General features: G+C 62.2%; 195 protein-coding genes, 7 tRNA genes and 1 pseudogene (2 of these 203 running past the window's edge). 61 read left to right on the forward strand and 142 right to left on the reverse strand.

Annotated features, from left to right (window positions below):
• Both PQR53_RS06880 and guaB read right to left on the reverse strand, forming a co-directional pair.
• Window positions 1–226, reverse strand: partial view of a hypothetical protein gene (locus PQR53_RS06880; protein WP_408451821.1) — the beginning only. 503 nt of this gene lie to the left of the window's left edge; only the first 226 of its 729 coding nucleotides appear in the window; it begins with the start codon at window positions 224–226; its stop codon lies beyond the left edge, outside the window.
• 6 nt (window positions 227–232) lie between these two features.
• A complete protein-coding gene (guaB, locus tag PQR53_RS06885; RefSeq protein WP_179732621.1) occupies window positions 233–1,693 on the reverse strand; it encodes an IMP dehydrogenase in 1,461 nt (486 codons plus the stop codon).
• Between the two features lie 360 nt (window positions 1,694–2,053).
• On the opposite strand from guaB, the gene PQR53_RS06890 reads away from it, so the two are divergent.
• On the forward strand, window positions 2,054–3,031 hold the full coding sequence (locus PQR53_RS06890; RefSeq protein WP_408451822.1) for a DMT family transporter: 978 nt from the start codon (window positions 2,054–2,056) through the stop codon (window positions 3,029–3,031).
• Window positions 3,032–3,053: 22 nt separating this feature from the next.
• On the opposite strand, the gene PQR53_RS06895 is transcribed toward PQR53_RS06890, so the two are convergent.
• Complete coding sequence (locus tag PQR53_RS06895; RefSeq protein ID WP_408451824.1) at window positions 3,054–3,386, reverse strand: RnfH family protein; 333 nt, start codon at window positions 3,384–3,386, stop codon at window positions 3,054–3,056.
• Window positions 3,383–3,820 carry a type II toxin-antitoxin system RatA family toxin gene (locus PQR53_RS06900; protein WP_028199353.1) on the reverse strand — a complete coding sequence of 146 codons (438 nt, stop codon included), beginning with the start codon at window positions 3,818–3,820 and terminating at the stop codon, window positions 3,383–3,385. The genes PQR53_RS06895 and PQR53_RS06900 overlap by 4 nt, the downstream gene beginning before the upstream one ends.
• 112 nt (window positions 3,821–3,932) lie before the next feature.
• Here PQR53_RS06900 and smpB point away from each other — a divergent pair, with 112 nt between their 5' ends.
• Window positions 3,933–4,379, forward strand: coding sequence for an SsrA-binding protein SmpB (gene smpB, locus PQR53_RS06905; protein WP_063496517.1), 447 nt, complete (start codon window positions 3,933–3,935; stop codon window positions 4,377–4,379).
• Between the two features lie 93 nt (window positions 4,380–4,472).
• On the opposite strand, the gene PQR53_RS06910 is transcribed toward smpB, so the two are convergent.
• The 3 genes from PQR53_RS06910 to ppsA all read right to left on the reverse strand — a co-directional run bounded on the left by PQR53_RS06910 (window position 4,473) and on the right by ppsA (window position 8,512).
• On the reverse strand, window positions 4,473–5,405 hold the full coding sequence (locus PQR53_RS06910; protein ID WP_179732626.1) for an SPFH domain-containing protein: 933 nt from the start codon (window positions 5,403–5,405) through the stop codon (window positions 4,473–4,475).
• A 77-nt stretch (window positions 5,406–5,482) separates the two neighbouring features.
• Window positions 5,483–5,929 (reverse strand): NfeD family protein, encoded by a 447-nt coding sequence (locus PQR53_RS06915; RefSeq protein ID WP_408451826.1) that lies wholly within the window; start codon window positions 5,927–5,929, stop codon window positions 5,483–5,485.
• Window positions 5,930–6,106: 177 nt separating this feature from the next.
• The gene (gene ppsA, locus PQR53_RS06920) at window positions 6,107–8,512 is read right to left on the reverse strand and encodes a phosphoenolpyruvate synthase (protein ID WP_408451828.1); all 2,406 of its coding nucleotides are present in this window, start codon (window positions 8,510–8,512) and stop codon (window positions 6,107–6,109) included.
• Between the two features lie 570 nt (window positions 8,513–9,082).
• Between ppsA and ppsR the strand changes: the two genes are divergently transcribed.
• The gene (gene ppsR / locus PQR53_RS06925) at window positions 9,083–9,898 is read left to right on the forward strand and encodes a posphoenolpyruvate synthetase regulatory kinase/phosphorylase PpsR (RefSeq protein ID WP_179732633.1); all 816 of its coding nucleotides are present in this window, start codon (window positions 9,083–9,085) and stop codon (window positions 9,896–9,898) included.
• Window positions 9,899–10,020: 122 nt separating this feature from the next.
• Here ppsR and PQR53_RS06930 read toward each other — a convergent pair whose 3' ends face one another.
• From PQR53_RS06930 to rpsB, 16 genes are all read right to left on the reverse strand, one after another.
• Complete coding sequence (locus PQR53_RS06930; RefSeq protein ID WP_408451830.1) at window positions 10,021–10,803, reverse strand: TrmH family RNA methyltransferase; 783 nt, start codon at window positions 10,801–10,803, stop codon at window positions 10,021–10,023.
• A gap of 65 nt (window positions 10,804–10,868) precedes the next feature.
• Window positions 10,869–11,639 (reverse strand): ribonuclease HII, encoded by a 771-nt coding sequence (gene rnhB, locus PQR53_RS06935; protein WP_408451832.1) that lies wholly within the window; start codon window positions 11,637–11,639, stop codon window positions 10,869–10,871.
• A complete protein-coding gene (lpxB, locus tag PQR53_RS06940) occupies window positions 11,636–12,805 on the reverse strand; it encodes a lipid-A-disaccharide synthase (protein WP_408451834.1) in 1,170 nt (389 codons plus the stop codon). Before lpxB ends, rnhB begins: the two co-directional genes overlap by 4 nt.
• Before the next feature lie 3 nt (window positions 12,806–12,808).
• The gene (gene lpxA, locus PQR53_RS06945) at window positions 12,809–13,597 is read right to left on the reverse strand and encodes an acyl-ACP--UDP-N-acetylglucosamine O-acyltransferase (protein WP_408451836.1); all 789 of its coding nucleotides are present in this window, start codon (window positions 13,595–13,597) and stop codon (window positions 12,809–12,811) included.
• A gap of 107 nt (window positions 13,598–13,704) precedes the next feature.
• Window positions 13,705–14,169: a 3-hydroxyacyl-ACP dehydratase FabZ gene (gene fabZ, locus PQR53_RS06950; RefSeq protein ID WP_006048683.1), complete on the reverse strand. Its 465-nt coding sequence runs from the start codon at window positions 14,167–14,169 to the stop codon at window positions 13,705–13,707.
• A gap of 275 nt (window positions 14,170–14,444) precedes the next feature.
• A complete protein-coding gene (gene lpxD, locus PQR53_RS06955) occupies window positions 14,445–15,548 on the reverse strand; it encodes a UDP-3-O-(3-hydroxymyristoyl)glucosamine N-acyltransferase (protein ID WP_408451838.1) in 1,104 nt (367 codons plus the stop codon).
• Between the two features lie 153 nt (window positions 15,549–15,701).
• Window positions 15,702–16,220, reverse strand: a complete 519-nt coding sequence (locus PQR53_RS06960) for an OmpH/Skp family outer membrane protein (protein ID WP_408451840.1) — start codon at window positions 16,218–16,220, stop codon at window positions 15,702–15,704.
• 118 nt (window positions 16,221–16,338) lie between these two features.
• Complete coding sequence (gene bamA / locus PQR53_RS06965; RefSeq protein ID WP_408451842.1) at window positions 16,339–18,651, reverse strand: outer membrane protein assembly factor BamA; 2,313 nt, start codon at window positions 18,649–18,651, stop codon at window positions 16,339–16,341.
• Window positions 18,652–18,718: 67 nt separating this feature from the next.
• Window positions 18,719–20,104 (reverse strand): RIP metalloprotease RseP, encoded by a 1,386-nt coding sequence (gene rseP, locus PQR53_RS06970; protein WP_408451844.1) that lies wholly within the window; start codon window positions 20,102–20,104, stop codon window positions 18,719–18,721.
• 7 nt (window positions 20,105–20,111) lie between these two features.
• Window positions 20,112–21,317, reverse strand: coding sequence for a 1-deoxy-D-xylulose-5-phosphate reductoisomerase (locus tag PQR53_RS06975; protein WP_408451845.1), 1,206 nt, complete (start codon window positions 21,315–21,317; stop codon window positions 20,112–20,114).
• A 10-nt stretch (window positions 21,318–21,327) separates the two neighbouring features.
• Window positions 21,328–22,149, reverse strand: a complete 822-nt coding sequence (locus tag PQR53_RS06980; RefSeq protein WP_408451847.1) for a phosphatidate cytidylyltransferase — start codon at window positions 22,147–22,149, stop codon at window positions 21,328–21,330.
• Window positions 22,143–22,925 (reverse strand): polyprenyl diphosphate synthase, encoded by a 783-nt coding sequence (gene uppS / locus PQR53_RS06985; protein ID WP_408451849.1) that lies wholly within the window; start codon window positions 22,923–22,925, stop codon window positions 22,143–22,145. Before uppS ends, PQR53_RS06980 begins: the two co-directional genes overlap by 7 nt.
• Window positions 22,926–22,986: 61 nt before the next feature.
• Entirely contained in the window at window positions 22,987–23,547 is a 561-nt protein-coding gene (gene frr / locus PQR53_RS06990) for a ribosome recycling factor (protein WP_408451851.1), read from the reverse strand.
• A 100-nt stretch (window positions 23,548–23,647) separates the two neighbouring features.
• Window positions 23,648–24,361, reverse strand: coding sequence for a UMP kinase (gene pyrH / locus PQR53_RS06995; RefSeq protein ID WP_011488865.1), 714 nt, complete (start codon window positions 24,359–24,361; stop codon window positions 23,648–23,650).
• A 220-nt stretch (window positions 24,362–24,581) separates the two neighbouring features.
• Window positions 24,582–25,463, reverse strand: a complete 882-nt coding sequence (gene tsf, locus PQR53_RS07000; protein ID WP_097389605.1) for a translation elongation factor Ts — start codon at window positions 25,461–25,463, stop codon at window positions 24,582–24,584.
• 193 nt (window positions 25,464–25,656) lie between these two features.
• The gene (gene rpsB / locus PQR53_RS07005; protein ID WP_179732660.1) at window positions 25,657–26,409 is read right to left on the reverse strand and encodes a 30S ribosomal protein S2; all 753 of its coding nucleotides are present in this window, start codon (window positions 26,407–26,409) and stop codon (window positions 25,657–25,659) included.
• A 480-nt stretch (window positions 26,410–26,889) separates the two neighbouring features.
• Here rpsB and map point away from each other — a divergent pair, with 480 nt between their 5' ends.
• From map to PQR53_RS07020, 3 genes and pseudogenes are all read left to right on the forward strand, one after another.
• Window positions 26,890–27,699 (forward strand): type I methionyl aminopeptidase, encoded by an 810-nt coding sequence (gene map, locus PQR53_RS07010; RefSeq protein WP_408451853.1) that lies wholly within the window; start codon window positions 26,890–26,892, stop codon window positions 27,697–27,699.
• Window positions 27,700–27,729: 30 nt separating this feature from the next.
• On the forward strand, window positions 27,730–30,309 hold the full coding sequence (locus PQR53_RS07015; RefSeq protein WP_408451854.1) for a [protein-PII] uridylyltransferase: 2,580 nt from the start codon (window positions 27,730–27,732) through the stop codon (window positions 30,307–30,309).
• A gap of 1,071 nt (window positions 30,310–31,380) precedes the next feature.
• Window positions 31,381–32,628, forward strand: a pseudogene (locus PQR53_RS07020) (pseudouridine synthase); the annotation flags it as partial.
• Window positions 32,629–32,771: 143 nt separating this feature from the next.
• Here PQR53_RS07020 and def read toward each other — a convergent pair.
• From def to PQR53_RS07045, 5 genes are all read right to left on the reverse strand, one after another.
• Window positions 32,772–33,305, reverse strand: coding sequence for a peptide deformylase (gene def, locus PQR53_RS07025; protein WP_408451856.1), 534 nt, complete (start codon window positions 33,303–33,305; stop codon window positions 32,772–32,774).
• Window positions 33,302–35,368, reverse strand: a complete 2,067-nt coding sequence (gene ligA, locus PQR53_RS07030; RefSeq protein ID WP_408451858.1) for an NAD-dependent DNA ligase LigA — start codon at window positions 35,366–35,368, stop codon at window positions 33,302–33,304. Before ligA ends, def begins: the two co-directional genes overlap by 4 nt.
• A 164-nt stretch (window positions 35,369–35,532) precedes the next feature.
• Window positions 35,533–36,789 (reverse strand): cell division protein ZipA C-terminal FtsZ-binding domain-containing protein, encoded by a 1,257-nt coding sequence (locus tag PQR53_RS07035; RefSeq protein WP_408451860.1) that lies wholly within the window; start codon window positions 36,787–36,789, stop codon window positions 35,533–35,535.
• A 117-nt stretch (window positions 36,790–36,906) separates the two neighbouring features.
• Window positions 36,907–40,425: a chromosome segregation protein SMC gene (gene smc / locus PQR53_RS07040; protein WP_408451861.1), complete on the reverse strand. Its 3,519-nt coding sequence runs from the start codon at window positions 40,423–40,425 to the stop codon at window positions 36,907–36,909.
• A 149-nt stretch (window positions 40,426–40,574) separates the two neighbouring features.
• Window positions 40,575–41,561 carry a DMT family transporter gene (locus PQR53_RS07045; RefSeq protein WP_408451863.1) on the reverse strand — a complete coding sequence of 329 codons (987 nt, stop codon included), beginning with the start codon at window positions 41,559–41,561 and terminating at the stop codon, window positions 40,575–40,577.
• A gap of 594 nt (window positions 41,562–42,155) precedes the next feature.
• On the opposite strand from PQR53_RS07045, the gene dapC reads away from it, so the two are divergent.
• The 6 genes from dapC (at window position 42,156) to cls (ending at window position 48,398) form a co-directional block, all read left to right on the forward strand.
• Complete coding sequence (gene dapC, locus PQR53_RS07050) at window positions 42,156–43,397, forward strand: succinyldiaminopimelate transaminase (RefSeq protein WP_408451865.1); 1,242 nt, start codon at window positions 42,156–42,158, stop codon at window positions 43,395–43,397.
• A gap of 72 nt (window positions 43,398–43,469) precedes the next feature.
• A complete protein-coding gene (gene dapD, locus PQR53_RS07055) occupies window positions 43,470–44,297 on the forward strand; it encodes a 2,3,4,5-tetrahydropyridine-2,6-dicarboxylate N-succinyltransferase (RefSeq protein ID WP_408451867.1) in 828 nt (275 codons plus the stop codon).
• Window positions 44,297–44,662 (forward strand): ArsC family reductase, encoded by a 366-nt coding sequence (locus PQR53_RS07060; protein ID WP_179732682.1) that lies wholly within the window; start codon window positions 44,297–44,299, stop codon window positions 44,660–44,662. Before dapD ends, PQR53_RS07060 begins: the two co-directional genes overlap by 1 nt.
• A gap of 108 nt (window positions 44,663–44,770) precedes the next feature.
• On the forward strand, window positions 44,771–45,910 hold the full coding sequence (gene dapE / locus PQR53_RS07065) for a succinyl-diaminopimelate desuccinylase (protein WP_323047252.1): 1,140 nt from the start codon (window positions 44,771–44,773) through the stop codon (window positions 45,908–45,910).
• Between the two features lie 19 nt (window positions 45,911–45,929).
• A complete protein-coding gene (gene prmB, locus PQR53_RS07070) occupies window positions 45,930–46,814 on the forward strand; it encodes a 50S ribosomal protein L3 N(5)-glutamine methyltransferase (protein ID WP_408451869.1) in 885 nt (294 codons plus the stop codon).
• A 144-nt stretch (window positions 46,815–46,958) separates the two neighbouring features.
• A complete protein-coding gene (gene cls / locus PQR53_RS07075) occupies window positions 46,959–48,398 on the forward strand; it encodes a cardiolipin synthase (RefSeq protein ID WP_408451871.1) in 1,440 nt (479 codons plus the stop codon).
• A gap of 174 nt (window positions 48,399–48,572) precedes the next feature.
• Here cls and PQR53_RS07080 read toward each other — a convergent pair whose 3' ends face one another.
• Window positions 48,573–49,052, reverse strand: coding sequence for a glutathione peroxidase (locus PQR53_RS07080; protein WP_408451873.1), 480 nt, complete (start codon window positions 49,050–49,052; stop codon window positions 48,573–48,575).
• Window positions 49,053–49,187: 135 nt separating this feature from the next.
• On the opposite strand from PQR53_RS07080, the gene PQR53_RS07085 reads away from it, so the two are divergent.
• Together PQR53_RS07085 and PQR53_RS07090 are read left to right on the forward strand one after the other, a co-directional pair.
• On the forward strand, window positions 49,188–51,122 hold the full coding sequence (locus PQR53_RS07085) for an ATP-binding cassette domain-containing protein (protein WP_408451875.1): 1,935 nt from the start codon (window positions 49,188–49,190) through the stop codon (window positions 51,120–51,122).
• A gap of 250 nt (window positions 51,123–51,372) precedes the next feature.
• Window positions 51,373–52,434, forward strand: a complete 1,062-nt coding sequence (locus PQR53_RS07090; protein ID WP_408452341.1) for a CaiB/BaiF CoA transferase family protein — start codon at window positions 51,373–51,375, stop codon at window positions 52,432–52,434.
• 24 nt (window positions 52,435–52,458) lie between these two features.
• On the opposite strand, the gene PQR53_RS07095 is transcribed toward PQR53_RS07090, so the two are convergent.
• The 3 genes from PQR53_RS07095 to alr form a co-directional block, all read right to left on the reverse strand.
• Window positions 52,459–52,737: a DUF2866 domain-containing protein gene (locus PQR53_RS07095; RefSeq protein WP_179732697.1), complete on the reverse strand. Its 279-nt coding sequence runs from the start codon at window positions 52,735–52,737 to the stop codon at window positions 52,459–52,461.
• A gap of 143 nt (window positions 52,738–52,880) precedes the next feature.
• Window positions 52,881–54,257 carry a DNA repair protein RadA gene (gene radA, locus PQR53_RS07100; protein WP_153135399.1) on the reverse strand — a complete coding sequence of 459 codons (1,377 nt, stop codon included), beginning with the start codon at window positions 54,255–54,257 and terminating at the stop codon, window positions 52,881–52,883.
• 166 nt (window positions 54,258–54,423) lie between these two features.
• The gene (gene alr, locus PQR53_RS07105; protein WP_408451876.1) at window positions 54,424–55,494 is read right to left on the reverse strand and encodes an alanine racemase; all 1,071 of its coding nucleotides are present in this window, start codon (window positions 55,492–55,494) and stop codon (window positions 54,424–54,426) included.
• Between the two features lie 218 nt (window positions 55,495–55,712).
• Between alr and lplT (PQR53_RS07110) the strand changes: the two genes are divergently transcribed.
• Both lplT (PQR53_RS07110) and thiD read left to right on the forward strand, forming a co-directional pair.
• Entirely contained in the window at window positions 55,713–57,020 is a 1,308-nt protein-coding gene (gene lplT / locus PQR53_RS07110) for a lysophospholipid transporter LplT (protein WP_408451878.1), read from the forward strand.
• Window positions 57,021–57,080: 60 nt separating this feature from the next.
• A complete protein-coding gene (thiD, locus tag PQR53_RS07115) occupies window positions 57,081–57,887 on the forward strand; it encodes a bifunctional hydroxymethylpyrimidine kinase/phosphomethylpyrimidine kinase (RefSeq protein WP_408451880.1) in 807 nt (268 codons plus the stop codon).
• 30 nt (window positions 57,888–57,917) lie between these two features.
• Here the strand turns inward: thiD and PQR53_RS07120 are convergent, their stop codons facing one another.
• The 4 genes from PQR53_RS07120 to tsaB all read right to left on the reverse strand — a co-directional run bounded on the left by PQR53_RS07120 (window position 57,918) and on the right by tsaB (window position 61,339).
• Window positions 57,918–58,919, reverse strand: a complete 1,002-nt coding sequence (locus PQR53_RS07120; protein ID WP_408452343.1) for a DUF1853 family protein — start codon at window positions 58,917–58,919, stop codon at window positions 57,918–57,920.
• Window positions 58,920–59,032: 113 nt separating this feature from the next.
• On the reverse strand, window positions 59,033–60,055 hold the full coding sequence (locus PQR53_RS07125; RefSeq protein WP_408451882.1) for a uracil-DNA glycosylase: 1,023 nt from the start codon (window positions 60,053–60,055) through the stop codon (window positions 59,033–59,035).
• Window positions 60,042–60,536, reverse strand: coding sequence for a ribosomal protein S18-alanine N-acetyltransferase (gene rimI / locus PQR53_RS07130; RefSeq protein WP_408451884.1), 495 nt, complete (start codon window positions 60,534–60,536; stop codon window positions 60,042–60,044). Before rimI ends, PQR53_RS07125 begins: the two co-directional genes overlap by 14 nt.
• Window positions 60,533–61,339 carry a tRNA (adenosine(37)-N6)-threonylcarbamoyltransferase complex dimerization subunit type 1 TsaB gene (gene tsaB, locus PQR53_RS07135; RefSeq protein ID WP_408451886.1) on the reverse strand — a complete coding sequence of 269 codons (807 nt, stop codon included), beginning with the start codon at window positions 61,337–61,339 and terminating at the stop codon, window positions 60,533–60,535. The genes rimI and tsaB overlap by 4 nt, the downstream gene beginning before the upstream one ends.
• Window positions 61,340–61,514: 175 nt before the next feature.
• Here tsaB and PQR53_RS07140 point away from each other — a divergent pair, with 175 nt between their 5' ends.
• The 3 genes from PQR53_RS07140 to aceA all read left to right on the forward strand — a co-directional run bounded on the left by PQR53_RS07140 (window position 61,515) and on the right by aceA (window position 65,679).
• Window positions 61,515–61,784 (forward strand): acyl-CoA-binding protein, encoded by a 270-nt coding sequence (locus tag PQR53_RS07140; protein ID WP_408451888.1) that lies wholly within the window; start codon window positions 61,515–61,517, stop codon window positions 61,782–61,784.
• Between the two features lie 442 nt (window positions 61,785–62,226).
• Window positions 62,227–63,867: a DEAD/DEAH box helicase gene (locus tag PQR53_RS07145; RefSeq protein WP_408451890.1), complete on the forward strand. Its 1,641-nt coding sequence runs from the start codon at window positions 62,227–62,229 to the stop codon at window positions 63,865–63,867.
• Between the two features lie 507 nt (window positions 63,868–64,374).
• Window positions 64,375–65,679, forward strand: a complete 1,305-nt coding sequence (aceA, locus tag PQR53_RS07150) for an isocitrate lyase (RefSeq protein WP_408451892.1) — start codon at window positions 64,375–64,377, stop codon at window positions 65,677–65,679.
• A 315-nt stretch (window positions 65,680–65,994) separates the two neighbouring features.
• On the opposite strand, the gene PQR53_RS07155 is transcribed toward aceA, so the two are convergent.
• Together PQR53_RS07155 and PQR53_RS07160 are read right to left on the reverse strand one after the other, a co-directional pair.
• The gene (locus PQR53_RS07155) at window positions 65,995–66,429 is read right to left on the reverse strand and encodes a universal stress protein (protein WP_179732722.1); all 435 of its coding nucleotides are present in this window, start codon (window positions 66,427–66,429) and stop codon (window positions 65,995–65,997) included.
• A gap of 215 nt (window positions 66,430–66,644) precedes the next feature.
• Window positions 66,645–67,547, reverse strand: coding sequence for a LysR family transcriptional regulator (locus PQR53_RS07160; RefSeq protein ID WP_408451894.1), 903 nt, complete (start codon window positions 67,545–67,547; stop codon window positions 66,645–66,647).
• A 175-nt stretch (window positions 67,548–67,722) separates the two neighbouring features.
• Here PQR53_RS07160 and PQR53_RS07165 point away from each other — a divergent pair, with 175 nt between their 5' ends.
• Both PQR53_RS07165 and aceB read left to right on the forward strand, forming a co-directional pair.
• Complete coding sequence (locus PQR53_RS07165) at window positions 67,723–68,616, forward strand: (S)-2-haloacid dehalogenase (protein WP_408451896.1); 894 nt, start codon at window positions 67,723–67,725, stop codon at window positions 68,614–68,616.
• Between the two features lie 83 nt (window positions 68,617–68,699).
• Window positions 68,700–70,310, forward strand: coding sequence for a malate synthase A (gene aceB / locus PQR53_RS07170; RefSeq protein ID WP_408451898.1), 1,611 nt, complete (start codon window positions 68,700–68,702; stop codon window positions 70,308–70,310).
• Window positions 70,311–70,530: 220 nt separating this feature from the next.
• On the opposite strand, the gene PQR53_RS07175 is transcribed toward aceB, so the two are convergent.
• A complete protein-coding gene (locus PQR53_RS07175) occupies window positions 70,531–70,932 on the reverse strand; it encodes a gamma-glutamylcyclotransferase family protein (RefSeq protein WP_179732731.1) in 402 nt (133 codons plus the stop codon).
• Window positions 70,933–71,014: 82 nt separating this feature from the next.
• The gene (gene rraA, locus PQR53_RS07180; protein WP_408451901.1) at window positions 71,015–71,509 is read right to left on the reverse strand and encodes a ribonuclease E activity regulator RraA; all 495 of its coding nucleotides are present in this window, start codon (window positions 71,507–71,509) and stop codon (window positions 71,015–71,017) included.
• Window positions 71,510–71,780: 271 nt separating this feature from the next.
• Between rraA and PQR53_RS07185 the strand changes: the two genes are divergently transcribed.
• Complete coding sequence (locus PQR53_RS07185) at window positions 71,781–72,650, forward strand: AraC family transcriptional regulator (RefSeq protein ID WP_408451903.1); 870 nt, start codon at window positions 71,781–71,783, stop codon at window positions 72,648–72,650.
• 32 nt (window positions 72,651–72,682) lie between these two features.
• Here PQR53_RS07185 and PQR53_RS07190 read toward each other — a convergent pair whose 3' ends face one another.
• The 7 genes from PQR53_RS07190 to gltX all read right to left on the reverse strand — a co-directional run bounded on the left by PQR53_RS07190 (window position 72,683) and on the right by gltX (window position 75,618).
• Entirely contained in the window at window positions 72,683–73,147 is a 465-nt protein-coding gene (locus PQR53_RS07190) for a GNAT family N-acetyltransferase (protein ID WP_408451905.1), read from the reverse strand.
• 152 nt (window positions 73,148–73,299) lie between these two features.
• Window positions 73,300–73,376: transfer RNA gene (locus PQR53_RS07195), tRNA-Asp, on the reverse strand.
• 95 nt (window positions 73,377–73,471) lie between these two features.
• Window positions 73,472–73,547: transfer RNA gene (locus PQR53_RS07200), tRNA-Glu, on the reverse strand.
• A gap of 61 nt (window positions 73,548–73,608) precedes the next feature.
• Window positions 73,609–73,685 (reverse strand) — tRNA-Asp (locus PQR53_RS07205).
• A 94-nt stretch (window positions 73,686–73,779) separates the two neighbouring features.
• Window positions 73,780–73,855, reverse strand: a tRNA-Glu gene (locus PQR53_RS07210).
• Window positions 73,856–74,010: 155 nt separating this feature from the next.
• Window positions 74,011–74,086: transfer RNA gene (locus PQR53_RS07215), tRNA-Ala, on the reverse strand.
• A gap of 122 nt (window positions 74,087–74,208) precedes the next feature.
• Complete coding sequence (gene gltX, locus PQR53_RS07220) at window positions 74,209–75,618, reverse strand: glutamate--tRNA ligase (protein WP_408451907.1); 1,410 nt, start codon at window positions 75,616–75,618, stop codon at window positions 74,209–74,211.
• A gap of 509 nt (window positions 75,619–76,127) precedes the next feature.
• Here gltX and PQR53_RS07225 point away from each other — a divergent pair.
• Entirely contained in the window at window positions 76,128–77,075 is a 948-nt protein-coding gene (locus PQR53_RS07225; RefSeq protein ID WP_408451909.1) for a patatin-like phospholipase family protein, read from the forward strand.
• A 187-nt stretch (window positions 77,076–77,262) separates the two neighbouring features.
• Here the strand turns inward: PQR53_RS07225 and PQR53_RS07230 are convergent, their stop codons facing one another.
• The 5 genes from PQR53_RS07230 to PQR53_RS07250 form a co-directional block, all read right to left on the reverse strand.
• On the reverse strand, window positions 77,263–77,928 hold the full coding sequence (locus PQR53_RS07230; RefSeq protein ID WP_408451910.1) for a C40 family peptidase: 666 nt from the start codon (window positions 77,926–77,928) through the stop codon (window positions 77,263–77,265).
• A gap of 137 nt (window positions 77,929–78,065) precedes the next feature.
• Complete coding sequence (locus PQR53_RS07235; RefSeq protein WP_408451912.1) at window positions 78,066–79,664, reverse strand: ABC transporter ATP-binding protein; 1,599 nt, start codon at window positions 79,662–79,664, stop codon at window positions 78,066–78,068.
• 32 nt (window positions 79,665–79,696) lie between these two features.
• Window positions 79,697–80,803, reverse strand: coding sequence for an ABC transporter permease (locus tag PQR53_RS07240; protein WP_408451914.1), 1,107 nt, complete (start codon window positions 80,801–80,803; stop codon window positions 79,697–79,699).
• Complete coding sequence (locus PQR53_RS07245; protein WP_179732750.1) at window positions 80,803–81,840, reverse strand: microcin C ABC transporter permease YejB; 1,038 nt, start codon at window positions 81,838–81,840, stop codon at window positions 80,803–80,805. The genes PQR53_RS07240 and PQR53_RS07245 overlap by 1 nt, the downstream gene beginning before the upstream one ends.
• Window positions 81,841–81,883: 43 nt before the next feature.
• On the reverse strand, window positions 81,884–83,761 hold the full coding sequence (locus PQR53_RS07250) for an extracellular solute-binding protein (protein ID WP_408451916.1): 1,878 nt from the start codon (window positions 83,759–83,761) through the stop codon (window positions 81,884–81,886).
• A 326-nt stretch (window positions 83,762–84,087) separates the two neighbouring features.
• Here PQR53_RS07250 and fabI point away from each other — a divergent pair, with 326 nt between their 5' ends.
• The gene (gene fabI, locus PQR53_RS07255) at window positions 84,088–84,879 is read left to right on the forward strand and encodes an enoyl-ACP reductase FabI (protein ID WP_408451918.1); all 792 of its coding nucleotides are present in this window, start codon (window positions 84,088–84,090) and stop codon (window positions 84,877–84,879) included.
• A gap of 118 nt (window positions 84,880–84,997) precedes the next feature.
• On the opposite strand, the gene PQR53_RS07260 is transcribed toward fabI, so the two are convergent.
• The 7 genes from PQR53_RS07260 to cysS form a co-directional block, all read right to left on the reverse strand.
• Complete coding sequence (locus tag PQR53_RS07260) at window positions 84,998–85,345, reverse strand: hypothetical protein (protein ID WP_408451919.1); 348 nt, start codon at window positions 85,343–85,345, stop codon at window positions 84,998–85,000.
• Between the two features lie 366 nt (window positions 85,346–85,711).
• Window positions 85,712–85,805 (reverse strand) — tRNA-Ser (locus tag PQR53_RS07265).
• Between the two features lie 231 nt (window positions 85,806–86,036).
• Window positions 86,037–87,287, reverse strand: coding sequence for an aspartate kinase (locus tag PQR53_RS07270; protein ID WP_408451921.1), 1,251 nt, complete (start codon window positions 87,285–87,287; stop codon window positions 86,037–86,039).
• A gap of 384 nt (window positions 87,288–87,671) precedes the next feature.
• Complete coding sequence (gene tilS, locus PQR53_RS07275; protein ID WP_408451923.1) at window positions 87,672–89,174, reverse strand: tRNA lysidine(34) synthetase TilS; 1,503 nt, start codon at window positions 89,172–89,174, stop codon at window positions 87,672–87,674.
• Window positions 89,175–89,222: 48 nt separating this feature from the next.
• Entirely contained in the window at window positions 89,223–90,194 is a 972-nt protein-coding gene (locus PQR53_RS07280; RefSeq protein ID WP_201643092.1) for an acetyl-CoA carboxylase carboxyltransferase subunit alpha, read from the reverse strand.
• Between the two features lie 257 nt (window positions 90,195–90,451).
• Window positions 90,452–91,528 (reverse strand): DNA-3-methyladenine glycosylase family protein, encoded by a 1,077-nt coding sequence (locus tag PQR53_RS07285; RefSeq protein WP_408451925.1) that lies wholly within the window; start codon window positions 91,526–91,528, stop codon window positions 90,452–90,454.
• Window positions 91,529–91,575: 47 nt separating this feature from the next.
• Window positions 91,576–92,973 (reverse strand): cysteine--tRNA ligase, encoded by a 1,398-nt coding sequence (gene cysS, locus PQR53_RS07290; RefSeq protein WP_408451927.1) that lies wholly within the window; start codon window positions 92,971–92,973, stop codon window positions 91,576–91,578.
• Between the two features lie 255 nt (window positions 92,974–93,228).
• Between cysS and PQR53_RS07295 the strand changes: the two genes are divergently transcribed.
• The 4 genes from PQR53_RS07295 to PQR53_RS07310 all read left to right on the forward strand — a co-directional run bounded on the left by PQR53_RS07295 (window position 93,229) and on the right by PQR53_RS07310 (window position 96,120).
• The gene (locus tag PQR53_RS07295; protein WP_408451929.1) at window positions 93,229–93,963 is read left to right on the forward strand and encodes a tetratricopeptide repeat protein; all 735 of its coding nucleotides are present in this window, start codon (window positions 93,229–93,231) and stop codon (window positions 93,961–93,963) included.
• 69 nt (window positions 93,964–94,032) lie between these two features.
• Window positions 94,033–94,614, forward strand: a complete 582-nt coding sequence (locus PQR53_RS07300) for a peptidylprolyl isomerase (protein ID WP_323045234.1) — start codon at window positions 94,033–94,035, stop codon at window positions 94,612–94,614.
• A gap of 166 nt (window positions 94,615–94,780) precedes the next feature.
• A complete protein-coding gene (locus PQR53_RS07305; RefSeq protein WP_408451931.1) occupies window positions 94,781–95,275 on the forward strand; it encodes a peptidylprolyl isomerase in 495 nt (164 codons plus the stop codon).
• A 47-nt stretch (window positions 95,276–95,322) separates the two neighbouring features.
• Window positions 95,323–96,120, forward strand: coding sequence for a UDP-2,3-diacylglucosamine diphosphatase (locus PQR53_RS07310; protein ID WP_408451933.1), 798 nt, complete (start codon window positions 95,323–95,325; stop codon window positions 96,118–96,120).
• Window positions 96,121–96,173: 53 nt separating this feature from the next.
• On the opposite strand, the gene cysE is transcribed toward PQR53_RS07310, so the two are convergent.
• On the reverse strand, window positions 96,174–97,019 hold the full coding sequence (cysE, locus tag PQR53_RS07315) for a serine O-acetyltransferase (RefSeq protein ID WP_408451935.1): 846 nt from the start codon (window positions 97,017–97,019) through the stop codon (window positions 96,174–96,176).
• Window positions 97,020–97,209: 190 nt separating this feature from the next.
• On the reverse strand, window positions 97,210–98,046 hold the full coding sequence (locus PQR53_RS07320) for an RNA methyltransferase (protein WP_408451937.1): 837 nt from the start codon (window positions 98,044–98,046) through the stop codon (window positions 97,210–97,212).
• A gap of 364 nt (window positions 98,047–98,410) precedes the next feature.
• On the opposite strand from PQR53_RS07320, the gene PQR53_RS07325 reads away from it, so the two are divergent.
• The 4 genes from PQR53_RS07325 (at window position 98,411) to PQR53_RS07340 (ending at window position 105,026) form a co-directional block, all read left to right on the forward strand.
• Window positions 98,411–99,214 carry an inositol monophosphatase family protein gene (locus PQR53_RS07325; RefSeq protein WP_408451938.1) on the forward strand — a complete coding sequence of 268 codons (804 nt, stop codon included), beginning with the start codon at window positions 98,411–98,413 and terminating at the stop codon, window positions 99,212–99,214.
• 290 nt (window positions 99,215–99,504) lie between these two features.
• Window positions 99,505–100,803, forward strand: coding sequence for a lysophospholipid transporter LplT (gene lplT, locus PQR53_RS07330; protein ID WP_408452344.1), 1,299 nt, complete (start codon window positions 99,505–99,507; stop codon window positions 100,801–100,803).
• Window positions 100,804–100,963: 160 nt separating this feature from the next.
• The gene (gene mutS, locus PQR53_RS07335) at window positions 100,964–103,651 is read left to right on the forward strand and encodes a DNA mismatch repair protein MutS (protein WP_408451940.1); all 2,688 of its coding nucleotides are present in this window, start codon (window positions 100,964–100,966) and stop codon (window positions 103,649–103,651) included.
• Complete coding sequence (locus tag PQR53_RS07340) at window positions 103,638–105,026, forward strand: hypothetical protein (RefSeq protein WP_408451942.1); 1,389 nt, start codon at window positions 103,638–103,640, stop codon at window positions 105,024–105,026. Before mutS ends, PQR53_RS07340 begins: the two co-directional genes overlap by 14 nt.
• Before the next feature lie 54 nt (window positions 105,027–105,080).
• Here the strand turns inward: PQR53_RS07340 and PQR53_RS07345 are convergent, their stop codons facing one another.
• On the reverse strand, window positions 105,081–105,623 hold the full coding sequence (locus PQR53_RS07345) for an FKBP-type peptidyl-prolyl cis-trans isomerase (protein ID WP_408451944.1): 543 nt from the start codon (window positions 105,621–105,623) through the stop codon (window positions 105,081–105,083).
• Window positions 105,624–105,655: 32 nt separating this feature from the next.
• Here PQR53_RS07345 and PQR53_RS07350 point away from each other — a divergent pair, with 32 nt between their 5' ends.
• Both PQR53_RS07350 and PQR53_RS07355 read left to right on the forward strand, forming a co-directional pair.
• Complete coding sequence (locus tag PQR53_RS07350; protein ID WP_408451946.1) at window positions 105,656–106,906, forward strand: JmjC domain-containing protein; 1,251 nt, start codon at window positions 105,656–105,658, stop codon at window positions 106,904–106,906.
• Window positions 106,907–107,138: 232 nt separating this feature from the next.
• Window positions 107,139–107,414 (forward strand): hypothetical protein, encoded by a 276-nt coding sequence (locus PQR53_RS07355; protein WP_179732777.1) that lies wholly within the window; start codon window positions 107,139–107,141, stop codon window positions 107,412–107,414.
• Window positions 107,415–107,562: 148 nt separating this feature from the next.
• On the opposite strand, the gene yoaA is transcribed toward PQR53_RS07355, so the two are convergent.
• The 3 genes from yoaA to PQR53_RS07370 form a co-directional block, all read right to left on the reverse strand.
• The gene (yoaA, locus tag PQR53_RS07360; RefSeq protein ID WP_408451948.1) at window positions 107,563–109,848 is read right to left on the reverse strand and encodes a DNA repair helicase YoaA; all 2,286 of its coding nucleotides are present in this window, start codon (window positions 109,846–109,848) and stop codon (window positions 107,563–107,565) included.
• A gap of 63 nt (window positions 109,849–109,911) precedes the next feature.
• Window positions 109,912–110,130: a DUF465 domain-containing protein gene (locus PQR53_RS07365; protein WP_179732779.1), complete on the reverse strand. Its 219-nt coding sequence runs from the start codon at window positions 110,128–110,130 to the stop codon at window positions 109,912–109,914.
• A gap of 135 nt (window positions 110,131–110,265) precedes the next feature.
• Window positions 110,266–111,210, reverse strand: coding sequence for a hypothetical protein (locus PQR53_RS07370; protein ID WP_408451950.1), 945 nt, complete (start codon window positions 111,208–111,210; stop codon window positions 110,266–110,268).
• Here PQR53_RS07370 and PQR53_RS07375 point away from each other — a divergent pair.
• Both PQR53_RS07375 and PQR53_RS07380 read left to right on the forward strand, forming a co-directional pair.
• Entirely contained in the window at window positions 111,146–111,448 is a 303-nt protein-coding gene (locus tag PQR53_RS07375) for a hypothetical protein (RefSeq protein ID WP_408452353.1), read from the forward strand. The genes PQR53_RS07370 and PQR53_RS07375 overlap by 65 nt on opposite strands.
• 146 nt (window positions 111,449–111,594) lie before the next feature.
• Window positions 111,595–113,946 (forward strand): Tex family protein, encoded by a 2,352-nt coding sequence (locus PQR53_RS07380; protein ID WP_408451952.1) that lies wholly within the window; start codon window positions 111,595–111,597, stop codon window positions 113,944–113,946.
• A 99-nt stretch (window positions 113,947–114,045) separates the two neighbouring features.
• Here the strand turns inward: PQR53_RS07380 and PQR53_RS07385 are convergent, their stop codons facing one another.
• The 17 genes from PQR53_RS07385 to ndk form a co-directional block, all read right to left on the reverse strand.
• Entirely contained in the window at window positions 114,046–115,932 is a 1,887-nt protein-coding gene (locus PQR53_RS07385) for a potassium transporter Kup (protein WP_408451954.1), read from the reverse strand.
• A gap of 314 nt (window positions 115,933–116,246) precedes the next feature.
• Window positions 116,247–116,837: a phosphoribosyltransferase gene (locus tag PQR53_RS07390; protein ID WP_179732783.1), complete on the reverse strand. Its 591-nt coding sequence runs from the start codon at window positions 116,835–116,837 to the stop codon at window positions 116,247–116,249.
• A 3-nt stretch (window positions 116,838–116,840) separates the two neighbouring features.
• On the reverse strand, window positions 116,841–118,187 hold the full coding sequence (locus PQR53_RS07395; RefSeq protein ID WP_179732784.1) for an adenylosuccinate synthase: 1,347 nt from the start codon (window positions 118,185–118,187) through the stop codon (window positions 116,841–116,843).
• 204 nt (window positions 118,188–118,391) lie between these two features.
• Complete coding sequence (locus PQR53_RS07400; protein WP_408451956.1) at window positions 118,392–119,543, reverse strand: ATP phosphoribosyltransferase regulatory subunit; 1,152 nt, start codon at window positions 119,541–119,543, stop codon at window positions 118,392–118,394.
• Between the two features lie 213 nt (window positions 119,544–119,756).
• On the reverse strand, window positions 119,757–119,948 hold the full coding sequence (locus tag PQR53_RS07405; RefSeq protein WP_323047457.1) for a DUF2065 domain-containing protein: 192 nt from the start codon (window positions 119,946–119,948) through the stop codon (window positions 119,757–119,759).
• Between the two features lie 43 nt (window positions 119,949–119,991).
• On the reverse strand, window positions 119,992–120,894 hold the full coding sequence (gene hflC / locus PQR53_RS07410) for a protease modulator HflC (RefSeq protein ID WP_408451958.1): 903 nt from the start codon (window positions 120,892–120,894) through the stop codon (window positions 119,992–119,994).
• Between the two features lie 12 nt (window positions 120,895–120,906).
• Window positions 120,907–122,292, reverse strand: a complete 1,386-nt coding sequence (gene hflK / locus PQR53_RS07415; RefSeq protein ID WP_408451960.1) for an FtsH protease activity modulator HflK — start codon at window positions 122,290–122,292, stop codon at window positions 120,907–120,909.
• Window positions 122,293–122,341: 49 nt separating this feature from the next.
• Window positions 122,342–123,514 (reverse strand): GTPase HflX, encoded by a 1,173-nt coding sequence (gene hflX, locus PQR53_RS07420; protein ID WP_408451962.1) that lies wholly within the window; start codon window positions 123,512–123,514, stop codon window positions 122,342–122,344.
• 73 nt (window positions 123,515–123,587) lie between these two features.
• Entirely contained in the window at window positions 123,588–123,824 is a 237-nt protein-coding gene (gene hfq, locus PQR53_RS07425; protein WP_006051315.1) for an RNA chaperone Hfq, read from the reverse strand.
• A 152-nt stretch (window positions 123,825–123,976) separates the two neighbouring features.
• Entirely contained in the window at window positions 123,977–125,314 is a 1,338-nt protein-coding gene (der, locus tag PQR53_RS07430; RefSeq protein WP_179732798.1) for a ribosome biogenesis GTPase Der, read from the reverse strand.
• A gap of 403 nt (window positions 125,315–125,717) precedes the next feature.
• Window positions 125,718–126,863: an outer membrane protein assembly factor BamB gene (bamB, locus tag PQR53_RS07435; RefSeq protein WP_408451964.1), complete on the reverse strand. Its 1,146-nt coding sequence runs from the start codon at window positions 126,861–126,863 to the stop codon at window positions 125,718–125,720.
• 76 nt (window positions 126,864–126,939) lie between these two features.
• Complete coding sequence (locus PQR53_RS07440; protein ID WP_408451966.1) at window positions 126,940–127,569, reverse strand: YfgM family protein; 630 nt, start codon at window positions 127,567–127,569, stop codon at window positions 126,940–126,942.
• Window positions 127,570–127,635: 66 nt separating this feature from the next.
• The gene (hisS, locus tag PQR53_RS07445) at window positions 127,636–128,985 is read right to left on the reverse strand and encodes a histidine--tRNA ligase (protein ID WP_408451968.1); all 1,350 of its coding nucleotides are present in this window, start codon (window positions 128,983–128,985) and stop codon (window positions 127,636–127,638) included.
• A gap of 20 nt (window positions 128,986–129,005) precedes the next feature.
• Entirely contained in the window at window positions 129,006–130,352 is a 1,347-nt protein-coding gene (gene ispG / locus PQR53_RS07450; RefSeq protein ID WP_408451970.1) for a flavodoxin-dependent (E)-4-hydroxy-3-methylbut-2-enyl-diphosphate synthase, read from the reverse strand.
• An 86-nt stretch (window positions 130,353–130,438) separates the two neighbouring features.
• Complete coding sequence (locus PQR53_RS07455) at window positions 130,439–131,545, reverse strand: RodZ domain-containing protein (protein WP_408451972.1); 1,107 nt, start codon at window positions 131,543–131,545, stop codon at window positions 130,439–130,441.
• Window positions 131,546–131,763: 218 nt separating this feature from the next.
• The gene (gene rlmN / locus PQR53_RS07460) at window positions 131,764–132,915 is read right to left on the reverse strand and encodes a dual-specificity RNA methyltransferase RlmN (RefSeq protein ID WP_408451974.1); all 1,152 of its coding nucleotides are present in this window, start codon (window positions 132,913–132,915) and stop codon (window positions 131,764–131,766) included.
• A gap of 203 nt (window positions 132,916–133,118) precedes the next feature.
• Window positions 133,119–133,544, reverse strand: a complete 426-nt coding sequence (ndk, locus tag PQR53_RS07465) for a nucleoside-diphosphate kinase (protein WP_408451976.1) — start codon at window positions 133,542–133,544, stop codon at window positions 133,119–133,121.
• Window positions 133,545–133,854: 310 nt separating this feature from the next.
• Between ndk and PQR53_RS07470 the strand changes: the two genes are divergently transcribed.
• Window positions 133,855–134,553, forward strand: coding sequence for a Bax inhibitor-1/YccA family protein (locus PQR53_RS07470; RefSeq protein WP_179732812.1), 699 nt, complete (start codon window positions 133,855–133,857; stop codon window positions 134,551–134,553).
• Window positions 134,554–134,695: 142 nt separating this feature from the next.
• Here PQR53_RS07470 and PQR53_RS07475 read toward each other — a convergent pair whose 3' ends face one another.
• The 10 genes from PQR53_RS07475 to PQR53_RS07520 all read right to left on the reverse strand — a co-directional run bounded on the left by PQR53_RS07475 (window position 134,696) and on the right by PQR53_RS07520 (window position 143,972).
• The gene (locus PQR53_RS07475) at window positions 134,696–135,469 is read right to left on the reverse strand and encodes an MBL fold metallo-hydrolase (protein WP_408451977.1); all 774 of its coding nucleotides are present in this window, start codon (window positions 135,467–135,469) and stop codon (window positions 134,696–134,698) included.
• A 7-nt stretch (window positions 135,470–135,476) separates the two neighbouring features.
• Complete coding sequence (gene bamC / locus PQR53_RS07480) at window positions 135,477–136,616, reverse strand: NlpB/DapX family lipoprotein (RefSeq protein WP_408451979.1); 1,140 nt, start codon at window positions 136,614–136,616, stop codon at window positions 135,477–135,479.
• A gap of 129 nt (window positions 136,617–136,745) precedes the next feature.
• Entirely contained in the window at window positions 136,746–137,660 is a 915-nt protein-coding gene (gene dapA, locus PQR53_RS07485; RefSeq protein WP_408334175.1) for a 4-hydroxy-tetrahydrodipicolinate synthase, read from the reverse strand.
• A gap of 43 nt (window positions 137,661–137,703) precedes the next feature.
• A complete protein-coding gene (locus tag PQR53_RS07490; RefSeq protein ID WP_408451981.1) occupies window positions 137,704–138,327 on the reverse strand; it encodes a class I SAM-dependent methyltransferase in 624 nt (207 codons plus the stop codon).
• A gap of 14 nt (window positions 138,328–138,341) precedes the next feature.
• The gene (locus PQR53_RS07495; RefSeq protein ID WP_408451983.1) at window positions 138,342–139,544 is read right to left on the reverse strand and encodes a tryptophan--tRNA ligase; all 1,203 of its coding nucleotides are present in this window, start codon (window positions 139,542–139,544) and stop codon (window positions 138,342–138,344) included.
• A 6-nt stretch (window positions 139,545–139,550) separates the two neighbouring features.
• Window positions 139,551–140,213 carry a site-2 protease family protein gene (locus PQR53_RS07500; protein WP_408451985.1) on the reverse strand — a complete coding sequence of 221 codons (663 nt, stop codon included), beginning with the start codon at window positions 140,211–140,213 and terminating at the stop codon, window positions 139,551–139,553.
• Window positions 140,214–140,260: 47 nt separating this feature from the next.
• Window positions 140,261–140,896: an L-threonylcarbamoyladenylate synthase gene (locus PQR53_RS07505; protein WP_323047622.1), complete on the reverse strand. Its 636-nt coding sequence runs from the start codon at window positions 140,894–140,896 to the stop codon at window positions 140,261–140,263.
• Between the two features lie 131 nt (window positions 140,897–141,027).
• A complete protein-coding gene (locus PQR53_RS07510) occupies window positions 141,028–141,858 on the reverse strand; it encodes a 3',5'-nucleoside bisphosphate phosphatase (protein WP_408451987.1) in 831 nt (276 codons plus the stop codon).
• Window positions 141,859–141,960: 102 nt separating this feature from the next.
• Window positions 141,961–142,845, reverse strand: a complete 885-nt coding sequence (locus PQR53_RS07515) for an alpha/beta fold hydrolase (RefSeq protein ID WP_408451989.1) — start codon at window positions 142,843–142,845, stop codon at window positions 141,961–141,963.
• Between the two features lie 212 nt (window positions 142,846–143,057).
• A complete protein-coding gene (locus tag PQR53_RS07520; protein WP_408451991.1) occupies window positions 143,058–143,972 on the reverse strand; it encodes a ferritin-like domain-containing protein in 915 nt (304 codons plus the stop codon).
• Between the two features lie 379 nt (window positions 143,973–144,351).
• Between PQR53_RS07520 and PQR53_RS07525 the strand changes: the two genes are divergently transcribed.
• The 3 genes from PQR53_RS07525 (at window position 144,352) to PQR53_RS07535 (ending at window position 146,441) form a co-directional block, all read left to right on the forward strand.
• On the forward strand, window positions 144,352–144,876 hold the full coding sequence (locus tag PQR53_RS07525) for a gamma carbonic anhydrase family protein (RefSeq protein ID WP_408451993.1): 525 nt from the start codon (window positions 144,352–144,354) through the stop codon (window positions 144,874–144,876).
• 64 nt (window positions 144,877–144,940) lie between these two features.
• On the forward strand, window positions 144,941–145,891 hold the full coding sequence (hslO, locus tag PQR53_RS07530; protein ID WP_408451995.1) for an Hsp33 family molecular chaperone HslO: 951 nt from the start codon (window positions 144,941–144,943) through the stop codon (window positions 145,889–145,891).
• A gap of 169 nt (window positions 145,892–146,060) precedes the next feature.
• On the forward strand, window positions 146,061–146,441 hold the full coding sequence (locus PQR53_RS07535) for a hypothetical protein (protein ID WP_408451997.1): 381 nt from the start codon (window positions 146,061–146,063) through the stop codon (window positions 146,439–146,441).
• Window positions 146,442–146,622: 181 nt separating this feature from the next.
• Here the strand turns inward: PQR53_RS07535 and ftsB are convergent, their stop codons facing one another.
• The 10 genes from ftsB to PQR53_RS07585 all read right to left on the reverse strand — a co-directional run bounded on the left by ftsB (window position 146,623) and on the right by PQR53_RS07585 (window position 158,669).
• Window positions 146,623–147,054: a cell division protein FtsB gene (gene ftsB, locus PQR53_RS07540; protein ID WP_179732834.1), complete on the reverse strand. Its 432-nt coding sequence runs from the start codon at window positions 147,052–147,054 to the stop codon at window positions 146,623–146,625.
• Window positions 147,055–147,161: 107 nt separating this feature from the next.
• Window positions 147,162–148,445 (reverse strand): phosphopyruvate hydratase, encoded by a 1,284-nt coding sequence (gene eno / locus PQR53_RS07545; RefSeq protein WP_179732836.1) that lies wholly within the window; start codon window positions 148,443–148,445, stop codon window positions 147,162–147,164.
• Window positions 148,446–148,589: 144 nt separating this feature from the next.
• Complete coding sequence (gene kdsA, locus PQR53_RS07550) at window positions 148,590–149,444, reverse strand: 3-deoxy-8-phosphooctulonate synthase (RefSeq protein WP_179732838.1); 855 nt, start codon at window positions 149,442–149,444, stop codon at window positions 148,590–148,592.
• A complete protein-coding gene (gene pyrG, locus PQR53_RS07555; protein WP_408452000.1) occupies window positions 149,441–151,114 on the reverse strand; it encodes a CTP synthase in 1,674 nt (557 codons plus the stop codon). The genes kdsA and pyrG overlap by 4 nt, the downstream gene beginning before the upstream one ends.
• A gap of 343 nt (window positions 151,115–151,457) precedes the next feature.
• Window positions 151,458–152,261 (reverse strand): alpha/beta fold hydrolase, encoded by an 804-nt coding sequence (locus PQR53_RS07560; RefSeq protein WP_408452001.1) that lies wholly within the window; start codon window positions 152,259–152,261, stop codon window positions 151,458–151,460.
• Window positions 152,262–152,371: 110 nt separating this feature from the next.
• Complete coding sequence (locus tag PQR53_RS07565; RefSeq protein ID WP_408452003.1) at window positions 152,372–155,011, reverse strand: DNA internalization-related competence protein ComEC/Rec2; 2,640 nt, start codon at window positions 155,009–155,011, stop codon at window positions 152,372–152,374.
• A 120-nt stretch (window positions 155,012–155,131) separates the two neighbouring features.
• Window positions 155,132–155,920, reverse strand: a complete 789-nt coding sequence (locus tag PQR53_RS07570; protein ID WP_408452005.1) for a TatD family hydrolase — start codon at window positions 155,918–155,920, stop codon at window positions 155,132–155,134.
• A gap of 47 nt (window positions 155,921–155,967) precedes the next feature.
• Window positions 155,968–156,711, reverse strand: coding sequence for a lipoprotein-releasing ABC transporter ATP-binding protein LolD (gene lolD, locus PQR53_RS07575; RefSeq protein WP_323043893.1), 744 nt, complete (start codon window positions 156,709–156,711; stop codon window positions 155,968–155,970).
• Window positions 156,704–157,957 carry a lipoprotein-releasing ABC transporter permease subunit gene (locus tag PQR53_RS07580; protein WP_408452006.1) on the reverse strand — a complete coding sequence of 418 codons (1,254 nt, stop codon included), beginning with the start codon at window positions 157,955–157,957 and terminating at the stop codon, window positions 156,704–156,706. Before PQR53_RS07580 ends, lolD begins: the two co-directional genes overlap by 8 nt.
• A 415-nt stretch (window positions 157,958–158,372) precedes the next feature.
• Window positions 158,373–158,669: a hypothetical protein gene (locus PQR53_RS07585; RefSeq protein WP_408452008.1), complete on the reverse strand. Its 297-nt coding sequence runs from the start codon at window positions 158,667–158,669 to the stop codon at window positions 158,373–158,375.
• A gap of 68 nt (window positions 158,670–158,737) precedes the next feature.
• On the opposite strand from PQR53_RS07585, the gene PQR53_RS07590 reads away from it, so the two are divergent.
• The 5 genes from PQR53_RS07590 to PQR53_RS07610 all read left to right on the forward strand — a co-directional run bounded on the left by PQR53_RS07590 (window position 158,738) and on the right by PQR53_RS07610 (window position 165,797).
• Window positions 158,738–159,958, forward strand: coding sequence for a regulator (locus PQR53_RS07590; protein ID WP_408452010.1), 1,221 nt, complete (start codon window positions 158,738–158,740; stop codon window positions 159,956–159,958).
• Between the two features lie 28 nt (window positions 159,959–159,986).
• Window positions 159,987–161,693 (forward strand): single-stranded-DNA-specific exonuclease RecJ, encoded by a 1,707-nt coding sequence (gene recJ, locus PQR53_RS07595; protein WP_408452012.1) that lies wholly within the window; start codon window positions 159,987–159,989, stop codon window positions 161,691–161,693.
• A gap of 241 nt (window positions 161,694–161,934) precedes the next feature.
• A protein-coding gene (prfB, locus tag PQR53_RS07600) for a peptide chain release factor 2 (protein ID WP_323043888.1) occupies window positions 161,935–163,039 on the forward strand; the annotation gives its coding sequence in 2 pieces (ribosomal slippage) (window positions 161,935–162,015 and window positions 162,017–163,039; 1,104 coding nt in all).
• 122 nt (window positions 163,040–163,161) lie between these two features.
• A complete protein-coding gene (lysS, locus tag PQR53_RS07605; protein WP_408452014.1) occupies window positions 163,162–164,718 on the forward strand; it encodes a lysine--tRNA ligase in 1,557 nt (518 codons plus the stop codon).
• A 332-nt stretch (window positions 164,719–165,050) separates the two neighbouring features.
• Window positions 165,051–165,797, forward strand: a complete 747-nt coding sequence (locus PQR53_RS07610; RefSeq protein ID WP_408452016.1) for a glycine zipper 2TM domain-containing protein — start codon at window positions 165,051–165,053, stop codon at window positions 165,795–165,797.
• Between the two features lie 216 nt (window positions 165,798–166,013).
• On the opposite strand, the gene iscX is transcribed toward PQR53_RS07610, so the two are convergent.
• The 10 genes from iscX to PQR53_RS07660 form a co-directional block, all read right to left on the reverse strand.
• Window positions 166,014–166,211, reverse strand: coding sequence for a Fe-S cluster assembly protein IscX (iscX, locus tag PQR53_RS07615; protein ID WP_007181290.1), 198 nt, complete (start codon window positions 166,209–166,211; stop codon window positions 166,014–166,016).
• A 15-nt stretch (window positions 166,212–166,226) separates the two neighbouring features.
• Window positions 166,227–166,568 carry an ISC system 2Fe-2S type ferredoxin gene (fdx, locus tag PQR53_RS07620; RefSeq protein ID WP_028199497.1) on the reverse strand — a complete coding sequence of 114 codons (342 nt, stop codon included), beginning with the start codon at window positions 166,566–166,568 and terminating at the stop codon, window positions 166,227–166,229.
• A 138-nt stretch (window positions 166,569–166,706) separates the two neighbouring features.
• Window positions 166,707–168,578 carry a Fe-S protein assembly chaperone HscA gene (hscA, locus tag PQR53_RS07625; RefSeq protein ID WP_408452018.1) on the reverse strand — a complete coding sequence of 624 codons (1,872 nt, stop codon included), beginning with the start codon at window positions 168,576–168,578 and terminating at the stop codon, window positions 166,707–166,709.
• A 131-nt stretch (window positions 168,579–168,709) separates the two neighbouring features.
• Complete coding sequence (hscB, locus tag PQR53_RS07630) at window positions 168,710–169,237, reverse strand: Fe-S protein assembly co-chaperone HscB (RefSeq protein WP_408452020.1); 528 nt, start codon at window positions 169,235–169,237, stop codon at window positions 168,710–168,712.
• 175 nt (window positions 169,238–169,412) lie between these two features.
• A complete protein-coding gene (iscA, locus tag PQR53_RS07635; protein ID WP_035546490.1) occupies window positions 169,413–169,736 on the reverse strand; it encodes an iron-sulfur cluster assembly protein IscA in 324 nt (107 codons plus the stop codon).
• A 162-nt stretch (window positions 169,737–169,898) separates the two neighbouring features.
• A complete protein-coding gene (gene iscU, locus PQR53_RS07640) occupies window positions 169,899–170,315 on the reverse strand; it encodes a Fe-S cluster assembly scaffold IscU (protein WP_179732877.1) in 417 nt (138 codons plus the stop codon).
• A gap of 72 nt (window positions 170,316–170,387) precedes the next feature.
• The gene (locus PQR53_RS07645; RefSeq protein ID WP_408452022.1) at window positions 170,388–171,611 is read right to left on the reverse strand and encodes an IscS subfamily cysteine desulfurase; all 1,224 of its coding nucleotides are present in this window, start codon (window positions 171,609–171,611) and stop codon (window positions 170,388–170,390) included.
• Between the two features lie 74 nt (window positions 171,612–171,685).
• The gene (gene iscR / locus PQR53_RS07650) at window positions 171,686–172,216 is read right to left on the reverse strand and encodes a Fe-S cluster assembly transcriptional regulator IscR (protein ID WP_028199491.1); all 531 of its coding nucleotides are present in this window, start codon (window positions 172,214–172,216) and stop codon (window positions 171,686–171,688) included.
• A gap of 128 nt (window positions 172,217–172,344) precedes the next feature.
• The gene (locus PQR53_RS07655) at window positions 172,345–172,842 is read right to left on the reverse strand and encodes a low molecular weight protein-tyrosine-phosphatase (RefSeq protein ID WP_408452023.1); all 498 of its coding nucleotides are present in this window, start codon (window positions 172,840–172,842) and stop codon (window positions 172,345–172,347) included.
• A gap of 192 nt (window positions 172,843–173,034) precedes the next feature.
• On the reverse strand, window positions 173,035–173,274 hold the full coding sequence (locus PQR53_RS07660; protein WP_408452025.1) for a hypothetical protein: 240 nt from the start codon (window positions 173,272–173,274) through the stop codon (window positions 173,035–173,037).
• A gap of 266 nt (window positions 173,275–173,540) precedes the next feature.
• Between PQR53_RS07660 and PQR53_RS07665 the strand changes: the two genes are divergently transcribed.
• The gene (locus PQR53_RS07665) at window positions 173,541–174,083 is read left to right on the forward strand and encodes a hypothetical protein (protein WP_408452027.1); all 543 of its coding nucleotides are present in this window, start codon (window positions 173,541–173,543) and stop codon (window positions 174,081–174,083) included.
• 240 nt (window positions 174,084–174,323) lie between these two features.
• Here PQR53_RS07665 and PQR53_RS07670 read toward each other — a convergent pair whose 3' ends face one another.
• Both PQR53_RS07670 and PQR53_RS07675 read right to left on the reverse strand, forming a co-directional pair.
• Complete coding sequence (locus tag PQR53_RS07670; protein WP_408452029.1) at window positions 174,324–175,739, reverse strand: lactate utilization protein B; 1,416 nt, start codon at window positions 175,737–175,739, stop codon at window positions 174,324–174,326.
• A 174-nt stretch (window positions 175,740–175,913) separates the two neighbouring features.
• Window positions 175,914–176,636, reverse strand: a complete 723-nt coding sequence (locus tag PQR53_RS07675) for a (Fe-S)-binding protein (protein ID WP_408452031.1) — start codon at window positions 176,634–176,636, stop codon at window positions 175,914–175,916.
• A gap of 180 nt (window positions 176,637–176,816) precedes the next feature.
• On the opposite strand from PQR53_RS07675, the gene PQR53_RS07680 reads away from it, so the two are divergent.
• Window positions 176,817–177,623, forward strand: a complete 807-nt coding sequence (locus tag PQR53_RS07680; RefSeq protein WP_408334080.1) for an IclR family transcriptional regulator — start codon at window positions 176,817–176,819, stop codon at window positions 177,621–177,623.
• Window positions 177,624–177,729: 106 nt separating this feature from the next.
• Here the strand turns inward: PQR53_RS07680 and pbpG are convergent, their stop codons facing one another.
• Window positions 177,730–178,923, reverse strand: a complete 1,194-nt coding sequence (pbpG, locus tag PQR53_RS07685) for a D-alanyl-D-alanine endopeptidase (RefSeq protein WP_408452032.1) — start codon at window positions 178,921–178,923, stop codon at window positions 177,730–177,732.
• 788 nt (window positions 178,924–179,711) lie between these two features.
• Between pbpG and PQR53_RS07690 the strand changes: the two genes are divergently transcribed.
• Window positions 179,712–180,284, forward strand: coding sequence for a phasin family protein (locus PQR53_RS07690; protein ID WP_095418901.1), 573 nt, complete (start codon window positions 179,712–179,714; stop codon window positions 180,282–180,284).
• Here the strand turns inward: PQR53_RS07690 and PQR53_RS07695 are convergent.
• The 4 genes from PQR53_RS07695 to aceE form a co-directional block, all read right to left on the reverse strand.
• Entirely contained in the window at window positions 180,281–180,580 is a 300-nt protein-coding gene (locus PQR53_RS07695; RefSeq protein ID WP_408452034.1) for a hypothetical protein, read from the reverse strand. The two genes, PQR53_RS07690 and PQR53_RS07695, sit on opposite strands and share 4 nt — an antisense overlap.
• A 37-nt stretch (window positions 180,581–180,617) precedes the next feature.
• Entirely contained in the window at window positions 180,618–182,426 is a 1,809-nt protein-coding gene (gene lpdA, locus PQR53_RS07700) for a dihydrolipoyl dehydrogenase (protein WP_408452036.1), read from the reverse strand.
• Window positions 182,427–182,686: 260 nt separating this feature from the next.
• Window positions 182,687–184,357: a dihydrolipoyllysine-residue acetyltransferase gene (gene aceF / locus PQR53_RS07705; protein ID WP_408452038.1), complete on the reverse strand. Its 1,671-nt coding sequence runs from the start codon at window positions 184,355–184,357 to the stop codon at window positions 182,687–182,689.
• 87 nt (window positions 184,358–184,444) lie between these two features.
• Window positions 184,445–187,141 (reverse strand): pyruvate dehydrogenase (acetyl-transferring), homodimeric type, encoded by a 2,697-nt coding sequence (gene aceE, locus PQR53_RS07710; protein WP_408452039.1) that lies wholly within the window; start codon window positions 187,139–187,141, stop codon window positions 184,445–184,447.
• 275 nt (window positions 187,142–187,416) lie between these two features.
• Between aceE and fixL the strand changes: the two genes are divergently transcribed.
• The 6 genes from fixL to folD all read left to right on the forward strand — a co-directional run bounded on the left by fixL (window position 187,417) and on the right by folD (window position 194,783).
• A complete protein-coding gene (fixL, locus tag PQR53_RS07715) occupies window positions 187,417–189,933 on the forward strand; it encodes an oxygen sensor histidine kinase FixL (protein WP_408452346.1) in 2,517 nt (838 codons plus the stop codon).
• Window positions 189,930–190,574, forward strand: coding sequence for an oxygen response regulator transcription factor FixJ (gene fixJ / locus PQR53_RS07720; RefSeq protein WP_011488992.1), 645 nt, complete (start codon window positions 189,930–189,932; stop codon window positions 190,572–190,574). The genes fixL and fixJ overlap by 4 nt, the downstream gene beginning before the upstream one ends.
• Before the next feature lie 175 nt (window positions 190,575–190,749).
• Window positions 190,750–191,220 (forward strand): hypothetical protein, encoded by a 471-nt coding sequence (locus PQR53_RS07725; protein WP_408452041.1) that lies wholly within the window; start codon window positions 190,750–190,752, stop codon window positions 191,218–191,220.
• 35 nt (window positions 191,221–191,255) lie between these two features.
• Window positions 191,256–192,653, forward strand: coding sequence for a DUF3300 domain-containing protein (locus tag PQR53_RS07730; RefSeq protein ID WP_408452042.1), 1,398 nt, complete (start codon window positions 191,256–191,258; stop codon window positions 192,651–192,653).
• Window positions 192,654–192,673: 20 nt separating this feature from the next.
• On the forward strand, window positions 192,674–193,615 hold the full coding sequence (locus PQR53_RS07735) for a DUF2950 domain-containing protein (RefSeq protein WP_408452044.1): 942 nt from the start codon (window positions 192,674–192,676) through the stop codon (window positions 193,613–193,615).
• Window positions 193,616–193,925: 310 nt separating this feature from the next.
• Window positions 193,926–194,783 (forward strand): bifunctional methylenetetrahydrofolate dehydrogenase/methenyltetrahydrofolate cyclohydrolase FolD, encoded by an 858-nt coding sequence (gene folD / locus PQR53_RS07740; protein WP_408452045.1) that lies wholly within the window; start codon window positions 193,926–193,928, stop codon window positions 194,781–194,783.
• A gap of 113 nt (window positions 194,784–194,896) precedes the next feature.
• Here folD and PQR53_RS07745 read toward each other — a convergent pair whose 3' ends face one another.
• Complete coding sequence (locus PQR53_RS07745; protein WP_408452047.1) at window positions 194,897–196,015, reverse strand: acyltransferase family protein; 1,119 nt, start codon at window positions 196,013–196,015, stop codon at window positions 194,897–194,899.
• A gap of 286 nt (window positions 196,016–196,301) precedes the next feature.
• Between PQR53_RS07745 and PQR53_RS07750 the strand changes: the two genes are divergently transcribed.
• Window positions 196,302–198,410, forward strand: a complete 2,109-nt coding sequence (locus tag PQR53_RS07750; RefSeq protein ID WP_408452049.1) for a M3 family metallopeptidase — start codon at window positions 196,302–196,304, stop codon at window positions 198,408–198,410.
• Window positions 198,411–198,534: 124 nt separating this feature from the next.
• Here the strand turns inward: PQR53_RS07750 and PQR53_RS07755 are convergent, their stop codons facing one another.
• Complete coding sequence (locus tag PQR53_RS07755) at window positions 198,535–199,836, reverse strand: amidohydrolase family protein (protein ID WP_408452051.1); 1,302 nt, start codon at window positions 199,834–199,836, stop codon at window positions 198,535–198,537.
• 354 nt (window positions 199,837–200,190) lie between these two features.
• Here PQR53_RS07755 and PQR53_RS07760 point away from each other — a divergent pair, with 354 nt between their 5' ends.
• Window positions 200,191–200,889 (forward strand): aspartate/glutamate racemase family protein, encoded by a 699-nt coding sequence (locus PQR53_RS07760; RefSeq protein WP_408452053.1) that lies wholly within the window; start codon window positions 200,191–200,193, stop codon window positions 200,887–200,889.
• Window positions 200,890–201,009: 120 nt separating this feature from the next.
• On the opposite strand, the gene PQR53_RS07765 is transcribed toward PQR53_RS07760, so the two are convergent.
• Window positions 201,010–201,086 (reverse strand) — tRNA-Met (locus tag PQR53_RS07765).
• A 125-nt stretch (window positions 201,087–201,211) separates the two neighbouring features.
• On the reverse strand, window positions 201,212–201,499 hold the full coding sequence (locus PQR53_RS07770) for a hypothetical protein (protein ID WP_179732908.1): 288 nt from the start codon (window positions 201,497–201,499) through the stop codon (window positions 201,212–201,214).
• A 251-nt stretch (window positions 201,500–201,750) separates the two neighbouring features.
• On the opposite strand from PQR53_RS07770, the gene xth reads away from it, so the two are divergent.
• Window positions 201,751–202,527, forward strand: a complete 777-nt coding sequence (xth, locus tag PQR53_RS07775; protein ID WP_179732909.1) for an exodeoxyribonuclease III — start codon at window positions 201,751–201,753, stop codon at window positions 202,525–202,527.
• A gap of 186 nt (window positions 202,528–202,713) precedes the next feature.
• On the opposite strand, the gene PQR53_RS07780 is transcribed toward xth, so the two are convergent.
• Window positions 202,714–204,909, reverse strand: coding sequence for a prolyl oligopeptidase family serine peptidase (locus tag PQR53_RS07780; protein ID WP_408452054.1), 2,196 nt, complete (start codon window positions 204,907–204,909; stop codon window positions 202,714–202,716).
• Between the two features lie 237 nt (window positions 204,910–205,146).
• Between PQR53_RS07780 and PQR53_RS07785 the strand changes: the two genes are divergently transcribed.
• Both PQR53_RS07785 and PQR53_RS07790 read left to right on the forward strand, forming a co-directional pair.
• A complete protein-coding gene (locus PQR53_RS07785) occupies window positions 205,147–206,643 on the forward strand; it encodes a DUF6538 domain-containing protein (protein ID WP_408452056.1) in 1,497 nt (498 codons plus the stop codon).
• Between the two features lie 458 nt (window positions 206,644–207,101).
• A complete protein-coding gene (locus tag PQR53_RS07790) occupies window positions 207,102–208,085 on the forward strand; it encodes a DUF4062 domain-containing protein (RefSeq protein WP_408452057.1) in 984 nt (327 codons plus the stop codon).
• Between the two features lie 165 nt (window positions 208,086–208,250).
• Here the strand turns inward: PQR53_RS07790 and PQR53_RS07795 are convergent, their stop codons facing one another.
• From PQR53_RS07795 to glnA, 13 genes are all read right to left on the reverse strand, one after another.
• A complete protein-coding gene (locus tag PQR53_RS07795) occupies window positions 208,251–208,724 on the reverse strand; it encodes a hypothetical protein (RefSeq protein ID WP_408452059.1) in 474 nt (157 codons plus the stop codon).
• Between the two features lie 145 nt (window positions 208,725–208,869).
• The gene (locus PQR53_RS07800) at window positions 208,870–209,580 is read right to left on the reverse strand and encodes a hypothetical protein (protein ID WP_408452061.1); all 711 of its coding nucleotides are present in this window, start codon (window positions 209,578–209,580) and stop codon (window positions 208,870–208,872) included.
• Window positions 209,581–209,777: 197 nt separating this feature from the next.
• Entirely contained in the window at window positions 209,778–210,221 is a 444-nt protein-coding gene (locus PQR53_RS07805; protein ID WP_408452063.1) for an HNH endonuclease, read from the reverse strand.
• Between the two features lie 239 nt (window positions 210,222–210,460).
• Window positions 210,461–210,928 (reverse strand): phage terminase small subunit, hendrixvirinae-type, encoded by a 468-nt coding sequence (locus PQR53_RS07810; RefSeq protein WP_408452064.1) that lies wholly within the window; start codon window positions 210,926–210,928, stop codon window positions 210,461–210,463.
• Complete coding sequence (locus PQR53_RS07815) at window positions 210,915–211,082, reverse strand: hypothetical protein (RefSeq protein WP_408452066.1); 168 nt, start codon at window positions 211,080–211,082, stop codon at window positions 210,915–210,917. The genes PQR53_RS07810 and PQR53_RS07815 overlap by 14 nt, the downstream gene beginning before the upstream one ends.
• Window positions 211,083–211,659: 577 nt before the next feature.
• The gene (locus PQR53_RS07820) at window positions 211,660–212,019 is read right to left on the reverse strand and encodes a hypothetical protein (RefSeq protein WP_408452068.1); all 360 of its coding nucleotides are present in this window, start codon (window positions 212,017–212,019) and stop codon (window positions 211,660–211,662) included.
• On the reverse strand, window positions 212,016–212,456 hold the full coding sequence (locus PQR53_RS07825) for a hypothetical protein (RefSeq protein WP_408452070.1): 441 nt from the start codon (window positions 212,454–212,456) through the stop codon (window positions 212,016–212,018). Before PQR53_RS07825 ends, PQR53_RS07820 begins: the two co-directional genes overlap by 4 nt.
• Before the next feature lie 52 nt (window positions 212,457–212,508).
• Complete coding sequence (locus PQR53_RS07830) at window positions 212,509–213,531, reverse strand: hypothetical protein (RefSeq protein WP_408452071.1); 1,023 nt, start codon at window positions 213,529–213,531, stop codon at window positions 212,509–212,511.
• Window positions 213,532–214,036: 505 nt separating this feature from the next.
• Entirely contained in the window at window positions 214,037–214,750 is a 714-nt protein-coding gene (locus PQR53_RS07835; RefSeq protein WP_408452073.1) for a hypothetical protein, read from the reverse strand.
• 810 nt (window positions 214,751–215,560) lie between these two features.
• Entirely contained in the window at window positions 215,561–215,803 is a 243-nt protein-coding gene (locus PQR53_RS07840) for a hypothetical protein (RefSeq protein WP_408452074.1), read from the reverse strand.
• 172 nt (window positions 215,804–215,975) lie between these two features.
• Window positions 215,976–217,493, reverse strand: a complete 1,518-nt coding sequence (gene ntrC / locus PQR53_RS07845) for a nitrogen regulation protein NR(I) (RefSeq protein ID WP_408452076.1) — start codon at window positions 217,491–217,493, stop codon at window positions 215,976–215,978.
• A gap of 115 nt (window positions 217,494–217,608) precedes the next feature.
• Complete coding sequence (gene glnL / locus PQR53_RS07850) at window positions 217,609–218,751, reverse strand: nitrogen regulation protein NR(II) (RefSeq protein ID WP_408452078.1); 1,143 nt, start codon at window positions 218,749–218,751, stop codon at window positions 217,609–217,611.
• A gap of 223 nt (window positions 218,752–218,974) precedes the next feature.
• Complete coding sequence (gene glnA, locus PQR53_RS07855; RefSeq protein WP_408452080.1) at window positions 218,975–220,390, reverse strand: type I glutamate--ammonia ligase; 1,416 nt, start codon at window positions 220,388–220,390, stop codon at window positions 218,975–218,977.
• Between the two features lie 440 nt (window positions 220,391–220,830).
• On the opposite strand from glnA, the gene PQR53_RS07860 reads away from it, so the two are divergent.
• A complete protein-coding gene (locus PQR53_RS07860; RefSeq protein WP_408452082.1) occupies window positions 220,831–221,295 on the forward strand; it encodes a rhodanese-like domain-containing protein in 465 nt (154 codons plus the stop codon).
• Between the two features lie 100 nt (window positions 221,296–221,395).
• Here PQR53_RS07860 and PQR53_RS07865 read toward each other — a convergent pair whose 3' ends face one another.
• The 4 genes from PQR53_RS07865 to PQR53_RS07880 form a co-directional block, all read right to left on the reverse strand.
• Window positions 221,396–222,232: a competence/damage-inducible protein A gene (locus tag PQR53_RS07865; RefSeq protein WP_408452084.1), complete on the reverse strand. Its 837-nt coding sequence runs from the start codon at window positions 222,230–222,232 to the stop codon at window positions 221,396–221,398.
• A gap of 29 nt (window positions 222,233–222,261) precedes the next feature.
• The gene (locus PQR53_RS07870; RefSeq protein ID WP_408452085.1) at window positions 222,262–223,092 is read right to left on the reverse strand and encodes an EI24 domain-containing protein; all 831 of its coding nucleotides are present in this window, start codon (window positions 223,090–223,092) and stop codon (window positions 222,262–222,264) included.
• Window positions 223,093–223,314: 222 nt separating this feature from the next.
• Entirely contained in the window at window positions 223,315–224,313 is a 999-nt protein-coding gene (locus tag PQR53_RS07875; RefSeq protein ID WP_408452087.1) for a sterol desaturase family protein, read from the reverse strand.
• Window positions 224,314–224,344: 31 nt separating this feature from the next.
• Window positions 224,345–225,364: a YVTN family beta-propeller repeat protein gene (locus tag PQR53_RS07880; protein WP_408452089.1), complete on the reverse strand. Its 1,020-nt coding sequence runs from the start codon at window positions 225,362–225,364 to the stop codon at window positions 224,345–224,347.
• A gap of 603 nt (window positions 225,365–225,967) precedes the next feature.
• Between PQR53_RS07880 and PQR53_RS07885 the strand changes: the two genes are divergently transcribed.
• Window positions 225,968–228,751, forward strand: coding sequence for a YadA-like family protein (locus PQR53_RS07885; protein WP_408452091.1), 2,784 nt, complete (start codon window positions 225,968–225,970; stop codon window positions 228,749–228,751).
• A 247-nt stretch (window positions 228,752–228,998) separates the two neighbouring features.
• Here PQR53_RS07885 and hrpA read toward each other — a convergent pair whose 3' ends face one another.
• Window positions 228,999–230,686, reverse strand: the end of a protein-coding gene (gene hrpA, locus PQR53_RS07890) for an ATP-dependent RNA helicase HrpA (RefSeq protein WP_408452093.1). Its footprint extends 2,710 nt past the window's final position; 1,688 of the gene's 4,398 nt are visible here — the last part of the coding sequence; its start codon lies off the right edge, out of view — the gene reads right to left on this strand; its stop codon occupies window positions 228,999–229,001.

Genomic DNA, 230,686 nt, shown 5'->3' on the forward strand with positions numbered 1-230,686 from the left:
CCTTGGCAACCGTCGACGTAAGCGAACCGTCGAGCGACGCATGCAAAGCCAGCCACGCAAGCCCGATCAGCGCCACACCAAATCCCTGGCCGACCAGAACCGGCTGGGTTTGCACCAGAAGCAGCGCGTTGTACAACGAAGTCCAGGGCGTCAGCAGAAACAGCAGGCCGAACGCAAGCAGCAGCATGGCATCGAGGATGAGTACAGCGCGCAGCAATGGCTTCATTGGCGTTTAGTCCACGTGGTAGTTGGGCGCTTCCTTGGTGATCTGCACATCATGCACATGCGACTCGCGCAAGCCCGCGCCCGTGATCTGCACGAACTCGGCCTTGTCGTTCATCTCCGAGATCGTGCGGCAACCGCAGTAGCCCATGCTGGCACGCACGCCGCCGATCAGCTGGAACAGGATCGCGTTGACCGAGCCCTTGTAGGCAACACGGCCTTCGATGCCTTCCGGTACCAGCTTGTCGATATTCGCGGAGTTGTCCTGGAAGTAGCGGTCTGCCGCGCCGTCTTTCATCGCGCCGACCGAACCCATGCCACGGTACGACTTGTACTGGCGGCCCTGGAACAGGAACACGTCGCCCGGTGCTTCTTCGGTGCCGGCGAACATGCTGCCCATCATCACGGCGTTCGCGCCGGCGGCCAGCGCCTTGCTGACGTCGCCCGAGAAGCGCACGCCACCGTCGGCGATGACCGGCACGCCCGAACCCTTCAGCGCTTCCGACACGTTCGAGATCGCGGTGACCTGCGGCACGCCCACGCCGGCGACGATCCGCGTCGTGCAGATCGAGCCGGGGCCGATACCGACCTTCACACCGTCCGCGCCGTATTCGACGAGCGCCTTGGCCGCCGCGGCGGTGGCGATGTTGCCGCCGATCACTTCGACATGCGGAAACTTCTGCTTGACCCACTTGACGCGCTCGAGCACGCCCTTGCTGTGGCCGTGGGCCGTGTCGACGACGATCACGTCCACACCCGCCTGCACCAGCAGCTCAACGCGTTCTTCGTTGTCTTCGCCCACGCCGACCGCCGCGCCCGCGCGCAGCTTGCCGTGCTCGTCTTTACACGCGTCCGGGTGTTCGGTTTGCTTGGTGATGTCTTTCACCGTCATCAGGCCGCGCAGTTCGAATGCGTCGTTGATGACCAGCACGCGCTCGAGGCGGTGGCTGTGCATCAGCGCCTTGGCTTGCGCGAGCGGCGTGCCTTCCTTGACGGTGACGAGGCGCTCGCGCGGCGTCATGATGTTGCGCACCGGCTCGTCCAGACGTTCTTCGAAACGCAGGTCGCGATTCGTGACGATACCGATCAGTTGCGCGCCTTCGACGACCGGGAAACCCGAAATACCATGCTGGCGCGACAACGCGATCACGTCGCGCACCTTCATTTGCGGCGGCACCGTGATCGGATCGCGCACGACGCCCGATTCGAAGCGCTTGACCTTGGCCACTTCACGCGCCTGCTCGGCCGGCGTGAGGTTCTTGTGGATGATGCCCACGCCACCCATTTGCGCCATGGCGATCGCAAGACGGGCTTCGGTGACGGTGTCCATGGCGGCGGACACGAGCGGCATATTCAGGGAGATGTTGCGGGTCAGCCGGGTCTTGAGGCTGGTGTCGCGCGGCAGAACATCGGAGAAGGCCGGGACGAGGAGCACGTCATCGAACGTGAGTGCTGTTTGGATCAGACGCATGGCAAATCCTATAGGCGCAAAAGCGAATTATACGCGATACCTCCCCGGTTTTCACTGCACTAACAGCAGCTTAGCGAATTTCAGGCGATTTTTTTCGTGACTTCGAGCCCTTCGATTTCGCTTCTACGTTCGCCTCGGGTTCGATCAGGTTTCGTTTGCGCGTTCGGGTGCACGGAGGCGCCAGCTAGCCCGATGGGTAAGAAATTGCGCTCGCACGCGCGCCGCGGAACCGGTGCCCTTGACCTCGATTGCGACTCGGCACGCCAAAAAAACCAGTGGAATGCAGAATCGAACAAGACACCCCGTCCGCCGAACGGCTATTCTGCCGACCATTCGAGTTTTTTCTTGCAGGGGCAATCGATGCAGCGCGGTGTGGCATATGGAGTAATGGCCGGGGCCTTATGGGGCATCGTGTTTCTGGTGCCGCGCGTGCTGCCCGACTTTTCGCCGCTCCTGATGAGCGCCGGCCGCTACACGATGTACGGCATCGTCTCGCTGGCCGCCGCGCTGCCGATGGCGCGCTCGCTCGTCAAACGCCTGACCCGCGAGGATCTCGGGGCGCTCGTCAAGCTGGCGCTGGCCGGCAATTTGCTCTACTACCTGCTGTTGTCCGCGGCGGTCCACATGATCGGCGTCGCACCGACCTCGCTGATCGTCGGCGTGCTGCCTGTCACGGTGACGCTGCTCGGCCGGCGCGATCATGGCGCCGTGCCGCTCGCTCGTCTCGCATGGCCGCTCTCACTGGTCGTCGCGGGCATCGCCTGCATCAACATCGACGTCTTCACGGTGGCGAACAGCACGCCAGTCAGCATCGCGACGAAGCTCGCCGGCCTCGCCTGCGCGGCCGGCGCACTCGTCTGCTGGACCTGGTTCGCGGTCGAAAACGCCCGCTACCTGCAACGCCAGACGCATTTCAGCGGCAACGAGTGGTCGGTGCTATGGGGTGTGGTGACCGGCGCGCTCGGCGCGGGATTGTGGCTGGTGATCGCCGTCATGCCCTCCGGCAGCCTGCAGGGGCCGCTTGGCGACGCGCGCTGGCATACCTTCTGGATGCTGAATCTGGGCCTCGCAGTGGGCGCGTCGTGGCTCGGCAACGGGCTGTGGAACGCCGCGTCGAAACGGTTGCCGCTCACCCTGTCCGGCCAGATGATCGTGTTCGAGACGCTATTCGCGCTGCTCTATGCGTTTATCTACGACCAGCGCCTGCCGCGTCCGCTGGAAACGGCGGCGATCCTGCTGCTGGTGGCAGGGGTGTGCTGGTCGGTGCGCCAGCATGCGGGCGGTGATAGCCCCGGTGCGGCATCGATTGAGGAAAAGGCGCAGCCTTCGGTGCATTGACAGGCGCCACCACAAGACTCACCTAGCGCGAATCCTTGTTCTGCCAGCGGCGCCCTTCGATCGAGCCCGCCTTGCGGGTTTTCTCGACGCGCCGTTGCCGCGACAACTTCGGATCCACCAGCAACGGCCGGTAAATCTCAACGCGATCGTGATCCGCCAGCACCGTATCGAGCGGCTTGAGCTTGCCGAACACGCCGACCTTCTGCGTGCCCAGATCGATCCGCGGATAGCGCTGCAGGATGCCGCTCGCGTCAAGCGCCTGCTGCAACGTGGCGCCGGCCGGCAATTCCACGGCGATCAGCGTCTGCTCACCCGCAAGCGCGTAGCAGACTTCAATCGACAAGCGCGCGCTCATGCCTTACCGTAGCGCTGATCGGCGCGCTTCACGAACGATTCGACGAAGGTATTGGCAATGTGGCTGAACACCGGCCCAATGATCTTCTCGAGAATGATGTTGGTGAATTCGTAGTGCAGCGCGAATTCGATCTTGCAGGCGTCCGCGCGCAATGGCGTGAAACGCCAGAACCCGGTGAATTTGCGAAACGGGCCGTCCGCGAATTCCATATCGATGCGCGTGGGCCGCTCCATGCTATTGCGCGTGGCGAAATGCTGCTTGATGCCCTTGAAGTTGATATCGATCTTCGCCTCCATGCCGGTTTCGTCCTGGCGGCGGATTTCGACTCCCCCGCACCAAGGCAGGAAATTGGGGTAATCGGCGACGTCGGTGACGAGGTCGAACATCTGTTCCGCCGAATGGCGGATCAACACGGTTTTCTGGACATCTGCCATAAATTGAACAGCGCGCGGCAAGGGTGGACAAGCGGGTTGAAAAGCGCCGCGGGCTTTCCTTGCCCCGCTTTGCTAAAATCGTGATTTTAAACGAGTTGGGCACTTTCCATTCATGAGCATCATCGACAACAGAAAAGCCTTCTACGACTACTCGGTCGAAGAACGCTATGAAGCAGGGCTCGTGCTCGAAGGATGGGAGGTCAAGGCGCTGCGCGCCGGGCGCGGCCAGATCAAGGAAGGTTACGTCGTTATCAAGAATAACGAACTGTTCCTGATCGGCACGCACATCAGCCCGCTGCCCGAAGCCTCGACCCACATCCACCCGGACCCGGTGCGCACGCGCAAGCTGCTGCTGCACAGCGAGGAAATCAGCAAACTGATCGGCAAAGTCGAGCAGCGCGGCTACACGCTCGTGCCGCTGAACTTCCATTACAAAGGGGGCCGCGTCAAATGCGAGATTGGGCTCGCCAAGGGCAAGAAGCAGCACGACAAGCGCGAAACCGAAAAGAAGCGCGACTGGGAACGCGAGAAGGCGCGCCTGATGCGATCGCCGTCGTGAGCCTGCGTTTGAGCTTCAGTTTGAGCCTCAAACAAAAATGGCCCGCTCTGTCAGCGGGCCATTTTCTTTAGGGCAGCGACCAATAAAGTAGCCTCAGCGCATGTCGGTCGCGCCCTTGCCCTTATTCACGATCGTCAGCGCCGACGCGATCATCGAACTCATATCCGCCAGGTTGCCCGGCACGATCAGCGTGGTGCCCTGCTTCGCCAGATTGCCGAACGCATTGACGTATTGTTCGGCCACCTTCAGATTCACCGCCTCCATCCCGCCATTCGACTGGATCGCCGCGGCGATCTTCTGAATCGCCTGCGAGTTCGCTTCGGCCACCGCCAGAATTGCCGACGCCTGCCCCTGCGCCTGGTTGATCGCCGCCTGCCGCTCGCCTTCGGACTTCTGGATCGCCGCCTCGCGCCCACCCGAAGCGATATTGATCTGCTCCTGCTTGCGCCCTTCGGATGCCGCGATCAGCGCGCGCTTCTCGCGCTCAGCGGTGATCTGCGCCTGCATCGCGTGAAGAATTTCCTTGGGCGGCGTCAGGTCCTTGATCTCATAGCGCAGCACCTTCACACCCCAGTTCTGGGCCGCCTCGTCGAGCGAGGACACGATGCTGTGGTTGATGAAGTCGCGCTCCTCGAAGGTTTTGTCGAGCTCGAGCTTGCCGATCACCGAGCGCAGCGTGGTCTGTGACAGCTGCGTGATCGCAAATACGAAATTGCTCGACCCGTACGAGGCTTTCATCGGATCGGTGACCTGGAAATACAGCACGCCATCCACCTGCAACTGGGTGTTGTCGCGCGTAATACACACCTGGCTCGGCACTTCGAGCGGGATTTCCTTGAGGATGTGCTTGTACGCGATCCGGTCGACGAACGGAAAGGCGAAGCTCAAGCCCGGGGTCAGCGTACGGTGATAGCGGCCGAGCCGCTCCAGCACCCACGCATGTTGCTGCGGCACGATCTTCAGCGTCTGTGCCGCCAGCACGATCACGATGATCAGAAGCACCGCCGCGACGATGGTTGAATCCATTACTGCCCTCCGGTCCGTAGTTCGAATAGTTGTGCGTGATGCTTTACACGCGCCTTGCACGCGGCGCGCTTCACCTGTTAGTGCGCGCTCATCGCCTGCCGGCTTGCCGCGACGACGAGGCAACTGCCGCGCATCTCGACGATTTCGTAGCTCTGCGCGTCTTCCGGCTCGCCGGCGGCCAGCTCGACGTCCCACGCCGCCCCGCGGTAGTTGGCGCGCGCCCGGCGTTCGTGCCATGCCGGCACGGTCAGCGTCTGACCGATGTCCAGATGGACATCCGGGTTCTTCGACGCTTCTTTACGCGTTCTGCGGCCAAAGCGCGAACGTCTGAGCACCAGAACGGCCGCCAGCGCCACCACGGCTGCAATCGCGAATTGAAAATCCGCGGCGGCGCCCGCAATGAGCGCAATAGCCGCGGCGACACAGCCCAACGCGATCATCAACAAATAGAAGGTGCCGCTGATCAGTTCCAGCACGACAAGCACCCCCGCCCCGATCCACCAGAACAATCCACCTGGCGCCACGTCGACCTCCACAAAGCAAAACACCCCGGATCTACCGGGGTGTTTATAGCACGAAGCGGGTGCCTGGACGGGGCGGTGCAGTACGCTTTTACGAACTTTTGACACACCGCACCGCTTGTCATGCAAACCGCTTGACAGGCACCTGCCTGGCGCTCATTTACATCATTTTTTCTTCGCTCACTTCGCCAGCGATTTCGCCAGTTGCTGCCACGTCTCGATGATCGAGTCCGGGTTCAGCGAGATCGACGCGATGCCTTCATCGGTCAGCCATTGCGCGAAGTCCGGATGATCCGAAGGACCCTGGCCGCAGATACCGACGTACTTGTTCAAACGCAAGCAGGTTTCAATTGCGCGCTTGAGCATGAACTTGACGGCCGGGTCGCGTTCGTCGAAATCGACTGCCAGCAGTTCCATGCCGGAATCGCGGTCGAGGCCGAGCGTGAGCTGCGTCAGATCGTTCGAACCGATCGAGAAACCGTCGAAGAATTGCAGGAATTCTTCGGCGAGAATCGCGTTCGACGGCACTTCGCACATCATGATCAGGCGCAGGCCCTTCTCGCCGCGCTTCAGGCCGAACTTCTCCAGCAGCCCGACCACGCGTTCCGCCTGCTTCAGCGTACGCACGAACGGCACCATGATCTCGACGTTGTCGAGGCCCATCTCTTCACGCACCTTCTTCAACGCGATGCATTCCATCTGGAACGCTTCGGCGAAGTCGTCAGCGATGTAGCGCGAGGCGCCACGGAAGCCCAGCATCGGGTTTTCTTCGTCCGGCTCGTAACGCGAACCGCCGATCAGCTTCTTGTACTCGTTCGACTTGAAGTCCGACAGGCGCACGATCACGGGCTTCGGATAGAACGCCGCGGCGATCGTGGCGATGCCCTCGGTCAGCTTGTCGACATAGAACGCGCGCGGCGATGCGTGACCACGTGCCACACTTTCCACGGCCTTCTTCAAATCCGGATCGATGTTCGGATACTCGAGAATCGCCTTCGGGTGAACGCCGATGTTGTTGTTGATGATGAATTCGAGCCGCGCCAGACCCACGCCTGCGTTCGGCAGTTGCGAGAAGTCGAAGGCCAGTTGCGGATTGCCGACGTTCATCATGATCTTCACCGGAATCGGCGGCAGTTCGCCGCGCTGCACTTCGGTGATTTCGGTTTCAAGCAGACCGTCGTAGATCTTGCCTTCGTCGCCTTCGGCGCACGATACGGTCACCAGCGCGCCTTCCTTCAGCACGTCGGTGGCGTCGCCGCAGCCGACCACGGCCGGCACGCCCAGCTCACGCGCGATGATCGCCGCATGGCAGGTACGCCCGCCCCGGTTCGTGACGATGGCCGACGCGCGCTTCATCACCGGCTCCCAGTTCGGGTCGGTCATGTCGGCGACCAGCACGTCGCCCGGCTGCACACGGTCCATTTCCGACGGATCGTGAATCACGCGCACCGGACCCGCGCCGATCTTCTGACCGATTGCACGACCGGTAGCCAGCACGTTCGATTGGCCCTTCAGCTTGAAGCGTTGCTCGGCCTTGCCCGCAGCCTGGCTCTTCACCGTTTCCGGACGCGCCTGCAGGATGAAGATCTTGCCGTCGCGGCCGTCTTTACCCCACTCGATGTCCATCGGACGCTCGTAGTGCTTCTCGATAATGACCGCGTATTTCGCGAGTTCGATCACGTCTTCGTCGGTGATCGAGAAGCGGTTGCGCTGCTCGTGCGCGACGTCGACGGTCTTCACGCGGCCTTGCTCGCCGGCCTTGGTGAATTCCATCTTGATCAGCTTCGAGCCGATCGAGCGGCGGATGATCGGGTACTTGCCTTGCGCGAGCGTGGTCTTGAAGACGTAGAACTCGTCCGGATTCACTGCGCCCTGCACGACCGTTTCACCCAGGCCGTAGCTCGACGTGATGAAGACCGCGTCCTTGAAGCCCGATTCCGTGTCCAGCGTGAACATCACGCCCGCCGCGCCGACGTCCGAGCGCACCATGCGCTGCACGCCCGCCGACAACGCGACTTCAGCGTGGGTGAAGCCCTTGTGGACGCGATAGGAGATAGCACGGTCGTTATACAGCGACGCGAACACGTGCTTCATGCGATCGAGCACCTCGTCGATGCCGACCACGTTGAGGTAGCTTTCCTGCTGACCCGCGAACGATGCGTCCGGCAAGTCTTCCGCCGTTGCCGACGAACGCACGGCGAACGACAACTCTTCAGGCGAGCTGTTTTGCAGGGTGTCGAAGCCTGCGCGGATATCCGCTTCGAGACGCGGCTGCATCGGGGCGTCGACGATCCATTGACGGATCTCCTTGCCCGCTTCGGCGAGCGCTTTCACGTCGTCGACGTCGAGCGTTTCGAGACGTTTGGCGATGCGTTCAGTCAGATCGTTGTGATGCAGGAAGTCGCGGAAAGCCAGCGCCGTGGTGGCGAAGCCGGTCGGCACGCGCACGCCTGCTTCGGCGAGCTGACTGATCATCTCGCCAAGCGACGCGTTCTTGCCGCCGACAATCTCCACATCGGTCATCCGCAACTGCTCGAACGGAACTACATACGCCTCTTCCTTTGCGACGGTAACTGCGTTAGTCATACAAGCCCCTAAGTGTGAAAGAAATTCACGGCTGTGCAAGTGGGCTTGAACGCTAGACGCTCATTGGAAGCGTGACCTCGCGTCTTGCACAACCTGTTGGAGAAGCAATCGCTGCAAATAGCCGGAAGCGCCGGGCAATACTCGAAAGCACCCGCACGCACCAACCAACGCCAGCCACGCGACGTAGAAAGCGGTTGGACGAAATTACCGATCGATCCGCCCTATTCTCTCAATTTGCCGCAAGTTGCCGACCGAAAGCGTGGTGTTGACCGACTGTTCGCGGTAAGTTAGACGCCAATCGCCCGCAATTGCTTATCCAACAGGTTGCCGCTATTCTACCGTGCCGACTCTCAAAATGTGACAGTCGGACGAGAATTGCGCCTCGAATCGCGCCCCGGACCGGCTGACGGGCTTTGGCGAGCCCCGGCCGCCATCCGGGCGCAGTTGCGGTGCCCACGGCGCGCTGAAATGACGCCGCTGCAAGCTCCGGTTAGCCACCGGGCAGCGCGTGTCGAAGCAGCGATGTTTCTTTCGAGCGCTTTTTTCCGCTCACGTTCCCCAGCCACACTGATGCCGCCCACCGTATTCATCGTCTCCGACGGTACCGGGATCACTGCCGAAACCTTCGCGCATTCGATCCTCTCCCAGTTCGACCAGAAATTCCGCCTGGTTCGCGTGCCCTTCGTCGACTCGACGGACAAGGCCTACGCCACGCTAGAAAAGATCAACGAAGCGATCCTGCAGGACGGCCGTCGTCCGATCGTGTTTACGACCCTGGTGGACAGTGCGTCGAATCAGATCGTCAAAGGCTCGAATGCACTCGTGCTGGACATGTTTCAGACCTTCGTCGAGCCGCTCGAACAGGAACTGGAACTGAAGTCGAGCCACGCAATGGGTCGCGGCCACCAGAACGCCGATACCGAGGAGTACAAGAACCGGATCGAGGCGATCAACTTCTCCCTCGCTCACGACGACGGTCAATCGAACCGCAATCTGGCCGACGCCGACGTGATTCTGGTCGGCGTATCGCGCAGCGGCAAGACGCCGACGAGCCTGTATCTGGCGATGCAGTACGGCGTGAAAGCCGCCAACTACCCGCTCATTCCGGAAGACTTCGAGCGTGGCAAGCTGCCCACGCCGCTATTGGCGCATCGGCAGAAGATGTTTGGTTTGTCGATCGATCCGCAGCGGCTCTCGGAGATCCGCAACGAGCGGCGGCCGGGCAGCAAGTACGCGGCGCCCGAGAATTGCCGTTACGAGATCAATGAAGCGGAAGCGATGATGCGGCGTGAAGGGATCAAGTGGTTGTCGTCGACGCATAAGTCGATCGAAGAAATCGCGACGACGATCCTGCAGGAGATCAAGCTGGACCGGTCGGCTTATTGAAACCGGTTTCGACTCGCGCCGCGCGCTCATCCGGGGCGCGGCGCGCCAAGTTGCGTGGCCATGCCGCCCGCCGCCCGCAGGTCAATCTAGCCGCGTCTGCGTAGCCTGGTCAGTACCGCGCCTTATCCGCGACGCTGCTGGCGGCACTGTTCGAACACGCAGACAGCCGCCGCGGCCGCCACATTCAGCGACTCCATGCCGCCCGGCTGCGGAATCGTGACGCGCAAGGAGACCGCATCGCGCCACGTCTGCGACACGCCCGCGCCTTCATTGCCGAACACCCATGCGAGCGGCCCGCTCAGGTCGCAATCGTAGATCGCCTCGGCGCCGTGTGAATCCGTAATCACCACCGGCACCGCAAGACGCTCGATCAGCGTCGGCGCTTCGACATCCTCGTGGATTTGCAGCAGGAAATGCGCGCCCATGCCCGAGCGCAATACCTTCGACGACCACGCGTACGCCGTGCCCGGTGCACAAAACACCTGCTGGATACCCGCGGCCGCCGCACTGCGCAGAATCGAACCGACGTTGCCGGCGTCCTGCACGCCATCGAGCACGAGGCAGGTCTGCGCGACCTTCTCCGGCAGCGGCGTAGCGAGCTTTTCGACCAGCAGCAAAATCCCGACGCCGTGCACGACGTTCGACAACTGGCCGAACAATGCATCGGGTAGCGTGACGATGCGCTGCTCGTCGATGCGCGACACGATGGCCTGTGCTTCGTCGTGACGCAGCGCGCCCTCGGTGACAATGCACATTTCCGGCTGCCCGGCGACGTCGAGATACGCGCTCGCGAGATGGAACCCTTCGAGCAACGCGTGGCCGCTGCGACGCTGCTGATGCGTCGAGCCGGCCAGTGCCTTGAGGCGCTTGTAGAGCGGATTGTCCCGCGAGGTGATGGCTTTCACAGGCAGCGAAGACAGACAGTGAGAATGAGGAAAGAGGCGGCGACGCGCCAGCTCACGCCGGGCGCTCAGGCGCCGCTGCGTTCGCCGAAGGCGTCGTCGAGCATGGCGTCGTCGAGCACGCTGTCGTTGAGCGTGCCGGGCACGACGATCACGTCGGCCGCCGGCAGTGGCACGCCCGTGCCGAAGCGCAGATGCGCTTCACGAACCGGCGCGAACGAGCGCCGATGATGCTCGCAGGGACCATGTTCGCGCAGCGCCGCGAGATGCTGCGGCGTGCCGTAGCCGGCATGCGCGTTGAAGCCGTAGACCGGATGGCTTTGATGCAATTCGAGCAGCATCCGGTCGCGCGTGACCTTGGCGAGAATCGAGGCCGCCGAAATGCTCTTGACCAGCGCATCGCCGCCGATCACCGCCTCGCTGCGAATACTCAGCGTCGGGCAGCGGTTACCGTCGATCTTGACCAGCGTGGGCACAACCGAAAGACCTTCGACCGCCCGCTTCATCGCCAGCATGGTGGCGTGCAGGATGTTCAGCGTATCGATTTCCTCGACCGTCGCTGACGCGATGCAATAGGCCAGCGCCCGGTCGACGATCTTGTCGTACAGTTCGTCGCGCTTTTTGGCGGTGAGCACTTTGGAATCGTCGAGGCCGCGAATCATCGGCTTCGACGGATCGAAAATCACAGCCGCGGCGACCACCGGGCCGGCCAACGGGCCGCGCCCTGCTTCGTCGACGCCGCAGATGATGTCGTCCGGCGTCTCGAAGTTCAGGCCGACCTGCTGCGCCGATGCGCCCGCCACGGTCGCCTTGCGGCGTGGTGCGCGTGCGCTGGTCACGGCCGCGCCTTGCGTTTTTCGACGACGCTCGCCACGACTTCCGCCGCACGCTGCGCGGTGTTCTGCTTCAGCACGTGATGCATCTCCGTGAAAATTTCCGTCAGCGTGCGCCGGTTAGCCTCGTCGCGCAACTGTTTCAACGTGGCCTCGGCGAGCGCCTGCGGCGTGGCGAAGTGCTGCAGAATTTCCGGCACGACGAAACGCCCCGCCAGGATGTTCGGCAAGCCGACGTACGGCAGATAGCCCTGGCGGCGCATGATCTGGCCGGTCAGCCAGGGCACCTTGTACGAGATCACCATCGGCTTTTTCAGCAGCGCGGCTTCCAGCGTCACCGTGCCGCTCTTCACGAGGATGGCATCCGCCGCCGTCATCGCGAGTTGCGACTGGCCGTCGGTGATGGTCAGCGCGAGACCGGGATGCGCATCGACCAGCGGCCGCAGCATGTCACGCAGCGCGGGCGTGGCCGCCGGCATCACGAAACGCAACCCCGGCTCCTGGTGCTGCATCATTTCCATCGCGGCAAAGAACGTCGGGCCGATCAGATCGATTTCCGAACGCCGGCTGCCCGGCAGCACCGCGATGATCGGACCGCTTTCGGCGAGACCTAACGCACGGCGCGCGCCGAGCGTATCCGGCACGAGTGGGATCTCGTCAGCCAGCGGATGGCCCACGTAAGACGCCGCGACGCCGGCCTTTTCCAGCAGCGCCGTTTCGAATGGGAACACGCACAGCATGTGGTCGACCGCCTTGGCGATCTTCTTGATGCGCCCGCCCCGCCACGCCCAGATGGACGGACAGACGAAGTGAACGGTCGGAATGCCCGCCTCGCGCAACGGATGCTCGAGGCCGAAGTTGAAATCGGGTGCGTCCACGCCGACGAACACCGACGGCGGCTCGGCCAGCAATTGGCGCTTCAGCTCGTTGCGAATGCCGAGGATCTCGGGAATATGCCGCAGCGCTTCGACATAGCCGCGCACCGTCAGTTTTTCCATCGGCCAGTGGGCGTCGAAGCCCGTGGCGATCATGCGGGGGCCGCCGATCCCGTAATACTGGGTACCGGCGGGCAGACGGCTCGCGAGGCCGTCGAGCAGCGACGACGCCAGCAGGTCGCCGGACGGCTCGCCGGCCACCATCGCGACGCGCAGCGGACTTGGGTTCAATGCCATCGCTTAGCGGATGATGCCGCGTTGCGAGGCTTCGACAAACGCGAGCAGCGTTTGCACCGGCTCATCGCCATCGCCACCCGCGCTCGCGAGTTCGCGCAACTGCAACTTCGCTTCTTCCAGCGACAGGCCGTTCTTGTACAGCAAGCGGTACGCCGAGCGCAGTGCCGAAATCGCGTCGGCCGAGAAACCACGGCGGCGCAAGCCTTCCACGTTGATACCGTGCGGCTCGGCCTTGTTACCGGCGGCGATCACGAACGGCGGAATGTCCTGCACCAACGCCGACGCGCCGCCCAGCATCGAATGCGCGCCGATGCGCACGAACTGATGCACACCCGACATGCCGCCGATGATAGCGTGGTCGCCAATCGTCACATGGCCGGCCATCTGCGCGTTGCTCGACAGAATGACGTTATTGCCGACGTGGCAATCGTGGCCGATGTGCACGTAGGCCATGATCCAGTTGTCGTCGCCCAGGGTGGTGACGCCCGCGTCCTGCACCGTGCCGGTGTGGATCGTGGTGAATTCCCGGATCGTGTTGCGATTGCCGATCACGAGCCGGGTCGGCTCGTCTCTGTACTTCATGTCCTGCGGACGGCCGCCGACCGATGCGTAGTGGCCGATCCGGTTGTCTTCGCCGAGCGTGGTGTGACCTTCGATCACGCTGTGTGAACCGACCGTGGTCCGTGCGCCAATCGTCACATGTGCGCCGATCACGGCGTACGGTCCGATTTCAACGGACTCGTCGAGTTGGGCGCCCGGTTCGACGATCGCAGTGGGATGAATCCTGCTCATGCGTCCTCGCTTCTGATTCTGTTGCGTTGTCTGGATGGGCCTGGGCGGCGCTTGCCGGGCTTAAGTCAAGCCGCTGGGCAAATTGCTGAGCGCCCGGACGCCGATCTTCAAGCGTCTTTGTCCGTGTGCCGCACTGCGCACATCAGGTCGGCTTCCGCCGCCACGACTCCATCCACCTCGGCGCGCGCCTTGAACTTCCAGATGCCGCGCATATGACGTTCGAACGTGCAGTTCAGGATCAGCTGATCGCCCGGTTCCACGACGCGCTTGAAGCGCGCATTGTCGATGCCCACAAACAGATACAGCGTGTTCGACGGATCGCTCGGCTCTTCCGAAAACGTCAGCAGGGCCGCCGTTTGCGCGAGCGCTTCGAGAATCAGCACGCCGGGCATTACCGGCCGGGTCGGAAAGTGACCCTGGAAATACGGCTCATTGATCGACACATTCTTCAGCGCTTTGATGCTCTTATGCGGCTCGAGTTCGAGCACCCGGTCGACCAGCAGGATCGGGTAACGATGTGGCAGCAGCGTGAGAATCTTATGAATGTCGAGATTGATTTTTTCGGTGCTCATGGTGTTTCTACTCACGCATTGACTGCGCGATGATGACTGCGGATGCTGGTGCAGGTGGGTTGGTAACGCGTGCTGCCGGCGCTTGCCGGGGTCCGGCGGCCATGCCACCCGGTCACGGCAACCGACTTTGCTTCCTGATGCTTGCCCGCTATTTTACGCGGTACCCGCCGGTTGCCCTGCGGATTGTTCCACGAGCCGGCCTGCGGGTGTTCTGCGGGTCGTTCTGCGAGTTGCTCCGCGGGGTGTTTTGCGGGTTGTCCTGCGGGTTGTCCGGACTACTCAGGCTTTGTCGCGGAACTGCTTGCAGCGTTGGCCGGCTTGTCGGCCGAAGCGGCGTTTTCGAGCGCCTTGATACGATCGCGGAGTTTATCGATGTTACGCAGCAAGGCAGCACTCTTGTTCCAGTCCGCGTGATTCACGGCCGGAAAAGCGCTGGTGTACATGCCGGGCTTCAACAACGACTTCGACACGCCCGACTTCGCCGTGACGATCACATAATCAGCCAGTGTGACGTGCCCCGCGATCCCGACCGCGCCGCCGATCATGCAATGACGGCCGATCGTGGTGCTGCCCGCGATGCCCGCGCAGCCGGCAATCACTGTGTAAGCACCGACCTTGCAGTTGTGACCGATCTGCACGAGATTGTCGATTTTCACGCACTCTTCGATGATCGTGTCGGCCATGGCGCCACGGTCGATCGTGGTGTTCGCGCCGATTTCAACATCCGCCGCAATCGACACACCGCCCACCTGCGGAATTTTTACCCAGCTGCCGGTACGCGCATCGCCAACGCCCACGAAATCCGGTGCGAAGCCGAAGCCATCCGAACCGATCACCGCGCCAGCGTGCACGATCACGCGCTCGCCGAGCTTGCAGCCGTGATACACCGCAACATTCGGATACAGATGCGAGCCCGCGCCGATCCGCGTGCCGCGGCCGATCACCACGTTGGCATCCAGGCGCACGTTCTCGCCGATCACCGCGCCCGCTTCCACTGTGACGTGCGGGCCGATCACCGCGCTCGACGCAATCTGCGCCGAGGGGTCGATCGTCGCGCTCGGGTGGACGCCGGGCACGGCCTTGGGCGCCGCCATGTCGATGAAAGTCTGCGCGACGCGCGCGAAGTAAGCGTAGGGATTCGGCGTGACGATGAAGTTACGGCCTTCAAGGGAACTGAGCTTCGCGAGGTCGTCGGCGTTGATCAGCACCGCACCCGCGCGGGTCGTCTCGACCTGCGACAGATACTTCGGATTGGCGAGGAACGCCAGCTGGTCCGGGCCTGCCTGATCGAGCGGCGCCAGACTGCCGACGCGCTGCGAACCCTCTCCGACTACTTCACCGCCGAACTGTTGGACGATGTCCTCGAGCGTAAAAGCCATGCCTATCCTGTCTCCTATGTCGATCGGACTTAGCGCTTTTGCGCTTACCCCGATCCCACTCAAGCGCGTTGCCGCAAGTCAGTCCTACTTGCCAGTTCTACCGCCCCGCGCTGCGACCCAATGGCCGCGATCCCGGCAACCCAGCGGGCGCGTTCAATTACCCGAAGCAGCCAGAGCCTTGAGTACCTGATCGGTAATGTCGATGCGCGGGCTCACGTACACCGCTTCCTGAACGATCAGGTCGTAGTGCTGCTGTTCGGCGATCTGCTTGATCACCTTGTTGGCCCGGTCGAGCACCGCCCCCAGCTCTTCGTTGCGGCGACGGTCGAGGTCATCGCGAAACTCGCGTTGCGTGCGCTGAAAGTCGAAATCCATTTGCGACAATTTTCGCTGCTTCTGTGCTCGGTCGTCAGGCGACATCGACGCGCCTTTCTTATCAAGTTCATCGGCTAACGCCTTCATTGCCTGGGTCCTATCGGCGAGATCCTTGTCACGGCTGGCGAACTCCGCTTGCAGCTTGACCTGTGCAGCCTTCGCAGCCGCCGATTCACGCAGGATTCGGTCCGAATTCACCGCAGCGATCCTGGCTTCCTGCGCGTGCGCTGCCCCCGCCATGCCGACACCCAGTGTCATTGCCAGCGCGAACGCACATGCCACACGTTTCGAAAACATACCGGTTAGCAAAGTCATCCTCTCGATACTGTAGTTTGGCCGGCCTCCCGCGGCCGGACCGCCAGCCGCCGGGTCGCCGGCCGCCGGGTCGCCGGCCGCCGGATCGCCGGCCGCCGGATCAGAACGCCGTCCCGATCTGGAACTGGAACTTCTGATACTGGTCGCCGGTGTGTTTCACGAGCGGGAAGCCCAAGCTAAGCTTGAGCGGGCCGATTGGCGAAATCCACGCAAGACCGACACCGTAGCCATAGCGCAGGCCGTTCGCGCCTGTCGAATTCGCAGCGGCGCTCGCGTCTGCCCAGACGTTGCCGGCGTCAAGGAACGTAAACACACGCAGGGTCCGGTCATAGCCCGTGCCAGGCAACGGGAACGTCAACTCAATGTTGCCGACGAGCAATTTCGAGCCGCCGATCGGATCATTAGTCGTTTTGTCGCGCGGACCCAGCGAGCTCGGTTCGAAGCCACGCACCGAACCGATACCGCCGGCGTAGTAGTTCTTGAAAATCGGATAAGGCTTGCCGCCCAGGCCGTTACCGTAACCACCCTGGAAGTTGAAGCCCAGTACGAAGCCGCGCGCAAACGAGTAATAGTACTGCGCGTTGATATCGGCCTTGTAGTACTGCGTGCCCCCAATCGGCGTGCCGTACTCGGCGTTGGCTTGCGTGAAGTAACCACGGCTCGGTACCAGTGCGCTGTCACGCGCATCGCGCGACCAGCCCACCGTGAGCGGCACGTTGTTCGATACACGGCCGAAATCCTTGACATACTGGATGTACGAAGCAGGCGTGTTCGCGTCGACATCCAGCTGGTTCTGCTCAAGGCCGGCACCGAAGTACACCGTGTCGACTTCGGAGAACGGAATACCAAACTTCAGGTCGCCACCGATCGTGACGATCTTGAAGCTCGAATCCGTCGAGTAGAACAGCGGCTGGTACGTACGGTAGTAGACGTCGGTAATCCGCTTGATACCGTCGACCGTAAAGTACGGGTCGACCTGGGTGACCGTCAACGTACGGTAGGTCTTGGCGGTATTCACGTTCACCGAGAGACTCGTGCCCGAACCGAACACATTGTCCTGCGACACGCCGGCCGAGAGCACCACCTTGTCGGTCGACGAGAAGCCCGCGCCCAGCGTGATCGCGCCGGTCGGCTTTTCGGCCACCTTGACGTCCACATCGACCTGGTCCGGCGTGCCTTCCACCGGCACCGTGGTCACGTCGACATCGGTAAAGTAGCCGAGACGGTTGATCCGGTCTTTCGACAGCGCGAGACGGTTCGAATCGAACCACGAGCTTTCAAGCTGGCGCATTTCGCGGCGCACCACTTCGTCGCGCGTACGCGTGTTGCCGACCACGTTGATGCGGCGCACGTACACGCGGCGGCTCGGGTCCACTTGCAGCGTCAGGTCGACCTTGTGGTGTTCCTGATCGATCTGCGGCTGTGCATTGACGGTGGCGAACGCATAGCCGTATTCGCCCAGTTTGTCGACGATTGACTTGGTCGTGGCTTGCAGCTTTTCAGCCGAGAAGCGGTCACCCGGTTTGATCTTGATGAGCTTGGCCAGCTCCGGCTCACGGTCGAGCAGGTTGCCGGCCAGCTTGATGCTGCTGATCGTGTACGGCTCGCCTTCATGCAGCGTGACCGTCAGATACATGTCCTTCTTGTCCGGCGAGATCGACACCTGGGTCGAGTCGATATTGAACTCGAGGTAGCCGCGATTCAGGTAATACGAGCGGACGTTTTCGAGGTCGCCGGTGAGCTTGTCTTTCGCGTACAGGTCGTTCTTCGTGTACCACGAGAACCAGTTCGGCGTGGACAACTGCATTTCATCGCGCAGCGTACCCGTACTGAACGCCTTGTTGCCGATGAAGTTGATCTGGCGGATCTTTGCGCTCGGACCTTCAGCCACCGAGAACAGCACCGACACGCGGTTGCGGTCGATCGGCGTGATCGTGGTGGTGACTTCGGCGGCGTAGTAGCCGCGCGTGAGGTACTGGCGCTTCAGTTCCTGCTCGGCCTTGTCGACGAGTGCCTTGTCGTAGTAACGGCCTTGCGACAAGCCAACCGCGCGCAGCGCCTTGGTCAGGTTGTCCTTGTCGAATTCGTGAATGCCGGAGAAGTCGATCGAGCCCACGGCCGGACGTTCCAGCACCTGCACGATGACGACGTTTCCTTCGGTCGCGATCTTGACGTCGTTGAAAAAGCCCGTGGCGTACAGCGCGCGAATGGCTTCAGAAGCCTTGTCGTCGCTAAAGGTGTCGCCTTGCTTGATGGGCAGGTACGCGAACACGGTACCGGGTTCGACGCGTTGCAATCCCTCGATCCGGATGTCTTGCACCACGAAGGGCGTCGTTGCGTGAGCAACCAGCCCATGCGCGGCGAATGCCGCGGCTATAACCGTCTTTGGAACAAAGCGATGAGGTTTAAACAACGTGCTTCCCCAGTGTGTATAGCTGCATCAGGTCGGGCGGTCGCCATCGTGAACGCCGCCAGACACTTTAAAAATGGATTAAACGAGCCAGATCGTTGAACAGCGCGATCGCCGACAACGCGACGATGCAGGCGAGACCCGCCCTCTGAAAAACGAGTTGCCAGCGATCAGAGACAACTTTGCCGGTTACAGCTTCAACCAAATAATATAACAGATGACCCCCGTCCAATACCGGAATTGGTAACAGGTTCAGTACGCCGAGGCTAATACTGACAAGGGCCAGGAACGACAGGAATGCAGAAGGACCTAGACGTGCGCTCTTTCCTGCGTAATCGGCGATCGTCACGGGGCCAGAAAGATTCTTGAGCGAAGCCTCGCCGACGATCATGCGTCCGAACATGCGCACCGAATAGACAGCGAGATCCCATGTGCGGCGCGCGCCCAGTTGCAGGCTTTCGACCGGACCGTAATGCACGTCGATCGACGGCACCTGAGTGGCGAGTTCCGCGCCGATACGGCCGATCTGCTGCCCCGTCGCGTCATCACGCTGCGACTGCGGGACGATGCGAACGTCTTCCAGCCTGCCGGCCGCTTGCCCACCACGCTCCACCTGCAGTGTCAGGGGCGTGCCGGCGTGCGATTTTACATAGGCGATGAAGGCCGTGGCATTGTCAGTAGGGATACCGTTGATCGCGCGCAGACGGTCACCCACTGCAAGGCCTGCCTTTTGCGCCGCGCTATCCGGTTGCACACCCGCGACCGTCAGTTTGCCGCCGCCCGGTTCGAAACCGAGATGCGACATAAAGTCGTCGTCGACGTCTTTCTCGGTGATGCCGCGCAGATCGAGCTGGAAATCCGAGGTGCCGTGGGCATCTTTCGCGCTGAGCACGACGCGCTTGTGATCGAATGCCGCGCCCAGCAGTTTCCAGCGCAAATCGGACCACGAGCGCACCCGCTCGGATTCGCCGGCATTCTCGGCACGCACCGCGACAATCGTTTCGCCGCCGTCGAAACCGGCCAACGCCGCCGGCGTATTTGCAGCGGGCGCCGCAACCACGGCCGCCGGCTCCGTCACGCCGGTGGCGAACACGAGGGCGAACAGCACGATGGCAAGCAGGAAGTTCGCGACCGGGCCGGCCGCGACAATCGCGAAACGGCGCCACACCGACTGCCGGTTGAACGCGTGCGGCAACGCGTCAACGGGAATCGGCGCGCCGCCAGTTTCGCGTTCGTCGAGCATCTTCACGTAGCCGCCCAGCGGCAGCGCGGCAATCGTCCATTCGGTGCCGGTCTTCGGGCTCACCCACTGGAACAGCGGCTTGCCGAAGCCGATCGAAAAACGCAATACCTTGACGCCGCACAAACGCGCCACGCTGTAATGCCCATACTCGTGGACGACCACGAGGACGCCAATCGCGACCGCGAAGGCAAGCAGTTCGATCAGCAGATTCATAGGCGCCTCACTGGACGGCGCGTTCCGTGCGACGGGCGCCGTCCGGCAGACGCGCGATGAAGTCAGCAGCGGCGCGGCGCGCGGCCGCATCCGCTTCGATCACGTCTTCCAGCGCGTGCGCGCTTCGGTTGGGCAACCCGTTGAGCACCGCGTCGACCACCTGGGCGATCGCCATGAAACCGATCTGGCGCGCGAGGAACGCTTCAACGGCGACTTCGTTCGCGGCATTCAGGGCCGCGCTCGCCAGGCCTCCCTCGGCCAGCGCCTTCACCGCGAGCGCGAGACACGGGAAGCGCGCGTAATCCGGCTTTTCGAACGAGAGCGATGCGACCTGCAGCAGATCGAGTTGTGCGACACCTGAATCGATCCGATCCGGAAACGCCAGCGCATAAGCAATCGGCGTGCGCATGTCGGGATTGCCCAGTTGCGCGAGCACCGAACCGTCGGCGTACGACACCATCGAATGAATCACGCTTTGCGGGTGAATCAGCACCTCGATGCGCTCGCCCGGCAAATTGAAGAGCCAGTGTGCCTCGATCACCTCGAGACCCTTGTTCATCATCGTGGCCGAGTCGACCGAAATCTTGCGGCCCATCACCCAGTTCGGATGCTTGCAGGCTTCGTCAGGCGTGACGTCGGCCAGCGTGGCCGGTTCGCGCGTGCGGAACGGACCGCCCGAGGCGGTCAGGATGATCTTCGAGACGCCGCCGTGCAGCGCGGCTTCGCGCGGCAGACATTGGAAAATTGCGTTGTGTTCGCTGTCGACCGGCAGCAGCACTGCGCCGTTGTCGCGCACCGCGTCCATGAAGATCGCGCCGGACATCACCAGCGCTTCCTTGTTGGCGAGCAGAATCCGCTTGCCGGCGCGCGCCGCCGCAAGACTCGGCGCGAGACCCGCAGCGCCGACGATCGCCGCCACCACGGTATCGCAGCTCTCGCTCTTCGACACGTCGACGAGCGCTTGTGGCCCGTACGTGACTTCAGTCTTGCTACCGGCCTCGCGCAGTTTCGCCGCGACGTGCGCGGCCGTATCGGCATCGCCGACTACCGCGACTTCGGGTTGAAAGCGCAGGCATTGCTCGACGAGCTTGTCGCCGTTGCGATGCGCCGTGAGCGCGTAAACCGAAAAGCGCTCGGGATGACGCGCGACGACGTCGAGCGTGCTGTCTCCAATCGAGCCCGTGGAACCGAGCAATGTCAGACGTTTTTGCATATCTCTTTCTCTAGCCGAGCAGCAGCATGGCAAGCGGAAGCACCGGCAACAATGCGTCGATGCGGTCGAGCACGCCACCGTGCCCAGGCAACAGGCCGCTTGAATCTTTCACCCCGGCCTGGCGTTTCATCATTGATTCGAACAGGTCGCCCACCACGCTGAATGCCACCAGCAAGGTCAGTGCGAGCAGTGTACGTACGGCGCCCAGTTGCGCCAGCAGCGCAGAATACAGGGTTGGCTCGAACGCATGAAATACGACCGCCGTCGCGGCGACGATCATGACTACCAGCCAGCCGCCGATCGCGCCCTCCCAAGTCTTACCCGGGCTGATGGCAGGCGCCAGCTTGTGCTTGCCGAACGCTTTTCCGGAGAAGTATGCGCCGATATCGGCCAGCCATACCAATAGCAGCAGCGACAGCACGAACGGCACGCCCTTCATGCGCGCGGCGACGAGAGCATGCCAGCACGCGACGAATACCACAATGCCGGCAAGGAATAGAAAAGCGCGCCAGGCGCCTTGCGCAAGGGTCGGCTTGCGCAGGAGCACATACGGCCCCGCGATCACCCAGAAAATAGCGGCCGCTTGAAAGAGCGGCCGGGGCTCCTCCACACCGGTGCCGAGCCGCGTGCTCGCGACCAGCGCAACCGCGGCCACCAGCGCGTAGATGACCGGGCCCGCGCCGCCGAGCTTCAGCAGGCGCGCCCATTCCCACGCGGCGAACACGACGACGAAAGCGATCAACGCGCCGAACGCGCCCACCGGCGCGAACAACGTGACCGGCAGGAAGACCGCCAGCAGGATGATCGCCGTGATAACACGGGTTTTTAGCATGGAAGCGAATCGACGTTTTGCGATTGCGGCTCGAGTTGAGCACTGGTGCGGCCGAAGCGGCGCTCACGTTCCCCATAGGAAGCGATGGCGTGGCCGAGCGCTTCCGCGTCGAAGTCCGGCCAGAATGTGTCGGTGAAGTAAAACTCGGTGTAGGCGAGTTGCCACAGCAGGAAGTTGCTGACGCGGCGCTCGCCGCCGGTGCGGATGAAGAGGTCCGGCTCCGGCGCGTAGGCCATCGACAGGTGTTCGGCGAACGAATCCTCGTTCACCTCGACCGCCTTGCCCGCCAGTGCCGATTGCTCGGCCAGCTTACGGGTGGCTTGCATGATGTCCCACCGGCCGCCGTAGTTGGCGGCAATGGTGAGCGTGAGGCGGGTATTGCGCGCTGTTTTGGTTTCCGCGCGCTTGATCAGGTCACGAATACGCGTATCGAATCGGGACAGATCGCCGACCACGCGCAAACGGATGCCGTTGGCGTGCAGCTTGCCTATCTCGCGCTCCAGCGCAGTGACGAACAGGCGCATCAGGAACGACACTTCGTCGTTCGGGCGGCGCCAGTTTTCAGAGCTGAAGGCAAACAGCGTCAGGTATTCGACGCCCTGCCGGGCGCACGCATCGACCGCCGCGCGCACTGCGTCGACGCCGCGCGTGTGGCCGGCCACGCGCGGCAGGCGTCGCTGGGTCGCCCAACGGCCGTTGCCGTCCATGATGATCGCGATATGTCGCGGCACCGCGGCGACATCAGGCACGCGCACGGTTGAGCTGGTATAGGTCATGGCCGTCGGGACAGTGACTGCAAAAAAAGTGGAAGTCTTGAAGGTGGGAAGCCACGCGGCCTCAGACCGTCATGATTTCGGCTTCTTTAGTCACTACAAGCTTGTCGATTTCACTGACAAACTTGTCCGTCAGTTTCTGAACGTCGTCACCTGCACGGCGCTCGTCATCTTCGGAAATTTCCTTGTCTTTCACGAGCTTCTTCAGTTGCTCGTTTGCGTCACGGCGCAGGTTACGAACCGCGACCTTGGCCGTTTCCGCTTCGCTCTTGACCACTTTGGTCAGTTCGCGGCGGCGTTCTTCGGTCAACGCGGGCATCGGCACGCGGATCACGTCGCCTTGTGTAGCCGGGTTCAGACCGAGGTCCGACTCGCGGATCGCCTTTTCGACGACCTGGACCATCTTCTTTTCCCACGGCTGCACGCCGATCGTGCGTGCGTCGATCAACGTCAGGTTCGCGACCTGCGAAATCGGCACCGGCGAACCGTAGTAATCGCACTGGATGTGATCGAGTAGGCCCGTGTGCGCACGGCCCGTGCGGATCTTCGACAGATCGTTCTTGAACGCGTCGATGGAACGCTGCATCTTTTGTTCAGCGCCCTTCCTGATATCAGCCACAGACATTTTTAAACCTCCGAACCTTCAAAACGGTGCGAGCCGGCCAGCGCGCGCATGATGCGGCGGCCTGGGCTCGCGTTAAAGCCCACGTTATGTGAACGAGAGTTTACACGTGGACGAGGGTGCCCTCGTCCTCGCCTTGTACGATGCGCTTGAGCGCGCCCGGCTTGACGATCGAAAACACCCGGATCGGCAGCTTCTGGTCGCGGCACAGCGCGAACGCCGTGGCGTCCATCACCTGCAGATTACGGCCGATGGCTTCGTCGAAACTGATCGTGGTGTAACGGGTCGCGCTCGGGTCTTTCTTGGGGTCGGCGGAATAGACGCCGTCCACCTTGGTGGCCTTCAGCACGACTTCCGCGCCGATTTCCGAGCCGCGCAGCGCAGCGGCCGTATCGGTCGTGAAGAACGGGTTGCCGGTGCCGGCCGCGAAAATCACGACTTTGCCTTCTTCGAGCTGGCGAATCGCGCGAGGCCGGATATACGGCTCAACCACCTGGTCCATGCGCAGCGCGGATTGCACGCGCGCTTCGATGCCGGCGTGGCGCATTGCGTCCTGCAGCGCCAGCGCGTTCATCATGGTGGCCAGCATGCCCATGTAGTCAGCCGTGGCGCGGTCCATACCGGCCGCGCCGCCCGCGACGCCGCGGAAAATGTTGCCGCCGCCGATCACCACGGCCAACTGCGTTCCGAGACGGACCACTTCGGCCACGTCCGCCACCATTCGTTCGATGGTCGCGCGATTGATGCCGAAGGCATCGTCGCCCATCAGAGCTTCACCGGAGAGTTTGAGCAGGACGCGTTTATAGGCAGTGGGCATAGGGGTATCCAGATCGCGCAGAACAGGGCAACAACAAGGGACTAATGTAGGGGTGAAATGCTGATTCGGGCAAGCGTCGCCAAATTGACTAACCCTGGGGTTTGCCAGAGACGGCGGCGCAGCGAGGGTCAACCCGCGCGCAGCCTTGCGGCGCTGCCGACCGCGGCAGAGTCTTGCTCCGCCGCGGGTCAAACGGTACTAACTAAAGCTTAAGCGATGCTTATTGCTGCTTCGCAGCAGCAACTTGAGCGGCCACTTCAGCTGCGAAGTCGTCCTGTTTTTTCTCGATGCCTTCGCCAACCACGAACAGCGCGAACTTCTGCACGCTCGCGTTGCCGGCCTTCAGCATCTGTTCGATTGTCTGCTTGTCGTTCTTAACGAACGTCTGGTTCAGCAGCGATACTTCCTTCAGGTACTTCTGCACGCTGCCGTCGACCATCTTGGCGACGATTTCAGCCGGCTTGCCCGATTCAGCAGCCTTCTGTTCAGCAATGCTGCGCTCCTTGGCGATCAGATCCGCCGGGACGTCGTCCGACGACAGCGAGACCGGCTTCATTGCGGCGATGTGCATGGCCACGTCCTTGCCGACCTGTTCGTCCGCGCCGGTGTACTCGACCAGCACGCCGATACGCGTGCCGTGCAGATACGCTGCCAGCTTGTTCGAGGTTTCGAAACGCACGAAACGGCGGATCGACAGGTTTTCACCGATCTTGCCGACCAGCGCCAGACGCACTGCGTCGACCGTCGAGCCGTCCAGCGGCAGTGCCGACAGCGCAGCGACGTCAGCCGGGTTTTGCGTAGCGACCAGTTCAGCGACAGTCTTCGAGAAAGCCAGGAAGTCGTCGTTCTTCGAAACGAAGTCGGTTTCGCAGTTCAGTTCGACCAGCGAACCCGCGTTGCCGCCGATAAACGATGCGACCACGCCTTCAGCCGTCACGCGTGACGCGGCCTTGCTGGCCTTGTTACCCAGCTTCACGCGCAGCAGCTCTTCAGCGCGCGCCATGTCGCCTTCGGCTTCCGTCAGCGCTTTCTTGCATTCCATCATCGGCGCGTCGGTCTTTGCGCGCAGTTCTGCAACCATGCTTGCGGTAATTGCCGCCATCATTTGCTCCTTGAGTTCCATCTGTCACACGCCGCCCGGACTTCGATGCCGGCGGCAAGAATTCGTTTCAACGTCGCCCGTATTATTTACGAGCTATGTTTCAGGCACTGCTCACAGCACATCACTACTTTGTCGCGGCTTAAAAAAAGGGGGCCTGTAGAAAGCCCCCTTTTTTGCCGGACACGGGGCAGCTTTACGCTTCCGCGTTGACCTCGACGAACTCGTCGCCGTCGCCACCACGTGCAGCTTGCACCACTTCGTTGACCGCGTTCGCACGGCCTTCGAGGATCGCGTCAGCCACGCCAGCCGTGTACAGAGCGACAGCCTTCGAAGCGTCGTCGTTACCCGGGATCACGTAGTCGATGCCTTCCGGCGAGTGGTTCGTGTCGACCACGGCGATGACCGGCACGCCAAGCTTGTTAGCTTCGGTAACGGCAATCTTGTGGTAGCCGACGTCGACCACGAAGATCGCGTCCGGAATACCGCCCATGTCTTTCACGCCGCCGATCGACTTTTGCAGCTTGGCCATTTCGCGTTCGAACAGAAGCGCTTCCTTCTTGCTCATGCGTTCGGTTTCGCCTGCTTCCAGCGCTGCTTCCATGTCCTTCAGGCGCTTGATCGAGACCTTCAGCGTCTTGAAGTTGGTCAGCATGCCGCCGAGCCAGCGCGCGTTGACGTACGGCATGCCAGCGCGTTGCGCTTCTTCAGCGATCGTGTCACGCGATTGACGCTTCGTGCCGACGAACAGGATCGTGCCGCGATTCGCTGCCAGTTGACGCGCGTACTTCAGCGCGTCGTTGTACATCGGCAGCGTCTTTTCGAGGTTGATGATGTGAATCTTGTTGCGATGACCGAAAATGAAGGGGGCCATCTTCGGGTTCCAGAAGCGCGTTTGGTGACCGAAGTGGACACCGGCTTCCAGCATTTGACGCATGGTAACTGCCATGAAAATCTCCGCGAGGGTTGGGTCTTAAGCCGGCTGCCGTATCTGCCGCGCCGCCTTTTTTGGCTGAACGCGACGGACACCCTGGGTGCGCCGGCTTGCGAGTCTGCTGCCTTGGTACTGCCTTGCCCGTAGCGCAGGCAACTATCGCTATGGGAAGCCTCTCCTGCCAGTTTGTGCTCATCAGAGCAGCTAATAAAGCAACAAAATAAGACAGAGATCGACTTAGCCAAAGATTATAGCACGCGACTATTGGTCGACTCAACCTGCGCGGTAGCTCCCATTTGATGCAGCCGGGTTGCACCCGGGCGCCACCCCGGCCCGGGCCAGGGTGGCCGCCACGCTCGCGAAGATGGCCGCGAAAGAAGGCGCAGAGTCGGCCGCAAAAACGGCCGCAAAAGGCCGCGGCCCTCTTGCAAAAGCCTGCGGCGGCGGGAATATGGTGCGATAATCTTGCAATAACTCGCATTTCAGGCCCGACTCATGGCTATTACGCTCAAAAACGAACACGATATCGCGCAAATGCGCGTCGCCTGCAAGCTCGCTAGCGAAGTGCTCGACTACATCACGCCGTTCATCACGGCCGGCGTCACGACCGGCGAACTCGACCGGCTGTGTCACGAATACATGCTCCAGGTACAAGGCACGGTTCCGGCACCGCTGAATTATCAGCCGCCCGGCTATCCGCCTTATCCGAAAGCCACCTGCATTTCGGTGAACGACGTGATCTGCCACGGCATCCCGGGCGATAAAACGCTGAAGAACGGCGACGCGCTGAATATCGACGTCACGGTGATCAAGGAAGGTTATTTCGGCGACACCAGCCGGATGTTCATCGTCGGCGAAGGCTCGATCATGGCGAAGCGGCTGGTCCAGACCACCTTCGAATGCATGTGGCTCGGCATCGATCAGGTGCGTCCGGGCGCCCATCTCGGCGATATCGGCTATGCCATCCAGAAGCATGCCGAAGCGCAAGGCTACAGCGTGGTGCGCGAATATTGCGGCCACGGCATTGGCACCGTGTTCCACGAAGATCCGCAAGTCCTGCACTACGGCCGCCCTGGTACCGGGATCGAATTGCAGACCGGCATGATCTTCACGATCGAGCCGATGATCAACGCCGGCCGGCGCGACATCCGCACCATGCCGGACCAGTGGACCGTCAAGACGAAAGACCGCAGTCTGTCGGCGCAGTGGGAGCACACCGTGCTCGTCACCGAAACCGGTTACGACGTGCTGACTGTCTCGGCTGGTACGCCCGCGCGTCCGCCGGTCGTCGCGGCCACTGCCTGATCGACTTCCGACCTCACCCGCCCCCTGCCAATGAGTAGTGTTCCAGCCGTCGCCCAATCCCATGCCACGTCGCTCAAGGCGGACTATAAAGTGGCCAAAGCCCAGTTGCTGGAACGCTTCAAGACCGCCTCCAACGTCGACTCGCTGATGGCAGCGCTCGCGCGCGTCACAGACGAGTCGCTGCGCGCCGCCTGGAACACCTGTGAACTGCCGCCGGATCTGGCCCTGCTGGCGGTAGGCGGTTACGGGCGGGGCGAACTCGCGCCGCATTCCGACATCGACATTCTGGTGCTGCTGCCCGACGCGCCGATTGCGCATCTCGAAGCGCGCATCGAACGCTTCATCAGCCTTGCGTGGGATCTGGGGCTCGAACTCGGCAGCAGCGTGCGCAGCGTCGTGCAGTGTGTCGAAGAAGCCGCCAACGACGTCACCGTGCGCACCTCGCTGCTCGAGGCGCGGCGCATTACGGGGAGCGCCCCGCTGTTCGACGACTTTGCGAAGCGCTATCGCGAAACGCTCGACCCGCGCGCATTCTTCCAGGCCAAAGTGCTGGAAATGCGTCAGCGGCACGCCAAGTTTCAGGACACACCCTATTCGCTCGAACCGAACATCAAGGAAAGCCCGGGTGGTCTGCGCGACCTGCAACTGATTCTGTGGATCACGCAAGCGGCCGGCTTCGGCAGTAGCTGGCGCGAGCTCGAAGCACGCGGCTTGATCACCGAGCGGGAAGCGCGCGAACTGCGCCGCAACGAAGGCTTCCTGAAAACGCTGCGGGCACGGCTGCATGTGCTCGCCGGCCGCCGTCAGGACATTCTGGTATTCGATCTGCAAACGCCGGTGGCCGAGAGCTTCGGCTACAAGCCCACGGCCACCAAGCGCGCCAGTGAACAGCTGATGCGCCGCTACTACTGGGCCGCCAAGGCCGTCACGCAACTCGCGACGATCCTGATCCAGAACATCGAGGCACAGCTTTTCCCCAACACGAGCGGCATCACGCGCGTGCTGTCGGACCGTTTCGTCGAGAAGCAAGGCATGCTGGAAATCGCCAGCGACGACGTATTCCAACGCGAGCCGAACGCGATCCTCGAAGCTTTTCTGCTCTACGAACAAACGCCGGGCGTGAAGGGTTTATCGGCACGCACGCTGCGCGCGATCTACAACGCCCGCGACGTAATGGATCAGCATTGGCGGCGCGATCCGGAAAACCGGCGCCTCTTCATGGACATCCTGAAGGAGCCGGCCGGCATCACGCACGCGATGCGGCTGATGAACCAGACTAGCGTGCTCGGGCGTTACCTGCTGAACTTCCGGCGCATTGTCGGACAGATGCAGCACGACCTGTATCACGTCTACACGGTCGATCAGCACATCCTCATGGTGCTGCGCAATCTGCGCCGCTTCGCTGTGGCCGAGCACGCGCACGAATATCCGTTCTGCAGTCAGTTGATCGCCAATTTCGACCGGCCGTGGGTGTTGTACGTGGCGGCGCTGTTTCACGACATCGCCAAGGGCCGCGGCGGCGACCATTCCACGCTCGGCATGGCGGATGCGCGGCGCTTCTGCCGCAGCCATGGCATCGAGGGTGAAGACGGCGATCTGGTCGTCTGGCTGGTCCAGCAACATCTGACCATGAGCCAGGTGGCGCAGAAGCAGGACACGAGCGACCCCGAAGTCATCAAGCGGTTTGCCGAACTGGTCGGCAACGAGCGCCGGCTGACCGCGCTTTACCTGCTGACCGTGGCCGACATTCGCGGCACCAGCCCGAAAGTCTGGAACACCTGGAAAGGCAAGCTGCTCGAGGACCTCTACCGTGCGACCCTGGCGGTACTCGGCGGCGCACGGCCTGACGCGCACTCCGAGCTGAAGTCGCGCCAGGAAGAGGCATTGGCCCTGCTGCGCCTCGAAACCGTGCCGGAAGGCGCGCAGAAGGCGCTGTGGGACAAACTGGACATCGGCTATTTCCTGCGTCACGACGCGGCGGATATCGCGTGGCAAACCCGCGTGCTGTACCGCCATGTCGAAACCGCGACGCCGATCGTGCGGGCCCGTCCGTCGCCGATCGGCGAAGCGCTTCAGGTGCTGGTGTATGTCAAGGATCAGCCCGATCTGTTCGCCGGCATTTGTGCTTATTTCGACCGCAACGGCTTGTCGGTGCTCGATGCGCGGGTCAGCACGACCCGTCACGGGTATGCGCTCGATAATTTCCTCGTCGCGCATACCGAAGAAGACGTGCATTATCGCGATATTGCCAATCTGGTCGAACAGGAGCTGACCGCACGCCTCACGGGTGACGGCACCCTGCTCCCGGGACCGTCGAAAGGCCGTTTGTCACGGCTGTCGCGGACCTTCCCTGTCACGCCGCGCGTCGATCTTCGGGCCGACGAGCGCGGCCAATATTACATCCTGTCCGTGTCTGCGAACGACCGGCCAGGCCTTCTTTATTCGATCGCGCGCGTGCTGGCCGAGCACCGGGTCGGCGTCGCGTCGGCGCGGATCAATACGCTCGGCGAACGCGTCGAAGACGTGTTCCTGCTGGATGGACACGGTCTGTCGGACAACCGCCTGCAAATTCAGGTCGAGACCGAACTGCTGCGCGCGATTGCAGTGTGAGATTTCATGCGAGTCAAATTAACAGCCAAGCACCCGCGGCCGGCTTCGTCCGAACGCGCCCCTGTCCGTACCGGAAGCACCTCGGCGCGTAAGCCGACGCGCCCGGCCGGGCCGAAACCGTCCACGTCGACGGCGGGTTTTAGCGGGGCGCGGGGTGAAGGCGCAGCGGGCGGCGGTGGCAAGCGGCCCGCTGGAGCAGGCAAGCCAGCCGGCGCCGGTGCGCGTGCGCCACGGGCTGAAGGATCGTTTTCCCGCGAGCGGGATGCCGGTGCTGCGCGTCGGGCGCCGTCGGATCGGCCGCCGCGGCGTGAAGGCGCCGATGGTGCGCCGCGCCGGTTCGAGGGCAGCGGCGAGCGGGCACCGCGTCGGGACGATGGTGAGCGTGCGCCGCGTCGGTTTGAAGGGGGTGGCGAGCGTAGCGAACGTGCTCCGCGTCGCGCTGATGGTGAACGTAGCCAAGGCGCTCCGCGCCGGTTCGAGGGCGGCGGCGAGCGGGCACCGCGTCGGGACGAGGGCGCTCGTGCGCCGCGTAAGTTTGAAGGTGGCGCTGATCGTAGCGAACGCGCTCCGCGCCGTGCTGATGGTGAACGCCCTCAAGGCGCCCCGCGCCGGTTTGAAGGCGGCAGCGATCGGGCGCCGCGGCGGGACGCGGGCGCTCGTGCGCCGCGCAGGTTTGAAGGTGGCGCTGATCATAGCGAACGTGCTCCGCGCCGTGCTGACGGCGAACGCCCTCAAGGCGCTCCGCGCCGGTTTGAGGGCGGCGACCGTGCGCCGCGCCGGGACGACAGTGAGCGCGCCCCCCGCCGGTTTGAAGGTGGCGGCGATCGCAGCGAACGTGCTCCGCGTCGCGCGGATGGCGAACGCAGCCAAGGCGCACCCCGCCGGTTTGAAGGAAGCTCGGACCGAAACGAACGCGCGCCCCGCCGCTTTGAAGGCAGCGCAGATCGCAGCGAGCGCGCACCGCGCAGTTTCGAAGGCAACCGCGCCCCGCGCCGTGACGACGGCGAACGCCGCTCATTCAGCGGCCCGCGCCCGGGTGCAGGCCGTCCGTCGGAAGGTGGACCGCGTGGCGAGCGTCCGGCACGCGACGCCTCGGATCGGCCGCGCTTCGGCAGCGACCGTGGCGCCCCTCAGGAGCGCCGCACCGGCGAGCGCGGGCCACGCAGCGACAGCGCGGCACCACGCCGTTTTGAAGGCGAGCGCGGCGCCTCCGAGCGTGGCGAGCGCACTTTCGCGAAGCCCGTCAAAAGCGGCTACGGCGACCGCACGGACCGTCCGGCGCGCGCGCCGCGCGACGACCGCGGCGAACGAGCACCCGCCAAACGTGAATTCGGCGATCGTCCGGCGCGTACCGGCGAACGTAGCGAACGGTCCGATCGGGGCGAACGCCCGGCTCGCAGCTTCGACAAGGCACTCCCGGCTGCCGGCCGCCGCTTTGGCGACGACAACCGCCCCGCCCGTGCCGACAAACCGCGTGGTCCGGCGCCGGCAGCCAGAACCGAACGCGGCGATGGCGTCGATGCCGCCCCGCGCACGCCGCGCCGCGATTACGAAGACGCACCGGGCACCCTGCGCCTGTCCAAGCTGATGTCGGAACTCGGCCTGTGCTCACGCCGCGAAGCCGACGAGTGGATCGAAAAAGGCTGGGTGCTGGTCGACGGCGAGCGGATCGACACGCTCGGCACCAAGGTTCGCCCGGACCAGCGCATCGAGATCGACCCGGCCGCCGAAGCGGCGCAAGCGAGCCAGGTGACGATCCTGATCCACAAGCCCGTGGGCCTCGTATCGGGCCAGGCGGAAGACGGCTATCAACCGGCGATCACGCTGGTCACGCCGGAAAATCGCTGGGAAGGCGACAGTTCGGACATCCGCTTCTCGGTCTCGCATCTGCGCCAGCTTGCGCCGGCCGGGCGGCTGGATATCGATTCGACGGGCTTGCTGGTGCTGACGCAGGACGGCCGCATCGCCAAGCAGTTGATCGGCGGCCATTCGGAGATCGACAAGGAATATCTGGTGCGCGTGTCGTTCGGCGAGCACACCACTGATGTCGAAAGCCACTTCCCGCCGGAAAGCCTCGCGCTCTTGTGCCACGGCCTCTCGCTCGACGAAGTACCGCTGAAGCCCGCACAGGTCAATTGGCAGAACGGCGAACAACTGCGTTTCGTGCTGCGCGAAGGCAAGAAACGCCAGATCCGCCGGATGTGCGAACTGGTCGGCCTCGAAGTGCTCGGCCTGAAGCGTGTGCGGATGGGCCAGGTGATGCTGGGCGCACTGCCACCAGGTCAATGGCGCTACCTGTCGGCGGACGAGTCATTCTGATGCCTGGAGCTTGACGCTCAACCAGGAGAAACTCACGGTGCCCGCACCTTGACGCTCGCCCAACAAAAAACCCACGTTAGAACGTGGGTTTTTTTATGCCGGCGGCACACGACAATGCGTTCGCCGCAGCCCGAACTACGGCCTCAGTCGTCGCTATTCGGGTCCATATCTGGAAACAGGACTTCGGTGAAGCCGAATTTCGCGAAATCATTGATCCGCATCGGATACAGCTTGCCGATCAGGTGGTCGCACTCATGCTGGACGACGCGCGCGTGAAAGCCCTCGGCGACGCGGTCGATCGGCTTGCCGTACTGGTCGAAGCCGTGATACTTGATCATCGAAAACCGGCTTACCGCGCCGCGCAGGCCCGGCACGGAGAGGCAGCCTTCCCAGCCCTCTTCCATATCCAGCGATACCGGCGTGATAGTCGGGTTGATCAGCACCGTCTCCGGCACCGGCGGCGCGTCCGGATAGCGTTCGTTGTGCCCGAAGCCGAAAATCACCACCTGCAGATTGACGCCGATCTGCGGCGCGGCGAGCCCCGCGCCGTTCGCGTCGTGCATGGTCTCGAACATGTCTTTGACGAGCTCATGCAGTTCGGGGGTGTCGAAGTGATCGACCGGATCGGCAATTTGCAAAAGGCGCGGATCGCCCATCTTGAGAATTTCGCGGATCATAACTGCCCCTCCAGGAGCTTACGCATACCATCTTCGTCGAGTACGGGGATGCCGAGTTCCTCGGCTTTCGCCAACTTACTGCCAGCTTCGGCCCCCGCCACGACGTAGTCCGTTTTCTTCGACACAGAACCTGCGACTTTCGCTCCGGCCGTTTCGAGCATTTCCTTCGCCTCTTCGCGGGCGAGCGTCGGCAAAGTGCCGGTCAAGACGACCGTCTTGCCGGCCAGCACGCCTTGCGGCGCCTTTGGCGCGGGGGGCCCTTCCGGCCAGCTGACTTTGCCCGGCGCGCGAAGTTGTTCGATCACCGTCCGGTTGTGCTCTTCGGCAAAAAACTGATGAATCGACTCGGCCACGACCGGACCCACATCGTTCACCTCCAGCAATTCCTCGACTGACGCATCCATGATCGGATTCAGCGAGCCGAAATGCTTGGCCAGATCTTTCGCCGTGGATTCGCCCACATGCCGGATACCAAGCGCGTAAATAAAACGCGCGAGCGTGGTGTGTTTGGCTTTTTCGAGCGAGTCGAGCAGATTCTGCGCGGACTTCTCAGCAAAGCGATCGAGTTCAGCCAGCGTGGCAAAGCCGACGTTGAACAGATCGGCAGGCGTGCGCACCAGATTCTGCTCGACGAGTTGGTCGATGATCTTTTCGCCGAGCCCGTCGATATCCAGCGCACGCCGCTGGGCGAAGTGCCACAGCGCCTGCTTGCGCTGCGCCGGACAAATCAGGCCACCTGTACAGCGCGCAATCGCTTCGTCCGGCAGACGTTCGATGCTCGAGCCGCACACCGGGCACTGCGTGGGCATGACGAACTCGCGTGCGTCTTCCGGGCGGCGCTCGAGCAGCGCGCTCACCACTTCGGGAATCACGTCGCCGGCGCGCCGCACGATCACCGTGTCGCCGATGCGGATATCCTTGCGGCGCACTTCGTCTTCGTTGTGCAAGGTCGCGTTCGTCACCGTCGCGCCGCCGACGAACACCGGCTCCAGCCGCGCAACCGGTGTGATTGCACCGGTACGGCCGACCTGCACGTCGATCGCGACGAGTCTGGTCAGCGCTTCCTGCGCAGGAAATTTGTGCGCCAACGCGAAACGCGGCGCGCGTGAGACAAAGCCGAGCGCATCCTGCTCGACGCGCCGGTTGACCTTATAGACGACACCGTCGATGTCGTACGGCAGCTTGTCGCGCTTCTCGCCCACCTTTTGGAAAAACCCCAACAAGCCCTCGGCGCCTTGCACCACCGCCCGTTCGCCATTCACCGGCAAGCCGAGTTCCTTGTACCAGTCAAGCAGTTCGCTATGCGTGGCCGGCATCTCGATGCCTTCGAGCACGCCGATTCCATAAGCAAAAAACGACAGCGGCCGCTGCGCGGTGATCTTCGAATCGAGCTGCCGCAGACTGCCTGCCGCGGCGTTGCGCGGATTGGCGAATTCCCGCTGCTCGGCGGCCCGCTGACGCTCGTTCAGGCGTTCAAAGTCGCGCTTGAACATGAGCACTTCGCCACGCACGTCGAGCACATGCGGCACGCGCTTGCCCTTGAGCTTGAGCGGAATGGAACGGATCGTGCGGACGTTCTCCGTGACGTTTTCGCCGGTGGCGCCGTCGCCGCGCGTGGACGCCTGGACGAACATGCCGTCGACGTAACGCAGCGAGATGGCAAGACCGTCGAACTTCAGTTCAGCCGCATAATCGACCGGTACCGCCGGTTCGCTCGCGTTCTTGCCGAGCGCGTCGGCAACGCGCTTGTCGAACGCGACGATGTCTTCATCCGCGAAGCCATTGTTCAGCGACAGCATAGGTTGATCGTGCACGACCGGCTCGAAACCGCTCGACGCCTCGCCGCCCACGCGCTGGGTGGGCGAATCCGGCACGATCAGGTCCGGATGCTCCGTCTCGACGCGCTCCAGCTCCTTGAAGAGCTTGTCGTATTCCGCGTCCGGCAGGTCCGGCTGGTCGAGCACGTAGTACGCGTAATTGGCGCGTTCGAGTTCCGCGCGCAGCCACGCGGCCCGCTCTGCCGGGGCGCTGGTTGCAGGGTTTGAGGCGGGAGTTCGGGCCATGCTGTCGGAAGCTTCTTCAGTGAAATTCAGACATAGGATTATCGCAGGAAGCGTGCCCCTTTACATCAGCCGAATGGGCCAGCTTCAGGCGTCGTCTTTGCGCCAGAAACGTCAACGGCCGCACATCGTGCGGCCGTCGGCTCATGCATGGAAATGCAGAGACGTTACTGGCTAAACAAACGCCGGGTAGCCGGCGAACCCGCCGGAATGCCCGCCTGCTCAAGCCTCGCGTAGAGCGTCATCAACTGCTTTTCGATCGCGAGCAGCGCGGTTTCCGGCAGCGGACGGCGCCCGTCGTCGACCACCCGGCCGCCGATCCGCTCGGCCAACGATTTCGCGTAGTCGCACATCAGGCGGAACGGCAGGATGTCTTCGTCCGCGACCGGCACGTCGAGCACCAGTGTGATCATCTGACCACCCTTGTAGGTCAGGTCATCGCGCAGGAAATTGGTGTCGCCGAACTGCAGCATGAACACCGGGCTCTGCTTCGAGTCGAGCTTGACGAAGCGCGTGCCGTCGCGCGAGAGCAGCAAGCCGTCCTGCGACGCGACGGCTTGCACGTAGTTGGCCGACCACGGCGCGCCGTCGGAAAGCACGTTGATCGACAATTGCGCGTCGCACTGCGCGGCGAAGCCGTCGAGCTCGCGCGCCATCGCAACCGTTTCGAGCATGTCGGGAAATTCCGGCGATGCGTCGAGCGCATCGGCAAACTGCTGCACGCCGGTCACGAACTCGGAGAACTCCAGCTCATTGAGCGCGCCGCTGCGATTGGCCAATTGAGCGGCCGCGCGCAACTCTTCATAGCGTGCGCCGTTTTGCAGCAATTCCCACGCGCCGCCTTCGAGCTTGCCTTCGATATGCACCGGCTTGCTGCCCGCGCGGCGCAGACGCTGCGCGAGCGGAATCACCTTGTCGCCGGCCACCGGGCCGTTCAGGCGAATCGGCACGATGCAGTCGATGCGCCGATCGACAATCGCCGGCGGCGCCGACGAAATCGTCGTAGCGGCGGGCAGAATCGGCTCGACCGGTTCGTCGGACTTCGCAGCGTGGCCGCCCTCGGCCTCCGCTTGAGCCACACCCTCAGCTTCCGGGTAGCCATTTGGCGTAGTCGTCTCGGCCTGAATATCCGCGGGCGTGTCGAGCGGCGCAGCCGCGCCAAAAGTCGGCTCGACGCGCGCCGACGCGGTTTCCGCGGCCGCCTCCGAACCCACGACCGGCTCACGCCGCGTGGTCGGCCGGGCCGGTTCGATAAACGGGCTCTGCTCCTCCTGATCGTCCCGCGCGAAGCTTTCGGCGGTATCGGCCGGCATGGGACGCGGCATCTTGCGGCGCACCTTCGCGCCCTGCCATGCGTTGTACACGACCACGCCCCCGACCACTACGGCACCCGCGCCGATCAAACCGAGTGTCAACTCGTCCATGCATGCTCCATCAGCAATTCTTCTGTGTGCGCGGCTCTGCGCCCGCCCCATGTGTCGCGCGGCCAATGGCCGCTGCGCTGAACGCGGGCGCCCGCGTTGATCAATCTAAATGAAAACCTAACCGATATTCTGGGCGAAACCCGCAGCCGTTTCCATGTCGACGGCCACGATCCGCGATACACCCTGCTCCTGCATGGTCACGCCGATCAGTTGCTGCGCCATTTCCATCGCGATCTTGTTGTGCGAAATGAACAGGAACTGCGTCTTGTCCGACATCGCGCGCACGAGGTTCGCGAAGCGTTCCGTGTTGGCGTCGTCGAGCGGCGCGTCCACTTCGTCGAGCAGACAGAACGGCGCGGGATTGAGCTGGAACATCGCGAACACCAGCGCGGTGGCGGTCAGTGCCTTCTCGCCGCCCGACAGCAGGTGAATCGTCGAATTCTTCTTGCCTGGCGGCTGCGCCATCACCTGCACGCCGGCGTCGAGAATCTCGTCGCCGGTCATGATCAGCCTGGCCTGACCACCGCCGAACAGACGCGGGAACAGCTCGCCGAAATGACGGTTCACTTCGTCGAAGGTGCCTTGCAGCAGCGTGCGCGTTTCGCCGTCGATCTTGCGGATCGCGTCTTCGAGCGTTTCGATCGCGTTGTTCAGGTCGGCCGATTGCGAATCGAGGAACGTTTTGCGCTCAGTCGCCGCCTTCAGTTCGTCGAGCGCGGCCATATTGACCGGGCCGAGCGCGGTAATCGCGTTGTTGATCCGCGTGACTTCGCCTTGCAGGTAGGACGGCTTCATGTCCGGCGTGAGCTTGGCCTGCAGTTCCGCCTCATCGACGCCGGCCGCGGCCAGTTGTTCGATGAATTGCTCGCCGTTCAGGCGCGCGGCCTGTTCCTTCAACTGCAATTCGTTGATGCGGTCGCGCAGCGGTTGCAGCGCACGCTCGGCGGTCAAACGGGTTTCGTCGGCGGCACGCAGTTTGGCGGTCAGGTCGTCCAGTTCGAGGCGCGTGGCATGCAGCGCTTCTTCCTTGACCGCGCGGATATCGAGCGCGTCCTGCAAGCCGGTATGCGCGGTTTGCTCGTTGATCGTTTCCAGCTCGGCGCGCGCATCTTCCAGCGAGACGGCGACGCGCTCGCTCTGCTCGTGCGAGACCTGAATGCTGCGCTTCAATTCGTCGATGCGGTTCGCCATGTTGCGCGCGGCGAAGCGCGCGTCGGTGGCGGCCCGATCGAGATCGCGCGATTGGGCGCGCGCGGCGGTGAGCGCTTCGTCGAGTGCCTCGAAGGCCAACTGGTGGTCTTCGAAACGCGCCTGCAATTCGGCGAGTTCGGCGTCGTGACGCTCGAAGTTTGCTTCCGATTCGCCACGCAAGGCACGCTGCTCTTCGATCTGCGCGGTGATTTCTTCAAGCTCTTCGCGGATTTGCGTGCTGCGCTGCGTGTAACGCTCATGCGCTTGCGCGAGCTTGAGCACGTCCATCTGCAAGGCGTGCACGCGTTGCGTCGCGCGCTCCGACTGTTGACGCACATCGGACAACGCTTGCGCGGCTTGCGTGTGCGCGGCTTCGGCGCGGATCGCGGCGGCCTTTGCCTCATCGGCGAGCAAAGCTTGCGCGCGCACCTGACGCGTCAGGTTTTCGATTTCCTGCTGACGGGCCAGCATGCCGGCCTGTTCGGAGTCGGCGGCATACAGCTGGACGCCGACACGCGTCACCACGTGGCCGGCCTTCACGACGAACGAACCGCCTTCCGGCAATTGCGCGCGCATGGCGAGCGCCTGTTGCAGATCGTCAGCGACAAAGGCGAGGCCGAGCCAGTCGTTCAGCACGGCGCGAATACCTGCGTCGTCGATACGAACCAGCGACAGCAGCGGCCGCAAGGCCGGCGGCGCAGCAACCGGCTGACCGGCTGCCGGCGGTGCGTAGAACGCGAGCTTGGCGGGCGGCGCGTCGGTAGCGAACGCCTTGACCCAGTCGAGGTTCGATACTTCCAGCGCGGCAAGGCGCTCACGCAGCACCGCTTCGAGCGCGGCTTCCCAGCCGGCTTCGACGTGCAGCTTCTTCCACAGCCGCGGCAAGCTGCCCAACTCGTGCTTTTCGAGCCACGGCTGGATCTTGCCTTCGGTCTGGACGTTTTCCTGCAATTGCTTGAGCGCCGCCAGGCGTGCGTCGAGCTGGTGAATCTGGGCGCTTTCCGACTGCACCCGCTCCTGCGCGCTACGGCGTTCGCCGTCCAGACGCGGCAGGGTTTCCTGAGCGTCGGCGAGGCGCGTTTGCGCGTCATGCAGGATCTCTTCGTGCTCGGCGAGCTGCATGCGCAGCTCTTCGAGTTGCGCTTCGTCGGGGGCGTCCAGGCCGCCCGCTTCCGACTTCAGCCGCTCGTGACGCTGCTGCAACTGCTGCAATTGCTGATCGGCATTGCGCTGATGCGCGGCTTCGAGCTTCAATGCCTGTTCGGTCTGCGCGATCCCGCCACGCTCGGCGTTCAGTCCGGTCTGCGCGTCGCGCCAGCGCGCTTCGAGCGCCGGCATCGCGTCGTGTTTGGCGGCGGCTTCGTCTTCGGCCAGCGCGGCTTTTTCTTCGGCGACGGCGAGTTGTTCCGCCGCGTCTTCGAGATCGTCTTGCGCTTTTTGCGCTTGCGATTGCCACTGCTCACGCTGCGCGGTCAATGCAGCGATCTGGGCCTGCACGCGGTTGCGCGATTCGACGATGAACTTGATTTCGGCTTCGAGCCGGCTGACTTCAGAATTCGCCTCGTACAACGCGCCTTGCGCGCCCTGCATCGCGTCGCTGGCGGAATAATGCGCGACGCGCAGTGTTTCGAGTTGCGCCTCGACTTCGCGCAGCTTCGCGGTTTGCGCTTCGAGGTCGATCTGCGCCTGTTCGATCGCGCGTTGCTGGCGCTCCTGCTCGCCGCCGGCTTCGTTCTTGCGCAACAGCCACAACAGACGCTGCTTCTCTTCGCCGTCGGTCTGCAAATCCTTGTACTTGGTCGCGACGATTGCCTGCGCCTCGAGCTTCTCGAGATTCGCACTGAGTTCGCGGACGATGTCTTCGACGCGGATCAGATTCTCGCGCGTATCGTGCAGGCGGTTCTCGGTTTCGCGACGACGTTCCTTGTACTTCGACACGCCCGCGGCTTCTTCGAGGAACACGCGCAGCTCTTCCGGCTTCGCCTCGATCAGGCGCGCGATCATGCCCTGCCCGATGATCGCGTAAGCACGCGGCCCGAGGCCGGTACCGAGGAAGATGTCCTGGATGTCGCGGCGGCGCGCCGGCAGGTTGTTGATGTAGTAGCTCGAGGTGCCGTCGCGCGTGAGCACGCGCTTGACGGCAATTTCGGCATACTGCCCCCACTGCCCGGCGGCACGGCCGTCGGCGTTGTCGAACACGAGTTCGACGCTGGCGCGGCTACCTGGCTTGCGCGCGGTCGAGCCATTGAAGATCACGTCCTGCATCGACTCGCCGCGCAACTCGGAAGCGCGCGATTCGCCGAGCACCCAGCGCACGGCGTCGATGATGTTGGACTTGCCGCACCCATTCGGCCCGACCACGCCGACGAGCTGGCCCGGTACCTGGAAATGCGTGGGATCGACGAATGACTTGAAGCCAGCGAGTTTGATCGAGGTCAGACGCACGGCGATTTCGCTGTTTGAAAAGGGAAAATAAAAGGTGGCTCGCGAAAGCCGCGCCAGCCGTTCGCCGATGCAGCGAAACGGCCCGCGCTACCCCGCGATACGGGCGCCAGGCGAACGCGATCAAGCGAGCGCCAGCTAATGAGGGGCAATCATACCATCGCGCGTGAGCGGTTCTTACCGTCCTTACGGTCTGTGTCATCGTTGGCGTGAAGACCCGCATCCTCAATGGCTGGATCAGGCGGCAAGGCCTTGGTCCGGTGCACCCAACTGGAGAGCGCGGACGCCAGCACGATGCACGCGCCGCCGGCCCACTCGCGCGGGCCCGGCGTCTCGCCGGCGAACAGCCACGCGGACAAAGCCGTGATCACGATCTCGAACAGCATGATGATCGAAGCCCGATTGGCTGGCACGCGCGAGAGTCCATACTGCACGAGCATATTGTTCGACGCCAGCAGAAACCCGAGGCCAAGCACCAGTAGCGCGGCCGTGTTGAGATGCGTGCCGGTGGGTGGTGCGGGCATCGCCTCGAACAGCGAGGCAAAGGCGCTGAAAATCGCCGCGCCGCCGAAGATCGTCGCAGTGCGCATTTCTGGTTTCATCCCGGGCAGCACGCGGCTCGTCTTGAGGATCAACACGTTGCTCATCGCGAAGCCCATGCCGCCCGCCAGCCCTGCCCATTCGGCGAGGTTGCCGGGCAGCGGCAGGCCCAGTTGCGGTGACCACAGCATGGTCATCGCGCCGGCCAGCGAGAGCGCGGCGAGTCCCGCGCCCGCCCACGTCAGCCGTTCGTGCAGGATGAAGTGCGCGAAGAGCGCGGTCCAGGCGGGGGTGAGATAGAACAGCAGCAGCACGCGCATCACTTCGCCGTGGATCGAACCCCACACGAAGCCGAGATTGGTAATGCCCGCGGCCAGCGCCAGCGCCGGCAGCAGCCAGTGCCAGCGCACGGTCCTGAGCGCCCGATGGCGCACCAGCAGGACGAACAGGCAGCCCGCGCCGCTCGTCAGCGCGCTCGCCGCTGTGCCGGTCACGCCAAGCGCATTCAGCATGCGCAGCGGGTACCAGATCATCCCCCACACCGAGGCGCCCAGCATGATCGCCAGGGTAGGCCAGCCATTACGAAGCCAGTGGGTCATGATGCGAGGCTCCGGCGGCGGTGGCTGTTTGTGCGGGCGGGGTTGCTGACTTTGGCGACGGCGCAGTCGTTGTGGCTGCTTCGTCCTGTTAGTCCGGCTCGTTCGAATTGTTCGAGTGGCCCCCGCTGCCCGCATTGCCTAAATCGTGTGGATGTCTCCGTTGCTGCTATGTACATTGCTGCTCCTGCTTCTTTTTTGCGCGAACCGTCCGCGGTTCGCGTCGTTCCCGCTGCGTCGCATTGCCTGCGCCGCCTGGCGGGTTGCGCCGCGTCTTACACGCCTGGCGCCGCTGCAATGTGCCCTCAGATGCCTTCTGCAGCACACATTGCCTGCGTTCGGACCGTTGCGGCCCTGAGTCATGCTCGCTACTCGCGTCGGGTTTCTCGCTGTTGCATGCGATCTGGCAGCCAGACGACAAGGCGCAACGGGCAAGGCGCAAGGGGCAACGCCGCCATGAATTTCCCGTGCGCGCCGCCACGCTATAATCATCTGCTCGCCGCCGCTGCCACCCTTTTCGCGTGTTCCATGCGCTTTCAGGTCAGCATGTATGCCAGCATTCCTCTGCGCCCTCTTCGATCAGGCTCGATCCGCCCAGTGAACCCGCTACTCGACTCCCTTCAGCCCTATCCGTTCGAAAAGCTCCGTGCGCTTTTCAAGGACGTCACGCCGCCGGCCGGCCTTGCGCACATCAGCTTCGGCATCGGCGAACCAAAACATCCCACGCCCGCGCTGATTCGCGACGCGGTGATCGCCTCGCTCGGCGGATTGTCGGCCTATCCGGCCACGATCGGCTCGCCGGCACTGCGCGAGTCGATTGCGACTTGGGTGACGCAGCGCTACAACCTGCCGCCGGTCGATCCTGCCACCCAGGTGCTGCCAGTGTCGGGCTCGCGCGAGGCGCTTTTTGCGCTCGCACAAACGGTCATCGACCCTCATCGGGACACTGCACCGGACACCGCGCACCACGCCGACGGCGAGCCTGCGATCGTACTCTGCCCGAACCCGTTCTACCAGATCTATGAAGGCGCGGCGATCCTCGCCGGCGCGCAGCCGTACTTCGTGAATAGCGACCCGGCGCGCAACTTCGCCTGCGACTATTCGGCGATCCCCGCGGACATCTGGGCGCGCACGCAGCTGCTGTACGTGTGCTCGCCGGGCAATCCCACCGGCGCCGTGCTCACGCTCGACGACTGGCGCGAACTGTTCGCGCTGTCGGACCGTTACGGCTTCGTGATCGCCTCGGACGAGTGCTACTCGGAAATTTACTTCGACGAGACCCATCCGCCGCTGGGTGGGCTGGAAGCCGCACACCGGCTCGGCCGTGGCTTCGAGCGGCTCGTGATGCTGTCGAGCCTGTCCAAGCGATCGAACGTGCCGGGCATGCGCTCGGGCTTCGTGGCGGGCGACGCGGCGATCCTGAAAGACTTCCTGCTATACCGGACATACCACGGCGCGGCCTTGTCGACGGTGTTCCAGAATGCCAGCATCGCGGCCTGGAATGACGAAACGCACGTGCGCGAGAACCGCGCGAAGTACGTGCAGAAGTTTTCCACCGTGACGCCAATGCTCGCCGAGGTGCTCGACGTACGCCTGCCGGACGCCGCGTTCTATCTGTGGGCGGACGTCTCGCGCACCGGCCTGTCGGACGCCGAGTTCGCCCAGCGCCTCTACGCCGACTATAATGTGACGGTTCTGCCGGGCTCGTTTCTCGCGCGCACTGCGCACGGCGTGAACCCCGGCCGCAATTTCGTGCGCATGGCGCTCGTCGCCGATGTCGACGAATGCACGCAAGGCGCACAACGGATCGTCGATTTTTGCCGCGCGCTCGCGGGCTGAGTTTTTCAGATTCAGCAACCGCGCGCACCGCACTCCCTTCTTCAGACTTCAACTCTTCAGAAAAGCACGCATATGTCGCAACAACTTCAGCAGATCATTGATACCGCCTGGGAAAACCGCGCCGACCTGTCACCGAAGGCCGCGCCGGCCGAGGTGCGCGAAGCCGTCGCCCACGCCATCGAACAACTGGACAAGGGCGCGCTGCGCGTGGCCGAAAAGAAGGACGGCGACTGGGTCGTCAATCAATGGCTGAAGAAAGCCGTGCTGCTGTCGTTCCGCCTGGAAGACAACGCGCCGATGCCGGCCGGTGGCTACTCGCAGTTCTACGACAAGGTGCCGTCCAAGTTCGCCAACTACACCGCTGAAGACTTCGCCGCCGGCGGCTTCCGCGTGGTGCCGCCCGCCATCGCGCGCCGCGGTTCGTTCATCGCGAAGAACGTCGTGCTGATGCCGTCGTACACCAACATCGGCGCCTATGTTGACGAAGGCACGATGGTCGACACGTGGGCCACCGTCGGCTCGTGCGCGCAGATCGGCAAGAACGTCCACCTGTCGGGTGGCGTGGGCATCGGCGGCGTGCTGGAGCCGCTGCAGGCCAACCCGGTCATCATCGAAGACAACTGCTTCATCGGGGCGCGTTCGGAAGTGGTGGAAGGCGTGATCGTCGAAGAAAACTCGGTGATCTCGATGGGCGTGTACCTCGGCCAGAGCACCAAGATTTACGACCGCGAAACCGGCGAGGTGTCGTACGGCCGCATTCCGGCGGGCTCGGTGGTGGTGGCGGGCAACCTGCCGTCGAAGGACGGTTCGCATAGCCTCTACTGCGCCGTGATCGTCAAGAAGGTCGACGCCAAAACGCGCGCGAAGGTCGGCCTGAACGAGCTGCTGCGAGGCGACTGATGGCACGCGGCACCAAGACCGTCGTCTACGGCATTCCGAACTGCGACACCGTGAAGAAGGCCCGTGTGTGGCTGGAAGAACACGGCGTCGAGTTCGAGTTCCACGACTTCAGGAAGCACGGCGTGACCGAGCCGCTGGTGCAGGACTGGTTGAAAGACGTCAAGCTCGACGCGTTGCTGAACCGTCGCGGCACAACGTGGCGCGGCCTGTCCGACGACATGAAAGCGGCCGCGGATACGCAGTCGGGCGCGATCGCGTTGATGATCCACAAGCCTTCGGTGATCAAGCGGCCGGTGCTGGTGGTGAACGGAAAGGTCAAGTCGCTCGGTTTTGCGGCAGACGAATACGAAGCGCTGTTTGCCTGATTGTCTGCAAAACGCGGCCTCGCCGCGTTGCTCAAAAGCTGTTGCCGGCTGCGGTGTCCCCACCGCCAGCCGGCATTTTTTCATTTCAATGTGGCTTGTACTGAATCCATGTCCGGCACCCTCGCCCTTACCGAACAACTGATCGCGCGCGCCTCCGTGACGCCCGACGACCAGCATTGCCAGCGCCTCCTGATCGAACGCCTGTCCGCAATCGGCTTCGAGCACGAGACCATCGAATCGCACGGCGTGACCAACCTGTGGGCCGTCAAACGCGGCGTCGACGGCACCGCGGGCAAGCTGCTCGCATTTGCCGGCCACACCGATGTCGTGCCGACCGGCCCGCTCGAACAATGGCAATCGGCGCCGTTCGAGCCGACCCATCGCGACGGCAAACTCTATGGCCGCGGCGCGGCGGACATGAAGGCGTCGATCGCCGGCTTCGTGGTGGCAAGCGAGGAATTCGTCGCGGCGCACCCCGCGCATCGCGGCTCGATCGCATTCCTGATTACGAGCGACGAAGAAGGCCCCGCTACCGACGGCACCGTCAAGGTCGTCGAAGCGCTGCAGGCACGCGCTGAGCGCATGGACTACTGCATCGTCGGCGAGCCGACCTCGAGCGCGCAATTCGGCGACATGGTGAAAAATGGCCGGCGTGGCTCGATGTCGGGCAAGCTGATCGTCAAGGGCGTGCAAGGCCATATCGCCTATCCGCATCTGGCGAAAAATCCAGTGCATCTGCTCGCGCCCGCGTTGGCCGAACTGGTCGCCGAACGCTGGGATGACGGCAACGAGTACTTCCCGCCCACCACGTGGCAAGTGTCGAACATTCATGCCGGCACCGGCGCGACCAACGTGATCGCGGGCCATGCGGACGTGATGTTCAACTTCCGCTTCTCGACGGCGAGCACGGTGGAAGGTTTGCAAGCGCGCGTGCATGCGATCCTCGACAGGCACCAGCTCGAATACGATCTGCAATGGACCGTGAGCGGCCTGCCGTTCCTCACACCACGCGGCGACCTGTCGAACGCGCTCGCTAAAGCGATCAAGGACGAAACCGGCGTAACGACCGAACTGTCGACCACCGGCGGCACCTCGGATGGCCGTTTCATCGCCCGCATCTGCGAACAGGTGATCGAATTCGGACCGCTGAACGCCAGCATCCACAAGATCGACGAACACATCGAAGTCGCACACATCGAGCCGCTGAAAAACGTGTATCGCCGCGTGCTCGAACAACTGATTGCCTGATCCCCAAGGAATTTCCGCGATGACGCTCCCGTTCTCCACCGTCCGCGACCTGCTGCGTTTCGCGGTGTCGCGCTTCAACCAGGCCGAATTATCGTTCGGCCACGGCTCGGCCAACGCCTACGACGAAGCCGCTTATCTGATCCTGCACACACTGCATTTGCCGCTCGATCTGCTGGAGCCGTTTCTCGACGCGCGCCTCTCCGCGGCCGAAATCGACGCCATGCTGAACGTGATCGAGCGCCGCGCCGCGCAACGCGTGCCGGCGGCCTACATCACGCAGGAAGCGTGGATGCATGGCTTCCGCTTTCACGTGGATGAACGCGTGATCGTGCCGCGCTCGTTCATTGGGGAGTTGCTGCAGGACGGCCTGCAACCGTACGTGGAAGATCCGGAACAGGTGAGCGCCGTGCTCGAACTGTGCACCGGATCGGGCTGCCTCGCGATCCTCGCGGCGCACGCCTTTCCGAACGCGGATATCGACGCAGTCGACCTTTCCGCGCCCGCTCTGGAAGTCGCCACGCGCAACGTCGCGGACTACAGGCTCGACGACCGTGTCGCACTCTTCGAAGGCGATCTGTACGCGCCGCTCGCCGAGCGCCGCTATGACGTGATCATCAGCAATCCGCCGTATGTGAACGCCACCTCGATGCAGGACCTGCCGGCCGAATACAAGCACGAGCCGGACATGGCTTTGGCAGGCGGCGCGGACGGCATGGATATCGTGCGCCGGATCATTGCCGAGGCGCGCAACTGGCTGACCGACGACGGCGTGCTGGTGGTCGAGATCGGCAACGAGCGCGCGAACGTCGAAGCGGCGTTCGGCGGCCTCGATCTGGTCTGGCTATCGACGAGCGCCGGCGATGACAACGTGTTCCTGATTCAGGCTGCGGATCTGCCGGTCTGACGTTTAGCGCCGGGGCGCTGGATCTTCGGATCGCTGGACTGTTGGGCCTTCCAAACCACTCACGTTCGGTAAGATGAGCGCGGTCGGCTTGCCGCGGCGTCGCTAGAGACCCGCGGCAGCGTTCTACCAACCCTTCGCCCGCCTATGCAATTCGACCTGCTTCATATCGGCTCGCTTGTCGCCCTCGCCCATATTCTCGGCGTGGTTGCGGCGTGCCACGCGATTCTCAACACGCGCACATCGCAAGGCGCGATCGCGTGGGCCGTGTCGCTGGTCGCCATGCCATATCTGACGCTGGTGCCGTACCTGTTTCTCGGCCGTAGCAAATTCCAGGGCTACGCCGACGCTCGCCGCGTCGAAAACGAATTGCTGCGCACGCGCGCCCATCCTCCGGAATGGGACACGCAGGCTTCGTCCGCGGGACTGCCTACGCAGGAGCTGGGCGGGAGGCTCGTGCATTCGCTTACGCGGCTGGGCGGTATGCCTTTCCTGCCGGGTAATGCCGTGCGCACGCTGGTAAACGGCGCCGCGACTTTCGAGGCGATCTTCGAAGCGATCGAAGGCGCGCGCAACTACGTGATCGTGCAGTTCTTCATCGTGCGCGACGACGCGCTCGGCGAAATGCTCAAAGACGCGCTGATCGCGAAAGCGCAGCAAGGCGTGCGCGTCTACTTCCTGTACGACAGCATCGGCAGTTTCGATCTGCCACACCGGTACGTGGCGGCACTGCGAGCGGCCGGCGTGGAGACTCATCCGTTCGCCACCAATCGCCGCTTTGTCAACCGCTTGCAGTTGAACTTCCGCAATCACCGCAAGATCGTCTCGGTGGACGGTGAACGCGCGTTTGTCGGCGGCCACAACGTCGGTATCGAATATCTCGGCGGCAAACCACCCCTGTCGCCCTGGCGCGATACGCATATCGAAGTGCGTGGGCCGGCCGTTGCCAGCATCCAGTTCGTGTTCACCGAAGACTGGCACTGGGCGACCCAGCAACTGCCCGAATTCGACATGCCGGCCTTCCAGCCAACCGAAGATGGCATGCACTGCCTCGTCGTGCCGAGCGGTCCAGCCGACAAGCAGGAGACCTGCTCGCTTTTCTTTGTCGAGGCGATCAATGCGGCACGCGAGCGCATCTGGATCACGACGCCTTACCTCGTGCCGGACGAAGCCGTGTTCGCCGCGTTGCGGCTGGCGGCGCTGCGCGGCGTGGATGTCCGCATTCTGATCCCATGCCGGCGCGATCACCGCGTGGTGTTCGCCGCCTCGAAACTGTATGCGTACGACTCGCTGCGCGCGGGCATCCGGATCTTCCGCTATCAGCCGGGCTTCCTGCATCAGAAGGTCGTGCTGATCGACAGCGTGGCGGCGGCAATCGGCAGCGCCAATCTCGACAACCGCTCGTTCCGGCTGAACTTCGAGATCATGGTGCTGACCGTGGACCGCGGCTTTGCCGGGGACGTCGAAGCGATGCTGCTCAAGGACTTCGCGGATTCGCTCGAAATCGACCGCAACGAGTACCGCCAGGCGAGCGCGCTGCGGCGCGTGCTGATGCATGTGGCGCGGTTGTTCTCGCCGATCCTGTAGCCGCACCGCTACCGCGCGGCCGAAACCGGCATCAACCTGAGCATCGGCATCAGCCCGGGCACTGACTCACGCCCGTTCGGACAGGCCAGCCAGGCGGTGATGCGACGCTCCGGCGCCGCGCCGGTCGCCGCTTCCAGCCCCCGGTCCGAGCTGAACTTGCGGCTCCGCGACCCGTTACAGCAGCTTTTCGATATCCTCGGTAATCGTGTCGGGCTTGGTCAGCGGCGCGTAACGCTTCACCACATTGCCGTCACGGCCGATCAGGAACTTGGTGAAGTTCCATTTGATCCCTTCGAGCCCCAGCAAGCCCGGCGCCTCGCCCGTCAGATAGCGGAACAGCGGATGCGCATTGGCGCCGTTCACATCGATCTTGTCGAACATCGGGAAGGTCACGCCGTAGTTCTTCTCGCAGAAACTGCCGATCTGCGCGGCGTCGCCCGGTTCCTGCTTGCCGAACTGGTTGCACGGAAAACCCAGCACCGTGAGCCCACGCGCCGCGTAAGTGTCATAAAGCTTTTGCAGACCCGCGTACTGCGGCGTGAAGCCACATTCGCTAGCCGTATTGACGATCAACAGGACCTTGCCTTGATAGCGCTCGAGGCTCACTTCCTCGCCGCCGAGCGTACGTGCGGAAAACGAATAAATCGATGTCATGTGCTCTCCCCGTGAAAGCCGTCAGTCTATGCCAAAAGCTTCGCCGGTACAGTCGGCCGAATGGCCGATCCTGGCTGAGTGCCCGGTGTCAGCCCCGGCAGTCTAAAATAGCGTTTTTCTTCCGCCGGCCTCTTCGTGATCCGCTTTAACCAGTTCAGCCTCGCGCGCGGCACCAAGCCGCTCTTCGAAAACACCACGTTCACCCTCAACCCGGGCGAGAAAGCCGGCCTGGTGGGGGCCAACGGCGCGGGCAAGTCGACGCTGTTTGCCGTGCTGCTCGGCGAACTGCACGCCGACGGCGGTGATTTCTCCATCCCGCCGAACTGGCAGATCGCCCACGTCGCGCAGGAAACGCCCGCCGCGGACAAGACCGCGCTCGCCTATACGCTCGACGGCGACGCCGCGTTGCGCGCGATCGAAGCGTGCATCGCCGAAGCCTCGGCCGCGCATGACGGCGCCGCCGAAGGCGAAGCGCACGCCGCGTTCGCCGACGCCGACGGCTACACCGCGCCGGCCCGCGCCGAAGCGCTGCTGCTCGGCCTCGGCTTCACGCTGGAACAGACGCGCGAACCGGTCAGCAGCTTCTCCGGCGGCTGGCGCATGCGGCTGAATCTGGCGCAGGCGCTGATGTGCCGCTCCGACCTGCTGCTGCTCGACGAGCCGACCAACCACCTGGATCTCGACGCGATCGTCTGGCTCGAAGACTGGTTGCACCGTTATCCGGGCACGCTGATCGTGATCTCCCACGACCGCGAGTTTCTCGATTCCGTCTGCAACGTCACGCTGCATCTGGAGCATCAGCAGATCAAGCGTTACGGCGGCAACTACTCGCAGTTCGAAATACTGCGCGCGCAACAGATTGCATTGCAGCAAAGCGCGTATGAAAAGCAGCAGCGCACGGTCGAGCATTTGCAGAGCTATATCAACCGCTTCAAGGCGCAGGCCACCAAAGCGCGTCAGGCGCAGAGCCGCGTGAAGGCGCTCGAGAAGATGGAGCTGATCGCGCCGGCGCATGCGTCTTCGCCATTCACGTTCGAATTCCGCACGCCGGATTCCGCGCCGAATCCGATGATGGTGATGGAAGACGTGCGCTGCGGCTATCGCGGTGCCGACGGCGAAATTCCGATCGTCGACCATGTAATGCTATCGATCCAGAACGGCCAGCGCATCGGCCTGCTCGGTGCAAACGGCCAGGGCAAATCGACGCTGATCAAAACGCTCGCCGGCACGCTCGAAGCGCTCGGCGGCCATGTGCGCGAGGGCAAGGGTCTGCGCATCGGTTACTTCGCGCAGCATCAACTTGAAACCCTGCGGCCGGACGACACGCCGCTGCAACATCTGGCGCGTCTTGCACCAGACACGCGCGAACAGGAATTGCGCGACTTCCTCGGCAGTTTCAACTTTTCCGGCGAAATGGCGACCGCGAAGATCGCACCCTTCTCGGGCGGCGAAAAAGCGCGTCTGGCGCTCGCGCTGATCATCTGGCAAAAACCGAATCTGCTGCTGCTCGACGAGCCGACCAATCACCTGGATCTTGAAACGCGTCACGCGTTGACCATGGCGCTCGCGCAATTCGAGGGCACCCTGATTCTGGTGTCGCACGACCGGCATCTGCTGCGCGCCACCACCGACGTGTTCATGCTGGTCGCCAAACATCGTCTGCAGGAATTCGACGGCGATCTGGACGACTACCGCGACTGGTTGCTCCAACATGCCGCGGAACAGCGCGCGACGCTGAAAGCGGGCACGCCGTCGAACGGCGCGGAGAGCGCGGACGGCGGCATCAATCGCAAGGAACAGCGCCGTCTCGAAGCGGAAACGCGTCAAAAGCTTGCGCATCTGAAGAAGCCGCTGCAAAGCCGCATCAACAAGATCGAGAAGGAAATGGACACGCTCAACGCGGAGAAGACGGCGCTCGATGCGTTCGTCGTCGATCCGGCGAGTTATGAGCCCGAGCAGAAAAGCAAACTGACGGAGGCGATCCGCCGTCAGGCAGATGTGAACACGCGCCTCGATGCGCTCGAAGCCGAATGGCTCGAGATTCACGAGGAACTCGAACAAATCGGCTAGCGGCAGGCTATTGCTCAACCGCGCCGGCATCGATCGGAGGTAGCTCTTGTCACGCGTGAACTCGTCTGCGGCTTCAGTCGCGTCATCGTCCGTGGCTTCGGCCGGGCCGTCGGCCTCATCGTCGGATGCTCGGTCAGGTGCTTCGTCAGCGGCTTCGTCAGGTCCTTCATCAAGCGCTTCGTCAGGTCCTTCATCATCAGCTTCGTCAGCTGCGCCGCCATCCGCGGGCGCACCTCCTCCGCTTCAAGGCCTGCGCGTGCTGGACCTGACGCGCCTGCTTCCCGGTCCGGTAGCCGCCTTGCGGCTTGCAGAACTCGGCGCTGACGTGCTGAAGATCGAAGCCCCCGGCGCGGGCGATCCCACCCGCGCGATGATGCAATCATCCAGCGACCGCGTGGCGGGCCGCCCCGGCGCGTTTTACCGGCTGGTGAATCGCGGCAAGCGCGAGACGCGCCTCGACCTCAAATCGGAAGCGGGTCGCACTGTGTTGCTCGCGCTCGCGGCTGAAGCGGATGTGCTGATCGAGAGTTTCCGGCCCGGCGTGATGGAGCGCCTCGGCATCGGCTACGAGACCTTGCGCGCGCTCAATCCGAGGCTGGTCTACTGCGCGATCAGCGGTTATGGCGCGAGCGGCCCGTTTGTCGACCATGCAGGCCACGATCTCAACTACATCGGCTACGCGGGCGTGCTAGATCAACTGGCGGGCCGCGACGGCGCGCCGATTCTGCCGAATTTCCAGATTGCCGACCTGCTCGGCGGCGCGTTGAGCGCGGTGACGCAAATTCTCGCGGCGTTATGGCACGTGTCGCGCGGCGGCGTTGGCCGCTTCGTCGACGTCTCGATGACGCATGTCACCCACGCGCACAATGTCGTCGCGCAAGTCGCGCTCATCAACGAAGGCGCCGCGCCGGCCGCGGGCGCCGGTCTGCTGAACGGCGGCGTGCCCTGCTACAACCTCTATAGGACGCTCGACAATCGCTGGCTCGCGGTCGGCGCGCTCGAGCTGAAGTTCTGGGAAACGCTATGTATGGCGCTGGACCGGCCCGAATGGGCGACGCGTCACTGGAGCCTCGGGCAGGCAATCGGCGGCCCGGACGCCACCGCGTTGACGCACGAGTTGGCCGGGCTGATCGGCAAGCGCCCGCTGGAAGAATGGGTCCTGCTGCTGGAGTCGCTGGACTGCTGTGTCTCGCCGGTGCTGACCGCGGCGGAAGCCGCGCAGCACCCACTGTTCAACCGCGAGGCATACGCCGCGATGAACGACGATAAAGACGAAAACGACGCCGGGGACGGCGAGCGTCTGAGCGGTTAAATCCTCACCGCGCGCTCCGAAACCTCAGCGCCGCACCACCGTCTGCCGTGGCAAAACCTGGCGCGGCGTTTTTTCGTCGTCGTACAGGAAATGCTTGCGGCCTTCCACATGACGGTTGATGGTCGCGCGCACTTCGGCGGCGGTGACATGTTCGGCCACGACCCGGCGCGAAATCTGCCCTGCCGTGTCGATCCATTCGACAATTCGGCAAGCACCGCCCCAAGGCTGGCGAATAGGCTCGGAGACGCGGCAGCCGCGCACCTGCATGGGCCGCTCGGCAGCGGTTTCATATGACTGTTTCAAGGCGCGATCCTTTTTTCGGCATCAGAAGGGATGCAACACCTTCGCAGCTTAGGAAAAAGGAATGTCGGGTAGGTTACAGCCAATATGGAGATATTTACGGCCCATTACGGCGGCACACGCGCCCGCGCGCGCCAAAGCCCCGTCTACTCGAGCGTGCGGACCCGGTCGATGGCCTGTTCGATCCGTTCGACGGCAACGACCTGTAAGCCTTCAATTGGCTGTTTCGGTGCATTGGCCTTCGGAATGACCGCGACCGAAAAGCCCAGTTTGGCCGCTTCCTTGAGGCGGTCCTGACCGCGGGGCGACGGCCGGATTTCGCCGGCAAGCCCAACCTCGCCGAATACGACCAGCCCCTTGGGCAGCGGTTTATTGCGCATCGAGGAGTGGATCGCGAGCAGCACGGCCAGGTCGGCCGCGGGTTCGGTGATCTTCACGCCGCCCACCGCGTTCAGGAACACGTCCTGGTCGAAACAGGCGATGCCGGCGTGCCGATGCAGCACCGCCAGCAGCATCGCCAGACGGTTCTGTTCCAGCCCCACGGCGAGGCGCCGGGGATTCGGCGCGTTGGCCGCATCCACCAGCGCCTGCACTTCGACCAGCAGCGGCCGCGTGCCTTCCTGCGTCACCAGCACACACGACCCCGGAACGGATTGCTCGTGCTGCGACAGAAACAACGCCGACGGATTGGCAACACCGCGCAGACCGCGCTCGGTCATCGCGAACACGCCGAGTTCGTTGACCGCGCCAAAGCGGTTCTTGATCGCGCGCACCAGGCGATACGACGAGTGGGTGTCGCCCTCGAAGTACAGCACCGTATCGACGATGTGCTCGAGCACGCGCGGCCCGGCCAGCGCGCCTTCCTTGGTGACGTGGCCGACCATGATGATCGTCGTACCCGACTGTTTGGCGATACGGGTCAACTGCGCCGCGCATTCGCGCACTTGCGCGACCGAACCAGGCGCTGAAGTCAGCGCATCGGAATAGACGGTTTGAATCGAGTCGATCACCGCAACGTCCGGCCGCTGCTCGGCGATCGTCGCCTGAATTTTCTCGAGCTGAATTTCCGCCAGCAGTTGCAGTTCGCTGGCTTTCGAGCCGGGTTCCAGCAACGAAAGTCGTTGCGCGCGCAACGCAATCTGCGCGGCCGATTCTTCACCGCTGATATAAAGCGCGCGTTTGTCCGCGGCAATTTCCGCGAGCGATTGCAATAGCAGCGTCGATTTGCCGATGCCCGGATCGCCGCCGATCAGCACCACGCCGCCCGGCACGAGACCGCCGCCCAGCACACGGTCGAACTCGCTGACGCCGGTCGAGAAGCGCGGCACGTCGGACGCTTCGATATCGGCGAGACGCCGCACCGGCGCGCTCTTCGCGAGCGACTGGAAGCGATGCGTGGACGGCGCCTCAGCGACCGACTCCACCAGTGTGTTCCACGCATTGCATGACGGGCACTGTCCGGCCCACTTCGGCGATTGGCCGCCGCATTCACTGCAGATGTACAACGTCTTCTGTTTAGCCACGCGCCCTTGCCTGTGTTGCTGTTCTTTGGATTGATGGGCTCGCTGAGCGCTCCTCATCGAGGAGCTCACTGCAACCGTCTTTGAGATCTTCCCGGGTACCGCTGTTGAGGCCGGCCTTTGCGCGGCTATCGCCCGGCTTGTCAGTGCCGTGCCTTACTTCTGTGCGTTACTCCGCCCGCACCGGCACACGCGGCGCCACCGCGCACATCAATTCGTAGCCAATCGTGCCGCATGCCTGCGCGACGTCGTCGATCGGCAGCGCGGCGCCCCAAAGCTCGACGCGCGAGCCGACGTTGGCGGTCGGGACCGGCGTCAGGTCGACGGTCAGCATGTCCATCGACACCCGCCCCACGATCCGCGTCCGCACGCCGTCGACGATCACCGGCGTGCCTTCCGGCGCGACCCGCGGATACCCGTCCGCATAGCCGCAGGCCACCACGCCGATGCGCATCGGCCCGCGTGCCTTGAACACCGAACCATAACCGACCGTGTGGCCTTCGCCGATCGTCTGCACGGCAATCAGTTCGGAGGCGAGCGTCATGGCCGGTTGCAGGCCGGTGCCGTCGATCGCGGCCGTTACGCCCGAGGGCGACGCGCCGTACAGAATGATGCCCGGGCGCACCCAGTCGAAGTGCGCTGCCGGATGCCACAGCGTCGCCGCCGAATTCGACAGGCTGCGCGCGCCGGCAATGCCTTGTGCGCCGCGCTCGAACGCTTCCATCTGGTGAGCCACGCCGCGTTCGCTGTCGGCGTCCGAGAAATGAGTCATCAACGTGATCTGGCCGACCCCCTGGCAGGCCCGCGCGCGCTCCCACGCGGAGCGGTATTTCTCCACCGTGTAACCGAGGCGGTTCATGCCGGTGTTCATCTTCAGCTGGATATTGACCGGCTTGGACAGGCGCGCCATTTCGAGCATCCGCAACTGTTCGTCCGAGTGCAGCGCCGTGGTCAGGCTGTAGCGGTCGATCACGTCGATATCGGTGGGCCGGAAGAAGCCTTCCAATAAAAGAATCGGGCCGGCCCAGCCCAATTCACGCAACTTCACGGCTTCTTCCAGGTCCAGCAACCCAAAGCCGTCGGTTGCGCGCAAGCCGGGAAAAGCGCGCGCAAGGCCGTGCCCGTAGGCGTTGGCCTTGACGACGGCCCATACCTTGGATTTTGGCGCATAGCGCCGGACGACAGCGAGATTATTGGCGAGTGCGGCAGTATGAATCGTGGCTGAGAGGGGGCGCGGCATGGGCAATTTTCGTAAAGACGCTTGCGAATCAGGAGCTTACAGGGCGTTTTCAGCGCTCGGTGGCCCACTGGGCGGTGCGATCAAGGATTCTGCTAGTCCGAATCCAGCTATTTTCGTGATATAAAGCCGTGCGCACAACCCATTTCGAACGGCATAAGCCCGGACGCTTTGCACACGGCCGGGGCGGACAGACCGCAGCGAGGACAGCATCGCATCAGATGAAAAAAGGTTTTTACACCATCATGGCCGCGCAGTTTTTTTCGTCGCTGGCCGACAATGCGCTTCTGATCGCTGCTATTGCACTGCTGAAAGACCTCCACGCCCCGAACTGGATGACGCCGCTGCTCAAGTTGTTCTTTGTGCTGTCGTACGTCGTTCTGGCCGCCTTCGTGGGCGCCTTCGCCGACTCCCGTCCGAAAGGACGCGTGATGTTCGTCACCAATACCATCAAGGTGGTCGGCTGCATCACCATGCTGGTCGGCGCGCACCCGTTGATCGCCTATGGCATCGTGGGTTTCGGCGCGGCGGCCTACTCGCCCGCCAAATACGGCATTCTCACCGAACTGCTGCCGCCTGACCGGCTGGTCGCGGCGAACGGCTGGATCGAAGGCACCACGGTCGGCTCGATCATTCTCGGCACTGTGCTCGGCGGCGCGCTCATCAGTCCGCACATCGCGGCACCGATCCTCCGGCAGCACATTCCCACGGTCAACACGCCCGCTGAAGCGGCGATGCTGGTGATCATGGCAATCTACGTGATCGCCGCGCTCTTCAATCTGCGTATTCCCGACACCGGTGCGCGCTATCCGAAACAGGAACGCGGCCCGATCAAGCTGGTCACCGATTTCGCCGACTGTTTTCTCGTGCTGTGGCGCGACAAGCTGGGTCAGATCTCGCTCGCCGTCACCACGCTGTTTTGGGGCGCCGGCGCGACGCTGCAGTTCATCGTGCTGAAGTGGGCGGAAGTGTCGCTGAACATGTCGCTTTCGGAAGCTGCGATCCTGCAAGCGGTGGTGGCCGTCGGCGTGGCAGCCGGCGCGATTTTCGCCGCCTCGCGTGTGCCGTTGAAGAAGTCGCTGTCGGTGCTTCCGGTCGGCATCATGATGGGCATCGCCGTGATGCTGATGGCCTTCTACACGCGCGACCTGTTCCCCACGCATTGGGGCCTGTATTTCGGCCGCGTGCATGTGCCGGGCTATCTGATCGTTGCGTATATTTTCCTGATGATCGTCGGCGGCCTGTCGGGCTTTTTCGTCGTGCCGATGAACGCGCTGCTCCAGCATCGCGGCCACGTGTTGCTGTCGGCGGGTCACTCGATCGCGGTGCAGAACTTCAACGAAAATCTCTCGGTGCTCGTGATGCTGTGCCTGTACGCCGTGCTGGTGTGGCTCGACGTGCCGGTCACGGCGGTGATCGTGCTGTTCGGCACCTTCGTCTGCGTGATGATGTGGTTCGTGATGCGGCGTCATCAGGCAAATCAGCGCGCGTTCGACTCGGTCGCGCTGATCGGCGAAGTCAAGCACTGACCCGCGCGCGGCAGGCACTGCGCCGACTGCCCGCGCCTTTCCCCTTTTCCTCGCTTTGCCATGACTCAACCCATTCCCAACGTGCTGACGATCGCCGGTTCGGATTCCGGCGGCGGTGCCGGCATTCAGGCCGATCTGAAGGCTTTCTCGGCGCTCGGCGCTTATGGCGCGAGCGTGATCACCGCGCTCACTGCGCAGAACACGCGTGGCGTCACGGCAATTCATGCGCCGGAGCCCGCCTTCATCACCGCGCAACTCGACGCGGTGTTCGACGATATCCGTATCGATGCGGTGAAGATCGGCATGCTGGCGAACGCGCAGATCGCGCGCGCGGTCGCCGAGGCGTTGCGGCGGCACAAGCCGAAGCACGTCGTGCTCGACACGGTGATGATTTCGAAGAGCAATCACGCGCTGCTGCTGCCGGATGCGGTCGCGGTCGTGCGTGACGAATTGCTGCCGCTGGCCGATCTGTTGACGCCGAATCTGCCGGAGGCCGCGGCCTTGCTGGGCGTCGAGGCGGCCACCGACGAAGCCGGCATGGTCGAACAAGGTGAAGCGCTGCGTGCACTTGGTGCGCGGGCGGTGCTGATGAAGGGCGGCCATTTGAGTGCGGCGGACAGCCCCGACTGGCTTGTAGAGGACAGCGGCACGCTGCGTCTGTTCGGACCGCGCGTGCCGGTGAAGAATACGCATGGGACGGGTTGCACGCTGTCGTCGGCGATTGCGGCACTGATTCCACAGCGCGCCGATCTGGCGAGCGCGGTCGCCGACGCCAAGCTGTATCTGACCGGCGCTTTGCAGGCGAGCGATCGGCTCGATGTCGGCAGCGGCGTCGGGCCGGTGCATCATTTTTATCGGTGGTGGTGACCGAGGCGTGTTTCGCGTGTTGCGCCTGCGCTATTGCTGCGCGTAGGCCTTTGCGCGCCCGGGCCAGTCGTCGGGGACGATGAAGCCGCGTGAGCGTTCTATCAGGTTGTCCACGCCGTCATCGGCAAACGCCGCGACCATCGTCGGGCCATGTTGATGCGAGGTTTGATCGGCGAGCGTGCGCGCATCGGCAAAAGCGATTCCCGCGGCCTCCGCTTCACCCCGTTCATGACGCCGCGGTGCAAGCCACTCTAACCGCGGCAACACGCGCCACGTCTGCGCATGCGCTGCGGCAAAGTCCGGCCAATCGCTGCGCGTGACCCACCAGCCACGCCCGTGCGAGGGATCGAGCTCGGCAGGCTCGGCCGGGGTCTCGCCGGCGCGGTAGAACAGCCAGCCTTTGATATACATCTGCGGCGTCCACGGCCCTGCGTAGCCGAGCGACGCGAACTCGTCGCGCGCGCTCAACGGCAGTTGATGATTCAGTACATGCGCAAGCTTCAGATCGAAGCGGTCTTTCAGATTCGGACCGACGTAGTCGGCTAATCGCGCCGCCGGGGGCGTGCTCGGGGGCGCGCTCGACTGAGTGTCCGGCTGAGTGTCCAACTGCGTGATCGATCGCACGTGGCCCTCGCCCGCATGCAGATAGCACTTCACCGCCAGTTCCCAATGCAGTCGCGCGCGTTGCTGCGTCCGCACCAGAAAATCGCATTCACCGAGCGTAATGCCCGCGCGCCGCAACGGCACACTGGCCGCGACCAGACGCGCCGCCGGTCCATGTTCCAGGAACCACCCGAGTAGCCGTTCGGCATAGCGGCCAAGACGCGTGATCCTCGTTGCCGTGAGTTCTTGCTGTAAGTCGGCGGGGTCGCTGTCGAGCGCGCGTAACCAGTCGATGGTTGCGTCAGCTTCCTCTGGCGTGTCGAAAGGACTGGCGAGCATGCCTACCGGTGGTTGCGCTCGCAACAAATCGGCGCTCAGCAGCAACCACGCAAGATCCCGCACGACCGGTTCACGCAATGTGTCGAGCAGCGTCACAAGGAGGGCTGTGGGTGTGCTGTGTGTACCGGGTGCGCCGGACGTACCGGTTGTTCCGGTTGTTCCCGGCGCGGCGGCGAGGCGCGCCGTCGGCCCGGTCGCGCTGGTCACCTGGCCGATTGGGACGGCACGCCGCCCGCCGCGAGCCACGTATCGCGCGCGAGGCACAGGTCTGCCCAGGCCTTCGCTTTGTCCGGCAGGCTACGCAGCAGGTAGGCCGGATGATAGGTGACGATGACCGGCACCCCTTCGTACTCATGCACGCGGCCGCGCAGCGACGAAATGCTCGCCTCGGTCCGGAGCAGGCTTTGCGCCGCGAAGCGGCCCAGTGCAATGATCAGCTTCGGCTTGACCAGCGCGACCTGGCGCTGCAGATAAGGCTCGCAACGCGCGACTTCGTCCGGTTCGGGATTGCGGTTGCCCGGCGGACGGCATTTGATCACGTTGGCGATATAGACGTTGGTGTCGCGCGCGAGCGTCAGCGAACGCAGCATATTGTCGAGCAGCTTGCCGGCCGGGCCGACGAACGGTTCGCCCAGGCGGTCTTCGTTCTCACCCGGCGCCTCGCCGATCAGCATCCAGTCGGCGTTGCGATCGCCGATGCCGAATACCGTGTTGGTGCGTTTCTCGCACAGACGGCAGCGTTCGCACGCTGCGACCTGCCCGCTCAAGCCGTCCCAGTCGAGCGTCTGGATTGAGGACTCGGGTGTCTCGCGGCGGGTTTCAGCGGGCGCGTGGGCGGGCTGATCGTCAAACCATGCGAAATCGTCGTCGGGCGGTGCGTCGAACGCCGGCGGTTCAGGGGTTCGCGACGGCTGCGGTGACGGTTTCATCGGTTGCCGCGCTTCACCCACACGCCCCGTTGCCGGCGGCGTGTCGTTCGCGGAAGCGGATGTAGAAGCTGACACAGGAGCAGACGCGAGCTGCCCACCATCCCGCGCAAGCGTAGCCGGCGAGGCCTCCCGCGCCGCTGCACGCGGATCGTCAGGACGCGCTACAGAAGCCGCGGCCGCCACAGCATCCGGCTCGAGCGCGGTTTGTCCCGCAGACTCCGAGGGCGCCGACATCCCGCGACGCACCCACAACGGCGCAATCCCGAACTCTTCCAGTACCGATTCATGCAGCGCCATCTGCGCCCTCCGTGGCAAACGAGAAACGCATCACGATGGCGTCCTCCCGGCTGCGATGCCGCGCCGGATAATAATTTTTGCGCCGGCCAATCGACGTAAAGCCGAAGCGCTCATAAAGCCGGATAGCCCGATGATTCGACGGCCGCACTTCGAGCAGCAGGCCTTCGAGCTTTTCGGCGCGGGTAATGCGCACCGCCTCGCGCAGCAGCGCGAGCCCGGCACCTGCGCCTTGCGCGGCGGGCGTCACGCACAAATTGAGCAGATGCATTTCATCGACCACCGGCATCAGCACGCAATAGCCGATCAGCGTGCCCGTTACGTGACGCAGACAGATGCCGAAATAGCCGTTGCGCAGCGAGTCGCCGAAATTGCCGCGGCTCCAGGGGAATTCGTAGGCGATCTTTTCGATGGCGGCGACCTCGTCCAGATCGCCTTCGGTCATCGGCGACATGTAGCGGTCCGCCAGTAACACGCCACTCATTGCCGGCCCTCGCCTTGTTGCGCGTCGGGCGCCAGCCGGGAGGCGGCTGCGGCTTGCCCGGCCTTGGCCGCTTTGTCGGCGACGCGCTCGGCGGTGGTCTGGGCGACCTTGTCGCGAATGTATTCGGGCGCGGCCTGATCGGCGGGCACCGTGCGGCCGGCGCGAAACGCACGCAGCGCCGCGTGGGCGAGCGGCACGGCGTGCGGCAGCGCGTCACGGTCGACGGCTCGCGCCGCCGCGACGGCGGGCAGCCGCGCGCCGAATGCCGCAGCAGCATTACCCGCCAGGGTAAAGGGGACATCGGGTAAAACGAGCCGTTCCGGCGCGTCGAGCGAAGCCGGCTGAAGCGTGCGCCATTCGCCAAGGGCTACGTCCCACGCGTAGTCGGCCCAATAGATTTCGTCCATCCGGGCGTCGAGCGCCGCGAGCACGCGGGTCGCCGATGAATCGCGCAGCCGTGCGCTTTCCGCGCAGGCCAGCAGCGTGCTGACCGGCACGACCGGCAGGTTCAGGCCAAACGCGAGGCCCTGCGCGACGCCAGTCGCCGTGCGCAGACCCGTGAATGAACCCGGACCGGCGCCGAAGGCGATGGCGTGGCAGTCGGCCAGTTTCAGGCCCGCTTCGTCGAAAAGTTCGCGAATCGCGGGGAGCAGGCGCGTGCTGGAGACCGCGCCGGTTTGCTCGTGGCGGACCCAGATGCGGGGTGCGGCGGCGGCCTGGTCTGCGACGTGATCAGCGGACAGGAGCGCTACCGAGCAGAATTCGGTCGAGGTATCGAGGGCAAGAAGCACAGTTTGAGTCATGGACCGTATTGTAATCGGCACCACGCGCGGGGATAGGGTTTTGGGAAAGCTTCACCCCGACGGCGAGGCGCATTTTTGGACGCATTTTTGGAATAAGCCCTCGGCCCCGCGATACCAACCAGTTGTTATGATCATCGGCCCAGCTCAACCCGACCCGCCTCCCGGGCAAAACACCATGACAGACATCAACACCCAGTTCGACCAGGCTCAGGAAGACGTCAAGCAACTGCCGGAGCGTCCTGGCAACCTCACTCTTCTGCGCCTTTACGCCCTCTTCAAGCAAGCCACCGAAGGCGACGTCCATGGCGACAAACCGGGCTTCACCGACATTGTCGGCAAATACAAATACGATGCATGGGGCGCGCTCAAGGGCACCGGGCAAGACGCGGCAAAGCAGCAATATGTCGAACTGGTCGAAGCGCTCAAAAGCGGCGCGGCCGCCTGAACCGAGCGCAGCGCGTTTCCAGGTCAGCTTCACGCCTGTCTTTAAGCTGATTCAGCAACCAGAACGAAAGTTTTCCTCTTGGAAACTTCTTAACGGTGGCGCAGTGCAACAAAACCCTATAGAATACTGCCTGCGCTTCACTGCTTTGCCCGGCTTTCCTCTAGCGGCCTTTGCGGCGCAGCGCCTCGTAGCGTTTAGCTCCAATCCAGTTTAGAACCTGTCCCCTCCTGCCTAGCCCCCTACGGGCGATCATGTCCCAGGCTGGCGGCACGCCGTGTTGGCATGTCGCATCCGATACAGCTTCTAACGAAAAGCTCGCCTTCATTGTCGCGAGCTGCCCCCGTTTTTCGATTTGCTCGCTGCTTCTTTGCTCGCTGAATCCGACGACTTGGGTATGCCGATTGGCGCCGACGTTTTAATTCCCTGTGTATCAAGGATTCTCATGACTTCGAGCAATACCCCCAGCAGCCCGTTGAACGCCATCGCCGATCAAGCCCTCGGTCTCGCCGACGCCCCCGCACAAGCCGCAGCCGTTGCTGCCGCTCCGGAAGCCGCCGCCGCAGAAGCCGCAGCGCCGACCGGCCCGTCGTTCGCGTCGCTCGGTCTGTCCGCGGATGTCGTCTCCGCCCTGACCGCCGCTGGTTATCAAAACCCGACTCCGGTTCAGCAACGCGCGATCCCCGCCGGTATCGCCGGCCGCGATCTGATGGTCTCGAGCCCGACCGGTTCGGGCAAGACCGCCGCGTTCATGCTGCCCGCCATCGAACGTTTCTCACAACTGCAAAAGGCGCAAGCCAGCCAGCCGCGTGAGCCGCGCCCCGCTGATGGTGCCCGCACGCGCCGTCCGCAGCCGGTTGCCCGTCCGACCATGCTGGTTCTGACGCCGACCCGCGAACTCGCGATGCAGGTCACCACCGCCGCTGCCACCTACGGCAAGCACCTCAAGCGTCTGCGCACCGTCAGCATTCTGGGCGGCGTCGCTTATGGTCAACAACTGATGCTGCTGGCCAAGAACCCGGAAATCCTGGTTGCCACGCCGGGCCGTCTGATCGACCACCTGGAACGCGGCCGTATCGATCTGTCGCAACTGCAGATCCTCGTGCTCGACGAAGCCGACCGCATGCTGGACATGGGCTTCATCGAAGACATCGAAACGATCGTCGCGGCTACGCCGGCAACGCGTCAAACCATGCTGTTCTCGGCTACGCTCGACGGCAAGATCACCTCGCTGACGGGCCGCCTGCTGAAGGATCCGGAACGGATCGAGATCGTTCAACGCCTCGAACAACGCACCAACATCGCGCAAACCGTCCACTATGTTGACGACCGCGATCACAAGGATCGTTTGCTCGACCATCTGCTGCGTGACGAGGGCCTCGACCAGGCCATCGTCTTCACGGCAACCAAGATGGACGCTGACCAACTGGCTGGCCGTCTGGCCGACGCCGGTTTTGAATCGGCTGCTCTGCACGGCGATCTGCCGCAAGGCGCACGTAACCGCACGATCAAGGCCCTGCGCGAGCGCCGTGTGCGCGTGCTGGTCGCAACGGACGTCGCCGCTCGCGGTATTGACATTCCGGGCATCACGCACGTGTTCAACTACGATCTGCCGAAGTTCGCTGAAGACTACGTGCACCGTATCGGCCGTACCGGCCGTGCTGGCCGCTCGGGTATCGCCGTGAGCCTCGTGCACCACGCGGAACAAGGTGCGCTCAAGCGCATCGAGCGTTTCGTACGCACCCCGCTGCCGGTCAACGTCGTCGCAGGCTTCGAGCCGCGCAAGTCGGCTCCGTCGGGCGGTGGCGGCCGTCCTGGCTTTGGCGGCCGTGGCCGTCCGGGCGGTGGCAATGGCGGTGGCCGTCGCTTCGGTAGCGGTAGCGGCGCTGGCAAGCCGGCCGGTAACGGCGGCGGTTCGCGCAGCGGTAGCAGCAGTGGCAGCGGCTGGGCTGGCAAGTCGGCTGGCGGCGGTTCGCGCGAAGGCGGCTTCGGTGGCGGTTCGCGCGAAGGCTACGGCGGTTCGCGTGACGGTGGCTACGGCGCACGCCGCAGCGACGGTCCGCGTACAGCGCGCCGTGGCAGCTAAGCAGCAACTCTCAGCAGTGATCAGGCAAGCGCTGTTTGCGTAGCTCGTTTAGTACGTGAGGCGGCCTGAAAAGACCCGGACGGCCCTGCGCCGTCCGTCAAGTCGAAAGAAACCGGTGCTCAGGCACCGGTTTTTTTTCGCCCACCGTTTGGTAACCAGCCGTATTTCACGATGTGGAAAATTTTTTTGCGTCGTAAAAAATCGTGCTGCAAGGCACAACACCGCCTATTGCAAGATGGAAAAAGACGTTTCTTAATGTGGAACGAGACACATAAGCAATTGATTTTTAACGAAAACAAATAATCCAAAAACGCTCTCAGACCGCTATTGTGCGCCGAGCGATTTGCCTAGACTCTTATATAAGACTTCACGAAACGAAACGCCTCAAAGGGCCGGCCGCTTCGACGAAGACCGCAAGTTTCTTGCGTGGGACCAGAGTAAGCGCTAAAGCGCCCACTCTGGTCGACAAAGTCACCCATCCATTACAGGCAAACCAAGGAGCACACCATGTCCCGCGAACAACAAGCCAGGCAACTCCAACAGCAATGGGAAACCGATCCGCGCTGGAAAGGCGTGAAGCGTACCTACACGGCTGAAGACGTGATCCGTCTGCGTGGCTCGGTGCAAGTCGAGCACACGCTCGCCAAGCGCGGCGCCGAAAAGCTGTGGGAAAGCGTCAATAACGAGCCGTTCGTGAACTCGCTCGGCGCGTTGACCGGCAATCAGGCCATGCAGCAGGTCAAGGCCGGCCTGAAGGCAATCTATCTGTCGGGCTGGCAAGTGGCGGGCGATGCGAACGTCGCCGGTGAAATGTACCCGGACCAGTCGCTGTATCCGGCGAACTCGGTGCCGCTCGTGGTGAAGCGCATCAACAATACGCTGACGCGCGCTGACCAGATCCAGTGGTCGGAAGGCAAGAATCCGGGCGACGAAGGCTACATCGACTACTTCGCACCGATCGTGGCCGACGCTGAAGCCGGTTTCGGCGGCGTACTGAACGCGTTCGAACTGATGAAGGCGATGATCGAAGCCGGCGCTGCGGGCGTGCACTTCGAAGACCAGCTCGCTTCGGTGAAGAAGTGCGGCCACATGGGCGGCAAGGTGCTCGTGCCGACCCGCGAAAACATCGCCAAGCTGACCGCCGCGCGTCTCGCCGCCGACGTCTCCGGCACGTCGACCGTGCTGCTGGCCCGTACCGACGCTGAAGCCGCGGACCTGATCACGTCGGATGTGGACGACAACGACAAGCCGTTCCTGACGGGCGAACGCACTGTGGAAGGCTTCTATCGCACGAAGCCGGGTCTGGAGCAGGCGATCTCGCGCGGTCTTGCCTACGCACCGTACGCCGACATGATCTGGTGCGAAACCGGCAAACCGGACCTCGAGTTCGCGAAGAAATTCGCCGACGCAATCCACAAGGAATTCCCGGACCAGATGCTGTCGTACAACTGCTCGCCGTCGTTCAACTGGAAGAAGAACCTCGACGACGCAACCATCGCCAAGTTCCAGCGCGAACTGGGTGCGATGGGCTACAAGTTCCAGTTCATTACGCTGGCTGGTTTCCATGCGTTGAACTACTCGATGTTCAATCTGGCCCACGGCTATGCCCGCAACCAGATGACCGCATTTGTCGAAATGCAGCAGGCTGAATTCGCCGCGGCAGAAAAAGGCTTTACCGCCGTCAAGCACCAACGCGAAGTCGGCACCGGCTACTTCGACGCCGTGACGCAAACGGTCGAACGCGACGCATCGACGACCGCGCTGCATGGTTCGACGGAAGACGAACAGTTCTTCGACAAGAAGGTCGCGTAAGCAGGTGGCATACGCGGGTTGCATACGCGGGTCAACGCGGCCTGATCGCGAGAACGGCAAGGCAGACAAAAAAGCGGCCCGTTAGGAGCCGCCGTCAGGGAGGAGTAGCCATCAGGGTTGCAGCACGCCAGCTGCCCTGATGGCCGGAATCTGGGAGTGAGGCAGCAGAGCAGACAAAGCCAGCACAAGCGTAATTGTGCGGCGCGCATCGGACGCGCCGGCCTCATCGCCGGCGCGTTTTTCTGTACGCCATGCCGTGTTGTGCGGTGTCTTACCCTGCCGTCGCTGCCGCAAGGCGAATCGCGAACCTGCGCTTCAGCGGTACACGATCACCGGAATCTTGGTATGCGTCAGGACCCGTTGTGTCTCGCTGCCGATCAGCAGGCTGCCGAGACCGCGCCGCCCATGCGAAGCCATGAAGATCACGTCGCAGGCCCCCTGCTCCGCCGCTTCGATGATGCCGAGATACGGCGCCGGATGCACGCTGGTGCGGCTGTCGAACGCAACACCGAAACGGCGCGCCGCCTGCTCCACTTCCCGCAGATGCACGCGCGCTTCACGCTCGCTGCGCTGCAGAAACTCAACGGGTGGTTCGATCACCACGTCCGAAAACGGCGAGTACGGATATTGCGGCAGACACGCGTAGGCCGTGACGCGAGCGCCGACGGCCTGCGCAAGGTCGATGGCACCGTCTATCGCTTTGCGTGACAGGTCTGAACCATCGGTCGGAACCAGGATATGCCTGAACATGATGCCCTCCGTCGCCGGCTGCGTGCAGCGCGGCGTCAGCGTGCCACGAGGCTCGGCATGGAAGCCGCCTCAATCGATTGTAGTCCGCGGAAATGCGCTCAACGCCGTCGTGCGGGTCTGTCCGCATATCGAAAACCCGCTGCGAGAGTCTGCGCGGCGATTGTGCAGGATGGCATGGCGTCGGATCACCGGACGTGACTAGCACCTGAACTGCGTCAGCCCCAGTAATCAGGATGGCCGTACGTATGCTTGAGAAAGTCCAGAAACAACCGAACCCGCAGCGGCAAATGCCGGCGCTGCGGAAAAACCGCATGGATGCCGATCGGCGGCGCGGTGAACTCGTCGAGCACGCTGACGAGGCGCCCGGCCGCGATATCCGTGCCGACCTCCCACCACGAGCGCCATGCAAGCCCGTAGCCCTCGAGGCACCACTCGTGCAGCACCGCGCCGTCCGAGCATTCCATCGTGCCGGACACCTTGATCGACACGACCTTGTCGCCCTGCTGGAACATCCAGCCGCGCTGCTGATTGGCGCTCGCGCCGAGCGCAAGGCAGTTGTGATGCGCGAGATCGGCCAGCGTGTGCGGCGAGCCGCGCCGGCTCAGATACGACGGCGACGCCACGCACACGCGGCGGTTCTCTCCGAGCTTGAGCGACACCAGCGACGAATCGGGCAACTCGCCCAGACGCACGGCGCAGTCGAATCCCTCGTTGACGAGATCGACCAGCCGGTCGGACAGATCGAGCGTAATCGACACATCCGGATGCGCGACGGTGAAGGGCGGCACGAGCGGCGCAACATGCCTGCGCCCAAAGCCGGCCGGCGCCGACAGTCGCAAATGGCCGCTCGCCTTCACGCCGCCGGCCGACACGCTGGCCTCGGCGTTCTGCATGTCATGGATGATGCGCTGGCAATCCTCGAGGAACGCCGACCCTTCGAAGGTCAACGTGATCTTGCGCGTGGTGCGGACCAGCAATTTGACGCCGAGGCGCTCTTCAAGCGCGTCGATGCGGCGGCCGATGATCGCGGGCGCGACGCCTTCCGCGAGCGCCGCGGCGGACAGGCTGCCTCGCGCCGCAACGGTTACGAAAGTCTCGATCTGCTTGAAACGGTCCATGGGAAGCGGAGCCGCAACGCCCCGAAGAAAGCGTCTTGGGGAGTGCACGGGAAAGTGGTCGGTGCGCGTCAGATTAGGTGCATGAAAGTAAAAAATCAAGTGATCTTTAGCCTCTTTTTTAGCTTGGAGTATCACTAATACAATCCGTCCTGACCTCTGATAGGAGTGCACGGCAATGTCGGCCACAACGACACCCTTCCCTAAAGCAGTGATTTTCGATGCGTACGGCACGCTTTTCGACGTGCATTCGGTGATCGCTGCCGCAGAGCAAATGTTCCCCGGCCACGGCGACGCCCTCTCGCAGTTGTGGCGTCTGAAGCAGATCGAATACACGCAGTTGCGCACGCTCGCAGCGGCGGCCGACGCGCCCGGCGCCCATTACCGGCCGTTCTGGGACATCACGCTCGATGCCTTGCGCTTCGCCACCAAAAAGCTGCATCTCACGCTAGGCCGCGCGGCGGAGAAGCGTCTGATGGACGAATATGCGTGCCTATCCGCCTTTCCCGATGCCGTGCCCACGCTGCGCCAACTGCGCGACGGGGCCTCGGTTTCGGTTTCGGCGGCTTCGGCGGATTCGGTTTCAGCTGCTTCGGTTTCGGCGGCTTCGGCATCATCTGCGTCCGCGAGCGGCAAAGCCGGCTCACGGCCCGGCCTCGCGATCCTCTCGAATGGCAATCCGCAAATGCTCGATATCGCCGTGAAGAGCGCCGGCATGACGGGCCTGTTCGACCACGTGCTATCCGTCGACACAGTGCGCGCCTACAAACCCGCGCCGGCGGCCTACGCGCTCGGCACGCAAGCCTTCGGCGCGGAGCCGCGCGAGATCGTCTTCGTGTCGTCGAACGGCTGGGACGTGGCAGGCGCGAGCTGGTTCGGTTTCACCACTTTCTGGCTCAACCGGCAAAACGCACCAACCGAAGAACTGGGCGTCACGCCGCATGGCGCGGGCGGAAGCATGAACGATCTGCCTGCTTTCCTGCAGTCCCTCGCGTCGCCCGACCGCAATAGCGGCACCGGCAGCACCGGTCATCCCGGCGGCAGCCGCACGCGCCACAGCCCTGGCGCATGACGGCTGCCACCTGGATCCCACGACGCATTTCAACCGCATCTCAACATTTGCACCTTTGCAATCTGACCGACCAAGGAGAAATCATGGCGCATCCGCTGTCATCGCAATCATCGCTGCAGTTGCCGCAGGGCATGGAAATCACGGCTGAGATCAAGCCAGGCTATGACGCGATCCTCACCCGCGAAGCGCTCGAACTCGTCGCTGCACTGCATCGCACGTTCGAACCGCGCCGTCAGCAGCTGTTGCAGGCGCGTGCGGAGCGCACGAAGCGGCTCGACGCCGGCGAGCGTCCCGACTTCCTCGCCGCCACGAAAAGCGTGCGCGAAGGCGACTGGAAGATCGCTCCGCTGCCGCAAGATCTGCAATGCCGTCGCGTGGAAATCACCGGCCCGGTCGAGCGCAAGATGATCATCAACGCGCTGAATTCAGGCGCGGATTCGTACATGACCGACTTCGAAGATTCGAATGCGCCGAGCTGGGATAACCAGATTACCGGCCACATCAATCTGAAGGACGCGGTGCGCCGCACGATTTCGCTCGAACAGAACGGCAAGTCGTACCAGTTGAACGACAGGATCGCCACGCTGATCGTGCGTCCGCGCGGCTGGCATCTGGACGAAAAGCACGTGACGGTGGACGGCAAGCGTGTCTCGGGCGGCATCTTCGATTTCGCGCTCTTCATGGTTCACAACGCGAAGGAACTGGTCGCGCGCGGCTCGGGCCCCTACTTCTATCTGCCGAAGATGGAGAGTCATCTGGAAGCGCGTCTGTGGAACGACATTTTCGTCGCCGCCCAGGAAGCGGTCGGCGTGCCGCGCGGCACGATTCGCGCGACCGTCCTGATCGAAACGATCGTCGCCGCGTTCGAGATGGACGAGATCCTGTACGAGCTGCGCGAACATAGTTCGGGTTTGAACGCCGGTCGGTGGGACTACATTTTCTCGGCGATCAAGAAGTTCAAGAGCGACCGCGATTTCTGCCTCGCCGACCGCTCGCAGATCACGATGACCTCGCCGTTCATGCGCGCCTACGCGTTGCTGTTGCTAAAGACCTGCCATCGTCGCAATGCGCCGGCGATCGGCGGCATGAGCGCGCTGATTCCGATCAAGAACGACCCGGCAGCCAACGACAAGGCCATGGGCGGTGTGCGTTCCGACAAGGCGCGCGACGCGGGCGACGGTTACGACGGCGGTTGGGTCGCGCATCCGGGCCTCGTGCCGATCGCGATGGAAGAATTCGTCAAGGTGCTCGGCGACAAGCTGAATCAGATCGGCAAGCAACGCGACGACGTGCTCGTCACCGCCGCCGATCTGATGGACTTCCGTCCGGAAGCGCCGATCACCGAAGGCGGTCTGCGCAACAACATCAACGTCGGCATTCACTACCTGGGTTCATGGCTCGCGGGCAATGGCTGCGTGCCGATTCACAACCTGATGGAAGACGCGGCGACCGCGGAGATTTCCCGCTCGCAGGTGTGGCAGTGGATTCGCTCGCCGAAGGGCAAGCTCGAAGACGGCCGCAAGGTCACGGTCGAGCTGGTGCGCGAGTTGTCGGCGCAGGAACTCGACAAGGTGAAACAGGCCGTTGGCGGCGATACGAAGCAGTACGATCGCGCTGCACAAATCTTCGAGGAAATGTCGACATCGGAGCAGTTCACCGACTTCCTGACGTTGCCGCTGTACGAGGAAATCTGAGGCATCTGAACGGCCTCATGCAGGAACAGTAACGACGTCGTACCGGGCCCGCTTTCACCAGCCACGCAAAATCAAAAAAGCGGCCCGGGTCGCAAGGCTGACCGACCGGACGGCCCGACAGGCGCAAGCCTGCCGGGCTGTTTTTTTGGCGCTGGTTGCATGCGTTCGGCACACTCCTGGCGCACGCCGATGCGCTCGCCGTGGTCTGGTTCTACCGCCCTTAGCGCGCGCCGCGATATTCGACCCAATCGCCCGATCTGATTTCCGGGAGGCCCTTTACCGCATTGGGCGCGACAGGATAGAAACGGCAGTTCACCACGTTACCGTCTACCTTCACCATCACTTCCCGCGCGAGGAAACGATCTTCGACGCCGGGATACACCGCTTCGATCTCGTCGAGCACCGCAACCAGTTCGTCGTCGATTTCGTAGACGTCGCCCGTGACGTCCACGCCCGCTTCGTCGACCACGAGCCCCGGATACGAGCCGAAGTCGAACAGATGGCCGCGCACCGTGGCCGTGCCGAGCAGATTCGGCGCGGCGATGTCGTTGCGCGCCGCGGCCTCGCTGATGTCGTTCACTTCACCGGCCCGCAATGTGCCGTATACAAAGACGGTCTGCATCGTCGTTTGCTCTCCTTGATAATGGGTTTGGCTTGCTTCGGCGGTAGCCGGGGTTTGGCTTGCCGTTGCAGTTACCGAGGGTTTAGTTCAGCGACGCGCTCGCCACCAGCACGCCGTCGATATCCGCATAGATCCATTCGCCGGGACGTACTAGCGCGCCCGGCAATTGCACCGGCACATCGCGCTCGCCGCTGCCGAGCCTCTGGCCGCGCCGTGGACAGGTTGCCAACGCCGCCACGCCGACGTCGATTTCATTGAGCTCCAGCGTGTCGCGCACGCAGCCGTTCAGCACGATGCCCGCCCAGCCGTTCTGTTCCGCAATTTGCGCGAGATTGGCGCCGACCAGCGCGCAACGCAGACTGCCACCGCCGTCGACCACCAGCACCCGGCCCGCGCCCTTCTCCTCGAGCATGGCGCGTACGAGCGCGTTGTCTTCGAACACCTTTAGCGTCACCGCTTCGCCGCTGAAACACTCGGCGCGACTGAAGAGATGAAAGACCGGCTCGAGCACACGCAGCGTACCCAGCGTCAGTTGGTCCTCGTGCGCGTCGCACAGGTCGGCGGTTGTAAAGCTCATGAGTTCCTCCTCGGGATCCGTGCGTAATCGGGACATTATGCAACGGTGACGCTGACGTAACACCTACAATGGAAGCCATCGGTGGTTTAGGGCTGCATTCGGAGCGGCGTGTTCGAGTCTGTTTGGGATTTGCGCCTTCGGAGTTCTGCATCTGCGGGGTCTGCATCTGCGGCCCCCGCATAAAACGCTCCATGCTCGAGTACCCGTGCACCTGGTGCCCTATTTGCAGCCACCACCGCTTTGCGCTCCTTCCATTGAATCGATCTCCAACATGAATTCGTCCGCTGACTCAGAACGGTCGAGCCAGATCCGCTTCGCCGACATCCCACCCGAATTCCAGCCGACGCAAACGCACCCGATCCGCGTGCGCTCGCGGCTGATGCCGGCGGGCTGGCGGATCGCGCGGCACACACACGCGTGGGCCCAGGTAGCCTATGCGTCGCGCGGCGTACTGCGAGTCGCGACGACCGGCACCACGTGGATGGTCCCGCCCTCGAGAGCGATCTGGGTGCCACCGCACGTGACACACGAAGTGGTCGCAGTCGAAGAGGCATTTCTGCGCACGCTGTACATTACCGAAAGCACCGTCCCGGCCGGACTGGATACGCCGCGTGTGGTCGAAGTATCGGATCTGCTGCGCGAAGTCATCGCCGCGCTCGATACGCCAGGCATTTCAGCGACTCGTGAACAACTGCTAGGCGCGCTTGCACTCGACGAACTGACGCGCTCAGAGCCCCTGCCCCTGTCCGTGCCGATGCCCAACGAGAAACGCTTGCGCGCGTTGTGCGAGGCCGTGATCGCGGACCCGACGAACGGCGACTCGCTCGAACAGTGGGCATCGAGCGTCGGTGCGAGTACGCGCACGATCGCGCGCCTGTTTCGTCAGGAGTTGGGCGTGAGCTTTTCGCAATGGCGTCAGCAGGCCGTTCTCGCGCGCGCGATTCCCCTCTTGAGCCAGGGACGGCCGCTGTCGCATGTCGCGCAGGAGTTGGGCTATCAGAGCCAGAGTGCGTTCTCGGCGATGTTCCGCAGAGCATTCGGCGAAAGTCCGCGCGCGTTCATCGAGCGCGGCTCTGAACATCGTGTGGAGAGCGGGAGTCCTGGTGATACCGAGGCCGACGAAGAGACCGCGCAAAAGTGACTGCGTAACGCGTCACCACTAGCCGCGGTGCGTCAAACGCGCCGCGCCAGATGACGGATCGCGCCGAGTTGCGCCAGACGCGGCCCCGTCAGCTTGTACCCTTTGCGCTGATAAAGCCGCGCGGCGGGATTGTCGACGAACACGCGCAACTGCAATTCGCGCAGCCCGCGCTCACGCGCCCACTGATGCGACATATCGAGCAGATACGTGCCGGCGCCAAGCCGCCGATGCCCTTCGGCAATCTGTACGTCGCGGATATGCAGCGAGTCGCCTTCCTGAGTGATGCGCAGCACGCCGATCGGCTTGCGGTCCACTTCGAGAATGAAATTCTCCGACTCGCGCCAACTGCCGAGAAACAGATCGCCTCGCCAGACCAGATGGTGCCGACGATAGTAGCCACCCATGTTGTTGCGAGTCAGCGCCTCGGCGAACTCAAAATCGTCCATGCTGGCGACGCGCAGATAAAACGGTGACGGAGCTTCGGTTGGATCGAACATGGCGGGACGACGAAGATGAGTCGGGTCAACGGTAAAACAGGCCGCGCGCGCTGGCAATGGCTGTTTGTCCCGAGCATACCGGACGATATCCAGGCAGACCGGCCGCGGAAATAAAAAAAGCCCACTTCTTTCGAAGTGGGCTTTCTAAAATCTGGCGGAGCGGACGGGACTCGAACCCGCGACCCCCGGCGTGACAGGCCGGTATTCTAACCAACTGAACTACCGCTCCAGATTTTTGCACTGCGGCTTGTGAGCTTTGCTCATTCACCAACTGCACCGCTCAGCGTGCAAACTCACACTGCTAACTGAACGACGCCGATATCCTGGCGTCCCCTAGGGGATTCGAACCCCTGTACTCACCGTGAAAGGGTGATGTCCTAGGCCTCTAGACGAAGGGGACAACGTACTGCTTACACCTTTAATGAAAAAGCCCGTTCAAGTTTGTATGAACGGGCTTTGTCTGGCGGAGTGGACGGGACTCGAACCCGCGACCCCCGGCGTGACAGGCCGGTATTCTAACCAACTGAACTACCACTCCAGTTTGCCTATCATGACTTGCGAGCGTTGGTTTTTTCTCTGCAAGCTGCGCTGCTTTACTGCTTCTTATCGAACACTAAAGCGACGCTGATGTTTGGCGTCCCCTAGGGGATTCGAACCCCTGTACTCACCGTGAAAGGGTGATGTCCTAGGCCTCTAGACGAAGGGGACATAATCTTTTCAGATTTGTCTTTATCTTGCTGCTAACACACGTTAATTTCCGTTTCGCCAGCAGCAAAGACCGATATTCTAACTACGTTACAACCGTTTGTGAAGTCTTTTTTGCTACAAGCTCCAGACTTCGGAACGACTTCACTCTGCTCTGATGGTGGAGGTAAGCGGGATCGAACCGCTGACCTCTTGCATGCCATGCAAGCGCTCTCCCAGCTGAGCTATACCCCCCTTGCAGAACAGAAACGAGATTCTAGAGGCCAATTTGCGCTTTGTAAATACCCTTTGAGCAATTGCATGCGACTTTTTTCGCAAGTCGCATGCAAACCCGCTCAATGCAGCCGCGAATGCGCTCAGGCCAACGCTTTTTCGATACGGCTCACCACGACATCGCGGCCAAACAGCATCAGCACACTGTCGATCGACGGCGTATGCGTCGTGCCTGCCACCAGCAAACGCACCGGCATGGCCAGTTGTGGCATCTTCAGCTTGTGCGCGCCGAGCGTTGCCTTCAGCGCCGCAGCGATCGCTTCCTTGGTCCACTCCACGGTCTTGAGCGCTGTGGCCAGATCGCCAAGCGCCGGGCGCACGATGTCAGTGACATGTTGCGCGAGCGCCTCGGCGTCAGGCGCCGGCACTTGATAGAACATCGCCGCATTCCCGGCGATTTCCTTCACCGTCGCTGCGCGGTCCTTCAGCAGGCCCACCACCGACACGAGATCAGCGCCCTGCGCGATCGCGGCTTCGTCGATACCCAGTTCGGCGAAGAACGGCTTTGCCAGCTCCGCGAGACGCGCGTTGTCCGCTTCCTTGATGTAGTGAGCATTCAGCCAGTTCAACTTGTCGTGGTCGTATTGAGCCGGCGACTTGCCCAGATGCTCCAGATCAAACCATTCGACGAACTGCTCACGCGTGAAGATTTCCGCGTCGCCATGCGACCAGCCCAGACGCGCCAGATAGTTGACCACCGCTTCCGGCAGATAGCCCGCGTCGCGATAACCCATCACGCTCATCGCGCCGTGACGCTTGCTCATCTTCTCGCCCTGCTCGTTCAACACGGTCGGCAAGTGCGCGTAAACCGGCGGCTCACCGCCAAGCGCGCGCAGGATGTTGATCTGGCGCGGCGTGTTGTTCACGTGATCGTCGCCGCGAATCACGTGGGTGATGCGCATGTCCAGATCGTCGACCACCACGCAGAAGTTGTAAGTGGGCGTGCCGTCCGGGCGCGCGATCACGAGGTCATCGAGTTCTTCGTTCGAAATTTCGATGCGGCCCTTCACGGCGTCGTCCCATGCGACCACACCCGTGAGCGGATTACGGAAGCGCAGAACCGGCTGCACGCCTGCCGGCGGCTCCGGCAAGACCTTGCCGGGTTCCGGGCGCCACGTGCCGTCATAACGCGGCTTCTCGCCGGCCTCGCGTTGACGTTCGCGCAGTGCGTCCAGTTCTTCTGTCGACATGTAGCACGGGTACACGAGCCCCGCGTCCTGCATCTGCCTGAGCACTTCGCCGTAACGGTCCATGCGCTGCATCTGGTAGAACGGGCCTTCGTCGAAATCGAGGTCGAGCCACGCCATGCCTTCGAGAATAGCGTCGACGGATTCGGACGTGGAGCGCTCGACGTCAGTGTCCTCGACCCGCAGCACGAAGGTCCCTTTCATCTTGCGCGCGAACGCCCACGGATAAAGCGCGGAGCGAATGTTGCCGAGGTGGATGAAGCCGGTGGGACTCGGTGCGAAACGGGTACGGACGGAGGTGGTCATTAGCGGTTACTCGGAAGACAGGCGCCGGCGCCGTGGCTGACATCGCCAGTGAAGCGCGGCAGCGGAGCGCGCCCGTGCAGCGCCAGGCGCCTTGCACGAACACGAAGGAAATAGATGCGAGACCCGAATTATACCTTCCGAACCCGTCTTGCCTGCCCTCGTCCGAATGGCCAATGGCAAGCCCGCAAGATGCGCGGGAAGCTTGCGCCAGGGCGTCTGAGGGCTTCCTCTGCAACGTTTCATTACCGCGCCGACGCGCCCCCGGCGCTTTGATTTATGATGTGCGCGCGCTGCGGGTAGGGATAGAACCACAGCGCATGGCATCGCCGCCGGCGGTCCTGGCAGTTTGACTGTCCGCTTGATTGGGGCACATGTTGCGCGGCCGCTTGTACCGCTTGTACCGCTTGCGCTGCTTGCGCTGCTTGCGCTGCTTGCAGCTGATTACACCGAATGCACTGACTGCACCGCGCGCCCCGATTACTTCGCCCCTGCCGTTGCTGGAGAACCCGTTGAAACCGTCATCCCCCCGCCTCGCCCGTCGCAACTTCTCATTGGCGGCCGCCTCCGCGGTGCTGGCTGCCTGCACCACGACCGGCGGCGGCAAAACCGATAGCACGCCAGTTGCCGCTACGCCCACTACCACCCCGCCGCTCGACAAACCGCTGCGCCCGATCCGCGTCGGGCTCGCGCTAGGCGGCGGCGCCGCGCGCGGCTTCGCGCACATCGGCGTGATCAAGGCCCTCGAGGCGCGCAATATCCAGGTCGACCTGGTGGCCGGCACGAGCGCGGGTTCGGTGGTCGGCGCGCTGTACGCGTCGGGGATGAACGGTTTTGCGCTCAACAAGCTCGCGCTGACCATGGACGAAGCGTCGATCAGCGATTGGGCCATGCCGTTTCGCACGCGCGGCTTTCTGCAAGGCATTGCGTTGCAGAACTATCTGAACACGACGCTCAACAACCGTCCGATCGAGAAAATGGTCAAGCCGCTCGGCGTAGTCGCGACCGACCTGAAAACCGGCCAGCCGATCCTGTTCCAGCGCGGCAACACGGGCATTGCGGTGCGTGCATCATGCAGCGTGCCGTCGATTTTCGAGCCGGTGAAGATCGGCGGGCACGAATATGTGGATGGCGGTCTGGTGAGTCCGGTGCCCGCCTCGTTTGCACGCAAGATGGGCGCGGATTTCGTGATCGCCGTGGACATCTCGCAGCGACCGGAAAGCGGCCTCACCGCCAGTTCGTTCGATGTGCTGATGCAGACCTTCACGATCATGGGCCAGACGATCAAAGCCTATGAACTCGACAAATACGCCGATATCGTGATCCGGCCAAATCTGGCGGCCATGAGCGGCAGCGATTTCTCGCAGCGCAATGCAGCAATCCTGGCCGGCGAGGAAGCCGTGGCGAAGATAATGCCGGAATTGCAACGCAAGCTGGCCACGAGCCGTGCCGCAGTGTAACCCGCTTGGGTGGCGCCGATTACACCACCCAGCGCGCTTCCGCACGGAGCGCGCGAGGCCGACAGACTGGCGTACCGCATGAAAGATTCGCCGGCACGTCCTCGACCGGCGTCCAAACGCAAAAAGCCTGCTTCGAACGAAGCAGGCTTTTTTGTCGCACCGAAACCACCGGTGCGGGCCGAATCAGTTACTGGTTGCCACCGATCGTAGCATTCACGCGCTTGCGCAGATCTTCACCGTCCTGATAGGACGTCTCGATCCGGCGCGCACCCGTGAAACGCTTTTCCCAATAGCCGCTATCCAGGTCGTCGACGCGAATCGTGCTGCCCGTGGAAGGCGAATGAACGAACTTGTTGTCGCCGATGTAGATCCCAACGTGCGAGAAAGTACGGCGCATGGTGTTGAAGAACACCAGATCGCCCGGCTTCAGGTCGCTCACGCGAACCTTTTCGCCGACGCGGCTCATTTCCTCGGCGCGGCGCGGCAGCGCCATACCGAGCGTGTCCTGGAACACGTAGCGAACGAAGCCGCTGCAATCAAGGCCCGAATCGGGCGTATTACCGCCCCAACGGTAGCGAACGCCGATCATGTTCAGTGCGCCGACCACCACGTCGCCCGCTTTACCGGCCATGCCGGACAGGAACGATTTGGCGCCGCCGTCGCTGCTGGGAGCGGCCGATTGCGAATTGAGGGGAGACGAGGAATTCGACCCGTTAGAGGTCGAATATGAGGCATTCTGATTAAAACTGCTTACTTCGTCGGCGAAAGCGCCGGGAGCTGCTGCCATCAAGACGCCAATGAACATCCCGGCGACGACGCGCGTGCAAGCCTGGGTTAGGTTTCTGTGCTGCATTGGTCGGTATTTTTTGCCTAAAAATCAGTGGGCTACGGAAAAAAGTTTGGTCGATACTAGCCAGTAAGTATTCACATGTCAAAACAAATAGAAAAATACAATCGAGACACGCACCCAATTGGTGAAAGAGCACGGAATCAACGATCCAGCGCGGCTTTCAGCAGCTTTCGGGTGTAAGGGTGCACCGGTGTCGCAAAAATCTGCTCAACGTCTCCGCTTTCAATGATCGAACCGTTTTGCATCACCGCCACACGGTGAGCCATCGCCCCGATCACGGCCAGATCGTGACTGATGAAAACGAAGCCCAGGTTGTACTTCTGCTGCAATCCGGCGAGCAGTTTCAGCACCTGCTGCTGGATCGACACGTCGAGCGCACTGGTCGGTTCATCGAGAATCAGAACCCGCGGCTCAAGCACCAGGGCGCGCGCAATCGCAATCCGCTGACGCTGGCCGCCCGAGAACTCATGCGGATAGCGGTACAACACCGTGCGGTCCAGACCGACTTCGCGCAGCACGGACACCACCTTGTCGCGCCGCGCCACCTCGCTCATTTGCGGCCGATGCAGCGCGAGTCCTTCACCGACGATCCGCTCGATGGTCTGACGTGGCGAAAGTGAACTGAAGGGGTCCTGAAAGACGACTTGCATGTTAGAGCGTAAGGCGGTCTGTTCGACGCCGCGATAGCTGCCGAGCGCCCTCCCCTGAAACTCGATCTCGCCGTGCGCGGTGCGTTGCAAACCGAGCAGGGCCATCGCGAGCGTCGATTTGCCCGAACCCGATTCGCCGACGATCCCCAGCGTCTCGCCCTGGCGCACCGACACGTTCGCATCCGCAACCGCGCGGAAGCGCCCCGAACGAAACCAGCCGCTTACGCCCGGCAGTTTCGTTTTGAAATCGACCGAGACATCGCGCGCTTCGAGCAGCACCGGCGAGATCGGCAGCACAGGCACCACCGTGCGCTGCGGACGGCTCGCCAGCAGACGCTGGGTGTACGGATGCTGCGGCGACTCGAACACCTGCTCGACCGGGCCGCTTTCCACGAGCACGCCCTTCTCCATCACCGCGATTCGCTGCGCAAAGTGCCGCACCAGATTCAGGTCGTGCGTGATCAGCAGCACGGCCATGCCGCGTTTCTCGGCTTCGTCGCGTTGCAGCTCCAGCAGCAGGTCGACGATCTGCGCGCGGATCGTCACGTCGAGCGCGGTGGTCGGCTCGTCGGCCAGCAACAGGCGTGGACGGCACGCCAGCGCCATGGCGATCATCGCGCGCTGCCGTTGGCCGCCGGAGAGTTGATGCGGGTAACTGTTCACACGCTTGCCGGGCTCGGCGATGCCCGTGCGCCCCAGCAATGCCACGGCGCGCTTACGCGCCTCCTGCGCCGTGACGCCATCGTGTACGACGATCGTCTCCGCAATCTGGTCACCGACCGTGTAGAGCGGATTGAGTGCCGTCATCGGCTCCTGGAAGATCATCGCGATGTCCGAGCCGCGCATGCCCCGCATCTCGCGCTCGCTTTTGGCGAGCAGATCCTGGCCGTCGAAACGGATCGATCCGCTGACCTGCGCGTCGCTCAACAGACGCAGGATCGACAGCGCCGTCACGCTCTTGCCCGAACCCGATTCGCCGACCAGCGCGATCCGCTCGCCGCGCTGGATCGCGAGCGTCACGTCGTTCACTGCGACGGTGTCGCCGAAAGTGACATGCAAATGGTCGAGTTCCAGAAGCGGCGGCGTCATGGCTTGTTTCGCCTTGCTTTCCACTGCGGCGCTCACTGGTTGCCCCCGGCACGCATCGCATCGGAGATGCGGGTATCGAGCGCATTGCGCAATGCGTCCCCCATGAACGTCAGCAGCAACAACATCGCGACCAGCACGCCGAAGGTGGACAACGAGATCCACCACGCGTCGAGATTCGCCTTGCCTTGCGCCAGCAGTTCGCCCAGGCTCGGCGTCGGCGACGGCACGCCAAGGCCGAGAAAGTCGAGGCTGGTGAGTGCGAGGATCGCACCGCTCATGCGAAACGGCAGAAACGTGATCACAGGCGTCAAACTGTTGGGCAAGACGTGCCGCCACATGATCTGCCAGTTCGAGAGCCCCATCGCCCGTGCCGCCCGCACATAGTCCTGGTGGCGGTTGCGCAGAAACTCCGCGCGCACGTAATCCGACAAACCGATCCAGCCGAATAACGAAAGCAGCACGATCAGCAGAATGAACCCCGGCTCGAAGATCGACGAGAAAATGATCAACAGGTAAAGCTCCGGCATGGCGCTCCAGATTTCGATCAGCCGCTGTCCGATGATATCCGTGCGTCCTCCGAAGTAACCCTGCACGGCGCCGGCGGCAATCCCGAGTACGGTGCCGATCAAGGTCAGCACGAGCGCGAATTCCACCGACACGCGAAAACCATACAGAAGACGCGCGAACAGATCGCGACCGCGGTCGTCGGTGCCAAACCAGTTATCGCGCGACGGCGGCGCCGGATTCGGCGCCTTCGAGAAGTAATTCAGCGTGTCGTAGTAATAGCGATTCGGCGGATACACCGCGAAGTTACCCGGCGCGTCGAAACGATGTTTGATATACGGGTCAAGATAATCGGCAGGGGTTGGGAAGTCACCGCCGAACGTCGTCTCCGCGTAGGTCTTGAACATCGGAAAATACAACTGCCCTTCGTAACGCACCATCAGCGGCTTGTCATTCGACCAGAGCGGGCCGGCCAGGCTCGCCGCGAACGCGACGACGAAGATAATCAGACTCCAATAGCCGAGGCGCTGCTGACGAAAACGCCGCCAGACACGACGCGCGGGCGTTGGCGAGACGAACGCGCGAGCCGGTTCGGTGCGCGCCGCTGCATCGGCGGAAAGACGGGCTCGATTCATCAGCGCTCCAGTTGTTCGAATTGGATGCGGGGATCGACCCACACATAGCAAAGATCGGAAATCAGCTTGGTCGCGAGTCCGATCAGCGTGAACAGATACAGCGTGCCGAGCACGACCGGATAGTCGCGCCGCACCACCGATTCGTACGACAGCAGGCCAAGTCCGTCGAGCGAAAACAGCGTCTCGATCAGCAGACTGCCGGTGAAGAACGCACCGATAAACGCCGCCGGAAAACCGACGATCAACGGCAGCAACGCGTTGCGAAACACGTGCTTCCACAGCACGCGCTTCTCGGACAAACCTTTGGCGCGTGCAGTCAGCACGTATTGCTTGCGGATTTCGTCGAGAAAAGCGTTTTTCGTCAGCATCGTGACGACCGCGAAACTGCCGACCACCGAGGCTGTGATCGGCAGCGTGATATGCCACAGGTAGTCGACGATCTTGCCGCCGAGACTCAACTGCGCCCAGTTGTCCGAGGTGAGATTGCGCAGCGGGAACAGTTGCAGGAAGCTGCCGCCGCCGAACAGTACGAGCAGCAGCACGCCCAGCACGAAGCCCGGAATCGCGTAGCCGATCAGCACCACGAGGCTCGTTGCGATGTCGAAGCGCGACCCGTTGCGCACCGCTTTGGCGATACCCAGTGGCACCGATATCAGGTAGGTCAGAAAGAACGTCCATAAGCCGATACTGATCGACACCGGCAACTTCGAAACGATCAGCGACCATACGCTTTGATGGCGGAAATAGCTCTGCCCGAGATCGAACGTCGAGAAGCGCTTTAGCATCAGGACATAGCGTTCGAGCGGCGGTTTGTCGAAGCCATAGAGCGCTTTCAGTTGCGCGATCTGCTGCGCGTCGACACCGGTATGCGCGCGCAGACCGAACGGCGCGCCGTTTTCCGCCCCTTTGCGCAGCTCGTGCTGCATCTGTTCGACCGGACCGCCCGGGACGAACTGGATCACGACAAAGGTCAGCGTCAGCACGCCGAGCAAGGTCGGGATCATCAGCAGCAAGCGTTTGAGGATATAGCTCCACATGGCGATGTTTCCGGTGCGAAGGCGGTGAATGAATGGACGCTTTTTAGTGCGGCTGTGCTTGCGGCTGTTGCGGCTGTTGTGGCTGTGCATACCACCACATCGACGTGATCCAGCCTTCCGCGCCATAGTACAGAGGCAGCGTCTTTGGCCACGCGAGCCCGCGTTTGAACGCCACCCGATGCGAAGCGCTATACCACTGCGGAATCACATAGTAGCCATGCATCAGCACGCGGTCGAGCGCATGCGTGGCGTCGATCAGTTGCTCGCGCGTCTGCGCATGCACGAGCGCGCTCAGGATCGCGTCGACGGCCGGCGACTTCACGCCGATCACGTTGTCGGAGCCTGGCGTATCCGCAGCCTTACTGCCGAACCGGTCGATCTGCTCCGAACCGGGCACCTGCACGTCCGCCATGCGGATTGTGGTTGTGTCGAAATCGAATGCGTCGAGCCGCTTCTGATAGACAGCGAAGTCGGAGACGCGAAATGTCGCGGTGATGCCGAGCTTCTGCAGATTGCGGATGAAGGTCGCGACGATCGGCTCGAACTGAGCGGACGAGCCGGAATCGTCGAGAATCTCGAACTGGAACGGCTCGCCTTTGGCGTTACGCAATGCGCCGTCGCGATAGGTCCACCCCGCCTGCTGCAACAACGCGCGCGCCTGCAATAAATTGGCGCGCAGCGAACCGGGCGGATCGGTGTCCGGCTGCTTCGGCGGCAAACCGAACACCGCCGGATCAAGCTGGGCGCGCCATGGCTCGAGCAGGGCCAATTCGCCCGGCGATGGCAGGCCCTTCGCCTGCAAATCCGTATTGGCGAAGAAGCTGTCGATCCGCGTGTACTGATTGAAGAACAACTGGCGGTTTAGCCACTGGAAATCGAGCGCCAGATCGAGCGCCTTGCGCACACGCGCATCCTGAAACAAGGGCCGCCGTACGTTGAGCACGAAGCCTTGCATACCGGTGCCGTTATGTTGCGCAAACTCGCGCTTGATCAGCTCACCGCTATCGAACTTCTTGCCGACGTCGCGCCGCACCCAATTGCGCGCGACATACTCGACCAGCGCGTCGTACTCGCCCGCCTTGAACGCCTCGAGCCGCGCCGTGCTATCCGAATACAGCTTGTAGACGATCCGATCGAAATTGTTCATGCCGACCCGCACCGGCAGCGCAGCTCCCCAGTAATTCGGATCACGCCGATACGTAATCGTGCGGCCGTTGTCGTAATGATCGATCAGATACGGCCCGCTGGCGATCGGCTTCTCGAACGCCAATTGGTCGAACGGAATCCGGCTGCCGTCCGGCTTCATTCCCCACTTGCGCGAGAACACCGGCATGCCGCCCGCCAGCAGCGGCAATTCGCGATTGCGTTGATGAAACTCGAAGCGGATCGTATGCGGATCGATCACCACGGCGCGCGTGATCTCGCCGAAGATCGAGGCGAATTGCGGCGCCGCTTGCGGGCTTTTCAGCGTGTCGAGCGAAAACTTGACGTCGTCCGCGGTGACCGGATCGCCATTCGAAAAGCGCGCGCGCGGATTGATGTGGAAGGTGGTCGACAGGCCGTCGGGCGCGATGTTGATGTCGTCGGCAAGCAGGCCGTAGGCGGAGGCCACTTCGTCACTACTGCCGGTGGTCAGGCTTTCGAACAGCAGATCCACGCCCGGTGCGGTATTGCCGCGCAACGTGAACGGATTGAATTTATCGAAGCTGGTGAGCCGGCTCGGATTGGCCATCACCAGCGTGCCGCCCTTCGGCGCATTGGGATTGACGTAGTCGAAATGCTTGAAGTCGGCCGGATATTTCGGCTCGCCGTATTGCGCGATGGCATAGACCGCATGGGCCTCGGGAGCGGCGAGCAAACCGGCGAGAGCCGACACGCCGCACAACGCGGCGACGCACGCCTCGCGCCAGGAACGCGGCACGACCCGCCTTACACGTGGTACAACCCGTACACCGACACGCGATAGCCTGTGAAGCACGCCGCACCCAGGTGCACGAGGCGTTTGAACCCATCGCGAGCCAGTTGTCATAGGGGCCTTGTTGGTCAGTGGGCAATTGCAATGTGAGAGAATTCTACCCAATAAACCTGCGCCATCCGCGCATCTCATCCCCGCATCTCATCCCCGCATTTCATCCGCATCACCGCACCGCGTCGATCCCGCGAATCGGGTGCCGATGCGATGGACCTCGCTTCGGGTGCAACGCCACGACGTCCGTGCGTGATGCGCAGACCACATTGGGAGAATTTATGGGCTTCCTCACTGGCAGACGAATCCTGCTGACCGGCCTGTTGTCGAACCGTTCGATTGCGTACGGCATCGCGCAAGCCTGCAAGCGTGAAGGCGCCGAACTGGCGTTCACCTATGTCGGCGAGCGCTTCAAGGAGCGCATCACCGAGTTCGCCACCGAGTTCGGCAGCGACCTGGTGTTCCCATGCGACGTTGCGGACGACTCGCAGATCGACGCCCTGTTCGCCTCGTTAAAGACGCGCTGGGACGGGCTCGACGGTCTCGTCCATTCGATCGGATTTGCGCCGCGCGAAGCAATCGCCGGCGACTTCCTCGACGGCATGACGCGCGAGAACTTCCGCATTGCGCACGACATCTCCGCGTACAGCTTTCCGGCCCTCGCCAAGGCCGCGCAATCGATGCTCACGCCAGACGCGTCGCTGCTCACGCTGAGCTACCTCGGCGCCGAACGCGCGATTCCGAACTACAACACCATGGGTCTCGCCAAGGCCTCGCTCGAAGCAGGCGTGCGCTATCTGGCGGTGTCGCTCGGTGCGAAGGGCGTGCGCGTGAACGGCATTTCGGCAGGTCCGATCAGGACGCTGGCCGCGAGCGGCATCAAGGGCTTCGGCAAGATTCTCGAATTCGTCGAAAACAACGCGCCGCTCAAGCGCAACGTGACGATCGAACAGGTCGGCAATACCGCGGCGTTTCTACTGTCGGATCTGGCAGCGGGTGTGACGGCAGAAATCGTGCATGTGGATAGCGGCTTTAATGCCGTAGTCGGGGGCATGGCTGCCTTCGCCGAGTGACCGCGCTTGCTGCGTCGATCCGGCGATGGCGGTCTTCTCCGCTGGCTCGCGAGCGCAATAAAAAAACCGCCCTTTGAGGGCGGCTTTTTCGACGCTACAACGGCGGCTATCTGATGCCTTAGTGCCAGCCGCGCTGGTTGTCGTAGTGATTACGGCCGTAATCGTAGCGGCCCGGGGGATGATGACGATACCAGTCGTCACGCGCCCAGTAGCGGCGGCCGTCCCAGTAGCGGTCGCCGTGCCAGCCGATCACGATCGCCGGGCCGCCGTAGTACACAGGAGCCGGTTGATAGATGACCGGGGGCGGCGGGGGCGGCGGCGGTGCGTAGACGGGCGCCGGCGCGACATAAATCGGCGCGGGAATGCCGATGTTGACCCCGACGCTAAGGCCGCCGGCCATTGCAGCACCCGACGCAGCCAACCCGAGAACCCCGATCAGAAGTGGAACAAGACGTGCGGACTTCATCGATTCACCCTTTAGAAGAATGTGTGTTGTTGGCCGAAATATAGCGCAAGGCAATCATCCGCGTATTTCAACTTTGTAATAACTGATGCATAAGATCGCATTGCGGCCCTCTGCGTTACGTCTGGTTACACGCACGAATATTTCGGTGAAAAACCAGCCGGCCTGTAACGAAGAAGATCATCGAGCCGTTACGCCAGGCGAAAGGAAGTACGCGCCGCCGATTTAATTGGGTATCCGAAGCATGTTGAAAATTTTACTTTGCAGCGCCGGCGTTTATTCGTATCCGCTCTCCGGCGAGCGGCAACGCGGCCCTTGAAAAAACAAAACCCCGCAGAGCCTAGACTCTGCGGGGTTTGCCGCCATTGCTGGCGGAGACGGAGGGATTCGAACCCTCGATCCAGGTTTTGGCCCAGATGCTCCCTTAGCAGGGGAGTGCCTTCGACCTCTCGGCCACGTCTCCCAAACTTTCGGTTGCGCAGGGAGTCAGCGCAACGAAGCCAAGATAATAGCGGGGCAAACCGCGAAGGTCAATGTCTACCGCACATTTTTTGTGCCAGTTTCGTCATCTACGACGCAATTATTCACATAGCCCCATCACATTAGCCGCGCCGATTTGCCGCGCATGCGCTCATGCGATGATCAGGCATTAAGAGGCGAGGCGCTCTTGCACGCCTCACCCCCGTGCCGCAAATTACGCCTGATCCAGTTCGAAGGCCTTATGCAGCGCGCGCACGGCGAGCTCCATGTACTTCTCGTCGATCAGCACCGAAATCTTGATTTCGGAGGTCGAGATCATCTGGATATTGATGCCCTCTTCCGACAGCGTGCGGAACATCGTGCTCGCGATACCCACGTGCGAGCGCATGCCGACGCCGACCACCGACACTTTCGACACCTTCGGATCGCCCAGCACCTGCTCAGCCTGCACGTGACCCTTCACCTGGCCTGTGAGGATGTCCATGGCGCGCTGATAGTCGCCGCGGCCAACCGTGAACGTGAACGCCGTTTTACCGTCGACGCTCTGGTTCTGGATGATCATGTCGACGTCGATATTCGCGTCCGCCACCGGGCCGAGAATCTGATACGCGATGCCCGGCTTGTCGGGTACACCCATCACGGCGATGCGAGCTTCATCGCGCTGGAACGCGATGCCCGAGATGACTGCTTTTTCCATGGTCTCGTCTTCTTCAAAAGTAATCAGGGTGCCCGACTTCATTTCAGTGTCGAGCGGGATGAGCGGATCGGTCAGGCTCGACAGCACACGCGTCTTCACCTGATATTTGCCGGCGAATTCCACCGAGCGGATCTGCAGCACCTTGGAACCCAGGCTTGCCATTTCCAGCATTTCTTCGAACGTCACGCGATCGAGGCGGCGCGCTTCTTCCACCACGCGCGGGTCGGTCGTGTAGACGCCGTCGACGTCCGTGTAAATCAGGCACTCGTCGGCTTTCAACGCGGCAGCAACTGCGACAGCGGACGTATCCGAACCGCCGCGGCCGAGTGTGGTGATGTGGCCGTCAGGATCGATACCCTGGAAGCCCGTGATCACCACCACCTTGCCGGCGTCGAGATCGCGCAGCACGCGCTCGCCGTCGATTTCGCTAATGCGTGCCTTCGTGAACGCGCTATCCGTTTTGACCGGCACTTGCCAGCCGGCATAGCTGACCGCGTCGACGCCGGCTTCCTGCAGCGCAATGGCGAGCAGTCCCGAGCTGACCTGCTCGCCGGTGGCGGCGATCATGTCGAGTTCGCGGGGGCTCGGCTGACCCGTGATTTCTTTCGCGAGACCGAGCAAACGGTTGGTTTCGCCTGACATTGCCGACGGCACGACGACCATCTTGTGGCCGGCCTTGTGCCATTTCGCGACGCGCTTGGCGACGTTCTTGATGCGCTCGACCGAGCCCATCGAGGTGCCGCCGTATTTATGTACGATGAGTGCCATTGTCGTTCTGAACTGGAGGATAAACCGCGCTGGCGCGCTGGAGACGACCGCACAAAAGCACAGGAGCGCAACGTCTTGTGAACGACGGCAAAGTGTGTGGCGGCGTAAATGCAGCACGCGTGCAGCAGGCGCGGATTTGCCCGGGAATGATCGCTAGAGGCTTACCGGAAACGACGGATCACGATCGCAAACCGACAAAATTGACAAAAGCGACGGCGAAATCGGGTCGGGCAAACAAGCTAAATTACCCGATCGGGCGCAAAAAAACAAGCCAGAACGGCTGTCGAACCGTCCCTATTACGCGCTGGAAAGGCTTGTCCGGTGCGGGTTTGCGCGCTATTTACGGATTCATCGGATCGATTACGCCGATGTCCGACCGGTCGGTCAGGCGACCAGCCAATCCTCGCGCCAGATGATCCGGATGCGCGCTTCGGCCGCAGCCACCTGCTCGGGCAACGCGGCGCGGTTCACACCGAGCAAGGGCACGAACAGCAGTTCGTCACCGACATAAAGCAGCGGCACGTCGCGCTTCCATGCGGGAATGCCGCGCTCCTGGAACAGGTTTTTTAGCGTGCGGCGTGGCGCGCCTGGTGCAGCGCCCGTGCGCATCCGTTCGCCGCCGCTGCGTGAGCGTGCGCTCAACAGCGCTCGGCGTAGAACGCTGATGGGAAGCGTATTGGGATCGTCGGACGCTGCGTTGCCCGCTGCGCCACCGTTACCATCACCACTGGCATTGGCACTGGCGCCTCCATCCAGATTCGCGTCGGCATCGACAAACATGAAGGTGCCCCGCCACTGCGGCAAACGCCAGATCACTTCACCCTGCCATGCGAGTTCGCTGACCTCGCGCGTGGAGAGCGCGGTTTCGTCGGCGGGCTCGCTACTATCGCCCGCCTCCCAATACACAAGCCCGCGATAACTGCGCAACGCCTGCCCCGCATGATCGATACGCAGACTATGGCCTTCGCCTGCCGCGCCGACTTCGCGTAACTGGCGCAAAGCGTCGACCAGACGCGCGGTTGATGCCGCAACGAAACCCAGCGTGCGCATCCAGTAGCGCAGCAGGTTGAGCGCGCGATCGTCGTCGAGGGCGAGCAGCGCGTCATGCGATAGCGCACGGCCTTCGTCGCTCACGGCTGCGTCAAGATCGATACGCGCGAGCTCGTCGAGCAGACGTTGCGCCGATGCCGCATGCGCCGCCGTGCGCGCGAGCGCGTCGCGAAAACCAGGAAAGTGGATGGCCAGCGCCGGTGTCACCTCGTGGCGCAATGCGTTGCGGGCATAACGTGTGTCCGCGTTCGATTCATCGTCGATCCAGTGCAATTCGCGGGCGCCCGCGTACTGCTCGAGTTGCGCCCGCAGCAAGTGCAGCAAAGGCCGTACGCGCAGCGCAGCGGTACCCGCCGGCAAATACTCGGGCGCCATGGCCGCAAGACCCGCGAGGCCAGCGCCGCGCAGCAACTGCAACAGCACGGTCTCCGCCTGATCGTCCGCATGTTGCGCGAGCCATAGCGTGTGAACGCCGTGGGTTGCGCACATGGCGTCCAGCGCACGATAACGCGCATCGCGTGCCGCAGCCTCGACGCTCACGCCCGCCTCGCGAGGCACCTCGACGCGCTGTGCGGAGAATTCGACGCCACGTTGCCGCGCAAACGCTTCGCAGTGCGCGAGCCATTCGTCGGCGTGAGCACTGAGGCCGTGATGCACGTGCAGCGCGACACAACGCGACGCGCCCGCGACGCGCGCCGTGGCATCGAGCAGCACACTCGAATCGACGCCGCCACTGAACGCAACCGCAATGCGCGCGCTCGCGGGGAGCGCGGACAGCGCCACGCCGACCGCCTCGAGAACGAGGCGGTCGGCAGGCGTTTCGGCGGAGAGAGTCACGTCGCTGGCGCGGGAAGCGCTGAAGGACGAAAGAGAACGCGCGCGGGCTTAAGCACCCGGCGTCGTTTCCTTGAACTTGCCGTACGACATCAGCCGTTCGAAACGGCGTTGACGCAGGTCGTTGATGCTCATGCCCTGGAACTGGCGCAGCGAATCGGCGAGCGCACGGCGCAGCATGGCGGCCATGCCCTTCGGATCGCGATGCGCGCCGCCGAGCGGTTCGTTGACGATCTTGTCGATCAGACCGAGCGCCTTCAGACGATGCGCGGTCAGGCCGAGCGCTTCTGCTGCTTCGGGCGCCTTCGCGGCGCTCTTCCACAGGATCGATGCGCAGCCTTCCGGCGAAATCACCGAATACGTCGAGAATTGCAGCATCAGCACGCTGTCGCCGACAGCAATCGCCAACGCGCCGCCCGACCCGCCTTCGCCGATGATCGTGGCGATCAGCGGTGTCTTGAGTTCAGCCATCACATACAGATTGCGGCCGATCGCTTCCGACTGCCCACGCTCTTCCGCGCCGATGCCCGGATAGGCGCCCGGCGTATCGATGAACGTGAAGATCGGCAAGCTGAACTTCTCAGCGAGACGCATCAGACGTTCGGCCTTGCGATAGCCTTCCGGACGCGGCATGCCGAAGTTGCGCAGCGCGCGCTCCTTGGTGTCGCGGCCCTTCTGATGGCCGATCACCATGCAGGCCTGGCCATTGAAACGCGCAAGGCCGCCGACGATCGACAGGTCGTCCGCATAGTTGCGGTCGCCGTGCAGTTCGTGGAAATCGGTGAACAACTCGCTCACGTAATCGAACGTGTAGGGGCGCTGCGGATGTCGGGCGATTTGCGACACCTGCCACGGACTCAGGTTCGCGTACAGATCTTTGGTGAGCTGTTGACTCTTCTTGGACAGCCGCTCGATCTCTTCCGAAATATCGACGGCCGAATCGTCCTGCACGAAGCGCAATTCTTCGATCTTCGCTTCGAGTTCAGCGATCGGCTGTTCGAAATCCAGAAAGGTGGTCTTCATTGGTTGTAATCCTTGGACTTACCGGCAGCGCGTATTCTAACCGCGCTCGCCGCTGTCAAAACCATGTCGCAACTATCAATTTCTACCAATTGATAGCTTTTCAAACAACATGGCTGCTCGCTCTTCTCAAGACAACGCTGGGCCGCACCCCAGTGTTCCGCCCCACACCACCACTAAACCCACCCGGAAGGAAGTCCCAACGGGCGATGGGGCGATTACGCTCTAGCGGCCTCATGCGATGCGCCAGTTTTAGACACTCAGTAGTCGACCGGCAACGGATCGAGACTACGCCACATATACCAGGTCGCGACGGTACGCCACGGTTCCCAGTTTGCCGCAACCTCACGCGCTTCACTGCGCGTAACCGGCTCGCCGCTAAAGTAGTTGACGCTGATCGCGCGGATCAGGCCGAGGTCGTCGAGCGGCAGCACGTCAGGGCGCGACAGATTGAAGATCAAAAACATTTCCGCGGTCCAGCGACCGATGCCGCGGATCTGCGTGAGTTCGGCGATCACTGCCTCGTCGTCCATCGAGGTCCACTTGCCGACGTGCAACGCGCCCGACACGAAGTGCTGCGCGAGATCGAGCACGTATTCGGCCTTGCGTTTGGACAGCCCGCACGCGGTCAGCTTGTCCTGACCGAGCTTGATGAACTGCTGCGGCACGAGCTTCGGACACGCCGCCTCGACCTTCGCCCAGACGGCTTGCGCGGATGCCACCGAAATCTGCTGCCCGACCACCGAACGCGCGAGCGTGACGAACGGATCGCCACGGCTCAACAGATGCACCGGGCCAAACTTCGGAATCAGTTTCTTCAGAATACGGTCGCGCTTGACGAGGTCCGCGCACGCCTTGTCCCAATACGCCGGACGGGTGACTTCGGGCGTGAGGCCGCCGATCTGCACGGGCACCGCGATTTCAGCAGCACTTGCAGCTTCGCCACCCGCACTCGACGACGCGCGCGTTTTGCGTACGACTTCGCCTTCATGCGTATCGCGCGCGAGTTCCTGCACGTCGCCGGCGAGTTCGGCAGGCAACACGCCATTACTCTTTACGCGCGATGTTTTCGCGCGCGTGGCAACCGGCGCGTGCGCCGACGCGCCGTTCAGCGCGCGCTTGACCGCGGCTTTCTTCGCCGTACCCGTCGCAGCCGCCGTTGCTGCACCGGCTGCCGCGCGCGCGCCGGTCTTCGCCGCCACCCCGGCGGCTTTCGACGATGCTTTTTTTACCGCGCTGCCGCCCGTCCGAGCCGACGTTCGTGTCGACTTTGCCGTGGCTGCCGCGTTTGTTTGAGACGTGGCTCGTTTAGCCGGCGTCTTCGTGGCCGTTGCCATCCTGCCTCCTGCCTGGCGAGTCGATCAAAGGGATGGTCGAGCTGCGCTCACACGCGCCGCCACTCGGTCAACCCGCCGGGTTTGTCTTCAAGTGCAACGCCGGCCTCGAGCAATTCGGCCCGGATCCGGTCTGCTGCCGCATAGTCTTTCGCCTGCTTGGCGGCCACGCGCGCGGCGATCTTCGCTTCGATCGCGGCGGGCTCGAGCGCCCCTTGCGCGGCGGCGCCCGCCGCCTGCTGCAGGTATGCACGCGGCTCGCGGCCAAGCAACCCGAGCACTTGCGCAAGCAGGCGCAATTGACGGGCCAGCGCGGGGTCGCGCGTGCGGTTCACTTCAGTTGCCAACTCGAACAACACCGACACTGCAAGCGGCGTGTTGAAGTCGTCGTTCATTGCTGCCTGGAAACGCTGCGCATGCGCTTCGTTCCAGTCGAGCGCCGCGCCGTCCGGCGTGACATCCTTCAACGATGTGTACAGACGCGCGAGCGCGTTGCGGGCGTCGTCGATATGCACGTCGCTGTAATTCAACGGCGAGCGGTAATGCGCGCGCGCGATAAAAAAGCGCACGACCTCGGCATCGTACTGCTCCAGCACTTCGCGAATCGTAAAGAAGTTGTTCAACGACTTCGACATCTTCTCATTGTCGATCTGCACGTAGCCGTTGTGCATCCAGTAATTGACGAAGGTTTGTCCGGTGGCAGCTTCGCTCTGTGCAATCTCGTTCTCATGGTGCGGAAACTGCAGGTCCTGGCCGCCGCCATGAATGTCGAAATGTTCGCCGAGTAACGTGCAGCCCATGGCCGAGCATTCGATATGCCAGCCGGGACGCCCACGCCCGTACTTCGACTCCCAGCCGGTGTCGGCCGGTTCGTCCGGCTTTGCCTGCTTCCACAACACGAAGTCGAGCGGGTCCTGCTTCGCGTCGTTCGCGGCGACGCGTTCGCCCGCGCGCAGATCCTCCAGCGACTTGCCCGACAGCTTGCCGTACCCCTGGAACTTGCGCACCGCGTAGTTCACGTCGCCGTCGCCCGCCTGATACGCGTAGCCGTTCGCCTCCAGCGTCTCGATCATGCCGAGCATCTGCGCAATGAAATCGGTGGCGCGCGGCTCCAGATCGGGCCGCTCGATGCCGAGTGCGTCCGCGTCTTCATGCAAGGCGGCGATGAAGCGATCGGTCAGCGACTTGATCGTTTCGCCGTTCTCCACGGCACGCCGGATGATCTTGTCATCGATGTCCGTGATATTACGCACGTAGGTCACGTCGTAACCGAGCGTGCGCAACCACCGCTGCACGATGTCGAACACGACCATCACGCGCGCATGGCCGACGTGACAATAGTCGTATACGGTCATCCCGCAGACGTACATCCGCACGACGCCCTCTTGCAGCGGCACGAAAGTTTGCTTGTCACGCGCGAGCGTGTTGTAGATGCGCAGTGATTCCATAGAGAACGGTGCGTGGGTCGAAAGAAATCCGCAATGTGTTTCGTGCTGTTTCGTGCATAAGGCGCGCCGCGAACGGACAGCGGGTGCGACCTTTACTGCAACCTGCACAGCAGCAAACCGGTGCACCTGGTGCGGCGGTCAGGCTGCGATCATGGCGGAGACGACCACGAGTGGCGAAAAGACAGTTTGCGGTTCGACGGAACGCGCAGACCTTTTGTTAGAATGGGTCGGAGTATAACATCCAGACCTGAGCCTATGAAACCTTCCAGCGGCCGCGCGCGCAGCGTCGCGACCCTCGCCGCGACGGCATTCTGCGCTGTCGCCCTCACGGTCTTGCCGGGTGCTGGCGCATACGCGCAAAAGGCGCCCACGCTGCCGCAGGGCCCCGCCGTGCGTGACAACACGCCGGAGATCGATGCGTCGATTGCGCAGAAAAACTGGCAAACCGCGCTCACTCAACTCGACGCGCGCATCGCCTCGAACCCGCGCGACGCGCAAGCCAGGTTCAAGCGCGCCACGGTGCTGGCCCATCTGAATCGCGACGACGAGGCGATCACCGCGTTCACCGAACTCACGCAACTGTACCCCGAGCTGCCCGAGCCGTATAACAACCTCGCGGCGCTCTATGCGAAGCACGGCCGTTATGACGAAGCCCGCGCCGCGCTCGAAACCGCGACCAAGGTGAATCCGGGCTACGGTCTCGCGTACGAGAATCTCGGCGATCTGTATCTGCGGATGGCCAATGAAGCGTACCGTCGCGCGCAGCGCCTCGGCAAGGCAAGCGCCACGACCTCGCAGCGCCTCACCGACATCCAGAACGTCATCTCGCCGCCCAAGAGCGGCACACCAGTGAAGAAGGCCGCCGCCGCGCCGAGCGAAGCCAGCGCCGCGCGCGCCAGCTCCGCCGACATGTCGCAAACGCCGAGCTTCCAGTATGGCGGCGCGAATGGCTCGTTCGCCATGCCGCCCTACATGGCGCCGTCGAAGTAACGCCACATAACACCAGGTCACACCATCACCGCTTCGGCAACACGTTTTTTCCAACCCTGAGGGATCTTCATGAAATGGTTGATGTTGGCGCTCGGCAGCGCCGCCCTGATCGCAAACGCCCCCGCCTTTGCCCAGTCCGGTTCGCAGGCCGCGCATCCGTCCGTCCTCTTCAAGACCACGGAAGGCGACATCCGCGTCGAGTTGTATCCTGAGAAGGCGCCGAAGACGGTCGCCAACTTCCTCGACTACGTGAAGTCCGGCCAGTACAGCGGCACGATCTTTCATCGCGTGATTCGCGGCTTCATGATTCAGGGCGGCGGTTATACGCAGAGCTTCGCTGAGAAGCCCACGCGCGCGCCGATTCCACTTGAAAGCCGTAACGGTCTGAAGAACAGCGCGGGCACGCTCGCCATGGCGCGCACCAGCGATCCGAATTCGGCCACGGCGCAGTTCTTCATCAACACGGTGGACAACGCCGGCCTCGACTATCCGAATCCGGACGGCAACGGCTACGCGGTGTTCGGCAAGGTCACAAGTGGTATGGACGTCGTGAAGAAGATCGAAGGCACGCCCACCACCACGCGCGGCCCGATGGGCGACGTGCCGCAAAAGCCGATCGTGATCGAGTCGGCAACGGTGGTCGGCAAGTAAGCGCCGGAATGTAGGCACCAAAGCACACCAAAGGCAGCACGCAAACAAGCTGCCCAGCAATACGTAAGCGCGTCAATCCACGCCCCGGCGCGGCCCGTTATCATCGCACCTCAAGTGACGAGCGGCCGCGCCTTTTACCCACCCCCGTTCATCAAAGGATTCCATCATGGTTGAACTGCATACAAACCACGGCGTCATCAAACTCGAGCTGGATGCTGAAAAGGCGCCGAAGTCGGTTGAGAACTTCCTCAACTACGTGAAGGCCGGTCACTACGACAACACGGTGTTCCATCGCGTGATCGACGGCTTCATGATCCAGGGCGGCGGTTTCGAACCCGGCATGAAGCAGAAGCCGACCGCTGAGCCGATCACCAACGAAGCGAACAACGGTCTGAAGAACGTCAACGGCTCGGTCGCCATGGCTCGCACCAACGACCCGCATTCGGCGACCGCGCAATTCTTCATCAACGTGAACGACAACGACTTCCTGAACCACTCGTCGCCGACGCCGCAGGGCTGGGGCTACGCCGTGTTCGGCAAGGTCATCGAAGGTATGGACATCGTCGAGAAGATCAAGAAGGTCAAGACGGGTTCGAAGGGCTTCCATCAGGACGTCCCGGCCGACGACGTCGTGATCGAAAAAGCTGTGATCGTCGACTAAGTGTTCAATCAACGTCGACCCGTTTGAACTGACATCAGGCACCTTCAATGCTGCAAGAAACGCCGCTGCGAAGCGTCGCCGCGGGCGTGCCTGGCGAGGGCAAACGCCCGCACGCCGGACGCCCGTTTTTTTTCCTCTCCGATATTCATCTGAGCGAGGCGATCCCGCGCACGGTCGCCGCGTTCGAGCACTTCATTCACGTCACGGCTGAGCAGGCGGATTCGGTTTTCATTCTCGGCGATCTGTTCGAGTACTGGATCGGCGACGACATGCTCGTCGAGCCGTTCGTGGCGCGGATGGCGGCGTTGCTGCATACCTTGTCGGAGCGCGGCATCGCGCTCTACATCATGCATGGCAATCGCGATTTTCTGCTCGGCAAGCGCTTCATGAAAGCGGCCGGCGCGATCTGGTTGCCCGATCCGTTCGTGATTACCGCATTCGGCACACGTATCGTGCTCGCGCATGGCGACGGCCTTTGCACCGCGGATCGCGGCTATCAGATTTTCCGGCGCTTTGCGCGCAGCCGTTTCGCGCAAACGCTGTTTCTCGCGTGGCCGTTTCGCTGGCGTCAGGCGCTGGCCGAAAACATGCGTTCGAAAAGCGAGGAAGGCCGCTCGCGTCCCGTTTCGCCGAAATATGACGTGACGCCGAAGGGCGTCGCCGCGCTATTCAAGACGTCGAAAACGGCCACTATCATTCACGGGCACACGCATCGCCCGGCGCGGCATCGTGAGCCAGGCGGCACGCGCTGGGTCCTGGCGGATTGGGATCTCGACCACGACAAGCGGCGCGGCGGTTATCTGCGGATCGACGCGGAAGGGATTCGGGCGTTGCCGCTGGATTGATCGGCTGGCGCTCTCCTTATTGCTTCATCGCAACGCTTTCGCGGCGCATTGCGTTAATGCTCCGCCGCCGCCCCTTCCACCTTCCCTGCAATCGCAGCCGACAGGCGCCGCAGATCGAGCAGCGCCGCGTCAGCGCCTTGCAGTCCTTCGAGGCTTGTGCCCAGCCGCTCCAATGCGTCGACGATTTCATCGATACGCCTCGACTGCGTGGCGGCGTGATCGATCAGACCGTGAATGGCCAGCGAGACCGGATCGTCCGCATTCGGCGTGATGCCGTATGCGCAGAACGTGCTGGTTTCTGCCGCGCGTTTGGCATCGCGCGCGGCACCGCCGGGCGTAGCATTCGGCGCGGCAGTGGCCGCAGTAGCTGAAACCACGGCTGCCGCCGGGACGATGATCCGTGCCGGATTACCCACCGCCGTCCCACGTGCCGGCACCGGCTTCGTGACCACCGCATTCGAGCCGATCTTTGCGTCCGCGCCGATCGTAAAGCCGCCGAGCACCTTCGCTCCCGCCCCGACGATCACACCGCGTTCAAGCGTGGGATGCCGTTTCGCACCGCGCGTGAGCGACGTGCCGCCGAGCGTCACGCCCTGATAGATCGTGCAGTCGTCGCCGATTTGCGCCGTTTCGCCAATCACGACGCCCATGCCGTGGTCGATGAATACGCGGCGGCCCACCGTCGCGCCCGGATGGATTTCGATGCCGGTCATGAAACGCGCCATCTGCGAGATGAAACGCGCGAGCCAGCGGCGTTTAGCCCGCCAGCATGCGTGCGCGAGCCGGTGCAGCACAAGCGCGTGCAGACCCGGATAACACGTGAGGACTTCCCAGGCGCTGCGGGCGGCGGGATCGCGCTCGCGGATCGTGGCAATGTCTTCGCGAAGTCTCGTGAACATGGCAGGGACTGTGTCGTGGGGGAAAAGACCGCGGGCGTGAAACACCACGCACGGCGGATGCTTGCCGCATAGCAGATCGGCAGCTTTGCTTAGAACGTTTCGAGCGATTGTAGGGCGATTGCGCGAAACCTGCCGGAAGCCCACGCTGCCGGCAGGGACGTCGCGAAGTCGTTGGTAGGGCGTTCAGCCCTTAGGAACCGCCGCCGGCAGGCGGTTTGGTCTTCAGCAGAATATGCTTGGCGATGCCGCGCACGATATTGACCTCTTCGCGCTCCAGACCGGAACGCGCGAACAGGCGCCGCAAGCGCGACATCAGTTTTTTTGGATTGGCCGGATCGAGAAACTCGAGCGCAACCAGCGCGCTTTCCAGATGCGCATACATGCTCTCGATCTCGTCGCTCGCCGCGCGCGCGCCGACCGGCTCGCCCTGCCCTGCGCTCGCTTGAGCCGCTGCCGAGGCAGCGGACGTTGCCTCGCCATCCGACAGATACGCCGTGCGCAATTCATACGCCAATACCTGGACGGCCTGGGCAAGATTGAGCGAACTGTAGGCCGGATTGGCCGGAATATGCGCGAGCGCGCTGCAACGCTCGACGTCCTCATTCGACAAACCCGTGCGCTCGTTGCCAAACACCAGCGCGATCTCGCCATGCACGGCCTGCTCTCGCGCGGCGCCGGCCGCGGCCCGCGGCGTCCATTGCGGTGGCCCGTATTCACGCAGCCGCGCGGTCAGCGCGACCGACCAATGGACCCCGCTCAGCGCATCGGCAAGCGTCTGCACGACGTGCGCGGACGCCAGCACGTCGTCGGCGCCGCTCGCCATGGCGATCGCTTCCGGATCGCTCTGGACGTGCGGCATGCGTGGCGACACCAGCACGAGACGCGAGAAACCCATGGTTTTCAGCGCGCGCGCCGCGGCGCCAACATTGCCGGGATGGCTGGGCTCGACGAGCACGAAGCGCGTCGACGTAAAACCGCCGCGCAGGTCCGCCACGGCGGGATCGGAAGAATGGTGGGTGTGGTCCACGATGGAATTCGGCAAGCTAAAGAACGCGTATGGTAGCGCCAACTCCGAGCCGGCCCCGAATTACGCGTGATGACCGCATGCAGCGCGCCCCGCTCGCCCCGTCATCCCGCCTGCCGCGCGGCCTTCGGTGTCGCGGCGCCCGGACTCAGGTAAAATACCAGGATTCGCGCCTGGCTTTCGCCTGTGAAAAGTCCGGCGCCTCGTTCTTATTCAATTCGTCTCCGTCGTCGGAATGCGCACCCGTCTTTGATCGGACGTGCGTTCCGTGTTGTTTCCGCGCCCCTTGATGGCGCTCAATTAGCGCTCATCCCGCGCTCATTTTCCGGTAAGCAGCCGTGCTGCCCCGGCACAAGGATCCAGTCTCATGCATCCCATGCTCAATATCGCTGTGAAGGCCGCGCGCCGTGCAGCCCAGATCATCAACCGCGCGTCGCTCGACCTCGATCTCATTCAGGTCAGCAAGAAACAGCACAACGATTTCGTCACGGAGGTCGACAAAGCGTCTGAAGCGGCGATCATCGATACGCTCAAGACCGCCTACCCCGATCACGCGATCCTCGCCGAAGAATCCGGCAAGTCGGACAACGAGTCCGAATATCAGTGGATCATCGATCCGCTCGACGGCACCACCAATTTCATCCACGGTTTTCCGTACTACTGCGTGTCGATCGCGCTTGCCCACAAGGGCACCGTGACGCAGGCCGTGGTCTACGATCCGACCCGCAACGACCTGTTCACTGCGTCGCGCGGCCGCGGCGCATTCCTGAACGACCGCCGTATCCGTGTCGCCAAGCGCGACCGCCTCGCTGACGGCCTGATCGGCACCGGTTTCCCGTTCCGCGAAACGGACGGCCTCGAAGCGTACGGCCGCCAGTTCGCTGAAATGACCCAGGCCTGCGCCGGTCTGCGCCGCCCGGGCGCTGCCGCGCTCGATCTGGCCAACGTCGCCGCGGGCCGTATGGATGGTTTCTTCGAGCAAGGGCTGAATCCGTGGGACGTCGCCGCGGGGAGCCTGCTGATCACGGAGGCTGGCGGTCTGGTCGGCAATTACACGGGGGATTCGGATTTCCTGCACATCGGTGAAATCGTCGCGGGCAATGCGAAGGTCTACGCGCAGATGATCCCGATCCTGTCGCGCTACAGCCGTACGCGCCAACAAGCGGCTTAAGGGCTTGGGGCTGAGGGATTTGGGCTGAGGGGTTCGGTCTCAGGGCGCAGGGGTTCGGGCGCAAGCATCAGGTCTCAGGTCTCAGGTCTGAATCCGGCCGGCTCTGCGCCGGCACTAGAAACATGAAAAGCGGCTTCGGCCGCTTTTTCGTTGGCGCGCCTGCGTCCGGCAGGCGTTCGTGCTACAAAGCGGGAAGCCGCGCCGGCACGCACGATCGCCGGCTGCGTTTCGCGCGTTTTTCGCAGCGCCCTGCTTCGCGCCAGATTTCCGCGCAGCTTCCGATCCGCTTCATGAAAAAAGGCTTCTACACAATCATCGCGGCGCAGTTCATATCGTCGCTCGCGGACAATGCACTGCTGATCGCCGCCATCGCGTTGCTGTCGGTGATCCGTTCGGCCGCCTGGGTCACGCCGCTGCTGCAGATTTTCTTCACGGTCTCCTACGTGTTACTCGCCCCTTTCGTCGGGGGCTTCGCCGACGCGTTGCAGAAGCGTCACGTGATGTTCGTCTCCAACGCGCTGAAGGCGAGCGGCTGCCTGATGATGATCTGCGGGGTCCATCCGATGATCGCGTACGGCGTGGTCGGCTTTGGCGCGGCCGCGTATTCGCCGGCCAAATACGGCATTCTCACCGAGCTCCTGCCGGCGGAAAAACTCGTCAAGGCAAACGCGTGGCTCGAATCGGCTACCGTGCTGTCGACGATTGTCGGCACGATGGTGGGCGGCGCGCTGATCAGCACGCTCGCCGACAGATTCGTCGCACACGCGCATTTGCCGCTGATCCGCTCGTCCGCCGATCTGGCCATGTTTGCGGTGATGGTCACGTATGCCATTGCGGCGGTGATCAACATCTTCATTCCCGACACCGGGGCGCGTTACCCAAACCGTTTGAGCGAACCCAGAAAACTGGTCGGCGATTTCTATCACTGCTTCAACGTGCTGTGGGCCGACAAGCTCGCACAGATCGCGCTGTGGGTCACGACGCTGATGTGGGGCGGCGCGGTCACGCTGCAATTGCTGGTGCTCAAATGGGCGAACGTGAACCTCGGCCTGTCGCTGTCGAAAGCGGCGGTGATGCAAGGCGTCACGGGTCTCGGCATCGCGGTCGGCGCATCCGCGGCGGCGGCTCTGATTCCGTTGCGCAGTTCACTGCGCGTGCTGCCGATCGGCATCCTCACCGGCGCGGTGGCGATCGCGATGGCGTTCTACAACAAGGACCTGTTTCCAGCGGGCGCAGGCATCCGGATCGGCTCATACGTGCTGCCGATCTATATCCTGCTCGCGTATCCGCTGATGATTCTGCTCGGCGCGCTGTCCGGCTTTTTTATCGTGCCGATGAACGCGATCCTCCAGCATCGTGGCGCGACCCTGCTCTCCGCAGGACATTCGATCGCGGTCCAGAATTTCAACCAGAATCTGGCCGTGCTGCTGATGCTCGGCGCCTACGCCCTGCTGTTGACGGCGAAGATGCCGGCGCAATGGATCATCGTCGTGTTCGGCAGTTTCATCACGTTCATGATGTGGCTCGCCAAACGGCGCAGTGCCGTGAATGAGCGCACGGTGGATATGCGGGCGCTGGTGGAAGAATGAGCGCATGGCGAGCATCGCCTGGCTGGTGCGAGAGTTTGCGTGGCAATAGGGCAACAGCGTGAAGTGGGCGGTAATGGATTGGCCATCCGGCCAGGGTCCGCTCGCCACGCCGGCAGGTTAAACTCACGGCCTGAACAGCTAACGCAAAAAGACACCGAGGATGGGCATTCAAACCGCAGCGGCCAATGACGTCGCACAACACACGCCGATGATGCAGCAGTACTTGCGCATCAAAGCGGACCATCGGGGCACGCTGGTGTTCTATCGGATGGGCGACTTCTACGAGCTTTTTTTCGAAGATGCGGAAAAAGCCGCGCGTCTGCTCGATTTAACCCTGACGCAGCGCGGTGCGTCGGCCGGTAACCCGATCAAGATGGCGGGCGTGCCGCATCACGCGGTTGAACAATATCTGGCCAAGCTGGTGAAGCTCGGCGAATCTGTCGCGATTTGCGAACAGATCGGCGATCCGGCTACGTCGAAGGGGCCCGTTGAACGTAAGGTGGTACGCGTGGTAACGCCGGGCACCTTGACGGACGCAGCGCTCCTGTCCGACAAGAGCGACGTGTACCTGATGGCGCTGTGCGTTGCGCATAACCGGCGCGGCGTCGCAACGAGCGTCGGCCTCGCGTGGCTGAATCTGGCGAGCGGCGCATTGCGCCTCGCCGAAGTTGCACCCGACCAGGTGGCGGCCGCGCTCGAACGGATTCGTCCCGCTGAAATTCTCGTGGCCGATACGGGCGCCGATTCGGCGAGCTGGGCGCCCCCCGCCAACGCCAGCGCCCTCACCCGCGTGCCGGTCTGGCACTTCGATATCACGTCGGGCACGCAGCGTTTGTGCGATCAGCTGGAAGTCGCCGGTCTCGACGGCTTCGGCGCGCATTCGCTGACAGCGGCATGCGGTGCGGCGGGTGCGCTGCTACTGTATGCGGCTGCCACGCAGGGCCAGCAATTGCGCCACGTGCGCAGCCTCAAGGTCGAGTACGAATCCGAATATATCGGGCTCGACCCCGCCACGCGCCGCAATCTTGAACTCACGGAAACACTGCGCGGCACCGAATCGCCCACGCTGTGCTCGCTGCTCGACACCTGCTGCACGACCATGGGCAGCCGTCTGCTGCGTCACTGGCTGCATCATCCTCCGCGCGCAGCCGCCGTGGCCCAGGCACGTCAGCAGGCCATCGGCGCGTTGCTCGACGCGCCGCCGGGCGCCGGCGTCGAAACGCTGCGCGGCGCGTTGCGGCAGATCTCCGACATCGAGCGGATTACCGGGCGTCTCGCGCTGCTGTCGGCGCGGCCTCGCGATCTGTCGAGCCTGCGCGATACGTTCATCGCCTTGCCGGCGTTGCGCACGCAACTCGCGGACGTTTCGTCGAATGCGGACTCGCTGGCGCGCATCGATGCCTCGCTGGAACCGCCGCAAGCGTGCGTCGAACTGCTCAAGCGCGCGGTCGCGCAGGAACCCTCCGCGATGGTGCGCGACGGCGGTGTGATCGCTCGCGGTTATGACGCGGAGCTCGACGAGTTGCGAGATATTTCGGAGAACTGCGGGCAGTTCCTGATCGACCTCGAAACGCGCGAGCGCGCACGCACCGGCATCGGCAATCTGCGCGTCGAATACAACAAGGTGCATGGTTTCTATATCGAAGTCACGCGCGGCCAGACCGACAAGGTGCCGGACGATTACCGCCGCCGTCAGACGCTGAAAAACGCCGAGCGTTACATCACGCCGGAACTGAAGACCTTCGAAGACAAGGCGCTGTCCGCCCAGGAACGCGCACTGGCCCGCGAACGCTCGCTTTATGACGCGTTGCTGCAAGCGCTGCTGCCTTTTATCCCGGACTGCCAGCGCGTCGCCGCGGCGCTCGCCGAACTCGATCTGCTGGCTGCTTTCGCCGAACGCGCCCGCGCGCTCGATTGGGTCGCGCCGACGTTTTCGCCGGATACCGGCATCGAAATCGAACAGGGGCGGCACCCGGTCGTCGAGGCGCAGGTCGAGCAATTCATCGCTAACGACTGCACGCTCACGCCGGAGCGCAAATTGTTGCTGATCACCGGCCCGAACATGGGCGGTAAATCGACTTTCATGCGGCAGACCGCGTTGATCGCGCTGCTCGCGTACGTCGGCAGCTATGTACCGGCACGTCGCGCGGCATTCGGTCCGATCGATCGCATCTTCACGCGAATCGGTGCAGCCGACGATCTGGCCGGCGGCCGTTCGACCTTCATGGTGGAGATGACGGAAGCGGCGGCGATCCTGAACGACGCGACTCCGCAAAGTCTGGTGCTGATGGACGAGATCGGGCGTGGCACGTCGACGTTCGACGGCCTCGCGCTGGCCTGGGCCATCGCGCGGCATCTGCTGTCGCACAACGGCTGCCATACGCTGTTCGCCACGCACTACTTCGAATTGACGCAGCTGCCCGCCGAGTTTCCCCACGCGGCCAATGTGCATCTGTCCGCGGTCGAGCATGGGCACGGCATCGTGTTCCTGCATGCGGTCAGTGAAGGTCCGGCGAATCAGAGCTACGGTTTGCAGGTCGCGCAACTGGCCGGTGTGCCGAATGCGGTGATACGCGCGGCGCGCAAGCATCTTGCGCATCTCGAGCAGCAATCTGCGGCGCAACCCGCACCGCAACTCGATCTCTTCGCAACGCCGCTACCCATGCTGGTCGAAGATGCGGACGACGAACGCGACGCCAGCCCGGAAACAGCGGCGGCGTCGCCCGCCATGCAGGCGCTTGTCGAGCGTCTGCGCGCAATCGATCCGAACGATCTGCGTCCGCGTGAAGCGCTCGATCTGCTGTACGAACTGCACGAGCTGGCCGCGGCGCCGGATGCGGATCATTGACGCACACAGGCCCTCGCAGCGCCAGCGCACACTTCGCGCGGCGCTGACCATCGCCCTCACGCACACGTGGGGGCTTGCGTCGCTTGGAGCGCTTGGCTCGGCCGGCCCGCGCAGGTCTGTGGAACTTCGGGCGCTTGCGGCGCTCAGGTCGCTTGTGGCGCTCGGAGCGCTTGCGGCGTTGGCCCCGCTCGCGCACGCCGAAACGCCGCGCTATGCCTTCGCCGTCATCGCCAACACGATGCAAGGGCCCGCCGACGAAGCACCTACGCAGCGCCTCATCGAAGCGATCAGCCGCGAGCGCGGGGTATCGTTCATCGTCTACGACGGCAATCTGAAAGGCGCGAAAGAAGCCTGTCGCGATACGTTATACGATCGGCGCCACGCGCTGCTCGAAACATCACGGCCCGCCCTTTTCTTCATTCCGGGCCAGCACGACTGGGCAGACTGCGGCACGGCTGAGGCCGGCGGCTTCGACCCGGTCGAGCGGCTCGATCAGCTCCGCCAGACTCTGTTCACCGACCCCACGTCGATGGGTCAGAATCCGATCGCATTGACGCGCGAGAGTGAAGTGTCGCGCTTTCGTCCGTTCCGGGAGAACGTGCGCTGGCAAGTTGGCGATACTGTGTTTGTCGGCCTGAACGCTCCGAGCCCGAATAATCACTATCTGACCGCGGGTGGCCGCAACGGCGAGTTCGAGGACCGTGTGATCGCCAACGCGTTCTGGCTCGAACACGCCGCCGAATACGCGAAACGTCGCGACGCGCGCGCGATTGTCGTTTTCATTCAGGGCGACCCCGATCCAGAGCGCTACGAACGGCCCGACCGTTTCGCGTGGCTGCGCTTTGCGCGCAACACGCGCCGCGACGGTTTTCTGGAATTCAAACGCAGCCTCGTCAAGCTCGCGCAGATTTTCCGCGGCCCCGTGCTGGTGATTCATTGCGACGATGAACGCGCGAGCGCCGGCTTCGTGATCGATCAACCGCTACGCAATGACAAAGGGATGCTGGTGACGAATCTCACACGCGTCGCGCTTGCGCCGCATGATCGTCTTAACCAGTGGATTCAGATTGAAGCGGATCTCGGCAAGAAGCCGCCGTTCCGCGTGAGCGTGCGCGATGTGCCAAGGCAAATGCCGATGCCCATAGCGCAGCCCGTGCCGCAGCGCGAAGAGCCTGCAGCTTCGATGCCGGCGGTGCCGGCTTTAGGTCCCGCTTCCGAATTGCCGCCGTTGTTGCAGACGCCTGGACAGCAGCCGTCAGACCAGCAGCAACATAGGGCGGTGGAGGACGGCAGCGGGGACTATGGGCCCGCCATGTCCGGGCCGCCTGCCTCGGGCGCGTCCGCCGTCTTGCCACGCACCCCGGGTACGCCTTAAAGCAACGTACACCCAGCACTTACACCTGGCACGCACACCCGCACACTCGCAAGCTCAGTGCAGCGTGGGTCCTGACTTATCGTCGTCGGCTTCGTCGTCGTCTTCATCGAGGACTTCGAGGCCGTCGGCGCCATGCGCGTGTTCGTGCTGGATTTCGTCTTCAGTAGCCGGACGCACGTCCTTGACGGTCAACGAGAAACGCAGCGCCATGCCGGCGAGCGGATGGTTGCCGTCGAGCACGACTTTGTCTTCCGCCACGTCGGTCACCACGTAGACGAGCGAATCGAGATCCTCATCGGCTTCTTCCGGCGTGCCTTCGAATTGCATGCCGACTTCGAGCGGTTCCGGGAAGCGATCGCGCGGCTCGATCTTCACGAGATCGGGGTCGTACTCGCCGAACGCGTCTTGCGGCTCGAGCTGGATCTGAGTCTCGAAGCCGGCCTCGTGGCCGTCGAGCTCTTCCTCGATCTTGGGGAACGTGCCATCATAGCCGCCGTGCAGATAGACCATCGGCTCGTCGCTTTCTTCAATCAGATTGCCCTGCGCATCCGATAGCTTGTAAGCGACCGACACGACGGTGTTCTTTGCGATTTTCATTCGATTCTCCAGAATACAACTCACATTATACGATGCCCAAGCGGCCCACTGACCACCCGGCCGATACAGCTTCGGCACGGAATTCTTCGCCGGCTTCAAAGGCCGCTCGCCCTATTCTTCCGCCTTCGCCCGACACGCCCACGCCCTTGCTCGGCAATCTGACTCCGTCGCAATTCATGCGCCGATACTGGCAGAAAAAGCCGCTGCTGATCCGTCAGGCAATCCCGAAAGTAGAGGCGCCGCTATCGCGTGACGAATTTTTCGAGCTCGCCGATCAGGACGAAGTCGAAGCGCGTCTGATCACGCACTTTCGCAACAAATGGCAACTGGAGCATGGTCCTTTCGCGGCCGACGAACTGCCGTCGGTCAAACAGCGCGCCTGGACCTTGCTCGTGCAAGGCGTGGACCTTCACGACGACCGCGCGCGGGCCTTGCTCGACCGCTTCCGCTTCGTGCCGGACGCGCGGCTGGACGACCTGATGATTTCGTATGCAAGCGATGGCGGAGGCGTCGGCCCCCACTTCGATTCCTACGATGTGTTTCTTTTGCAAGTGAAAGGCAAGCGCCGGTGGCGGATCAGTGCTCAGAAAGATCTGACACTCGAACCGGGTTTGCCTTTGAAAGTTTTACAGCATTTCGAACCGGAAGAGGAATGGCTGCTCGAGCCGGGCGACATGTTGTACCTGCCGCCGCATATTGCCCATGACGGTATCGCCGAAGGCGAATGCATGACCTGCTCGATCGGTTTTCGCGCCCCGTCCACGGGCGAGCTGACCTCGCAGTTCCTCTATCATCTGGCCGAACGCGGCGAATCGGCTGGGCGACCGAGTGCGCTTTATCGCGATCCACAACAAGCCGCCGTCGACCGTCCGGCCGAGCTGCCGGCCGCGTTAGTCGAACGGGTTGGCGCGATCCTTGCTGGAGTCAAGTGGAATGAGCAGGATATTGCGTCGTTCCTTGGCACGTACCTCAGCGAACCGAAGCCGAGCGTCGTCTTTGATCCGCCGCAACAGCCGCTCAATGAAGCGCGTTTCATCAGTCAGGCATCGAAGTCCGGCATTCGGCTCGATCGCAAGACTAATTTGTTGTACAACCGCCGTTTTTTCTTCGTAAATGGAGAAGAAATGTCGTTTGATGGCGCAAAAAAATGGCTATTTGACCTCGCTGATCGTCGGTGTATGAGTGCGAAACGCTTTGTAACACTCTCACACGATTCGGCGGTGACAGCACTGCTTCACGAGTGGTATTGTGCGGGCTGGATACAAGTGGGCGAGCTTGCGTAACTCTGCCCGCGTGTTATACCGTACTGTGAAATTTTGTATGAGAAAGACAACGTATTGACCCCGGATTTATGGATTGTCAGTACGAAAGTGCATATAATTTCCGCCCAAGCCGTAGGGAAGATTCCAGCTCGTCAAAAGAGCGTCTCCACCAGCGGCCCAGGTCGGTGTTGGAGCACATTACCGGTTTTATTTTGCGCTGTTGCTTACCTTTAAACCATAAAAGGACGTGATCATGAAGAAATCCCTCCTCGTAGCATCCCTGTTGGCAGCTGTGGCACTGGCTGCATGCAACAAGAGCAACGATCAAGCCGCTGCCCCGGCTAGCGACGCAGCTGCTGCTTCGGCACCGGCTGCTGCAGCTTCGGATTCGGCTGCTGCTGCATCGGGTGCGGCTGCTGCTGCGAGCGACGCTGCTGCTTCGGCTACGGGCGCTGCCTCGGACGCTGGTGCTGCTGCTTCGGACGCTGCTGCTTCGGCTGCAGCTCCGGCTTCGGGCGCAAGCCAGTAAGCTGTCGCGTAGGGTTCGCCTCTGGGCGAAAACTGCTCCGGAAAATCACCTCGATTTTCCGGGCAGTAAAGCAAAACGCCACGGATTCACATCCGTGGCGTTTTGCCATTTAAAAGCCGTTTTTTTACAACGGCGTTCACTTAATTATCTACTGAGCCGGCGTCGCATTTTCTGCGAAGAATTCACGCACGACTTCGATCTCACGTGTGCGCTTGAAGGGCGGCAAGCTCTGCCATATACGACGCCCATACGGTTTGTCGACGAGACGGGTGTCACAGATCATCAGCACGCCGCGATCGGTCTCAGCGCGAATCAGACGGCCTGCGCCCTGCTTGAGCGTAATCACGGCCTGCGGCAACTGATGAACCGCGAACGGGCTCAATCCTTTCTTCGTCAGTGCATCCAGACGCGCCGATAGCACCGGGTCGTCAGGCGGCGCAAACGGCAGCTTGTCGATCACCACCAGCGAGAGCGCATCGCCACGCACGTCCACGCCTTCCCAGAAGCTCTGACTGCCCACCAGAATCGCATTGCCGTATGCACGGAAGCGATCGAGCAATTCGGTGCGGCTCGCGTCACCCTGCACGAGCAGCGGATAGTTCCAGCCGCGCGCGTCAATGGTGTCGCGCAACTTGGCCGAAATGCGGTCCACCGCGCGCAGCGTCGTGCACAACATGAATACGCCACCCCCCGATGCTTCGATCGCCGGCAACGCGGCGTCGAACACGGCGTCGGTAAACATCGGCGACGAAGGCTGCGGCAAATTGCGCGGCACGTACAGCAGCCCTTGCGTCGGATAGTCGAAGGGGCTCGGCAGCGTCATCGAGCGCTTTGCGTTCAGGCCCATCTGCGCCGCATAGTGCGTGAAATCGCCGCGCACCGACAAGGTAGCCGATGTGAAGATCCACGCGCGCGGCACGCCGGCGCGCTGCTTCGCGAAGATCGGTGCGACCGACAGAGGTGTTTCGTGCAACTGCACCGTATGCGCGAAGACCTCGATCCAGCGCACTTTTTCATGCGGGTCGGCGCGTTCGGCCTTGGCGTCCGCCGCGGCGGCGTCAGCGGCCGCGCGTTCGGTCTCGGTGGGGGGCGTCGTCCAGCCCGCCAGCACGCCCTGCAACTCGCGTGCGCGACGCGAACACGCGCCAATCGACTCGGCGCGCTCTGCCTGAGCGGCCAACGCGGAAGCCAATGCATCGAGCTCGGTTTCGAGTGTTTCAAGCGCGGGGAACAACGGATGATCGTCGGGCAACTGACCGATCGACAAGCGCACCGAGTCTTCCTTGAAGGCGAGCCGCACGTCACGCGCCGCACGTTCGAGCGTCGAGCCTAGCTTCACCCAATCGATCGATTCGCGTGCATGACCCAGGCCCTCCGCCACGGAATCGCGTGCGAGCTCGAGAAATTGCGTGGTGGAGAGTGTCTCGCCGAAAAACAGCGTCGCTGTTTCCGGCAGTTGATGCGCTTCGTCGAAAACGATGGTGTTCGCCGTGGGCAGCAATTCAGCCATGCCGGTATCGCGCAACATGATGTCGGCGAAAAACAGATGGTGATTGACCACCACGATGTCGGCCTGCTGCGCCTCGCGGCGCGCCTGCATCACGAAGCACTCCTTGTAGTGCGGGCACTCCTGGCCAAGACAGTTTTCACGCGTGGACGTGACCATCGACCACACCGCCGCCGTTTCCGGCACGCTCGCGAGTTCGGCCTTGTCGCCGGTACGCGTGATCTTGGCGAAGCGAATGATGTCCTGCAGATACGAAGTTTCCTGGCGCGACGGCAGACGCCCGTTATCCGCTGTGCGCTGCAGATAGTAGTGGCACAGGTAGTTCGCGCGGCCCTTGAGCATTGCCACCGAGACCGGCACGGCGAGTGCATCGCGCACGGTCGGAATGTCGCGCTGAAAGAGCTGATCCTGCAAATGCTTGGTGCCCGTGGAGACGATCACCTTGCCGCCCCACAACATGGCCGGGACGAGATACGCATAGGTCTTGCCGGTGCCTGTACCCGCTTCGACGATCAGCGTATTTTCGCTGCCGTCGAGACCGTTCGATTCGTCGCTTTCAGCAGCTTGTGTCGCGGCATCCGCGCCCGGCGCTTGCAGACGACGCGCCGGACGTTTCTGCGCTTCGAACATCGTGGGTTCGGGCATCGCGCGGCCGGACGCTTCCATAGCCGCGGCGACGGCGCGCGACATCTCGATCTGCGACGCGCGCGAGCGATAGCCCTGGATCTGACGGGCGAGCAGACCGTTGTCGGCGAAGATATCGTCCAGTTCGGCGACGCGACGTGGGTTCAACGACGCGGAGAGCGCAGACGTGGGAGGACGCGGCGCCGGAGTGCCGGCCACCGGGGCGCCGGCCGCCGGAGCGCCGGCCGCCGGAGCGTCGTCGCCCGCCGTGGCGCGTGGTGAAGTTTCAAGCGGTGAATTCAAGGCAAGCGTTTCCTGCAAAGTCCGGCGCGCGCGGCGCGACCCGGCACCTGCCAGGCCGCGAACTCAGGCGCGTGCGTCCGGTTCGAGCTGCAATTGCAGCAAGATGATGGTGTCCTTGACTTTGAGTTTGCGCTTTTTCAGGCGCTGCAACTCGAAGTCGTCGATGCCGGGCTCATCCGACATTCGCTCGATCAAACGATTGAGCCCACTATGCTCCGATTCCAGTTGCAGAATACGGTCGCGAAGGGTGTCCGCGGTGATGACGTGATGTTGATCGCGCATGCTCGCCTCCTCTCGTAAGCGGCGCGGGCTGCGTCGTGCAGCCCGCGCCGGAGGTTGCTGTCCGGCTTAAAACGCGTTACAGCGACTACGATACTCCGCTGCACGACCCCGCCACAGACAAAGACAGCACAGCGACTACTCTTGTTGCTGTTGCTGCTTCTGCTGCTCTTCGAGTTCCTGCTGCTGTTTCAACTGGTCCTGACGCTTCTGTTCGGCTTTCTCGGCCGCCTGCTTCTGGCGTGCTTCGACGTCGGCTTTGTGCTGCGCCGCATCGGCCTGCTTCTTCTCAAAGCTCTGCTGTTTCTCGACGCGCTCCTGCGCCTTCTGGGCGCCCTGCTGGTGCGCCTCATCGAGTTTGCGCTGGAAGTCGCTCTGCTTCTGATCGTAAGCCTGCTGGTTAGCCGCGGCCTGCGACGGGCTGACGCCGCGCTGCGCCTGATCCAGCGCGTGCTGTTGCAGCTTCTGCTGATAGGCTTGTGCATTGGCATTGCGTTGCGGCGCCTCGGCGGCACGCTGCGCCTGGTCGAGCTGATGCTGGCGCTGCTTTTCTTCGTAGGTCTGCGCGTTGCGTGTGTCGTCGGCGGCGCGTTGCGGCGCGCTCGCTTCGTCTTGCGCGCGTTTGAGCGCGGCCTGCTCGTCACGCTCGCGGGCGCGCTGGACACGCTGTTCGCCGTCGAGCGCAAGCTGTTCCTTGCGAATGTCGGCCTGCACAGAGCGCATGCTGTCGCGCGCCTCGTTCAGACAGTGGTTGACGAAGAACTTGCTGTAGCAATCGTGTTCGGCGACGCCGTAACGGTAGTTGTTTTCGTCGCTGCGCTGATCCAGGACTTTCTGCCGCGCGTCGAATCCGCTGTCAGGCGCTGCCGCGTGATCGGCATTCCCGACATCACCCACATCACCCGCGCCCGTGGCATTCGCGGTGCCGGTTGCCCCTGCCGTGCCGGCTGCCCGCGCGCCCGAAGCGGCTACCGGCGCGACACTGCTGGCCGCCGCGAGCGGCGCCGCGGATTGCGCCATGGCCGGGGCGGACATGGCCAGCGTTGCAGCCATCACGCACAAAGCGCCGGAAGCCAGAACCATTCCATTGGAAGGAGACGCTGACCGGACCATGGACCGCGACACCAATGCGAACGACATGGCGGACGCAAGCGACCCAAGCAACTTAAGCGACAATCGCGGCACATTCAGCGACAGAAAAGACGGCAATGGTGACAAACGAGAGACCAAGCGGGAGCCCAGGCGGTTGAGGGACAAGGAGATCGGCAACGTCGTAAATGGTCAACGGAACATGCCCGAAATTCTATCACCCTGCGGTTGAGCCCTTTGGCATTTATGGCAAAATGCCCCGCTCCAGCAACCTGGTCGCAACGCGCACGCCTCGCGTGCACCAACGTGTCCGACGTGTGCCCGACGTATGCCGTTGGCGCGCGACCTTTGATTGAGTAGCAGGAACACCAAGACCTTATGACGGAAACCGTAGCACTCAAGATCGTACAGCGCATCGCCGCCGAACTGTCCGTCCAGCCGCGCCAGGTCGCGGCCGCGGTGCAACTTCTCGACGAAGGAGCGACTGTTCCGTTCATCGCCCGCTACCGGAAGGAAGTGACCGACAATCTCGACGACACGCAGTTGCGTAATCTCGAGGAGCGCCTGCTGTATCTGCGCGAGCTGGAAGACCGGCGCGCCGCCATCATTTCGAGCATCGACGAACAAGGCAAGCTCACCGACGAGCTGCGCACCGCGATCGAAGGCGCCGACAGCAAGCAGGTGCTGGAAGACCTGTATCTCCCGTACAAGCCCAAGCGCCGCACGCGCGCGCAGATCGCCCGTGAAGCCGGCCTGCAGCCGCTCGCCGATGCACTGCTGGCCAATCCCCTGCTCGACCCGCAAACCGAAGCCGCCGCCTACGTGGACGCCGATAAAGGCGTCGCCGACGTCAAGGCCGCGCTCGACGGCGCGCGCGACATTCTCTCCGAACAGTTCGGCGAAACCGCGGACCTGCTCGGCAAATTGCGTGACTACCTGTTCAACCAGGGTGTGGTGTCGTCGAAAGTGGTCGAAGGCAAGGAAAATGCGGAAGAAGAGAAATTCCGCGATTACTACGACTACGCCGAAACCATCAGGACCGTGCCGTCGCATCGCGCGCTGGCGCTGTTCCGCGGTCGCAATGCGGGCGTGCTGATGGTCAAGCTGGGACTTGGCGAAGAACTCGACGCACAGGTGCCGCATCCGGGCGAAGCGCTGATCGCGCGCCACTTCGGCATCGCCAATCAGAACCGCCCGGCCGACAAGTGGCTCTCCGACGTGTGCCGATGGTGCTGGCGCGTGAAAGTGCAGCCGCACATCGAAAACGAACTGCTGACCAAGCTGCGCGACGAAGCCGAGCACGAAGCCATTCGCGTGTTCGCACGGAATCTGAAGGACCTGCTGCTGGCCGCGCCTGCGGGCCCGAAGGCCGTGATCGGCCTCGATCCGGGTATGCGCACAGGTGTGAAAGTCGCCGTGGTCGACCGGACCGGCAAGGTGCTCGCCACCGACGTGATTTATCCGCACGAGCCGCGCCGTGACTGGGACGGCTCGATCGCGAAACTGGCCCGCATCTGCGCGCAGACACAGGCCGAGTTGATCAGTATCGGCAACGGCACGGCGTCGCGTGAAACGGACAAGCTCGCGAGCGAACTGATCGCGCGTCATCCGGAGTTCAAGCTGCAGAAGATCGTCGTCTCGGAAGCCGGCGCTTCGGTGTACTCGGCCTCCGAACTCGCGGCGAAGGAATTCCCGGATATGGACGTGTCGCTGCGCGGCGCCGTGTCGATTGCGCGCCGTCTGCAGGATCCGCTCGCGGAACTGGTGAAGATCGAACCCAAGGCGATCGGCGTCGGCCAATATCAGCACGATGTGAATCAGCGCGAACTGGCCCGCTCGCTCGACGCGGTGGTCGAAGATTGCGTGAACGCGGTCGGCGTGGATGCGAATACGGCGTCGGTTGCCTTGCTGGCGCGCGTGTCGGGTCTGAATGCAACGCTGGCCCGCAACATTGTCGACTATCGCGATGCAAACGGCCCGTTCCCGTCGCGCGAACATCTGCGCAAGGTGCCACGTCTCGGCGACAAGACGTTCGAGCAGGCGGCGGGCTTCCTGCGCATCAACAATGGCGAGAATCCGCTCGACCGCTCGTCGGTTCACCCGGAAGCGTATCCGGTCGTGGAACGCATGCTCGCGAAAATCAGCAAGCATGTCGGTGAAGTGCTCGGCAATCGCGACGCGCTGCGCGGCCTGTCGCCGGCGGAATTCGTCGACGAACGCTTTGGCCTGCCGACCGTGCGCGACATTCTGCTCGAGCTCGAAAAACCGGGTCGCGATCCGCGCCCCGAGTTCAAGACGGCGACCTTCCGCGAAGGTGTCGAGAAGGTCAGCGATCTGACGCCCGGCATGGTGCTCGAAGGCGTGGTGACGAACGTCGCGGCGTTCGGCGCGTTCATCGACATCGGTGTGCATCAGGATGGTCTGGTGCACGTATCGGCCATGTCGACCAAATTCATCAAAGACCCGCACGAAGTCGTCAAGGCCGGCCAGATCGTCAAGGTGAAGGTGCTGGAAGTCGACGTGAAGCGTCAGCGTATCGCGCTGACCATGCGGCTCGATGACGAGTTCGGCGCGTCGGCCGCGCCACGCAGCGGGGGTGGCGCCCAGCAGGATCGCGGCGGGTTCAACCGCTCGGGCGGCGGCGGACGAGGCGGCCAGCAACAGCGCTCGCGCGAGCCGGAGGCAGGTGGTGCGATGGCCGCCGCATTTGCCAAATTGAAGCAGAAGTAAGCCGACGCGAGCACGCGCCCCAAACAAAAAGCCCACGCAAAATGCGTGGGCTTTTTTTATTGCGTCTCCGTAGAAGACGCATTCAACCGTGCGTGGTCCTCAGATCTCGATCTTCGTTCCTAGCTCCACCACGCGATTCGCCGGAATACTGAAGAAGTCGGTCGGCTTCGCCGCGTTCTGATGCATCCATGCGAACACACGCTCGCGCCACACGGACATGCCTGGCAACTGCGTTGGTACCACCGTTTCGCGCGCAAGGAAGAATGAGGTGTCCATCATCTCGAAGGTCATGGCATGCGTGCGGCCCACCTCGAGCAACACAGCCTTCACGTCAGGCGTTTCATTGAACCCGTAGACCGCCTTGACGAGGAACAAACCGCCGCCGAAATCCTTCACCGACACGCGCTCTGAATCGCTCACGTACGGAATGTCGCGCGTCACGAAGGTCAGGAAGATGGTGCGCTCATGCAGCACCTTATTGTGCTTCAGGTTGTGCAGCAGGCTCACCGGCACGAGCGAATCGCTACCGGTCAGATAGATCGCCGTACCCGACACGCGATGCGGCGGATGCGCAAGCAAACCCTGCAGGAACGGCATTAACGGAATACCGTCCGCGGCCGTGCGTTCCTTGACGATCATCCTGCCCTTGAACCAGGTCATCAGCAGGAAGAACAGCAGCGCGCCGATGCCGAGCGGCAGCCAGCCACCTTCGGCAACCTTGAGCAGGTTGGCGCCGAAAAAGCCCAGGTCGACCGCCATGAACACGCCGATGATCAACGCCACGAGGAACTTGTTCCAGTTCCACACCTTCACCATCACGACGCAGGCGAGGATCGTGGTGATGACCATGGTGGCCGTCACCGCGATACCGTACGCGGCGGCGAGATTATCCGAACTCTTGAACGCGATCACGATGCACAGAATAATGAACAGCAGCATCCAGTTCACCACCGGCACATAAATCTGGCCGATCGCCAGTTCCGACGTATGCAGGATCTTCATGCGCGGCACGTAGCCGAGCTGGATCGCCTGGCTCGTCAGCGAATACGCACCGGAAATCACCGCTTGCGACGCGATAACGGTGGCCACCGTTGACAGAACGACGAGCGGCAGAAGCGCCCAATCCGGTGCGAGCAGGAAGAACGGATTTTCGATCGCTTTAGGGTCGTGCATCAGCAGCGCGCCCTGGCCAAAATAGTTCAGCACCAGCGACGGCATCACGAGGAAGTACCAGGCCATACGGATCGGTTTGGCACCGAAGTGGCCCATGTCGGCGTACAGCGCTTCGGCGCCCGTCAGCACCAGCACGACCGAGCCGAGCACCACGTAGGCTTGCAGCACGTGCGCCGCCATGAAGGTGTAAGCGTAATACGGGTTCAGTGCGCGGATCACGTTCGGCGACTGCAGGATGTGCCATAGGCCCAGCGCGGCGAGCACCAGGAACCATAGCACCATGATCGGACCGAACAGGCGGCCGACGGTGGCCGTGCCGTGCCGCTGGATCCAGAACAGCAGCACGAGGATCACCATCGTGAGCGGCAGCACCAGATGTGACAGATGGGGAGCCGCAATCTCAAGACCTTCGACCGCTGAGATCACCGAAATAGCGGGCGTAATCACCGCGTCGCCATAGAACATGCAGGCGCCGAAAATGCCGAGCATCATCAGCAAGCCGGCCATTTTCGATTTGTCGTCGAGAGAGCGCAGCGCCAGCGCCATGAGTGCGAGGACGCCGCCTTCGCCGTTGTTGTCGGCGCGCATCACGAACAGCACGTACTTGACGCCGACCACGATCACGATCGCCCAGAACAGCAGCGAGATCACGCCCAGAATCGATTGGTCGGTCAGCGGAATGCCATGGGCCGGACTGAACGCCTCTTTCAGCGAGTACAACGGGCTCGTGCCGATATCGCCGAATACCACTCCGATCGCGGCAACCGCGAGGGAAGGCAGAGGCTGTTTGTGCACGTGATTGTTATCTGTCATAAACGCGAGGAAATCCGTTGCCTGAGCGGAAAAACGACCGCTATTCTAAACCGCCCGTCTAGCGCCGCCCGGCTTGTTGTGGATACACCACGTGGATAGTCCGCGCAGTGTAGCACTGCGATTTGGGCGCGTCTGCGGCGTCAGGCGATGCGCTGGCGCCGGCCTGCGCGTTCGCGAGGCGCTGTTCGCAGAACGCGCTGAAACGCATACACGAAGCGCATAAAAAAACGGAGCCGAACCGGGCTCCGTTTTGCAGGCACTGCACTGGCGGCAACGCAATGAGTACGGTGTCGCAGCGCATCACGTATCTGAGCTCACGTACCTGACGATTCCTGCTCCTGCTGCGTACCGCGCTTGATCCACGCGCCGAGGTTGTGCGGACGAACCGTATCCCATTCCTCGAACGGCTGGTGAATCCACGGATTGGTCGGCAGATACTGCACGTGGTAATCGGGCTTCACTTTCGAGCAGCCCTTGTACCAGAGCACCGCCGAACGCACCGCGGTGATCGCCGGATAACGTTCTTTCAGATGCTGCTGGACACGTGCCAGCGTCACGCCCGAATCCACCAGATCGTCGACCAGCAACACGTTGCCGTGCAGCTCGCCGCGCGTCATGGTGATGTATTGCGCGATGTCGAGTTCGCCCTGCTCCGTGCCGGCCGCTTCGCGGTACGAACTGGTGGCGAGAATCGCCAGCGGCAGATCGTAAATTCGCGAGAGCTGGTCGCCGACGCGCAAACCGCCGCGCGCGAGACACAGGATCTTGTCGAACTTCCAACCCGATTCATGCACGGCCAACGCCAGCAGTTCGATCAGCCGGTGATACTCGTCCCAGCCGACCCACAGGTTCTTGTCATCGTTGCGTGGATCTTTCATCGCAATCATGGGTACACCTTGAACCATGGCTTAAACCTTGAACGGATGACGGAGCAGAATCGTTTCGTCGCGATCCGGACCGGTCGACACCATGTCGATCGGAATACCCGCGACTTCCTGCACACGCGTCAGATACGCACGCGCGCTGGCCGGCAGCTTGTCCCACTCCGTGATGCCGACGGTGCTTTCCTTCCAGCCCGCGAAGGTTTCGTACACCGGCACGCAACGCGCCACTTCCGAGGCGCCACGCGGGAGCAGGTCGACATGCTTGCCGTCGACCGTGTAGCCGATGCACAGCTTGACTTCGTCGAGACCGTCGAGCACGTCGAGCTTGGTCATGCACAGACCCGACACACCGTTGATCTGGATCGAGCGGCGCAGCGCGGCGGCGTCGAGCCAGCCCGTGCGGCGCGGCCGGCCGGTCACCGAGCCGAATTCCTTGCCGACCTTGGCGAGTTCCAGGCCGATCGGTTCCTGGCGCGTGGCGTTATCCGCGTCGTACAGTTCGCTCGGGAACGGGCCCGAACCGACACGCGTGCAATACGCCTTGGTGATGCCGAGAATGTAGTTCAGCTTTTGCGGACCGACGCCCGCGCCCGCGGTGGCTGCTCCGGCCACGCAGTTGCTCGACGTGACGAACGGATAGGTGCCGTGGTCGATGTCGAGCAGCGTGCCTTGCGCGCCTTCGAACAGCAGATTGTTGCCTGCCGCGTTTTCGTCGTACAGACGGCGCGACACGTCGGTCACCATCGGCTTCAGACGGTCGGCATAGCTCAGCATCGTGTCGAGCGTTTGCTGGAAGTCGACCGCGGCGACGCCCAGGTATTGCGTCAGCACGAAGTTGTGGTAATCGAGGTTTTCACGCAGACGTTCGGCGAAAGTTTCCGGCTCGAACAGGTCCTGCACGCGCAAACCGCGACGCGCCACCTTGTCTTCGTAGGCCGGACCAATGCCGCGGCCGGTGGTGCCGATCTTGCTCGCGCCACGGCGCGCTTCGCGGCCCTGGTCGATGGCAATGTGGTACGGCAGGATCAGGGTGGTGGCTTCGGAAATGAAGAGGCGATTCTGAACATCGACCCCGGCGGCTTCGAGCTCGCCAATTTCCTTGAACAACGCTTCCGGCGACAACACGACGCCATTGCCGATGTAGCACGCAACGCCAGGATGCATGATGCCCGACGGAATCAGACGCAAGATGGTTTTCTTGCCGCCGATGATAAGCGTGTGACCGGCATTGTGACCGCCCTGGAAGCGAACGACGCCTTGAGCGTGGTCCGTCAGCCAATCGACGATCTTGCCCTTGCCTTCATCACCCCACTGGGTCCCCACGACGACGACGTTGCGCCCGGGGTTCACATTCACTGCGCTGGCAGACATGTTGTTTCGTAAGCTGGTTAAAAACGTATTCTACCTATGTTCGCGGAACCTTCCGAATTTTTCCGTTTCCGCTCAACGGTATGCACGTTGTGGTGGGACTATCGAAAATAGCGCGGCGGATGGCCGCGCCGGATCTGGCGACGCTTTGGACGCCTTCTGAAATGCCCTCGGGACGGCCCCTTCAGGCGATCGATCGGCTCGTGCTCAGGGACGCGGTTCGACAACCCATGTGCCGTTGCGCTCGACCAACACGCGGTCGCAGGCGAACTCGTCGAGATCGTGTTCGTGACCAGGCAGCGCCTGAATCACGATTTCGCCGGCGTCACGCAATGCGGCGACGCTGACGCGCAGCGCCTCGTCGTGCTGCCACGGCGCGAGAATCGCGCTGCTGCGGGCTTCGACCGGTGAAATACGCGCGACTTCACGCAGGTCGAGCGAAAAGCCCGTGGCCGCGCGCGCACGACCGTAGGCCTGGCCGACGTGGTCGTAACGGCCGCCGCGCGCAACCGCATTCGGCACGCCGTCGACATACGCCGAAAACATCACACCGCTGTGGTACGCGTAGCCGCGCAAATCGGCCAGATCGATCATGACTTCGGCGCCATCGACCTGGCTTGCGAGGAACGCGAGGTCGTCGAGCGCGCGTGCGATGGCCGGTGCGTTCGGCAGACGCGCACGGGCCTCGTCGAGCACCGACGCGTCACCGTACAGCGTGGGCAGAGAGCGCAACGCGTCGCGCGTGACGGGCGAGAGATTGGCCGTCAACTCGATAAGGCGCGGCACATCCTTGCCGGCCAATGCGTCGTAAAGCGCTTGACCCAATTCGGCAGCGGCAGGCTCCGCTTCGATCAGCGCGGCGAGCACACCGGCATGACACAAATCGAGCCGCACTTTCGCGAGGCCGGCGAGACGCAGCGCATCGAGCATCAACTGCTGGATTTCCAGATCCGCTTCGAGACCGGCGTGGCCATAAATTTCCGCGCCGATCTGGATCTGCTCACGCGTGGCATGCAGCCCGCGCGGACGCGTATGCGCGACATTGCCGGCATAACAAAGACGCGTCACGCCCTGGCGGTTCAGCAGGTGCGCATCGATTCGCGCGACCTGCGGCGTAATGTCCGCGCGCAGACCGAGCGTGCGGCCGGACAACTGATCGACGAGCTTGAAAGTGCGCAGATTCAGATCGTGCCCGCCGCCGGTCAGCAGCGACTCGAGGTACTCGAGCAGCGGCGGCATCACCATCTCGTAGCCGTACGAGCGGAAACGGTCCAGCAAATGGCGCCGCAACTCTTCGATCTTGCGGGCTTCCGACGGCAGCACGTCGGCGATATTCTCGGGAAGTAACCAGGTCGACATCGATACAGTCCTACGACGTTGAACACGGCGGCAGGGTGCGCCGGTAAGTGAGTGTGAAATGGCGGGCGGCGCCGCTATTTTGGCGGCTGTCACGGGCATCGGAACCGCGCTTCAGCCGTTCAGCCGACCTTGGCCCGTGCCGCAGGGCTCGTGGTTGCCTCGCAATCGCCATCAATGCAACGGCGCGCGGCGGTGGGCGCCGCCTGCGCCCTTTCAAGTCACGATAAACAGCAGAATCAATCCGAGCACCATCACGATCAGGCCGCCGATGCGAATCTGATGTGGCGGCCGCTCCGCTATTTTACGGAACGTCTCACGCCAGGCGCTCGGAAAAACGAAGGGAAACATCCCTTCGATAATCAGCATCAATGCGATCGCGAGCAGTAACGAGCCGGCTATGTCCATGCGAATGAAGGGCCGCGATGCGGATGCCGCGGCGTTCCGGTTATTAGTGTTTGCGCGGTGCCGCGGAAGCGTCCGGCGCAGCGCCGCCGGTCGGACTACGCATGAAGCGGAAGAATTCGCTGCTCGGGTCGACCACGATCACGTCGCCCGGCTTGAAGATGTTCTTGTACGCCTGCATGCTTTGATAAAACTGGTAGAACTGCGGATCGCTGCCGTAGGCCTCGGCTGCGATTTCTGCTGCCTTGGCATCGCCCTCGCCCTTGATGGTCTGCGCCTGACGATAGCCGTCCGCGAGAATCGCCTGTTGCTGGCTGACAGCGTCCGCCTTGATCTGGTCAGCTTCGGCCGTGCCCTTCGCACGTTCTTCGGTCGCGGCCTGCTCGCGCACGGCGATCATCCGCTTGTAAACCGAGTCGGCCATCGCCGCTGGGAAATCGACGCGTGTCAGTTGCAGGTCGACCACGGCAACGCCCAGCGATGCCGCGGCTTTGTCCATCGTGCCGCGTGCTTCGTCAGCAACGGTTTGTTGCTTCGCGAGCGCATCGGTCAACGTGACCTTGCCGAAGGCGTCGCCAAGCGCGCTGCGGGACAGCAGCGCCAGCCGGTCCGCCAGGCTTTGCACGTCGCCCCGGGTCTCGGCGAGCAGCTTCAGCGGATCGGTCACACGATATTTGATGACCGGGTTGACCAGCAGATCGGTCTTGTCCGACGTGACATAGCGATCTTCATCCGGCGCGTCGAGCGATTGAATGCGGCTATCCACCAGCGTGACCGTTTGCAGCGGCGGCGGCAGCTTCACGTGCAGACCGGGGCCGAGCAATACGGGCGCGGCGTCGCCATGCGACGACAGCACGGCCATGTGCCGCTGGTCGACCACGAATACCATCGACGATGCGGCGAACAGCACGATGACGACGGCAACGACAAGCGCAATGATCTTGTTCATGGTGTGCGCTCCTTATTGAACGTCGTCTTCGCGCATACGGCTGCGGAAGGAGTCGCGTGAACGCAGTGCGTCGCTGCTGGCTGCGGCCTGGCTGGCAGGCGTTGCAACCGCGGCAGGTGCTGACGCGCCGGCGGGTGCGGCAGCAGATGGCGCGGCGGCGCTGCTCGTGGCTTGCGGCACGGCAGCACCCGACGCAGCGGCAGCACCTGAGGCGGTCGAGGCAGCGTCAGCAACGCGCTGGCGAGTCTGCTCGACCAGCTTGTCGAGCGGCAGATACAGCACGTTGTTGCCGCTCTTGCCGTCCACAAACACCTTGGTCGTATTCGAATAGATCTGCTGCATGGTATCCAGGTACATGCGCTCGCGAATCACAGCGGGCGCTTTCGAGTACTGCGCGTAAACCTGCTTGAAGCGATCAGCGTCGCCTTGCGCCTCTGCCACGGTCTTGTCGCTATACGTTTTCGCTTCGTCGATCCGGCGTGCGACGTCGGCTTGCGCGCGCGGCAGCAGATCGGCGGCATAGGCCTGCGCCTCACGTTTGGCGCGCTCGTTGTCCTGACGCACTTTGGCTGCGTCGTCGAAAGCGGCTTGCACCCGATCGGGCACCTGCACGCCCTGAATCGTCACACCGGTCACTGCGAGGCCCGACTGGTATTCATCCAGGGATTGCTGGATCGACGCCACCAGTTGCTGGCGAATTGTTTCGCGATCCTGATAGAGGATGTCGTTCGTGCTGCGCGCACCGACGATGCTGCGCACCGCCGCCTGCGCAGCCTGCATCACGCTCTGATCAGGGTCGACGCTGCGGAAGAGATAATCGGTCGGCTTGCTCACCTGATACTGCACGGCAAAGCGCACGTCGACGATGTCGGCGTCGTGCGTGAGCATCGACGCGTCCTTCACATTGGCGAGACGCACCACATTGTTGCGGCCGATCTCCACCTGGCGGATCTGGCCGATATTGACGAGCTCGTGCGCCTCGAAAGGATACGGCAGGCGCCAATGCACACCCTGCCCCGCGGTATAGCGATACTTGCCAAACTGCATCACGACACCGGCCTGGCCATCTTGCACGACGAACACGCCGCTGCCGAGATAGATCGCAATCAACACGCCGATCACGATGCCCATGCCGATGCGCGCGCCGCGACCGTTATCCGGACGGCCACCACCCGCACCGCCGCCCTTGCGGCCGAATACCCGGCTCAAACGGCGGTTGAAATCGCGCCACATCTCGTCGAGATCGGGCGGGCCTTCACCGTCCTTGGTGGGCGGACGCTTGGGTTCGTTGGGTCGTTGGCGCTCGCCATTACCGTCGCCCCGGCCCCAGCGCGGATCGTTCAGTGACAGCATGGCGCGCATGCGCAGCCAGATACTCCGCTCGTTGTAATCGTTCACCTGTGTTCGTTCACCAGAGTAGACAGCGGGTCAGTGCAATTGGAGCGGGTCAGTGCCCGAGTTCTGTGACCTTGTGGTCGTCGCGCGGTGCTGCCGACCGGTCTTCTTCCGACTGATCGAGCAATGTATCGGGAAGAGATTCGGCAGTAGCGATTTCAGCGATGGCAGCGCGCAATGTATCCAGCCCTTGCCCCGTGCGCGCGCTCAAAAAGACGCGCGAAATATTACCATACTCATCCCGCTCGACCGTGTCGCCACGGGCCGCCAACTCCGGCACGGCGTCGATCTTGTTGAACACCAGCACCTGGCGGATGGTGTCCGCACCGATTGCGTGCAACACCTCGTTCACCTGATCAATCTGATCGAGGCGCACTGCGCTCGACGCGTCGACCACATGCAGAAGCAGGTCAGCGTGGATGGTTTCCTCGAGCGTGGCGCGGAACGCCGCCACCAGTTGGTGAGGCAATTCACGGATGAAACCGACCGTATCGGACACCACCACCTGGCCTGCTTCGTCGCCGAGATAGACACGGCGGGACGTGGTGTCCAGCGTGGCGAACAGCTGGTCGGCGGCGTATGCCTGGGCCTTGGTCAGCGCGTTGAAAAGCGTGGACTTGCCGGCGTTCGTATAGCCGACCAGCGACACGGACATGGTCTGGTTGCGGCTGCGCGCGCGGCGCTGCGTGCCGTGCTGACGGCGCAACTTTTCGAGCTTGGTCTTGAGCGCCTTGATGCGCTCACCGATCAAACGACGGTCGGTTTCGAGCTGCGTTTCGCCCGGGCCCCGTAAACCGATACCACCTTTCTGGCGCTCGAGGTGGGTCCATGCGCGGATTAGCCGCGTCGATAGATACTGGAGTTGCGCGAGCTCCACCTGCAGCTTGCCTTCGTGGCTGCGGGCGCGTTGCGCAAAAATATCGAGAATGAGGCTGGTTCGATCAATCACGCGGCGGTTAAGCGCCTGCTCCAGATTGCGCTGCTGCGCAGGGGCCAGAGCGTGATTGAAAATGACGAGTTCGATGTCGTTCGCCTCACAGGCAAGACGCAGTTCTTCGGCCTTGCCGCTGCCGACGAACATCTTGGCATCGGGACTGGACCGGCGCCCCGTGAGGGTAACTAAGGGATTCGCGCCCGCGCTTTGTGCGAGCAGGCTGAGTTCTTCGAGACTGGCTTCGAAATCGATCTTACCGAAGTCGATGCCGACAAGCGCTGCATTGATCAAATTGGAAGGTATCAAAATAAGGCGGCCGGGAGTAATCGCCAACGGGCGACGCTGCGCCGGCCGCGGACGGGGGTTAGGACTGTTCGGAATCCGGGTGGAAATTCACCGGACGGGCAGGCACGACAGTAGAAATTGCGTGCTTGTAGACCATCTGGGTGACCGTATTCCGGAGCAACACGACGTACTGGTCGAACGATTCGATGTTCCCTTGAAGCTTGATGCCGTTGACCAAGTAGATCGACACCGGCACATGCTCTTTACGCAGTGCGTTCAAAAACGGGTCTTGTAACAATTGCCCTTTGTTGCTCATAGCAAACTCCGTATTTTTTTGCAGGTTGACTGAATTGACGACGAAGAAAAAGAGATCCGCCGTCAACCGCTACACTATAGCCGATTTTCATTTCTGCGCGCGGGCCCGGCCTGGCGGCCAAACCCAGCACACACGCGGTTTTCAGCCTGGCTTCAGCCTTTATCCGCGTAAGGGTTCGTCGACGATCTGAACTCTATGCGCAATGGAGTCCCAGTCAGCTTGAAAGTTTCCCTGAAGCGGTTTTCGAGGTAGCGTTTGTACGTTTCGGTGATTGCGTCGAGCGCGTTACCGTGAATCACGATGATCGGCGGATTCTGTCCGCCCTGGTGCGCGTAACGCAGTTTCGGACGCACCGGACCGCGTCGGCGCGGCTGCTGGAATTCGACTGCATCGATGAGCGCGCGCGTCAGCTTCGGCGTCGGCAGCTTGGCCATGGCCGCCGCGTACGCGTCGTCGACCGAACGCATCAGCGGGCCAATTCCGGTTTTTTCCGCTGCGGAAATGAAATGGAATTTGGCGAAGTCGAGAAATTTTAGTTTGCGCTCGAGGTCCGCCTTCGTGCGCTCGCGCACATGGGGATCGAGACCGTCCCACTTGTTCACGCCCACTACCAGCGCACGGCCCTGCTCCACCACGAAGCCGGCGATGTGCGCGTCCTGTTCCGAGATGTCCTGGCGGGCGTCGAGCAGCAGGATCACGACGTTTGCGTCCGAAATCGACTGCAGCGTTTTCACCACCGAGAATTTCTCGATCGCTTCGAACACCTTGCCGCGGCGACGCAAACCCGCTGTGTCGATCAGTGTGTACGGCTTGCCCTGACGCTCGAAATCGACGTAGATCGAATCGCGCGTGGTGCCTGGCATATCGAACGCGATCACGCGCTCTTCGCCGACCAACGCGTTGATCAAGGTCGACTTGCCGACGTTCGGCCGGCCGACGATCGCGATCTTCACGCCGCGCGCTTCTTTCTCGCCTTCTTCCTCTTCCGGTTGCCCCGCGTACGCAACGCCGAGCGCTTCGTTGATCATTTCGGTGACGCCGTCGCCATGCGCCGCCGAGATCGCGCGCGGGTCGCCGAGACCAAGTTCGTAGAAGTCGGCCGCCACCGTGCTGTACTTCATCCCCTCCGCCTTGTTGACGACGAGGAAAATCGGCCGGCCGACCTTGCGCAGGTAGTCGGCGATCGTCTTGTCTTGCGGCGCGAGACCATTGCGGCCGTCGACGATGAACACGACGACGTCCGATTCCTCGACCGCCTGGCGGGTTTGACGCGCCATCTCGTGCAGGATGCCGTCCTTGGCCACCGGCTCGAAGCCGCCGGTATCGACGACCAGATACGGCCGGTCGCCGGCGCGCCCTTCGCCATAATGGCGATCGCGGGTGAGACCGGGCAGGTCGGCAACCAGCGCATCACGCGTGCGCGTGAGGCGGTTAAATAGCGTGGATTTCCCCACATTGGGGCGCCCAACCAGGGCAATAACGGGTTTCATCAGATGTTGTTCACGGTGAAACGCGGGATCGAAATCGACCGCCCGCGTAGCGACGCCATGCGGCCGCTACACGGCAGCGTTTGACGAAAATTATCACGAATTCGGCCAGCCACGGATGCGCCGTCAATATGCGCACCCGGGTGGACGGGGGGTTGGCTGTATGGGGCGGCGCCAGTGGGCCGCCAGCTTCAGTCTTTCTTGCTCAACGGCTCGCATGCCAGTTCAATGCGAGCCGCCGAAGGTGGCGCCGCAAGCAGCCACCGGTGGCCACATGGGCCGCTTCTGGTCCGACTTGCCGGACCAGCCAGTCCGGCGGAATTCTTCTAATTACTCTGTTGCCCAGCAAAAACGCGCGCGGCCGGCGAAGCCGGCCTGCACGCTCGACCTCTCGAGACCTGCGCGATCAGCGCGGGCGGTAGCCGTACAAGTCACCGTCATGCGTCAGCACGACCAGCGTTTCGCCGGCCAGCACCGGCGCTGCGGTAATCGGGCTGCCGTCGGTCTTCATACGGGCCACGAGCGTGCCGTCGTCTCGCGACAGGAAGTGCACGAAGCCCTGATAGTCGCCCAGCACGGCGGCGTGACCCAGGATAAACGGGACGCTGAGCTCGCGGTTCTTGAGCTTGTCGTTCTTCCACAGCGGGGCGCCGTTGCTGACGTCGAACGCCGACACCACCGACCAGTCGTCGGCCGCCACCACGGCGGCGTCATCTTGCGCCAGACCGCTCGTGCTCGAAAACGCCTTTTCCCACACTGCCCGGCCCGAATTCGCATCGAAGCAGCCAATCTGGCCCTGGAACGTCACCGCGCAGGTTTCCGAACCGACCAGCGTGGGCGGACCGGTCACGTCATTGATGCGCTCCACTTCCGTCACGCCTTTCGGATACGACACCGGCGTTTGCCAGTAGTTGTCGCCGGTCTGCAGGTTGATCGCGGCAAACGAGCCGCCCGGGAAGCCCGCCAGCACAGCCGCGTCGCCTGCGAACGTCATGCCCGACGAGACGCGCAGATTGAGCGGCACCGCGCGGTTGCGATAGTTCCACTTCTGCTCGCCGGTTTGCGCATTGAACGCGACGATCTGACCGTCGACCGTGCGCACCACCACCAGACCGTTGCCGACCAGCGGCGGCGAGATGATCTCGCCAGGCGCCTTGGCCGTCCACAATTGCTTGCCGTCCGCGCCAAGCACGTAGACATCGCCCTTCAGGCCGCCGACCGCGGTGAGCGTGCCGTCACTGCCGACACCTGCCGACAGATCGTCATGCAGCTTGATGCGCCAGATGTCCTGACCGGTTTGCGCGTCGATCTTCGCAACCGAGCCATTCGCGCCTGCCGCGTACACCGCGTTGCCGACCGCGACTGGCGAGAACAGGTAACGACCCGCTTTGCCCACGCTGGCCTTCCACGCCTGCTGCACGTCGAGCACGGGTTTGAACTCGGTGAGCGGCGTCGGCACGCGGCGCTCGTCTTTCGTGGATGAGCAAGCCGCCATGGTAAGGACGGTCATCGCACAGGCAACGGGCACAGCGTAACGTTTCAGCAGATTCATCGGTGGACGAAGCATTCAGGAAATTAATTAAAGGAGACCGGTTGGCCGTTACATTGCGGCGCGCTGCATGCGGCGATTAGCCGCCCAGCGCGTCCAGCTTGAACTGAATCAACTGGCGAGCCGAGCTATCGTTTTTCGACAGCGTGTCGAGCGCGAGCTTGTAGGCCGCGCGCGCGTCGTCACGCTTGCCTTGCGCGGCGAGCAGGTCACCGCGGCCGTTCGCCACAATGCCCTTGAACGCGTCGGACTGCGGTTCGGCAAGCAGTGCAAGGCCCTGGTCGTAAGCTTTGTCGTCGAGCAGCAGCGCAGCCAGACGCAGCCTGGCGATCTGCTTGAACTCGTCGTCTTTGGCGTGATCGATGGTCCATTGCAACTGGGCCTTCGCGGCAGCTTCATCACCCGCTGCGTACAGCGCCTTGGCAGCGCCCAACGCGGTCATCTGCGCATACGCGGTGCGGCTGAACTTGTCTTCCATGTCGGTGGCGACGCGCGTGATCTTCGCCTTGTCGCCCGATGCCGCGGCTTGCTGCACCTGGTCATACAGCACCGCGGCTTCCGCCGCCTGACGCCGTTGCCAGAAATTCCAGCCATTCCAGCCGGCTGCTGCAACCAATGCGACCAGCACGATCCACGTGGATGCATTGCCCCACTGCGTCCACCATGCCTTCAGACTTTCAATCGATTCTTGTTCGTCGTGGTAACTCATCGCCCGGCGATTTCCTCTTTCTTGATACGTGTGCATGTCGAGCCAAGGGGCTCGACGACATCGCGATCAGTCGTCGCCGTCTTCGGCGGTTGCAACCATCGCATTGATTAGAAATTCGGTCAAGTCTTCGGCGGGCACGTTATGTTGCTCGTTTTTACCGCCGTTAGCGCCGTTCGCGCCCGCATCGCGCAGCGGCTTCACGCCGACCGTGCCGTTGGCGATCTCGTCTTCGCCGAGGATCACCGCGAATGCCGCGCCGCTCGCGTCAGCGCGCTTCATTTGCGACTTGAAGCTCGCCGTTTGACCGTCGGCGCTGCAATGCAGGATCACGTCGAGGCCCGTATCGCGCAAACGCTCGGCGATGATAAAGGCCTGTTCGCGTGCCGCGTCGCCCTGATGGACCACGTACACGTCGCAACCTTCGTCTTCCGGCACGAGTTGTTCTTCTTTCAGCAACTCGAGGATACGTTCGACACCCATTGCCCAGCCGCATGCACCCGTCGGCTTGCCGCCGAGCTGCTCGATGAGCGGATCGTAACGGCCTCCCGCCGCGACCGTGCCTTGCGCGCCAAGTTTGTCGGTCACCCATTCGAACACGGTCAGATTGTAGTAATCGAGACCGCGCACGAGACGCGGATTGATCGTGAACGGAATGTTGTTCGCCTTCAGAATGCGCTGCAGGCCTTCGAAGTGCGCACGCGATTCTTCGCCGAGAAAATCGATCAGCCTGGGCGCGTTCTGCGCAACTTCCTGCATGGCCGGATTCTTCGTGTCGAGCACGCGCAGCGGGTTCGTATGCAGACGGCGCTTCGCCTCTTCGTCGAGCACGTCCATGTGCTTTTCGAGGTAAGCGATCAACTCGACGCGATGTGCCGCGCGCTCTTCCACGAGACCCAGCGAATTCAGTTCGAGCTTGATACCCATCAAGCCGAGGTCGTCCCACAGACGCTGGCACATCATGATGATTTCAGCATCGGTGTCCGGTCCGGCGAAACCCAATGCTTCCACGCCGACCTGATGGAACTGCCGATACCGGCCGCGCTGCGGACGCTCGTGACGGAACATCGGGCCGATGTACCACAGACGCTTCGGACCGTCGTACAGCATGTTGTGCTCGATCGTGGCGCGCACAACTGCCGCCGTGTTTTCCGGGCGCATCGTCAGATTTTCGCCGTTCAACGCGTCAGTAAAGCTGTACATCTCTTTCTCGACGATGTCGGTCACTTCGCCGATACCGCGCTTGAACAACTGCGTATGCTCGATGATCGGTGTACGAATATTCTGGTATCCGTACGAACGCAGCAGCGACTTGACGGTCGTTTCGAAAAATTCCCACAGGCCGGCTTCCTGCGGAAGGATGTCGTTCATGCCCTTCACGCCGGACAGCTTTTCGAGCTTTTTCTTCTGTTCAGTCATCTGTCTTCAATTGACGGTATTTAGTTGAGTGCTTCGGTGCGACCGGCTTCGGTGCGGCCGGCGTCGGTGCGGCCATAGCGGCGCTCGACGTAATCACTCACGATTTGCTGGAATTCTTGCGCAATGTTATCGCCGCGCAGCGTCTTGACCTTCTCGCCGTCGACGAACACCGGCGCGGCCGGATTTTCGCCCGAGCCCGGCAAGCTGATGCCGATATTCGCCTGCTTCGATTCACCCGGACCGTTGACGATGCAGCCCATCACCGCGACATGCATCTTCTCGACGCCAGGATACTGATCGCGCCAGACCGGCATCTGCGTGCGCAGATAGGTCTGGATTTGCGACGCCAGTTCCTGGAACAGCGTGCTGGTGGTACGGCCGCAACCTGGGCACGCGATCACCATCGGCGTGAACGAACGCAGGCCCATGGTCTGCAGAATTTCCTGACCAACAATCACTTCGCCGGTCCGCGGACCACCCGGCTCCGGCGTCAGCGAAATACGGATCGTGTCGCCGATGCCTTCTTGCAGCAACACCGACAACGCAGCGGTCGACGCCACGATGCCCTTCGAACCCATGCCCGCCTCGGTCAAGCCGAGATGCAGCGCGAATTCGCAACGGCGCGCGAGTTCGCGGTACACGGCGATCAGATCCTGCACTCCGCTGACCTTGCACGACAGAATGATCTTGTTGCGCGGCAGGCCGATTTCGACCGCGCGCTCCGCCGAGCCGATTGCCGACTGGATCAACGCTTCGTACATCACGCTCTGCGCTTCCCACGGTGTGGAACGCGCGGCGTTTTCGTCCATCATCTTTGCGAGCAGGTCCTGGTCGAGGCTGCCCCAATTGACGCCGATCCGCACCGGCTTGTCGTACTTCACGGCCGCTTCGATCATTTGCGCGAACTGCGTGTCGCGCTTTGCGCCGTGGCCGACATTGCCGGGATTGATCCGGTACTTCGACAGCGACTCCGCGCACGCGGGGTAATCGCGCAGCAGCAAATGGCCGTTGTAATGAAAATCGCCGACGAGCGGCACGGACACGCCCATGCGGTCGAGCTGCTCGCGAACAGCCGGCACGGCCGCCGCCGCTTCGGGCGTATTAACCGTGATACGCACCAGTTCCGAACCGGCTTGCGCCAGCTCCTTGATCTGGATCGCCGTGCCGATCGCGTCCGCGGTGTCGGTGTTGGTCATCGACTGAATGCGCACAGGCGCATCGCCGCCGATGGTGACGAGCTGGCCGCCCCAACGGACATCGACCGCGTGCGACTTGCGCCGCGCAGCGTGGCCGCCGAACACCGGCTCGGTTGAAACGATCTTGCTACTGGATTGGGATTGAGCTTCGGATTGCATCGAAAAACCCATTTACGCCGCATGCGCTACACAAAAGACGTAGCGCCTGAATTGAAAAAGCGCCGCGGACCGGTTGGCCGCGGCGCACACCGTATCTATCAAGGCAGCGCGAAGCGCGCCACATTACCCTTGGCTGCCGAATATTTCGACGGATCGACCGGCTGGCCGTCGAGCGTAATCGACTCGAGACCTGCCTTGTTGCCGATCGTGACCTTGAAAGGCGCCGCGCCCGTCACTTCCTTCGTATCGCCTGCGTGCACGAGGCCGGAGAACACTTCCTTGCCGTCCTTGCCACGCACGCTGAACCAGCTGTCTTGCGTCACGCGCAGCGCAACGATCGCCTCACCTGCGGCCGGCGTCACAGCTGATGCGCCAATCGCAGCGACCACCGGCGCGCTTGCGCCTTGCGCCGCCGCCTGTGAACCGGCTTTCGGCGCGACCGCTGCAGCCGTCACAGACGGCGCGGGAGACGGCGCCGTACCGGTTGCCAGCGGCGCGGGCATCGGCGTAGCCGACGCTGCATTATCTGTTGTAGCCTGCGTTTCCGTCGCGGAAGCAGCGTCTTCCGCGGTTGCCTCGGAACCCGCCGCCGGACTTTGCGCCACCGCGCCCGATGCGCCGGTCGCGCCACCCGCGGCGCCGTTCGCGCTCGCCTTCAAACGTGCGAGCCACGCCGACGAATCGCCCCCATTGGTATGCCACATGGCGAGGGCGATCACCGCGACGATCACCGCCGCGACACCCCACAGCCACGAACGGCTCTTTTGCCCACTGCCACCGAGCGACAGCGATACGCGGCCGCGCGGCAAATCCTTACCCGACGAAGCCGGCATCGACAGATCCGGCGCAGGCACGCCCTTCTCACGGCGCAAAGCCTGGGTGAACGGCGTGGGATCGGCGCCGAGCATCTTCGCATAGCTGCGCACCACGCCGAGCGCAAAGGTCGTGTCCGGCAAGTGACTGATGTCGCCAGATTCGAGCGCACGCAATTTGGTGACGGATACCTTCAGGCGCGCCGACACGTCTTCAATCGTCCAGCCCTTGGATTCACGCAACTGGGTCAAGCGCGCGCCAACCGCTGCCAGAGAATCCAAACCCACCAGACCCGGCTGCACAACAGGTTGCACCACCGCCCGGGCGACTGGCGCCGGATGGCCTTCGTTTGTGTCTGTGTCCTGCGGCTGCGGGTGCTGCGGCTCACTCATCCCAAATCCTTTCGCGTCGATTCTTTTTCACTTGTGCAACCTGGACGGGCCAAAGCCTCTCGCCCGAATCGCAGACCGTTTATAACAAAATGCGCGGCCTTGTGTGCCGCTTCCGATCGCTTCTGCAAACTTTCTTTTTAATCGCGGATCACGCGGAGGGTTTTTGCGCGCCCGGACAGCTTTCTTCCGAACGTCACGCCCTGCCTCGCCTCGCACGATTACACGGCGCGAACCTCGATCACCTTCGCCGCCTTCCCGGTGCGCTCAGCGAGGCGCGTGCGGTCTTTGACCGCACCAGCCAACTGACCGCAGGCAGCGTCGATATCATCGCCGCGTGTTTTACGCACTGTGGTGACGACGCCCGCGTCCATCAACACTTGTGCAAACCGCTTGATCTGTTCCGGCTTCGAGCGGATGAGACCCGACTCTGGGAACGGATTAAACGGAATCAGGTTGAACTTGCATGGGACGTCGCGCGTAACGGCCAGCAATTCGCGCGCTTGCGCTTCGCTGTCATTGACGCCGTCGAGCATGCAATATTCGAACGTAATGAAATCGCGCGGCGCGACTTTCAGATAGCGCTGGCAAGCAGCCATCAGTTCGCGCAGCGGATACTTCTTGTTCAGCGGCACCAGCATGTCGCGCAACTGATCGCTCGGCGCATGCAACGAAACCGCGAGCGCCACCGGCAGATCGGCGCCAAGCCGGTCCATCATCGGCACCACGCCGGAGGTGGACAAGGTGACACGCCGACGCGACAGGCCGTACGCGTTATCGTCCAGCATCAGGCGCATGGCGGGCACCACCGCGTCGTAATTGAGCAGCGGCTCGCCCATGCCCATCATCACCACATTCGTGACGACGCGTTCGCCTTTGCCATCGCCACCGGTGGCGCGCCCACCGTCCGTGCCGCGCGTCGCGCGCAGCGCGAACTCGGCCATGCGCAACTGGCCGATGATTTCACCGGTGGTGAGATTGCGGGAGAAACCCTGTTTGCCGGTCGAACAGAAACGGCAGTTGACCGCGCACCCGGCCTGCGACGACACGCACAGCGTGCCACGCGTTTCTTCGGGGATGTAGACGGTTTCAACCGCGTTGCTGTTGCCGACGTCGATCAGCCACTTGCGTGTGCCGTCGGTCGAAATATTGTCGCTGACGATGCCTGGCATCGTAATCGTTGCGCGGCCTTTGAGCTTTTCGCGCAAGGACTTCGCCAGATCGGTCATACCGTCGAAGTCGGCGGCGTTGTACTGATGGATCCAACGCTGCAATTGCTTGGCGCGAAACGGCTTCTCGCCCAGGCTGTCGCAGTAGGCGACAAGCCCTTGGGCGTCGAGGTCGAGAAGGTTGACGGTGGGACTGCTCGTCATATCGAATCCTGCCATTTCAGTGCGAGACTACGTTCATGCAACAAGCTGCATGAACGCAATGCCGTTCGCGCCCATTCCTGCTGCTTTACCTTACTACTTTGCCGGGCTGTTCGTGCGGATTCGTGCGACAAATCCAACGGCAGCGCACGAATCGCGCGGATAACGCCAGTTATTCAAACCCGGCAAAACCCGCCTGAACCCGCTTAACGCGAGTAGACGTTCACTTCCGGGAAGAAGAACGCAATTTCAACCGCAGCCGTTTCAACGGCGTCCGAACCGTGCACCGCGTTAGCGTCGATGCTGTCGGCGAAGTCGGCGCGGATCGTGCCCTTTTCCGCCTTCTTCGGGTCCGTTGCGCCCATCAGTTCGCGGTGCTTCAGGATTGCGTTTTCGCCTTCCAGCGCTTGCACCACGACCGGGCCGGAGATCATGAAATCGACCAGGTCCTTGAAGAACGGACGTGCGGCGTGCACAGCGTAGAACTTCTCTGCGTCAGCGCGCGACAGGTGGACCATGCGCGAAGCCACGATCTTCAGGCCAGCGTTTTCGAAACGGCTGTAGATCTGACCGATCACGTTCTTGGCCACTGCGTCCGGCTTGATAATGGACAGGGTGCGTTCGATCGCCATAAAAACTCCAAAAAATTAAGAGGTTACAGATTCAAATGAATCCGCTATTGTAGCATGTTCCCGTGTATGATTGCGATTGAACCCTTACAACACTGAAAGACTCCAAGCAGGAGTTTCTAAATACTGGTAGCGTAGGCTGTGTGGACATTTTCGAGGGATTGAAACTCCCAGCCATCGCGCCAATCTTAGGGATGGACACGCTGCGATCGGAGGGGAAAATTCCGGCCGGCGCTGCACGACCCGACGTACAACCGCTGCGATACCCGCGGCACAACCATTACGCAACACGCTTCTGAGGTAAGGAGAGACCATGAACGATCATCCGTATAGCTTTGGCCGCAATGGCGCAGTCAGCACGGTCGAAACGCGCAACCGCGTGCTACGGAACACTTACTGGCTGCTAGCGCTGTCCATGATTCCGACCGTGCTCGGCGCATGGGTGGGTGTGGCAACCGGTTTCTCGCTGTTCGCCGCCACCAGCCCCGGCATGAGCATGCTGGCGTTCTTCGCGATCGCGTTCGGCTTCATGTTCGCCATCCAGAAAACCAAAGACAGCGCCGTCGGCGTGTTCGTGCTGCTCGGCTTCACGTTCTTCATGGGCCTGATGCTGTCGCGCATCCTGAGCTTCGTGCTCGGTTTTTCGAACGGCCCTTCGCTGATCATGCTCGCCTTTGGTGGCACTGGCGTGATCTTCGCGTCCATGGCCACGATCGCCACGGTCAGCAAGCGTGACTTCTCGGGTCTCGGCAAATGGCTGTTCATGGGCGTGGTCGTGCTGCTGCTGGCTTCGGTCGCGAACGTGTTCCTGCACTTGCCGGCGTTGATGCTGACGGTGTCGGTGCTGGCCATCGTGATCTTCTCGGCCTACATGCTGTTTGACGTACAACGCGTCGTGAACGGCGGTGAGACGAATTACATCACCGCCACCCTCGCAATCTATCTGGACCTGTACAACGTGTTCGTCAACCTGCTCGCGCTGCTCGGCATCTTCGGCGGCAACCGCAACTGAGTTTGACGCAAGGCGCGGCGCCCGAAACGCCCGCCTTGAAGAAAAAGCCCATGGCGAGCAATCGTCATGGGCTTTTTTATTGCGCAAGCGGCACGTCGATGGGGAACGCTACGCGTGGCGATACATAGCAGTCAGAGATGGATCACAGGCTCAACCAGTCGAAGCCTTCGTCTTGAGAAGCGACCACTACTTCAGTCGGCGCAGCACCCAACACCCCCGCCATTGCAGCCTGCGCCAGTTCCGGTGAGTTGTTCTGCTGGCTCAGATGCGCAGCCACAAGATGCCGCAAACGCGAACGATCGAGCGAGGCCAGGATTTCAGCCGCAGCCTCGTTGTTCAGATGCCCATGATTGCCGCCGATGCGCGCCTTCAGCGATTGAGGATAGCGGCTACCTGCCAGCATCCGCACGTCGTGATTGCACTCGAGCACCAGTGCATCGCAGCCGCTCAGCACCGCGCTGATATGCGGCGTCGAGGTACCGACGTCGGTCAGCACGCCAAGCCGGCTCGCACCGTTGGAGAGCACGTATTGCAGCGGCTCGCGGGCGTCGTGAGGAACGGTGTAAGGGAGAATGCTGAGGTCGCCGATTGCCACCGCTTCGTCGCCCCACAGCACCTGCAGGTCGACGTCGGCTTCGTCGGCACCCACCGCGCGGGCGGTGCCCCAGCTCATGTACAACGGAATCGACCACTTGCGCGCCAGCGTTAGCGCGCTGCCAATGTGGTCGCTGTGTTCATGTGTAATCAGAATGGCGTCGAGACCTTCGACGCCCGCACCGAGCCGCATCAAACGCCGCTCGACTTCCTTGGCCGAAAAGCCGCAATCCAGCAGCACACGCGTGGTGGTCGCGCCGCTTTGCGCTTCCACCAGCAAGGCATTGCCTTCACTGCCGCTGCCGAGACTGGCGAAGCGCACAGCCCGCTTAGTTCAGTTGTGCGTGCAACAACGTCACGATGCGCTGCGCGTCGGACGAATTATCCACCTGCCCGTTCGCGTCCAGCACCGCCACCTGCGTCACGGTGTCGCCCTTCGAGCGCACATTGACGAGGAATTCCTGACCCGGCTTCTTCGACGAATTGCCGCTGTAGAACAGCTTGCCGAACAGCCCTTCTTTCTTCAGCTCCTGCATCGAGTCCGCGTAACGGACGTAATAGATGCCTTTCGCGCGATCGCGGTTGTCGACGGTGAAGTTGGTGCGGTCGAGCGCGAGACCCACACGCAGCCATGCACGGTCGAACGATTCCTGCAGGTCGAGCGTCGATGCACCCGCGTCCTTTTCGATGGTGGCCGGCGCGGCGGCAGGATGCGCGTCGGTCAGGAGTTGCTTCGACTGCGCTTCGGTCAAGCCGAACTTCTGCATCAGCTTGGTCAGGAACAGCGCTTCCAGCGCCGGATCGCGCGGACGCTCTTCCCAGCGCGACGACGTCTTGTCCTGCCCCGTCAGCATTTCTTCCATCGCGCTATGCGTGATCGAGATGTCCGTGGTATCAGCCGGACCGCGCGACACGAGCGTGCGGAAGCTGTCACGGGTGCCCGACGAGTACGCGAAGTCGATCACCTTGCCGACCGTGCGACGGAACCAGTCGTCCGGAATATTGGCGCGGTTTTCAGCCCAGTCGGTGGTCATGATGCCGGTGGCCGGCGCATCGGTTTTCAGCGCGAAGCCGTTCTCCTGCCAGAACTCCTGCAGCTGCGGCCACAATTGTTCCGGCGTACGTCCGTCGACGACCAGCCAGCGACGATCGCCGTCACGCTCGATGTGCATGCCCAGCGGGTCTTGTGCATTCGGCTGGCCTTCGGTGGAATTGCCCGCTGCGGTGACCGCGCGTTGCGGCGAGCCGCCCAGCGCCAGATTGGCCGGCGGCGCCACGTAGCGCTGATCGGTCGCAGTGGTGGTCAGATCGCCGGGAACGGCGAGCGGCGGTGCGCTGCCAGCGCCCTTGTAGTTGACGCGGTCGGAGGCGAACCAGTCGTTCAGCGTGTCACAGCCGGCGAGCGTTACCAAGGCAAGCGCCAGCGCCGCCATGCGGGTTGCGTGGAGGGAAAGTGCGGAACGTTTCATGAGGTCCTTCGTGATGCTGGAACGCGGTGCCTGGTTCTGTGTGCCGGGAACGTGGGCTGGATCGACGTCGGTTAAGGGAGTGCCGGTGGCAGGCTTTCGTTTAACGCTGGGGTACCGGGTTGAGCCCGTTTAGCCCAGCAGACCCGCTTCGCGCAGCGCGCCACGCACCACTTCGTGGTATTGCGCGTCGAGCGGCGTGAGCGGCAGGCGGATTCCGCCCTGCACACGACCCAGTTGCTGCAACGCCCATTTCGCGGGAATCGGGTTCGATTCGATGAACAGGTTCTTATGCAACGACAGGAGTTTCAAATGAATCTCGCGGGCGGTTTTGGCGTCTGCGGCGAGTGCGGCTTTGCACAGATCGCTCATCGCGCGCGGCGCGACGTTCGCGGTAACCGAAATATTGCCGTGGCCGCCGAGCAGCATCAACGCGATCGCCGTGGGATCGTCGCCGCTGTAGATGCCGAAATGCGCGGGTGCCGATTTGATCAGGTGCGCGGCGCGATCGATGTTGCCCGTCGCTTCCTTCACACCAATGATGCCCGGCACCTGCGCGCAACGCAGAATCGTTTCGTTGCTCATGTCCGCGACCGTACGGCCCGGCACGTTGTACAGGATCACCGGCAGATCGACAGTCTCGGCGATCTTCGCGAAGTGGCGGTAGATGCCTTCCTGGGTCGGCTTGTTGTAGTACGGCACGACCTGCAGCGAGGCGTGCGCGCCGACCTCTTTGGCCTGCTGCGTAAGCTCGATGGCTTCAGTGGTGGAGTTGCCGCCCGAGCCCGCGATCACCGGAATCCGGCCCGCTGTGTGCTCGACTGCGGTTTTTACCATCAGCACGTGTTCTTCGACCGACAGCGTGGCCGACTCGCCGCTCGTGCCGACCACGACGAGAGCGTTCGTGCCCTCTGCGATATGCCAGTCGATCAGTTTGCGAAACGCCGGCAGATCGAGGCTGCCGTCTTCGAGCATCGGGGTGATGATGGCAGGAATGCTGCCGCGAATCTGAACGCCGCCAGTGCTGCTTTGATTGCCGTTAGTCATGAAACGCCATGAATATGATCAGGTAAACCGCGATTGTAGCGGATTAGCCAGCCAACTCGTAACAAGGCGGGGGCGCCGCCTGCGCGTGCTCGGCTGAACGATCCGCCTCCATGATTGCGCATATCCGCTGGACGTAAGCCGGGCGCGGCTGCGCGAGAAATCCGTCTTGAAATGCGACTACGCGAAGGTGGCCGCGCACCACGTCGAGCAGCTCGCCGGGCGCGAGTAAAAACGCCGGATTAGACGGTTTGCCGACGCTTTCGTTACCTTGCGCGAAGGTCTCGTAAACCAGCACGCCACCTGGCGCAAGCGAATGCAAAAGCTGCGGAAACAGCGGTCGGTGCAGGTAGTTCGTGACCACGATGGCGGCGAATTTCGCCTCGGCGGCCAACGGCCACGCGGCGCCTTCGATGTCGGCCTGGAGCGTGGTCACGAGTGGCTCGTCGCGCATAGCGTCCAGCGCGGCCGCGTCGCGATCGATTGCGGTCACCGGATGACCCAGCGACGCAAAGAACCGCGCATGCCGCCCCGCCCCGGAGGCGACGTCGAGCACCGCGCCACCCACCGCGACCAGATGCGCCCAGTGACGCACCCAGCGCGACGGTTCGCCGATTCCGTGCGAGGTAGCGGGCGAAGAACCGGGCGAAGCGGCAGTGGGCGTGCTCATCGCTTCAGCGCGGCTCAGTTGTACGACAGACCCATCGCTTCGCGCACATCACGCATCGTTTCCGTGGCGAACTTGCGGGCCTTGTCGCAGCCATCGGCGACGATCGCGCGCAACAGCGACGGATCGTCCATGTACTTCTGCGCGCGCTCGAGCATGGGCTGCTGCTCGCGCAGAATGCCTTCGATCACCGGCTGCTTGCACTCGAGACATCCAATACCCGCTGTCCGGCAGCCCTTCTGCACCCACTCGTGCGTGGCTTCGTCCGTGTAGACCTGGTGCAGCTGCCACACCGGGCACTTGTCCGGATCGCCCGGATCGGTGCGGCGCACGCGGGCCGGATCGGTCGGCATGGTGCGGACTTTCTTCGCAATCGTTTCCGCGTCTTCACGCAGGCCGATCGTGTTGCCGTACGACTTCGACATCTTCTGGCCGTCGAGACCCGGCATGCGCGACGCTTCGGTCAACATCGCCTGCGGCTCGACCAGAATGATCTTGCGCGAACCTTCGAGGTAACCGAACAGACGTTCGCGATCGTTCATCGACAGGCTCTGCGATTCCTGCAACATCGCCCGCGCCTGTTCGAGCGCTTCGTCGTCGCCTTCCTGCTGATAGGCGTTGCGCAGTTCGTGATACAGCTTGGCGCGCTTGCCGCCCAGTTTCTTCGCGGCTTCGTTGGCCTTCTCCTCGAAGCCCGGTTCGCGGCCGTACAGGTAGTTGAAGCGGCGCGCGATTTCACGCGTCATCTCGACGTGCGGCACCTGGTCTTCGCCGACCGGCACGAGCGAGCCGCGGTACAGCAGAATGTCCGCCGCCATCAGCACCGGATAGCCGAGGAAGCCGTAGGTCGACAGATCCTTGTCCTTCAGCTTTTCCTGCTGCTCCTTGTAGGTCGGCACACGTTCGAGCCAGCCGAGCGGCGTGCTCATGCCGAGCAGCAAGGCCAGCTCCGCATGTTCGGGCACCTTGCTCTGGATGAAGAGCGTAGCCTGCGCCGGATCGATGCCGGAGGCGAGCCAGTCGATCAGCACGTCCCACACGTTCTTTTCGATCACTTCAGGCGTTTCGTAGTGCGTCGTCAGCGCGTGCCAATCGACCACGCAGAAGAAACACGGGTATTCGGACTGCAGCCGCACCCAGTTTTTCAGCACGCCGTGATAGTGGCCGAGGTGCAGCGACCCGGTGGGCCGCATGCCGGAGAAGATACGGTCTGGGAACATGGTTATTTAGAAAAGCGAAACAAGTGGAGTCAGAATTGCGGTAATCGCACCGTAGCCGAGCGTCACGAGTGGACTGAGCCAATAGCGTGTGAGCGTGCCCGTCATGACCAGCGCCATCACGATGAAAAAGCCGTACGGTTCGAGGCGCGACAGCGCGATCGACTGGCGCGGCGGCAGCAGCGCCATCAGCACGCGGCCGCCGTCGAGCGGAGGCAGCGGAAACAGGTTGAGCACGCCGAGCACGAGGTTCACGCCCACGCCGGCAGCGGCCATGCGCGTGAAGAAAGGCTCGTCGACACTCATCACCGCGAGCGCGACGCCGATCAGGCCCCACACCAGCGCCTGGATGAAATTGGAGGCCGGCCCGGCGAAGGCAACCCACAGGCTGCCCCAGCGCGGATTGCGCAGATTGCCGAAGGCAACCGGCACGGGCTTCGCGTAACCGAACATAAACGCGCCGCTGGTGGCGAAGTACAAGAGTAAAGGGATGGCGATCGTGCCGAGCGGATCGATATGCCGCATCGGATTGATGGAAACGCGGCCAAGCACGTACGCGGTATTGTCGCCGAGCCAGCGCGCGACGTAGCCATGCGCGGCCTCGTGCAGCGTGATCGCGAAAATCACCGGCAACGCGTAAACCGCAATGGTCTGTATCAGGGAAGAATCCATAACTCGCTATTGTAACAACGCGATTGCGTGCGTCTGTCCGCTTTCACTCATGCCGTCTCTTCGAGACCGAACGGCGCGAGCGAACCGCGCCCCGGCCGCACCAGCACCGGCTCGGCGCCGGTCAGATCGATCACCGTGGACGGTTCGCACACGCATGGGCCGCCGTCGATCACCAGGTCCAATTGCTTTTCGAGCCGCTCGCGGATTTCTTCCGGATCGTTCAACGGCTGGGTTTCGCCCGGCATGATCAGCGTGGAGCCGAGCAGCGGCTGGCCGAGCTCTTCGAGAATCGCCAGCGTGATCGCGTGATCCGGCACCCGCAAGCCGATGGTTTTGCGCGACGGGTGCGACAGGCGCCGCGGCACTTCCTTGGTGGCCTGCAACACGAAAACGTAAGGGCCCGGCGTGACCGACTTGATCAGCCGGTATTGCCGGTTGTCGACCATTGCGAAGTTCGACAACTCCGACAGATCGCGCACCAGCAGCGACAGCAATGCCTTCTCATCAAGACCGCGAATCCGCCGCAGGCGCTCGACGGCGTCTTTATCGTCGAGATGACAGGCAAGTGCGTAGCTCGAATCCGTCGGCAACGCGACGACGCCGCCATCGTTGATGATCTGCACCGCCTGCTTGACGAGGCGGGGCTGTGGGTTATCCGGATGAAGCCGAAAGTATTGAGACATAGTGACTTACAGTGGCTACGGGTGACGATGGACGGAGCGTCAGGCTGAAAATCGGACGGAGGATGAGGCGAAAGCACACGCCCCGGATGACCGCCTTCGCGCCTCTCGTGCCGCTGCGGCACAGCGCGCGATCACAGCCAGCGTTCCCAGACGGGCTTCAGATCGGCGGGCAATGGCGGCAGCGTGCCGAGGTCGACGCGGCCTTCGCCGGGTGCATGGAAGTCGGAGCCGCGCGAGGCTTCGAAGCCGAAGCGGCGCGCGACATCCGCGTATTCGCGGTATTGATCCGGCGTGTGGCTGCCCGTCACCACTTCGATCGCCTTGCCGCCGAGGTCGATGAATTCAGCGAAAAACGCGTCGAATTCGACCGGCGTGTATGCGTAACGGCCCGGGTGGGCGATGATCGCCTCGCCGCCGGCCGCCTGAATCCAGCCAACCGCGTCCGCCAGTTTCGCCCAGCGATGCGAGATGTAGCCCGGCTTGCCGTCACCGAGATAGCGGTTGAACACATCTTGCGTCGAGCTGCAGTAGCCGCTTTCGACCATGAAGCGCGCGAAGTGCGTGCGCGAAATCATGTCGGGGTTCGACACGTATTTGAGCGCCCCCTGATAGGCGTCGGGAACGCCGACTGTAGCCAGTTGCTCGCCGATGGCTTCGGCGCGCGCGGCGCGGCCGTTGCGGGTGCGCGCGAGGCCGTCGATCAGGATCGAACTGGTCGGATCGACCCCAAGGCCGACGATGTGAACGGTGCGCGAAGCCCACGTGACCGAAATCTCCACCCCACTCAGGTAGTCCATGCCGAGCGCTTCGGCGGTGCTGCGCGCTTCGTGCTGGCCGCCGAGTTCGTCGTGATCGGTCAACGCCCACAGCGTCACGCCGCCCGCGTGCGCGCGGCGCGCGACTTCGGCCGGCGCGAACTGGCCGTCGGAAACCGTGGAATGACAGTGGAGGTCGGCGTTCATCTTTGTCTTGAGAAGGGTCTGCACTCATTTTACTGCAACGCAGTATTCGGGCGCAGCGCTATCTCGCAAAGGCGGCCCGGCGACCCGAGCTTTTGCTCAGGTCTACGCGCAGAAGCCCTCAATCAGCGCGGCCACCTGCTCCGGCTGGTCGTGATGCACCATGTGGCCCGCTTCGTCGATGACTTTCTCGCGCCAGTTCGGGAAAGCCTGGAAACGCGCCTTGAATTCGTCGAGCGGAATCTCGCCGGCGATCTGCGCGAGCGTAGGCGAGTTAGCCGCCTCCACGTGCAGCACTTTGGCGCTGACTTTGCGCCACACGGCCATGACTTCGTCAAGGCGGTACAGCGTCGGTCCGCGCAGTTTGTGCGCCGGATCGGCGAGCAGCATGAAGCGCCCTTCCCCGTCCGGCTTGGACCAGTGCTGGGCGAGGAACTGCGCGCGCTGCGGGTCGAGGCGCGGGTTGGTCTTGATCAGGCGCCCCGCAACCTCGTCCAGCGACGCGTAGTGCTTCAATCGCGGCGGGTCGCGCAGCTCGTCGAGCCAGTTTCGCAGCCGCTTCGGCGCCTGCGCCGCGTGCGACGGCGCAAGGCCGAAGCCCTCCAGGTCGACCACGCGCCGCACCCGCTCCGGCCGCACGCCCGCATACACGCAAACGATGTTCGCGCCCATGCTGTGACCCACCAGATTGACTTCGCCGGTCGGCGCATAGTGGTCGAGCAGCGCGTCGAGATCGGCAAGGTAGTCCTGAATCCAGTAATTGCCGCCGCCGCGCTCGGCAACCGGCCAGTCCGACAGGCCGAAGCCGCGCATATCCGGCGCAATCACCTGCCAGTCGCCACCCAAGGCGTCGACGACGAACTGGAACGACGCCGCCACGTCCATCCAGCCGTGCAGCATGAACAGCATCGGCGCATCCGGGTTGCCCCAGCGCCGCACGTGCAGATGGATGCCGCGTACGGCGACGAATTCAGACCGGGAAGTATTCATGAGCGGCGAGCCAGAAAAAGAATGATCGTTCGATTATAACGAGATAGCTGGGGTGATACGTGGGGCCGGATTGTGGAAAAAAGCCTCAGCCGGTCGTTTGGGGCAGGCGGGACGGGTTGCTCAGCGCTGAGGCCGGGTGACGCTGGGGCCGGGTTATGGAAAAGCCGCAGTCGTCCGGGTCCGGGGGGACGAGCCGGATTGTGGGAAAAGCCTCAGTCGTTCGAGGCCGGCGGGTGCGGCGCGTCCAGGCCGGCCAACGCGGCTAGCGCGGCGAGTTCGGTTTCGTCGAAACCCGCGTCGCGGCGCGCTTCGAAATTGAACGGACCGCGTAATTTCGGTGCGTGATACTGGTCGGCAAGGCACGTGTAGGTGGCGTGCGGATCGAGGCCGCCCTCCTCGCACAGATGGCGGAACCAGCGGTTACCGATCAGCACATGGCCGATTTCGTCGCGCAGGATCACGTCGAGAATCGCCGCGGACGCGTGATCGCCCGCCTGTTGCAGGCGCTCGCGGATCGGCGGCGAGGCGTCGAGGCCACGCGCCTCGAGGGTGCGCGGCACCAGCGCCATGCGCGCCAGCACGTCGGCACGGGTGCGCTCGCACATGTCCCAGAGGCCGTCGTGCGCGGGAAAGTCGCCGTAGACATGGCCGAATTCCGCCAGCCGCGCGACCAGCAGTGAGAAGTGATGCGCTTCTTCGGCAGCGACTTTGAGCCAGTCGGTGTAGAACGCGGCAGGCATGCCGGCAAAACGCCAGACGGCGTCGAGCGCGAGATTGATGGCATTGAACTCGATATGCGCAAGCGCGTGCAGCAGGACGGCGCGCCCTTCGGGCGACTGCATGCTGCGACGTTTCAGCTTGCGCGGATCGACCAGTTCGGGGCGCGCGGGACGACCCGGCAAGTCTGCCGGCTCGGCGAATTCGAGGTCGGCGGGGCATCCGAGGCTGCCGTTCAGGATCGCGGCGTATATCGCGCGCGCCGCGGCGCCCTTGGTGGCCGGATCGATTTCGCGCAACGCAGCCAGCGCTGCAGTTCGGGCGCAATGGCCGTCATTCGGGCTGCTCGGAGACTTCTCAGGATTGGGAATCGGCGCGGCGGGCGAAGCAAACGGAGCAGCAGAATTCATGGCAAGCCGGTGGGCAAAAGGGCACGGTGACAAGCGGGACGGGAGGTGCGGTGTTAGCGCGGGCTGGGCGCCACATGGCTCGCGGCACCGCGCAAGCGGCCTAAGCACACAACCGTTTACAATACTCGATTCGACCCACTCGCGCGGCTATTGCGCGGGGACGGCGGGATAGTCCGGTTTGTCGAAGCCTTTCCAGGTACAGCGCGGCCCCGACTGCCAGGCTACGCCGGAAGCCCCGTTTGGAGCGCCGCCACGAGCTCGCTTCGGGCCCGCTTTGACCCGCCTGGGCAGCGCCGCCTGGCAGCCTCATCCGCCAACCCGATTTTCGAAGCCCCAGCTAGCCCGCGCATCGCGCAGCGACCGATCAAGAGGAGAGAACGTGACAATTTACAAGCTTGGCGAAGCAGCCCCGACCATCCATGAAAGCGTGTTCGTCGCGGATTCAGCGAGCATTATCGGCAATGTGACCCTCGAGGCAAATTCGAGCGTCTGGTTCGGCGCGACGCTTCGCGGCGACAACGAGCCGATCACCCTCGGCGCCGGCAGCAACATTCAGGAAAACGCGGTACTGCACACCGATCCGGGCTTCCCGCTGACGATCGAGCCGAACGTGACGATTGGCCACCAGGTCATGCTGCACGGCTGCACGATCAAGGAAGGCTCACTGATCGGAATTCAGGCCGTGGTCTTGAATGGTGCGGTAATCGGCCGCAACTGTCTGGTCGGAGCGGGCGCCATCGTCACTGAAGGCAAAGTGTTTCCCGACAATTCGCTGATTCTCGGCGCACCCGCCAAAGTGGTGCGCGAACTGACCGAGACGGATATCGCCAATATGCAGCGCGGCGCGGCAAGCTATGCCGAGCGCCGCGAGTATTTCAAGGCGCAGCTCGTGCGCATCGGCTAATCAGCCGGAGCGCGCGGCGCGCACGGCGCGGCATCAGGCTGCGCCATTCGACCGAGGAAAAGTTGTGAGCGACCAGTTGCAAAAATTCATGTTCAGCGCGGCGCCGGTGCGCGGCGAGATCGTTTCGCTGCGCAATACGTGGCAGGAAGTACTGACACGCCGGGACTATCCGGCGCCCGTGCGGACGATTCTGGGCGAAATGATGGCCGCGTGCGCGCTGCTTTCGGCGAACCTCAAGTTCGACGGCACGCTCGTCATGCAGATTTTCGGCGATGGACCGGCCAAGATGCTGGTGGTGCAGTGCAGCTCCGATCTGTCGATGCGCGCCACCGCCAAGCTCTCCGGCGAGGAGGGCAATACGATCGCCGACAGCACTTCGATGATCGACCTGGTCAACGCGAGCGGCCATGGCCGTTGCGTCATCACGCTCGACCCGCGCGACAAGCAGCCGGGCCAGCAACCGTATCAAAGCATCGTGCCGCTGTCGGGGGTGGACGGTCCGCTCAAATCGATGGCGGAGGTACTCGAGCATTACATGCATCATTCGGAGCAGCTCGACACGCGCCTGTGGCTCGCGGCGAACACCGAGCGCGCGGTCGGCATGCTGCTGCAAAAGCTGCCGGGCGACGGCGGTATCGTCCCGCATCCGGGCGATCTGGATGCGGACACGTGGGAACGCGTCTGCACCCTTGGCAGCACGATGTCGCAAGACGAGTTGCTGAAGGAAGAACCGGAAACGATTTTCCGCCGCCTCTTCTGGCAGGAGAACGTGCAGCATTTCGAACCCGCCACCGCGCGCTTCGAATGCAGCTGCTCACGCGAAAAAGTCGGCGCCATGCTGAAGATGCTGGGCCGCGAGGAAGTGGACAGCGTGATCGAAGAACGCGGTCACGTCGAGATTCATTGCGAGTTCTGTAATCAACGGTACGAATTCGATCCGGTAGACGTGGCGCAACTTTTTGTCGCGAATGCGCTCTCACAAGGCGTGACACCCGCTGCCGACCAGCGGCACTGAAGCGCTCAGACGGTCGTTCGCTACGCCCGTGTCACGGCAGTAAAATAACGCGCCGCTCGATGCCTGTTTCAGGAGTCGGGCGGCGCTTTATCGTTGAACGTTGCGGTGGATCGTTGGCGGTGCGCGCTGCGCATGTTTTGCTCAGGCCTCCGACCAATGGAGATCAAAAATGGACATCCCTACTTCGCTGAAGCATTGCATGCGCACGTTCACCGTGCTGACCGCCCTGGCAGGCAGCGCTGTGGTTACGGGCTGCGTGATGGATCCGCCGGGCCCATCGCCGATTTATAGCCGGCTACCGGCCGACCAGGCGGGTATGACCAGTACCGCCCAGCCGCTCACACCTGAAGAACGCGCGCGCTACGATGCGATCGACCGTCAGGTGCTATCCGATCAGAATCAGGCCATTGCCGCCGAGAACGCCGCCCAGGCGTACTCACGTTATTACTCGCCGCCCGTCAGCGTGTACGGCAGCTATTACGGCGGTGGTTGGGGGCACGGCTGGGGTACGAGTGTGGGCGTGGGTTACGCGCCGTACTGGGGCTGGTGAGCCGAAGCGGGCACGCCCCGTACCGATACCGCAACAAGGCAGAGGTGCAGGTATCGCAAGCCCAAAGAAAAAGGCACGGTGTGAAACCCGTGCCTTTTTCGTTTCAACAGCGCTTGCGTTCGTTTCCGCGGTGGCGTTTGCATTCTGCATTCGTCCGCGAACGCAACTCGCCTGAGCAAACTCAGTGCGCGGGCTTCTTGTCTTTCGCCGCCTTGCCGCCATGCTTGCGATCCGGCTTCGCACGCGATTCCGGATTCGGCACCATATGCAGCGGCGCCGCCGACACTTCACCACGCGTCGAGGTGGTCACCGAAGGCGTGTTCGCGTTCGGCAACGGCGCGTTCGGCGAGACGAACTGCACGAATACTTCACCGTCCTTCACCATGCCCATTTCGTAGCGCGCCCGCTCTTCCACCGCGGCCGTGCCGTTCTGCAAATCCTGGACTTCGCCCTCGATACGCTCGTTGCGCAGCTTCGAATCGGCATTCTTCTGCAGTTGCTGCGCCAGTTGCTGCTGCAACTCGTGCACGCGCAACCAGCCGCCGTGCCCCCACCAGAGCGGGTACTGGATCAGCGCCAGCAGAACGATCAGGACAGCAGTGACAAGCCGCATGAAGTAAGCACAATAAATACACGCCGCCCTGCGCTATACGCAGGGCGGCGGGGTCAATCAGAAACGAAGGATAACCGGCTCATCGGTCGGCGCTATCGAACAGGCCATTAGCGCAGATTGTAGAACGCCGACTTGCCCGGATAGCTTGCGATATCACCGAGGTCTTCTTCGATACGCAGCAACTGGTTGTACTTCGAGATGCGGTCCGAACGCGACAGCGAACCCGTCTTGATCTGACCGGCGTTCAGGCCGACGGCGATGTCCGCAATCGTCGAATCTTCGGTTTCGCCCGAGCGGTGCGAGATCACAGCCGTGTAGCCGGCGCGCTTGGCCATTTCGATTGCCGCGAAGGTTTCCGTCAGCGTACCGATCTGGTTGATCTTGATCAGGATCGAGTTGGCGATGCCCTTCTCGATGCCTTCCTTCAGGATGCGCGTGTTGGTAACGAACAGGTCGTCGCCCACCAGCTGGATCTTCTTGCCGAGCTTGTCGGTGAGGATCTTCCAGCCTGCCCAGTCGCTTTCGTGCATGCCGTCTTCGATCGAAACGATCGGGAACTTGTCGGCCAGGTTCGCGAGATAATCCGCAAATTCCGCCGACGACAGCTGCAGGCCTTCGCCCGCCAGCTGGTACTTGCCGTCGTGGTAGAACTCGCTGGCTGCGCAGTCGAGCGCGAGCAGCACGTCTTCACCGGCGCGGTAGCCCGCTTTCTCGATAGCTTGCAGGATGGTGGACAGGCATTCGTCGTTGCTGCCGAAGTTCGGCGCGAAGCCGCCTTCGTCGCCCACCGCCGTGCTCATGCCACGGTCCGACAGAATCTTCTTCAGCGCGTGGAACACTTCGGCGCCGCAACGCAGTGCTTCGCGGAAGGTCGGCTGGCTGACCGGCACGATCATGAATTCCTGGATGTCCAGGCTGTTGTTCGCGTGCGCGCCGCCGTTGACGATGTTCATCATCGGCACCGGCAGTTGCATTGCGCCCGAGCCGCCGAAGTAGCGGTACAGCGGCAGGCCGGCTTCTTCAGCAGCGGCCTTCGCGACGGCCATCGACACGGCCAGCATCGCGTTCGCGCCGAGGCGCGACTTGTTGTCCGTGCCGTCGAGTTCCAGCAAGGTCTTGTCGAGGAAGGCCTGCTCGGAAGCGTCGAGGCCCATGATCGCTTCGGAGATTTCGGTGTTGATGTGCTCGACGGCCTTCAGCACGCCCTTGCCGCCGTAACGGCCGGCTTCGCCGTCGCGCAGTTCGATCGCTTCACGCGAGCCGGTCGACGCACCCGACGGGACCGCAGCGCGGCCCATCGTGCCCGACTCGAGCAGCACGTCGCATTCGACGGTAGGGTTGCCTCGCGAATCGAGAATCTCTCGACCGATGATATCTACGATAGCACTCATGGTTTCCTCAAGAAATGACGTTGAATTCTTTACGTGACACTGCACCAGGCGATGCTTTCGACGACCATTGCGTGCATTCGCCGCGTGCCGATGATGCGAGCCAATCCAGGCCCGGCCAATCGCGACACGCCGCGAACGCCAGAATCAGTTGAAATCGCTTTCCAGGAACGGCGCGCGCTTGACGGCCTGATCGAGCGTAACAAGCGTTTCAAGCAGGTCGGCCATGCGATGCAACGGTACCGCGTTCGGGCCGTCCGATTTGGCTTCCGAAGGCTTCGGATGGGTTTCCATAAAGAGACCCGACACACCGACAGCAACCGCGGCACGCGCCAGCACCGGCACGAATTCGCGCTGGCCGCCCGAACTCGTGCCCTGCCCGCCCGGCAACTGCACCGAGTGCGTGGCGTCGAACACGACCGGCGCGTTGGTTTCGCGCATGATCGCAAGCGAGCGCATGTCAGACACGAGGTTGTTATAGCCGAACGACACGCCGCGCTCACACGCCATGAAGCGATCTTCCGAGAGACCCGCCTCACGCGCCGCATCACGCGCCTTGTCGATCACGTTCTTCATATCGTGCGGAGCGAGAAACTGGCCTTTCTTGATGTTGACCGGTTTGCCCGAACGCGCGCAAGCATGAATGAAATCGGTTTGACGGCACAGGAAAGCCGGCGTTTGCAGCACGTCGACCACCGACGCCACCTGTTCGATCTCGTGCTCGGCGTGCACATCCGTCAGTACCGGCAGACCAAGCTGACGCTTCACTTCCGACAGAATGCGCAAACCTTCGTCCATGCCCAGACCGCGGAACGACTTGCCGCTGCTGCGATTGGCCTTGTCGTACGACGATTTGTAGATGAATGGAATGTTCAGCTTCGCGCAGATTTCCTTCAGCCGGCCCGCCACGTCGATCGTCATCTGTTCGGATTCGACGACACAGGTGCCCGCGATCAGGAAAAACGGCTTGTCGAGCCCGATTTCGAAATCGCCCAGTTTCATGCTTTTTCCCCGACTTCAGCCGCCACGCCCGACAGCTGATGCGCGAGCGCCGCTTCGACGAACGACTTGAACAGCGGATGCCCATCACGCGGTGTGGACGTGAATTCCGGGTGGAACTGCACGCCGACGAACCACGGGTGCATGCTGCGCGGCAACTCCATCATTTCCGGCAGATCTTCACTCGGGGTACGGGCGCTGATGATAAGGCCGCCGGCTTCGAGTTGGGGCACGAAGCGGTTATTGACTTCATAACGGTGGCGATGGCGTTCGTTCACATCCTTGCCATAGATCTCTTCGGCCATCGTGCCGGGCTTGATCGGGCAACGTTGCGAACCGAGGCGCATCGTGCCGCCCAGATCCGACTCTTCGGTGCGCTTCTCGACTTTGCCTTCGCGGTCGTACCACTCGGTGATCAGCGCGACCACGCGGTTTTCGGTTTCCTGATCGAACTCCGTGCTGTTCGCATTCTTCAGGCCGACCACGTCGCGCGCGAATTCGATCACGGCCAGTTGCATGCCGAGACAGATGCCGAGATACGGCACCTTCGCTTCGCGTGCATAGCGGATCGCGGCGATCTTGCCTTCGGTGCCACGACGGCCGAAACCGCCCGGCACCAGCACGGCATCCAGATGCTTGAGGCTCTCGACGCCGTGCGTCTCGACCTCTTCCGAATCGATGTACTCGATGTTGACCTTGGTCGACGTATGCATCGACGCGTGGCGCAGCGCTTCGATCAGCGACTTGTACGACTCGGTCAGATCGACATACTTGCCGACCATGCCGATCGTGACTTCGTGCTTCGGATGCTCGAGTTTTTCGACGAGATTCGACCACATCGACAGATCGGCCGGTTGCGGCGTGAGCTTGAGCTCTTCGCAGATGATCGCGTCCAGACCCTGGTCGTGCAGCATCTGCGGAATCTTGTAGATGCTGTCGGCGTCCCACACGGAAATCACCGCGTCTTCCGGCACGTTCGAGAACATCGAAATCTTCGCGCGCTCGTCGTCCGGAATGCGGCGGTCGGCGCGGCACAGTAGCACGTGCGGCGAGATACCGATTTCGCGCAGCTTCTGCACGCTGTGTTGCGTAGGTTTGGTTTTCAGTTCGCCGGCCGTGGCGACCCAGGGTACCAGCGTGAGGTGCACGAAGCACGCGCTGTTGCGGCCCATGCGCAGGCTCATCTGACGCGCGGCCTCGAGGAACGGCAGCGATTCGATGTCGCCCACGGTGCCGCCCACTTCGACGATCGCGACGTCAGGCTCACCGCACGTCGCGGAAGCCGCGCCGCGTTCGATGAACGCCTGGATTTCGTTGGTGATGTGCGGGATGACCTGCACCGTCTTGCCGAGATAATCGCCACGGCGTTCCTTGCGGATCACCGATTCGTAAATCTGGCCTGTGGTGAAGTTGTTGGCCTTGCGCATCTTCGTGCTGATGAAGCGCTCATAGTGGCCAAGGTCGAGGTCAGTCTCCGCTCCGTCTTCCGTCACGAACACTTCGCCGTGTTGAAACGGGCTCATCGTGCCGGGGTCGACGTTGATGTAGGGATCGAGCTTGAGGAGGGTGACTTTAAGACCGCGCGATTCGAGGATCGCGGCGAGGGAAGCGGCGGCAATACCCTTGCCGAGGGAAGATACTACGCCGCCGGTGACGAAAACATATTTGGTCATCGCTGGATGCTCGCGGGAAAAACGGATTATACCGTAAAGCAGGGTCTCAACCCAGCAAAATCCGAGCGACATCTGTGCGGAAGTGTGCCACGGCGATGGCACTCGCCGTACGCCGATCATGCACCTTTTTTTGCAGCAGCGGTCGATCGCAAGAGCGGGGCGCGATGCCATCACGCCCGCGGTGGCGCCTCTTGCGAGCCGGCTGCCGTATGGGTGCACTCGCGCTTTCGCGCCGGTGGCCAACCGCGCATGTGCGGGCCGCGCCGTCGTCATGACCGCCGTCGCGCCTCTTATGAGCAGGCTGCCGCACCGGCAAGCTCGCGCGCCGCGCAGCTGCAGGGCCTTAAGCCTCCCGCTCCAGTTCGCGCAACATCCGCTGCACCGCGCGCGCGGTTTCGAGCGGCTTTTCCATCGGATACAGATGACTGCCTTCGATCCATTCCACATGACCGCCCGTCGCGCGGCGGGTGGCGTCCAGACCCGCCTGACGCACTTCCTTTGAACGCGTGCCGGCGATGAATCCCACCGGCACCGGGGCGCCGCGCACGAGGCGGGGCCCCAGCGTATGCGGCAAGGTCTTATAGATCTGATACTCGGTGCGCCGGTCGAAAGCGAGCGAGCGGCCGCCGTCGGGCGAACTCTGCGGGATGCCGAAGTCGATGTAATCGGACAGCATCCGCTCGTCCCAGCGCGCGAACGCCGGCTTCGAATGAAAGTGCCGCCACGCCTCGTCGCGGCTCGCCCATTGCGTGCGGCGAGTGCGGGTGGCGGCCGCGGGCGAAAGCCGCTCGTCGAGTCCGGTCCATTGCGACACGCGCAGCATGCTGCTGCGCCAACCGGCAATCACAGGCGAATCGAGCATCACCACGCCTCTCACCCACTGGGGTTTTTTCAGCGCGGCCATCAGCGACAGATAGCCGCCGAGCGAATGGCCCACCAGCCACACGGGCTGCTCATACGACCGGCCGATGTCGTCGAGCAACTGCTCGACCAGATGCGGCCAATCCTGCGTGACCGGATAACGCGCGTCGTGGCCGATGCGCTCGATGGAGCGCAGCTCGTAATCGTCGGCAAGCTCGGCGAAGATCGTCCGGTAGGTCGACGCCGGAAAACCGTTCGCATGCGAGAAGTGGATGATGTTTTTCAACTGCGGCTATCTCCGTTCTGTTTTGGCACGCGGGCTCGGATCCGGGCATTTCGTGTGGGCTCCGAGCCCGGCGGCGCGTTTGTTCTAACTGTGCGGCTGGTAGTAATCCATCAGCGATCCATCCAGTAGCGGCGCTGCGTGTCGCGATAGCGCTCGAGCGTCAGTGCGGCAGCGCTCGGGCTCGGGCCGCTTTGCGTGTTAGATCCCGCGCCGATTGCCGGCCTTCCCTCGGGCCCGCTATTGGGGCTCAGACCGGGGCTCAGAGCTGGGCTCGAACCCGGGCTGAAACCCGTGCCGATGTCGACCCGCACCGCGCCGTCCGCATCGCTGCGCGCGAGTTCGATGTGCCGTGCCTTGTAGCGCTCGAACACACCCGCATTCGGATGATGAAAACGGTTGCGATAGCCTACCTGAAATAGCGCGATGAGCGGGTCGATAGAGTCGAGGAACGGCTCGGTCGACGAAGTCTTGCTGCCATGGTGCGGCACGACCAGCACCTGAGCGCGCAACGCGTCGCGAGCGCGCGCGAGCAGCACCCGTTCAACCGGAGCTTCAATGTCCGCCGCCAGCATGGCGGCCATGGCAGGCAAATTCGACGCAGCCGGCAACGTACTCACCCGCAACACGCAGCAATGCGCATTCGGCTTGCCTTGCAGCGGGCCAGGGTCCGGCCAGAGCATCGCGAACTCGACCCCATCCCATTGCCAGCGCTGCCCTGCCGCACAGGGCAGCGTGTCCGCGCCGCGTTGCCTTGCGTTCGACCACAGCGGATTCGCCGGCGCCAATGCCGCCACCATTTGACGCACCTCGATCGCGTCGAGCACCGCCGGCGCGCCGCCCGAGTGGTCGGAATCGGCGTGGCTGATGATCAGCGTATCGAGCGCCGTGACGCCGTGCGCCTGCAAAAAAGGCACGACAACCCGTTCGCCGGCATGGGTCGACTCAGGTCCCGGTCCGGCGTCGAATAGCAACGCGTGATGCGCCGTTTCGACCAGTACCGAGGTGCCTTGACCGATATCCAGCGCCGTGAGACGGAAGCTGCCATGCGGCGGCCCGGGCGGCGCCGGCAGCAGCAGCGGCAACCACGTGAGCGGTGCGGCCCAGCGCAACGGCCAGCCACGCGGCGCCAGACACCAGAGGACGCCCACCGCCGCCGCGGCGAGCGTCCACGCGTCCGGTTGCGGCAGCCGCCAGAGCGCCCACGCTGGACCGGACAGCATCTGCAAACCCGCGGCCAGCAGGTCGAGCAAGGTGTGCGCGGCGCGTAAGGCGTAGGCATCGAATGGCGCGGGCAAGGCGACGCCGGCCAATACCGCCGGCGTCACCAGCAGGCTCACCCACGGAATCGCGAAAGCATTCGCGAGCGGACCGATCAACGGAATCTGCGCGAACCAGTAGACAGTGAGCGGCGCCAGCGCCACGGTGACCGCGAACTGCACATGCGCGGCACTGCGCAGACGTTCACCGACAGCGCGAACCCGGCGGCACATGCCAGACCACAGGCGCGAGCGCCTTGTCGGCATCACGCCGCGCTCATCCTCTTCATCGCGACGCTGCTCGTGATCCTGTATGCGGGGCTGCCCCGACATGGCAAACAGAATCGCCGCCACCGCGCAGAACGACAGCCAGAATCCCGCCGACACGACCGCCCACGGATCGACCAGCAACACCAACCCCAACGCCCACGCCAGTACCACCGACCGCGCGACATTGCGCCCGCTGATAAACGCGAGCGCCACCACACTCGCCATCCACAGAGCGCGCTGCGCCGGCACGTTGAAACCGGCCAAGGCCGCATGCAGCCCCGCGAACAACGCGCCGCCCGTGACCGCGACGACCTGCGCGGGCAACAGCAACGGCCAGTTGCGGCCAACGAACCCCGAGCGCCGCCACACGGCGCCGGCCAGCCACGCCGCAAGGCCCGCGACAAAGCCAATATGCAAGCCCGAAATCGCCACCAGATGACTTGTGCCCGTGCCGCGCATCAACAGCCAGTCGGCCGCGCTGACTTCGTCCTGCGCGCCGATGGCGAGCGCCACCACGATCCCACGATGCGGTGCATCGGCGAGCACCGTGTCGATGCGCGCGCGCAGCGCGGCGCGCCAGCGATCGACTGTCACGCTCACGCCACGCGCGTGACCCGGCAGAAGCAACGCGTGAGCCGGCGTGCTGACATAGCCGGTAGCGCGTACATTGCGCGCGAGCAAACTCGCTTCGGCATCGCGCACGCCGAAGTTCGCATTGCCATGCGGGCGTTTGAGCCGCACCGTCAGACGCCAGCGCGCGCCAGGCTCCAGCAATGGCGCGGGCGCATCTTCGGCGATCCAGGACAACTGGATCACGCGTGGAAAAGCGGCGATTGGTGGCTCGACCGACTCGACTTCGAAGAGAAAACGCGCGCCCTTGTCGTCGCGCGACGGCAGCCCCTTGATACTGCCCACGACGTCGAGATCGCGCCCTTCCCATGCATTCGGCAAGCTCACTGCGAGGCGCGTTTCAGCACGCCAGGCGGCATAGCCGAAGCCTACGCATGCGGCGGCCATCCACAGCGCACCCCAACCGATGCATGAACGCGCGCGTGCGCTAAACAGGACGTGCCACACGTCACTGCGGCGCGTCCCCCATACCGCGACAAGCATCGCCGCGCACCCGAACAGCACCAGCCCAAACCATCCACGCCCATCCGGCAACGCCGCCTGCCGTTGCAGCCAGATCACACCCAACGCAAACCCGCACCACCACGCTCGCATCCGCCCTCCACCTTTGCGCCTCGCCGTCGCCGGGCAACGCAACGCACAGCGAGCAGGCGTCAGCAAGCCCGCCGGGCGCGTGTTCCGCCCGGCGCGAACCACTCAGACCATCGCGATCAATTATGCAGAGGAAAGTGCGAGCCGCGGCAGCGCGGCGAGCGCGTTAGCCGTTGTGCCTAGGGCGGCTTCGTCGGCGCTCATGCCGCGCAGTTGCGCAAGACCCGCGCCGATGCCCGGAATCTGCTCCGGCGAGTTGCGCTGCTTGTATATCCAGGAAGGAGCGATGTCCGGCGCGTCAGTCTCGACGACCAGCGCGTCGAACGGCAATTGCTCAGCAAGACGGCGGATTTGCCGCGCCCGCTCGAAGGTCAGATTGCCACCGAAACCGAGATGCATGCCCTGGTCGATATACGCCTGGGCCTGCTGAAAACTACCGTTGAACGCATGCGCGATGCCACGATGGATCTGATGCCGCCGCAGCCCTTTGATCACCTGATCCTGCGATTTGCGCACGTGGCAAATCACCGGCAGATCGAATTCGCGCGCCAGTTGAAGTTGGCCGTTGTAGAAGAACTGCTGGCGCGTATCGTCGAGACCTTCGACGAAATAATCGAGGCCGATCTCGCCGATGCCCACGAACAGCGGATCGTCGAGACTCGCCTCGATTTCCATGCGCAGCAGGTCGAGATCGCGCTCCTCAGCACCCGGCGTGAAGAGCGGATGGATGCCCAACGCATACGCGCCGCCATCGACGCGGTGCGCGAGTTCGCGCACCGTCGTGAAGTTCTGCCGGCCGATCGCGGGAATCACGATACGCCCCACGCCCGCCTGACGCGCCGCATGGGCGACTTCATCGCGGTCGGCGTTGAACTCCGACGCGTCGAGATGGCAGTGCGTATCGATCCACATGGCGTGCCTCGTTAGCGGCGGAGCATCGCTCACGTGCCGCGCGGTTATTAAACCGGCACGGACGGCTCTTCGTGCAATACGCCGTCGCGCAACCGCATGATCCGGTCGCAACGTCCGGCCAGTTCCGGGTCGTGCGTGACGATCACGAAGCTGGTGTCGAGCGTTTGCGACAGTTCGAGCATCAGGTTGAAGACCGTGTCGGCGGTGCCGCCGTCCAGGTTGCCGGTGGGTTCGTCGGCGAGTACGCAGGCGGGCTTCGTCACCAGCGCCCGCGCGATTGCCACACGCTGGCGCTCGCCGCCGGACAGTTCACCCGGACGATGCTTCGCGCGATGCCCCATGCCGACGCGCTCGAGCACCGCGAGCGCTTCGCGCCGCGCGGCCTCGGTCGTCATGCGGCGAATCCGCAGCGGCATTGCGACGTTGTCGAGCGCCGTAAATTCCGGCAGCAGATGGTGGAACTGGTACACGAAACCGAGTGCGCGATTGCGCAGGTCGTTACGTTCGCGCTCGGAGAGCTTGGTGAAGGGCTTGCCCATCACCGATACATGGCCGGCGCTCGGATCGTCGAGGCCGCCGAGCACATGCAGCAGCGTGCTCTTGCCGGATCCCGACGCGCCGACGATCGCCAGCTTTTCGCCGCGCCGCACGTTCAGTTCCGCGTTGTTGAGTACCTGCACGTTGAGGCCGCCCTGCACGAACGACTTCGAAATGCCGGTTGCTTCCAGCACATAGGGATGCAGCGCGGAATCTTGAGAGGCCATGGACAGGCTAGTGGAACGGTCATTCATAGCGCAGTGCCTCCGCAGGACGGACTTTCGCACCACGCCAGCTCGGATAGAGGGTCGCCAGCGCCGACATCAGGAACGCAATGATGCCGATCCGCACCACGTCGGCGGGAACCAGTTCAGACGGCAGTTCGCTGATGAAATACACGGACGGCGGCAGGAACTGCACGCCGAGCAGATGCTCGATCATCGGCACGAGCCACGGAATGCTCCACGCGATCAGGCAACCCAGCGCGACGCCGGTCGCCGTGCCGATAAAGCCGATCGTCACGCCCTGCACCACGAAAATTTTCATGATCGAACCAGGCTGCGCGCCGAGCGTGCGCAGAATCGCGATGTCAGCCTGCTTGTTGGTCACCGTCATCACCAGCGACGACACCAGATTGAACGCCGCCACCGCGATGATCAGCGTGAGGATGATGAACATCATGCGTTTTTCGATCTGCACCGCCGAGAACCAGGTCTTGTTCTGCTGGGTCCAGTCGCGAATATACAAATCGCCGGACAAGCTGCGCGCCAGCTGATGCGCGACCTCCGGCGCCCGCTGCATATCGGTCAGGCGCAGCCGCACGCCGGTCGGCGCGGGTAGCCGGAACAGCGCCTCTGCGTCCTTGATGTTGATCAACGCGAGCGTGCTGTCGTATTCGTAATGCCCCGACTCGAAGACGCCCACCACCGTGAACTGCTTCAGCCGCGGCAGCATGCCGGCGGGCGTGATGGTGCCTTCGGGCGCGACCAGCGTGATCTTGTCATTGACCCCCACGCCGAGATTGGTGGCCAGGTCCGCGCCCAGCACGATACCGAAGTCGCCCGGCACGAGGTCGGTCAGCTTGCCGGCCTTCATTTCCTTACCGATGTCGGACACTTCCGGCTCGAGCGTCGGTTCGACGCCGCGCAGCGCCACGCCGCTCACGGCGTCCTGGCGCGTGAGCAGCGCCTGCGCATCGACATACGGCGCCGCGCCGATCACTTCCTTGTTCAGGCGGGCTTGTTTGGCGGTCAATTGCCAGTCGGGCATCGAACCGGTCGGCGAAAAGATTTCGACGTGCGCCAGCACCGACAGCATCCGGTCGCGCACCTCTTTCTGGAAACCGTTCATCACGGACAACACGACGATCAGCGCCGCGACGCCGAGCGCGATGCCCGACATCGAGACCAGCGCGATGAAGGAAATGAAGCCGTTACCGGTCGTGCGTTTGCCGGCGCGGGTGTAGCGCCAGCCAATCTGCCATTCGTAGGGAAATTTCAAGCGAATCCTTTTCTGCGTTCTTCGTCTGCTCTTGGGCCTGCTTCTGGCCTTGGCCCTAGCCGTTTACTGCCCACGAACCACGCACGACGGCGGCAGATGCAACCGTCGCGCCGGTCATGCGGCCTAAGCGTCGTGATCATTGGTGTCGCGGCGACCCGGATGGTTCCGGTATGACGTTCCGCTGCCCTCGGGGTGGCTTACGGCGCAGTAGCAAACCCCGCGCCACCGAAGCTCCCCGCCGCCACTGCTGCTGCCGCGGTCAATCAAGCGCGAAGTTTGCCATACAATGCCGCGCCCCCGCGCAAAGGTCTTGCGTGCAGAGCTCACGGCAAGCACAACCGCCTGCTGCCGGCTCTGAAATCCGACCGGCGGCGCAAACCGCCCCACCATCGGCCACACTGAGCGGACGCGCCCGCTAACGCAGGTTGTAGTGGCGGCGCAGATCGTTGATGATCCCGGCCGCCTCGCTGTTCGCGACGTCGCGCACCTCGGCGTCTTTACGGTCGCGATGCAGGTGGGTGATATCCCAGTTGCAGCCTTGCTCGTCCTCGACGGTTTCGTGGAATCCGGTCGGGATCCAGCCGGCCGTGGCCGGATTGGCGTCGAGCGCCTTGACCACCAGGCCAAGCAGTTCCTGCTCGGTTTTCAGTTCACGCGGCATGTCGGTCTCCCTCGTCATGGGCGCGGTGCCGCCGCGCGCGGCTGCTGCCATCGGCGGGGGCTCGGTGCGCCGCCCGAATCCGCCGATATGGTCTGAATACTCGCACTCTTTGCCCTACAATGCGCAGCATCATGCACGCCAACCGTCTTCATCTTCTCCTGCCCTTCGCGCTGCCCGCCGCAGCGGACGCCTCCACCGCCCTGCACGATATCCAGAGTCCGGCTCTCGACCGGCTGATCGCTCGCGCGACGCTGGTCGAACGGGTAGTCGGCGAGGATTTTCAGCGCACGCTGCCGCACGAGCGCTGGGTGGCGCGCCAGTTCGGCGCGTTGCCGAGCGGCGCGGCAGCCGCCGACGAAGCACCGCTTGCGCCCTACATGCTGCGTGCCGACGGCGGCGACCCGGGCAACGCCACGTGGGCCTGCGTGCAACCGGTCCATGTGCGCATCGCGCACGACCATCTGGTGTTGATCGATCCGGCCTCGCTCGAACTTTCCGATGAAGAAGCCAGTGTGCTGCTGGGGGTCGCCCGGCCGTTGATCGAGGACCTCGGCGTGCGCATCGAAGCGCCGCAGCCGGCGCGCTGGTATTTGTCAGGGGATGGCTTCGGCACGCTGGCTGGCGCGTCGCCGTTGCGCGCGAGCGGCCGCAACATCGAAATATGGCTGCCGCACGAGGCGCATTCCGGCGAGCGTTCACGCGCGTGGATGAAGCTCCAGAACGAAGTGCAGATGGCGTGGTTCGAGCATCCGGTCAATGAAGCACGCGAGGCGCGTGGCCTGCCGGCCGTCAATTCGATCTGGTTTCATGCCCAGGGCGCGATACAGCCGGTCAAGAGCCCGTTCGCACAGGTGTACTCCGACGCGGCGGCGACGCGCGGCCTCGCTCTGACTGCGGGCGTCGCTGCGGCTGCGCCGCCGGCGTCGTTTGCGGCACTGCGGGCCGCTACTGCCGCTGGCGGCGCCTCGGATAACGCTTCGAATAACGCCTCGGGCAATACATCGAGGAACGCCTCGGCCAGCACTCCGGACGGCGCGTCCGCGGTCAACGCAAGCGCCAACACAAATGCAAATGCCAACCCCAACGGCGCCACGCTGGTCGAACTCGACCCGTTCTCCCAGCCCTACATCGAGCAGGACTGGGCGCGCTGGAACGACGCCTTCGCCGGGTTGCAAACCGACTGGTTCGAACCGGCGCTGGAAGCGCTGCAATCCGGCCAGCTCGGCGAACTCGGCCTGACGCTGTGCGGCGACACCGGTTCGGTGACGCTCACCGTCACGCGCGGCGACCTGCGCAAATTCTGGCGACGGCGCGTGCTCGCGTCGCTCTTCATCGAATGATTTATCGAATGATCCACGGCCTTTCCGAATGACTCGAATCGTTACGCGCGCAGCTTCCCCCGTCGACGCCGAAATCCTCACCCGCCACGGCCTGCATCCGGTGCTCGCGCGTCTGTACGCGGCACGCGGCGTATGCATGCCCGATGAAATCGAAACCGGTCTCGCGCGGCTCGTGCCGCCCGCCGGGCTCAAGGGTTGCGAAGACGCCGCCGGGTTGCTCGCCGACGCGATCCAGGGCAAACGCCGCATGCTGGTGGTGGCCGACTACGACTGCGACGGCGCGACTGCATGCGCGGTCGCGGTGCGCGGGCTGCGCATGTTCGGCGGGCAGATCGAGTATCTGGTGCCGAACCGCTTCGAGTACGGCTATGGCCTCACGCCCGAGATCGTCGCGCTGGCCGCGCGCAGTGCTTCGGGCAAGCCGGAGCTGCTGATCACGGTGGATAACGGCATCGCCAGCGTCGACGGCGTGGAGGCGGCCAATGCGCTCGGCATCGACGTGCTGGTCACCGATCACCACTTGCCCGGCGACGAACTGCCCGCTGCCCGCGCCATCGTCAATCCGAACCAGCCGGGCTGCACGTTCCCGAGCAAATGCATCGCGGGTGTCGGCGTGATGTTTTATGTGCTGCTGGCGTTGCGCGCGGAATTGCGCCGCCGCGGCGCCTTCAACGACGCTTTCCCCGAACCGCGTCTGGACGGCCTGCTCGATCTGGTCGCGCTCGGCACCGTGGCTGACGTGGTCAAGCTCGACGGCAATAATCGCGTGCTGGTCGCGCAAGGCTTGCAGCGGATTCGCAAGGGCAAGATGCAGGCGGGCATCGCCGCCCTCTTTCGTGCCGCCGCGCGCGACGCTCGCAGCGCGTCGGGCTTCGATCTCGGTTTCGCGCTCGGCCCGCGTCTGAACGCGGCCGGCCGCCTGTCGGACATGTCGCTCGGGATTGAATGTCTGACCACCGACGACATCGGCCGCGCATGGGATCTCGCGCAGCAGCTCGACACGATGAACCGTGAGCGCCGCGAAATCGAAGCCGGCATGCAGCAGCAGGCGCTCGAGGACCTGTCGGCGATCAACCCCGACGGGGCGACCACCATCACGCTATTCAATCCCGGCTGGCATCAGGGTGTGATCGGCATCGTCGCCGGACGGCTGAAGGAGAAATTCCACCGGCCGTCGTTCACGTTCGCGCTCGCGGACGACAGCGGCCGGCTCGTCAAAGGCTCGGGCCGGTCGATCCCGGGCTTTCATCTGCGCGACGCGCTCGACCTGATCTCGAAGCGCGAAGCGGGCCTGATCGTCAAATTCGGCGGCCACGCGATGGCCGCGGGCCTGACGATGGCCGCCGCCGATGTGCCGCGCTTTACCGCAGCGTTCGAGGCGGTGGGCCGCGAATGGCTCTCCGAAGAGGCGCTGTCGCGCACGGTCGAAACCGACGGCGAACTGGAAGACGCCTATTTCACGCCGCAGTTCGTCGAAATGCTCGACGCCGCCGTATGGGGTCAGGGCTTCCCGGCACCGGTGTTTTCCGGCGAGTTCGACATCGCGTCGCAGGCGCTGGTGAAGGACAAACACCTGAAGCTGCAACTCGTGCGCGGCCGCCAGCGCTTCAACGCGATCTGGTTCAACCACACCGACACGCTGCCCGCGCGCACTACCGTTGCGTACCGGCTGGCGAGCGACACGTGGAACGGTGTGTCGAGGGTACAGTTGATCGTCGAGCACGCGGCGGGCTGAAGCGCGTCGGGGTTCTCGCCATCCTGTGTCGCCATCGCGTCTGCGCGTCGTGAAGTCCGCGCGTAACGCGTGCGCCGGCTAGCCATGGCCGAGTGCACCGCAGCTTGCCTGGCACTGCTCGAAAGCATCGAAAATCGCCGCAAAATCAACCCCAAACCCGTGCCGGATCGCTCATCAGCCTCCGGGGCGGGGCGCCGATCGGCTATAATTTCCCCTTTTTACGAAGCTATAAAAGATCGACATGGAAGCGGAACGTCTCAACGCGATCGAAGCCTCTCTGGCGGACCTGCGCACGCGCGCGGGCGCGCTACGGGGGTATCTTTGACTACGACGACAAGGCACTACGTCTAATCGAAGTCAACCGGGAACTCGAAGACCCGGACGTCTGGAACGACTCGAAGCACGCCCAGGCACTCGGCCGGGAAAAGAAACTGCTCGACGATACCGTCGGCAAACTCACGTCGCTCGATAACGACCTGCGCGATGCGCAAGACCTGTTCGACATGGCCCGCGAAGAAGACGACGAGGAAACCCTCCTCGCCTGCGAATCAGACGCGCAAGGCATCGAACAACGCGTCGCCGACATGGAATTCCGCCGGATGTTCGCCAATCCGGCCGATCCGAACAACGCCTTCCTCGACATTCAAGCCGGCGCCGGCGGCACCGAAGCGTGCGACTGGGCCGCCATGCTGCTGCGTCAGTACCTGCGCTACTGCGAGCGCAAGGGCTTCAAGACCGAAGTGCTGGAACAGACCGACGGCGACGTCGCGGGCATCAAGAACGCCACGATCAAGATTGAAGGCGAATACGCGTATGGCTTCCTGCGCACCGAAACCGGCGTGCACCGCCTCGTGCGCAAGTCGCCGTTCGATTCGTCGGGCGGCCGTCATACGTCGTTTTCGTCGGTGTTCGTGTACCCGGAAATCGACGATTCGATCGAAGTCGACATCAATCCGGCCGATCTGCGCATCGACACGTACCGCGCGTCCGGCGCGGGCGGTCAGCACATCAACAAGACCGATTCGGCCGTGCGGATCACGCACATGCCGTCGGGCATCGTCGTGCAGTGTCAGAACGACCGCTCGCAGCACCGCAACCGTGCCGAAGCCATGGCCATGCTGAAATCGCGCCTGTACGAAGCGGAGATCCGCAAGCGTCAGGCCGAGCAGGACAAGCTGGAAGCCGGCAAGACCGATGTGGGCTGGGGTCATCAGATCCGCTCGTACGTGCTGGACAACAGCCGTATCAAGGATCTGCGCACCAACGTCGAAATCAGCAATACCAAGAGTGTGCTCGACGGCGACCTCGATCCGTTCATCAGCGCCAGCCTGAAACAGGGCGTCTAAGCGAAACCGGCGCGGCATGCATCGCATTCCTGCGCCGCATCTTTTTACCGCCTGAGGTTTTTCACTGACTGGCCACCCGCATGTGGGGCACTCCGATGCGGGCCACCGAATACCAAATCATCATGACCGAACCGACCCAGCCGAATGCGGCCCAGCCTAATGCGGCCCAGCAGAATGTCGCGCCCGAGGTAGACGACAACAAGATCATGGCCGAGCGCCGTGAAAAGCTGCGCGAACTGCGTGAGCAAGGCGTTGCCTACCCGAACGATTTCCGTCCCACGCACCATGCCGAGGATCTGCAAACGCAGTACGCCGGGAGCGACAAGGAAGCCCTCGAAGCCAATCCGCTCGAAGTCGCGATTGCCGGCCGCATGATGCTCAAGCGCGTGATGGGCAAGGCGAGCTTTGCGACCGTGCGCGACGGTTCGGGTCAGATCCAGTTCTTCATCACGCCCGCCGACGTCGGCCAGGAAACGTACGACGCCTTCAAGAAGTGGGATATGGGTGACATCGTCGCGGCGCGCGGCGTGCTGTTCCGCACCAACAAGGGTGAACTCTCGGTGCGTTGCACCGAACTGCGTTTGCTGTCCAAGTCGCTGCGTCCGCTGCCGGACAAGTTCCATGGTCTCGCCGATCAGGAGATGAAGTATCGCCAGCGCTATGTCGATCTGATCGTCACGCCGGAAACGCGCAAGACTTTCGTCGCACGTACAAAGGCAATTTCGTCGATCCGCAAGTTCATGGCGGAGGCCGATTTCATGGAAGTGGAAACGCCGATGCTGCACCCGATTCCGGGCGGCGCCGCGGCCAAGCCGTTCAAAACGCACCACAACGCGCTCGACATGCAAATGTTCCTGCGCATCGCGCCGGAACTGTATCTGAAGCGGCTTGTGGTCGGCGGCTTTGAGCGTGTGTTCGAGATCAACCGTAATTTCCGCAATGAGGGCGTGTCCGTGCGCCACAATCCGGAGTTCACGATGATCGAGTTCTATGCGGCGTACACCGACTACAAGTGGCTGATGGATTTCACCGAGCAGTTGATCCGGCAGGCGGCGGTCGACGCACTCGGCAGCGCCACGATCAGCTATCAGGGCCGCGAGCTGGATCTGGCCAAGCCGTTCCATCGCCTGACGATCAGCCAGGCGATCCAGAAGTACGCGCCGCAGTACACAGACGCGCAACTCACCGACGACGCATTCCTGCGCACCGAACTGAAGAAGTTCGGCGTGGACGCCTCGCAGCCGCAGTTCCTGAATGCCGGCGTGGGCGCGCTGCAACTGGCGCTGTTCGAGGAGACCGCCGAGTCGCAACTGTGGGAGCCGACGTACATCATCGACTACCCGGTCGAAGTGTCACCGTTGGCGCGTGCGTCCGATAAGGTCCCAGGCATCACCGAGCGTTTCGAGTTGTTCATCACCGGCCGCGAAATCGCCAACGGTTTCTCGGAGCTGAACGATCCGGAAGACCAGGCCGCGCGCTTCAAGAAGCAGGTTGACCAGAAAGACGCGGGCGACGAAGAAGCGATGTTCTACGACGCCGACTACATCCGTGCGCTGGAATACGGCATGCCGCCGGCGGGCGGTTGCGGTATCGGCATCGACCGTCTGGTGATGATGCTGACCGACAGCCCGAGCATCCGCGATGTGATTCTGTTCCCGCATCTGCGCCGCGAAGACTGATCGTTGCGTCGCTTGGATCAACGGCTCGCAACAGAAAAACGCCCGGTTCGATGCCGGGCGTTTTTGCTTACGGCGCGTGAAAAAACATCGTCTGCCGCCACCTGACGATTTGTAACCATCGGTAAAAGGTGCGTATCGGCCGCCAGCCGACCGTTTGCCCCGTCTGCCGTGAGCCCTCGGCAAAATCAGCCGCCCCGCCGCGCTTCGCGCGCTTTGACGCGAGCTGGCCGTGATGATTGCCCGGAAATGGTTACAAATTGAAACCCTCGTGGGATCGATTTGCCCGACACTGGGTCTCAATAAAATCGACTCTGCTCCAGACGGAGGCCAATATGGACAATCCAGATACCAAATCCACGCAACAACGTCGTATTCACCCGCTCGTAGCCACGGCTGCGGGCGCAGTTATTATCGCGAGTCTTGTTGCCACCGCTGCTGTCACCGGCCTGTTCCCTCATGCGTCGAGTAGCGGCGCGCAAACGGATCAGACGCAGGCCGCGCAGGTGTCCACGCAACCGAACGCCCAGCCGGGCGTGGTCGACTCCGCAGCCCCCGCAAGCCCTTCGGCGCAGCAGGCCGAACAACAGGCGCAGCAGCCGCAACCGGCGCAGCAGCCGCAACCGGCTCCGGCACCGCAACAGCAACAGCAACAGCAACAGCAACAGCAACAGCAACAGCAACAGTATGCGCAGCAGCAAGCCCAACCCGCGCCGCAATACGCCCAGCAACCTTCGCAACCGGCCTATTGCTCGACCTGCGGCACGGTTGTGGGCATCTCGGCAGTCCGTCAGGAAGGCCACGGCACCGGTATCGGCGCGGTCGGCGGCGCAGTGGCCGGCGGCCTGGTCGGCAATCAGTTCGGCGGCGGTGGCGGCCGCACTGCGATGACGATCCTCGGCGCAGTGGGCGGCGGTGTCGCCGGCAACTCGGTCGAAAAACACATCCGCAGCACGACGTCGTATTCGGTGCGGGTACGGATGGAAAGCGGCAAGACACGGTACTTCACGTATCACGAAGCGCCGCCGTTCCAGGAAGGTCAGCGCGTGCGAGTCGAGAACGGCACGCTGGTGGCGAGCTGACCCAAGCGAACCCACTGAACCCACTGAACCCAAACGCAGCCTGAATATTTTGCAGGCGCAAAAAAAGGCGATTCCATTGGAATCGCCTTTTTCTTTGCCTACTGTTCTTCGCCCCCACGGCGGGAGCAGATCATTCCGCTCGCTGCCAACCACAAGGTAACAACCAACTAACAGCCAGGTAAATCATGCGCGCCGCATGAACTCAGTACCCCGTACTCAGTAATCGGCGTCTTCGATCCATGCAGCCTGAATCGCTTCGAGGATTTTTTCGTTCGACCGGTTGGGGTCATCGTCGAAACCCTCCAGTTCAGTAACCCAGCGGTGCAAATCAGTGAAGCGCACCTGCTGCGGATCGATGTCCTGGTGCTTGTCAGTCAGGGCCATCGCGATGTCTTGCGTATCGGTCCACTTCATGGCTGCATCCTCCAGTTAGTGATTTTCCTTCGCGTGATTGATCGAGTAGCGCGGGATCTCGACGACCAGATCCTGCTCGGCCGGCACCATCGCCTGGCACGACAGACGCGAGGCCGGCTCGAGCCCCCACGCCTTGTCCAGCAGATCGTCCTCGTCTTCCTCGGACGGCGTCAAGGCGGCGAAACCCTCACGCACGATCACGTGACAGGTCGTGCACGCGCAGGACTTCTCGCAGGCGTGCTCGATTTCGATGCCATTATCGAGCAGGTTGTCGCAGATGCTCTTGCCGGGCACGGCGTCGATCACCGCGCCTTCCGGGCACAGTTCGACGTGAGGCAGCACAACGATTTGAGGCATACATTTTCCGTTTGGGTCTGCGGCACGGCTGCCGCAAACAGGCTCCGTACCATTTTACTGGCGCCGCGCGGACTTTTTAAGTCCGCGTGACGCGGTTCATTGCCGGCTGGCGCGTAGCGCGCGGCCGCGCCGCAAGGCTCAGATCTCGTCGAGCTTGCGGCCAGCCAGCGCGCGGCGAATGCCCTTGTTCATGCGGCGGGCGGCGAATTCGTCAGTGCCTTCGGCGAGGGTTTTGGTTGCGGCTTCAATGGAGTCGGCGTCGTCGCTTTGCGCGATGTCGCGCAGCGCGGTGAGCAGCGTGTCGAGTTCGGCGCGTTCGCTATCGTCGAGCAATTCGGCGTCGGCGGCGAGCGCGGCGTCGGTGGCTTCGACGAGACGGCGCGCTTCCACTTGCGCTTCGCGCAGTGCGCGCGCGCGCATGTCGACTTCGGCGGTCGAAAAGCTCTCTTCGAGCATTTTGGCGATGTCGTCGTCGGCGAGACCATAGGACGGCTTGACCACCACCGAGGCTTCCACGCCCGAGCCCTGCTCGCGCGCGAACACGGACAGCAAGCCGTCCGCGTCGACCTGATACGTGACGCGAATCCGCGCCGCGCCGGCGGCCATCGGCGGAATGCCGCGCAACTCGAAACGCGCGAGCGAACGGCAGTCGCTGACGAGCTCCCGCTCGCCTTGCACGATGTGGATCGCCATCGCGGTCTGGCCGTCCTTGAAGGTGGTGAAATCCTGCGCACGGGCGACCGGAATCGTCGAATTGCGCGGGATGATCTTCTCGGTCAAACCACCCATGGTTTCGACCCCGAGCGACAGCGGAATCACATCGAGCAGCAGCCAGTCGTCGCCGTCCGCGCCGCGATTGCCCGCGAGCAGATCGGCCTGGATCGCCGCGCCCAACGCGACGACCTGATCCGGGTCCAGATTGATCAGCGGCGGCTGGCCGAACAACGACTCGACCGCGCGGCGGATCACCGGCATGCGCGTCGCGCCGCCGACCAGCACGACGCCCTTGATCTCTTTGGTCGTGACTTTGGCGTCGCGGAGGGCCTTCTTCGTCGGCCCAAGCGTGCGCTGAACCAGCGCCTGAGTGATGGCTTCGAACGTGGCCTCCCCGATCGTCAGATCGATCTCAGTGCCGTTCGAGAGCTTCGCGCGTACCGTTGCAACCGGCGCGTCAGACAACGCCTCCTTGGTCACGCGTACGCTGTCGAGCAGCAGGCGGACGTCTTCCGGTGCGAGCGTGTGCGGCGCGATACCCGCCTGCTCCAGCACGTGGCGATACAGCGCATGGTCGAAATCGTCGCCGCCGAGCGCGGAATCGCCGCCGGCCGCGAGTACTTCGAACACGCCCTTGGTGAGCTTCAGAATCGACAGATCGAAGGTGCCCCCGCCGAGGTCGTAGACCGCGTAGAGACCTTCCGAACCGTTATCGAGGCCGTAGGCGATCGCAGCCGCGGTGGGCTCGTTCAGCAGGCGCAGCACGTTCAGGCCGGCCAGACGCGCGGCGTCTTTGGTCGCCTGGCGCTGCGCTTCGTCGAAATACGCGGGCACGGTAATGACGGCGCCGACCAGCTCGTCGCCGAGCGTATCTTCGGCACGCTGGCGCAGCGTCGCGAGGATTTCCGCCGATACTTCCACCGGACTCTTCACGCCGTCGACAGTACGGATCTGCACCATGCCGGGCGCGTCGACGAAATCGTAGGGCGCGTTTTCGGCACCTTCCACTTCCGCCTTGCCGCGGCCCATGAAGCGCTTGACGGAGACGATCGTATTGCGTGGATCGGCCGCCGCTTCAGCCTTGGCCGTGCGCCCGATACGGCGGCCGCCCTTTTCCAGGTAACGCACCACCGACGGCAGCAGCGCATGACCGTCTGCGTCGGGCAGCACGTCGGGCACGCCGCTGCGCACGGCGGCGACGAGGGAATTGGTGGTGCCGAGATCGATACCGACGGCCAGACGCCGCTGATGGGGCGCCGGCGCCATGCCGGGTTCGGAGATTTGCAGTAGGGCCATCTGGATCTTCTCGGAGCCGCTGGGCCCCGTCCTGAATTTTCGCGTTGCTGGATGTAGTGCTACGACTGCTATGGCTGCATCTTCATGCGGTGCCTGCGCGGCGGGACCCGGAGCGCCGGGCCGCCGGACCGCTAGTTCTCAAGCCGCTCGATCTGCGTGCCGATTTCCGCCGCGACCCGCTCGATGAACATCAACTGCCGCACCGCCTCGCCCGCCGCCTGATTCACGCCGCTATCGAGCAGCGCGCCGAGCTTGTCGAAACGCATGCGCTCTTCGTCGCGCAGTTCGGTCAGCAAGGCGTCGAGCGCGTCGACGTTCTTCGCCGCGGCCGCGTCTTCAATGCCTTCGCGCCACTCCATCTGCTGCATCAGGAACGTCGGCTCCATCGCCGTGTTGTTCTCCGCGCCGACGTCGATGCCGCGCAGATGCAGCAAATAGGTTGCGCGCTTCAACGGATCGCGCAGCGTCTGATACGCCTCGTTGGTACGCGTCGCCCATTGCATAGCGATGCGCTTTTGCGCGTCGCCAGCGGCCGCGAAACGGTCCGGATGCACTTGTGCCTGCACCGTGCGGTAGGCGTGATCGAGCGCCGCTGCGTCAAGCGCGAATTGCGCCGGCAGATCGAACAGGTCGAAGTGGCTGTCGTTCAGCGAGGCCATCAAATAGAAGGAGTCCGTTCAGGAAAGCGCACCGGAGTGCAGGCTAAAAATGCGGATCGAAAGCGCCGCAAATTCAGTAGCGCGTTCAGTTGCAAGACAACACCCCGGTTGCGCGGATGAAACTAAAAAGGCGGCCCGCGCCGCCTTTGATCCGCACCACGCGGAATGTGCCGATTTACACGCGGAACGATTCGCCGCAACCGCACTCGTCCTTCACGTTCGGGTTGTTGAACTTGAAGCCTTCGTTCAACCCTTCGCGTGCGAAGTCGAGCTCGGTGCCGTCGATATACGCGAGGCTCTTCGGGTCGACAATGATCTTCACGCCGTTGCAGTCGAACACTTCGTCTTCGGGCGCGAGTTCATCCACATACTCGAGCTTATAGGCCAAACCCGAGCAACCCGTCGTGCGCACGCCCACGCGCAAGCCGACACCCTTGCCGCGACGGATCAGATATTTCTGGACGTGCTGTGCTGCCTTTTCGGTCAACGTAATTGCCATAGCGTTTCTCATTGCGCCGCGCGGATTCAGCATTCATCTGCTTACGGGCCGCGCGGCTACCCTGCCTGCATCAAATATCGCTCATGCCGGACCGTGCTTTTCTGCTTGCACCGTCCGCTTCTGGTGACTCGAATGAGCGCCCGGATGAGCACTCAACCACGCTTACGCGTGTTGCTTGTCGCCTTCGACGACAGCCGCTTCACCGTGACGTTGCTTGTAGTCGGCGACCGCTGCCTTGATCGCGTCTTCCGCGAGGATCGAGCAGTGGATCTTCACCGGCGGCAGCGCCAGTTCTTCGGCGATCTGCGTGTTCTTGATCGACATCGCCTGATCGAGCGTCTTGCCCTTCACCCATTCGGTGACGAGCGAGCTCGAGGCGATCGCCGAACCGCAGCCGTACGTCTTGAACTTCGCGTCTTCGATAATGCCGTCCGCGCCCACGCGGATCTGCAGCTTCATCACGTCGCCACACGCCGGCGCGCCGACCATGCCGGTGCCGACCGCGTCGTCGTCTTTCGCAAACGAACCGACGTTGCGCGGGTTTTCGTAGTGGTCCAGAACCTTGTCGCTATAAGCCATGATGACACTCCTTAATTCGTTTCAACCTGCAATTCGATGAACTCGGCGCGGCCTGACTGACGCGCTGGCGCGTCAGTGCGCTGCCCACTGGATGGTCGAAATATCGATCCCGTCCTTGTGCATTTCCCACAGCGGCGACAAATCGCGCAGCTTTGAAATCTTGGTCTTCAGCAGGTTGATCACGTAATCGACGTCCTGCTCGGTCGTGAAGCGGCCCACCGTGAAGCGGATCGAACTGTGCGCCAGTTCGTCGTTACGACCCAATGCGCGCAGCACATACGACGGTTCCAGCGAAGCCGACGTACAAGCCGAGCCCGACGACACCGCCACATCTTTCACCGCCATGATCAGCGATTCGCCTTCGACGAAATTGAAGCTGATGTTCAGGTTGTGCGGCACACGCTTTTCCATGTCGCCATTCACATACGTTTCTTCCATCTCCGACAGGCCGCGCAGCAGGCGGTCGCGCAGCATGCGGATACGTTCGTTTTCCGTCGCCATTTCTTCACGCGCGATACGGAACGCTTCACCCATACCGACGATCTGGTGCGTAGCCAGCGTGCCCGAACGCATACCGCGCTCGTGACCACCGCCGTGCATCTGCGCTTCGATACGGATACGCGGCTTGCGACGCACGTACAGCGCGCCGATGCCCTTCGGCCCGTACGTCTTGTGCGCCGAGAACGACATCAGATCGACCTTCAGCTTTTGCAGGTCGATGGCGATCTTGCCGGTGGCTTGCGCAGCGTCGACGTGGAAAATGATGCCTTTTTCACGGGTGATTTCGCCAATCGCCTCGATGTCCTGAATCACACCGATTTCGTTGTTCACCGACATCACCGAAACCAGAATCGTGTCCGGGCGAATCGCGGCCTTCAGCTTCTCGAGGTCGATCAGACCGTCGTCCTTCACATCCAGATACGTGACTTCGAAACCTTCGCGCTCAAGTTCGCGGCAGGTGTCGAGCACAGCCTTGTGCTCGGTCTTTACCGTGATGATGTGCTTGCCCTTGCTCTTGTAGAAGTGCGCGGCACCCTTGATCGCGAGGTTGTCCGACTCCGTTGCGCCCGAGGTCCAGATGATTTCGCGCGGATCGGCGTTCACCAGCGCGGCGACGTTCTCGCGCGCTTCCTCGACCGCGCGTTCCGCATCCCAGCCATACGAGTGGCTGCGCGATGCGGGGTTGCCGAACTGCTCGCGCAGGTACGGAATCATCTTGTCCACCACACGCGGATCGATCGGCGTCGTCGCGCTGTAGTCCATGTAAATGGGCAGGTGGAGAGTGTCGTTATTCATCAATTGCTCCGGGGACGTCATTGCTCTGGCTTCTGGGTTCGTGATCAGGCTGCGGTGCGTTCAGATTGCCGCGCCTAGGAACCGGCCATGTTGAAAACAGAATTAGGCCCTTTCGGCACGACGCGGGCGGGTTCGACCGCCGGCGCCTCGTTGCGCCGGTCGCGCAACACCGCGGGCGCGCCTTCGCGCGAACGCTGCTGGTCGACCAGATCTTTCAGGGAGACTGAATCCAGGTACTCGACCATTTTCTGGTTCAACGTCGACCACAATTCGTGCGTCATGCAGTGGCCGTCGTGCTGTTTGGTGCCCTCGCACGAACCCTTGCCACCGCATTGGGTCGCATCGAGCGGTTCGTCGACCGCAATGATGATGTCGGCGACAGTCACGTCTTCAGCCCGGCGGGCCAGATTGTAGCCACCGCCCGGTCCGCGTACGGACTCGACGATTTCGTGACGACGCAGCTTGCCAAACAGCTGCTCGAGGTAAGACAGGGAGATATGTTGGCGCTGGCTGATACCCGCAAGCGTCACCGGGCCCTGCTCCTGGCGCAGTGCCAGGTCAATCATCGCCGTGACGGCGAAACGGCCTTTCGTGGTGAGTCTCATATGGTGTGGGAACCGCAATTCTCGACAAGTTTGGTCAAGTATAAATACATGACTGAATTAGTCAAGTATCCCTACCGCCATTTGGGTCATTTACTTAATTGTTGGATAAGCGGTGATCGGCCGGTCGCCTAGGCAATCAATTGGGGACGCAGCGCGGCGATCAGCCCGCGACAGGCCGCTTCGCATTGATCCAGTACCTGCTCGAAGCCTTCCGCGCCGCCGAAATAAGGGTCGACGATTTCCCGGGCTCCATTCCAGCGACCATCTGCTTCAGGCACGAATTCCATCAGCAGACGGATTTTGTCGCGCTGCTGCGTCGGACAAACCTGACGCAACGCGGCGACGTTTTTGTCGTCCATCGCAATCAGCAGATCGAAGCGCTCAAAATCGCTTGCCGCAATCTGGCGCCCGCGCAAGCCACCCAACTCGTAGCCTCGCCGACCGGCCGCAAATTGCGCGCGCTCGTCAGGCGGCTGGCCGATGTGCCAGTCGCCCGTGCCGGCGGAATCAATCATGATTCGCTCCGTGAGCCTGGCCTCCCCGACCCGGTGGCGCATCACGCCTTCCGCGGTCGGCGAACGGCAGATGTTGCCCAGGCAGACAAAGCAGATGGACACGGTTTTCATCAGAGGCTTTTGGGCGCAAAACGCACGTGGGTCGGCGATTCGGAAACGGTGCCGCGATTATACAAAGTTGAACCAGATTGCGCCCGGAGGCGCGCGCTTCGGTCAGCGGCAGATTCGTCCAAAGACGTGGCATACGGACTTAACCGCCGCCACAGCGATGGCGTCACGACGCACTGTCCGATCTCGCCGCGCTCAGGATGCTTCGGCCGGCGGCATGGCCGTTGCCGCGCGCGTAGGCTTAGCCGGCAACGTCGTAGCGTTACCCACCATGCCGTAGGAGACGGCACGCGCCAGTTCAGCAGTCAGTTGATCAGCCGCGAGCGGCGCTTGCGATGCACGCGAAGCCGCATCGCCACAAATGTGCAGATAAGCTGCCGCTGCGAGCGGCACAACGATTGCAAGAGGCCAGTAAACCGATATTGTCTTTTTCATGATGTTGTTTCTTCCGATTAAGGACTCGTGAATTCGTAGCTCACTATGCCCAGTCGAAATCCTATAGGAATTCACAATCGGGAAAAACCCACCGGCGCGAGATAGAGCGTTGCTCTGAGCGGAACAGTCAGTTGACTGTCTTGTAATGCATGGCATTGACGCGCCATGGCACAGAAAAGAAATCCTTACAAACACATACAAAGCTCTTGCGACGGATGGCGATAATAGCGGTCTTACAGAAACGAAATCTCGCACTGGTCGATCACATGAAACCCTTTGCACCACTCGCCTGCCTCGCAGTCGCCGCCTTGCTAGGGGGCTGCGCGGTTTATCCGGACGGCACGCCGATGTACAGCAATGGCTACGGCGGCGGTTACAGCGGCTATGACGGCTACGATGGTTATGCCACCGGCGCGCCGGTCGTGCCGCAAACCAACGTCTACATGGGCTACAGCGACTACTCGGGCCCGGGGTATTACAACGGGCCGGGCCGCTATTACGGACCGGGACCCGGCTATGGCGGCTATCCCGACCGAGGCCGGCCGAATAACGGCAATCACGGCGATAACGGCAACTGGCACGGTCAGCCGAACGGCGGCCCGCACGGCGGCCCGCCGCCTCAAGGCGCTGCAGGCGGGCCGCGCGGCCCTGGCGGATCGAATGCACCTCGACCGGGGGCTGGCAGCCCGCCGCCGCCCCCACCGCCGTCGCAACAGGCCGGCAACGGAGGCGGCCGTGGCAACGGCAACAACGGGACGCCCGTGCGGGGGGTGCCGGGCCGACAGTCTGGCCAGCCGACGGACCATTGAGAGAGCAGCGTGTCGCTAGTTGAGCAACACGCAGACTGATCGGCGCACGCGTCGGCATGTTGATCTCTGCGCCTACCGCCTGATAACCCCGCGCGACAATCGCCTGGAAGCGCACCAAGCGGCGCGGCTGTTAACTTGGACAGCGCTGCGTCGGAATCACCGGCTCGCGCTCACCACCACGAAACACCACGAAAACTCGAAAAATACAGCGGACAGTTTTGCCCAACAAGGAAGGCCAGCTCAGCCGATATGGCTACGCTGCGCCGCATACAACTCCCTGAACGTCCGACCGACCGGAGCGGGCATATCCCGCGTATTGGTCCAGCCCGCGCCGCCCAGCGGCAATTTGGCGATCGACCGGTTTCGCCCGCCCATCCGTTCCAGCACGCGAACCGCCAGCTTGGTCAGCAACGCATAAGCATCCGGGTGCAACGCGAGGAAACCCCACGCCGCGAGCCCTGCCCGCTCGCGCCACGGCCGCAGGCGCCGCTCGACCTGCTTCTCACGCAACTTGCGCAGCAGATCGGACAGCGGAATTCCCACCGGACATACGCTGTTGCACTCACCGCACAAGGTCGCCGCCTGAGGCAGATCCAGCGCCTTGTCGATCCCGACGTAGCTCGGCGTCAGCACCGACCCCATCGGGCCCGGATACACCCAGCCGTACGCATGACCGCCTACCTTCTGATACACCGGGCAATGATTCATGCAGGCGCCGCAACGGATACAGCGCAGCATCTCCTGGAAGTCGCCGCCGATCAGCCCCGTGCGCCCACCGTCGACCAGCACCACGTACATATGCTCGGGACCATCCTGATCGCTTGCCCCGCGTGGCCCGGTCAGCACGGAAAAATAGTTCGACGTGGCCTGGCCGGTTGCCGAGCGAGGCAAGAGACGCATTGCCGTCGCCAGATCTTCCAGCGTGGGCAGCACTTTTTCGATGCCGGTGACAGCCACATGCACCCGTGGCATCACCGTGCACATGCCCTCATTGCCCTCGTTCGTGACCAGCACGACCGAACCGGTCTCCGCCACCACGAAGTTGCCGCCAGTTACGCCCATGTCAGCCGTCATGAAGTGCGGACGCAGCATCTCGCGCGCTTCGCGGGTCATGTCCGTGATCTCGGTCAAACGCGGCCGGCCGTGTGTTTTCGCGAAAAGCTCGGCAATCTCGTCCTTATCTTTGTGGACGACGGGCGCGATGATGTGGCTCGGCGGTTCGTTGTCGTTCATCTGCAGAATGTATTCGCCCAGATCGGTTTCGATCGATTGCACGCCCATTTGTCCGAGCACTTCGTTCAGGCGCATTTCCTCTGTGACCATCGACTTGGTCTTGATCACCTTCTTCACCTCGTGCCGGCGCGCGATATCGCCGACGAGGCGGGCCGCCTCCTGCGTCGTCTCGGCGAACAGGACCGTGACGCCGCGCCGGCTCGCTTCGCGCTCGAAGGTCTCGAGCCAGACGTCGAGATTTTCCAGCGCGCGATTGCGGCGCTCCTTCAGCGCGGCGCGGGTGGCGGCAAAATCGATCGCGGTCATGGACTCGGCGCGAGCCGACACGAACTTGGTCGACAGCTTGGTGAGGTTCTGCTGCAGACGCTGGTCGGCGAGTTTCTGGCCCGCACGGGCCTTGAAATGCATCGATTGGACTTGCATGGCGGCCTTGAGCTTAATCAGGTGAACGCGCGGATGAACCCGCGAATGAACTCGCGGGCGAAATTCCCGGGTGAAAATCCCCGATGAAATTCGCAAGTGAAGAAATGCGCGAGCGATCTGCGTTAAATGAAGCGCGCTGAATCAGGTGCGCCAGTGGCGGCGCCGCGATGATTTTCAAGCGTCGCCGGCCAGCACCTGGGCGATGTGCAGCACACGCGTGGTGGTATCGCCGGTGCGCCGCAGGCGGCCTTCAATATTGAGCATGCAGCCGAGGTCGCCGAGCACCACCGCGCCGGCGCCGCTCGCGCCAATATTCGCGCATTTCTCGTCGACGATCGCCGTGGAGATATCGCCGTACTTGAGCGCGAAGGTGCCGCCAAAACCGCAGCAATGCTCGCAATCCTTCATTTCGGTCACGGCCACGCCCACCTGCGCGAGCAATGCGCGCGGCTGCGCCTTGACGCCAAGTTCGCGCAGCCCCGAACAGGAATCGTGGTAGGTCACCTGGCCGGCGAACTCGCCCGGCTCCAATTCCACCTTGGCGACATTGACGAGGAAATCGGTCAACTCGAACACCTTGGCCCGCAATCGGCCGAAGCGGTTCATCAACTCCGGATCGTTCGCAAACAGGTCGCCGTAATGTGCGCGGATCATGCCGCCGCACGAGCCGGACGGGACCACGACGTAGTCGAACTGTTCGAACTCGCGCAAGGTTTTCTCGGCCAGGTCGCGCGCGATGCGCCGCTCGCCCGAGTTGTACGCGGGCTGCCCGCAACAGGTTTGCGCGGGTGGCACCACCACCTCGAAACCGGCGCCTTCGATCAGCTTGATGACCGAAAAACCAATCTCCGGACGCATCAGGTCGATCAGACAGGTAACGAACAATCCGACTCGCATGAGCCCTCCTTCGGGAAAACGTCCCTGATTATCCGCTGTTTGCCGCACAATACCAACGGCCGGAAGGCATAGGACGAACGCCACGCTAAATTGGAATAGGCGTTCCAACCGCTTTCCTTCTTTTCACAATACGGGATACAATCAATTTCCGCTGTTTGACGCGTCAACCGATTCCTCCCCATGAGCGATACGAACCCGGATCCCAAAACTTCGATCCAGGTGATCGAACGCATGATGCGCTTGCTCGACGCCCTCGCTGCGCATAGCGACCCGGTCAGCCTGAAAGAACTCGCCATCCGCACGGAGCTGCATCCGTCCACGGCGCACCGCATCTTGAACGATATGGTGATGTGCCGGTTGGTCGACCGGTCGGATCCCGGTACTTACCGTCTCGGTATGCGCCTGCTCGAATTGGGCAATCTGGTGAAGGCGCGGCTGTCGGTACGCGACGCGGCGCTCACGCCGATGCGCGAATTGCACCGCCAGACCGGCCAGACGGTGAACCTGTCAGTGCGGCAGGGCGACGAGATCGTCTATATCGAGCGCGCCTATTCAGAACGCTCCGGCATGCAGGTAGTACGAGCGATTGGCGGGCGGGCGCCGCTGCATCTGACCTCGGTCGGCAAGCTCTTTCTCGCCGCGGACGAATCGACCCGCGTGCGGGCCTATGCCACGCGCACCGGTCTGTCCGGGCACACGCAGAACAGCATCACCGATCTGACCAAGCTCGAACGGGAGCTATCGCATGTGCGCCAACAGGCCTGCGCGCGCGACAACGAAGAACTGGAACTGGGCGTGCGCTGTATCGCAGCCGGGATTTACGACGACACCGGCAAGCTCGTCGCCGGCCTGTCGCTGTCCGCCCCGGCGGATCGCTTGCAGGACTCCTGGCTGGGGCAGGTCAGCCAGACGGCCTTGCTGATTTCCGAGTCGCTCGGATACCGCCCGCAGACGCCGCAGGAGCATTCGCACCCGCAGCACGTGTAAGCCGAAGGCTGTCCTCAACGGCTCAATGAAAAAAGCCTCGCAAAATATGCGAGGCTTTTTTTTGGGCCGGTCCGAAAACCGGCCACTGCGGCACGCCAAGGCGACTTCAGGTGCCCGGGCCGCCGGCGTCTGCACTGGTGATGCGCGTTTGATCGCCACCATTATCGAGCCACGTACGCAGACGCGTCGCGTCCGCAAAGCGCGAGTATTTACCCGACGAGTCGAGCAGCACCATGATCATCGGGCGGCCATGGATGGTCGCCTGCATCACGAGACACTCGCCCGCTTCGTTGATGAAGCCGGTCTTTTGCAGACCGATGTCCCACGTCGGGTTGCGCACCAACGCATTCGTGCTGTTGTACGCCAGCGACCGCTTGCCGGTGTACACCTCATAGCTGTGATCAGTCGAGAACTTGCGGATCAGCGGATATTGATACGCTGCATTGACCATCTTTACGAGGTCGCGTGCGCTCGACACGTTCTGACTCGTCAAACCCGTGGGGTTTTCAAAGTGCGTGTCGGTCATGCCGAGTTGCTTCGCCTTCGCGTTCATGGCCGCGAGGAACGCCGGGCGGCCGCCCGGGAAATAACGCGACAGTGCGGCGGCGGCGCGGTTTTCCGAGGCCATCAGCGCGATGTGCAGCATGTCTTCACGCGAGAGTACCGAGCCCACCGACAGACGCGAGCCGGTGTTTTTCTCGTAATCGCGATCTTCATCCGTGACTTCGATCTGGTCGGTCATTGGCTCTTTCGAATCGAGCACGACCATCGAGGTCATCAGCTTGGTGATCGAGGCGATCGGCACCACGGCGCGCGAATTCTTGTCGAACAGCGATTCGCCGGAGTTCTGGTCGATCACGTAGGCAACGCTTGAGCGCAGCATCAACGCGTCCGGCGTTTCGTGCAGGCCAAACGCCTGGCCGACGGAAGGCGGACGCGGTTCGTACGCGACTCGGCGCACCACCGAGTGATGGCGACCGTTCGAGGTGTACGTCACGCGCTTGCGCTTGACGCCCGCGCGCGGCGCGTCGTCTTCCGCGGCGGCAACGGTCTTCGCAGTCGCGCCTTTGCCGGCCTTCTTGCTCGACACTTTGTCGGCAGTGGCCGCGGCCGGCTTTTTGGCTGCTTTCGCGTGTTTGGAGGTTTTGGCAGGTGTGCCGGGCGTGCCCGGCGTGGCGGCAAAACTGCTGGCGGGCGCGGCGAACGCCGCTGCGATGACCATGGAGGCGGCCACCGACAGAGCGGTGCTGCGGGCCGCGCCGTGGATCACTTTTAGCGACGAAAGCATGTCGGTTTTCATGGGTGTTCGGTAGGGAGCGGCGAGAGGTTTCCGCAAGTGTAGTAAAACAACGAAAAATTAGCAATTTGAAGCACTTATACGCGCTCCTTAAACCGGCTTGTAAGCTCCGATCGCAAAAACACAAATAAGTGCCGCGCTTCGATCGAAAAAAACGATCGCCAACGTGGTTTGCCTCGCCGTTATCGCCACAGGCCGGAATCGAGATGATTCTTTCAGCATAACGGCAACTTCGAGACAATCTTGATCAGGGGAAATACCGTCAGAGCGCGGGCGGGGGCAGCCTTGCCAGCATGACGTTCCAGCACGCCGGACGTCGCAGGCACCTCGCCGCAGTTGTTAAACGTCTACTGGAGAACGCCAACGCGCATTCGACCGGCATGCAAGATTAACGTTCCGTGACACTTTATGGTTTACAACGGATCGGCAACAACCTGCGTTTTTTCCGACATTCAAAGCTGACGTATCTGACGAAGCCCTTCCCGATAACGATCAGAATCGCCGATGAATCGGCAAAAAATGCAGCTTACAGACGCACCGACTTGGTGCGACGGTTAATTTGACCTACGCCTAATGAATGTCATGCCTACTGCATAACGCGTTGTTTTATCAGTAAATTCTCGATATTGTGCGACGCACAAAAAGCACTTGACATTCCTTGAGGCCATCCTAAAATGGGAACCATTGCTGCGATGCACAAAACGTCGCGGTCCGGGAAGACGATCCTAAATCGTCTTGCCACCAACCCAATGCGGTCCGCACAGACTGGCCGCAATCCAGGAGCGTAAACCATGACTCTGCTGACCCCCGAGCAATTCGCTGCAGCCCAGAAAGCCAACTTTGAAACGTTGTTCGGCCTGACGACCAAAGCATTCGAAGGCGTCGAAAAGCTGGTTGAACTGAACCTGCAAGTCGTGAAATCGACGCTCGCGGAAAGCCAGGAAAATGCCCAACGCGCACTGTCGGTGAAGGACGCGCAGGAACTGCTGGCACTGCAAGCAAGCCTCGCACAGCCGGTGGCTGAAAAGGCCCTGTCGTATGGCCGTCACGTGTATGAAATCGTTTCGGCAACGCAAGGTGAGTTCACCCGCGTCGCGGAAGCCCAATTCGAAGAGCAAAACCGCAAGGTCCAATCGCTCGTCGAAAACGTTGCGAAGAATGCCCCGGCCGGTTCGGAAACCGCTGTGGCCGTGATGAAGTCGGCTATCACCGCCGCCAACACCACGTACGAAACGGTCCACAAGGCCACCAAGCAAGCTGTCGAAATCGCCGAAAGCAACTTCAATGCAGCCGCAACGGCCGCATCGAAGGCAGCATCGCAAGCCGCTGCACAAGCATCGCGCTCGGCAAAGAAGGCAGTCTAAGTTTCAAGCCGCATGTCGCGCCGGCCCGCCTTACTGGCTGGGCCGGCGTTACTGCAAGCAACCGCGTCGTGCCGTTGCCGCTTACACGGTTGTATCTGGCCGAACGCTCCGATACGTTGAATAGCGTATCGTTTGCCCGGCGAAAGGCCGGGATTTTTTTTCTTGCTGCCTGAGATGCGCGGTGCATGTTTCATGCGCCACGGCACGACAAGATACGACAAACGTTCTACGCTGCTTGCCGCAATAGAAAAACGGCGCGCCCTTTGCGGGGCGCGCCGTTTTTTTTGTTTCTGCATCGTAGAACCCACCTGCATGCAGGTGGGCGCAGCGACATTACTTCTTTTTCTGCGGCGGCAAGTCGGTGCAGACGCCTTCGTACAACTCGGCGGCCATACCAATCGATTCGCCGAGCGTCGGGTGCGGGTGAATCGTCTTACCGATATCCGTTGCGTCCGCACCCATTTCGATCGCGAGACACACTTCGCTGATCAGATCGCCTGCATTCAGACCGACAATCCCGCCGCCGATCACGCGATGCGTTTCTTCGTCGAACAGCAGCTTGGTGAAGCCTTCATCGCGGCCGTTGGCGATTGCGCGACCCGAGGCTGCCCACGGGAACACTGCCTTACCGTACTTGATGCCCGCGGCCTTCAGCTGGTCTTCCGTCTTGCCGGCCCACGCCACTTCCGGATCGGTGTAGGCCACCGACGGAATCTGCAGCGCGTCGAAGTACGCCTTCTCGCCATGAGCCACTTCAGCTGCGACGTGGCCTTCGTGCACTGCTTTGTGCGCGAGCATCGGCTGACCGACGATATCGCCGATCGCGAAGATGTGCGGCACGTTGGTGCGCATCTGCTTGTCGACGTCGATGAAGCCGCGATCCGTCACGGCCACACCGGCCTTGTCCGCGCCGATCTTCTTGCCGTTCGGCGTGCGGCCGACGGCGACCAGCACGAGGTCGTAGCGTTGCGCTTCGGCCGGCGCCTTTTCGCCTTCAAACGACACGTAGATGCCGTCGTCCTTCGCTTCGGCGCCAGTGGTTTTGGTCTTCAGCATGACGTTGGCAAAACGCTTGCTGTTGTACTTCTCCCAGACCTTGACCAGATCGCGATCCGCGCCGGCCATCAGGCCGTCGAGCATTTCGACCACATCGATCTTCGCACCGAGCGTGGCGTAGACCGTTGCCATTTCGAGCCCGATGATGCCGCCGCCGATCACCAGCATACGTTGCGGAATCTGGCGCAATTCGAGCGCGCCAGTCGAATCGACCACCCGCGGATCTTCCGGAATGAACGGCAGCTTCACCGCTTCCGAGCCTGCGGCGATGATGGCCTGCTTGAACTTGACGACCTTCTTGCCGCCTTCCGTCTGCACTTCCATGTGATTCGGATCGACGAACGAGCCGTTGCCCGTCACGACTTCGACCTTGCGCATCTTGGCCATGCCGGCGAGACCACCGGTGAGCTTCTTGACGACGCCCGACTTGAAGTCGCGCAGCTTGTCGAGATCGATTTGCGGCTTGGCAAACGTGATGCCGTGCGCGCCGAGCGCTTCGGCTTCGTCAATGACGAGCGCCGTATGCAGCAATGCTTTCGACGGAATACAACCGACGTTCAGACAGACGCCGCCGAGCGTTGCATAACGTTCGACGAGTACCGTCTTCATACCGAGATCGGCCGAGCGGAACGCCGCGGAATAACCGCCGGGACCCGAACCGAGCACGAGCATGTCGCACTCGATGTCCGCGTTACCGGAGAAGCTACCGGCTTGCGGAGCAGGCGCGGCGGCCTTGGGCGCGGCGGCAGCAGCAGGCGCGGCTTGCGGCTTGGCTTCCGCCTGAGCGGGCGCCTTCTCGGGTTCTTTAGCCGGTGCTTTTGGCGCATCTTTAGCGGGTGCAGCGTCCGCCGATGTTTCGACGAGCGCGATGACCGTGCCTTGCGAGACTTTATCGCCGGCTTTGACGCGTACTTCCTTGACGGTGCCGGCGGTATCGCTGGGCACTTCGATGGAGGCCTTATCGGACTCGAGCGTCATGAGCGCCTGTTCGGTCTCGATGACATCGCCCGGTTTGATATTGACTTCAATGACATCGACGTCCTTGAAGTCACCGATATCCGGCACTTTTACTTCGACGAGACTCATAGTGTCCCCTTCTCTTATTGATCGGTGAAGAGCGAAGAACCCACCTCAAAGCGGTCTGAAAGCTAGCAGGGACCCGGACAGAATCAGCCTTTGCTGTCCGCCGAAGAACGCGCCTTTCTTTTGCCTACTTTTCTTTGGAAGACAAAGAAAAGTAGGCGCCGCCCCGCACAGGGGCGACACTAATAGACCGACAAGAAAGCAGATTCAACAAAGAGACGCGGATAACAGAAAAGAAACCCGCGCCCCGCGCAACACCAGCATCAAAGAATCACACGCCGAAAATCGGCAAGAATCGCACCCAGATAAGCATTGAACCGCGCAGCCGCAGCACCATCAATAACCCGATGGTCATACGACAACGACAGCGGCAGAATCAACCGCGGCACAAACTGCTTGCCATCCCAAACCGGCTTCATCGCGCCGCGCGACAACCCAAGAATGGCGACTTCAGGCGCATTGATAATCGGCGTGAAGTTGGTCCCGCCAATGCCACCGAGGGAAGAAATCGAGAAGCACCCGCCTTGCATCTGATCCGGCTTCAGCTTGCCATCACGCGCAGCCTTCGAAAGCTCGGTCATTTCCCTGGCGATATCGATCAACCCCTTCTTATCCGCATCGCGAATAACAGGCACGACCAGACCATTCGGCGTATCGGCAGCAAACCCGATGTGGAAATACTGCTTGAACACCAGGTTGTCACCGTCGAGGCTCGCATTGAACGTCGGGAACTGCTTCAAGGCCGACACAACCGCCTTGATCACGAACGCCAGCATCGTGATCTTCACGCCGGCCTTTTCGTTTTCCTTGTTCAACTGCACGCGCAGCGCTTCGAGGTCGGTGATGTCCGCTTCGTCGTTGTTCGTGACGTGCGGGATCATGACCCAGTTGCGATGCAGGTTCGCGCCCGAAATCTTCTTGATGCGCGACAGCGGCTTCGGATCGACCGGACCAAACTTGGTGAAGTCGACCTTCGGCCACGGCAGCAGGTTCAGCTCGCCACCACCCGCAGCAGGCGCGGCAGCACCAGCCGGCGCGGCACGCTGCCCCGTCATCACGCCCTTGATGAAGGCCGTGACGTCGGCTTGCGTAATGCGGCTCTTCGGACCCGTGCCCTGCACTTGCGTCACGTCCACGCCGAGTTCACGCGCGAACTTGCGCACGGACGGCGAAGCATGGCTCGCATGACGCGCACCGCCCTCGCCAGCCGGAATCACCGGCGCCTGAGCAAGCGCGGACGGCGACGCCGGAGCGGGCGATGGAGCCACCGGCGCATCCGACGGCTTCTCAGCCACTTCCTGCCTCGCAGCGGGCGCCGGCGCAGCAGCACCACCACCGTCCGCTTCCAGCACGACGATCACCGAGCCTTCCGAGACGTTATCGCCGACCTTGACCTTCACTTCCTTGACGACGCCGGCGGCCGAGCTCGGCACGTCCATGGTCGCCTTGTCGGATTCGAGCGTCACCAGCGACTGCTCTTTCTCGACGCGATCGCCGACCTTCACCGCGACTTCGATCACGGGAATGTCTTTGTAGTCGCCGATATCCGGCACTTTGACTTCTTGCAGACCGCCGCCACCACCGCCGGCAGCGGCGGGCGCCGGCGCGGCAGCGGGTGCCGCGGCCGGTGCGGGCGATGGCGCCGGTGCCGGAGCAGCAGCGGGCGCCGGCGCAGGCGCGGCAGCCCCGCCTTCGGCGCCTTCCAGCACCACGATCAGCGAACCTTCCGATACGTTGTCGCCAACCTTGACCTTCACTTCCTTGACGACGCCGGCGGCCGAGCTCGGCACATCCATGGTCGCCTTGTCGGACTCCAGCGTAACGAGCGATTGCTCTTTCTCGACGGTATCACCCGCCTTCACCAGCACCTCGATCACAGGAATGTCCTTGTAATCGCCGATGTCCGGCACCTTGACTTCGATCGCTTGACTCATTGTTAGTGTCTCCTGGGCCGCGCACGCCGCCCGCCCCTGATCGTCATGGGCGGGCGCGTACGCCGTGGCACACGGGGAAATGATGCCTTAGACGGTCATCGGGTTGGGTTTGGCGGGATCAAGGTTGTACTTCTTGAGCGCCTCGGCGACGACCTTGCGTTCGATCGTGCCTTCATCTGCCAGTGCATTCAACGCGGCAACCGTGACCCAGTAGCGGTCGACTTCGAAGAAGTGACGCAGCTTTTCGCGCGTGTCCGAACGGCCGTAGCCATCCGTACCCAGCACGACGAACTTCTGCGGCACGAACGCGCGGATCTGTTCGGTCAGCGCGCGCACGTAGTCGGTCGAAGCGATGACCGGACCTTGTGCGTCCTTCAACAGCTTCTCGACGTGCGAGACTTTCTTCTCTTCGCTCGGGTGCAGCAGGTTCCAGCGCTGCACTTCGTGACCTTCGCGAGCGAGTTCGGTGAAGCTCGGCACGCTCCACAGGTCGGCGGCGACGCCCCAGTCGTTCTTCAGCAGGTCGGCAGCGGCGATCACTTCGTTGAAGATCGTGCCCGCGCCCATCAGCTGAACGCGCGGCGCTTTCTTGTCGGCTTCAGCTTTGCGGAACGAGTACATGCCCTTGATGATGTCGGCCGCTACAGCATCGCCCTGCGGAATCGCCGGGTGCTCGTAGTTCTCGTTCATCACCGTGACGTAGTAATACACGTCTTCCTGATCCGCGACCATGCGGCGCAGACCGTCCTGCATGATGACCGCGAGTTCGTAACCGAAGGTCGGGTCGTAGCTGATGCAGTTCGGCACCGAAGCCGCCCACAACAGCGAGTGGCCGTCTTCGTGCTGCAGACCTTCGCCGTTCAGCGTCGTGCGGCCTGCGGTGCCGCCCAGCAGGAAGCCGCGCGAACGCATGTCGCCCGCGGCCCACGCCAGATCGCCGATACGCTGGAAGCCGAACATCGAATAGAAGATGTAGAACGGGATCATGATCTCGCCGTGCGTCGAATACGACGTCGCGGCTGCGATCCAGTCCGCCATACCACCGGCTTCGTTGATGCCTTCCTGCAGGATCTGACCGGTTTCCGACTCACGGTAGAACATCAGCTGGTCGGAATCTTCCGGCACGTACTTCTGGCCGTCCTGATTCCAGATACCGATCTGACGGAACAGGCCTTCCATACCGAAGGTACGCGACTCGTCCGGCACGATCGGCACGATGCGCTTGCCGAGTGCCTTGTCCTTCAGCAGGATGTTCAGGATCCGTACGAACGCCATCGTCGTGGAAATCTCGCGGCCTTCACCCGTGCCCTTGAGCAGCGGCTCGAATGCAGAGAGTTCCGGCACCGGCAGCGACTCAGCCTTCTGACGACGCGCCGGCAGATAGCCGCCGAGGTCCTGACGGCGGGCGCGCATGTACTCGAGTTCCTTCGAACCTTCTTCGAACTTGAGGTACGGCACGTTGACGATATCTTCGTCGGAGATCGGCAGACGGAACTGGTCGCGGAATTTCTTCAGCTGATCCACGTGCAGCTTCTTCTGCTGGTGGGTGATGTTCATCGCCTGACCGGCTTCGCCCATGCCGTAGCCCTTGATCGTCTTCGCGAGAATGACGGTCGGCTGGCCTTGCGAATTCGACGCTTCCTGGAACGCTGCGTAGATCTTGTGCGGATCGTGGCCGCCGCGGTTCAGATTCCAGATGTCCTCGTCGGACCATTCGGCGACCAGCGCCTTCAGTTCCGGCGTGTTGAAGAAGTGTTCGCGCACAAACGCGCCCGACTCCGACTTGTACGTCTGGTATTCGCCGTCGACGACGTCCATCATGCGGCGCATCAGCGCGCCGGATTTGTCGCGTTGGAACAGTGCATCCCAGCGGCTGCCCCAGATGACCTTGATCACGTTCCAGCCGGCACCGCGGAATTCGCTTTCCAGTTCCTGGATGATCTTGCCGTTACCGCGCACCGGACCGTCGAGGCGCTGCAGGTTGCAGTTGATCACGAACACGAGGTTGTCGAGACGTTCGCGGCCGGCCATGCCGATCGCACCGAGCGATTCCGGCTCGTCCGTTTCGCCGTCGCCGAGGAAGGCCCAGACCTTGCGGCCTTCGGTCTTCACAATGCCGCGCGCCTGCATGTACTTCATGAAGCGCGCCTGATAGATCGCCATGATCGGGCCGAGGCCCATCGAGACGGTCGGGAATTGCCAGAAGTCCGGCATCAGCCACGGGTGCGGGTACGACGAGATGCCCTCGCCGCCCACTTCCTGACGGAAGTTGTCGAGCTGCTTCTCGGTCAGGCGGCCGAGCAGGAATGCGCGCGAGTAGACACCCGGCGACGAATGGCCCTGCACGAACACGAGGTCGCCGCCGTGTGCGGCCGACGGCGCGTGCCAGAAGTGGTTATAGCCGACGTCGTACAGCGTGGCGGCGGAAGCGAACGAGGCGATATGGCCGCCCACGTTGGTGTCCTTGCCGGCGCGCAGCACCATCGCGATGGCGTTCCAGCGCGTGTACGAGCGAATGCGGTGTTCGAGATCCTGGTCGCCGGGAATCTTCGCCTGACGCGAAACCGGGATCGTGTTGATGTACGGCGTATTGGCGGAGAACGGCAAATGTTCGCCGTGGACACGGGCAAATTCAATCTGCTTCTCGATCAGGTAGTGGGCGCGATCGGGGCCCACTGCAGAAATCACGCCATCCAGCGCTTCCAGCCATTCGCCGGTTTCCTGGGGATCGTCGTCTTTTTCGGCGGCGACATATTTCATGACTTCGTCGGGTACAGCGGACATGCTCGTCTCCTGGATATAGAGGAACGCTCTTTGAACAGACGACGCGGACGAAGCACGGCCGCGGCAGCTTCGGCCGATTGTAAAAGGGGTCCCGACGTCCGCGCAACAAAATTTTCAAATTACGAGATCGAATCTCATAATGCGGAAAATTGTTGCGGCGCAACCTGATTTGACTGCCGATCGACGGATACGTCGGCTAGTTTGCGCCGAATAACGGTTGTTTCAGCGCTTTTTTGCGCCATTTGCTAGCGACTCGCTGCGCTACAATGCCACGCATGTTGACCGAACGGCTTTTCGCTCGCTCGGCGCGTACCGCCGGTTCGCCGGGCGATTCGACGCCGTCCTCCCGCTGGCACCACGGACCGTGGTGGTCGAACTCCTATTTGCTCACGCCGCTTCTGTCGATCCTGGTTTTCCTGGTCGTCATGAGCCTGATTCTGTGGAGTCTCAACCGGCGCGAACAGCAACAGCAGGAAGACACGCTCTACCGTAATGTCGCGTGGGCGCAGCAGCAGATCCGCCTGTCCATGACGGGCGCGCAGGAACAGATTCAGGCGCTCGCCCGCGATCTGGTTGCCGGCCACGCCGATCCGCATTCATTCCAGGTGTCCACCACGGACATCATGCAGGGGCATCCCGAGATCCTCTACATGAACTGGTACACGAGCCAGCAGCAGCCGCGCTGGCCCAATACCGCACTCCCCGTATTCGGCCAGCGCCTCGCCAAACCGAACGACGCGCAGATGGACGAGGCCGTCAAGGCTGCCTTCACCGAGGCGCGCAATACGCGCCGCCAGGTGTACTCGCCGCTGATCTACGACGACCTCGGCAATGGCTACATCACGCTGCAAACGCCGGTTTATCGCGACCGCGACTTCCTCGGCACAATTGCCGCCGTGTTCTCGGTGGAAGGCATCCTGAAGCACGACATTCCGCCCGAGCTGTCGGCCAAATACAAAATCTCGATCATCGACGTGAACAACCGCGAGTTGACCACCACGTCGACCCGCCCGCGCCTGCCGCGCGACATGTTCTACGATCTGCCGCTCGACCCGCCGGGCCAGGGCGTCTCGGTGCGCGTCTATGCGTTCCCGCAGATGACCAACTTCACCAACAACACGCTGGTCTGGCTGGTGGCCGGCCTGTCGTGCTTCGTGCTGTGGAGTCTGTGGAGCTTGTGGAAACACACGCGGCAGCGATTTGAAGCGCAGCAGGCGCTGTATGCTGAAGCCTTCTTCCGCCGCGCCATGGAGAACTCGGTGCTGATCGGCATGCGCGTGCTCGACATGCACGGGCGCATCACGCACGTGAACCCGGCGTTCTGCCGCATGACCGGCTGGGACGAAAGCGATCTGGTCGGCAAGAACGCGCCGTTTGCGTACTGGCCGCGCGACGCCTACCCCGAGATGCAGCGCCAGCTGGACATGACGCTGCGCGGCAAGGCGCCCTCTTCGGGCTTCGAATTGCGGGTGCGCCGCAAGGACGGTTCGTTGTTCCATGCGCGTCTCTATGTGTCGCCGCTGATCGATAGCTCGGGGCGCCAGACCGGCTGGATGTCGTCGATGACCGACATCACCGAGCCGAAACGCGCGCGCGAAGAACTCGCCGCCGCACACGAGCGCTTCACGACCGTGCTCGAAAGCCTCGACGCCGCCGTCTCCGTGCTGGCCGCCGACGAAGCCGAACTGCTGTTCGCCAACCGCTATTACCGCCACCTGTTCGGGATTCGCCCGGACGGTCATCTGGAATTGGCGGGCGGCGGGTTCGATAGCGCACAGGCGTCGTCCGATTCGATCGATATGGTGGACACATACGCGGGTCTGCCCGCCGCCGCGTTGACCGAAAGCACCGCCGATGCGCAGGAAATCTACGTGCAAAGCATCCAGAAGTGGTTCGAAGTGCGCCGTCAGTACATCCAGTGGGTGGACGGCCACCTCGCGCAGATGCAGATCGCGACCGACATCACCACGCGCAAGCAGGCTCAGGAGCTCTCGCGCCAGCAGGACGAGAAACTGCAGTTCACCAGCCGCTTGATGACGATGGGTGAAATGGCCTCGTCGCTCGCGCACGAACTGAACCAGCCGCTCGCCGCGATCAATAACTATTGCTCCGGAACCGTGGCGCTGGTTAAATCCGGTCGGACGACGCCTGATAATCTGCTGCCCGTGCTCGAAAAAACCGCCCAGCAAGCGGTGCGCGCAGGCATGATCATCAAGCGCATTCGCGAGTTCGTGAAACGCAGCGAGCCGAAACGCCAGGCCACGCGCGTGGCCGATATCGTCGCCGACGCCGTGGGTCTCGCCGAACTCGAGGCGCGCAAGCGCAAGATTCGTATCGTGACCGATCTGCGCTCGCGTTTGCCGGTGATCTACGTTGATCCGGTGCTGATCGAGCAGGTCCTGGTGAACCTGCTGAAGAACGGCGCGGAAGCGATGCACGATGCGCGCCCGAACGCGGTCGACCCCGTGATCCGCGTGGTCGTGCGGCTGGAAGGCGGGTTTGTCTGCATCAGCGTCGTCGACCAGGGGCCGGGCGTCGACGAAGCGACCGCCGAGCGTCTCTTTGAACCGTTTTACAGCACCAAGTCCGATGGTATGGGCATGGGGCTGAACATTTGCCGTTCGATTATCGAATCGCACCGCGGTCGTCTGTGGGTGGTGAATAACGTCGAGTCTGACGGCCACATCACAGGCGCCACGTTCCATTGCAGTCTGCCTATTGGAGAGCCTGACGGCCCGAGCAACGGCGGGTCAGAGGCGCCGACACCACAAACCGTTACGGGAGAGCTATGAACAGCCCAGTCACCACACAGGAAACTGTCTTTGTCGTCGACGACGACGAGGCCGTGCGAGATTCGCTGCGCTGGCTGCTGGAGGCAAACGGCTACCGCGTGCAATGCTTCTCCAGCGCCGAGCAGTTCATCGACGCGTGGCAGCCGCATACGCATCCGGGCCAGATCGCGTGTCTGATTCTCGATGTGCGGATGTCCGGCATGAGCGGGCTCGAGTTGCAGGAACGCCTGATCGCCGACAATGCGTCGCTGCCGATCATCTTCGTGACGGGCCACGGCGACGTGCCGATGGCGGTGTCGACGATGAAAAAAGGCGCAATGGACTTCATCGAAAAACCGTTCGACGAAGCCGAACTGCGCAAGCTGGTCGAGCGCATGCTCGATAAAGCCCGCAGCGAAAGCACCAGCGTGCAGCAACAGCGCGCCGCCGCCGAACGTCTGGGCAAGCTGACCGCGCGTGAGCATCAGGTGCTGGAGCGCATCATTGCCGGCCGCCTGAACAAGCAGATTGCCGACGACCTCGGCATCAGCATCAAGACGGTCGAAGCACACCGCGCGAACATCATGGAAAAGCTCAACGTCAACACGGTCGCCGATTTGCTGCGACTGGCGCTGTCGAACAAGCCGCAACCGGCACAATAAGCATGACGGCCGCGGCACCGCCCGCGGGTCGCTGCTGCGCTTCAACGGCCGGATCGCCGACAGGTCCGGCCCGTTTCATCTTCCTCTCCTCCTCTCCTCCTCTCTTCCTCTCTTCCTTTCCCTTTTCCCGCTTCGCGACAACAAGTCACGGCATGCCCGATGTGTCGGCGCCTTGATGGGCACTTCTATCGGCATCCGCATCCGCATCCGCATCCGCATCCGCATCCGCATCCTTCAATCATTACGCATTACTCAGCATGCGCTTACGTCGCAGGGCACTACGTTCTTTCCTCCGACAAGATTGACAAGCTTCGCCGCGCCGCTTAATTTAGCCAGAACTCCTCAGCAGGGACCGTCGATGCTCGATGAACGCAGGATAAGCGTGCTGCCGTTGTCGTATGCGGCGTCGCCATGCGTTGCAAAGCAGTCAAGGTGGTTCGGCCACGTCACTGAGGGTCCTGCCTTATCGAACGGCTCACACGAAACCGAGCCCTGCCTGTCCGCCTTTCTGTCCGCCTTTCTGTCCGCCTTTCTGTCCGCCTTTCTGTCCGCCTTTCTGTCCGCCTTTCTGTCCGCCTTTCTGTCTTTACCCGCTTCCATCTCCATTTCAGCGCGCCTAAGCAACGCAGCATGCGTTGTGCATTGACTTCGCGCGTCTAACGCAGCCGGGAGGATTTCATCGTGAAACGATCCGGAACACACCGATCGCGTGTGTTGCTTGTTTGCGCCGCCCTTGCGAGCGCGCCACTCTTCGCCGGTCTGGTCACGCCGGGCGTCGTCCACGCGCAAAGCGCCGCGAAGATGTCGAACCAGCAACTCGATTCGCTGACCGCACCCATTGCGCTCTATCCCGACGCGCTGCTAGCGCAGGTGCTGATGGCCGCGACCTTCCCCCAGGACGTGCAGGCCGCAGCCGCCTGGTCGCAAGCGAACTCGAAGCTGCAAGGCGACGACGCCGTCAAGGCGGTCGCGTCCGAGCCCTGGGATCCGAGCGTGCAATCGCTGGTCGCCTTTCCGCAGGTCCTCGCGACGATGGCGTCGAAACCGGACTGGGTCTCGCAACTCGGCACCGCCTTTCTCGGCCAGCCGGATGATGTGATGGACTCCGTGCAACGCCTGCGCAAACAGGCGCAGGCCGCCGGCAATCTGAAGACGAGTTCGCAGCAGAAAGTCGTGGTCGAACAAAGCACGATTCAGATCGTGCCGGCCAATCCACAGGTGGTATACGTGCCCACGTATAACCCGACTGTCGTCTACGGTACATGGCCCTATCCCGCCTATCCGCCGGTGTATGTCCCGCCGCCACCCGGTTATGCCATCGCGACCGGATTCGCAACCGGGCTTGCGTTCGGTGCCGGCGTCGCCGTGGCCAATTCGCTGTGGGGCGGCTTCAACTGGAACACGCATGACGTCAACATCAACGTGAACCGGTACAACAACATCAATGTGAACAACCGGCTCAACGTGAACAGCAACACGGCGAACTGGAATCGCAACGCCAACGTCAATCGCAACGTCAACAACGCGAATCTCAACCGCAACGTCAACAACAACCTCGGCAGCGCGCAGCGCGATGCCTTCCGCGGCCGTGACGACGCGGCCCGTGCCCAGGCGCAACAGACCTTGCAGAACCGTACCGGCCAGAACCTCAGCGGCAGTGCCAGCCAGCGCGTGCAGGGGATTCATCAGGGCGGCACCGCGAACGCCAACCTGCAGGCCCGCGCGCAGAACGTCAATCGCGATAACGCGTTGCGCGGCGCCGGCGACGGCAACGCCGCGCGGCAGAACATGCAGCGTGGCGAGGCGAGCCGCAACGCGGCCGCGAACCGTTCCGGCAGCTTCGGCGCCAACGGTGGCGGCCAGCAACGCGCAGGCGGCGGTCTCGGTGCAAACGGCGGGGGCCAGCAACGTACGGGCGGCGGTCTCGGCGCCAACGGTGGCGGCCAGCAACGCGCGGGCGGCGGTCTCGGTGCGAACGGCGGGGGCGTCCAGCGCGGTGGTGGCGGCAACCTCGGCAGTGGCGGCGGCAGAATGGGTGGTGGCGGCGGCGGTGAGCGCCATTTCGGCCGGAACCGTTGAACGATCAAGAGGAGTCTCTAATGATTCGCTTATTCCCACGCGGCGCCTTGCGCGCCCACGTCGTGACATTCGCCGCCGCCCTCGGCACGACCGGCACGTTACTGGTCGCGCCGGCACTGCTGCTCGGCACGACCGCCGCCCACGCGCAGGCGGTCTATCCCAGTGCCGACGACGCCGCCAATGCGTTCGTCGACGCCTTGGCCAGCAACGATGACAGTGCGCTTAAACACGTGCTCGGTAACGATTTTCATCGCTTCATTCCTTCCGAAGGAATCGGCGACGACGACATCTACCAGTTCCTCGGCGCATGGTCGAAAGGGCATCAGATCGTTAAGGACCCGGTGAAGAGCAAGGGACGCGCAACCGCCCATCTGGCGGTTGGCGAAAGTGGCTGGACCTTGCCGATTCCGCTCGTGCAAATGGCGCACGGCTGGCGTTTCGATCCGCCCGCCGCACAGGACGAAATGCTGACGCGCCGTATCGGCCGCAACGAACGCGCGGCGATCCTGACCTCGCTCGCCTACCTCGACGCGCAAAACGATTATCACAACCTGACGCAGCACTACGCGCAGCGCTTCGTCAGTACGCAAGGCCAGCATGACGGCCTGTACTGGGCGACGGCGCCCGGCGAAACGGACAGCCCGCTCGGACCGCTCGCCGCCACCATGCCCAACGGCACCCTGCCAAAAGACGCCTATCACGGCTATCACTACCGGATCCTGACGGCGCAGGGTCCTCATGCGAAAGGCGGCGCGCAGAACTACGTCGAGAACGGTGTGCTGACCAAAGGGTTCGGTCTGATCGCCTCGCCGGCGGAGTATGGCAAGACTGGCGTGATGAGCTTTATCGTTAATCAGGACGGTCAGGTCTATCAGAAGAACCTCGGGCCGCAGACCGCGCGCGCGGCCGCCGCCATCAAATCGTTCGACCCGGACGATAGTTGGCAGCCGGTGCAACAGTAGCCTTGTCCCGAGAGCCGCGGCGGCGCACGAGCCGCTCGCGGCCGATCGACGCTGAGATCCAGCATCGATATCATGCCGGCGTCAGGCAAGTCTTCAACGCAGCCATCCGTCGCAAGCGCCCCGCTCCACCCGGAATCCATCCATGGCGTGCCCTGCCAGGCCGGTATAATGTCGGACTTTGCAGCGCTGCTTATCCCTGATCCGCGCCGCACACCTTTCACGTGCCGACCCGTTTCCGGTAGAAGCGCCATCACACATGCCGCGCACCTCGCGCCTGCCCAGCTTTCCAAACTGCCCATCTCGACCGACCATGACTGCCAAACTGATCGACGGCCTCGCCCTTTCGAAGACCCTGCGCGCGGATGTCGCCACGCGCGCCGCCGCCCTCACCGCTCGCGGCCATCAGCCGGGCCTCGCCGTGGTGCTGGTCGGCGACAATCCGGCCAGCGAAGTCTATGTGCGCAACAAGGTCAAGGCGTGCCATGACAACGGTCTCGGTTCCTCGTTCGACCGCTATCCGGCCGATCTGCCGGAGGCCGATCTGCTGGCTCGCATCGACGAACTGAACCGCGACCCGCGCATCCACGGCATTCTGGTGCAACTGCCGCTGCCGCCGCATATCGACAGCCACAAGGTGATCGAAGCCATCGCCCCGGAAAAGGATGTGGACGGGTTTCACGTCGCCAACGCCGGCGCGCTGATGACCGGCAGACCGCTGTTCCGCCCCTGCACGCCGTACGGCGTGATGAAGATGCTGGCCGCCTATGAAATTCCGCTGCAAGGCGCGAATGCGGTGGTGATCGGCCGCTCGAACATCGTCGGCAAGCCGATGGCGCTGCTGCTGCTCGAAGCAGGCGCGACCGTCACGATTTGCCATAGCAAGACGCGCGACCTCGCCGCCCATACCCGTAACGCCGACGTGGTGGTCGCCGCCACCGGTCTGCGCAACATTCTCACGGCGGACATGTTGAAGCCGGGCGCCGCCGTGATCGACGTCGGCATGAATCGCGACGAAGCCGGCAAACTGTGCGGCGACGTCGATTTCGCGGGTGTCAAGGAAGTGGCCGGCTACATCACGCCGGTGCCGGGCGGCGTCGGTCCGATGACCATCACGATGCTGCTCGTCAACACGATCGAAGCCGCCGAGCGCGACGCGTCGAAGGGCTGATAAGAAAGCCCGATACAAGGGCTTTGGCAGGAAGGCCCGTAGGGCCTTCTGAAAACGAAAACCGGCGCCCTGGAGCGCCGGTTTTTGCTTTGTAGCCTTCCCCGCCCCAAGGTTCAACGGGCCGCCGGATCGCTTGTCGCAATGCCCGGCGAGCCGAGCGGCGTTTGCGAGCGCGCCAGACGCCGCCGGCACCACTTCAGCACGGGCCGCTCCACGAAGTGCCACGACAGCGCCGCGCACAGCAGAATGAACGGCGCGGCGATCAGCACTGCGACCACATGGCTCAACTGCGGCGCGATATTCGCGACGCATTGCTGCACCATAAAGCCGTACAGATAAATCCCATATGAGTAATCGTGGCGCGGCACGAAACGCCGCAAAAGCGGTGTCGTGCCCACCCACAGCACGCCGTAAACAAAAGCCAGATAGAACAGCGGTTGAGCGCCTGCGGTGTCGCGGAACACCAGAAACACCATCGCCAGCGCGAGTGCCGTCAAGCCGTTGATGTCGACCCGTTCGCGCCATCCGTACAGCAGCATCCCCAGCAGGAAAAACGGCTCCGGCCAGAACGAATAGCCGCCGGGCGTTTCGCTGAAGTCACGCAGCCCGATCTGCAGATGCGGCAGGTGTACGCGAAAGACGAACGCGGCGCAGCCGAGCGCGACCGCCAGCGCCACGCCACGCGCGCTGGACAGCAGCCCCAGCATGCCGGTCACCATCACGATCAGATAACAGCGCACTTCGAGCGGCAACGTCCACAGCGGCCCGCAGACGTCGACGGCAAAGCGGTTGTGCTCGAATACGCCAGGCAGCGCCCAGCCGGTTTTCAGCACAATGGTGGAAAAATTGTCGAGGTTGCCCCACGTCATGCCCGAGGCGAAATAGTCGCGCAGCGGCAGCGTCGTAAACAGCGGCCCGAGGATGAACACAGTCACCAGAGAACCGCCCGCCACCGCCGGCCACAGGCGCGCGATGCGCAACGCGACGAAACGCGGCACCGAGCGTTGCCGGTCGAAACTCGCGGTCACCAGCATGCCGCTCAGCAAAAAAAACGCATAGACGCCGAGTGCGCCGAAACCATCGAAACCGAGCGCGTTCTGGACCCAATCCGTCGTGCCGTCGGGTGCCTGCAGTAGATACGAATGGCCATACACCACGGCGACAGCGGCAAGAAGCCGCACCAGATCGAAGTTGTTGCCGTTGCGCGATAGAGCGTGCGAAAGCGGGTTCATCGATACCTCTTACGAAAACGTCGCCGACGGGTAGCGATACGCCAGAATGCGGCACAGCAGCAATTCGCACCGTTCGCTTTCGCACAGACGCGCGCGGCTGCCCGCAGCGCGCGCGCCATTCGCTGCCCGCGCGCACAGTCGCGCGACATCTGATAATTTGTCTGGCGACGGATTGGAATCGGCGCGCCCTGCCCCAATAATGCCTATAGAGGTGTTGTCGGGCGTCGTCGCGCGCGCCCGTCGATGCACCCGATTACCCGTTCACCCGCGTCAGACAGGAAGCCTTATGTCCACTACCCCCTCGACTCACGACAATCCGCTCCTCGATTTTTCCGACCTGCCGCGCTTTGGCGACATCCGCCCCGAACACGTCACGCCCGCCCTCGATATCCTGCTCGCCGATGCGGCCGCCGCCGTCGAGCGCGCGGCGCAGCCCATCACGCCCGCATCGTGGGCCGACGTGGTCGAGCCGGTCGAGCGCGCCACCGAACCGCTGTCGCGCGCCTGGAGTGTGGTCGGCCATCTGAACGCCGTGGCCGATACGCCGGAACTGCGGGCCGTATACGGCGAGAATCTGCCGCGCGTCACCGAATTCTGGTCGAGCGTGGGCCAGAACCTCGCGCTGTACGAGAAGTACAAGGCGCTGAACGCCAGCGACGATTTCGCTTCACTCACAGGCGAGCGCAAGAAGATCCTCGGCAATGCGCTGCGCGATTTCCGCCTCTCGGGCGCGGAATTGCCGGAAGACCAGAAGCCCCATTTCGCCGAATTGCAGGAACGCCAGGCGGGCTTGTCGAAAGCATTTTCGGATCACGTGCTCGATGCGACGAACGCCTACGCGTATCTCGTCGAAGCCGGCAATGAAGCGCAACTGGCCGGCCTGCCCGAAGACGTGATCGAAGCCGCGAAGGAAGCAGCCGAACGCGAAGGCAAGACCGGCTACAAATTCACGCTGCACTTCCCGTCGTATTTCCCGGTGATGCAGTACTCGGAAAATCGCGCGATGCGCGAAGCCGTGTACCGCGCGTATGTGTCGCGTGCCTCTGAGCTCGGTCCGCAATACGGCAACGGCAAACCCGAATGGGACAACACGCAGGTGCTCGCCGATCAGTTGAAGCTGCGCGCGGAAGAGGCGCACATGCTCGGCTACAACAACTTCGCCGAAGTCTCGCTCGCGCCGAAGATGGCCGAGTCGCCGGCACAGGTGATGGCCTTCCTCGAAGACCTCGCCACGCGCGCGCGTCCGCACGCTGAACAGGACTGGAAGGAACTGCGCGAATTCGCCGCGAACGAACTTGGCATGAGCGAGCTGCAACCGTGGGACATGACGTTCGCCGCTGAACGTTTGCGTCAGAAGCGTTATTCGTTCTCCGAGAACGAAGTCAAACAGTACTTCCCGGAAGACGCGGTATTCAAGGGCCTTTTCAAGGTCACCGAGACGCTGTTCGGCGTGCGCATCCGTCGCGACGAGGCGGCCGTGTGGCACCCGGACGTGCGCTTTTTCCGCGTCGAGAATCAGGACGGCGGCCTCGTCGCCCAGTTCTATCTCGACCTGTATGCACGCGAAGGCAAGCGCGGCGGCGCATGGATGGACGACGCGCGGGGCCGTCACAAGCACACGCATGGCAGCGTGCAAACGCCGGTCGCGTATCTGACCTGCAACTTCTCGGCGCCGGTCGGCGGCAAGCCCGCCTGCTTCACGCACGATGAAGTGATCACCCTGTTCCACGAGTTCGGCCACGGACTGCATCACATGCTCACGCGTGTCGACGAACTGGGCGTGTCGGGCATCAACGGGGTCGAGTGGGACGCCGTTGAGTTGCCGTCGCAATTCATGGAAAACTTCTGCTGGGAGTGGGACGTGTTGAGCGACATGACCTCACACGTCGAAACCGCCAGGCCGCTGCCGCGCGATCTGTTCGACAAGATGCTCGCCGCGAAGAACTTCCAGAGCGGTCTTGGCACCTTGCGCCAGATCGTGTTCTCGATGTTCGACATGCAACTGCACACCGGTTTCGACGCGTCCGGTACGAAGAACGCGACCGAACTCGCGAGCGAGATCAACGAGCGTTTCCACGTGGTGCCGCAAGCTTCGTTCTCGCGCTGGCCGAATACGTTCAGCCACATTTTCGCGGGCGGCTATGCGGCGGGTTACTACAGCTACAAGTGGGCGGAAGTGCTGTCCGCCGACGCCTACGCCGCTTTCGAAGAAGCCGCGCAAGCCGCGAGTGGCAGCGTACTCGATCAGGCGACCGGCATGCGGTATCGCAAGGAAATTCTGGAAGTGGGCGGCAGCCGTCCCGCGATGGAATCGTTCAAGGCGTTCCGTGGCCGCGAGCCGAATATCGACGCCTTGTTGCGGCATAACGGCATGACGCCTGGTGCGGCGCATTGATCTTGCGTTGAAGCGCTCGTCGGCGTTGTAGATAGCGCCGATATCGATAAAAAGCCGGTGGCTTGCGGGAGCAAGCACCGGCTTTTTTGCCGTTCACGCGTTCCTCGCGTGCGGCACGCTGCGGCTAACCGCGATGCAGCTTGAAATCCACCTCTGCAGGACGCCCTTCCAGCGACAACGCCGCACGGGCAGCCGGCGCGCGACTCACCACCTTGCCGCGACTGACCACCGCGAGGCGCGCGGCACGCAAGCGGATCGCTTCGACCGGATCGCGGGCGTCGAGCAGCACGAGATTGGCGGCGCTTCCCGGCGCGATGCCGTAGCCTTCCAGCCCGAGAATACGCGCGGCATTCACGGTGACCGCGTCGAAGCACGCATGCATACCGTCAACGCCGGTCATCTGCGCAACATGCAGCCCCATATGCGCGACTTCGAGCATGTCGCCGGAGCCGAGGCTGTACCACGGGTCCATCACGCAATCGTGACCGAACGCGACGTTGATGCCCGCTGCCATCATCTCCGGCACGCGGGTCATGCCGCGGCGCTTCGGATACGTGTCGCTGCGGCCCTGCAGCGTGATGTTGATCAACGGATTGGCGATCGCGGCGACGCCCGACTCACGCATCAGCGGCAAGAGCTTGCTGACGTAGTAGTTGTCCATGGAATGCATCGAGGTCAGGTGCGAACCGGTGACGCGCCCATGCAAGCCGAGCCGGTGCGTTTCGGCTGCGAGCGTTTCGATATGGCGCGACAGCGGATCGTCCGATTCGTCGCAATGCATGTCGACCCGTAGGCCCTGCTCCGCCGCGTACTCGCACAACATGCGCACGGATTGGGCGCCGTCGGCCATCGTGCGCTCGAAATGCGGAATCCCGCCGACCACGTCGACGCCCATCTTGATCGAGCGCTTCAGGTTCTCGAATGCGCCGGCGCTGCGCAATACACCGTCCTGCGGAAACGCCACCAGTTGCAGGTCGAGATACGGGGCGACGCGGCGCTTCACTTCGACCAGCGCTTCGACCGCGAGCAGGCGCGGGTCGCAGACATCAACGTGGCTGCGAATGGCCAGCAGGCCACGCGCGACAGCCCAGTCGCAATACTGCAGCGCGCGCTGGATCAGCGCCTCCTGCGTGAGCTCCGGCTTCAGTTCGCCCCACAGCGCAATGCCTTCCAGCAAGGTGCCCGACGCATTCACACGCGGCAGACCATATGACAACGTCGCGTCCATGTGGAAATGCGGATCGACGAATGGCGGCGTGACGAGCGAACCGGCGGCGTCGATTTCTTCACGTGCGCTGGCGGCCAGATTCGGCTCGACGGCCACGATGCGGCCCGCTTCGATGCCGATGTCGACTGGCTGCTTTTGCTGGCTTTTCTGCGACGCGGCGCTCGGCGGCAGCATCGCGCGGCGGATGATCAGATCCATGAATCACTCCCTGTTGACCGCTCTTTGAATGATGTCGATTCTATCGGCGTCAGAAAGCGCGTGGCGGGGTTTTGTTTTGACTGGATACCGTACCGGTGAGCTAAGGGGAATCCGTACCGGCTCCGGGCAGGGACGTCCGCCTATACTCGGCTTTTCGAACGTTCGATGCGGGGGATTCGGCGTTTGGCGTTTGGCGTTTGGCGTTTGGCGTTTGGCGTTTGGCGTTTGGCGTTTGGCGTTTGGCGTTTGGCGTTTGGCGTTGGCGTTGGCGTTGGCTCCGGCGTTTTGGCTCCGGCGTTCGGCATCCTCCTTCGTCGCACACCGGCTCGCATCATCCACCAACGGAGCAAGACCATGAAAACCATCGGCGTGATCGGCGGGATGAGTTGGGAATCGTCCACCGAGTACTACAAGCTCCTGAACCGCCACGCCAAGGCGCGCCTCGGCGGCCATCACAATGCCCGCAGCCTGATGCTGACCCTTGACTTCGCGCCGATCGAGGCGAACCAGCGCGCCGGCGACTGGACTGCGCTTGGCCAGCAGTTGGCCGACGCCGCCCGTCAACTCGAACGAGGGGGCGCCGACCTGGTGATACTGGCGACCAACACGATGCATCGCGTGTATGAATCGATCGAACGGGCGATCGAGGTGCCGTTCCTCCACATCGCGGATCCCACCGGCACCGCGCTGCGCGCCGCGGGAATCGAGCGGGTGGGCTTGCTCGGCACGCGCTACACGATGGAACAGACTTTCTACACAGGCCGCTTGCGCGAGCGCTACGGCCTCGAGACGCTGGTTCCCGATGAATCCGAACGCGCGGATGTGCACCGCATCATCTACGACGAACTGTGCCACGGCAACGTGAGCGACACCTCGCGTGCGGTGTATCAACGTGTAATCGAAGGACTCGCCGCACGTGGCGCGCAAGCGGTGATTCTCGGCTGCACGGAAATCACCTTGCTGATCAAGCCGGAAGACTCGGCGTTACCCGTGTTCGACACGACCGCGTTGCATGCGCAAACGGCGGTGGAATGGGCGATCGATTCGGACTGAATGCCTGCGTGTGTGGCGACTGCGTGGCGCGGCCCGATTGGTCGTCCGGGCCCGCGCGAGAAGTGCCGCCACAAGTTAAAAAGCCCGCGTAGCTTGCGCTAGCGGGCTTTCAACAATGCTTGGTTGCGGGGGTAGGATTTGAACCTACGACCTTCGGGTTATGAGCCCGACGAGCTGCCAGACTGCTCCACCCCGCGTCAGAGAAAAAAATTATAGCGGGTTGTCAGCAAGACGTCAAACAATCGGATGAAATAGTTTCAAACGAAGTGCGCGGCGCGCGTCTTCGCTCATGCATGGCTCATGCTGCAATGAGCAAGCAAACTCAAAGATCCTCGACCGTCGCGCCGTCCACTTTGCCGTCGATGATATCCGCGCCGTACTGGCTTGCGCTGCGCTTGGCGACGCCGAAGTCGGAGAACGTGGACGTCAACACGAGACGAAATACACGGCTTGCCTTCGAACCGCTGATCGCTCCCGGCCGGCAAACGCGTACCGCAACGTCGTAACCTTCGGCATGACGCTTATGACCGTCGAACTTGTCGAACTGCCGCGAAAACACCAGCGGATGCACTTCGAAGTCCTTATAAAGGGCTGGATAAAGTTGTGCCATGGACCATCCCCGATGCGCGTAAATGTGATCCCACTATACGCCGCGGCATGACAGGATCGGGCTTTTATTTTTCGCGGCGGGCGGGACGATTTTCACTGTCGCGCGCCTCGCGCGATAAGATGCGGGGCTATCGGCATTAGCCCGATCCTGTCAACCCGGACCTGGGTCGCAGGACGGGCAGATCAAGCAATAGAGCAAAAACGAGAGGCAACGCCTTTTCAAAGACTTTGCCCAAAGAATGTGAGGACCTCATGAAAATCGCCACCTGGAACGTCAATTCCCTCAAAGTACGCGAGCAGCATGTGATCGACTGGCTCGGCACCAGCCAGACCGACGTGCTGTGCCTGCAGGAATTGAAGCTGACCGACGACAAATTCCCCCGCGCCGCACTCGAGGAGAAAGGCTACCGGAGCTGGTTCGCGGGCCAGAAAACCTACAACGGCGTCGGCATTCTGGTGCGTGACGGCCTGAACGTCGACCCGAGCACCGTCGTGCGCAATATCCCCGGCTTCGAGGATCCGCAGCAACGCGTGATCGCCGCAACGGTCGACGGCGTGCGCATCATCTCCGCGTACTTCCCCAACGGTCAGGCGCCGGGCACCGACAAGTTCGCCTACAAACTGCGCTGGCTTGCCGCGCTGCACGACTGGATCGCGCGCGAAATGGCGCTCTATCCGAAGCTCGCGCTGCTCGGCGACTACAACATCGCGCCGGAGGATCGCGACGTACACGATCCAAAAGCATGGGAAGGCCAGAATCTGGTGTCGCCCGAAGAGCGCGCCGCCTTCGTGCAGCTGATCGGACTCGGTCTGCTCGATGCCTTCCGCCAGTTCGAGCAGCCGGAAAAAATCTATTCGTGGTGGGACTATCGGATGATGGCGTTCCGCCGCAATGCGGGGCTGCGCATCGATCACATTCTGCTGTCGAAGGCGCTCGCCGACGTGTGCTCGTCGTGCGATATCGACAAGGTCCCGCGCAAATGGGATCAACCGTCGGACCATGCGCCGGTGGTCGCGCAGATCGGCTGAATGGCGCTGTGAGCGAGGCCTCGAACCGGGCCTCACTCGGGTGCTCAAGCGAGAGCAATGCGGCGTAGCGCGCTCGGTCGTTTACGCAAAGACCCGCGGCGAATTCCCTGGTAAGGCTTAGGCGGAGCGGCTGCGAACGGGTTTCGAAAGGCCGATGCGGGCGGCCGTCGTGCCTGTTTCGAAAGGCTACGCCGCCCCGTCCAAGCAGCGCCACAAGAATTCAAACACCATCGCATCATGCTCGGCCTGCTCCAGCTCATCGGAGCCGCCGTGGCCTCCTTCCGTGTTCTCCCGATACCAGACGCTTTCCGCGCCCAATGCCTGCATACGGGCGGCCATTTTGCGCGCATGTCCGGGGTGGACGCGATCGTCGGCCGTCGACGTGGTGAATAGCACAGGCGGGTACGCCACGTCAGCACACACGCGGTGATAGGGTGAGTAGGCAGCCAGCACACGCGCTTCGTCGGGTTCATCCGGATCGCCGTATTCATCGATCCATGACGCGCCCGCGTGCAGCAGGTGATAGCGGCGCATGTCGAGCAGCGGCACCTCGCAGACCACGGCGCCGAACAACTCAGGCCGCTGCACCATGCACGCCGCGACCAGCAGGCCGCCGTTGCTGCCGCCCTGAATACCGAGTTGTGCGGCACTGGTCACGCCTGTGCTGATGAGCGCCTCGGCCACCGCGATGAAATCATCGAACGCGCGCTGCCGGTGCTCACCCTGCGCCTCTGTATGCCACTTCGTACCGAACTCGCCGCCGCCGCGAATATGCGCCACCACATACACGCCGCCCCGCTCCAGCCAGCCGATGCCCGGCCCAGTCAGGTAGCTCGGCAGCAAGGGAATCGCGAAACCGCCGTAACCGTTAAGCAGGCAGGGGCGGGTTTGGTTGTGCGTTTGCTCCTCTGGTTGCAGCCCTTCCACCACGTGTGGCGCATCCCGTGGTCCGATCACGGTATACGGCACCCGCGTGCCGTCCGCGGACACCGCGTGCGCACGCGTCACGACGAACGGCGTCGCGTCGAACTGGGTCGGCCAATGGTCGAGTAACGTCCAATCGGTCAGATCATCCCGAGCAAGATCGGTTAGCCAGTATGCAGGCGGCTGCAAATAATCGTCGGTATCGACGAACACCTCGTCGTTCAGCGTCGGCTCGACGGGTGAGACATCGGCTTCTTCGTCATCACGCGACGGAAAGACGCGTTGATGCCAGTGCCACGCCTGACCTGCCACTTGCGACGGGATCCACAACGAGGTCTTGCTCCGCACATCTTCCAGATACGACACGATCAGATGATTGCGCGTATGGGTCCACTCGCAGGCGGAGGTTTGCGATGTCGGCACGAAGAGCGGCACCACGTCACGCCCACCACGCAAGAATGCAGCTTCGCGGATCGCCAGTAACGCGCCGCCTGGATAGCGCACGCCGTTGCAATCCCAGTCGAGGCGCGGCTCGAGCAGCAACCAACCCTGCCAGCCGCCGACCGCGACGTGTGATGGTACGTCGTACTGGCACCAGCCATTGGTGCTGTCGGTACTGCGGGCATTGCTGCCACTGCTGGCAACAGTAACGCGCTTAGCCGCGTCACCCACATCAACATCGGCGCCATCAAGGTAATACGTATGCGAATCGAAGAAATCGACGCTGCTCACCACCGTGTGGCGCCGCTCGACTGGATCATAGTGCGCCTCCACGCCGATATCGCCGAACGCGCCCTTGAACACAACCGGCGCGTCAGCCAGCGCACTACCACGCGTCCAGCGCCGCACTTCGCGCGGATATCCGGAGCGCGTCAGCGTCTTGCGGCCATTGTCCCACCCGACATAAAGCGTATCCCGATCTATCCACGAAGCCGTGTGCTTGCCTGCCTTCGCAATCACGAAGCCATCGTCGACAAAACGTTGCGCGTCGATGTCGAACTCGCGCACCACGAGCGCATCCGAGCCGCCCGGCGACAGCGTGATCAGCGCACGATCGCCGTCCGGATAAAGAATGTCGAGCTCGACGCAAACCCATGGCGTGCCTTCGGCCGCACCGAGCGCGTCGAAATCGAGCAGGTTCTGCCAGACCGGCGCGCCGCTGCGCCAGGCTGCCCACGTCGTACGCCGCCAGATGCCTTTGGGATTGCGTTCGTCCTGCCACAAATCGTAGGCCCAGTCCTTCCAGCGATCGGGAATGACCGGACGCTCGCGCGGCAGATAAGCATCGGCAAGCCGCTGCCTGAGCGATTCGAATTCCGCGCTGCTGCCCCACGCGGCGCGCGTGCGGGCGTTCTGCGCTTCGACCCACGCGAGCGCGCCGGGGTCGTCGAGCACTTCGAGCGACAGAAAGGGATCGGGGGAAAGCGGCCAGGAGAAAGGAGCGGGAGAAGCGGGCATCGTCAGCTGTCGAATGAAAACAGCGTTGATTATGCCTTGCGTGAGGCCGGGGAGCCGGGGTTGACCATCAAGCCGCCCCGGCCGCCCCACCCCGCGAACCTCAGGGCTCGAGATTGAGTTCCTGAATTTGTTGCACAGACTAAAACCCGCTTGTACACTGGAATGACCGTCTGATAAGGGTTTCAGACCGGATTCTGTACCACGCGGGTGTACCACACACAAGGATAAAATACCGCCATGAGTGAGCATGTAATCAAGCGTGGGGCGCGGTACTACTACCGCCGCAGGGTTCCTACCGACCTTATCGAGCTATACGGCAAATCTGAGATACAGCGCGCGCTTGGTACGTCCGACAGGCGGGACGCTGAGCGGTTATCTCGTAGGGTAGCCGTTGAGATAGACGAGCTATTCGAGGGGCTTAGGAACCCTACCCCGGCAACACAGCCGGGTACGTATTGGGATGCCCTACCAGTGGAGCAGATAGAGGCAGCGGAGGAGGATCAATCGAACCTTGACCAGCAAATAGCGGAGCACGACGACGCATACGCGCTGGCAACACGCAAGGAAAAGAAACGACAGCAACGCCTGGCCGATATTGAGGAGGCCGTAAGACGTGTGCTAGGCAAAGAAACTGCTGCACAGGCCCATAACAGCCCCGCCACGCCTCCGACGACACTGCAGGCTAGGCAGGTATCAGCGACGCTCGCCAAAGGCGTGCAAGCGCCTGTATCAACCACGGCCCAGCAAGCCCAGGATAAGTCCCTTCGCGCCTTGGCTCGACACTGGGAGAAAGCCCGCACACCCGGAACAAGGGCTGCGGCTGCATTTCATCGCACCGTTGAGCGGTTTATACAGATGGTCGGTGATATCCCTGTTCCGAAAATTACCAAGGTGCAGATTGTGGAGTTTAAGGACGCCCTAGTTACTGCTGGCATAGGAGCCACCTCCATAAACGCATCCCTTGACCATATGCAGACCTTATGCCGCTACGCCATAGGCCAGGCATGGATAGACGCTAGCCCAGCTACAGGCGTGAGGCTTGAAGTCAAGAAGCGCAGCGCAAAGGGAGTACGTCCGCCATTCGACCTAGCTACGCTTAACCGCATCTTTTCCAATCGTATCTATACCGAAGGCTACCGCCCCGCTGCTGGCCGTGGCGAGGCTGCGTACTGGTTGCCCTTGCTTGGTCTATTTACAGGCGCGCGTGTTGAGGAGCTTTGCCAGCTACGCCCGGAGGACTTGTACGAGGAGGACTATCGGGGCGCAAACGGCAAGCCCGCTAAATGCTGGGTGCTACGCCTTGTGAATAATGAGGAGCACGGCCAGGGTGTAAAGAACGTCTATAGCGTTAGGCGTATCCCGTTACACCGTACCTTGATTGAACTAGGGTTCGTCGCTCACGTTAAAGCGCAGACCGGCAAGCCCCGCATATTCCACGAGCTACGTAAGGATAAGCACGGCGTGGAGTCGTCCCTATGGTCTGCCTGGTGGATACAACGGATGCTTAGGGCCGAATGCGAGCCTACTAGCCCTAAGATGGTCTATCACTCGTTCCGCCACACGTGGAAAGACATAAGCCGGGAATGCGGTATCAGCAAGGAATTAGCGGACGCGATACAAGGGCACAGCGAAGCGGATGCTTCGAGCAACTACGGCGGAGAATTCTTTCCTCTGCGCCCGTTGGTAGATGCGATGAACAAGTTTCAGGTGCATGGCGTTATGCTGCCCGCCTGAAATCTTGCCGCTCAGCGGGTCTCCGTTCCGGTTCAGGCAACCGCTCGGCGTCTATCTCAGACATTCCGTGAGCAATAGCGAACTTGCGCGCCTCCCACGGACAAGCGAAGCGCCCCAATACTTCCGTTGCACGCTGGGTGCCATCAGGTTTCCGCACGATGAGGATAGACGCGTACATGCCCTCATCGTATGCAGCTAGCGGCGTGAGGACGAAAGTCTTATGGGTTACCTCGATATTTCGCATCTAATACCTCTGTCGAGCTACCGCCCTGAGCAATGGGACGGAGCGTTTAATAGATCAACTGCAAATTGTCAATGATCCAATTAGATGTGTCTCTCGGTGCTAGCCCCGATTCTTCAGAGGTTTGCGGCACCTAGCACCCGGAAACGAATTAAGATATAGCCCCAACCCTTGTTGCTCGAACGAAATAACGCCAGAGACCGGAACGAAAACAATCATGTCTAGACCACGCGTTTTTATTAGCTCCACCTATTACGACTTCAAAACCATCCGAGACGACCTAGACAAATTTGTGTCATCGATGGGCTTCGAACCGATTAGACATGAGCTTGGTCATATTTCGTACGGGCGCGAAGACAAACCAGAAGCTTACGCCTATCGGGAGATCGAGTATTGCGACATACTTGTATCAATCATCGGCGGTCGCTTTGGATCGTCGGCGAGTGCTTCCGAATATTCGATCACGCAAGAGGAACTTCGAAAAGCCCACGAAATAGGCAAGCAAGTATATATTTTCGTGGATCGATCAGTACACGGGGAGTTTGACTTTTACAAGAGCAATAAAGACGTCCCCGGCGTAAAATTTACACATGCATCTGACGCGCGAATTCATGCCTTTTTAGAGGAAATATATGCTCTACCGAAAGGGAATCCAATTTTCCCTTTCACCACTGGCAGCGATATAATCACCATTCTAAAAGAACAATGGGCCGGTCTGTTTCAGCGACTTTTAGTACAGGAGACGGTTCGCGCTCAAACTACGGTTACACAAGAACTTCAGCGAAGCTTGCAAACAGTGGATCAATTGGTAAAGTTTCTCACAGAAGAGAAAATCAAAGGAGATAAAGCCGTACAAGAGATATTATTTAGAGACCACCCGTTATTTCAAGCACTGCAAGACGTTCTCTATAACAAGTACAGAATTTATTTTACCAACATCGAAGAACTCGACGCTTGGCTTAAGAACGGAAAGGTATTTGAGCGCGTTCCTGACTTTCTTGAGAACCATGACAACTTCTTTGAATGGACGCGCACCCTAACGATAAGGGGCAACGAGCAAGTCACCGTACTGTATATATTTAAATCTCTTTTTCATGAGGATGGAAGTCTAAAGGCAATGTCGCCCGCAAAATGGGATGCGTCCTGGGTTAGAACGGAGGACAAGAAGGCTGACGAAAAGAGCAATGACATCCCGTTTTAGTGCTTTAGCGATATCATTCATTCTGAAACCCGGCGCAGGAAACCAACTTTTTAAAGCCTCTTTCAGGCCTACCTCTATTGGCGGTAGCCTGGTATCGGGTACGCAGGTTAAATTGCCAGCATAGCCAGAGGGTCTGCACCGTTTAACGCGGGAGTAGTTACCGGACTAAATCAGCGTTAGCGGGTCTACGGCCAAAGGATCGATATCCACAACCGGTACATTATCCGTAGGTAAATCCTTGGCTACCGGGTACTGTTTGCATAGATCGTTACAGATGATTCGCAGCGGACCAAGCACGTTAGTTATTTGGTAAGGCATTGCGGACATTTCCTGTAGCACCTTTTCGGAATCGTCCATAGCCCATTTCAGACGGCGTAGCGTGCGGGCTAGCTCGTCATCGGTAACAGCCTGTGGTGACGCTTCTGGTAACGCGGTAACAGCGTCGATTGGTAACGCTTTGGTAACGCTCTCCGTGTTGCTGGTTATGGGTTCCGGCGTTACCGTGGTAACACATTTACCGTTACCATTCTGGACCGCTTTGGTAACGTCTCGCAGGCTCATATTGAGCGTTTTAGCGATATGGCGGTAGCTCAGGCCCGCCCTGTGTAGCTCGATAACCTGTGTAGTACGAGAATTCATGCATACCCTTATAAATCAATGACTTAGGTAAAATTACCTCTACCTCCCGCAAACCCTTTGTTTATAAGGCTCACAGACCGAACTGGTAACTTATCCGGTAAGTGCTCTCGGTAGAGCCTGTTTTTGCTTAGTAGGTACAACTACTCTATGCGCTCTCCGTTGAACCCGAATAACATTTGGCTAGAATCTCTCCCTCAGACAGACCAAGCATAGAACACAGCCGGGTCATACTTAGCTTGTCCTCTGTGGTGGACTGTAGATAAGACCCTGGCTTTACTGTGGACTTCTTACCGAATGCGTCCCGCCAATGCCACACGGCACGACCAATAACCACCTTGGAAGGGTAGAACTCTACGAGTGTGTTTAACGTAATCATATTGGGTTGATAGCTCCCTGTGCCTAGCAAGTACTTGCGTAGGTCATTAAATGACATTTTGTCTACATCAGGAATAGGCAACATTACTTTGAGTGCCGTAAGTCTATCCAGCACTTTAGAGATAGAGATAGCCAGACTGCGTTTAGCTACGATAGGCCGGTCCTGAGATTGGAATTTCTCTGTCATGGAATATCGCTTGCCATGGTCCTTGACCAGTACCTTACTAAACTCCACAGCCGACAGCTTAAGTATTTCAGTCCGGAGCTTATGAGTATTCGTATCTACTACGCTATCAGCAAACCTAACGCATATGTCGTTAGGTTTATAAACTACCTTATCCCGGACGATTACACTCTTTCCCGGATGCTTCTTTTCCGTATCGGATGCTATCTTCTTATTCTCAGCAAACGCAGCACCGCTACTAAGCTTACTCTGGTCTGGTAAATTATCGGGTAACTTAAACCCGGCGTTATTAATCATCCATTAATACTCCATGTTATTTGTATCCGGTCTACCAATCAGCAGGTTAAGCGTTAGCTCCTCTACCTCACGCCACGTTAGAGCGAATGTGTTGTTATCCGGGTCTGCACCTGATAGGCCAGTATCGTCCGTGTTGGTTATCACGTATCGATAGCTCCGCAAGGTAGCTACCAGCATTGCTCGTAACCTTTGATCCGTCATGTATTCCAGTGGTGGCCCGCTGATGTAGGCATACCGTCCGCTGTGCTGCCAGTCTTAACCCTACGGCCAAGGTCTACGTTAGTTTTATCTTGGTGGCATGGCTCGCACAGCAGTTGCAAGTTATCGTCTGCGTTAGTCCCGCCATTAATGAGAGCAACCTTATGGTCAACGATACCGGCCAATACAGCACGTCTGCATACGTGGCACGTGTAGGCGTCTCGTTCCCTGATACGTACTCGTATCTTGTCCCATGCGCCACCGCTTAAGTCATCGATACGCACGGCGTTACCCGCTGCTGCTACGCGTTCTTTCTGCTTGGCTGTGAGTGGTCTAGTGCGGGTAGTGGTAGTAGGTGCCGCCGCGCTGCCTGTATCGTTCCCATGAGGGCAAGCAAAGGGGTAGCCAAGGCCAGCCGTACAGCCGCATTTCAAAGTATTCATTCGTAGTCCTTACGTTATAGCCCCGTAGAGCCGTTGGTTATTGCTGGGTAGGCATGGGTAGCCAGTCAGCTACGGCAGGCCCGTGGTGAGGCTGTGGTGAGGTCGGAGAGGTGCAGAAAGGCGGGGGGGTATGTCAAACCAGAAAGGTCATCGACCCCAGCGCCGACTGGTCCACTTGCTTTAACAAAAGCCCAGAAAATTACATTGGAAAAAGTTATTTGTTCGCAAATAAAGCTAACTTAGCTCATTCTGATTGGAAGTCTCGGAATAGACGGATCATAGTTATCTACGCCTTGTCTGAGTCTAGGGATTAGCTCGTCCAAGTCGTTAGGGTTACCGTAGTCGGTTCTTTCACCCGCCTTACCTCTAAGCGTTCTAGTTTCAGCGGGAGTTTTCAACCGTAGAGCAGTTACTAACTTTAACGTTACTCCAGAGCACCTAGCAGCCTCTGCAATTAGCGGGTGTGGCTTACCCGCCAGCATCAATGCGCCTTGGTCTAACTCGTCTCTTACGCGTTTTTCCAACGCCCTCGCCCTGCAAAGATCGCCAACCAGTTCCAAATCGGATTCAGTCCAATCATCGGCATGTCTAGACCTAACGATACGGTCCCAATAATCGGATTCGGCAGGCGTAAGAGAAATATAATCCGGAATCTTGATATTAATATTAGCTCTGCGGATCGTTTCAATATCTCTATTCCTGGCCATGCGACATTTTCTCCACAAATTCCTCAAATTCTAATCGTAAATAATCAATCTGAGATTGTAAGTCAGCTACTTGGCTTCGTAACTGTTCCTCGATATTTTCAATATCGAATTCAATACTTTCAATCTCAGTCATTGGCTTACGTTCGTCAGTCATCTAAATCACCTTGGCGTTAGCATCATTACGATTAACTGGCATATCTTTACCAGTTTCAGGCTTACACTTATGGTCACTGTACTTACTATAGCCCACGAATAACTGTTTACACAGGCTGCATTGGAAGTGACTCCACTCCAGCGAGCCACCCGGAAGCATATGATCTCTAAACCTCATGCCGCCTCTCTTTGGGCTTGGCCCGATTCCACGCTATGTAAATCTTGGACAATCGTTGCGATTTCCAGCCATTGACGCGCACTGCGGATTAGCCTCGCCTCGTCAGCCGGTCTACGCCGTTTGAGACCGCACAGCCGCCCGTATTCCGTGCGCTCAGTGTTAGCCATGCGGATAGCGTATTGCGCCGTTGACAACAAATAGCCAAGTTTCCCCGTGGAGCAATCAACCGCTCTAAGGATCGCGGCGTCAGCGATTGCAGGGCTAGCATAATTCTGGAGACCAAGATTTTTTCCGTAACAGCGCTCCAGAATATCCGCACGTAGCCAGTCCGTGGTTTTGGCTCCGCGCTTCCCTCTTTCTACTACCTCGGTCTGCACACCGATTGCCTTAGCCGCCGCGATTAGTTGTGCTCGTGACATACCGCCTCCTCCTTAAGGCCGCGCAATGAAATAGCCACTTCTAAGAGGGAGTCAGGAGCAAATCTACCCGCCCTGCAAACTCGTTCCACTTCCCCGTCACGGAATATGACGCCGAAACTAACGGGAATATCCAGTGCTTCATTCGCAATGTCGAATTTAAGGCGCGACAGATCGTAATCAACGGACTTAGCGAGCTTGAGGAAGCTATTCAGCATGCGCCGCGCTGTAGCTGGGCGAGATAGGCCTACTTGCGCAGAGGTGTAACACAGACGGTTATACGCCCATTTAGAAAGCATCCAATCCGTGTCCGTTGGTTGATACATTGCTGGATTGAAGCTCATTGCACAGCCTCTTGAAGCTCGCGCAACCGTGCTACCAGTACAACCCGCTTATCCAGTTCCGCGCGCCGTGCCAGCACAGACGAAAGCGTATTGCGCAGCGCGTCCGTATCATCCTGTAGAGGCTTGATAGTATTAATCTCAGCCAGTCCCGCGCGGCATTGCGCTTGCGCACTCTCAACACGCTTTTGCGATGCCCGCACCCTATCCCGCAAATGGTCGATATTCGCCGCGTCAAGCGGGGAGCTTTCCGGAATCGCTGCGATTTGCTTTGACAGTTCCTTAACGGCTGCGCGGATCTGCTCGATAAGGGGAATTACCGGAGCTTGCTGGGGCTTGCTGTAATCCTGCGGAAACGAGAAAGTAACCCGCTGTCCGTCTTCGAAGGTAATAGGTTTTGGTGCGCGTGGCGTGAAAAGCTTTGATAGTTTATTAGTCATGTTGGTATGCATCCCTTGTGAAAATAGATAGAGGCCCCGAAGGGCCATTAAATTAGCTAAGCGTTACGACTTGAACCGGGCTAAGCAGCTTTGCCGACAAGCGGCGCATAATCTTCACAGCCGCCATATTGTTCTGAAAGAGATGCGTAACCGTGGTATTAGCCGTACCCGTGCCATCATCAAGCACGATATCTGCCTCATTCGTTTTGCTAACCTCATTACCAACCGGGTCCGTAACAGTCACTCGATTAGCTTGAACGAGCCACAGCTTGCCAGCGGGAACAGCCAGCGACTGAATAACCGGACGCGTCTTATACGACACGGTAGGATTCGGGTTAGCAGCGTCTTGCAGATTCATCAACGTATCAGGCGCAGCGACAAAGACGCCATATCGTGCATCCGGAAGTGCAGCGATAGCCGCTTGTGCTGTAGCCGCAGCAGCCGAGTTAGCCGTAACGAGTCCAGAGAAATACACGTCAAGAGCATTCGAAACAGCCGTTTCCAATTGCTGGACGACATACGAGAGAACCGAATCGTCAGCAGACACGGACAACGTTTCTGCGGTAACTGCCAGAATAAGGCCGAATCGCTGCATGTCCGTGGTATTAAACGCCGTAGCAGGTGCCGCAGCCGGAACGGGGCTATCCTCGTTAGCCAGATGAGCCGCCGTCAAATTAGCCGCTTGCGAAAGCAACCGTTGAAACGGTGCGATACCCAATGCACCATAAGCCGTGATTTGCTCAAGAATCGGAGTAGTTACCGGAGTGTCATAGACGACTCCCGGACGCTGGCCCGGATAGACCAGGTTAGGCGTATTAGCTACCGTACTGGCAGCAACAGCGGCCTTAGTCACAGCGTTGGTGATATCACCCTTGTTGATAACGCCGTTTTCGTCCGTGAAGATACCGCCGCTCGCTACCAATTTCTTGATACGAGCTACCGGGCTATCGAAGCCAAAGCGCTGGCCTACCTGCTCGTACGAAATGCCTTTGTTTTCCGCGATAGCCCATTTAAGAGCGTTAAGCGTGTTTCCTGCGAATGCTTGGGTGATAGCTTGTTGAATTGCGTTTTGCAAAATATGTATTCCTAAATAAATGTTAAGCCTCTTGGCCGAATGCCTTGCGTACTTAGAATGATCGATAACTCCCTATACCGGCTAGTCCGCGTCGATCCCGGATGGACTGCCTACGTGTTAATGCTAGGTATTAGTGCGCGTTAGACTTAAGATAACTATCAACCGCAACCTTAATTACAGTAGCAACGCGGGTATCTGTACGTGCGGCTAATTCTCGGAGTGCCTTGTGCGTATCAGGATCAATTCGGGTACTAATAATGCGAGATTCCGCGTAAGGGTTAGCGGGGAGGGAATGTTTATTCATAATTAAACTCACTAGATTTGTAGACATAAAGATAAGACGCACCGAATCCGCCCGGTACGTCTGGCAGGTAGGGTTGCGCGTGGGAACTACACGGGTACGGCGTGGCGGAAGTGACCGTTATATTGATCGTGTTCTATCACCCTGCTGTGTGCTTTTTCGATTTCTGCCCGCAAAGCCTTGCCCAGTAAAGGTTTTGATTGTTCACGGGACTTTCTTTAGTTTCGCGCGCAACACCGCCAGCGCTTCCGGCGTGATCGGCGGGGGCAATTTTGCCTTGGTCATGTACGTTGCGTACTCAGCCTCTAGCCTCGCTTGCCGCTTCGCAAGTTTCAGCGTTTCCCGTTCCAATTTCAGGGCGGCTTGAGCGGGTTTCGTGACATTCCGCTCCCACTCCATTTGACGCTTGGTTCGTCGCGGCTTCCGTTTCTTCACCGTCTCCAAACCTAGATTGCTTCGTCGGCTCTCCGCATACTCCGTAACGCCCTGCCTGCATATCCACGACACGAGATCGTAATCCGCCTTGCTAACAGGCTCAGACGGCGATACCAGAGGGGCGGTAGTCCAATAATTCCGGCGGTAGTCCTCGTCTACGCCGTGCTGCTGATCAAAATCCTTTGCGGTCATGGACCACTCGGGAGTTTCGTCGGGCATCGCTTCCCGTGGCCAGCCTCCTTTAGGGTGATCCCTGTCCATGATGATTACACCGACCATAAGCGGTACGGATTCCGTCAGCACGTCAGGAGGCACGGTCCTCGCTCGCAAGTGCCGGTACGTCTCGCGTTTAACCACGGCTTCGATTACGCGCCGACTCACACAGAACATTTCCGCAATCTTCACGGATCCGAACCGCTTATGGTTCAGAATGCACGCCGCGCGAATCCACAATACGTCAATGTCTGATAGCTTGCGTTCCATTGTCTCAGTCGCTATCTAGGCTGCTAGAGCATCAGCGTAACCAAGCTCCTGCATCGCTGCCCGCATTGCCTCGCCTGCCTCATGCGGCGAGTTTTGATAAACCACTGTAGCGAGTAGCCAGGAGCCATCTAGGCCACTACGCACCACAGGGGCAAACGTACGAAAACCGTGCTTCCTAAGCGTACCTAACACAAGCCACAGAGGCTGTACCTCTACGCCGTCAGCGCGTATAAGACGGAGCGCGACGGGCATTGATGCAAGAGCGGGCGTAATCATTGGGTCTACCTCGTTTAAGTGACGAGCGCAGCAAAGCCGCACCCTTAAATTGTTCTTACCTTAGCTACCTACCGCCTGTGTCGATTGGGCGATTACGGCGGCCTTTCGCGCGTACTTCGGTTAAGCAAGCCCGCTGTATGCAACGGCCTTGACGAACCGTAGTTCGTAAAACTCATACGTCCCGTGGCATGGTGGCCCGGACGCTCTGCACGGGGTTTAAAGCCCTCGCAGAATCCGCCCTACTCCCATAACTGCGAACCTGACGCGCTTCTAGCTGCAGCGCTTCCAAGCCCCTTGCCTGACCTCTAACCAGAGGAGGAGAACGGTTTAGGAATCAAGAGCGGCCCTTGGTCCCGGTCGCCTTGCCGGAGGGCTAATGCAATTATGCAAAATCACTACGCAAGCTTGATTAAAAAGGGCGGTGTTGCTTACTACCCGCCCACCTTACCGAACTAACCGCAAGATTACTACGCAAAAAATCACTACGCAACTCTATTCCGACCAATATTTTCGGAACGGTCGTGCTGGAAGTCGTCACTCGTCGTTTTGCTTGTCGCCGACGTTCTTAACGAACCGGTCAAACCCTTCGGTCGTCCGCGCCTCCGGGTTTCCTTCTGCGATTTCCTGAGCAACGCCCTGAATCATGGGCCGCTTTTCCTCAAGATACTTAGCCACAATGTCCCGTAGCTCCTGAGCTACCTTGACGCCACCCATTACCCGCAGGATTTGCAGGTCCCGGATATGCTCCTTCGGTAGGCGCAACTGATAGGCTTGCATGTCCTCTCGCTGGCTCCGTACCTTCGAATTCGGATCGTATTTCATAGTAGCCCCTTATGCGTAGGGGTTCACTCTATCACAATCACTACGCAAAGGAAGCAAAAGGGCGGGATTCTGTACCACAAATCCCGCCCACGCGACCCAGCCCCAAATATCTAAGTCACTGATTTTATTACGGTTCTAAGTTAAGTTCCTGAATCTTGCGCGTAATCGTATTGCGACCGATGCCGAGGCGCTCCGCTGCCTCCACCTTGCGTCCGCGCGTGAAATCCAGCGCCTCGCGAATCACCGCCGCTTCGAAGCGCCGCGCGAGTTCGTCCATGACGTCGGCAGCATTCTCACGCAACATCCGCGCGACTTCGGTACGCAAGCCGCCTTCCCAGGCGCTCACCGTGGTCGCCGCCGACATGCCGGCAGCGGTAGCCGGATGCGTGGCCGCGCTGGTGCCGTTGATCGGCGCACCGCCGGCAAGGCCCGCCTCGCCCGTGCCGATCACGCCACTGCCACCGCTCGAGAGATCGGTCACGCCGGCTTGCGTGGGTCCCAGATCGGGCGGCAAGTCCTTGATCTCGATGGTCTGCGCGGGCGCCATCACCGTGAGCCAGTTGGCGAGATTCTCTAGTTGACGCACGTTGCCCGGAAATGGCAGAGACGCGAGATACGCCAGCGCCTCTTCGGACACGCGCTTCGGCTCCACGCCCAGATCGCGCGCACTCTTTTGCAAGAAGTGGCGCGTGAGCAGCGGAATGTCTTCGCTGCGCTCGCGCAGAGCCGGCAAGCGCAAGCGGATCACATTGAGCCGGTGATACAAGTCCTCGCGGAACAGACCCTGACGCACACGCGATTCGAGATTCTGGTGCGTCGCCGCGATCACGCGCACATTCGCGCGCAACGGATTGTGGCCGCCGACGCGATAGAACTGCCCGTCCGACAGCACGCGCAACAAACGCGTCTGCAGATCGAACGGCATATCGCCGATTTCGTCGAGAAACAGCGTACCGTTCTCGGCCTGTTCGAAGCGCCCCTGGCGCATGGCCTGCGCGCCGGTAAACGCGCCGCGCTCATGACCGAACAATTCGGATTCCAACAGATCTTTCGGAATCGCCGCCGTATTTAGTGCGATGAACGGACCATTCGCGCGTGGGCTATGTCGGTGCAACGCACGCGCGACGAGTTCCTTCCCGGTGCCTGATTCGCCGGTAATGAGCACGGTGGCCGCGGAATGCGACAGCCGGCCGATCGCGCGAAACATGTCCTGCATCGCCGGCGCCTGGCCGAGCATTTCCGGTGCATCGGCGACGCGGTCGTCCCACGTCTGTTCGCCGCGCATGCTTTCATCGACCGCGCGGCGGATCAGTTCGACCGCCTTGTCGACGTCGAACGGTTTGGCGAGATACTCGAACGCGCCGCCCTGGAATGCGGCGACCGCACTATCCAGATCGGAGAACGCCGTCATGATGATGACGGGCAAGCCCGGTACCTTGTCGCGAACGGTTTGCAGCAATTCAAGGCCGGAGCCGCCAGGCATCCTGATGTCGGACACCAGCACCTGAGGGCTGTCGTGATCGAGCGCCGCGGAAGCCTCGCGCACGTTCGCGAAGCTGCGTGTCGCGAAGTTTTCGCGAGCGAGCGCTTTTTCAAGCACCCAGCGAATCGATTGATCGTCGTCTACTATCCAGATCGGCTTCATATAGGTCGGTCAGAAGTCTTAAGAGCGCCCCCAAACCTGTCGCTTCGCGTCAGGCGCCCCGAGGGGAGTGAGAAAACCTGGGGCGGCCCGGCGTTTTCTCACGGTGCATTCGGTGTTAGCAGTCGAGCGGCAGCAGAATCTGAAACTCGGTGTGGCCCGGCCGGCTATCCACTTCGATCAGGCCGTCGTGCTGTTGCACGAAAGTCTGCGCGAGCGTCAACCCAAGACCGCTGCCGTCCTCACGCCCCGACACGAGCGGATAGAAAATGCGGTCGCGGATTTCCTCGGGAATGCCGGGTCCGTTGTCAGTGATATGCAAGTCCAGTGCCAGCTTACATAAGCGTTTCGACACGGTGATCTTGCGCGCAATCCGCGTGCGCAATTCGATGCGCGCGTCGCCTTGCGAGATGCGTTCGCGCAAGGCTTCGGCGGCGTTGCGCACGATGTTCAGCAGCGCCTGGATCAGTTGCTCCTTGTCGCCGCGCAGGTCCGGCACGCTCACATCGTAATCGCGCTCGATCGTGAGGCCACGCGGAAACTCCGCGAGGATCACCTGGCGCACACGTTCACAGACTTCGTGAATATTCACGTCACCCACGATATGCGGATGACGGTGTGGCTCGAGCAAGCGATCAACCAGCGTTTGCAGCCGGTCCGACTCCTTGATGATGACCTGCGTGTACTCGCGCAACTCGTCGCGCTGGCGCTCGCCGAGTTCGAACTCGAGCAATTGCGCCGCGCCGCGAATCCCGCCGAGCGGGTTCTTGATCTCATGCGCGAGATTGCGGATCAGTTGTTTGTTGACGGCCGTGAGGTCATTGATGCGCTCCTCGCGGTCGGTGCGTAAATGCCGCTCGTTCTCGAACAGTTCGAGCAGCACATAGTCTTGCGCGCTTTCCAGAAAACCGACGATCGCATGCACATGCAGCGGCTCGTGGCCTGGACGTTCGAGTATGGCGTCAAGATGCGTTGCGTGAAACCGGTTAGCGGCGATCGCGGTGATGGTCGCGACCAATTCGTCCGCATTCGAGAAAATGTCCGGCCACGCCATCTGGGTCAATTGCTTGCGCGAGAGCTCCAGCATCGATTCCGCCGACGGGTTCGCAAACGCGACGCGCAGCGTGCGCTTTTCGAGCACCAGCACAACGGTCGGCAATGCCTCGAAGCCCGGCAGCAAACCGGAACCCACCAGCTGAACGTCGTCCGACAACGTTTGCTCGTGGCCTTTCCTTGCCTTCATCAGATTCTTCAGAACCATCTTGCAGTCCGGCCGATAGGAGATGGTGATAAATCAGGTGGTCCGCTTATTGTCCTGCTTCTTTTCCTGCTTCTTTTCCTGCTTCATTGCCCTTACGCCGCAAACGTCGGGAGTGGACTCATACGGGTCCAACAAAAAAGGGACGGCGCCGCCGTCCCTTCGTGACCGATCGCGAGCGTCGGGCAACCGCTTCGCCGTTTGAAGGGCGAAGCGTCATTGCCGCTTACAGCGAGTAGTACATTTCGAATTCGATCGGGTGCACCGACTGACGATAGCGTTGCAGCTCGCCCGTCTTCAGTTCGATGTACGCGTCGAGCATCGAATCCGTGAACACGCCACCGCGCGTCAGGAACTCGCGGTCCGCGTCGAGCGAATCCAGAGCCTGGTCGAGGCCGGCACACACGGTCGGGATCTTTGCATCCTCTTCCGGCGGCAGGTCGTAGAGGTTCTTGTCGGCAGCTTCGCCCGGGTGAATCTTGTTCTGCACGCCGTCCAGACCCGCCATCATCAGCGCGGAAAAGCACAGGTACGGATTCGCCAGCGGATCCGGGAAACGCGTTTCGATACGGCGGCCCTTCGGGTTCGACACGTGCGGAATACGGATCGATGCCGAACGGTTGCGAGCCGAGTAAGCCAGCTTGACCGGTGCTTCGAAGTGCGGCACGAGACGCTTGTACGAGTTCGTGCCCGGGTTCGTGATCGCGTTCAGCGCGCGAGCATGCTTGATGATGCCGCCGATGTAGAACAGCGCGAATTCCGACAGACCTGCGTAACCGTTGCCTGCGAACAGGTTCGTGCCGTCTTTCCAGATCGACTGGTGAACGTGCATGCCCGAACCGTTATCGCCCACCACCGGCTTCGGCATGAACGTAGCCGTCTTGCCGTACGTGTGCGCGACGTTGTGGATGATGTACTTCATTTGCTGCAGCCAGTCAGCGCGTTGCACCAGCGTCGAGAACTTCGTGCCGATTTCGTTCTGGCCTTGGCCCGCGACTTCGTGGTGGTGCACTTCGACCGGAATGCCGATCTGTTCGAGCAACAGGCACATTTCCGAACGGATGTCCTGGAACGTGTCGACCGGAGCGACCGGGAAATAGCCGCCCTTCGTGCCCGGACGGTGGCCGGTGTTGCCGCCTTCGAAGTCCATTGCCGACGACCACGGTGCTTCTTCCGAACCGATCTTGACGAAGGTGCCCGACTGATCCGTGCCCCACTTCACCGAATCGAAAATGAAGAATTCCGGTTCCGGACCGAAGAAGGCCGTGTCGCCGAGGCCCGTGCTCTTCAGGTACGCTTCAGCGCGCTTGGCGAGCGAACGCGGGTCGCGTTCGTAGCCCTTGCCGTCAGCCGGTTCAACGACGTCGCAGGTCAGCACGAGGGTGGATTCTTCATAGAACGGGTCGATGAAGGCTGTGTTCGCGTCCGGAATCAGCAACATGTCCGATGCTTCGATGCCCTTCCAGCCGGCAATCGACGAACCGTCAAACGCATGGCCGCTTTCGAATTTGTCTTCATCGAATGCCGACACCGGCACCGAAACGTGTTGCTCTTTGCCGCGCGTGTCGGTGAAACGAAAGTCGACAAACTTGACGTCTTCGTCTTTGACGAGTTGCACGACGTCGGCCACGGATTTACTCATAACCTTTTCTCCTGATTAACGAATTCGGCGGATTCAGCCGCCGCCCAATCTAGCTGACCCGTCCCGGCGCGTCCACCCCTGAATCGCTCAGGGGGAACATAAAAGCCCGCTTGGACAAATCGATCGGCACCAATAAAGCAGCTTCTGTGCCATGTATGCGCCAAGGCGGCGCAAAACCACGCTGCGCGCGCGTTCGCGGGGAACGAACGCACCGCATGGCATGCAGCCCCGAAATCTTTGGGCTTCCTTTCGCACCAAAATCGTGCAATCACGAAAGCGGTGACAATGAGCTTCGCCAGTCTGGTGCATCCGTAAAAATATGCACCATTACAGAGCGCACGCCACGATGCTCCCGCGTGAACCTGCCCTCGCGCCGACACGCATGCGTGTCGCATGCGGCGCGCTAGAATGGTCATTTGGTCCGAAGGAGATTTGCGCTCATGAGCACGCTCGAACAGTTGTACGCCCAGGCGGATAAGCGTCGCACCGAGAACCAGTTGCCCTACGCCGGCGCCGTGTCGCCTGCCGAGGCGTTCGAACTGCTGCAACTCGATCCGCGCACACGTCTCGTCGACGTGCGCACTCGCGCCGAACTCGATTGGGTCGGCCGGCCGGTTGTCGGCGACGGACAATATGCTCATGTCGAATGGACCCGCTACCCCGGCGCCGTGCCGAACCAGGAATTCCTTCAACAACTGAGCCAGGTGAGTTCGCCCGATACGCCGGTGCTGTTTTTGTGCCGCAGCGCCGCGCGCTCGAAGCTCGCCGCGATCGCTGCCACGCAGGCCGGCTTTACCAAGGCGTACGACCTGCTGGAGGGCTTCGAAGGCGATAAGGACGGCCAGGGGCATCGGAAGACGGTATCGGGCTGGTGCTTTCGCGGGTTGCCGTGGATCGGCGCGTGACTGCTGATCGGCTTCCGACCGGCTTGCTTGATCGTCGTGGCCCGCTTGAGCGGTGCCCGTCGGCGATCGCCACCAGCCGGTGCAACGAAGCAGGCGCGGATCAACCGCGCGGTTTGGCCGCAGCCGCGGCCACCTCGGGTTCGACGATATCGCCGCCCAGCAGATGCACACCTTCACGCAGCTTCACGAAAGCTGCCGCCACCGCTTCCGGTTCGCCCTTCACACCGAGATCGATGTGATGCCGCGCATAGACGCCGCCGCGCTCCGCATCGCCCACGCTCGGCAGGCTGAACACTCGCACACCGGGAAAATCGTGTTCGATCTTTTCCATCAAAGGCGTGAGGCGCGACTCCGGCAGTTCGAACACCAGCAGTGATTTTTCCGCGTGCGGCATTGCGTGATGCAGATGCGCGTAGTGCGTATCCAGCACCCATTCGATCATCGGCCACGCCATCACCGGGAAACCCGGCACGAAGTAATGCTGTTTGATCGAGAAGCCTGGAATTTTGTTGTAGCCGTTTGGAATAATGGCCGCGCCTTGGGGAAACGTGCCCATATTCAGACGATGCCGGTTCTCAGGCGTTTCCAGATCGAGCGGCGCGGCCGAGTTCGCCGGATGCATATCGCGGATGCGCTCCTGAATCAGCTTCGCGGCCTCGGCATGCAGCTCGAGCGGCACGCCGAGCGCGGCTGCCGCGCACTGGCGGGTGTGGTCATCCGGCGTGGCGCCGATGCCGCCCGTGGAAAACACGATGTCGCCCGACGCGAACGTGCGCCGCAGCGTTGCCGTGATGCGCTCCGGATCGTCGCCGATATATTCCGCCCAGCCGAGCGACAATCCGCGCGCGCCCAGCAATTCGATGACCTTCGGCAGATGCTTGTCGATGCGCCTGCCCGACAGGATTTCGTCGCCGATGATGATGACGCCAAATGCCATTGCTGCCTCTTCGCTTAATCAGTAATTCATCAGTAAGGAACCGGCGCCGCGTGCCGCGGGCCGTGCTCTTCCGCACGCATGCGTTGCAGCGCGCGCAAACAGTAGTAGCCGAACCACAGTGCCGAAAACACGAGGATGAACGCGTAGATCCAGATGGTCACCGCGGTGATCACCGGGAACAGCACGATCATCCATACCGACGACACCCACAACAGCGTAGGCAGCGAGCCCAGCAGTCCGCTCGCGACGCCGATCAACAGGAGCGGCAGCCGGAAGCGCCGCACCAGCGCACGCCGCTCGTCGCGCGTGGCATGCAGCGCGAGCGCGTCGTAACTCATCACCCGATACGTCAACCAGCCCCACAGGAGCGGCGGAATCAGCGCGAAGAACGGTGGCACCAGCCACAGCGGCAACGTGACGATCAGCAGCACGAGACAGATCAGCGTGGTCCACAACGCCTGACCGAGGCTACCGTACCACGTTCCGCCGCGGCGCATTTCGAGGCCAGAAAATTGCCGCGCCGACAGAAAGCGGATGACGGCTGGCATCGAGAGCGTGGCGATCAACAGCAATACCGTGACGACGATCAACGGAATCGCCATCGCAACCACGATAAATGGCGCGATCGCCACGTGCAGCGCCGAAAAGCCGAGCCAGTCGAACAGATGATAAAGCGTAACCGTGAACGACCAGCTTTCGAGCCACGTGCGCGTCGCGCCGATCAGCGTCTGCCAGGAAAACCACAGGATCACGCCCCACCCCAGGGTTGCCCCCAGAAACGGCAGGAAGGTCAGCCAGAGCATGCGCGGGTGGAGCGCGCTTGTGAGCGCGCGTCCGAACGAGCGCAACAGATCATTCATGTGGGCGAGGGCCGGTGAACGAAACGATGGAATAAGAGCAGCGCGACGAACCGGCAACACGTCCGGCACCCGGTTGCCCGGCGCCCGGATGCCCGGCGCCCGGATCTGAACGCCGACCGGAATGCGGACCAGACAACGAACCGGGAACGCGCGCGCAAACGTGGACAGGATAAACCACGTGACGCGCCGCCGGGGAAACCGGCGGCGTGCGGGGAAGAATACTCAAATCGGGGCGGCGTCGCTGTTCCCGGTGCGACGCTTCGGCGAAAGGCGCCCGGCGATGCGCACGAAAGCGAGCCAGTGTTGTGCCCAGAAACCGTCGCCGTAGCGGCGGCCTTCGAGCTGATCCGGGATGCCGGTCGGCTCCATTTCCCGGCTCCAGGATACGCTGCGGAACAGCATGTCCCACCAGGGAAACAGCACGCCGAAATTGCAGCCGTATTTCAGCCCTCCATCGGCGTAGCCGATCGCATGGTGACGCCGATGGAAGGTCGGACTGACCAGCAGGCGCTCGCCGAGCCAGCCGAAATACAGGCGGATATTCGCGTGCTGCACGCTCTGCGCCAGGTTCGTGATGGCCACCAGAACGACGAATTGCGACGGTGGCACGCCGATCACCAGCGCGATCACCGCGAAGAACGACGCTTGCAGCAGATCGTCGAGCAGATGGTTACGATCGTCGGACCACAGCGACATCTGCTGCTGGCTGTGGTGCACCGCGTGCAATTCCCACCAAACGCCGATTCGATGTTCCCAGCGGTGGTACCAGTAACCGGCGAAATCGAGCACCAGCAGATACATCACGAACGTGACGAGCGGCTGCGTGGTGACGCCTGGCCAAAGATTGTCGAATTCGATATTGGCGATGTTGTGCAGCCTCAGCCAGGCCTGCACGTTATCGAACAACGGCTGTAGCGCGAAAAAGAAGAACAGGTTGAGAATGCCGAGCTTGGCGATCCACGTGTAAATCACATCGACGCGCACTGCCTTGCGGTTTTCCCACTGCTCCACCGGGCGCAGCGCCTCAAGCGGGCGCAGAACCGCGTACATCGCCAGCACCTCGAAGACACCGACGATCACCCAATACAGGCTGTCGTAAGTGTCTTCGTCGTAGCCCATCAGGTCGAGCCGGAACAGCAGCGGCTGCACCACGTCGACGTACAGCAGCGTCTGCACCGCCGAGACGAAGCTGTCGAGAGAAGAAAAAATCAGATGGAACATGGTGCCGGCCCGTTACTTCCTGATTACAGCATCAAGCGCCGTTCGGCGCCGTGACCGGCGCGCGATTGAAGAAATAGATACCGTGCGGCGAACGGCCGACGGCAATCGTCTGGATCAGCTTACGCGTATTCAGGTCGATGATGCCGATGTGCTTCGCAAAGCGGAAAGTAACCCACAAATAGCGCTTGTCGGCGGAAAGCTCCATATCGTCCGGCCCTGGCATCAAACCGGTGATGTCACCGACGTTAGTGAGCGTGTCTTCGTCGATGATGCTGATCGTGCTCGCGACACGGTTCGACACCGCGACATGCTTGCCGTCAGCCAGCGAGCGGAAGTTGTGCGCACCTTTGCCCGTCTGGATCGTCTTGACGATTTTCTGGTTGCGCCAGTCGACCACCGCGACGTAATCCGCCCCGGTCATGCCGATCAGCAGGTACTTCTCGCCCGGCGTCATCCACAGGCCGGCCGGCACCTTGCCGACCTTCATCTTCCACTTGACGGTTTGCGTGGCCAGATCGATTGCGGCCAATTCGCCCGACACCTGCAGCGTGACGAAGACCGTCTTGCTGTCATTGGTGAATGCCATGTGGCTCGGCATCACCGCGAGCGGCAGACGCGAGGCCAGCGTCATCTGGTTCTTCTGGCCGTCGTAATGATAGATGTCGAGGCGGTCCAGACGCAGCCCGGTGGTGACCAGCCACTTGCGGTCGGGCGAAAAGCCGATCTGGTACGGATCCTCGATGTTCTCGACCCAACGCTGCACCTGGCCCGACTTCGGATCGACGAACATCAGGTTGTTGGACACCGAATTGGCGACGATCAGCGACGAATTGTCCGGCGTGGCCATCAGGTGATGCGGTTCCTTGCCCGTGGGCACCGTGCCGACGACCTGGCGGGTGGTCTCGTCGATCAGGCTCAGCGTGGCTTCGCCGGAATTCAGCACGATCACGTTGTTGGCGTGAGCCGCCGGAGAAAAAAAGCCAGCGGCGGCGATCAGTGCCGCGCCCGCGGCGAACGTGGCAGTCAAGCCGCGAAGAAAAAATTTACGCATGAAAACTCACTTCGGAGAACAACCGTCATTGTAGAACGTTTGCCAAGGCCAGCGGTTGATGTGGATACCGGTTAAAGCGACGAAAAAACAGGGGCGCGACAGAACCGGTAGAGCGCTCTGTCAGCGGTTTCCGGCGAGTTAGGTGGCTCGCCGTCCGTTTTGCGTCAGAAAATCGGCAGTCGACTTAAATCCAATCCAATAAACTCCCAACGCGACAGATTATTACATTCTTAAATTCTTGATTTTTACATAAGACAAAACAAGACTATTCTTTATTTTCAACAAATAAAAAACACTTATTAAAATTTAACTACAACTGGTGATTTTATTTCAACCATTTAGGAATTTGCTTATTCCGCCTCCGTCCCACCAGGTCTGACAATCGCGCCGATCATCGCCCACGCACTTAATCCAGTGGACTCCACGGCGTGACGCTGATGATTCGGACGCGCGAATAATTCAGCAGGACACCGAAAACAGACAACGGAATTACCGCGGTCGACATGTTCTATGCGCGCGACAAATCAGGGCGATGACGCCATATCCGAATCAGCATGCTTTCACGCGCCGTCCACGCTCGTAATTCCGCGGAGTTTCAGAAGAATGAATAAGATTTACAAATCGGTTTGGTGCGAAGCGACAGGCACGTGGGTCGCCACGTCGGAAACGGCGCGGGCGAAGACGAAACGCGCATCGAGTAAGCGGATGATTGCGCAAGTCTTGCTGGCGGGGGCCGTGCTGGCCGGGAGCGGCTCGGCGGCCTATGCGGATACGGTGTCCGCCGATCACTATTTCGGCGTCAGCGGACTCGCCGATGGTTCGGACGACGCCCTCGCGGTCGACGGCATGAATGCCATTGCGGCCGGCCCCACCGCTACCGCCGCCGCCCTCGACTCGATCGCGATTGGCAATTCCGCCCGCGCACTGAACAACGAGGCCATTGCGCTTGGCTCCAACACGGCAGCAACCGGCGCCGACTCGATTGCAATCGGGTACCAGGGAAAGGCAGCGGCATCCAACAGCGTCTCGTTCGGCGCAAATGCATCCGTTACAAAGGCGGCAACTGACAGCGTCGCCATCGGCTCGAGCGCCACGGCAACCGCCGCGAATAGCGTCGCTTTAGGCGCAAAATCCACCACCACGGCCGATCTGAGCACGCAGGGCGAAAAGTTCGGCTCGCCAGATTCGGCTATCGGCGGCCTTACGGCCCACGGTGAAGTATCGGTCGGCTCCGCGAACAACGAACGGCGTGTCACCAATGTCGCGGCCGGCGCGGCCGACACCGACGCGGTCAATGTCAGCCAGCTCAAGGCTGTCGATAGCAAGATCACGGCGGCCACCGCCAATAGCGTTCAATACGACGCAACGCCCGCTGACAAGAGCAGCGTCACGCTCGCCGGCCCAGCTTCGGCGGACGGCGGTGCGACGGACGGCACCACGATCACGAACCTGCACCAGGGTGCGGTTTCGGCCACCAGCACCGACGCCGTCAACGGCGCGCAACTCTATGCGATCGCCGGCGACACCAGCAGCGCTTACGTCCAGCAGAACGGCAGCGGCGTTAAGTACATGCGCACCAACGACGACGCCTTGACGCCGGACGACGCTCACGCAACTGCCTCGGGCGCATCGGCGCTTGGCTATAACGCCCAGGCAGACGGCGCCGACTCGGTTGCACTCGGCCGCGGCGCCCATTCGGAAAGTGACGGTGCCGTTGCGATCGGCTATAACGCCGACGCGGCAGGCAACTACTCGGTCGCGCTAGGCACGAACGCCCAGGCCACGGGCCCCGTCTCTGCCGCATTTGGCACCAATTCGTTGGCCGAGGGCATGGGCAGCCTCGCTGTGGGCAATCTGGCAGAGGCAAGCGCCGCAGGCTCCGTCGCCTTGGGCCAAGGCTCGATTGCCGATCGCGCCAACGCCGTTTCGGTTGGCTCGGTGGGCAGCGAACGCCAGATCACCAACGTCGCAGCCGGCACCGAAGCCACCGACGCTGTCAACGTGAGCCAATTGAATGACGCAGTGAACGCCGCTACGGCCGGCGCCACGCGCTATTTCAAGGCCAATGGCGACGGCACCGGCACCGACAACGCCATAGCCAGCGGCGAACATGCCCTCGCGATGGGGAGCTATGCTGACGCAGCAGGCGTAGGTGCTGTTGCAGCGGGTACATCGTCACAAGCCAGCGGCGTGAATAGTGTCGCGCTCGGCCTCAAATCCACAGCTAACGGCGACGATTCAGTTGCCATCGGGGCCAATTCCGTTGCCGGCCACGATCCGCTCGCCGCGACCGATCCGGGTTACACCCGCACCACCGCTATCGGCGCCGGCGCACAAGCCGTCGCCCAAAGCGCCACGGCCATCGGCAACCTCGCCACCGCCAGCGCCTCCGGCTCCGTCGCGCTCGGCCAAGGCTCGATCGCAGACCGCGCAAACAGCGTCTCAGTCGGCTCGACGGGCAGCGAGCGCCAGATCACCAACGTCGCAGCCGGCACCGCCGACACCGACGCCGTCAACGTCTCGCAGTTGAAAGCGGTCAGCGACCAGACGGCCGCCACCGCCGCCAAGCTCGACGGCGCCGTGATGTACGACCAGAACGCTGATGGCAGCGTCAACAAGAACAGTGTGACGCTCGGCGGCGACGCCGGCACCGCGATTCACAACGTCGCCGACGGCGTCGACGCAAGCGATGCGGTCAACCTCGGCCAGCTGAATGCGGCTATCAACGGCGCGGTCAGCAACATCACGGTCAACACAGCCAATCCGTTCTACAGCGCGGAAGGCGATCGCGATACTGAAGGCGCGGCGGCAACCGGTACGCACTCGGTCGCTTCGGGCGCGAACGCCCAGGCCACGGGCACCAACGCCGTCGCAATCGGCGCGAATTCGAGCGCGAGCGGCGACAACGCCACCGCACTCGGCGCAGCGGCGAATGCGAGCGCCGACAACTCGGTCGCGCTGGGCCAAGGCTCCGTCGCGGATCGGGCGAATACGGTATCGGTCGGCGCAGCAGGTCAGGAGCGTCAGATCACCAACGTCGCCGCCGGCGTGCAGGGCACCGACGCGGTCAACGTGAACCAGTTGCAGCAAAGCGTGAGCGGCGCGGTCACTCAGGCCAACAGCTACACCAACGACCAGATCCGCTCGGCTCGCCGCGACGCCTACGGCGGCACGGCAACGGCACTGGCGGCTGCGGGCTTGCCGCAGGCCGTGTTGCCGGGCCACGGCATGGTGGCGATCGCGGGCGGCACGTACGGTGGTCAGTCGGCAATGGCCATCGGTGTGTCGCAACTGTCGGAGACCGGCAAGTGGGTCTACAAGGTACAAGGTACGACCGACTCGCGTGGTCAGTTCGGCGCGTCGGTTGGCGCCGGCATGCACTGGTAAAACGCCGGCATGCGTGTCTGGCTCTGCCTGAGCCAGCCACGCTGAAGGCCATTGAAGGGCTGCACTGAAGGGTTGTATAGCAGCGAGCAGGCGCGGGTCCGAGAGTACCCGCGTCCTTTTGCGCGCGATGTCATTCTCACAAGGAGTGGTATCGCGCGCTTTTTTGTGCGCGCGACAAAGGCGTCGCGCGGAGCCGGGCAACGCCGGCCGAATGAAGCGGAGGCGCGACACCCGCCCCACGTGCCACTCAGCGCTGCATCGACTCCCACACCTTATAGAGACGCTTAACCGAAACCGGCATCGGCGTACGCAGTTCCTGCGCGAACAGCGAAATCCGCAACTCTTCCAGCAGCCAGCGGAATTCCGACAGGCGCGGATCCAGCACGCCACCGCGTTGCGCGACCGCGCGCTGATAGTTTTGCAGAAGCGGATGAAACTCAGCGAACTGCCGTGCGTCGCGCGCCGAGTCGGCCTTCAGCTTGTCGACGCGCAGCGCAATCCCTTTCAGATAGCGCGGAAAGTGCGCCAGCTGCGGGTATGGCGTATCGACCACGAAGCGCTTGCCGATCAGCCCGTCGAGCTGGCTCTGCATGTCCGCATACGCCGCCGTGAACGACTTCGCCTGCACGAGCTTTTTCGTCACGGTCGCGTATTCGCTCAGGATCTGCCCCACCAGCCGCGAGATTTCCTGAGCCAGCAACGTCAGACGGCTGCGGCCTTCGTCGCGGCGCGTATGGAAACTGACGTCGTCAGCCGGCAACGGGTCTTGCAGACAGGCACGGTCGAGGGCGGTATCGATCAGCTGATCGCGCAGCTCTTCCTGGGTGCCGCGCGGCATGAACTGCATCGCCATTTCGCGCAGGCCCGGCAGATTCTTTTCCAGGTATTTGATTGGCTCTTTCAGTTGCAACGCGAACAGGCGCCGCAGCCCTGCGCGATGAATCCGCGCGGCTTCGTCCGGTGAATCGAATACTTCGACGTCGCAATGCGTACCGCGATCCACCAGCGCCGGATAACCGAACAAAGTCTGCCCGCCACGGCGAATTTCCAGCAACTCGGGGAGCTTGCCGAAATTCCACGTGGTCAACTTTTCGTACAGCGCGGTGCCTTGCGCGCCGTCTTGCGACGCGGTTTGCGGGCCGGACACGGCGGCGCCCTTGCCGCGCGACGCCGCGCTGCTTGCCGCGCCGCTTGCGTGCGCGCCGGATGCGCCGGTCGCTTGCGCGGCACCGGCCACGCCGTTACCGCCGCCCGCATCCGCTAACGCGGCCCCCGCCGCGCTCGACGCAATCTTCTGAAAATGCTGTTGGGCCTGGCCGCCGAGTTCCGCGCGCAGTTGCGACATATTCCGGCCCATCGCGAGCTGCCGCCCGTGTTCGTCGATGACCTTGAAGTTCATGAACAGATGCGGCGTCAGCGTCTCGAGCTTGAAGTCGGACTGTTTCATCGCGACCTGGGTCTGCTCGCGAACATCGGCGATCAGCGACTCGAGCAAACCTCCCGCGCCGAAGCGCGGACCGCTATGCCGTTCGACGAAACCCGCCGCGTATTCAGGCAGCGGCACGCAATGACGCCGCAGCTTCTGCGGCAGCGATTTCAGCAGAAGCTGAGTCTTCTCTTTCAGCATGCCAGGCACGAGCCACTCGCAACGCCGCGCGTCGACCTGATTGAGCGCATACAGCGGCACCGCGAGCGTCACGCCGTCGCGCGGCGAACCCGGCTCGAAGTGATACGTCAGCGCCATCTCGACACCGGCCATCGTCATCCGTTTCGGGAACAGATCGGTCGTCACGCCGGCGGCTTCGTGCCGCATCAGATCGTCGCGCGACAGATACAGCAGACGCAGTTTGTCTTCCGGCTGGCCGCTCTTCTTCACCTCGTCGCGATACCAGCGCTCGAACGAAGCACCCGTGTAAATGCCTTGTGGCAACGCCT

The organism is Paraburkholderia fungorum, from assembly GCF_046027605.1.
In the GTDB taxonomy this organism is placed as follows: Bacteria; Pseudomonadota; Gammaproteobacteria; order Burkholderiales; family Burkholderiaceae; genus Paraburkholderia; species Paraburkholderia fungorum_F.

What these genes read in the sequence shown, in the direction of transcription:
- PQR53_RS07770 (WP_179732908.1), bottom strand. Translation starts at nt 201,499, where the DNA reads ATGGCACAACTTTATCCAGCCCTTTATAAGGACTTCGAAGTGCATCCG.
- mutS (WP_408451940.1), top strand. Translation starts at nt 100,964, where the DNA reads ATGGGCATTCAAACCGCAGCGGCCAATGACGTCGCACAACACACGCCG.
- alr (WP_408451876.1), bottom strand. Translation starts at nt 55,494, where the DNA reads ATGCCGCGCCCCCTCTCAGCCACGATTCATACTGCCGCACTCGCCAAT.
- PQR53_RS07325 (WP_408451938.1), top strand. Translation starts at nt 98,411, where the DNA reads ATGCATCCCATGCTCAATATCGCTGTGAAGGCCGCGCGCCGTGCAGCC.
- PQR53_RS07835 (WP_408452073.1), bottom strand. Translation starts at nt 214,750, where the DNA reads ATGGAACGCAAGCTATCAGACATTGACGTATTGTGGATTCGCGCGGCG.
- PQR53_RS07350 (WP_408451946.1), top strand. Translation starts at nt 105,656, where the DNA reads ATGCCCAAGCGGCCCACTGACCACCCGGCCGATACAGCTTCGGCACGG.
- rpsB (WP_179732660.1), bottom strand. Translation starts at nt 26,409, where the DNA reads ATGGCAGTTACCATGCGTCAAATGCTGGAAGCCGGTGTCCACTTCGGT.
- lpxD (WP_408451838.1), bottom strand. Translation starts at nt 15,548, where the DNA reads ATGGCTTTTACGCTCGAGGACATCGTCCAACAGTTCGGCGGTGAAGTA.
- PQR53_RS07370 (WP_408451950.1), bottom strand. Translation starts at nt 111,210, where the DNA reads ATGGTTCTGGCTTCCGGCGCTTTGTGCGTGATGGCTGCAACGCTGGCC.
- lpxA (WP_408451836.1), bottom strand. Translation starts at nt 13,597, where the DNA reads ATGAGCAGGATTCATCCCACTGCGATCGTCGAACCGGGCGCCCAACTC.
- PQR53_RS07270 (WP_408451921.1), bottom strand. Translation starts at nt 87,287, where the DNA reads ATGGCACTCATCGTACATAAATACGGCGGCACCTCGATGGGCTCGGTC.
- PQR53_RS07495 (WP_408451983.1), bottom strand. Translation starts at nt 139,544, where the DNA reads ATGTTCCCAGACCGTATCTTCTCCGGCATGCGGCCCACCGGGTCGCTG.
- PQR53_RS06900 (WP_028199353.1), bottom strand. Translation starts at nt 3,820, where the DNA reads ATGGCAGATGTCCAGAAAACCGTGTTGATCCGCCATTCGGCGGAACAG.
- PQR53_RS07490 (WP_408451981.1), bottom strand. Translation starts at nt 138,327, where the DNA reads ATGAGCACGCCCACTGCCGCTTCGCCCGGTTCTTCGCCCGCTACCTCG.
- hfq (WP_006051315.1), bottom strand. Translation starts at nt 123,824, where the DNA reads ATGAGCAACAAAGGGCAATTGTTACAAGACCCGTTTTTGAACGCACTG.
- map (WP_408451853.1), top strand. Translation starts at nt 26,890, where the DNA reads ATGGCTATTACGCTCAAAAACGAACACGATATCGCGCAAATGCGCGTC.
- ntrC (WP_408452076.1), bottom strand. Translation starts at nt 217,493, where the DNA reads ATGAAGCCGATCTGGATAGTAGACGACGATCAATCGATTCGCTGGGTG.
- iscA (WP_035546490.1), bottom strand. Translation starts at nt 169,736, where the DNA reads ATGGCAATTACGTTGACCGAAAAGGCAGCACAGCACGTCCAGAAATAT.
- PQR53_RS07690 (WP_095418901.1), top strand. Translation starts at nt 179,712, where the DNA reads ATGACTCTGCTGACCCCCGAGCAATTCGCTGCAGCCCAGAAAGCCAAC.
- lpdA (WP_408452036.1), bottom strand. Translation starts at nt 182,426, where the DNA reads ATGAGTCTCGTCGAAGTAAAAGTGCCGGATATCGGTGACTTCAAGGAC.
- prmB (WP_408451869.1), top strand. Translation starts at nt 45,930, where the DNA reads ATGACGCTCCCGTTCTCCACCGTCCGCGACCTGCTGCGTTTCGCGGTG.
- rraA (WP_408451901.1), bottom strand. Translation starts at nt 71,509, where the DNA reads ATGAGCTTTACAACCGCCGACCTGTGCGACGCGCACGAGGACCAACTG.
- PQR53_RS07865 (WP_408452084.1), bottom strand. Translation starts at nt 222,232, where the DNA reads ATGGCATTTGGCGTCATCATCATCGGCGACGAAATCCTGTCGGGCAGG.
- PQR53_RS07785 (WP_408452056.1), top strand. Translation starts at nt 205,147, where the DNA reads ATGAGTGAGCATGTAATCAAGCGTGGGGCGCGGTACTACTACCGCCGC.
- rimI (WP_408451884.1), bottom strand. Translation starts at nt 60,536, where the DNA reads ATGAGTGGCGTGTTACTGGCGGACCGCTACATGTCGCCGATGACCGAA.
- PQR53_RS07305 (WP_408451931.1), top strand. Translation starts at nt 94,781, where the DNA reads ATGGTTGAACTGCATACAAACCACGGCGTCATCAAACTCGAGCTGGAT.
- PQR53_RS07510 (WP_408451987.1), bottom strand. Translation starts at nt 141,858, where the DNA reads ATGAACGCCGACCTCCACTGTCATTCCACGGTTTCCGACGGCCAGTTC.
- uppS (WP_408451849.1), bottom strand. Translation starts at nt 22,925, where the DNA reads ATGACCTATACCAGCTCAACCGTGCGCGTGCCTGATGTCGCCGCGGTG.
- hisS (WP_408451968.1), bottom strand. Translation starts at nt 128,985, where the DNA reads ATGACTGAACAGAAGAAAAAGCTCGAAAAGCTGTCCGGCGTGAAGGGC.
- PQR53_RS07355 (WP_179732777.1), top strand. Translation starts at nt 107,139, where the DNA reads ATGAAGAAATCCCTCCTCGTAGCATCCCTGTTGGCAGCTGTGGCACTG.
- PQR53_RS07235 (WP_408451912.1), bottom strand. Translation starts at nt 79,664, where the DNA reads ATGACGCCGCCGCTTCTGGAACTCGACCATTTGCATGTCACTTTCGGC.
- fixL (WP_408452346.1), top strand. Translation starts at nt 187,417, where the DNA reads ATGTTGACCGAACGGCTTTTCGCTCGCTCGGCGCGTACCGCCGGTTCG.
- PQR53_RS07795 (WP_408452059.1), bottom strand. Translation starts at nt 208,724, where the DNA reads ATGAATTCTCGTACTACACAGGTTATCGAGCTACACAGGGCGGGCCTG.
- PQR53_RS07735 (WP_408452044.1), top strand. Translation starts at nt 192,674, where the DNA reads ATGATTCGCTTATTCCCACGCGGCGCCTTGCGCGCCCACGTCGTGACA.
- PQR53_RS07590 (WP_408452010.1), top strand. Translation starts at nt 158,738, where the DNA reads ATGCGCAGCATCATGCACGCCAACCGTCTTCATCTTCTCCTGCCCTTC.
- fixJ (WP_011488992.1), top strand. Translation starts at nt 189,930, where the DNA reads ATGAACAGCCCAGTCACCACACAGGAAACTGTCTTTGTCGTCGACGAC.
- PQR53_RS07295 (WP_408451929.1), top strand. Translation starts at nt 93,229, where the DNA reads ATGAAACCTTCCAGCGGCCGCGCGCGCAGCGTCGCGACCCTCGCCGCG.
- PQR53_RS07820 (WP_408452068.1), bottom strand. Translation starts at nt 212,019, where the DNA reads ATGAGCTTCAATCCAGCAATGTATCAACCAACGGACACGGATTGGATG.
- aceB (WP_408451898.1), top strand. Translation starts at nt 68,700, where the DNA reads ATGGCGCATCCGCTGTCATCGCAATCATCGCTGCAGTTGCCGCAGGGC.
- PQR53_RS07825 (WP_408452070.1), bottom strand. Translation starts at nt 212,456, where the DNA reads ATGACTAATAAACTATCAAAGCTTTTCACGCCACGCGCACCAAAACCT.
- ligA (WP_408451858.1), bottom strand. Translation starts at nt 35,368, where the DNA reads ATGGCCCGAACTCCCGCCTCAAACCCTGCAACCAGCGCCCCGGCAGAG.
- PQR53_RS07035 (WP_408451860.1), bottom strand. Translation starts at nt 36,789, where the DNA reads ATGGACGAGTTGACACTCGGTTTGATCGGCGCGGGTGCCGTAGTGGTC.
- guaB (WP_179732621.1), bottom strand. Translation starts at nt 1,693, where the DNA reads ATGCGTCTGATCCAAACAGCACTCACGTTCGATGACGTGCTCCTCGTC.
- PQR53_RS07380 (WP_408451952.1), top strand. Translation starts at nt 111,595, where the DNA reads ATGACGGAAACCGTAGCACTCAAGATCGTACAGCGCATCGCCGCCGAA.
- PQR53_RS07015 (WP_408451854.1), top strand. Translation starts at nt 27,730, where the DNA reads ATGAGTAGTGTTCCAGCCGTCGCCCAATCCCATGCCACGTCGCTCAAG.
- ppsR (WP_179732633.1), top strand. Translation starts at nt 9,083, where the DNA reads ATGCCGCCCACCGTATTCATCGTCTCCGACGGTACCGGGATCACTGCC.
- bamB (WP_408451964.1), bottom strand. Translation starts at nt 126,863, where the DNA reads ATGAATCTGCTGAAACGTTACGCTGTGCCCGTTGCCTGTGCGATGACC.
- smpB (WP_063496517.1), top strand. Translation starts at nt 3,933, where the DNA reads ATGAGCATCATCGACAACAGAAAAGCCTTCTACGACTACTCGGTCGAA.
- PQR53_RS07515 (WP_408451989.1), bottom strand. Translation starts at nt 142,845, where the DNA reads ATGAATACTTCCCGGTCTGAATTCGTCGCCGTACGCGGCATCCATCTG.
- PQR53_RS07160 (WP_408451894.1), bottom strand. Translation starts at nt 67,547, where the DNA reads ATGGACCGTTTCAAGCAGATCGAGACTTTCGTAACCGTTGCGGCGCGA.
- PQR53_RS07440 (WP_408451966.1), bottom strand. Translation starts at nt 127,569, where the DNA reads ATGAGTTACCACGACGAACAAGAATCGATTGAAAGTCTGAAGGCATGG.
- cls (WP_408451871.1), top strand. Translation starts at nt 46,959, where the DNA reads ATGCAATTCGACCTGCTTCATATCGGCTCGCTTGTCGCCCTCGCCCAT.
- ndk (WP_408451976.1), bottom strand. Translation starts at nt 133,544, where the DNA reads ATGGCGATCGAACGCACCCTGTCCATTATCAAGCCGGACGCAGTGGCC.
- PQR53_RS07400 (WP_408451956.1), bottom strand. Translation starts at nt 119,543, where the DNA reads ATGTCGACCTGGTTACTTCCCGAGAATATCGCCGACGTGCTGCCGTCG.
- PQR53_RS07670 (WP_408452029.1), bottom strand. Translation starts at nt 175,739, where the DNA reads ATGCAAGTCCAATCGATGCATTTCAAGGCCCGTGCGGGCCAGAAACTC.
- PQR53_RS07680 (WP_408334080.1), top strand. Translation starts at nt 176,817, where the DNA reads ATGAGCGATACGAACCCGGATCCCAAAACTTCGATCCAGGTGATCGAA.
- bamC (WP_408451979.1), bottom strand. Translation starts at nt 136,616, where the DNA reads ATGAAACGTTCCGCACTTTCCCTCCACGCAACCCGCATGGCGGCGCTG.
- PQR53_RS07875 (WP_408452087.1), bottom strand. Translation starts at nt 224,313, where the DNA reads ATGTTCCATCTGATTTTTTCTTCTCTCGACAGCTTCGTCTCGGCGGTG.
- xth (WP_179732909.1), top strand. Translation starts at nt 201,751, where the DNA reads ATGAAAATCGCCACCTGGAACGTCAATTCCCTCAAAGTACGCGAGCAG.
- PQR53_RS07755 (WP_408452051.1), bottom strand. Translation starts at nt 199,836, where the DNA reads ATGGATCTGATCATCCGCCGCGCGATGCTGCCGCCGAGCGCCGCGTCG.
- PQR53_RS07145 (WP_408451890.1), top strand. Translation starts at nt 62,227, where the DNA reads ATGACTTCGAGCAATACCCCCAGCAGCCCGTTGAACGCCATCGCCGAT.
- hscA (WP_408452018.1), bottom strand. Translation starts at nt 168,578, where the DNA reads ATGGCCCTACTGCAAATCTCCGAACCCGGCATGGCGCCGGCGCCCCAT.
- PQR53_RS07655 (WP_408452023.1), bottom strand. Translation starts at nt 172,842, where the DNA reads ATGAAAACCGTGTCCATCTGCTTTGTCTGCCTGGGCAACATCTGCCGT.
- glnA (WP_408452080.1), bottom strand. Translation starts at nt 220,390, where the DNA reads ATGAGTAAATCCGTGGCCGACGTCGTGCAACTCGTCAAAGACGAAGAC.
- PQR53_RS07760 (WP_408452053.1), top strand. Translation starts at nt 200,191, where the DNA reads ATGAAAACCATCGGCGTGATCGGCGGGATGAGTTGGGAATCGTCCACC.
- frr (WP_408451851.1), bottom strand. Translation starts at nt 23,547, where the DNA reads ATGTCTGTGGCTGATATCAGGAAGGGCGCTGAACAAAAGATGCAGCGT.
- PQR53_RS07665 (WP_408452027.1), top strand. Translation starts at nt 173,541, where the DNA reads ATGAAACCCTTTGCACCACTCGCCTGCCTCGCAGTCGCCGCCTTGCTA.
- PQR53_RS07175 (WP_179732731.1), bottom strand. Translation starts at nt 70,932, where the DNA reads ATGCAGACCGTCTTTGTATACGGCACATTGCGGGCCGGTGAAGTGAAC.
- eno (WP_179732836.1), bottom strand. Translation starts at nt 148,445, where the DNA reads ATGAGTGCTATCGTAGATATCATCGGTCGAGAGATTCTCGATTCGCGA.
- fdx (WP_028199497.1), bottom strand. Translation starts at nt 166,568, where the DNA reads ATGCCTCAAATCGTTGTGCTGCCTCACGTCGAACTGTGCCCGGAAGGC.
- tsf (WP_097389605.1), bottom strand. Translation starts at nt 25,463, where the DNA reads ATGGCGGCAATTACCGCAAGCATGGTTGCAGAACTGCGCGCAAAGACC.
- PQR53_RS06960 (WP_408451840.1), bottom strand. Translation starts at nt 16,220, where the DNA reads ATGTTTTCGAAACGTGTGGCATGTGCGTTCGCGCTGGCAATGACACTG.
- PQR53_RS07185 (WP_408451903.1), top strand. Translation starts at nt 71,781, where the DNA reads ATGAATTCGTCCGCTGACTCAGAACGGTCGAGCCAGATCCGCTTCGCC.
- glnL (WP_408452078.1), bottom strand. Translation starts at nt 218,751, where the DNA reads ATGGTTCTGAAGAATCTGATGAAGGCAAGGAAAGGCCACGAGCAAACG.
- pyrH (WP_011488865.1), bottom strand. Translation starts at nt 24,361, where the DNA reads ATGCCCACTGCCTATAAACGCGTCCTGCTCAAACTCTCCGGTGAAGCT.
- PQR53_RS07385 (WP_408451954.1), bottom strand. Translation starts at nt 115,932, where the DNA reads ATGACAGATAACAATCACGTGCACAAACAGCCTCTGCCTTCCCTCGCG.
- dapE (WP_323047252.1), top strand. Translation starts at nt 44,771, where the DNA reads ATGTCCGGCACCCTCGCCCTTACCGAACAACTGATCGCGCGCGCCTCC.
- PQR53_RS06910 (WP_179732626.1), bottom strand. Translation starts at nt 5,405, where the DNA reads ATGGATTCAACCATCGTCGCGGCGGTGCTTCTGATCATCGTGATCGTG.
- iscR (WP_028199491.1), bottom strand. Translation starts at nt 172,216, where the DNA reads ATGAGACTCACCACGAAAGGCCGTTTCGCCGTCACGGCGATGATTGAC.
- PQR53_RS07675 (WP_408452031.1), bottom strand. Translation starts at nt 176,636, where the DNA reads ATGCGAGTCGGATTGTTCGTTACCTGTCTGATCGACCTGATGCGTCCG.
- PQR53_RS07310 (WP_408451933.1), top strand. Translation starts at nt 95,323, where the DNA reads ATGCTGCAAGAAACGCCGCTGCGAAGCGTCGCCGCGGGCGTGCCTGGC.
- def (WP_408451856.1), bottom strand. Translation starts at nt 33,305, where the DNA reads ATGATCCGCGAAATTCTCAAGATGGGCGATCCGCGCCTTTTGCAAATT.
- ppsA (WP_408451828.1), bottom strand. Translation starts at nt 8,512, where the DNA reads ATGACTAACGCAGTTACCGTCGCAAAGGAAGAGGCGTATGTAGTTCCG.
- lplT (WP_408451878.1), top strand. Translation starts at nt 55,713, where the DNA reads ATGAAAAAAGGTTTTTACACCATCATGGCCGCGCAGTTTTTTTCGTCG.
- gltX (WP_408451907.1), bottom strand. Translation starts at nt 75,618, where the DNA reads ATGACCACCTCCGTCCGTACCCGTTTCGCACCGAGTCCCACCGGCTTC.
- PQR53_RS07340 (WP_408451942.1), top strand. Translation starts at nt 103,638, where the DNA reads ATGCGGATCATTGACGCACACAGGCCCTCGCAGCGCCAGCGCACACTT.
- PQR53_RS07585 (WP_408452008.1), bottom strand. Translation starts at nt 158,669, where the DNA reads ATGGCAGCAGCCGCGCGCGGCGGCACCGCGCCCATGACGAGGGAGACC.
- PQR53_RS07455 (WP_408451972.1), bottom strand. Translation starts at nt 131,545, where the DNA reads ATGAGTGAGCCGCAGCACCCGCAGCCGCAGGACACAGACACAAACGAA.
- aceE (WP_408452039.1), bottom strand. Translation starts at nt 187,141, where the DNA reads ATGTCCGCTGTACCCGACGAAGTCATGAAATATGTCGCCGCCGAAAAA.
- PQR53_RS07285 (WP_408451925.1), bottom strand. Translation starts at nt 91,528, where the DNA reads ATGGCAACGGCCACGAAGACGCCGGCTAAACGAGCCACGTCTCAAACA.
- recJ (WP_408452012.1), top strand. Translation starts at nt 159,987, where the DNA reads ATGACTCGAATCGTTACGCGCGCAGCTTCCCCCGTCGACGCCGAAATC.
- PQR53_RS07745 (WP_408452047.1), bottom strand. Translation starts at nt 196,015, where the DNA reads ATGAACCCGCTTTCGCACGCTCTATCGCGCAACGGCAACAACTTCGAT.
- PQR53_RS07570 (WP_408452005.1), bottom strand. Translation starts at nt 155,920, where the DNA reads ATGTGGATCGATACGCACTGCCATCTCGACGCGTCGGAGTTCAACGCC.
- PQR53_RS07260 (WP_408451919.1), bottom strand. Translation starts at nt 85,345, where the DNA reads ATGAAGTCCGCACGTCTTGTTCCACTTCTGATCGGGGTTCTCGGGTTG.
- cysE (WP_408451935.1), bottom strand. Translation starts at nt 97,019, where the DNA reads ATGTTCACGAGACTTCGCGAAGACATTGCCACGATCCGCGAGCGCGAT.
- PQR53_RS07780 (WP_408452054.1), bottom strand. Translation starts at nt 204,909, where the DNA reads ATGCCCGCTTCTCCCGCTCCTTTCTCCTGGCCGCTTTCCCCCGATCCC.
- PQR53_RS07725 (WP_408452041.1), top strand. Translation starts at nt 190,750, where the DNA reads ATGGGCACTTCTATCGGCATCCGCATCCGCATCCGCATCCGCATCCGC.
- PQR53_RS07645 (WP_408452022.1), bottom strand. Translation starts at nt 171,611, where the DNA reads ATGAATAACGACACTCTCCACCTGCCCATTTACATGGACTACAGCGCG.
- PQR53_RS07860 (WP_408452082.1), top strand. Translation starts at nt 220,831, where the DNA reads ATGAGCACGCTCGAACAGTTGTACGCCCAGGCGGATAAGCGTCGCACC.
- PQR53_RS07565 (WP_408452003.1), bottom strand. Translation starts at nt 155,011, where the DNA reads ATGCGAGCGTGGTGGTGCGGGTTTGCGTTGGGTGTGATCTGGCTGCAA.
- PQR53_RS07660 (WP_408452025.1), bottom strand. Translation starts at nt 173,274, where the DNA reads ATGAAAAAGACAATATCGGTTTACTGGCCTCTTGCAATCGTTGTGCCG.
- PQR53_RS07155 (WP_179732722.1), bottom strand. Translation starts at nt 66,429, where the DNA reads ATGTTCAGGCATATCCTGGTTCCGACCGATGGTTCAGACCTGTCACGC.
- fabI (WP_408451918.1), top strand. Translation starts at nt 84,088, where the DNA reads ATGGGCTTCCTCACTGGCAGACGAATCCTGCTGACCGGCCTGTTGTCG.
- PQR53_RS07140 (WP_408451888.1), top strand. Translation starts at nt 61,515, where the DNA reads ATGACAGACATCAACACCCAGTTCGACCAGGCTCAGGAAGACGTCAAG.
- tsaB (WP_408451886.1), bottom strand. Translation starts at nt 61,339, where the DNA reads ATGACTCAAACTGTGCTTCTTGCCCTCGATACCTCGACCGAATTCTGC.
- PQR53_RS07395 (WP_179732784.1), bottom strand. Translation starts at nt 118,187, where the DNA reads ATGTCTGCCAGCGCAGTGAATGTGAACCCCGGGCGCAACGTCGTCGTC.
- pyrG (WP_408452000.1), bottom strand. Translation starts at nt 151,114, where the DNA reads ATGACCAAATATGTTTTCGTCACCGGCGGCGTAGTATCTTCCCTCGGC.
- lolD (WP_323043893.1), bottom strand. Translation starts at nt 156,711, where the DNA reads ATGAATGACCGTTCCACTAGCCTGTCCATGGCCTCTCAAGATTCCGCG.
- rlmN (WP_408451974.1), bottom strand. Translation starts at nt 132,915, where the DNA reads ATGACGAGCAGTCCCACCGTCAACCTTCTCGACCTCGACGCCCAAGGG.
- PQR53_RS07125 (WP_408451882.1), bottom strand. Translation starts at nt 60,055, where the DNA reads ATGGCGCTGCATGAATCGGTACTGGAAGAGTTCGGGATTGCGCCGTTG.
- iscX (WP_007181290.1), bottom strand. Translation starts at nt 166,211, where the DNA reads ATGAAGTGGACCGATACGCAAGACATCGCGATGGCCCTGACTGACAAG.
- PQR53_RS07470 (WP_179732812.1), top strand. Translation starts at nt 133,855, where the DNA reads ATGAACGATCATCCGTATAGCTTTGGCCGCAATGGCGCAGTCAGCACG.
- PQR53_RS07190 (WP_408451905.1), bottom strand. Translation starts at nt 73,147, where the DNA reads ATGTTCGATCCAACCGAAGCTCCGTCACCGTTTTATCTGCGCGTCGCC.
- PQR53_RS07230 (WP_408451910.1), bottom strand. Translation starts at nt 77,928, where the DNA reads ATGCAGCACAGAAACCTAACCCAGGCTTGCACGCGCGTCGTCGCCGGG.
- PQR53_RS07365 (WP_179732779.1), bottom strand. Translation starts at nt 110,130, where the DNA reads ATGCGCGATCAACATCACGTCATCACCGCGGACACCCTTCGCGACCGT.
- PQR53_RS07240 (WP_408451914.1), bottom strand. Translation starts at nt 80,803, where the DNA reads ATGAATCGAGCCCGTCTTTCCGCCGATGCAGCGGCGCGCACCGAACCG.
- PQR53_RS07300 (WP_323045234.1), top strand. Translation starts at nt 94,033, where the DNA reads ATGAAATGGTTGATGTTGGCGCTCGGCAGCGCCGCCCTGATCGCAAAC.
- PQR53_RS07810 (WP_408452064.1), bottom strand. Translation starts at nt 210,928, where the DNA reads ATGGCCAGGAATAGAGATATTGAAACGATCCGCAGAGCTAATATTAAT.
- PQR53_RS07080 (WP_408451873.1), bottom strand. Translation starts at nt 49,052, where the DNA reads ATGACATCGATTTATTCGTTTTCCGCACGTACGCTCGGCGGCGAGGAA.
- rseP (WP_408451844.1), bottom strand. Translation starts at nt 20,104, where the DNA reads ATGAATCTGCTGATCGAACTGCTTGCCTTCGCGGTCGCGATTGGCGTC.
- PQR53_RS07870 (WP_408452085.1), bottom strand. Translation starts at nt 223,092, where the DNA reads ATGAATGATCTGTTGCGCTCGTTCGGACGCGCGCTCACAAGCGCGCTC.
- PQR53_RS07345 (WP_408451944.1), bottom strand. Translation starts at nt 105,623, where the DNA reads ATGAAAATCGCAAAGAACACCGTCGTGTCGGTCGCTTACAAGCTATCG.
- ispG (WP_408451970.1), bottom strand. Translation starts at nt 130,352, where the DNA reads ATGGGTTTTTCGATGCAATCCGAAGCTCAATCCCAATCCAGTAGCAAG.
- hflC (WP_408451958.1), bottom strand. Translation starts at nt 120,894, where the DNA reads ATGAACAAGATCATTGCGCTTGTCGTTGCCGTCGTCATCGTGCTGTTC.
- aceA (WP_408451892.1), top strand. Translation starts at nt 64,375, where the DNA reads ATGTCCCGCGAACAACAAGCCAGGCAACTCCAACAGCAATGGGAAACC.
- PQR53_RS07500 (WP_408451985.1), bottom strand. Translation starts at nt 140,213, where the DNA reads ATGGATTCTTCCCTGATACAGACCATTGCGGTTTACGCGTTGCCGGTG.
- PQR53_RS07505 (WP_323047622.1), bottom strand. Translation starts at nt 140,896, where the DNA reads ATGTCTCAATACTTTCGGCTTCATCCGGATAACCCACAGCCCCGCCTC.
- PQR53_RS07815 (WP_408452066.1), bottom strand. Translation starts at nt 211,082, where the DNA reads ATGACTGACGAACGTAAGCCAATGACTGAGATTGAAAGTATTGAATTC.
- PQR53_RS07805 (WP_408452063.1), bottom strand. Translation starts at nt 210,221, where the DNA reads ATGAATACTTTGAAATGCGGCTGTACGGCTGGCCTTGGCTACCCCTTT.
- PQR53_RS06895 (WP_408451824.1), bottom strand. Translation starts at nt 3,386, where the DNA reads ATGAGCGCGCGCTTGTCGATTGAAGTCTGCTACGCGCTTGCGGGTGAG.
- PQR53_RS07165 (WP_408451896.1), top strand. Translation starts at nt 67,723, where the DNA reads ATGTCGGCCACAACGACACCCTTCCCTAAAGCAGTGATTTTCGATGCG.
- PQR53_RS06890 (WP_408451822.1), top strand. Translation starts at nt 2,054, where the DNA reads ATGCAGCGCGGTGTGGCATATGGAGTAATGGCCGGGGCCTTATGGGGC.
- thiD (WP_408451880.1), top strand. Translation starts at nt 57,081, where the DNA reads ATGACTCAACCCATTCCCAACGTGCTGACGATCGCCGGTTCGGATTCC.
- dapD (WP_408451867.1), top strand. Translation starts at nt 43,470, where the DNA reads ATGTCGCAACAACTTCAGCAGATCATTGATACCGCCTGGGAAAACCGC.
- PQR53_RS07280 (WP_201643092.1), bottom strand. Translation starts at nt 90,194, where the DNA reads ATGAAGACCACCTTTCTGGATTTCGAACAGCCGATCGCTGAACTCGAA.
- PQR53_RS07245 (WP_179732750.1), bottom strand. Translation starts at nt 81,840, where the DNA reads ATGTGGAGCTATATCCTCAAACGCTTGCTGCTGATGATCCCGACCTTG.
- pbpG (WP_408452032.1), bottom strand. Translation starts at nt 178,923, where the DNA reads ATGAAAACCGACATGCTTTCGTCGCTAAAAGTGATCCACGGCGCGGCC.
- PQR53_RS07840 (WP_408452074.1), bottom strand. Translation starts at nt 215,803, where the DNA reads ATGCAAGCCTATCAGTTGCGCCTACCGAAGGAGCATATCCGGGACCTG.
- aceF (WP_408452038.1), bottom strand. Translation starts at nt 184,357, where the DNA reads ATGAGTCAAGCGATCGAAGTCAAGGTGCCGGACATCGGCGATTACAAG.
- hscB (WP_408452020.1), bottom strand. Translation starts at nt 169,237, where the DNA reads ATGGCCTCGCTGAACGACAGCCACTTCGACCTGTTCGATCTGCCGGCG.
- dapA (WP_408334175.1), bottom strand. Translation starts at nt 137,660, where the DNA reads ATGACTAACGGCAATCAAAGCAGCACTGGCGGCGTTCAGATTCGCGGC.
- PQR53_RS07060 (WP_179732682.1), top strand. Translation starts at nt 44,297, where the DNA reads ATGGCACGCGGCACCAAGACCGTCGTCTACGGCATTCCGAACTGCGAC.
- PQR53_RS07885 (WP_408452091.1), top strand. Translation starts at nt 225,968, where the DNA reads ATGAATAAGATTTACAAATCGGTTTGGTGCGAAGCGACAGGCACGTGG.
- PQR53_RS07535 (WP_408451997.1), top strand. Translation starts at nt 146,061, where the DNA reads ATGGACATCCCTACTTCGCTGAAGCATTGCATGCGCACGTTCACCGTG.
- PQR53_RS07800 (WP_408452061.1), bottom strand. Translation starts at nt 209,580, where the DNA reads ATGATTAATAACGCCGGGTTTAAGTTACCCGATAATTTACCAGACCAG.
- lysS (WP_408452014.1), top strand. Translation starts at nt 163,162, where the DNA reads ATGACCGAACCGACCCAGCCGAATGCGGCCCAGCCTAATGCGGCCCAG.
- PQR53_RS06975 (WP_408451845.1), bottom strand. Translation starts at nt 21,317, where the DNA reads ATGCAAAAACGTCTGACATTGCTCGGTTCCACGGGCTCGATTGGAGAC.
- PQR53_RS06980 (WP_408451847.1), bottom strand. Translation starts at nt 22,149, where the DNA reads ATGCTAAAAACCCGTGTTATCACGGCGATCATCCTGCTGGCGGTCTTC.
- PQR53_RS07405 (WP_323047457.1), bottom strand. Translation starts at nt 119,948, where the DNA reads ATGGACATAGCCGGCTCGTTACTGCTCGCGATCGCATTGATGCTGATT.
- kdsA (WP_179732838.1), bottom strand. Translation starts at nt 149,444, where the DNA reads ATGAAACTGGGCGATTTCGAAATCGGGCTCGACAAGCCGTTTTTCCTG.
- iscU (WP_179732877.1), bottom strand. Translation starts at nt 170,315, where the DNA reads ATGGCTTATAGCGACAAGGTTCTGGACCACTACGAAAACCCGCGCAAC.
- PQR53_RS07695 (WP_408452034.1), bottom strand. Translation starts at nt 180,580, where the DNA reads ATGCAGAAACAAAAAAAACGGCGCGCCCCGCAAAGGGCGCGCCGTTTT.
- PQR53_RS07520 (WP_408451991.1), bottom strand. Translation starts at nt 143,972, where the DNA reads ATGAATTCTGCTGCTCCGTTTGCTTCGCCCGCCGCGCCGATTCCCAAT.
- der (WP_179732798.1), bottom strand. Translation starts at nt 125,314, where the DNA reads ATGAAACCCGTTATTGCCCTGGTTGGGCGCCCCAATGTGGGGAAATCC.
- fabZ (WP_006048683.1), bottom strand. Translation starts at nt 14,169, where the DNA reads ATGAGCACCGAAAAAATCAATCTCGACATTCATAAGATTCTCACGCTG.
- lpxB (WP_408451834.1), bottom strand. Translation starts at nt 12,805, where the DNA reads ATGGCATTGAACCCAAGTCCGCTGCGCGTCGCGATGGTGGCCGGCGAG.
- folD (WP_408452045.1), top strand. Translation starts at nt 193,926, where the DNA reads ATGACTGCCAAACTGATCGACGGCCTCGCCCTTTCGAAGACCCTGCGC.
- ftsB (WP_179732834.1), bottom strand. Translation starts at nt 147,054, where the DNA reads ATGCGGCTTGTCACTGCTGTCCTGATCGTTCTGCTGGCGCTGATCCAG.
- PQR53_RS07790 (WP_408452057.1), top strand. Translation starts at nt 207,102, where the DNA reads ATGTCTAGACCACGCGTTTTTATTAGCTCCACCTATTACGACTTCAAA.
- PQR53_RS07390 (WP_179732783.1), bottom strand. Translation starts at nt 116,837, where the DNA reads ATGGTTCAAGGTGTACCCATGATTGCGATGAAAGATCCACGCAACGAT.
- cysS (WP_408451927.1), bottom strand. Translation starts at nt 92,973, where the DNA reads ATGGAATCACTGCGCATCTACAACACGCTCGCGCGTGACAAGCAAACT.
- PQR53_RS07045 (WP_408451863.1), bottom strand. Translation starts at nt 41,561, where the DNA reads ATGACCCACTGGCTTCGTAATGGCTGGCCTACCCTGGCGATCATGCTG.
- PQR53_RS07610 (WP_408452016.1), top strand. Translation starts at nt 165,051, where the DNA reads ATGGACAATCCAGATACCAAATCCACGCAACAACGTCGTATTCACCCG.
- lplT (WP_408452344.1), top strand. Translation starts at nt 99,505, where the DNA reads ATGAAAAAAGGCTTCTACACAATCATCGCGGCGCAGTTCATATCGTCG.
- PQR53_RS07750 (WP_408452049.1), top strand. Translation starts at nt 196,302, where the DNA reads ATGTCCACTACCCCCTCGACTCACGACAATCCGCTCCTCGATTTTTCC.
- PQR53_RS07880 (WP_408452089.1), bottom strand. Translation starts at nt 225,364, where the DNA reads ATGCGTAAATTTTTTCTTCGCGGCTTGACTGCCACGTTCGCCGCGGGC.
- PQR53_RS07375 (WP_408452353.1), top strand. Translation starts at nt 111,146, where the DNA reads ATGGCCGGGGCGGACATGGCCAGCGTTGCAGCCATCACGCACAAAGCG.